The organism is Arsukibacterium indicum (assembly GCF_019100565.1).
Lineage (GTDB): Bacteria > Pseudomonadota > Gammaproteobacteria > Enterobacterales > Alteromonadaceae > Alishewanella > Alishewanella indicum.
Genome location: NZ_JAHRID010000001.1, coordinates 115,344 through 346,029, shown reverse-complemented (window position 1 = coordinate 346,029; position 230,686 = coordinate 115,344). Strand labels below are relative to the sequence as shown.

Here is a 230,686-nt window from a genome sequence, read left to right as displayed (position 1 = left end):
TGGCGCAGTACTGGCTTTACCTTCGTAAGCAACAGCCTTTTAAAGACGGTGAGCCGTGCTGGCCGCGTTATCATCCACGCTGGTTTGACTGGCAGCAGGCAAGGTTATTGCTGAAGCGTTCGTCCTGGTTATGGCTATCGGGCATAGTGTCGGTAATTTATCTGAAAATAGATATTGTTATGCTGGGGGCTATGGCCGGCACTGAGCAGGCCGGTATTTATGCTGCTGCCAGCCGTTTGTCGGAGCTATGGTATGTATTTCCAGCGACATTTGCTGCCAGGTATTATCCAGATATGATTAAAGCGCATCAGCAGGGCTGGACACCCTATTACCTTAAACTTCGCCGTTATGCCGTACTGTTTTTTGGTTGTGCGTTAGTTATCGCCTTAATTATGTCGGTCACCGCCCCCTGGATTATCAACCTACTGTTTGGAGATAGCTTTGCCGCTGCTGTGCTGGTGCTGCGTATTCATATCTGGGCTGGCTGTTTTGTGTTTGTTCGTTATCTGATAAGCCAGCATTTACTGATCACCGAGCAGGAGCCGCTGTCGTTGCTTAGCCACGGTATAGGAGCGCTACTGAATATTGGGCTGAATTTATGGTTAATTCCTGTTATGGGTATTGCGGGGGCAGCCTGGGCAACGCTGATTTCCTATGCTTACGCATCGTTCTTTTTCTTGTTTTTTGCCCGCAGTACCCGAAACCAACTTATTTGTGTGCTGCAAGCCGGTGTCATTAATAACCGCAGGTAGAATTCTGTTGTATTGGCTGAAATGGTCGTTAATATGTTATTTTGCGCGCTATCAGTAACTTCAGAGCAAACATATTATGAAAACCTGGCTTGTAAATTGTTTGCCGGTAGTGTGGCGTAAGAAAATCAGACAATACCTGACAGAAATCCAACTTTTTTGTATCCGGTTATTTTCGACTAACGGCTTTCTGGCATCAATTTACTATACCTTTTTCAGTAACCAATTCCGGCGGGAGCATAAGGCCGTGCTGCAGGGCCGGCTGGCATACGCTAAGTCACTCACTCAAATTGGCAAAAGCAGCGCGCTGCTCCGGCGTAATATTCACCGCTTAGAAAAAGGCCTTATAATGCAGCCGCGCCGGGAGGTGTTCGCAGAAGCCTATATTGGTGAAACGGTAGATTGCTATCTTGCTGCGGTTAAAAGCCAGCAGTTATGTGCTGAAGAACTGAAATGGGCTACTGACGTACTGACTGATTATTTTAAAGTGGCCGGCTCGACCATTGAAATCGAAAATGCCCGTCGCTTATTTGGCGAAAGCAGCAACGCAGCTGTTACTAATAGCGCAGCTGTAACCAACAGCATTCCCTATCCTCATAACACGTTGCCTGACTGTCCGGTTGATTATCAACAGCTGTTAACGCTATTTCAGCGACGGCGATCAGTGCGTTGGTATCAGCCGAAACCTGTGCCAGAAAGTTTGATTCAACAGGCCATTGCCGCCGCTAAACTGGCGCCTTCTGCATGCAACAGGCAGCCCTTTCAATTTTATGTGATTAACGAAGCTGATAAAGCCGCTGATATAGCAAAATGCGCCATGGGTACCGTTGGTTTTGCTGAAAACTTTCAGTGTATTATCGCTATTGTTGGTGATTTAAGTGCCTATCCGGCAGAGCGTGACCGCCATGTTATTTATATTGATGGAGCTCTGGCGGCAATGCAACTGATGCTGGCTTTTGAAACGCTGGGGTTGTCGACCTGCCCCATTAACTGGCCTGATATTGAAGCGCGTGAAAAAATGCTGACTCAAAAGCTGGGTTTAGCCTATTACCAGCGCACAGTAATGTTAATGGCAGTTGGATACGCTCAGCCTGAGGGGGGGATTGCCTTTTCTCAGAAAAAAAACAATTCAATTTTGGTTAAAGATGTCGTATGAAATATATAGAAATAAGAGGCGTCCAGTTCGTTAATAAAGGCGCAGAGCTTATGCTGCATGCAGTTCTGCAGCAAATTAAGCAGCAGTATCCCGCTGCTATACCCGTGTTGTCACCTAATATTAATTCGCCTTATTTATCCCGGGCTGCTGTTGGTGCCCTGCAGCTGCTGCCTTTAAGAAAAGGCCCTCTGGATTTAACAGTGTTGAGTTATTGGCTGCCTGGGCGCATACGACGTTGGTTAATCAATAACTTAGGGATTATTACCGAGGCAGATGTTGACCTTGTGCTTGATGCATCTGGTTTTGCCTATGGCGATCAGTGGGGCAGTGGCAATATAAAAGCACTGACAAAAATGCTTAACCGCTTCGCAAAACACGGTAAGCATGTTGTATTACTGCCACAGGCGATGGGGCCATTCAGCCGTGAGCAGGACATTAGGCGTTTAAAGAGTGCGTTGCCGCAAGCCAGCCTGATTTGTGCCCGCGAACAAACCAGTTTTCAGCATGTACGTAAGCTTATCGGCGATGCGCCGAATCTGAAGCAGTTTCCTGATTTTACCAATCTGGTCACCGGTATAGTGCCCGAGAACTACAGCGATGGTCAGCAAAAGGTACTGATCATTCCAAACAGTAATATGATTAGCAGTCGCAACCAGCATGCTGACTGGCAGCAGAATTACCTGCGGGTATTAACCGATGCGGTACAAATAGTGCGTGAAATGGGCTTGGAGCCTGTTTTATTAAATCACGAAGGCAAAGGTGATGAAGCTATCTGTAACCAGATAATTCAGCAAGCCGGTGATGATATTACTATCCTGAATGAAGCCGACCCGCTTAAAGTAAAAGGTATTATCGGTGCCAGTAAAGCAGTAATCTGTTCACGTTTCCACGGTTGTGTCAGTGCCTTATCACAGGGAGTACCGTGCATGGGAACGAGCTGGAGTCATAAATATGAGCGTTTATTTGAAGACTATTTACAACCATATGCGCTGATTTCTGCTGAAGCAACAGCCAATGACATTGAATCGTTGTTAATGCGGCTAATTGATGAGAAAGATGATAAAAAGCTGCAATTGCAGCGACAATACTGGAAGCAGCAAACTGAAGCGCTTTGGTTGCGGGTCTGGCAAACCGTAATAAAGGCTATGCCGGCTTAATTATCAGCTCGCGTTGCCTGGCTATATCATATACCAAACAATTACTTGAACCCCCACTAAGCTCAGCGGTATATTTGCGCCGCTGCAGCCGTCTACACCGCTGCTTTTATTTGCCACTGCCGGTGGTTTATCGTTAGCTGATATCTGGTACTGCAATGACTATTTCTGTAAGCTATGGCAACGAATCAACAGGAGTGATTTATGCAAACGCCTTTGCAAAACCCTATGCATAACTCTGTGCAAAATTCTTCACAAAATAAGGGAATGACCCACCTTAAAGCACTGGAAAATGAGTCTATTCAGATTTTCCGCGAAGTAGCAGCCGAGTTTGATAACCCGGTTATGCTGTACTCGGTTGGTAAAGATTCATCTGTACTGCTTCATCTGGCCCGCAAGGCTTTTTATCCGGGTAAAATTCCGTTTCCGTTACTACATGTTGATACCACCTGGAAGTTTAAGGAAATGATCGCCTTTCGCGATAGCATTCCTAAAAAGTATGATCTGGAACTGCTGGTGCATATTAACCCGGAAGGGCTGGCGATGAATGTTGGCCCGTTCAGCCATGGTAGCGCCAAACATACCGATATAATGAAAACCCAGAGCCTGAAACAGGCATTGGATAAATATAAGTTTGATGCCGCCTTTGGTGGCGCCCGCCGTGATGAAGAAAAGTCACGGGCGAAAGAACGGGTGTATTCATTCCGGGATAAACACCATCGCTGGGACCCGAAAAACCAGCGGCCGGAGCTGTGGAATATCTTTAACGGTCGGGTAGATAAAGGTGAGAGTATCCGGGTATTTCCACTTTCAAACTGGACAGAGCTGGATATCTGGCAATATATCTATTTAGAAAATATCGATATTCCCGATTTATACTTTGCCAAAGAACGGCCGGTGGTTGAACGCGATGGCACCCTGATTATGGTAGATGATGAGCGGATGCCATTAAAAGAAGGTGAAACGCCGATGTTGAAGCAGGTGCGGTTCCGTACTCTGGGCTGCTACCCGTTAACCGGTGCAGTCGAATCAACTGCTGCTACTTTGCCTGAGATTATTCAGGAAATGCTGCTGACTAAAACGTCAGAGCGGCAGGGCCGGGTAATTGACCACGATAGCAGTGGCTCGATGGAAAAGAAAAAGATGGAGGGGTACTTCTAGTACCGGAGAATAACATGAGCCACGCTTCAGCCTTAATTGAACAAGATATATTAGCTTACTTAAACCAACACGAGAATAAACAGCTGCTGCGCTTTATTACCTGCGGCAGTGTTGACGATGGTAAAAGCACCCTGATTGGTCGCCTGTTGCACGACAGCAAAATGATCTTTGAAGATCAACTGGCGGCGATTACTGAAGACAGTAAAAAGTCGGGCACCCAGGGCAATAAAGTGGATCTGGCACTGCTGGTCGATGGCCTGCAGTCAGAGCGCGAGCAGGGCATTACCATTGATGTCGCCTACCGGTATTTTTCAACCGACAAGCGTAAATTTATTATTGCCGATACGCCGGGCCATGAGCAATACACCCGCAATATGGCCACCGGCGCCTCTACCTGCGATGTGGCTATTATTCTGGTTGATGCCCGCAAAGGCGTGCAAACTCAAACCCGGCGTCACAGTTTTATCTGCAGTTTGCTGGGTATTAAGCACGTTATTGTGGCCATTAATAAAATGGATTTGGTGGACTATTCACAAGCGCGCTATAAAGAAATTCAGGAAGAGTATTTAACTCTGGCAGGCTCACTGGATATACCGGATATCCGTTTTGTGCCGATTTCGGCACTGGAAGGCGACAACGTGGTTAACCCCAGCGAAAAGCTGAGCTGGTTCCGCGGTTCTACGTTAATGCAGTATCTGGAAACCATGGAAATCAGTGCCTCGGCCGACAGCCCTGAATTTCGCTTTCCGGTGCAGCTGGTCAGCCGGCCTAACTCTGACTTTCGTGGTTTTGCCGGTACCATTGCTGCCGGCAGTGTGGCGGTGGGCGATACCATCAGGGTATTACCGGCCGGCACCATTTCGACGGTGAAATCGATAGTTACCTTTGATGGTGAGCTTAACGAGGCGCATGCGCCGCAGGCGGTGACGTTAACGCTTAACGATGAGATTGATATTAGTCGCGGCAATATGCTGGTGAAAAAAGATGTGCTGGCGCATGTGTCATCAAGGCTGCGTGCCAAGTTAATCTGGATGCATGAGCAGCCAATGAAAACCGAGCGCGACTACTACTTTAAGTTTGCCTGCAAACTGGTTAGCGGCGAAGTGGCCAAGTTGCATCACCGGATAGATGTTAATACTCTGGAAGAGCGTGATGCCCAAAACCTGGGGTTAAATGAAATTGGCCTGGTTGATATTAACCTGACCGAAGCGGTGGCATTTGACGCTTACTTAAAAAATAAGCAAACCGGCGCTTTTATAGTTATTGACCGCTTAACTAACCTGACGGTGGCAGCCGGTATGGTGGACGCGGCACTGGCAGTACAACCTGAACCTCAGGCAGAGCAGGAAATAACCGGTTTAAGCAGTTTTGAGCTGGAGTTTATTCAGCTGCTGCGTAAGCATTTTCCGGAAATGTCGCAAAAAGGCCGTAAATGAGCCTGACGGCCATTGCGCTGGTAGTCATGTTAGTGCTGCTGGTGGCAGCACTTATCCGCTATTCAGCATATTCGACCGGCATTTTTGCCGCTATGTTGCTGGCGTTGCTGACGCTGGGCTTTATTGATACCGGGGTATTGCTGCGCAATGCGGCAAACCCCGGCCTGGCCACGCTGGTACTGCTGGTACTTATTTCGTTTTCGCTGGAGAAAACCAGTCTCCTAAGGCGCTTATCCCGTTTTTTATTTACCCGCTCGGTGCCGGGCTCTATCTGGCGCACAATCGGTTTTTCGGCACTGGCTTCATCGGTATTAAATAACACTGCCGTGGTGGCAGCAATGCTTAATGCCGTACGGGCCAATAAAAAAGTGGCCCCCACCAAATTGCTTATTCCGTTGTCTTACGCCGCCATTATGGGCGGTACCCTGACTTTAATTGGTACCTCAACTAATCTGATTGTAAATTCCATGCTGGTAGAAGCCGGCGAACTGGGCTTTGCCTTTTTCGATTTTACCCTGATAGGTTTGGGCGTGCTGGCCGGAGGTAGTCTGGTGCTGTTTATTATGAGCTATTTACTGCCCGATGAGAAAAACCAGGACGTTGAGATAACCGAATACTTGCTGGAAGCCAAACTTAATGTTGATTCACCGTTAATTGGCCAGAGTGTCGAGCAGGCCGGTTTGCGCCATTTAGATGAATTGTTTTTAACCGAAATTATTCGGGAGCGCGAAGTGATCCGCCCTGTGGCACGCTATGATGTATTAAAAGCCGGTGATAAGCTGATTTTTACCGGCAATGTGCATAAGGTGAACGTGCTGAAACAGTTTGCCGGTATCAGTTTATTTGCTGATGAAAATGGCCTGGCCACCCAGAACCTGACTGAAGTGATTATTAAAGAAGAGTCAGTATTAAAAGGCAAGACCCTGAAAAGCACCGGCTTTCGGGCCCGGTTTGATGCCGCCGTGGTGGCTGTAAGGCGCGAAGGTGAGCGGGTGAATGGCAAATTAGGCGAAATTGAATTAAAAGCCGGTGATTTTTTATTGCTGGCAACCGGCCCTGATTTTGCCAGCCGGCATAATATCAGTAAAAACTTTTACTTGTTATCCGGTATCGAACCCGAGCATATGTTAAGCGGTTGGCGCGAGCGCTTAACCTGGTGGGGCTTTGTGGCGATGATTGCCGGTACCGTGCTGACAGGCACATCATTGCTGCTGGCTGCGATATATTTACTGGCAGCGCTGCTGTTTACCGGTTGCCTGACGATTAATGAAATTAAACGGCGCTTTCCGGTTGAGATATGGCTGATTGTAACCAGCGCGCTTTGTATCGCCAGTGCCATGACCCATACCGGCCTGGCGCAGGATATCAGCGACTTTGCCGGTAGCGCCTTAGCAGGCCAGGCACCAATGGTGACCTTTATTGGTATTTTCTTGCTGACTTATTTACTTACTGAAGTGATAACCAACAATGCCGCCGCAGCATTAATGTTTCCGGTGGCTTACAGCCTGGCCAAAGGTATGGGCGTGGATATAATGCCAATGGTAATGGGCGTGGCGTTTGCTGCATCGGCCAGTTTTGTTACACCCTATGGTTATCAGACAAACCTGATGGTATTTAACGCCAGCAGCTATAAACTTAAGCACTTTTTAATGGTGGGGGGGCCGGTTGCCCTGACCTATGTGGTACTAAGCGTGTTGCTGATACCGCTAGTGTTTCCATTTTAATACTGTTTCCATATTTAATAATATTTGCAATCCTGACTGATAATTAGAGACAGTTACAATGACAAAAAATATCGTCTGGCATAATGCCGCAGTAACGCATAAAGAGCGGCAGGGCCGCAATGGCCATAAGCCTTGTTTATTGTGGTATACCGGTTTGTCAGGCTCGGGTAAGTCGACTATTGCCAATGCGGTAGACCGGCTGTTATTTGATTTGGGCTGTCATACCTATCTGCTGGACGGTGACAATATCCGGCACGGCCTGAATAACGATCTAGCTTTTGACGATGCATCGCGGGTTGAAAATATCCGCCGCATAACTGAAGTAAGCCGCTTAATGCTGGATGCCGGCTTAATCGTCGGTACTGCCTTTATTTCGCCCTTTATTGCCGACCGCGCTCAGGCTAAAGCCCTGGCAGGAGAGGCCTTTATTGAAGTTTTTGTTGATACGCCACTTGCTATATGCGAACAACGTGACCCTAAAGGCCTGTATAAAAAGGCCCGCGCGGGTGATATAGCCAATTTTACCGGTATCAGCTCACCTTATGAGGCGCCCGCCTCACCAGACATTCACCTGCAAACTGCTGATCTGACAATAGAGCAGGCGGCCAGACAGGTTGTCAATTTTTTAACTCAGCACAAAGTAATTTAGCATAATGCTTTAAACCTACGCTGAGCCACTCCGTTCTGATTAAGCATCAGTTCAGGCCAGTGCTGTAAAACACCTAAATTATAAGCATGGCAAAGGCTGGCGAGATGTTGGTCGCATAATTCGTTTCCTGTAATTTGTAAAAATGGTATTATTGTCGGCTAATTTAATTCGGTACATGTAGAATTCGCAGCCACTGCCAGGCTTAGGGTGTGGTGGCTTATAGGAATAAGGACATTGATAACAATGTTAAAAATCGCTGTTGCCGGCACCGGCTATGTAGGTCTTTCTAATGCGATGCTGCTGGCGCAGCATAATGTGGTAACGGCTATTGATATTGTGCCTGAAAAAGTGGCATTGCTTAATGCTAAAAAATCGCCAATTGAAGATAAAGAAATCTCGGATTTTCTGGCCAATAAACAACTGCAATTTACGGCTACCCTAGATAAACAACAGGCCTATGCCGATGCTGATTTTGTGATAATAGCTACGCCTACTGATTATGATCCCGAGACAAATTATTTTAATACCAAAAGTGTAGAAGCAGTTATTGCCGATGTGATGGCGATAAACCCTGCAGCGGTTATGGTAATAAAATCAACAGTACCGGTGGGTTATACTGCAAGTGCCCGCAGTAAGTTTGCAGGGGCGAACCTGATTTTTTCACCGGAGTTTTTGCGCGAGGGCCGGGCGTTATTTGATAACCTGCATCCAAGCCGGATCATTGTTGGTGAGCGCAGCGAGCGGGCCGCACAATTTGCCGGATTGTTACTGCAGGGTGCGGTAAAACAGAATATACCGGTGCTGTTTACTGACAGTACTGAAGCGGAAGCCATAAAGTTATTTTCTAATACTTATCTGGCAATGCGGGTAGCTTATTTTAATGAACTAGACAGTTATGCTGAAAGCCATGGTTTAGATAGCCGGCAGATTATTGAGGGGGTAGGGCTGGATCCCCGGATTGGCAATCACTACAACAACCCTAGTTTTGGCTACGGTGGTTATTGTTTACCGAAAGATACCAAACAATTACTGGCCAATTATAAAGATGTGCCAAATAACATGATTCAGGCAGTGGTTGAAGCAAATCGTACCCGGAAGGACTTTATTGCAGAAGCTATTTTAAAACGCAAACCTGAAGTTGTAGGCGTATACCGACTGGTTATGAAAGCCGGGTCGGATAATTTCCGGGCATCGGCAATTCAAGGCATTATGAAGCGGATTAAAGCCAAAGGAATTGAAGTGGTGGTGTATGAACCAGAATTAAAAGCTTCAGAGTTTTACCACAGCCGGGTAATACAAGATTTAACAGAATTTAAAAAGATTTCTGATGTAATTGTTGCTAACCGGCATAGTGAAGCATTGGCTGATGTGCTTGAAAAAGTTTATACCCGGGATTTATTTGGAAGTGACTGAATAGTGTTTAGTTGTTAGTGGTGAGTTGTGAATCCAAAACTCAACATTCATAACATACAACTCAGCATCCAATACTTACGTTTGGAGTGTTAATGAAAGTAACTAAAGCGGTAATACCTGTAGCTGGGCTGGGCACCAGAATGCTGCCTGCTACTAAGGCAATACCGAAAGAAATGTTACCGGTGGTTGATAAGCCGCTTATCCAGTATGTTGTGCAGGAGTGTATAGATGCCGGCATTAAAGAAATTGTGCTGGTAACTCATTCCTCCAAAAACAGTATAGAAAATCACTTTGATAAAAGCTTTGAACTTGAATCAATGCTGGAAAAACGGGTAAAACGTCAGCTGCTTGATGAAGTACAAGGCATATGCCCGAAAGATGTAACAATTATGCATGTGCGGCAGGGCGAGGCAAAAGGCCTTGGCCATGCTGTGCTGTGTGCCAGGCCATTGATAGGTGATGTACCCTTTGCCGTTTTGCTGCCAGATGTGTTGATTGACAGCTATGAAAGTGACTTAAGCCGGGATAATCTGGCGCAAATGAATAAGTTGTTTGCAGCGACAAATGTCAGTCAGGTAATGGTCGAGCCGGTGCCAATGCAAAGTGTCAGTAGCTATGGTGTCGCTGATGTCGAAGGGCACACCATGGAGGCGGGTGAGTCTATTAATATGACGGCAATTGTTGAAAAACCTTCCAGGGAAGACGCGCCGTCAAATCTGGCAGTAGTGGGCAGGTATGTGTTTACGCCTGATATCTGGCAGGCACTACGTTATACACCGACCGGTGCAGGTGACGAAATTCAATTGACCGATGCAATTGCCATCATGATGAAGTCCCAGCCTGTAAACGCTTATCATATTATTGGGCGTAGCCACGACTGCGGCAATAAATTGGGGTATATGCAGGCGTTTGTTGAATATGGTATGCGGGATGGCAGCCTTGGTTCTGAGTTCAAAAGCTGGTTGCGACAAATTGTGTTGGATGGTGAAGAGCCCATTTGTTGATGATAAACCGCCTGTAACAAAAAGAGATTTGCTGCTAATGTTATATTCAATTTTAATTATTTACGGTGGGGTAATTGCAGTGCCGCCTTTGGTTGGGAGTGTAAAATGCTAGCATGGTTACTTGCGCTACCTCGCTCTGTAAAACGACTGATTTCTGTTTGTGTCGATATTTGTTTCCTGGTTCTGGCTTTAGTAGCTGCATTTTTTCTTACCCAGAATGGCAGTGTAAGCAGTGTTGCTGATATAGCTCTGTCATTTGCCGTCGCCCTGCCGGTGACCTTATTTATTTTTATTAAGCTTGGCCTGTATCGGGCGGTAATTCGTTATATTGGCCAGCACGCCTTAGGCGCAGTACTTACCGGTATCGTCTCCAGTGCTTTTGTGCTGGCGCTGGCTTTCGCAGTGCTGGGGGTTGAAGATAAAGGCAATCTGATATTTGTCTATGCGATGCTTGCTTTGGTTAGTTCTGGTGGGGTAAGGCTGCTTGCCAGAATGTTTTTGGTTCAGCGTAATAATAATCATAAAACCAGGGTGCTTATCTACGGTGCCGGTTCTTCTGGACGTCAGTTAGCACATGCCTTGTTAAATGGCGAGCAATTTCATCCGGTGATGTTTATCGATGATGATACAACGTTGCAGCGTTCGACTATTCTCGGTATCCCGGTTGGCTCACCATCTCAGATTACTGCTTTAATAAAAAGTAAAAATATCAGCAGGGTTTTACTGGCATTGCCATCTGCCAGCCGGGCACGGCGGCGTGAGGTGCTTGATGCATTAGACGAGTTGCCAATTCCGGTGCAGTCGATCCCTGGTATGAGCGATTTGGTTGATGGCACAATGCGGATTGATGAGCTGCAGGATGTGAAGATAGAAGATTTACTTGGTCGGGACTCTGTTGCACCAAAAAGCAAATTAATGAACGCTGACATTAAAGACAAAGTGGTGATGGTCACCGGAGCCGGCGGTTCTATTGGCTCTGAGCTTTGCCGGCAGATAATCCGCTATGAGCCTAAAATGCTGGTGTTATTTGAGTTATCTGAGTTTGCTTTGTATAACATTGAGCAGGAGCTGACGTCGCTGATAAGTCGTGATGAGCTGGAGGTAGAGCTGGTTCCTGTTATGGGTACTGTGCAGCGGCAAAACCGGCTGGAAACGGTTATGCGTACGTTTTCAGTGAATACTGTATACCACGCTGCGGCATACAAACACGTGCCTTTAGTTGAATACAACGTGGTGGAAGGGGTACGTAACAATGTTTTTGGCACCTGGTATACGGCAGAAGCGGCGATTAAGGCCAATGTTGATACTTTTGTGCTGATTTCAACTGATAAAGCGGTACGGCCAACCAACGTGATGGGAGCGTCTAAGCGGTTGGCTGAACTGGTGTTACAGGCATTAGCTGAACATCAGAATACAACCCGGTTTTGTATGGTACGCTTTGGCAATGTGCTCGGTTCCAGTGGCTCTGTAGTGCCGCTGTTTCGTGAGCAAATTCGTAAGGGTGGCCCGTTAACGGTAACCCATAAAGATATTATCCGCTACTTTATGACGATACCGGAAGCTGCGCAGCTGGTTATTCAGGCCGGTGCCATGGGCAAAGGTGGTGATGTTTTTGTGCTGGATATGGGCGAACCGGTAAAAATAGCAGATTTAGCAAGGCGGATGATTCACCTGATGGGCCTGGAGGTGAAAGATGACATCCACCCCAATGGTGATATTGAAATTCAGTATAGTGGCCTGCGCCCGGGTGAGAAGCTGTATGAGGAACTGCTAATTGGTAAAAATGTCCGGCAAACCGATCACAGCCGGATTATGGCGGCTGACGAAGTATTTTTAAGCTGGCCGGAAATGGCGCATCTACTGGCAAGGCTTGATCAGGCGTGTGAGGAGTTTGCAGTAGAGCAGATTATTGAGTTAATCAGAAGTGCACCTACTGAGTTTAACTATAGTTGCGCGACCAGTGATTTAGTTGTCAGAGCTGCTTGTGATGTGGCAAATGCCAGTCAGATTGCTGCAGTAGCTCTTGATAATGTAGCCTCTACTAACAAGGCTTCGCGCTTAGTTCGTAAGCAAATTGCTTAATGTATTTTTTTGGTGATTTCGGTTGAGTATCGTCAGGCTTTAGTTTAAGCTGCTGCCATATCGGAATTTTATTTTGTTAATTGAGGGACTGACTATGAAAAAATTAGTTGTTGCCGCTGCTGTGGCCTTGGCGTTTAATGCCACTGCAGTTGTAGCGCAAGACCAGGCCGGTGGTGCCAACGCAACTGGTAACACCATTGGTGGTGTTGCTGTTGAGACAATCGCTGCTGGTGCTGTTGGAGTGGCCGTTGCCGCTGCTATTATTTCTAATAACAGTGGTACTTCGTTACCAATCCAACCACCACCACCACCACCGCCACCACCACTGAGCTGTGAAGGTGACGATCCATTGGTAGATGGCGAGTGTATTGGTACCACTACTACTGTAACTGTTACCGGCACTGGTACTGGTACTAACACCACCACTATTGCTGTGCCTGTGACGTTTACTTACGCGCCCTCAGCTCAGTAAATAGTAAGTCTGTGAAAAGGCCGCCAGCAGGCGGCTTTTTTATTGCAAATTTTATTGTAATAATGCAGGTAAACAGGCGATTTTATTGATGTTAGTCGGTATGCTTAGCGGAATTTCAAGCAGATGAATTTTTACGTGATACGCAATTTTATTCTAGTACTGAGTGTAATTCTGTTAACGGGCTGTGCCGGTACTTACCGGGCGTATATTGATACCCTAAGTTATGCATTTAGCCCGCAGGTTGGCGCCCAACTAACACTGGATCAAGTTAATGCTGCCAGCTCAGATTTATTGTATCTAAGCCATGGTGAGCGGCCACAGGTTGTGCTGGCGCTGGCTTTTATTGAACAGGGACAGCAGAAGTGGATTTCAGCTGATCAGGTGGTTATGGTTATCGAGCAGGGACGGGTTGTTCGCACTGCTGGCCTGCAAAATGACCTGCTGAATCTGACTAACCGGGGGGCCGATCCGTTAAAGCGGTTGCCGGCAGAGCTATTTCGGGCCGATTGGTTGCGGCTGGCCGATTGGCGGCAGGGCGAATATGGTTATCAAATCCGCTCGGAGTTTAAAGCAGTTGGTCAGCAGGATTTACAATATTTTGGCAAGACCATCAGTACGCTGGTGTATGAAGAGTATCTGGACTATCCAAATCAGGCAAATTTTGTCGGCGCAGAAACAAGCTGGCGTAATACTTATTGGTTTGACAGTGTCAGCGGCATGCTGTTGCAAAGCCAGCAACAATTATCTCCCCAAGCAGAGCCAATGCTAATGACATATATCAGTCGGATTAACCGTGCACTGAAGGAGGGGCGTTTATGATTGCGGCCTGCATGCGTGGTGGATTAGTTTTGTTACTGATAAGCGTTTTGGGATTCAGCATTAAGCTTTGTGCTGCTGAGGCGGTAGTTAGCGTGCAGATAAAAGGCCAGAGCTATCTGTATCAAAAGCCACCGCGGCTGGCGGAGGTGTTACAGCCTGTGGCATTTACAGACGATTGGTTCTGGCCGGCAAGCAGACTGTACCGGCTGGACACGATGAGAGCGGAGCAGTTGCGCGAGCAGATCATTCAACGCCTGGCTGCGTTAAAAGGCAAATGGCAACAGGATAGCCATTATCAGAATACCATCGAGCAGCTCACGTTTCAGCTGCAGCAGTGGCAACTTGCAGAGCGGATAATGATAGCAATCGATTATGATCTTGCCCGCTTAAAGCCAGCAGCTAATCCTCTGTTTGAGCCCGGTCAGTATTTACTGAGCTTAACAGAAAGACCGCCACATATAACGGTGTTTGGCTTAGCCCGGGCTGAGCGGATTACCCACTATGGTAATGCGTCAGTTTCGATCTATGCCGGGCAGCTGCGGCGGTTAGCTGGCAGCAACTATGACTGGTTATTTGTATTGCAACCTGATGGTGAGGTGATAAAAGCAGGAATAGCCAGCTGGAATCAGCAACATCTTGAGTTGATGCCCGGCGCGCAATTATTTGTGCCCTTTGATACCCGTTTTTTTGGTGATGAGTTTGTTGAAATTAATCAGGCAGTAATCGAGCTTGCCAGACACAGGGTGCTTTAATGAAGTGTGTTTTGGATAATCTGTTTCAACGTGCTGCAACCGTGCTACTGGTATTGCTGACCTCGAGTGCAACCGCCAGTACTACATTTCAACAGCAGCCAGCCGGATACTCGCAGGCAGTAAGGGGCGGCACAGGCTTGTTGCAGACGCCGACTGCCAGAATGGCCCCAGCGGGTAATCTGTCAATGAATTACACCGACAATGAAGAGTACCGCTTCTGGTCGGTCAGTATTCAGCTTTACCCGTGGCTGGAGTCTACCGTTCGCTATACCGATGTCAGAACCCGGCTCTATAGTGATTCGCCGGGCTTTAGCGGCGATCAGACGCTTAAAGACAAAGGTATCGATGTTAAATTCCGTTTATTGGAAGAGAGCCGCTACCTGCCTCAGTTGGCAATTGGCTTTAATGATTTTGGCGGCACCGGATTTTTTACCAGTGAATATGTTGCGCTGAGTAAGCGCTGGGGCGATCTCGATTTTCATCTTGGCATGGGCTGGGGCTATTTAGGTACTGCAGGCAACACAGTTAACCCATTCTGTGAGCTTCGAGACAGTTTTTGCAACCGGCCCGGTGGTTTTAGTGGCTTGGGCGGTATGATTGATTACCAACGTTTTTTTAAAGGCCCAGCCTCATTATTTGGCGGATTAGAATACCAGACTCCCTGGCAGCCGCTGAAAATAAAACTTGAGTATGAAGGTAATGATTATTCGCAGGATAGAGCCGGGGCGTTAGTCCAGGACAGCCGTTGGAACATTGGCGCGGTATATAACTGGGGTAATGCAGACTTTAATCTGAGTTATCAACGTGGCAATACAGTAGGTTTTGGGGTTAGTTATGCGTTGAATATGCATGATATCCGCCAGATTAAAATTGAACAGCCGCCACGCCCTGTTAGCGCTGAACCTAATACTTTTGAGTTTGATGAGGTGAACAGGGCAAAGCTGGTTCAGGACTTATTTCATGAAGCTGGTTTCATGGTGCGTCGTTCAAAGATCACTGAGGATGAAATAGTTCTTTTCGGCAATCAGTACGCCTACCGCGATTATGAAGTTGCTAATGAGCGGATGGGACGGATTCTGGCCTCAGTGTTACCTGCATCCATCAAGCGTTACCGGATAGTCAATTTCAGCGGGCAGATACCAATGGTGGAGACAGTAATTGATGCGTCATCGTTTATTGAAAATGCAAGCTATCAGGGGTTTGAGTATGACATACGCTCGACTTATTTGCGCCGCGACCCGGCCGCTGAAACGCTAAGCGATTATAACCCGGGTAAGGTTTCAGGGTTTGGCACCGGTATGGAAACTTTCTGGATCCAGACCTTTGGTAGTCCGGAATCATTCTATATGTATCAGGCCGGAGTAATACTTACTGCTGGCTACAATTTTAATCGTACTACGTCAATGCAGGGGGCTGCTAAAGTTACGCTGTTTGAAAACTTTGATAAATTTAATTTTAAAGTTGATGCCTTTGATACGGCCTTACCTCGTGTGCGGACGTACGTGCGCGAGTATGTAACACGCAATAGGGTGCAGTTGGAAAACCTGTTTGGCCACTGGCAAGATCGGATAGCTCCAAATGTTTATGGTCAAATCTATGGTGGCTATCTGGAAACCATGTTTGGTGGTGTTGGTGGCGAATTGCTCTACCGGCCGGTTGACTCTAATCTGGCATTTGGCTTTGATATCAACTACGTGCAACAGCGCTCATATGAGAATGACTACGACTTTTTTGATTATAAGGTATTGACCGGTCATGCCAATATTTACTGGCAACCGGAGTTTCTGGAAGATACCTTGCTAACCTTTAACGTTGGCCGGTTTCTGGCCAAAGACATCGGTGTAAATATTGATTTTGCCAAGCGCTTTGACAGTGGAATAGTGGTTGGCGCCTATGCTGCCTTTACTGATGCATCATCTTCCGATTATGGTGAAGGCAGTTTTACCAAAGGGTTCTATGTTTCGATACCCTTTGATTTATTCTCGCTAAAACCGGCGATTGGTCGGGGTAAATTACCCTGGATCCCAATTTCCCGTGACGGTGGCCAGGCATTGAACCGGCCAAATCTGCTATATAATTCAACCGAAGCACGGTCACCGTTTCAGGATTAAATAGCTAATGATTTGCGCCTGACCGTAGCGGTTAATGAATACGATATTACCTGCTACGGTGCTTCGCTGGCGCTAACAACCCTATTGCGCCCGGCTGCTTTTGCTTTATACAGCGCTGCGTCGGCCCGGGCCAGCATCTGTGCTGCTGTGGTATGCTTATCGGCTATAACGCTGTAGCAGCCCATACTGGCGGTCAGATTGCTGGCAACATCAGACTGACAATGACGAATATTCAGCTTTTTAATGTGTTGCTGCACCCGAACGGCAACTTCTCTGCAGGCTTTTTCATCGGTTGACGGTAATATCAGCGCAAACTCTTCACCGCCATAACGGGCTGCCACTTCGCCCTGGCGGCGGGCTTCTTTGCTAAGCGCACTGGCGACTTTTTGTAAGGCATCGTCGCCAGCCTGATGGCCATAATGGTCATTAAAGGGTTTAAACAAGTCTATATCCAGCAAAATTAAGCTAAGCGGTGACTCGCTGCGGGCGCTGCGTTGTAATTCTTCCAGCAGCTTTTCATCGAAATGCCGGCGGTTTGCCAGGCCGGTTAGTCCATCCTGATTGGCTTGCTTCTGCAGCTCCTGATTGGCCGCCAGTAGTTCCTGCTGCATTTGCTGCAACGATACCCTGTAATTAACGTTCTGCATGCTGTTAGCTATCATTTCGCCAACCAGCTTAATCCGGCGTAAGTCGTTACTGGTCCAGTTGCGTTGCCGAGCAACCATATCGCAGCCAACAAAGCCAATAAGTTTTTGGCCGGCAAGCATCGCTATACATAGTACAGACCGAATATCTTCGTTATTAAATTCCTGTTGCTCGGCGCTGGCCTCAGCGGGTAACTTGCTGACATCGGCCACAGCAAAAATATGATCCCGCTGAATTTTTTCAAAAAAATACGGTAACGCAGGTTCAGGTATGTGTTGCAGGTTTTCTTTATGTGGCACCACACCTTCGCGTACCCATTCATGAGTATTACTCATTTCACTGAGATCGTCAGTAAACTGAAAAATGTAGCTACGATCCGCGTGGCAGAACTCGCCTAATGCAGCCAGTGCATCTTCAACATGTTGATCCAATGCCTCACTGCTGACATTAATAAGCTCAGTGGAAATCAGTGACATTAATTTATCAAAGGCCAATGCCTCTTCCAGCTCCGCAATATCCGGTGCCGGTTTATCAGGAATGAGGCTACTTGCTGCAGCAGCGCTGCGGCTTTGTTGCGGGCACAGCGTGACGATAATGGTGTTACCTATGCTGAACTGCAGTTTTGTCAGCTGGCTGCGCAGGGTAAAAGAAATGATGGAGCCTTTGATATCAAGTAGTACGTCCTGACATAATTCGGTACCACTTAATGCCAGCAACAATGGATTATTTACCAGGCTTATACGCTGCTGCTGGTTATCCAGCAGACGAATGTCAGACAGCTGTGGCAGGCTTAATGGTTTTTCTGTTTGATTCAGCCCCAGCAGGGTGCGTGCTGTTTCATTGGCAAAAATATCCGCTTTAGCGCTTTCTTTATATAAAAGCGCCACTGGCAGCCGGTCTAGAATGGCCCAAAAATGGGGATAAGCGTCTGAGTTATCAGCCATAAATCACTATATCTGTTTTTTCTAACTATAACGGATTGAGCGTTTAAGGCAACTTTGGCTCAGACATTAAGGCTTTACGGCTGTTGCCAGACCAATTGCTTAAAATGCTGGCGGCACATTGACACATAACTTTCATTGCCACCAATTTGCACCTGGCTGCCAGCTGTAGCAGCATTGCCGTTTGCATCCAGTCGCACCACAAAGTTGGCTTTACGGCCGCAATGACAGATGGTTTTGAGCTCAATTAATTTATCGGCCCAGGCCAGTAAGGCTTCGCTGCCAGCAAAGGTTTCTCCCAGAAAGTCGGTACGCAGACCAAATGCCAGCACCGGAATATGTAAATCATCGACAATATCGGTTAGCTGGCGCACCTGGGCTTTACTGAGAAACTGGGCTTCGTCTATCAGCACGCAGTCGAGCCTGCCTTCTGCTTTAAGCTGCTGCACATGCGAACTAAAATTAAATTCCGGGTCAAAGATATGGGCATCCATTGCCAGGCCAATTCGTGAGCTGACTTTGCCCAGCCCAAAGCGGTTATCCAGTGCGGCAGTATAAATTGCAACGGTCATGCCCCGTTCCTGATAGTTATAAGCGCTTTGCAGTAACGACGTGGATTTGCCGGCATTCATTGCCGAGTAATAGAAATACAGTTGGGCCATTGGCCAGGTTCCTGAGAGTATGTCTGAAAATTGACGGCTAAGAATAACCAAAGCGGTTACCGCTGTAAACGCTGGCAATTGATTGCAGATTGGCTTTAGTTGTTGTTGCAGGCATACTTTGCCAAAGAGCTTGCTAACTTACTTAACCAGACAGGAAAAATAAATGGAAAAATTGATGCTACTGCCCGTATTTGCCCAGGTATTGCTAACCAGTGTCGTGATGATTTTAATGGGGCGGCGGCGGATAAAGGCTGCGAAAACAAAAGAAATAAATATGAGCGCTTTTCGGACCATGGATTTAACCGGTGCTAATGAGCAGGTTATTGCCACCAGCCGTAATTTTGACAATCAGTTTCAGATGCCAATGCTTTTTATGTTCAGCGTTTTGTTCTGCTTACAGTTTGGTCTGGCTGATTTAACCTTTCTGGTAATGAGCGCGGTATTTGTGGCGCTGCGCTACTGGCATACCCTTATTCACATTGGCAGCAATAACGTGCGAATGCGTTTTCGGGTGTTTTTGCTTGGCTGCCTGGTGCTATGGCTTATCTGGATCCGGTTACTGGTGCTGGCCTTTATATAGCCACATTTACCACACCCGTCAGCCGCCTGATGCATCGGATTGGTCTGCTATGGCGTATAGCCTGATATAAGCTGTTAACTGATAACGGGGTGAGGTTATGCCAAAATTATTAATTTTGCCGCTGCTACTGACTATAGTTGTCGTTGCCGGTTCAGCGGTAGCCGAGCAGACCAACAGATTAATTATTGCGACTGACATTGAATTTAACGCGCTGGAGCCGGGGGCTGCATCGACTATTCAGCACCGGTTTGCCAGTAAATATGCCAGCAGTATTCAGCCTGTTGGTCTACCTGGCCGTCACGCACAGCGCAATAACGCTGCGGCTGGCCTATTGCGTGTCAGGCTGCATGAGGGGGCGTCGCTAGCCCAGGCCGTTGCTTATTATAACCAGTTGTCTGGGGTACGCTTCGCTGAGCCCGATTATCGTCTGCGCAAACAACAGATCCCGAACGACCCCCAGTTTGATCTGCAGTGGCATCTTAGCCAGCAGCAGGGGATAAATGCCCCGGGTGTCTGGCAACTGACAACCGGCGACCCGCAGTTGGTTGTGGCTGTAATCGATACAGGCGTTGCTATTGATCATCCTGATCTGCAGGATAATTTATGGCTAAACCCCAGTGAGACGGTAAATGGCCAGGACGATGATGGTAACGGCTATATCGATGATATTTATGGTATTGATACCGCAAATAACACCAGCAATCCATTGGATGAAGATGGCCACGGCACCCAGATAAGCGGGATTATTGGTGCTGCCACAAATAATAGCCTGGGGGTAGCCGGTGTTAACTGGCATCTTCAGATCCTGAATTGTAAATTTTTAGATGAAACGGGTAGTGGCTTTGTCAGCGATGCCATTGCCTGCCTGGATTATGTGCTGGATTTAAAGCAAAACCGTGGCATAAATATTATCGCCACAAACAATTCCTGGGGAGGGCCCGGTCAGTCACAGGCGCTTTATGAAGCAATAGCGCGTCAACAGCAAGCCGGTATATTGTTTATCGCCAGCGCGGGCAACAGTGGTAACCAGAGCCCGTTATATCCGGCAGCGTATGACTTAGCGAATATCATCAGTGTGGCGGCGCATGATCAGCAGCAAAATAAAGCCTCGTTCAGTAATTATGGCCGGGATTGGGTAGATGTAACCGCGCCTGGCGTGGCTATTCAAACCACAGATTTAGCTGATAACTACCGGGCCGTTGCCGGTACCTCAATGGCAGCGCCGGTAGTGACGGGGCTGGTTGCGCTGTTAAAAGCTGCTGAGCCAGGTCTTGACTGGCCGGCACTGCGGGCAAGGCTGTTGCTAACTGGCAAAGCCAGCGATGATCCGTTGATCCGGGATCACACTGTGAGTGGCAGGTTATTGCTGGCCACTAACAGGAACCCTGGTACGCCAGAGGAAACCGGGATACTGGAGTGCGAGGCCCAGCCAGCCAGGCGAATACTCCCTGCGCCCGGGATACTCTATTTGCGAGCGGGCAGCACCCTGGATATCCGGGTGCTGAGCATCGATTGCAACGGTGTCAGCTCGCTACCTGTCGTAACCGACAGCCAGACTGGCCAGAACATTGCTCTGGCAGAGCAAGCTGGATTGGCTGACGGCATGTTCAGTGGCCAGTGGGTGTTTGCCGGACAGCCTGCCACACTGCAATTTGCTGACTCCGAGGTAACGGTGTTACCCCGCAATGACAACTATTGCAGCGACCTGAATGCCCCTGATGTACCGTTGGCGCAATGTCAGGCGCTGGTGCAGCTGTATTTTGATACGTTGGGCCAGAGCTGGCTTGATAATCAGGGCTGGCTTAACCCGGAGTTTGCGGTCTGTAACTGGGCCGGGGTAACCTGTAGTAACGGTCAGGTTACAGAGCTGAACTTAGCCAATAATAATCTTAGTGGTGAACTGCCTGCAGCACTGAGTGGCCTTACTGGCTTAACAGCGCTGGATTTAAGTTTTAACAGTTTGACTGGCAATTTTCCGGCGGTCTTGCTGCAGTTGGCTAACCTGCAACGATTAAGTCTGTGGCAAAATGGTTTTTCCGGCAGTATTCCCACGGAGATCAGCGAGCTTAGCGCGTTACAGGAGCTGGACTTATCGTTTAATAATTTCAGCGGCAGCCTGCCTGCTGCCCTGGGCCAGTTAAGCTTGCTGCAGCGCTTGTTTGTTGAGTCAAATCAGTTAGCTGGTCCGGTGCCGTCCGCGTTGGCTACCCTGACGGATTTACGGGTTTTGTGGTTGGCGGACAACAATTTTAATGGTACCTTGCCGCAGAATTTCATTGAGCTGACCCGCTTAACGGCATTCAGTTTCCGGAATACCAGCCTGTGCCCGCCCAAAAATCTGGCGTTTTCCAGCTGGCTGGCCGGTATTAGTACCCTGGAGCGTAATGCCGACTGCGCGAACAGCAGCCCGCAGGTCACAACTCCGGCCAGTATTTCGGCAGGCAGTGGCGCAACGGTATTACTGCGGGCGACGGCAAGCGACAGTGATAATGATTTATTGCGCTATCGCTGGCAGCAACTGTCCGGGCCCACAGTAACGTTGGTCAACGCCACCAGTCTGACCGCCAGCTTTACCGCACCGACGGTCAACGCCAGTTCTAATCTGGTGTTCAGATTTACGGCAGATGACGGCGTAAACGAAAGTAGCAGTACCACTACAGTACAGGTAAATCCTGCTGGTGGCGGCAGTTCTGCTGGCAGTAGCAGCGGTGGTGGCAGTGTTGGCTTTGCTATGTTGCTGCTTGCAGCCCTGGCTGGCTGGCGACGATACTGTGTTGATGAAATGCGCTGGTGGCAGGTAAAGATTAAATTGAGGTGATTTTGATTCAGGTATTTTCAGCTGTAGTACTTATGAATTTAGTGTTGGCAGTGCCGGCGGCGCTGGCTCAGCAACCGATAGCGCAACAAATACAGCAGCCGGCTGTGCCCTCTGCCGACAACTTTGCTGCGACAGAAGTATTTGCGACAGAACTGGCCGATTTTGACCGCTATTTTAACGAACAGATGGTGGAGCATAATATACCCGGCGCTGCTTACGCGGTGGTGTACCGGAACAAAATTATCAGCGCTAAAGGATATGGCGTCAGGGACATTGATGGTGATAAACCGGTTGACCCTTATACAGTGTTCCGGATTGCATCGGTGTCAAAAACCTTTGCTGCCGGCCTGGCGAGCTTGCTGGAGGCACGTGGTCATTTTCAGTGGCACGAGCCGGTGGTGCAGTATATACCGGAATTTTCATTTAAAAATGCGCTGTATAACCCCCAGTTAAAAATAGAGCATCTGCTGTCGCAGAGCAGCGGGGTCATGCCCAACGCTTACGATAATCTGATTGAGGCCAATATAGTGCCGGAGCGGATCCTGCCCCAGTTCCAGAAAATAGACCCATTATGTAACCCCGGCCAGTGTTACGGCTACCAGAATGTTTTGTTTAGTCTGATAGAACCAATCATCAGCCAGACCACTAACAGTGACTATGCCAGCCTGCTGAAGAAAAATATTTTTGAGCCACTGCAGTTACCAACAGCGTCGGTTGGTTTAGAAGCGTACCTGTTGAATGAAAACCGGGCCAGCCCGCATATCCGGGCCCGTGGTCGCTGGCATTCGCGCAATGTAAATCAAAGTTACTACCGGTTTGCACCAGCGGCGGGTGTGAATGCCAGTGTTATCGATTTAAGCCATTGGCTGATTGCCCAGCTGGGCTATTACCCTCAGGTAATGCCCCAACAAGTACTGGACAAAATAATTGAAAAGCGGGTCAAAACCCCGCGTGATTTGCGCCGGGCGAACTGGCGCAATTACCTCACCGATGCCCACTATGCTTTAGGCTGGCGGGTATATCAGTTTGGCGATGAGCAGCTTATTTATCATGGTGGCTGGGTGCAGGGCTTTCGCGCTGAACTGGCCTACTCGCGCGAACGTGAGCTGGGGCTGGTTATTTTACTTAACGCCGAATCAAATGTAGTTAATGAACTTACCCCCGCGTTCTGGGGGGCGATGTTTAGCGCCCTGCAGCAACAGGATAAAGCCAGGCTGGCAAACTGTGGCCAGGGCCAGCCCGGGTGCTGATAGCAGCAGTGACTTAGCCGGACTAGGGCGTTACCTGGGCTAACTGATATACGTCGAGCAGAAAGTCGATGCTGATGGTCCGGGTGCTGGCGACAAATGTCTGACGGTTGTCGCTGGTAAACTTCCAGGCCAGCGGCACCATTTGCAGCAGGTTATCCAGTTGCTGCGGTTCAGTCAGCACCAGCTGGTAACTTAACCGTTGTCGCTGAATATGATTAAAGCCCGGCTCCTGTTTGATAGCATCACTGTGCAGTTTCACGTCGCGATAAACGGCCTGTTTCATTTCTATTAAATGCTCCGGCCCAGGATTAACACTGATTAGCCGCCCCTGAGGCGTTAATACCCGTTGCAACTCTGCATTATCGGATGGCGCATATATCCGTATTATGCTGTCAAAGCTGTTGTCGGCAAAAGGAAGCTGATAGGCACTGGCAACGGCAAAACGAATTGCAGCATAGTGACGGGCCGCATATTTAATGGCCGCTTTGGAAATATCAATACCATACAGTCTGGCCGCCGGGTTAAGCTTCTGCTGCAGCCGGCCGCTGTAATAGCCCTCACCACAGCCCAGATCCAGCACCGTTGCCGGGTTGGTCTGTACGGCCAGTTCATTGACAGCATCAGACAGGGGCTGATAAGCCGCACTTTGCAAAAATGCCCGGCGCGCTTCAATCATCAGTTTATTATCGCCTGGATCTTTAGAGTTTTTCTGTTGTACCGGCAGCAGGTTAACGTAGCCTTCCTTTGCAAGATCGAAGCTATGCCTGGCCGCGCACTGATACTGACGAGTGGTTAACTGCAATGGCTGGCGACAAAGTGGGCAAATGTACATACTGAAATCCGCTATGATAAACCGGCGCAGTGTAACAGCTTGGCAGCTTTGCGCGCAAAGCCTTGCTATAATGCGGCCAATATTGGCTTGGTAAAACCATTTTAAGGCAGGAACTATGCAAGGTTTGGAACTATGGTCGCTGGATGAGCTGTGTGATCATGCATTTGATATTTTTGAAGAGCTGGCAGCCGACAACCTGGCAGCAGAGGATTACAACCAGTATCAGCAACAATATGAGCAGCGCGGTTATGTTGATTTGGTTGTGCCTGGGGCAGAGTGGGTAGAGCTGATTATGCAGGATCTTGAACCAGAGCTGCATTACGAGGCTCAGATTGGCCTAACGGGGCTGGATGGTAACCCTGATAAAGTGCTGGCCCGTATTTTACTGAGCCGTGAGAAACACGATGGCTTGTGTCATGCGCAGTGGCGAGGTCAATAAAGAGTTGGCGGGGGCAATAAAGCGTTAGCGAGGCCAATAAAAAACTAAAATAATTTAACCCCGTAATCTGTGCTGCGGCGTCTAACTGTTAAACACGGAGGACGCCCTATGCAAACTATCAATTATTCAACGCCGTTCCACACCGTTAGCCGGTTGTTCAGCAGCCTGTTGCTGGCAGCGTTGGTTACCTTTAGCCTGTTTTCGATAATGTACCTGTTAATTAAGCCGCCATTAGCACAGCGCCCACCGCAGGTAACATTGCCGGTAGTGGAGTTGTTTAAAAGCCCGGACGACCCACCGGTAATTGTTAAAACGATCCCGCAGCCGCCACCTGCAGTTATGCCACCCGAGCAGGCACCGCGTACCCCGGTCGATGTTACTCATGTCGATTTGCCCGGACCGGAATTTACGATAGCGCCACCGGCCATCAAAACTGATTTAACACGCTTTGGTTCAAACAGGGACCAGAGCGCGACTCCGGTGGTGAGGGTTGAGCCCCGTTTTCCGGTTGAAGCACTGCGCGACGGCATCAGTGGCTGGGTAAAGTTGCGTTTCAGCATAGATGAGAGCGGCAGTGTTACGGATGTAGAAGTACTGCAGGCCGAGCCCAGAGGAGTATTTGACCGCGAGGCAGCCCGGGCATTGCGCCGCTGGAAATATCAGCCGCAAGTTGTTGATGGCAGAGCAATTCGGCAGACAAATTTACAGGTTGTTCTCGATTTTAATGTTGATGCTGACTAAGCTCAGAGCAGGCACAAGAAGTCGTTGACCGATACAGAGCAACGGACGCGAACAGAAGGATGTGGCTTATGGCATGGTCTGCAATACTTCCACCCTGGTTTAACCGCAACAGTTGTGCCGATGAGCTGATGCAACAATTTCAGCAAAGTGGCCAGCTGCAGTGGCTGGATAAGTTAATAGTGCAATGTGGTGATGATTTATATCACTTCTTATTGCGCCAGGCTGATGCCGAGCTGGCGGCAGATATCAGCCAGCAATGTTGGCTGAAAGTACTGGAAAACCGGCATAGCTACCGTGCCGAAAGCCGCTTTAAAACCTGGTTATTTACTCTGGCCAGAAATGCGCTGGTTGACGAGCTACGTAAGCGGCAACGCTGGCAGTTAACCGAATGGCACGACGATGACGGTGCTGGGGCTGACAAAGATGATAAATATCATGACGGTATAGCAGGCAAGGTTGCGGGCTTGCAGCAAAAAGCGCGTTTGGCGGTGGCGTTAAATCAGTTACCGCCATTGCAACGCGAAGCAATATTGTTGCAACTTGAAGAGTTCAGTCTGGATGATATTGCTCATATTACCCGCGAGCTGCCTGAAACGATTAAAAGCCGTTTACGCTATGCCAGAGAGCGTTTAACCGTACTTATGGGAGAAGAGCATGTCCAGCCCTGAGCCCGCTGACCTGTCAGCAAATAAAACAGGATCTGCAGCCGGTATAAAAAAAGCATATCAGGCGCTTAAAGCAGAGCAGCCGCTGCCAGCTGCAGTAAAACAACAAATTATGCAGCAGGCAAAGCAGCGAAACGCGGCGCGAAACTGGCGCTCGTGGTGGTATTTCACCCAGCTGGCCCTGGGTTGTGCTGCTTTGGTGTTAGTGCTTAGTTGGGTTAACCCAGCCAAGCTGCCTGTTTATTATCAGATAGACACAATGTCAGGCATATCAGCGAACAGCGCAGAGCAGTTAACGGCAGCAGCCTCTGCGCAAAACGATCAGCAAATAACAGTGCAGTGGCACCATTTAACGGCATCGGCAACGGGTGATTCTGAAGCGGGCAGGGTTCGGCAGCGTTTAAATACCTTAAAAGCACAGCAAAAGCAGTTGCAGCGTGCTGGCGAGCTAAGCAATATGATGCAAAGCCAGATAGGGCTGCTAACCCGGCAGCAGGATTCGTGGCAAATAGTGATGTGCAACAACACCCAACTTAATATGGCAATTGAACTGGTACAGGAACTCAGTGCTATGTTACAGGTAGCGCCGGTAGCCCAGCCACAATGGGTTGAATTACAGTTCGCAAGCAGCGGCCACATCCTGGCGATTGCCGCAATACCTGCCACACGGTATGCTGGCCAGTGTCCGGCGGTGTAGCTGCCTGTTTAACACGGCATACTGTATTGTACTGGCGTGTATGACAGAAGCTGCATAGCAAACTGAAAATCAGAATTTTAAATGGTGATGGCGAATGTTAGTAAACGCTAACGATAGTATGGTGCTGCTGATCGATATTCAGCAAAAGCTGGCTCCGGCAATATTTGATACCAGGTCGGTGGAGCAGGCTGCCGCCTGGGTATTACAGGTGGCGTTGCAGCTTGATATTCCGTTGCTGGCCACCGAGCATTACACAAAAGGCTTGGGCCATACCGTACCGGGTTTGCGTGAGCTGCTACCCGATGACGTTGTTATTGAAAAAATTCATTTCAGTGCCTGGCGAGAACCTGAGGTACAACACAAGCTGCTGAGTCTTAGCCGTAAGCAAATAGTGATTATTGGCACCGAAAGCCATGTCTGTGTGCTGCAAACAGTATCTGATTTACTGGCTGCAGGTTTTCAGGTGTTTGTGGTGGCAGAAGCCGTTGGTTCGCGTACCGTTGAAAACAAGCAACTGGCACTAAGCCGGATGCAGCAGGCCGGGTGTCAGATCATCAGTAAAGAGATGCTGGCCTTTGAGTGGCTGGAGCGTGGCGATCATGACAGTTTTCGCCAGATCAGCAAAGGCTGGTTGCGCTAGTTAAATCTGCTTTCTCTGCTGTTACTCTGCTAACAATTTATCCAGGGTGGCAGCCAGCCGCACTGCCGCTTGCAGCAAACGTTGCTCCAGCACTGGCTGATGTCTGGCAAGGTATGCATCATCAATTAACATGCCTGGCCGGTAATCCTGATAAAGGCCAATCGTGATAGTCGCCGACTCGTTGGTCCAGGTCATCAGGTCGCTTTGCTGCCATTGTTGTTGCTGTTGCTGGGTAAGGCGGCCAAACAGCTGTTGCTGTTTTTCCGGCTCGTTATAGCCCAGTTTACTCAGCATATTTGTGTCCCAAACCCCATGCAAATTAGACGGCTCGCCATAAAAATACACGGCTGTGCGGTTACCCCCTAAATCATCAGCAAAGCTGACATGTAAAGGCTGATGCAGATCGCTAATATAGTGGCTTAAAAAAAGCAGGGCCTGCCAGTCTTGCTGATCGTGTTGCAGTCTTTTTTGCATATCTTCGATTGCCGATACCACACAGCCGACTTCCGGGCAGTGGCTGCGGGTAACGACCGTTTCACCGCGCTGCAGGTTGATATAGTGATGCGGTTTAGTCCAGGCAAATTCATCTTGCGAGCGAACGTCGTCCGGCCATACGCAAGCGGGGCCAAACTGCTGATAGGGTGTTGTTTGAATTAACTGATCCAGTTTTTGGCGGGTGGCCGGCTGCACCAGCTGATAGCTCATATTGCAAATCATGATGTGGCCGGTGCGGCCAAACGCCCGGGCATCTGTACTGAGGCCCGCCAGCAGCAAACTGACAATAGCAAAAGCCAGTGGGTTTCTGAGAAAACTGAACAACATCACAGTGTTATTCCCCAACTAACTGGCTTACCTGCCAGAGCAATCTGGCATCATCAGCTGTAGCCGGTGTTGTGCCAGCCAGCAGCGGGGCAAGCTCGGTTAACGCTTCGCGCATATCTGTTGCCAGGGTATAGGGTGGATTTAGCACCAGCATGCCACTGCCACTCATGCCAAAACCGGCTTTATCAGGGTAAGGACAGTATTCTATCCGCAATTGGTTTTTAATGCCGGTGCCAACAATAGCAGCAATAAAGGCTTCAACGGCTGGTCTTTCAATTACCGGGTACCAGATGGCATAGGTTGCCTGCGGAAAGCGGCGGTAGGCTTCGGTAAGGCCTGCGACCAGATCGTGGTATTCCGTTTTTAGCTCATAGGGTGGATCCAGCAGCACCAGGCCACGTTTAACCAGTGGTGGCAACATGGCTTTAAAGCCCGCATAAGCATCGATGTTTTCAATCCGGCTGCGGCGGCGCCGGGCAAACTGGTTTTGCAAAATTGGAAAATCACTGGGGTGCAGTTCAGTGGCCTGTATCGTGTCCTGTGGCCGCAACATCAACTCAGCAATTTTTGGCGAGCCCGGGTAAAACGCCAGATCACCGGCCGGGTTAAGCGTGTTTATAAGTGATAAATAACGGGACAGCGGCGCAGATTTAGCCTGATACTGCCATAGCCTGCCAATACCCTGCTGATATTCAGCGGTTTTTTGCGCCTGCTCACTGCCAAGGCTATATAAACCAGCGCCAGCGTGGCTGTCGTGATAGCAAAGCGGCTTATCTTTTTGCAGCAGATAATCAAGAATGGTTACCTGTACCAGATGTTTTAACACATCGGCATGATTGCCGGCATGGTAACTGTGACGATAACTGAGCATGCTGTTCTGGCCCTGATTTACTGACACTTTGCGATATTGCCGCCAAGGATACTGGGGTAGCGGAAAAATACAAGTAATAGCATCACGGCAATGCTACTATCAGCCAATTTTATCGCCAGCCCTTGCAAACGCGTTAGCAAAGTTATGCGTCTGGCTGAATAGTATTGCAGCATGCAAAGAGAACAAAATGACTGACTTTTTCTTAAAAAATGGCAAATTTATCGTTATCGTTATCGTTATCGTTATCGTCGGATGTCTGGTGGCTGGTTTTGCCTGTTCAGAACAATCCACTGATAACCCCGTTGGTACCTCTGCAACATTTAATTACGCTATTGATGACAAGATTCAGCCAGAGCAAGTTGTCATTATGTTATTTGATATTCACGTGGGGCCGGACGGCCGGGTAATAGAGGTAAAACTGGCAGAGGGGCAGGCTGATCAGGGCGTGTTTACCGAGGCTGCGATCAGAAAAATTAAACAAACAGAATATGCTATCAGAAAGGTCGACGGTGTTGCGCAATCTTACTGGCAACGGAACCAGCCAGTTAAGGCCGGTTCTGTAGTGCCATTGACTAATTAGCGACGACGCAGGGTAATCATACCGAAAAGCCCCATCATCAGGATAAACAGTGAACCTGGCTCTGGCACCATAGTGGCTCTGGTATCTGCAATCCAGCTGTTGAATGAACTAACCCGGGTTGAACCGGAAAAATCACCATAGCCAAAGTTAGTGGCAAAACCGTCGACTGCCGCACCAAATGAGTGAACACCTGCAAGGTACCACTGATCATTTTCCTGCAGAAAATAACCGCCACCGCTGTCACCTGGGGCAATACCCATTTCCAGATCTAAGGCTAAACCAGAACTGCGGCGATACGCTGCAAATGGATTGAGAAGATAACTGCTATTGTTTACCAGGCCTGTTCCTTGGCTGGCATCAGTGCCCGCCGGCGCATCAAAGTCATTCCACAGAATCCGGCCGTGGCCTTCGCCTGCAAAGTTTAACTCATCGATTTCATTATGGCCGGCGCGCTTGGTGCCTGAAGAAGCGTTAACGCCTGTTAAGCCATTACCAGTAGTGCCAAAGCCAACATGGGTGCCAATTTTGCCAATTTCACTGTTGCCAGTGTAAAGTTTAGCCGCTGTTACATTTGTAACTTTGCGATCCAGCTTCAGCAAGGCAATATCCCAACCCGCAAACAATGATGCTGCAGGGTCCCAGTTTTCGTGAACCACCCAATCTAAACCAAAATAAAAATCGCCACCAACTGCAAAGCGGACCAGATTAGTAAGTGGATCATCTAAACAGTGCGCTGCTGTCAGCACAAACTGTGAACTGATTAAAGTGGCTGAGCACCTGGAGGTAAAAGTGTTACCGCTACCCGTCAACAAATCACCAACTGGCGCAAACTGAGTTTGCTGGGCTAAATCACGGTATAACTGATCATTAACGTCATGACGAATTACGCCGGCTTCAGACACGCCTGCCACAGTAAACAGCAGGGTAGCTAACAGGATCTTTTTCATTATTATTCCCTAAAATTATTAAAAAAACTGACACTCTTATTGTTATCCGGCTCCCTTAAGCAATAATTGTGCCTTTAAAATTATATTTATAAATCATAGGCATATAAAAACTGTAAAGGTAGGCAACGAAAAATTGTAAAAATAACTGACGTAATTGATTAATAATTAACCAGTTTTGTGATTTGCCGGGTAAAGAAATGGCCATTACACTTCGGGAGCTGCTAAAATCGCGGCTATTAATCAGTAAAGCCCTTTCGCGCAGGAAATGTCATGTCTCAACACCGCCCCCAAAAAGGCAAAACGTCTAAACCATTGCAAAAACCCTGGACCAGAGCTGATAAGTCAGGAGCTACCAGCCCAAAACGCACGTCAGCGGTAAAATCGGGGCAGGGTGATGAAAGCAAGGTGTATGGTGAAAACGCCTGCAGGGTGTTGTTTAATCAGCGACCTGAAGCTGTTATCCGGCTATATATATCGCAGCAGCTGGCCGCTAAGTTTGCTGATGTAATGAAGTACTTAGCCGCTGCTAAAAAAGCCTATCATATTGTTGAAGATGCTGAACTTGAGAAAGTCGCGGCCAGTCAGCACCATGGTGGCATTGTGCTTTTGGTTAAGCGAAAGCCAATTATCAGTATTGCCGGTTATTTAAACCAGACCAAACTCCGCCAGGATTGTTTGCTGGCGCTGGATGGCGTAGGTAACCCGCACAATTTAGGAGCGATTGCCCGTACCTGTGCCCATTTTGGTGTTACCGGCATTATTATGCGCGAGCCACAATTATTGCAATCTGGTGCAGCGCTGCGTACAGCAGAAGGCGGCGGCGAATTTATTACACCGTTAAGTTGTGATGATATGCCGTTAGCGCTGCAGTTATGTAAGCAGGCGGGCTATAGCCTGGTGACGACCTCCAGCCATGGCGGCCTGTCACTTTATCAGACAGCATTGCCGCAAAAGGTGGTGATTGTATTCGGTGAAGAGATGTTTGGTGTGTCAAAAGCCGTGTCCAGCCGGGCTGATATTGCGTTGCAAATTCCCGGTAGTGGTAAGGTTGAGTCGTTGAACGTTAGCGTGGCCGCCAGTTTAATCGTTGGCGAGTGGTACCGCCAGCATGGTGGCTAACGGTTAAATACCACTGAAAAGCTGGCGCAGCTGCTGGGTCTGGCGCCGGCTTACTTCAATTTGCTGGCCATCCCGTAGCACCGCCAGCATAGAACCAGCGCTGATACCCGCTTCAATATGTTCAATTGCATCCAGCCGGACAATGTCAGCCCGGCTGGTTTTAAAGAAAAATGCCGGGTCTAATTTTTGTTCAATTCTGGCCAGTGAGCTATGAATAAAGCTTTTACCGTAAGCCGAGTAAACGGCGGCATGATTGCCAATACACTCAAAACGATAAATCTCGTGTAGACGGACAATCCGGTTAATATCGCCAAACTTCAATAAAATACCGTGATGTTCAGGTAAAAAGTTGTTAGTAAGCTGATGCTCTTGTTGATCAGTATGTTTGTGATTGTTGTCGGGCACCGGCAGGCGGCCAATGGTTTTTGCCAAACGCTCTGGTACAACAGGTTTTAGCAAATAATCAACCGCATTTAACGAAAAGGCGTCCAGGGCATAGCTGTTAAACGCTGTCACAAACACAAAGCGGATATTGGCCGGAATGTCATTTGCCAGCTCAATTCCAGTTACTTCCGGCATATGAATATCAAGAAAAACCAAATCAATCGTCTGTTTTGCCATTATTGCCCGCGCTTCAGCGGCACTGCTGGCTTCGGCTACCACCTCACATTCAGGATGAGCCTGCAACAAGCGCTTCAGCTCATTGCGGGCCAGCCGTTCATCATCAACAATCAGGGTTTTAAATTTACTCGGCATAGGGTAACTCGATACTGACAATAAACAGGCCCTTGCTCTGACCAGCCTCAAAATGGGCCTGGTCGCCAAACATCAATTGCAGCCGTTTGCGACAGTTGGCCAGGCCGGTGCCAGTGCACTGGCTGGTTGATGCTGCGCCAACAGAATTGCATATTTGCAACTGCCAGCGGGAACCTTGCCGGCTGGCTCGCAGTTTGATTTTTCCGGCCGCCGGGTTAGGGCTGACACCATGTTTTACAGCATTTTCCAGCAGGGTAAGTAAGCTCAGGGTAGGCAGTAGTTGCTGCAAAACGTCATCATCAATATTTACCTCAAGCTGCAAGCGCTGTTCCAGCCTGACCTGTTCAATTTTCAGAAAATGCTGACACAGCAACCACTCTTCCTGCAAACTTGCGGTGGGCCTTAAGTGAGCCTGCAAATGAACCCTGAACAATTCAGCCAGCTGGGTAACGGTGTCAGCGGCTTTGTGTTGATCTTCAAAAATAAGCGCTCTGATACTGTTAAACGCATTGAATAAAAAATGCGGATTAAGCTGGTTGGTCAGCTGCTGCAATCGGGCTTGCTGCATTTCCTGTTGCAGGGCTTTGCGGCTTTGGCGCATCTGCCAACCGATATAGAATGAGCTCCACAGAATATACAGGCCAAAATGCATAGACCACATCATTACCACCAGGGTAGTCAGGGAAAAGTGCATTTGCAGGCCTTCAGCGCTGTCTTTATTTATTACGGCTATTTGCTGCATATCAGTTGGGTTAAGTGCCGGTATAAACGAGATATACACACTGACCAGCGCCAACAGCAGTGCCGCTACCGCCATTATGCTCACATACTTTATGCCGGTAGCCAGGCTGAACCCGCGATAATAAAAAATTCTGAGTGGCGGGCGCAGCAATAAGTGGCTTACCAGTACAAAGCATATGGCTTCAAGCAGGTAGCGAATAAAAAAAATAACTACTAAGCCGTTTTGCTCGTCCTGGATAAAGGGCAGACTGTACAGCAAATAAAAGCTGAGGAAGAGCACAAATGTCACTAACTGACCTATCCGGTAAGCCCGGTGAGTTTGCCAGCACAGTTGCCAGTGCTGGCGCCAGTAACTTACATGCTCATTCATAACGTAAGGCATCAATCGGGTTAAGGCGGGCGGCTTTAATCGCTGGCGCCAGGCCAAATACCACGCCAATTAAGGTGGTAAAACCTACGGCCAGCATTACTGCCCATAGTGGAATGAGCGCTTCGGGCATGGCCGGCATCATCAGGCCGATAAAACTTGCCACTCCCGCACCCAGCGCCAAGCCAATAATGCCGCCGAACAAAGACAGCACCAATGCTTCTACCAGAAACTGGATTAGAATAAATTGCGGGGTAGCGCCCAGCGCTTTGACAATGCCAATTTCGCGGGTACGCTCGGTAACCGATACCAGCATAATATTCATTACACCAATACCGCCAACCAGCAGGCTGATACTAACCACACCACCGGCTACCAGAGTTATGGTGCGGGTTATGGTATTAAATTGTTCGATCATTCGCTCGGCACTGACAAATTCAAACGGATCGGGCTCATCTGCCGCCAGCTTATAGTGCTGGCGTAATATGGCACGCATTTGCTGCTGGATCTGCTGGGCATCAGCGCCGGCTGCCGGGCGGAACATCACATCGATATTGCGCTCAGCGCGCTCGCCACTTAATGAGCGGATAGTGCTGAACGGGGCAATAATATAGTTATCCTGATCAAACCCAAACATACTGCCGCGGGTTTCTGCTACGCCAATTATCCGGAACCAGTCACCGGATAAGTTGATAAATTCGCCAACCGGATTTTCGGGTAAATCCAGTTGTTTAATCAAAGACGAACCAATAAAAGCCACCCTGCGCCGGCGATCATCATCGCTGGCCGATAAGAACCGGCCGGCTTCAGGATACACCCGCACCACATTCTGATAACTGCTGTCGGTGCCGATTATCTGCGAGCGGGCAGTATTACGGCCATATTGTACCTGCGAGCCCATACTGAACGCCTGCATACTGGCGGTCATATCCTCAACATTGCTTACCCGGCTTTTAAGCAGCAGAAAATCGTCATAATGCAGCCGGTTCTGAATACCCAGCATTTGCTGGTTAGTCGGGGTGTAGGCGCGCAACGTAATCATATCGCTGCCTAAATCATCCAGCTGACTGGTAATGCTGTGGCTTAGGCCCTGCATAATGGCAACCACGGTAATCACGGCTGCCACACCAATAATAATACCCAGGGTAGTTAATGCGCTGCGCAGGCCATGGGCACGAATAGAGGCAAAAGCCGCTTTGCTGCCTTCAAAGCTGGCATGCAGCAATTTAAGCATGGCTGGCGGCTCCCTGTGGTTGACGAAAATCCTGTTCTATTTCACCATCAACCAGCCGGATAACCCGCTGGCAGTGATCAGCAATATCCTGCTCATGGGTCACCAGAATAATGGTATGCCCTTCCTGATGCAGCTGATCAAACAGTGCCATAATATCTTTGGTGGTTTTGCTGTCCAGGTTGCCGGTAGGCTCATCACCTAACAAAATTCGGGGGCGGGTAACCAGGGCCCGGGCGATTGCAACCCGCTGACGTTGCCCACCCGACAACTGGTTAGGCAAATGTCCGGTTTTATCGGCTAAGCCCACCCGTTTCAGTGCGTCCAGTGCCAGTGCTTTGCGCTGACTGTTCGCCATCAGGCGGTATATAAGGGGCTGCATAACATTGGCCAGCACGGTTGCCCGTGGCAGCAAATTAAAACTCTGGAAAATAAAACCAACTGCTTCGTTGCGCAATTCTGCCAGTTCAGTCTCATTCATAGTTGAAACATCCCGGTTTGCCAGCTGGTAGCTACCGGCGCTGGGCGTGTCCAGGCAGCCCAGAATGTTCATCAACGTGGACTTACCGGAGCCGGAAGGGCCGATAATGGCGACATAGTCATTCTCTGTAATGGCCAGGTCAACGTGTTTCAGCGCATAAAACGTCTCATCCGCCATCTGATAGCTTTTACTGACCTGTTGCAACTGAATTACTGCATTGCTCATATCAGTATTCCTGCCTTTCAGTGCTCAGGCGCCGTCCTTCTGCCAGGCCCAGCATGGTGCGGGCAGGGCCTACCACTACTTCGTCACCGGCCTCAAGGCCGCTTAATACTTCCTGGGCAATATCTGTGGCCATGCCCAGGGTAACGGTTTGCTTTACCGCAACGTTATCTACCACTTTCCAGACAAAATAGTGCGCTTCTGCCTGCGGCGTATTTTGCTGACTGCTTTGCTGAATAGCTGCGATGGGTACCTGCAGGCTTTGCTGCTTTTGCGACATAATTATCTCAGCACGGCAGCTCATGCCCGGGTACAGGGCAATGTCTTCGGGTTGCAGCAGCACTTTTACCCGGAACGACAGGCTCTGGCTCTGATTCAGATAGCGGGCTGAAGTGGCAATTTGAATGACTTCTCCCTTAACAGCCTGATGCGGATAGGCTGCGGCAAACACCTCAGCCTGCTGGCCAAGGTGCACATTGGCAATATCTGCCTCATCTACCCGAAGCTCTGCCAGAATGGCACTTGGATCGGCCAGGGTCATCAGCGGGCTGCCGATAATATTGGTGCTGCCGGCAATAACCGTTTCGCCTGGTTTTATATCAACGGTAGCAAGTAAACCGGCAATAGGCGCCCGGTATACGGTTTTACTCAGGTTGTCTTCTGCCATCGCCAGCATTGCCTGCCCTTGTTGCAATGCCGCTTCTGCCGAACGGACATTAATATTGGCAATGTCCAGCTGACTTTGCAGGCTGTCGATAGTTTCCTGCTGAACAAGGCCGCTGGCATGCAACTGTTGCTGGCGGCTGAACTGGCGCTGCAAATCAGCCAGTTGTGCCTTTGCCCTTGCTATATCAATTTGCTGACTTTGCACCATGGCTCTGTTGCGGTTAACGTCTGCCGCAAAAGCGGTGTCGTCGAGGCGCATCAGCACCTGATCTTTTGCGACCGTTTCGCCTTCCTCCACCAACACTTCCAGCACCCGGCCTGTTACCTCAGAGCGGATCTGGATCTGGGTGTTAAACTCCAGATTGCCAGATGCCAGAATACTGTCGGCCAGGGCCCCCTCGACAACCAGCGCCGTGGTGACGCTGGTTGTTTGTTGTTGCTTACGGTACTGACTAAGGCTGATAAGCCCCACCAATACCGCAGCAATAACCAGAAATATCAGCAGCTTTTTCATTAGTTAATTCCGTTTAACCGCTTTAAATAAAGGCTGCCCAAAGCCCATAAATTACCAGTAATGGTGCAAAACCGAGCACGGTGCTTTTAACGGCACTGTAGCCACTAAAGCAGCGCAGGCCAACAGCAAACAACGCCGCTATCCACATATAAATCAGGTTAAAATTTTCAGCCCAGCCGTACCAGGCATCGCCAGGTTCCAGGCCAAATAATAATTGGTTTAACGACAGATAATTAGCGGTGGTTAATGGTAAATTTGGATCACTGCTGATCAGTACCAGCACAATCAGGCCCAGCATATTTAACACACCCGGCATATTGCTCCACACCGCCAATGCATACCAGTCACCATAGGGGCGTTTATGGCCCGGGTTACCGACAAGCATCAGATAAAGCGCCATAATCGCCAGAACGATGGGAGTCATTATCAGAATAGCACCGACCGAAATAATACCGGTTTTATCTGCCATCTGGCCCATAACAGCACGGCTTTGCTCAATTTCTGCCGGTGTCATACTGTGGGCAGTCTGGGCAATTTGCTGCTCAACTATCCACTCCGGGCTCATACCGGCATAAAAGTACCAGAGACCAAACGCATTGACAGCCAGCATGATAGCTAACGCTATCCAGCTCCAGCCCTTTTTTTCCGGCAGTACTGTAAACAGTTGTTTGGGCGCGACATAAATATCTACCAGCGCCTGACCGACATTTTTACTCATAACAATTCTCCTTTTGTGTAGATTTATTATTTTATTTAACGGGGTTATAGCATGCTCCAGCGTATTAACAAAAAAGATCAATGTAACGACTTTTTTCGACTTTTTTATCGACTTTTTCAAAATGGAGTGCGAACTGCAGCCAGCATAAAATAAAGCAGCGCTTGCCATGCTAAAAAAATGATAAGCGGTAATATCAGATGATTTTCGGTGGCAGGGAACATTTAAGCAGGGGGTAACATCCGGCCTGTTTTATCTGAAATGACAAAAACCGGCTATTCTGGTGGTTGTTCGCTAATAAATTGGAAGCGCGCCAGCTCTTCACCGGCAATCGTTACGGTTTCGCTGAACATACTGGCAGGGCGGGCCCATAAACCGAAGTCGCCGTACAGTGCCCGGTAAATAACCAGCCATTCGTCAGTTTCGCTATGGCGTGCTAAATGAATAACCTGATACAACGCCCCTTTATAATGCTGATAATAACCAATAGCAATATCAGGTTCAGGGTTATTAACGGGCTCAGAGCTGTTTACGGGCTCAGGGCTGTTTACCAGTTCAGGACTGTTGTTCATACCAACCTTCAAAAATAATTTGGGCTGACAGGCTGTCTACTTTGTCTTTACTGAGCTTACGGTAGCCGCCCTCAGCGAACAACCGGCTGCGGGCGTCGGCAGTAGATAAGCGTTCATCATGGAATTCTACCGGTAAACCATAGCGGCCATGCAAGCGGTTGGCAAATTTCCGGGTACGGATGGTAAAGTCCTGCTCGCTGCCGTCCATGTTCAGCGGCAAGCCAACCAGCAATAACTGTGGCTGCCAGTCGCTAATCAGTTTGGTTATCTGCTCCCAGTCAGGAATGCCATCCCGGGCTTTGAGAGCAGCGAGTAAACTGGCGCTGCCGGTAAGCTCATTGCCTACCGCTACGCCAATACTTTTGGTGCCGTAATCAAAACTGAGTACGGTCCTGTTGTTAGTTGCCGGGCCTGTGTTACTCATTACGCGTGGCCGGCCTCTGCTGTTAACTGCCAGGTTTTGATACCCATTTTTGCAGTGGCAGACTGCCATTTTTCCGCATGGTTTAAGTCGAAAATAATCTTGTTGTCTGCCGGGATCACCAGCCAGCTGTTATCAGCAATTTCCTGCTCTAACTGGCCTGCAGTCCAACCGGCGTAGCCCAACGCCAGTAAAAACTTCTCGGGTGCTGAAGAGGTGGTTAAGTCTGTCAGAATATCTTTAGAGGTGGTGACCATCAGGCCATTATTCAGCTCTAAACTACTGGTGTAACCTTGTTTAGGGCTGTGTAGTACAAAGCCACGGTCACTTTGCACCGGGCCACCGGCACACACTGCACTGCGGGCAACCGGGCTTTTTGTATCAAACTCTATTTCTAACTGGTTTAGCAGCTCTGCAACGGTAACATTCAGCGGATGGTTAATAACAATACCCATGGCGCCTTCGCTGCTGTGCTCACAAATATATGTTACGCTGCGCTTAAACATCGGGTCGTCCAGCGCTGGCATCGCAATTAAAAAGTGATCCTGGAAATCTTGCATAACAACCTCACTATTACAGTTAGAGCATTGTGGTAGCGGCCAGGCGTTGTTCGATTGCATCGAATAACATTCCGGTAATACTTACCGGATAAGCCGCCTCGATTTCGCGAATACAGGTGGGACTGGTGACATTTATCTCAGTAAGCTTATCACCTATTACGTCTAAACCCACAAAAATAAGTCCTTTTTCTTTTAGTACCGGGCCAAGGGCCCGTGCTATCTCCCAGTCTGATTCAGACAAGGGCCTTGCCTCACCACGGCCACCTGCCGCCAGATTACCGCGGGTTTCACCACTGGCCGGGATCCTGGCAAGGCAGTAGGGCACAGGCTCGCCATCTACGACCAAAATTCGCTTATCGCCTTCGCTAATCCTGGCAATATACTGCTGCGCCATCGCATAGCGGCTGCCATGCTCTGTTAAGGTTTCAATGATCACGCTGACATTGGCGTCCCCCGGTTGCAGCCGGAAAATAGAGGCACCACCCATGCCGTCCAGTGGTTTTAATATGACGTCCTGCTCGGCTTTATAAAATGCTTTTAAGCGCGCGGCATCACGGCTTACCAGAGTTTTAGGGGTAAACTGGCTGAACCAGGCGGTATACAGTTTTTCGTTGGCATCACGCAGGCTTTGCGGCTTATTAACGATAAGGCTACCGGCTTGTTCGGCCCGCTCCAGAATATAGGTCGCATAAATGTATTCTGTATCAAATGGCGGGTCTTTGCGCATTAAAATAACGTTCAGTTCATTGAGGGCAATGTCCTGCTCTTTATTAAACCGATACCAGCTTTGCGAATCTTCACGCAGGGTCAGGGTTTTAGTGCTGGCCCGTGCTTCACCCTCCAGCAGGTATAAGTCAGCCATTTCCATATAGTGAATTTCATAGCCGCGATGCTGGGCTTCCAGCAACATGGCGAAGCTGGAGTCTTTTTTAATATTAATCTGGCTGATAGGGTCCATTACAACCCCCAGTTTAATTGCGCTCATAATACCCTCAGGCGAGATCGCCAAATTGCAATTGTAAGGCGCTGATTGCGCTCAGCGCGGCTGTTTCAGTACGCAGTACCCGTGGTCCTAACTGAATTCCGGTAAAGCCTGCCTGGCTGGTGGCGGCAACTTCAGAATCAGTAAAGCCACCTTCCGGACCAATAACCAGCCTGATTTTTTGACTGGCTGTTAGGGTTTTAATGGAGACGCTGGCCCGTGGATCCAAGGTCAACTGCAATGAATTTGTGTTTTGAGCCAGCCAATTTTGTAACGGTAGCGCCGGGTGTACCGTCGGAATAACGCTGCGACCGCTTTGCTCACAGGCACTTATTGCTATTTTCTGCCACTGCTCATTGCGTTTGGTCAGCCGCTCGCCGTCCAGTTTTACCCCACAGCGCTCGGTAAATAGCGGAGTAATTTCCGTTACCCCCAGTTCAACGGCTTTTTGAATAGCAAAGTCCATTCTGTCACCGCGTGATATTGCCTGGCCCAGATGGATCTGGAGCGGTGACTCGACCGGATTGGCCTCTACGGCGGTAATAGTGACCATAACCTGTTTTTTCGTCACTTCAGTAATAGTAGCAGCGTAGTTATTGCCATCGCCGTTAAACAATTGCAAAACCTGCTGTTGCTGCATTCGTAGCACCCGGCCAACATGGTTGGCGGCATCGTCATCCAATGCCAGGTTTTGGTGAAGGGTCAGCGCCTGCGGGGTATAAATTCTTGGAATGCGCATTAAAAAATTCCTGCGGAAAAGAAGTTAATGGTAGCAGGGAAAGCGTTGTTTCAGAATAAAAAACCGCTGCAATGGCAGCGGTTTTTTTGGTAAAAAGGGTTTAGTTACCGGCCTGGCAGGTACTGGTAGCTCGAGTCGATACCAAGTGGGATATCTAACGCCCAGAAGCCCAGCAAAAATGCTGTCCACATTACCAGCATCACTATTGAGAACGGTAACATCAACGCTACCAGGGTACCAATGCCGCTATTTTTGACGTACTTTTGACAGAACACCACAATTAGCGGGAAATACGGCAGTAACGGGGTAATGATATTGGTTGATGAATCACCTACCCGGTAGGCCGCTTGTGTCAGATCAGGCGATAAACCTAATTCCATCAACATAGGTACCATAATGGCGCCAATTAAAGCCCACTTGGCGGATGCTGAACCCACCACTAAATTGACAAAGCCTGATAAGAACACAATACCAACTAAAGTCATTCCCAGCGGTAAGCCCATTTCTTTTAACGCATTGGCACCTTTTAATGCCATCAGCACACCCAGGTTAGACTGACTGAACGCGTATAAAAACAAGGCACAGAAGAAAGCCATAACAATGTAATAGCCCATGCCGCTCATAGCATGACTCATGCCGGCTACCACATCGCGGTGGCTCTTTACCGAGCCTGAGACATAACCGTAAACAATGCCCGGTACCAGGAAAAATACAAAAATAATGGTTACTATCGACTTCATTAGTGGCGCAGCGGCGGTCAGTAGTGGGTTAACTCCGGGTAACACATCTTCCGGTTTGGCAGCCCATGGCGTGTTTTCCGGTAACACGATTGATAATGCTAATAAACCTATTACTGCCAGCATTGAGATAGCTGCCGCTTTTAAACCACGCAATTCATTTGGTTTTAGTGCTTCCATCGTCACCATTTGCGAGGTGTCACCGTCGACTTTGGTGCCTTTTAAACGCGGCTCAATCACTTTATCGGTAAGAAACCAGCCAATGGCCACAATTAAAAAAGTAGATGCGGTGGTAAAGAAATAGTTATTAAGCGGGTTAACGGTAACTGTCGGGTCCAGAATTTGGGCAGAGGCCTGAGTTAAACCGGCCAGCAATGGGTCCAAACTGGACGGCACAAAGAAGGTGGCAGAAAAACCGCCTGATACGCCGGCAAAAGCGGCAGCAATACCTGCTAACGGATGACGGCCGGCAGCATAAAAAATGACTGCGCCAAGCGGTACAACCAGTACGTAGCCTGCGTCAACCGCAACATGGCTTAAAATACCAACAGCGATTAGCACTGGGGTAAGTAGCATTTTTGGCGTAACTGATAAAATTGAGCGCAAGCCGGCATTAATAAAACCGGTGTATTCAGCCACACCCAAACCCAGCATTGCAACCAGCACTACACCTAAAGGTGGAAACGTAACAAAGGTATTGACGATGTTAGAGGCAAAGTTAGTTAAAGCATCGCCAGAAAGTAAGTTAACAATCTGAATGGCTTCACCGGTTCTTGGGTTAAGCTCGTCGAAGCTGACGCCCGATAACAACCAGGACAATACCCAGACAATAACCATCAACAGAGCAAAAAGCACGGCAGGGTCGGGCAATTTATTACCCACCACTTCTATGGTGTTGAGCGCACGGTTAATCCAGCCGTTTTTTTCAACGGCAGTAATTTGTTCAGACATAGATTTTCCTTTGACCTTTTTGTCTTTCTTATCTTTTTAGTTTGTCAGCTGCTATTGCTTGCAGCTTACCCCTGGAAGGTAAAACGTCTTTATCATACACAAAACGAGGGTATTGGTAAGGTTAAAATAAGCCGAACTGCCAATAAAAAAGGAAAAGGAGAGCCTAAGCTCTCCTTTTCTGTCGACTTCTAACGATTACCTGGCGTACTGGCGCAGCAAATCGGCTTTATCGGTTTGCTCCCACGGGAACTCGCTGCGGCCAAAGTGACCGTAAGCTGCGGTAGCACCATAAATTGGCCGCTCCAGGTCAAGCATTTCAATCAGACCATATGGCCGCAGATCAAAGTGCTCGCGAACCAGTTTAATCAGCTGCTCTTCGCTTAGTTTGCTGGTACCAAAGGTTTCCAGGCTGATAGAGGTGGGTTCAGCAACACCAATGGCATAAGATACCTGTAATTCACAGCGATCAGCCAGACCAGCCGCCACGATGTTTTTCGCCACATAACGCGCTGCATAAGCCGCAGAGCGGTCAACTTTTGATGGATCTTTACCAGAGAACGCACCACCACCATGGCGCGCCATGCCGCCATAGGTATCAACGATAATTTTACGGCCGGTTAAACCGCAGTCGCCCATTGGGCCACCGATAACAAAACGGCCGGTTGGGTTAATAAAATACTTGGTGCTTTTGGTTAACCATTCAGCGGGCAACACCGGTTTGATAATGGTTTCCATTACGGCTTCACGTAAGTTTTCTGTGCTGATGGTATCGCAGTGCTGGGTGGATAACACCACGGCATCGATGCCTACCGGTTTGCCGTCTTCATAAATAAAACTTAACTGTGACTTAGCGTCCGGCCGTAACCAGGGCAGGGTGCCATCTTTACGAACCTGAGCCTGACGCTGCACCAGACGGTGAGCATAGGTTACCGGTGCCGGCATCAGCACGTCAGTTTCATTACTGGCATAGCCGAACATTAAACCCTGATCACCTGCACCCTGCTCACGCGGGTCGGTTTTATCCACGCCCTGATTAATATCAGGCGATTGTTTGCCTATGGCATTTAATACCGCACAGGAGTCGGCATCAAAACCCATATCAGAGTGGGTATAGCCAATTTCACGAACAGTTTTACGGGTCAGCTCTTCAATATCAACCCAGGCTGTTGTGGTAATTTCGCCACCAACTAAAACCATACCGGTTTTAACAAAGGTTTCGCAGGCAACACGGGCTTTCGGGTCTTGTTCCAGAATTGCATCTAATACTGCATCAGAGATTTGATCGGCGATTTTGTCCGGATGTCCTTCAGATACCGACTCAGAAGTAAAAATATGTTGTGCCATTTGTGTATTCCACCAATGTTGGTTAATTCATCACGCTGGAGGCCAAACTACCTTTTTGCCAGGCCTGAACTGCTGCCTTGCCATTGCCGCCAGAAAAATAGCCACTTATTTTAGTGAAACAGGCCGGCCTTGGCTAGTAATATTTGACGCCCAGACGTCTTTAATGCCAAAGTTTACGGTAAAGTTAACAAGCCGATCACTTAAGGTCGGAAAATAGTCGCTGCCACGGATTATCATTTGCCATCTGGCCGGCAGTAAGTGAAAATAACGCCCAAGTTTTATATTGTCCCCAATAAAGCCAGCAGCAGGAGCTACAATGCCATCTCGTAAACAACTCGCCAATGCAATCCGTGCCTTAAGTATGGATGCCGTTCAAAAAGCAAAATCTGGCCACCCTGGCGCCCCTATGGGCATGGCAGACATTGCTGAAGTACTCTGGCGGGATTACCTGAAGCATAACCCGGCTAATCCTTCATGGGCCGACCGCGACCGTTTTATTTTGTCCAATGGCCACGGTTCTATGTTGCTGTATTCACTGTTGCATCTTAGCGGCTATGATTTAACGATTGATGATCTTAAGCAGTTCAGACAATTACATTCCAGAACCCCGGGCCATCCGGAATACGGTTATGCGCCAGGTGTTGAAACGACTACCGGCCCGTTAGGCCAGGGTATTACCAATGCCGTAGGCATGGCACTGGCCGAAAAGGCGCTTGCAGCCCAGTTTAATAAACCAGAGTTTCCGGTGGTCGATCATTACACTTACGTGTTTTTAGGGGACGGCTGCTTAATGGAAGGCATTTCTCACGAAGCGTGTTCTATTGCCGGTACCTTAGGGCTGAATAAGCTGATTGCTTTTTGGGATGATAACGGTATTTCAATTGACGGCCATGTTGAAGGCTGGTTTACCGATGACACGCCTGCCCGGTTTGCGGCGTACGGCTGGCACGTTATTGCTAATGTCGACGGCCATGACAGCGAAGCAGTAAAAGCGGCAATTGCGCAGGCACAGGCCCAGACTGATAAACCAACCCTGATTTGCTGCAAAACAGTTATCGGTTATGGCTCACCTAATAAAGGTGGCAGTCACGATTGCCATGGTGCGCCACTGGGCGATACTGAAATTGCTGCTTCCCGTGACTATTTACAATGGCCGCACGGGCCCTTTGAAATACCAGATGATATCTATGCACAGTGGAGCGCGCATGAAAAGGGCGCAACGGCAGAGCAACAGTGGAATACCTTATTCAGCGCTTATCAAAAGGCACATCCTGAACTCGCGGCAGAGTTCAGTCGCCGGACCGCAGGGGAGTTACCTGCGAACTGGGCTGAGCAGTCACAAGCTTATATTGCGAAGCTACAGGCTAACCCGGCAACAATTGCCAGCCGCAAGGCGTCGCAAAATGCATTGAATGCATTTGGTCCGTTACTGCCGGAAATGATGGGCGGTTCTGCAGATTTAGCGGGTTCGAACCTGACTATCTGGGACGGCTCAAAACCATTAACGGCGAAAGACGCCAGTGGCAATTATATTTATTATGGCGTGCGTGAATTTGGCATGTCGGCCATGATGAATGGCATCGCTCTGCACGGCGGCTTTGTGCCGTATGGCGCAACGTTCCTAATGTTTATGGAGTATGCCCGCAATGCGGTTCGGATGGCCGCGTTAATGAAGCAACGGGTGATCTTTGTTTATACCCACGATTCTATTGGCTTGGGCGAAGATGGTCCGACCCACCAGCCGGTAGAGCAACTGGTAAGCTTACGCGCCACGCCAAATTTAATGAACTGGCGGCCTTGTGATCAGGTTGAATCTGCGGTTGCCTGGCAGGCGGCCATTGAGCGCAACGACGGCCCGACCACATTAATTTTCAGCCGGCAGAACCTGGTACAGCAGCAGCGGGATGAGGAAACGGTCAGTAACATCAGACGCGGCGGTTACGTGCTGCTGGATAGCAAAAACCAGCCTGAGCTGATTATTATTGCCACTGGTTCAGAGGTTGAGCTGGCCGTGCAGGCAGCCAAAGCCCTGACAGAGCAGGGCAAGCAGGTGCGGGTGGTGTCAATGCCATCAACCGATGTGTTCGATGCCCAGGATGCTGCTTACCGGGAAGCCGTGTTACCGGCAGCGGTAACCAAACGTATTGCCGTTGAAGCAGGCATTGTTGACAGTTGGTATAAATATGTCGGTTTTGCCGGTGACATTATTGGCATGACCAGCTTCGGCGAGTCTGCACCGGCCGAACAGCTGTTTAAACATTTTGGTATTACTGTTGAGGCCATTGTTCAGGCCGCAACCAGACAATTTAACGGCTAGCCGTTAGTATTTAACCAACTTGGGGCCGCTTTGCGGTCCCATTTCTATGTGGTGATATGGTCATTAAACTGGCAATAAACGGCTTCGGCCGGATAGGCCGCAATATTTTGCGGGCGATTTACGAAAATGGTTGGCAACAGCAGTTACAGGTTGTTGCCATTAACGAGCTGGCCGATGCCAAAGGCGTTGCCCACTTATTAAAATATGACACCTCGCATGGTCGTTTTGGTTGTGACGTAACGTTATTTGACGGCGGTATCAGGGTTGCCGGTGACGATATTGCGCTGTTCAGTGAAGCAGACCCGCTGGAACTGCCCTGGGCTGAGCTGGATGTGGATATTGTGCTGGAATGTACCGGTGTCTTTCACAGCAGGGAGCATGCCAGCTGGCATTTAACAGCGGGTGCCAGCAAGGTGTTGTTTTCTCATCCTGCTGACACGGATATTGATGCCACCATTATTTATGGTATTAATCAGCATCTGCTAACCGACAATATGACGGTGATCTCTGCCGGTTCATGTACCACTAACTGTATAGTGCCGGTTATTCAGGTGTTGGATCAGCACTTTGGTGTAGAAAGCGGCACCATTACTACTATTCATGCGTCGATGCATGACCAGCAGGTTATTGATGCCTACCATCCGGATTTACGCCGCACCCGGGCTGCCAGCCAGTCAATTATTCCGGTGGATACCAAACTGGCGCTGGGTATAGAGCGAATATTACCGAAATTTGCCGGCAGGTTTGAAGCAATAGCCGTGCGGGTGCCCACGGTGAATGTTACTGCCATGGATTTAAGTGTTACCCTGGACCAGGATGTCAGTATCGATAAAGTCAATAAAGTACTGCAACAAGCCGGTGCTACCAGTTTGGCTGGTATTCTCGATTATACTGAAGAGCCGCTGGTGTCTGTTGATTTTAATCATAACCCGCACTCCTGCATTGTCGATGGCTCCCAGACCCGGGTTAGCCATAAACGCCTGGTGAAATGTCTGGTATGGTGCGACAACGAATGGGGCTTTGCTAACAGAATGCTCGATACAGCGCGGGCCATGCTGCAACAAGATTAATGACAAGGAGTGAATGATGAGCGTAATTCGGATGAGTGATCTGGATTTGGCAGGAAAACGGGTATTAATCCGGGAAGATTTAAACGTGCCGGTAAAAGACGGCAAAGTGACATCTGATGCCCGTTTAAAAGCGGCATTGCCAACCTTACAACAGGCGCTGGATAAAGGGGCCAGAGTTATGGTGATGTCACACCTTGGCCGGCCGGAAGAAGGTGTGTTTGATGCAGACGCCTCGCTGCAGCCAGTAGTTGACTACCTGGCACAGACCCTGTCGGTGCCTGTAAGGTTAGCCAGCGACTATTTATCAGGGGTCGACGTTAATGCCGGCGAACTGGTCGTTTTTGAAAATGTCCGGTTTAACAAAGGTGAAGCTAAAAATGACGATCAGCTGGCTAAGCAGCTTGCTGCACTGTGTGATGTGTTTGTGATGGATGCTTTTGGCACGGCACACCGGGCGCAGGCATCTACCCATGGGGTGGCAAAGTTTGCGCCGGTAGCCTGTGCCGGCCCATTGCTGGTGGCTGAACTGGATGCGCTTGGCGCGGCTTTAAAAAGCCCGAAGCGTCCGCTGGTGGCCATTGTTGGCGGCTCTAAAGTGTCGACTAAGCTGACAGTGCTTGAATCATTATCCGGCATTGTTGATCAGCTGATTGTCGGTGGTGGTATTGCTAACACCTTTATTGCGGCAGAGGGCAATAATGTTGGCAAATCGCTGTACGAGCCGGATTTAATTCCTGAAGCAAAGCGGCTTATTGAGCAGGCCAATGCCCGGGGCGCCATGATCCCGGTCCCAACTGATGTGGTGGTAGGGCAGGAATTCAGTGAGCAAACTGCCGCCAGTTTAAAATTGGCGTCTGATGTTGCTAGTACCGAAATGATTTTTGATGTTGGCCCGGCCACTATTGGTCAACTCACCGATATTATTAAAAAAGCCGGCACTATTGTCTGGAACGGCCCGGTTGGGGTATTTGAATTTGAGCAGTTCGCGGCAGGCACTAAAGCGTTGGCTGAAGCCATTGCCAGCAGTGAGGCTTTTTCAATTGCCGGTGGTGGCGATACCCTGGCAGCAATAGATAAGTTCGGCATAGCAGCTGACGTATCTTATATTTCTACCGGGGGCGGTGCCTTTCTGGAGTTTTTAGAGGGCAAAACCTTACCTGCTGTAGCTATACTTGAGCAACGTGCGGCAGAGAAAATTAGTTAAAACATCGCAATAAAGCGATGTCATAAAAAATTCATTATAAAAAAATAAGACATTTTACCTACAAACTGTACCTAAGTATAAAAGAGAGGCTTTCATGGCACTGATATCATTACGGCAAATGCTGGATCACGCCGCCGAAGTGGGTTACGGCATTCCGGCATTTAACGTAAATAACCTGGAACAAATGCGCGCGATTATGCTCGCAGCAGACAAAACCGACAGCCCGGTTATCGTCCAGGCCTCGGCGGGTGCGCGCAAGTATGCAGGGGCCCCGTTTTTACGGCACCTGATATTAGCCGCGGTAGAAGAGTTTCCGCATATTCCGGTGGTGATGCATCAGGATCATGGCACCTCACTGGCGGTATGTCAGCGTTCTATTCAGCTTGGCTTTTCGTCGGTCATGATGGACGGCTCGCTGGGTGAAGACGGCAAAACGCCGATGGATTATGCTTACAATGTGAATGTAACGCGCAGGGTCGTTGAAATAGCGCACGCCTGTGGCGTCTCGGTAGAAGGTGAGCTAGGTTGTCTGGGCTCGCTGGAAACCGGAGAAGCGGGCGAAGAAGACGGTATCGGCGCAGATTGTGTGTTAACCCATGATCAAATGCTGACCGATCCTGAAGAAGCCGCTGAATTTGTCCGTGAAACACAAGTGGATGCGTTAGCAATTGCTTGTGGCACGTCACATGGCGCTTATAAGTTCAGCCGGCCGCCGACAGACGATATTCTGGCGATAGACCGGATTAAAGCTATCCATCAACGGATCCCGGATACCCACCTGGTTATGCATGGCTCATCATCTGTTCCGCAGGATTGGCTGGAGGTGATTAATGAGTATGGTGGAAAAATCCCGGAAACTTATGGCGTGCCTGTAGCTCAAATACAGCAGGGTATTAAGTTTGGCGTTCGTAAAATTAATATTGATACCGATTTGCGGTTAGCGTCTACCGGTGCTATTCGTCGCTACCTGGCCCAGCATCCGGCAGAGTTTGACCCGCGAAAGTATTTACAGGCATCAGTAAAAGCGATGGCAGATATTTGTATTGCCCGCTATGAAGCCTTTGGTTGCGCTGGCAATGGCAGCAAAATTAAAGCCTTATCGCTTGATGCAATGGTTGATTTATACACGGCAGGAAAGTTGACGCCGAATATAAAATAACCAAAATGTTTAATGCGTCATTAAATATTAACAACTATAGGTTTAATGACGCTTAAAATTGGTGATAAACCATCCGGATCATCGTGGTAAACGCTAGGTTCAGGCAGCTGCATGCTGTTGACAACCTGTGTTTTAACTGCAATGATGCGGACGGTTTACCCTCTAACCGAGGGCTTACTGTATCTGAATTTTACGAGTTAAACTTTCAGCGTGAGCCCTTACTCTAATCAGGTTACGTTAATCAGCAATAATTGGTTGGGAACTATGTTTAACAAAAAAATTCAAAAGAGTCTTGTTGCCTCAGCACTGGCTGGCAGCTTAGCTTTTGCCGGCTCTGCCGCTGCAACAGACTTAAAAGATTTACACCAGGCGAATAGCCAAATCCAACGTGCTGCCGTGCAGTCTCAGGAAAAAATTAACACCATATATGAGCAAACTCAGGAATTACTGGGCGAGTATCGTGTAGTCGTGGTGCAAACTGAAAATTTAAAAGTTTATAACGACTTTTTGCAAACGCTGGTTAACGACCAACAACGCCAACTGAATTCTTTACAGCGTCAGATGGATGATCTGGAAAACACCAACAAAGGCACCGTGCCTCTTATGTTCCGGATGATTGACGCGTTAGAGCAATTTGTAAAAGCTGATATTCCGCTGCGTACCGAACGCCGTTTAGAGCGCGTTGAAAAATTACGTGAGTTGATGGAGCGTTCTGACGTACAACGTTCAGAGCAATATCGTCAGATCCTGGAAGCCTACAGCATTGAAATGGGCTATGGCACCGAAATGGCTGCTTTCCAGGGTACCCTGAATTTTGAAGGTCAGGACATTACCGTTGATTACCTGAGTGTAGGTCGTCTGGCATTAGTTGCGCAGTCTTTAGACGGCAACGCAGCCTGGGCTTACAACAAAGAAACAAAAAGCTGGGAAAAGCTACCTGATTCATACATGAATTCAATCACCAACCTTATCAAGATGTCACGTCGTGAAGCGACACCTGATATGGACCGTGTACCACTTTTCGCAGCGGAGTAAGAATAAATGAGAAAGGCTATTAAAACTTTAGTTGTTGCTGCTGCCGTAACATTGTCGGCATCAGTAGCATTTAACGCTGCAGCTAATACAGCACAGCTTGACCAGCTACTAGAGCAAATTAAAAAAGAACGTGCGGTTGAAGGCCGGATGAACCAGGAGCGCGAGCGTGCTTTCCTGGCTGAGCGTGCTGACAAGCAAGCGTTACTGAACACTGCAAAAAAACAGTTTGCTGATGAAGAAGCCCGCGGTAAGCGTCTGGCTAAAGCATATTCTGATAACGACATCTTAATCGCTCAGAAAATCCAGGAGCTTGAAAGTGCTCAGGGTACTATGGGTGAGGTGTTTGGTGTGGTTCGTCAGGCTGCTAACCAGACAATTGGTGTAATTACCAGTTCACTGATCAGTGCTCAGTACCCAGGTCGTGAAGAGCCACTGCGTGCTATCGCCGCTGCTACTGAGTTACCAACCTTAAATCAGATGGAAGACCTGTGGGTTGCCATGCTGACTGAAATGACTGAGTCAGCGAAAATTGCCAAGTTTGATGCTGAAGTGGTTAAGTTAGACGGCGGCAGTTCAACTGAGCGTGTTACCCGTTTCGGTGCTTTCCATCTGACAACTGAAGATCAGTATTTAATTCGTAACGTTGACACTGACCAGATCCAGCCACTGGGTCGTGAGCCACAATCAAAAATCCACGAATCAGTTGCAGCATATCATAATGCGGCTAAAGGTGAGTTAGCCGGTTTATATGTTGACCCGACTAAAGGCAACAGCTTACTGCGCTTAAACCAGCAGCGTAGCACTTTGATGGAATACTACCACCAGGGCGGTACTGTAGGTTACCTGATCACTGTATTGCTGATTATCGGTTTACTGATTGCACTTGAGCGCTTCCTGGTATTAACCATGGTTGGCGGTAAAATGCGTTCACAGCTTAAAAATCTGGCGAGCCCTTCAGACAGCAACCCACTGGGCCGTATTCTGAACGTATACCACCAAAACCGTTCTGCTGATGTGGAAAACCTTGAACTGAAACTGGACGAAGCCATTCTGCGTGAAACACCAAAAATTGACCGCGGTATCGGTATGATTAAATTGTTCGCTGCAGTAGCACCGTTGATGGGTCTGTTAGGTACCGTTATCGGTATGATTTTAACGTTCCAGCAAATTACCCTGTACGGAACCGGTGACCCGAAACTGATGGCAGGTTCAATCTCTCTGGCGTTGGTAACCACCGCGTTGGGTCTGATTGCAGCTTTACCATTACTGTTCGTTCACAGCATTGTGCAAGCGAAAGCAAAAGCGATTTTACACGTGTTAGATGAGCAAAGCGCAGGTATTGTTGCTGCTCATGCGGAGAAGGAGAACGCCTAATGATGACCCAGCTAACAGGGCTGTGGGAATCGGTACAGGATTTTATTCATACCGGTGGCAACGTGTTATACGTTGTTGCCGTGGTTCTCTTCATCATGTGGTTTTTGATGTTAGAGCGCTACTGGTACGTATCGGCAGTATTTCCTAAAGTTAAAAAGGATATTATTGCCAGATGGGATGCCAGAGCGGATACCACATCCTGGTATGCTCATAAAATCCGTGATACCTGGATTTCTGAGGCGACAAATGACCTTGATCAGCGGATGTTACTGATTAAAACTCTGGTTGCGATGTGTCCATTGGTTGGTTTGCTTGGCACAGTAACCGGCATGATAGCGGTGTTCGATATTATGGCTACCCAGGGTACAGGTAACCCCCGTACTATGGCTGCCGGTATCTCGATGGCAACAATTCCGACAATGGCGGGTATGGTTGCAGCGTTATCAGGATTGTTTTTCAGTTCGCGGCTGGAAGTGAAAGTGAAACGGGAAAAAGCAGATCTCGTTGACAGCTTACCGCATCATTAAGAGAGAATTTTATGGCACGTAAACGTATTCGTGAAGACGAGGAAGCGGCAATCGACATCACGCCGATGATGGATATCGTTTTCATTATGTTGATATTCTTCATCGTTACTACCTCTTTCGTGAAAGAGGCTGGTATTGATGTAAACAAGCCGGAAGCAACTCAGGCCCAACAAAAGCCGTCAGCTACTATCTTTATCGCCATTCGTGAGAACGGTGAAGTATGGATGGATAAGCGGATGGTAGATATTGAGCGGGTTTCTGCCAACATTGAGCGGTTAAGAGCTGAATCTCCTACAGATACTATTATTCTGCAGGCAGACGTTGGCGCTAAACACGGTGTAGTAATGGAAGTAATGGATCAGGTGAAAGCTGCTGACCAGTCTCTGATCATTACCATTGCCGGGGAGAAAAACTAGTTATGGTGCGTTTCCTAACATCGTTAATTATCGGTGCAGTGGTAACGTTTCTGTTGTTTCTGATTATGGCGTTGCTTATTCAAAGCGGCGACAAACGTCGGGCGCCTGAGCAAGAGCGTATTGTTGTTGAAATCAACACTACGCCGCCTGATTCAGATACACAGGTGCGGCGGCCTCCACCGCCACCACCACCGCCACCGCCAGCTGAGCCGCCAAAAACGCCACAGCCTGAGCCTGAGCAAACCAATACCGCCGGTACAGTCGGTTTTAATATGCCAGGTATGGATCTGGGCGCGAACGTTGGCCTGAATAATCCAGGTTCTTTGTTACGTGACGGTGATGCTACGCCAATAGTGCGGATTGAACCGCGTTATCCGGTGCAAGCTGCCCGTGACGGTTTGCAGGGCTGGGTTCGGTTAAGCTTTACTATTATGGAAGACGGCAGTGTTGATAACGTAGAAGTTATTGAAGCCGAACCGCGCCGGGTTTTTGACCGTGAAGCGATTCGGGCACTACGCCGTTGGAAGTACAGTCCTAAAGTTGTTGACGGTAAACCAATGCAACAGCCGGGTCAGCAGGTACAGTTAGACTTTACCCTAGACATGGCCGGAGGTTAACTATGAACAAATTAACGTTATTAACTTCCAGTTTAGTGTTAGCAGCGAGCTTCAGTATTTTTTCGCTACCGGCAGCAGCACAGGACTTAACTGCAGCTGATCGTGAGCGGATTGAAGCGCGCAAAAATGCTAAAACGACCTTGCCCGGAGAGCGGGTAGGTCGGGTTATCACTAAAGCGCTCGAGTTATACAACGAAGAAAAGATCGATGAAGCTATCGCTGTGCTGATAGATGCCAATCCCAGTGGTGAGTTTGATAAAGCATTTTTAAACCGGTTTCTCGGTAATATCTATGCCTTTAAAGACATTCCGCAGGCGATAAAGTATCTGGAAATGGCAGTAAAGCCTGATGTTCTTGGTTTTAATGACCAGGCTGCAGCCATGAAAATATTAGCTGACCTGCAGATTCAGGAAGGTCGATTTAAGGTGGCTATTGAAAGTTACCGCCGTTGGATGCGTTTTACGGGTGAGAACGATCCGGATGCATACCTGCGTATTGCCAATGCCCATTTTCAATTGGGTGAGTTTGATAAGGTAATACCGGCCGCTGACAGCGCTATTCGCTTCTCGACAGAGCCCAATAAAAATCATTATCTGATGAAAATGGGTGCGTTTTATGAACTGAAGCGGTATCCGGAAACAGTAGCAACAGTGGAAACCATGGTGCAGCTATTTCCAGAGGAAAAAACCTACTGGATTTACCTGGGTAACTTCTACACCTTAGTTGAAGACTATGCGAAGTCGTTAAGCGCGTTTCAGATTGCCTATTCTCAGGGTTATCTTGAAAAAGAGTCTGAATTTAAAGCTTTAGGCCAGATGTATGCGAATAACAATATTCCATACAAAGCGGCGACGATATATGAGAAGTATGTTAAGAGTGGTCAGATCAAAAAAGATAAGACCATGTTGACGGCAATTGCTTCTAATTTTCAGGCAGCCCGTGAGTTCGGTAAGGCGGCTGAGTACTATGGTGAGTTAGCTAAACTGACTAACGAAGCCGATGCTTATCGCCGGCAGGGTATGGCATTAATGTCTATCCAGCGTTATCCGGATGCGATTACTGCATTTAACGCTGCGTTAAGCAGAGATGCTGACCGCGCTGGCAGTATTCATCTGAATATTCTGGAAGCTTACTTTTATCAGGGTAAGCTGAAAGAAGCCTATGCTGCACTGCAGGAAGCGAAAAAAGATCCATCAGCGTCACGTCAGGTGCGTAGCTGGGACTCTTATATTAAGGACCGTGCTAAAACTAAAGGTATCAGCCTTTAATTCAGGCACTTATAAAAAAGCCCGCATATTGCGGGCTTTTTTGTGCTTACTACTGGCACTTGTTGCTGGCTGAGTCGGTTACCAGCTCTGGCTGGAGCCTATGGTCACATTTGCAAAGCGTAGATCGACGTTAGTGTTCATGGTCAGTGTGGCGCAAGTCATGTAACCGGTACTTATCAATAAGTGAATATAAAGTTGGCCGGGTAATACCAAGTAGATCAGCAGTTTTCGATAAATTAGTATTTGCCACCGCATAAGCGTGCCTGATAGCCTGTGTTTCTGCTCGCTCCCGAACTTTACGCAGGGTATCGAGCTTGCCGTTACCCTGGCCGTTCAGGCCCAGATCTGCGGCATCAATCAGTTTGTTGTCAGCAAGAATAACTGCCGATTTTAATTTGTTCTGTAACTCGCGGATATTTCCCGGCCAGCTGTGTTGCAGCATTGCCTGAATGGCATGGTCGGTAAAACCATGAATTTGCGAATGATACTCTGCATTAAATTTGTGTAATAAGGCTTTGGCGATAATTATAATATCGTGCCCCCGTTCCCGAAGCGGCGGGATCGTCAGGGTGATTTCACTTATCCGGTAATATAAATCTTCCCGGAAGGTCTGGGCAGCAACCATTTCTGCCAGATTGCGGTGAGTTGCGCAGATAACTCTGACATCTGCCTCTATTTCCTGGCGGCCACCCAGGCGCTCTATTACCCTTTCCTGCAAAAAGCGCAACATTTTTGCCTGCAAACTAAGCGGCATATCACCAATTTCGTCCAGCAGTAAGGTGCCACCATTAGCACACTCAATTTTACCCAAAGTGGTTTTATTGGCGCCGGTAAAGGCACCTTTTTCATAGCCGAATAATTCACTTTCCAGCAGGTTCTCGGGTATCGATGCACAGTTTATGGCAACGAAGGGCTTGCTGGCACGCTGGCTTTGCTTGTGAATTGCCCGGGCAAACACTTCTTTGCCCGTACCGCTTTCGCCAAGCAGTAGTGTGGTAATTTCTGTTGGTGCTATTTTTTCAACAGTTCGGCAGGCTTTTAGCATCGCATCGCTGTTACCAATAATATCTGATTGCGCACTACTACTGGCTTTTAGTGCGCGGTTTTCCTGCTCAAGAGCGGTCAGTTTAAAGGCACGTTGAATAATAATATTCAATACGTCGGCATCAATGGGTTTCTGATAGTAATCGTAGGCGCCAAGGGCAACAGCTTTAAGAGCATGTTCGTTATCGGTATTGCCAGTCAGGACAATAACTTTGCAGTCGGGTTGTACCGCCAGAATTTCTGCCAGGCAGGCTAAACCCTCAGACGCATTGGCCGGGTCGGGTGGCAAACCCAAATCAAGGGTAACTACTGCCGGTTCATAGCGTCTTAGCTGGGTCATGGCACTGGCTTTGTCATCCGCAAAAACCAGTTCATAGTCGCTCAGGCTCCACTTTAATTGCTTCTGGATACCAATGTCGTCTTCAACGACCAGTACAGTTTTCATATTACGTTCCTTGTATTACAGTTTCTTGTTGCTCAGCGGAGCTAAGCGACGATTTTAACGGAATTAGCAGCGTAAAAGTAGACCCTTGTCCGGGTACACTGCTGACGTTTAGCTGGCCACCTTGTTGTTCAACAAAATGCAGCGCATCATGCGCGCCGATACCCATGCCGGCATTACCCTTGGTTGAGTCAAATGCTTTAAATAAGCGATTTTGTATAAAGGCTTCAGTCATGCCGCAACCGGTGTCGGCAATAGTCAGCTTTAACTGATCACCTTGCTTAGCAACGGTCACGGTTATATTGCCATCAACATCAGTGGCATGCTGGGCATTATCTATAAGGTGAAACAACACACTGCTAAACCGATCTTTATCTATAAAAATGCTGCATTCCTGTTCAATATTTAACGTGGGCACTGGTTTGCGTACAGCACAACGATTATCAATCACGTCACGAACCAGTTGGCCTACCTGAACATTGCTGTCTGTTTGCTGGTCAGAGCGTTTATTTGTCAGCTGGCTTAGCATATTGTGCAAGCGTTGTTGCATGGCTGCCAGTGTGCTGAAACTGTCGTCAATAAATTCCGGGTTGTTTCGGTGCTTGTCTGCGTTTTTCAGGATCAGATCTATCTGGGCTTTCACGTTTTTCAAGTCATGGACAACAAAGGCAGACATTCTGCTAAACGCGATAAACTGGGCATTTTCACTTAACGTTTGACTGGCCTGCATCAGCAGCAGCTGGCTGGAGATTTGCTCAGATACCAGGGTCAGAAAATCCCTAAGTTCCCAGTTTAAGGCAAGTCTATTTACTTTTGGGGCATTCATCAGGCAAAGGCCCCATAGTTTTCCTTTGGTATTTATTGGAATAATAAGTTGAATATCCAGCATTTTTTCAGAAACAATGCTTTTTACAAAAGGGTCGGTTTGGTCTGTCAGGTCAACCAGCCAGCTGCGGTTGGCAAAGTGCTGCTGGTAGGCGTTGATTAACTGCAGTTCGTCAGGGTTTAACGGCGGTCGCTGTTGCAAAGCCAGGGTACTGATATTGTTTGCTTTAAATCTGACTATGGCGCCCCGGCTGTAGCCAATACTGTTTAGCCAGGCATATAACAGGCTTTTATAATGGTCATCAGGTTGAGTAATATCAATTTTTTGCAATGTCCGGGTAAGTAGCAGCCATTTTTCCCGATAATCAAATTTATTAGCAAAGAAATGTTTTTCGATAAATACTTTTAGTTTGCGTCGAAGCGTGCCTGATACCATAAGGAATATCAGGGCAGCCACGCCCAGGATCAGAAAGGTGGCCTGAATTAAATTTGACCAGCTGCCACCAAAGTAACGGATATAAAAGCCGGTTATGGCCAATAAGCACAGGTATATACCGGCACCAAGCACCAGTGAACTTTGCAGCACAATATCCCGGGAAATATAAACATTAATTCCCCAGGCTTTAATCCGGCGTACCGCAATAATCATTAGTGGTAACATGGCGCAGTAAACAAAACCTCTGGCGAACCAGATTTGGTCATCAATCCGGCCAAATAACGCCGATTCAGCCAGCAGGGCGAAGTCGTACAGGGTTGTAATTGTTAACGCCAGTACCAGAGGCTTATACTGCCATTTCAGTTCGCCGGAACGGCGATACAGCGCCTCAAGTAGTGCCAGCTGCAGAATGCAAACGGCAAGGTTACCGGTAAAAATATTACTGGCACTGAGTACTTCGGCAGAGGAAATAGCTGTCCAGCAACAAATGGCAAGCAGCAGCCCATAGACATGGGGCTGGCTGAAGAAACGGCTTACTGTCCTGTCAGCCGGGCTCAGCGCTGCCAGCAGGAATAATAACAGCATGGCATTCTTACTGTTTTCAATCAGGTGCGAGCTTAACGTAGTGAAGGGCAGGGCCGCCGACCAGCTGTAATATCCTGCCCAGCAAAAGCTGGTAACAGAAAAGGCTAACAATAAATACTTTGGCAGATTACTGACGTTAGTGGTCAGCAGCAGGCCAAAGAAAAAAAGATATGCCACTGCCGCCAGCATAAAACCAAATCTGTCTAAACCAAAGCTGAGAATGTCTTCCATAAGCGTGAGCCTGTTTAGTCTGGCTGCTGCATTAAATCAAGTAAATGCCGGCTTGGAATGGCATAGCTGATGCCACTTGGGTCACTCAGAACCGCTTCTCTGCTGGATTTAATATAAACCTGATTAATAATGCCGATGACTTCGCCGTTGTCAGGCCGGTACAACGGGCTACCGCTATTGCCCGGGTAGGCCACAGCATCCAGCTGATATACCAGATAAGGCTTATCAAGTTGTCTTAACATTGCTGCCTGCAGCTCTCTGGCGTTTACTGCCGGAATTGCAATGGGGGTTTGGGCGGCGATAATACCGCTGTGAGTAGCCGGATACAGGCCCAGTACCTGGGTAATGGGAAAGCCGGTAAAAGCAATGGAGGAACCTTCAGCCAGCATAGGTTCGCTGCTTACTGATAAAGCGGGTAACCGCTCGGCAATGGTTAACAATGCTAAATCAAATGCTGGCTTATTGCGTTGCTTTTGCACCGGGTGCACTTTAAAAACGGTACCCTGGCCTGACAGCACGACATATTGTTCAAGCAGACTTTCATCCAGCGGCGCAGCAACAACATGATAATTAGTGACCACCCGGTTGCCGGGGCTCACCACAAAACCACTGCCAATCAGCCTGATCCGTGGTGACGCCGTCGGATTCGAAATCCCGATAGCCACTACCGAAGGTTTAATTTTTTTCAGCGTTTCAATAAGTTCAGTTGATTGGGTTGGAAAACTGAATAATAAGAAGATGCTCAGAAGATAAATATGCTTAACCATAGCAATAGAACTTTCCCTTTCCTTAGTGAACCTTGTCATACTAGCGTATTTGTTTACAAATTGCTCTAGTGGTTGCTGGAAACTTACTGATATTGACCCATACTGAAACAGAACTTCTATTTTTGCTGTTAAGGATGCGGATGCCAAAGGAAATTGTGCCGATATTATCCGGCGGTGGCACGCGTTTAGCTTGTTACATTGGCATATTAAAAGCGCTGCAGGAACAAGGGTTAACGTTCAGGCATTTGGTTGGTGTTTCCGGTGGTAGCATCGTCGCTGCTTTATATGCATCGGGCTGGACATTAAGCCAGATGCATGAGCTAGCGTTAACCACTGATTTCAAACAGTTTCGTGGTTTATCTCTGACAAAATTAGTCCGTTTAGGCGGCCTCAGTGATGGTAATGCTTTCGAGTCGTGGCTGGACCACTTACTGGAAGGTAAACGTTTTGCTGAATTAGAAATTGATTTACATGTGCTGGCTACCGACATTCAGGGGGGAGGGCCGGTTATCTTTAATCGCGAATTAACGCCTGACCTGAAAGTATCTCAGGCCATCCGGTTCTCGATGTCAATTCCGCTTTTTTTTGCTTTTAAGCGTTTTAAGCATCATGTAATGACTGACGGCGTTATCTTATCAGAAGATGCGCTACATCGGGACTGGTCAGGTCAGGGCTTGCCACTGGTATGTTTTCGCCTGAAAAGTGAGGCTGACAGCAAACCGGTGGTTACCAGCCGTTTTTTTCCGGTTCTGTCATATATGTATATGTTAATTCAGACATTTATGAATGCCGTATCCCGTGAGTATGTTCATGCAGAGTATTGGCATAATACTATTGTGGTGAATACCGGACTAATATCATCTGTTAACTTTGATATGAGTCTGGCTCAAAAACAGTGGTTGTATGATATTGGCTATCAGACTGCGGCAGAAATTGTGCCGGTAAAGTTGGCAGAGTTATTTGATTAACAGACGAATATTCAACCTTTTACTATGAAAAGTGCTAATCTGACTGCGGAACATTATTAGTGTTTCGGTCAAATATTCCGCTAAGATCATCTACACTTGACTGAAGGTGGATGGCATATCAGGCATCAGCTTAGCTTAGCGTGGCAGGCATCAGATAGCTTTGTGTCAATTCAGGGGAAAGCAGTGATATGGACATCAATAAAAGGCATAAGAGGGTTCTATGAGACGGCTTAAATCTCTGGCAGATAAACCCATAATTGGTGGCATGGTAAAAAAAGCGATGGCAGGCCTTGCCAGCAATGATGCGAAGACAATATCTGCGCATTTCTCTAAATATTTGCGGCCTCAGATTGCTAATACCGACGCGCTCAGGCACGAAGTATACCGCTTGCGACACCAGGTATATTGCGAAGAATTACATTTTGAAGATATTAAAGAAGGTTACGAAGAATTCGACGAGTTTGACGATCGTTCTATTCACTGTTTTATCCGCCATCTGAATTCAAATGCGCTGGCCGGCACGGTCCGCCTGATTACCTCGGCCAGAGACGATGAACTGTTACCTATTGAAAAGTATTGCTCGCATTCTATAGATGATAATGATTTTGCGCCATGGAATTTTCCGCGGGAAACCATCTGTGAAATTTCCCGGCTGGCAGTTCCTGAAAATTTCCGGAAAAGGGCAATCGATAAGTTTAAAGGGGCAGCAACAGGTGCCTTTAATGAAAAAGAATATTCAGAAAGCGAATTGCGCTGTTTCCCTTATATCGCGGTATGTTTATATATGTCGGCGGCGGCAATGGGTTTTCATTCCAACCGGTTTCACGGCTATGTGATGATGGAACCCAGGCTGGCCCGCAGTCTGAGCTTTATCGGTATTAACTTTAAGCAACTGGGTAAACCCGTTGAGTACCATGGAAAACGGGCAGCGTACTACATTAACTCAGATATGTTCAGAACCAGTATTTCGTCGGGTTTTACCCGGTTACTGCACTCAATAGAGCAAGACTTATTTGCGCAGGACAAAGGCGATGGTGACAACCGCTTTGGCATTAATTTCAATGGCAAACTGGGAGTAAGCTATTGAACACCCCGGCAACATCTGTTTCTGCAAATAATATTGCCGGTTTGCTTAGCAAGCATCTTAGCGCGGCCAGCCGTGTGCTAACTTCTGCCAGTGAGCTTGCACCTTATCAGCTCAATTGTGAAGGAAGCTCTGCGCAAACCAGCCTGGTTGTCAGCATTGGTAGCAAGCAGGATATTAATGAAGTATTGCGGCTGGCGTCTGACCACCGAAATACCCAGCTGCCTTTCACTGTCCATCCAATCAGCACTGGCCGCAACTGGGGTTATGCCTCGGCCAGGGCCAACAACAGCAGTGCAGTGATTCTTGACTTGTCCCGATTAAAAAACATTTGCTGTGACGATGAAACACTTGGTATTTTCACGGTGGAGCCAGGGGTTACCCAACAGGATCTGCGTGACTACCTTAATCGTAAGCAGCTAAAGTTTATGGTGCCGGTTACCGGTGCCGGGCCATCTTGCAGTATTCTGGGCAATGCTTTAGAGCGGGGCTATGGCATAACCCCGTATACCGACCATTTTGCTGCGGTTAACAGCATCCGGGGGGTGTTAGCCGACGGTACCTGCTTTCGCTCTGCTGTTGCAGAGCTTGATCAAAGTGACGATGATTTTATAGATAAAACCTACAAATACGGACTTGGGCCTTACCTTGACGGCTTATGGACCCAAAGTAATCTGGCCGTTGTTACCGAAATCAGCCTGCGGCTGAAAGCCGAGCCCGAGGCGTTTAGTGCATTTTACCTGCAGTTTGCCGATGAGCATCAGTTTGAGCAGGCCCAGCATATCGCATTTACAATTTTGCAGAAACTGGAAGGGGTAGTGGGCTCGGTTAATATTATGGATCAGCGCCGGGTTATTGCGATGATGGCGCCAAATCCAAACGGGGCAGCGGCGCATCAGGTGATGAGCAATCAGCAGGTGGCCCAGCTTGCCAAAGATTATGATATCCCGGCCTGGACCATTGCCGGCACCCTGTATGGCCAGCAAGCGGTAGTAAAAGCTGCGCGCAATGAAGTTAAACGCTTTACCGCTGGCCAGTGCAGTAAAATGATTTTCTCTGACAGCTGGTTAATCAGAGCTGGCCGGCGTGTTATGCAGTGGCTGCCAGCTGGTTTACTGGCTAAACAGCGTAAAATGTTAAGCTCACTTGATGGCGGTATTGAAATTATGCGGGGCTATCCAAATCAGGTAGCGCTGCCACTGGCATACTGGCGTAACCCAAAGCTGCAGCCTGCAAAAGATCAAGTGCTTAATCCGGCAGCTGATGGTTGTGGCTTACTCTGGTACGCGCCACTGGTGCCAATGAGAAGTGAAGCGATGCGTCGCTTTATTGGCCATGTCCGGGCGATATGCCCCAAATTTGGCATTGAGCCGATGATCACCTTTACCAGCTTAAAGCACGATACCGTAGACAGTACCATTCCCATTGTATTTAATCTGGCCGACCCTACAGCAGTTAAGCAGGCGCAGGCCTGCCTGGAAGAGTTAGTCAGTGCTGGTTTGCAGCAGGGCTGGGTGCCGTACCGGCTTAATCTGGCACAGCAAGCTACTCTACTTAAAGCAGATCAGCCATTCTGGCAAGTAAGTAACAAAATTAAGCAGGCATTAGATCCCGATAATATTATCAGTCCGGGGCGTTATCAGCCTGGATATAAAGCCGTCGCGCCTGATTAACAGCCATAAAAAAACCTCCGGCAGGAGGTTTTTTAAATCAGAATTTAATTACTTTTAAATTTTACGACGACGGCCAAAGGCGCCCATACCCAGTAAACCTAAGCCCAGAATAGCAAGTGAAGCTGGTTCAGGAACGGTTACTGCGTTCATAATTACGTTGTCAGGGGTGATGAAAGATCCAAACTGAGACGTAACACGTGCATCTGCACCATAGCGTTGCGAGTTTAAGTCAAAATTCTCGAAAGCCGCACCACCGGTTGCATCCAGGAAAGTGCTACCCATTCCCAAAATTATTTCGTCAAAAATAACTGAGTTAGTAACTGGGTCAAATGCAATAGTCGCATTAGCGATCAAACTTGCACCAAAGCCCAAATTTGGAGCTAATGACAACCACAAGTTACCGTTAGTTGCTGTGGCAGCATCGTTGGTATCAAAGTCAGGAGAATTATCTACCCATAAATTGGCAAAACCACCAGTAAATTCAAAAGCCACATCAATTACCCAACCAGTAGACGATTCAGGTGCAAAAAAGCCTGCGTTAGTTGGTGTGCCGGCAACTATACTTGATGCAGTAAAACCACCAAATTCAAAGGTTAATTCACAGCCAGGGCAAAATTCAGATTCATTATTACCATTAATTGAACCTATACGGCCCCAACCAGATAGGGTGTCACCTGGGTTGCTAATAATACTCTGGGTAAAGAAGTTAGTGTCTGCAGCGAAACTGAGTGGATCCGTAGGATCCCAGGTAACGCCATTAATGTTGATTGGTGCTGCTGATGCGGCAAAAGCAGATAAAGCAACTACTGATGCGCCTAAAAATGTGGTTAACTTTTTCATGGTTTTCATACTTCATTCCTTGTAGCTACTACGATAATTCGCAACTAGTTATTGTTTAGCATTATTTGTGCCATAAATATGAACATCGTAAGGTATTGAATAATATAAGTTTAATTTTATCTTTTAATCAGGCCAGCTATGTGTGTAAAAAAAGCCGACAAAAAAACCGGAAATCCCCGGTTTTTTTACAGTGCCAGTTAGTTTTACTGACAATTATTGCTGAATTTGCTGCTGCAGGGCTTTGGCTCTGTTTTGATAATCAATATTGTCTGTTTTAATAGCGGCCAGCAATTTACCGGCTTGCTCTTGTTCACCGTTACTAATCAGTGCCTGGGCCAGATTCAGTTGCACTTCAGCATGGCCGGGCCGTATTGCCAGCGATTGTTCAAACTGCGCTTTCGCTGCGGCCGGTTGCCCTTGCTCCAGTAATACCCGGCCAAAGGTATCCAGTACGTCCGGGTGCTTATTATTAATCTTCAGAGCCTGCTCAACATAAGTCTTTGCATCGTCAACCCGGCCTACCTCTAACAATACCCAGGCATAGTTGTTCAGGGCAATCAGGTTGTCTGGTGACTGCTGAACAATGTCGCTGTATACCGTTACCGCTTTATTAACATCGTCTTCAATTAGCAGATTGGCATAAAATGCGTTTAACTCGGTATTGTTGTTACCTTGTTTAGCAAAATGCTCTTCAAGAAAATTTACCGCCCGGCGAAACGACACATCTTTAGCATAGGCATTGGCAATTGCCATAGCAGTAGCCGGTAGCGGCTTCATGTTATAAGACTGGTTAAGTGTTGCCAGGCCCGGACTAATTTGCTTATTCAGGATTTGGATCCGGCCTTTGTGATACAACATCTCCGCACTATTCGCCAGCTCGTCTGGCAGCAACTGAAAGGTGTCAAGTGCCGCTTTATGATCACCACTTTCTGATTGGGCAGCAATTTTAGTGCGCAGTAAATCAGGTTGTTTCGGATGCACTCTCAGCTGCTTATCTACCACTGCAATTGCATCTTTAAAACGCCGTTCATTGCCCAGCAGGTTTGCATAGGCTAAACCTGCCTGAATATTTTTTTCATCACTGTTATACCAGCGCTCTGCCAACACCAGCGCCTGATTCGCCTGATTGGTTTTGACATATGCATTCACCATCAGGTTATAAAATGCAGGGGTAAACTGCTGCTGGGTGTCACTGATCGGTTTTAAAATTGCCAGTACATCAGCAAACCTTTCACGACTTTGATACAAATTTGCCAGTAGCATTCGAATCTGGTTGTTTTCCGGGTTAGCTTTATGCGTTGCTTCTATTACATCCATCGCTATTTGTGGGGTGCCTTGTTGCTGCATAGAATTTAAATAGGCAATCAGGGCAGGTATATAGTCAGAACGTAGTTCAATAGCCTGTTTAAGCAGTGCATCACTTTTAGCAATATCATTTTCGTCACGGGCAACCGCTGCCAGCATATAGATTGTAAATACGTTACTGCTGTCGGCCTTCTGCGCTTCAGCCAGCATTAACTTGCCGTTTTCCAGATCGTTCTGCAGTAAATAGGTCAGTGCTTTCAGGTTGTAACCAGCATTGCGGGTTTCATCACTTTTTAACCATTCATCAGCCAGTGCAGCTGCTTTGTCGAATTGTTGTTGTCTGATATAACTTCCGGCTAATACTAAACGGGTATCATGTAAGCCCGGATCCATCATTAATGCCTGCTCCAGGTTTTTAATCCCTTCAGCATTGCGGTTTGGCAGGCCAAGTTTCAGGCTTCCCAGGGTACTAAGGGTACGGCCATCCTGCGGTACTACCGAGTTTTCATAGCGGCTGATAATCTCAGCAGCCATGCTTTCATCTCCCTGGCTTATTAACCGAAAAGCAGTACCGGCAACTAAAGACAAATCCTGCTCAGTAAAATCAGCGTTGCTCAGGTTGCTGGCGGCATCAGTGGTTTCACCGGCACGCAATTGCAACAGCGAGTAAAGACGCTGAGCGGGCGGGTAGGTATGCAAACTATCTTTAACGGCGGCAAGATGACTCAGTGCCTGCGCTTCCAGACCAAGCTGATGGCTGACAATACCGGCCAGAATCCGGCTTGGTGTATTGATAAAGCGGGCACTAATAGCTTTGTCGATGTGCTCTTTTGCTTTAGCGTAATCCTGCTTTTGATATTCAATGGTGGCTTTCAGATAATTAGTCAGGCCATGCTCCGGTGCCCGCTGCAAAATAAATACTAACTCTTTATCTGCTTCAGCAAATTGCTGTTGCTGCACATAAGTTTGTGCCAGCATTAACCTTACTTTTAAGGCACCGGGTACCTGTTCGATATAACGTTGCAGGTTTGCAATCGCCTCGTCGATTTGCTTGTCCAGCAATTGTAATTGCGCGGTAAGTAACAGTGCTTCTTTAGCAATAGTGCTGTCTGTTGGCACCTGTTGCACGGTACTGAGTGCCTCAGTAACGTTGCGGGCATTTACCAATAGTGCAGCTTCCGCATAGGCGTTTAAATCTGGAAAGGAACTGTTGACCAATTCATCAAAAATAGCAATGGCGTTAGCGGCAGCGCCCAGTTCAACTTCGGCCAGTGCCCGGTAAAATTTCAGGAAATGCTGAGTTTTATCCGACAAGCCTTCTGTTTCATTAAACAGGCTAAGCACATTCTGATAGTTTTCTGCCAGATAGCTGGCCTGAATGACTTCAATCGCAATGCTCTCCGGTTCGGCACCATTGCGTAAGGCCCGGTCAAACTCTTTTTCAGCGGAGACTGCATCACCAGCCTTCAGATAGACTCTGGCCAGCAATAAGCGGTAGTCACTGTTATCCGGGTCTTTCGAGATAGCAGACTTTAACTCAATTACAGCCGCATTATATTCGTTGTTCTGGCTGAATTGCAGCGCGTCCTGATAATGTTCAGCGGCATCTTTGCCACTGCAGCCAGTTAAAACTGCGATCAGGGCGACGGCGGTTAACGATATTTTTTTCATGTTACTACACTCCATTGCGGTGAAAACTTTAGCGATGATAACCGCAGCGTTTACATTTGCCTCGGCTATCATTCAGTCGGTGCCATACCGTCCTTACCTAATGCACGGTTTAGCCAAATATACCTCTGGTATCTATAACAACTTTAGTGGTGACATCTGCTGGCTGTAAGCTTTTAAACTGCTTATGGTCTACCAGCACCACTAAAATATTGGCTTTTTCCAGCGCCTGGTTCAGCGTGGTCAGCTCAGCGTTGTAATTAGCCAGTTTAGCAGGTAGTTGCTTAATATTCGGTTCTACTAATAAAATTTCACCAATATTTTCAGATAACAGCTTCCTGGCAATATCTAACGCCGGGCTTTCACGTAAGTCATCGATATCGGCTTTAAACGCCAGGCCCAGGCAGGCAATAACCGGCTTTTTAAACTGATCTGCTGCCTGGCGGATTTTTTCAATAACATACAGCGGTTTGCTATCGTTAATTTCCCGGGCCTTACGGATAATCTGCGCCTGTTCCGGGGCCGAGTCAACAATAAACCAGGGATCAACCGCAATACAGTGGCCGCCGACACCCGGGCCGGGGCTTAAGATATTCACCCGAGGATGGCGGTTAGCCAGTTTAATTAACTCCCAGACATTAATTTTTAAGCGATCACAAATAATTGACAGCTCATTGGCAAAGGCAATATTAACATCCCGGAATGCATTCTCAGTCAGTTTGGCCATTTCCGCTGTGCGGGCGGTAGTTCGCAAACATTCACCGCGGACAAATAACTGATAAAGCTCGATGGCGCGCTCAGCGCAACGTGGGGTAATACCCCCAATTATCCGATCGTTGCTGACTAACTCCTGCAACACCCGCCCCGGCAATACCCGTTCCGGGCAATGGGCGATAAACAAATCGGCTTGCTCGCCATCAGTATGCGGCAGTTTAAAATCGGGCCGAAGTTCGGCCAGCCACTTTGAAATTTGCTCGGTGGTGCCAACCGGTGAGGTCGATTCAAGCACAATTAAATTGCCTTTGGCCAGCACTGGCGCAATGGTTTCCAGTGCCGCTTTAATATAACTCAGATCAGGGCTCTTATTTTCCTTAAACGGGGTAGGTACCGCTATCATAAAAGCATCAGCCGGTTCCGGGCTAAGTGAGGCTTTTAACTTGCCGGTGGTTACGGCGGCCTGCACCAGCATATCTAAGTCAGGTTCAACAATATGCACCTTACCCTGATTAATGGTATTTACCGCGTGCTCTGAAACGTCAACACCCAGAACTTCAACCCCGCGTGAGGCAATAACCGCAGCGGTAGGCAGCCCTATATATCCCAACCCGATTACTGATACCCGGCTAAATGACAACATAAAAAATCCCGTATTAATTCAATGTTATGTTTCAGGCAGCTTGTTTTTCAGCTACAAAAGCACTGAGCTGACCAAAAGTCTCAAAAATTTCAGCAGAAATTTCATCGTCATCAAACTCGATGCCAAGCTGGTCTTCCAGTTCGGTGATCACGGCAATAATGGCCATCGAATCAAACTCCGGAATGGCGCCCAGCAGCGGGGTATCAGCGCTGAAATCTTTATCTATTTGTAGTACAGTGCGTAAAATGTCGGCGAGTAGTTGTTGATTGGGCATGCAGTACGTCCTTTATCAGCCTATATCCTGAATGAGTATCCTGAAAGAGGTTTAACTTAGTTTGTTGTTTACAAACTTAAATTTTGTTAAACGTCAATTTACTATCGGTTTTTCTGTAAAACTGTTTTATTATTGCACACAAAGGGATTAAAAGTGAAAGGTCTAGAGGACACAATGACCAAAAATCTATATCAATTGCTACAACAGGCACAACAAACATTCCCCCGGCATACTGCGCTGTACTTTAAAGAAAAAAGCTTAAACTACACTGAACTGCTGCAGCAGGTTGATGTGGTGGCAACTACGTTGCAGCAACAGGGGATCAAGCGCTTTGACCGGGTGGCCGTTTATCTGCCAAAGCAGTTTGAAACTATTTTCAGTATCTGGGGGGCAAATGCCGTTGGTGGGGTGTTTGTGCCGGTCAATCCAGCGCTTAAAGCAGTGCAGGTGCAGCATATTCTGCAAGATTGTAACGTGCGGGTACTGATAACCAGTAAAGACCGCTTAGCTACGTTAAACGAGGTGCTGGCACTGTGCCCGGATTTGCATACCATTCTGTTAACCGATGACAATGAACCCGGGCAGGCATTAGCGCATCTTACAATAAAGCCCCTGATGTCGGCTGACCACCACAGTGAAAGCCAGGCTGCCAGTTCGCTGCAAGGTGCGGTAACCGACAGCGATATGGCTGCTATTTTGTATACCTCAGGTAGTACCGGTAAACCAAAAGGGGTGGTGCTGTCGCAGCGTAATATGCTGGTGGGGGCCAGTAGTGTGGCAACTTACCTGCAAAACCGGGCAGAAGACGTGATCCTGGCGCTGCTCCCCCTCAGTTTTGATTACGGTTTAAGCCAGCTGACAACCGCTTTTAGCACTGGCGCCAGCGTAGTGCTGCTCGACTTTTTCCTGGTGCAGGATGTCGTCAGAGCAGTAGCCCGGCACAAGGTAACCGGTATTGCGGCAGTACCACCGTTATGGGCCCAGCTGGCCAAGGCCAAATGGCCAGACGACAGTGCAGCCAGTGTCCGTTACCTCACTAATTCGGGCGGCGCGATGCCGCAACCGCTGCTGCAACAATTGCAAAGTATTTTTAGTAATGCCGAGCCGTATCTGATGTACGGCTTAACCGAGGCCTTTCGCTCTACTTATCTGCCGCCGGCAGATTTAGCCCGTAAACCCGGTTCAATGGGTAAAGCCATTCCTAATGCCGAAATTCTGGTGGTACGGGAAGACGGCAGCCTGTGCGGGCCAAATGAGCCGGGCGAACTGGTGCATCGCGGGCCGCTGGTCAGTTTAGGTTACTGGAATGCACCGGAGAAAACTGCTGAACGGTTTAAGTTTGACCCGGTAGCCCCGGCAGGTATTCAGATCACCAGCCCGGCCGTATGGTCTGGCGATACCGTTAAAGCTGATGAGGAAGGTTACCTGTATTTTGTGGGCCGGCGCGATGAAATGATTAAAACCTCCGGTTACCGGGTAAGCCCTACTGAAGTGGAGGAAGCCATTTACCGGCTGGATCCGGCGTTGGTCGATGTTGCGGCAATGGGCGTTTACGATGGGGTCGATCAGGCCATTTTAGTGGTAGTAGCAACGTCGGGCGACGAACCGGATATTGCCAGCTGGCAAACCCAGTTAAAACGCAGTTTACCCAATTTCATGCAGCCTAAAACGATTTTAGTGCTGGATAAATTACCGAAAAATGCCAACGGCAAAATAGATCGTAAAACCCTGGCCAACCAGTACCAGGATTATTTCCTGACAGCAGCAACATCATGACAGGAGCGTCAGCATGAGCAGTAGTAGTACGAGCACTATAAGCGCAAATAATACCAACACCAATAACAGTAGCGCGCCTTCGCATGAGCAAATGAGCCAGTTTAAGGTAGAGCAGGGTGAATTGATAGCCGCCGGCTTTACCATGGCAGAAATAAGCCAGCTGTTAAACCGCCCGGCATTTTATGTGTATGACAAGCAGGTTATTAACCAGCAGGTGGATCTTTTTCGCCAGCATATTCCGGCAAGAATAAAGCTGCATTATGCAGTAAAAGCCAATCCTTACTGGCCGGTTATCCAGCACTTAAAGCCGCTGGTTGATGGTTTTGATGTGGCGTCACAAAAAGAAATGTTACTGGCACTGCAAAGCGGTATGCCGGTAGCGGATATCAGTTTTGCCGGGCCGGGCAAAGGCGATGCAGAATTACTGGCAGCAGTTATTGCCGGGGTTACCCTTAATGTGGAATCCCTCGGGGAATTGCAGCGTATTTGCCAGCTCGGTGCAAAGACGAATCATACCCCACAGGTTGCGCTGCGGGTTAATCCGGCGTTTGAACTTAAAGCCTCGGGCATGAAAATGGCCGGCGGTGCCAAACCCTTTGGTATTGATGAAGAGTTAGTATTGCAAACCCTGAGCGATATTGGACAGATGCCGGTTAAGCTGCGCGGTTTTCATATTTTTTGTGGCTCACAAAACCTGAAAGCTGAAGCGCTGATTGAAGCTCATCAGCATACCTTTGCCCTGGCAGCCAAGCTGGTGGCGGCGTGTCCTTACCGGCCTGAGATAATAAACCTTGGTGGTGGCTTTGGTATTCCGTATTTTGCCGGAGAGCGCAGGCTGGACCTGGCGCCGGTAGGCGAATCGCTTAACGCTTTATTGCAACAATATAATCGCGAGCTGGCTGATATTGAGCTGGTTATTGAGCTTGGCCGGTTTCTGGTTGCCGATGCAGGACTATATGCCTGTCAGGTAGTTGATAAAAAGCAATCCCGTGGTACCACTTATTTGGTTTGTAACGGCGGTTTGCATCACCATCTGGCCAACTCGGGAAATTTTGGTCAGGTTATCCGCAAAAACTACCCGGTGGCCATAGCCAACCGGATGGCACAAGCAGAACTGGAACTGGTTACCATTGTCGGCCCACTGTGCACCCCGCTGGATATCTTAGCGGATAGAATGAGCTTACCTAAAGCAGAGGTTGGTGACTGGGTGGTGGTGTATCAGTCAGGCGCTTACGGGCCAACCGCCAGCCCGCAAGACTTTCTGGGCCATCCGAATGTGGCCGAAATTCTGCTTTAATTCTGCATTAATGACGTGCAGTTAATGCAAAAGCGACCAGTTAACCGCTTAGTTGCCGGTTAACTGGCCAATAAACTTTACTGTTTGCTGTTCTACTTCACCACGCCACAACCTACTGGCAAAAGTATGATTGGCAGCAGCAATATGCTGATGCCGCGCAGTTGCCAAACACTGTTGCCACGCATCACTGTCGTTACAAAGGTCTAAAAATTCCTGCGCCGTATGGTCATTACCACTGGTGATCACCAGCGTGCTGCCGCTGAAAGTTTGCCAACCTGCAAGCATATGCTGCACGTAATTGTCTGCCGTTGTCAGTTCTTTGCTAAGGTGTTCAACGCCGGCATTTTGTCCGGACTTATTACTTTTGCTTGCTTTGTAGGTTTGCAGCAAGTCTTTAATGCTTTGCCATGGTTTCAGGCCGCCACCGAATAGTTTTTGCCAGAATGCCTTTGAGGTTAGCCGCTGCCAGTAATAGTGTTTCAGCATTACCTGGGCATGGCTGTGTTGTTGCCTGACCCAGGGGTTTAACAATACTAACCCTGCGACTCTGCTATCAGCCCGACGATAACAATACAACAATGCCGCACTGGCGGCGTCACACAACCCCCAAATTACAACCTGGCGAATAGCCGTATTTTGTTTTAACAGCTCGTCTATAGCCAGTTTTATTGCCTGACAATTGCGGTAAAAAGGCTGCAGTTCACCATCGCTGTCTCCCATGCCACTGAAATCAAGCCGTAAGTTACTGATACCGGCATTGGTCAGTGCCCGGCTTAATTTCACAAACTGGCGATGACTACCTACCCGGTACTGCGGCCCGCCTACCAGAATCAGCACGGCAGTATTCGCTTCACCTTTGCTGTAAATGGCGGATAGCGCTGCACCCGAACAGTCGAATTGTAGTGCCTGCTCGTTAAACATCTTGCTGCTCCAGATGCCGGATACTGACTTTGAGCAGGGTGTCAGCGCTGGCAAGTTCTGTGGTATTCCAGAACGGCGCATCGTTAACCAGCTGAAAGTTGACCTGGCAGTTTTGCTGTAACTGGCTTAGTTGTTTCTGTACATTAGCTCCGGGCGTTGCCAATGGCGACACCTCCAGCCAGCTCAGTTTAATATTGGATTCAGCTACGCTGGCAGGTAAATAATAATGGCCGTCATGGGTACTGGCATAAAAGGACGGGGAAATCGGGTAACCGGCAATTTCTATCAGCTCACCGTTTGCCAGTTGCTGCTCCAACTCTTTTTGGCTGAGCTTTTCGCCAAGTGCCATCTGTTCGGCTATTTTAACCCGGAAGAATTGCTGCCAGAACTTTTTAAGCTCAAAAAAAGGCTGCCATAACATGATATGTTCAACCGGAATTGCTAAATTTTGACGGTTTAACAGGTCAAATAGTTGTAATGCACCAAACCGGATGGCTAAAAAGCTCAGCTGTTGGTAGCCCTCTGCAGCTAGTTGCTCAATCAGCAGCGTTAAATCGGCTTGCCATAGTGCCAGGCTGGCATCGTCCAGATCACCTTCACTGTCACCGGTTCCAAAATTGTCCATCAATATGCAGCTGTATCCCGGCAATGCCGCCTGACGCATAAAATGGTTAATAATATGACGCGATTTATTCATCTCATCTGCAAAGGGCGGCAAAATAATTAATGCTCTCGATTTACTCACGTCAGAGCGAACCAAAAAGTTTTGGCCGCGGGTCATCGGCGTGAAAGCTGTCGAAACGGAATTATTCATTGCTTGGGTTATCGCGGATATATAACGCTGGAAATTCAGCTTGGTTAGTACTCAGTTTGAGAAACGGCTTGAAATGTCGGCTAAACATCAGTTGCACGCTGCCAATATTAATAAAATAAACTGCGCCATAAATTTTGCTGCCCAGCCTTTTATGCGATTGTAGCGAACCAACATTGTAATAATTAATCCTGCTGTAAACATAACTAATGCCGCGCCCGGTCATCACACTATTAGCTTTGTCCCATAATTTGGCAAATACATAGGAGAAGCGGTATTTGGGCATAACAAATACATCGTAATCCCAGGCTGCATGGCCAGTGGGCTGCAAAACATAACGACAGCGCACTTCATCTTCCTGGTATTCATCAAAATTAAGCCATAAATTACCGGCAAACTGCTCTTTCTTAAATGCGGCAAAGCAGTGGCCCCCCTGGGCGTAGCGCTGTTGCAATATCGCTGCTGGCCGGTCCATTGTGCTGAGTGTTGGATCGTCGTTGGCTAATTGTTTTATTTCAATATCCAGTGCCTTAGTAGGCGGCACACTGGCAATAGCTGAAACTGGCTGGCGGGTAATATAGTACTTATGAATTAACAGCCGGTTAAAGGTCAGCTTCACCAGAGCTTTATCAAGCATATATAAAACGGTATCAGCCGCTCCCAGTTCCCTGTATGTCTGTTTTATTTTCGCCAGCATCAACAATTCACCTGAACTTCTAAAGCGGCTGCGACTGGCGCATATTATTAACAAGGCGCGCATGAAATTTTAGCGCGCTGTTATCCCATGGTGTAAATCTGCGCAGTTTAAAAAATGAGCACTTGCCGTCAGAAACACCCCAGTTTGTCGCCACCGCAGTGCTAAAGCCTGCCTGGCTGACTATTTGTACGGCTGTTTCATCAAAATCGCGGCCTAAAACGCCGTTTGGATAAGCAAAGTGCTTAACTGCCTGGCCAGTCCACTGTTCCAGCTGCTGCTTACTATGCATTATCTCGTATTGTTGCTCAGTAGCAGGCAGTACTTTCAGGATAGGATGGTTAATAGTATGGGCGCCAATACAGATACCTGTTGCGGACAGCCGCTTTATCTCCTCAGGGGTCATCATTAACGAGGCTTGCTCAGCGGTTTCATTTTCCCGATACAGTTTATCCACTTCAGCTAAACGTTGGTCAATTGGTAAATACTTCAGTTTCATTAGCCATTGCTGCGCCAGTTGCCGCCGTTGTTGCCAATCACCCAGCATAACCTTTTCGCCCTGCAAGTTTAGTTGCTCACGGTTTTTATCGGCAAACAGGTAAATAACCCGATCATTCCACATATTGGTACCAGCACTAAAGCCAGTGGCAATATACACGGTAGCGGGAATATCATATTTTGCCAGAATGGGCTGGGCTACGGTCAGATTATTCAGATAACCATCATCAAAGGTGACACAAACAGCATTAGCCGGCAGGGTGTTTTGTTGTAAATGCTCAAGTGCCTGATCAAGTGACAAGGGGGTAAAATAATTATGTAGCAGGCACATATGCCAGTCGAAAACGGCTGCTGTGGGTTCACTGGGCCGCATTGGATCAGGCTCGGCTAATACCTGATGATAAATCAGAATGCTGAGCTTGTTGCGGCCCATTATTTTACCGGCAAGTTGCAGTACCTTATGCAGCATCACTTAACTCTTGCTCTTCAGCTTGTAACCATAGCTCTAATACAACTAATATCCAGATCAGCTCACCATAATAGCTGGCATGGCTATTGGTATGCGCTTCTATTGCTGCATCTATTAAGCTGGTTTTAACAATATTCCGCTCGCGAAACGCATTTAACGCATCCAACGCCAGTGTTTTTAGTTGAGCATTGTCGGTTAACCACACGCCAAATGGCAGGCCAAAACCATGCTTTTCTTTGGTTAACGTTTCATCAGCTAAGAACCCTTTGCAACTTTTTTTGTAAAAATCACGTAGTTTCTGGCCGGGTAGTTTCATGTCTGCCGGTACTTTGCAGCTAAAGTCGACTAATGCTTTATTCAGTAACGGATACCTTACTTCAATGCCTGCCAGCTCACACATTTTACTAACTTTTACTAGATCGTTATCTGCCAGGGTAAATTTCCAGTCCAGAAACAGCATTTTATCAACGGGATCACTACTTTTGCATTGCTCATACCGTTTTTTCAATAATTGTTCAGGCCTTTGGGGATCAATGTCAGCCAAAAAAGACTCAGTAAAAATTACATCTCTACCAAATTGAGTAATGAAGTTGTAGGTTTGCAGGCGCAAAGGCAATTTTTCATCGGCTTGGCGAATGTAACTGGCCACTTTTTTGAAGCCAGGCAATTTTGCCAGTGGCGTTTTAACAAACAGAGCTCTGGCAGTTGTTTGCAACACTGACGGGCTATTGGCAAACACTTCAAACACTTTTTGTTTAGCATAGCGGCTATTACCGGCGAATAGTTCATCACCGCCATCGCCGGCAAGTAATACTTTGCGACCATCTTCTTTGGCAAAGCGGGCGCAGAAATAGGCTGCCATGGCAGATGAATTACCGAAAGGTTCATCAAAATATTGGGCAACCTTAACAAAGGCTTCTGCCGCATGCTCTGGCGTTAAATAATGTACCTGGTGACTGGTGTTAAAATGTTTAGCGGTAATTAATGCGTATTCTGTTTCGTCATAGCCTTTGGCCTTAAAGCCAATTGAATAAGTGTGAGCAGGTTGTTGATGGCGGGCTACCATACCTGCCACGGTTGAACTATCCAGACCTCCACTTAAAAAAGCACCGCAATCAGGGGCCAGGTGTTGTTGGACTGCATTGTCCAACTGCTGCAGGCATTGTTGTTGCAATTGACTGGCAGCTTCAGTGCTGGCATTGAAGTCAGGGCTATAGAGCAGGGTGCTATCGCTTATTCCAGACGTTGTAACAGCAATAAGATAAGCGGGCTCCAGTTTAAACACCTGTTGGTAAATGGTGTCGGGTGCCGGTATGCAGTGAAAGTAAATATAGTTATAAATGGCCTGCTTGTTCAGGGAGCAATGTACACCAAGCTGTTTTAACTGCCTGAGGCTATGACCAACGTAAAGTACCTGCTGTTGCAAGGCGTAATAACAGCTTTGCACACCCATAATGTCATTAACCAGTAAAACCGGTTTACCCGCCTGTATTACCACAAGATAAAAAGCGCCAGATAACTCTTTGTAAAGGGCGCTTATATCTGTCTTCTCTGACAGCTGCTGTAAAAGCTGACTGCCAGTTACAGGTTGTTGTTGCCAGTAGGCTCTGCCTAGTAACACAACCGCACTTGTACTATTTCTGGCAATATCCAGCTTAGGGTGGGCGGCGATATGTACTTCCGGGCAGCCGGAAATCGCTATTGAAACGTGAGTGTCCATGGTTATTGTCCTGCAATCCTTTTGCTGAAAATTTAAATTTACCGATGTCAGTGCATCTGGCTTATCAAGCAAAGTTATAAGGCAAAATGCCGTAAATAGCATCTAACATGCCTGCTGGTATGGCATAAGTGTTGATGACTTTTTTCCTGCTAATGTCATAAGCAACAACAAGTGCCTCGTTACCATCCATATATTTAAAATTGCCCTGACTAATAAATTTTAACTTTGACATTAACCTGGTTTTTCTGAGTTTAGAGTAACCTATATAAAATATATCGTTATCTACCAGTAAACCACGGCACCAGCCCAGCGGGCGGTTGCGCTCGTTGCCAAACGGATCGTGTTTTTCAATAGCCATGCGGGTTTTGGGGTCGACAATAACCAGGTAGCCATCAACCCGGGTAAAAACCAGTTTGTCTTGCCACCAGATACCATCATGTACACTCATTTCATCCTGATGAGCGACATCAATTCTGTCATTCACGTTGTCAAGGCATACAGCATCATCATGGGTACAGCGGGTAGCCCATAACTTGCCATCCAGTTTAAATACATAATTTGGGTGGCTATCATGCGGACGGGTTGAATGAACCAGCCGGTAGTCAGTATCGGGATCAAATCTGTGCCATGGATCTTTACCTTCGGTATTGATAATACGCTTGATAGCACCAGTATCAGGGCAAAGGATAATAACATTATCAATACCGGTTGACGTTACTACCAGCTCACTGTCGATAAGATGCACTGAATGAATATTATGAAAACAAGGGTGAGAAATACACTTTAATTGCTTAAAGTCTGGCAGTTGATACTGGTAGATCTCCGTGTCGGTTGGTAACCATAGCGTGTCACCATCTAAGCATGCAGCGGTAAACTGTTGGTTAGGGTGTTCAGCAGGATAGTTTTTACCGCCGTCGGCTTTGCTTATCAGTGTTTGAAATTCACCGCTGGCCAGATCCAGCTTCAGCAAGCCAGCTTTACCGTAGTATTTTCCTTCACCCAATTCAAAACCATCCGGGCGCAGGCAGCCACCGGTAATTAGCAGTCCGTTGTACGACATCAGGCAATCCTTGTTAGTGCTGTTTTAATTTAGCGATTTTGTTTTTAAGACCCATTAACGGGTAGCCAGCGTCATAGGCAATCGCGGCGTGCTTCCGGGCTTTTTCTGCATCGTTCAGCTCGACATATACCAGGCCTAGATTGTAGTGTGCTTCAATATAATCTGGAGCAATAGCTACTGCTCGTTCCAAAATTTGTTTGGCTGCGTTAAACCGGTTATTGCGATACTGATGAATAGCCCACACAAGAAGGGTCTCAGCGTTATTTGGGAAAATCTCATTGGCGCGAAGAAATAAGCAGTCTGCAGAATGAGTTACAGTTTTGTTGGCTTGCGTCTCCCGATACAACTCAGAAGTTTTTAGCCGATATTCATAACGGGAATAAGTGTCTAATGCTGAGGGGTGATTAGGTATTGAATTTAATACGAATAATAAATCCCCGGGCAATGCAGCAGTGCTACCCTTGATCAGTTTTCTAACATCGTTAGTAAAATGATGGCGTTCAACTAAATATAATAATCCGCCTTTATAGGTACCGGACGATTCAGTTGTCGATGGGTGATAATAATCAAAAGGTTTTCCGCGTTTCCATTCCATAGTGAAACAGGATCTGTCGACAACATCACCGCTGGTTGTAACCTGTGCATTGACGGGTGTGCTGAGCATTAATAGCATGAGCAACAATGCCGATAATGCTTGTCCAGGCAGAAAATCCATGTCTTGCCTCCTTATTTAGATGAATTTAACAACGACAAAATACCATTAAACTCACTGCAGTGACAACCGCAACCTCTGCGACGATTGTCAGATTGTGTTCACTATTAATTTAAACCGGTATAAATGAACGATCCGGATATTTAACGGCAACGCCTCTGTGAGTCACGAAATGGCTAACTGTTGGTTAGCCAACCTAGTAACTGTTGATGACTTGCGTTCATTTTTGTTGTTCCTGTGGCAGTAGGAGCGAGATTAAATTCGATGATTACTGGCTTTTCAGGGGTGATAGCAATGTCCAGCCCCACAAATCGGGTATTAGGCAAAATTGTAGTAACCCGTTCAGCTAGTGCAATAACATCGTCTTTAAAAGGTAACTGGCGACTAATCATACTTTCCCCACTATCGGGGTGATTGATGTAGCAATGGTCGTTATTGTCTGGTGGCAACAGCATCACTGTTTTAAAGCTATTCATATCAACTGAGACCCCAAATCCACCTGCCAATTTGTTGTCTATCAGACTTCCACTTCGGCCCACCCGTAAATATATAGCGATAATTTTAGGCCTTCCATCAGTTGCTTTACCAACCCAAACCCGCAACGTATTTAAACTGCTTGGATTAAATGCAGCAAGAGCAGGGTGTTGATCCAGATATTTTTCAATTATGTAGTCACAGCCCTGTTGCAGCTTGAGAGTATTATTAATGAAGTCTGTTATTGGTATCAGAGTGGATTTGTTCAGTTCGCGAAAACTAAAGCCGTCGTTACGAATAATTTCAACGGCACAAAAGCCTTCCCCGCCGGAGCCATCCACCGGTTTAAAACAGATTTTATCCAGTTCCGGTCGCTGCAGCAGAAAATCAGTTAAATCGTCTGTTGAGTTTAACGGCGAACCATCGGCTTTAAAACCACCCGTCGCAGACAAATAGCCAAGATACTCAGCATCCGGAATGTTGTAAAACTTAAGCAGGGCTTTCGCCATCACTTTATTGCGGGCAACCACCCGGTAACTTAACGGGTTTACCTTGTTTAAAAACTGATAGTATTTCTGGTCATGCCAGTAACCCAGTTTTTGTTGCCAGGACATGGTTTTTTGCCATAAAAGATATTTATGGTAATTGCCTGGTCCAAAACCGGTTTTAAGCTGCAGCACAAACATTTCTTTTAGTTGCTGGCCAAAAGAGACTGCATTTTCATCTTTAGCGCGTTGCCACGACATTTTTATCGCATTGCTAATGGTGTTTAACATAGTGCTTCCTTGCGGCATGTAATAATTTAACTGAAGGTATATTGCCATGGGCTGCGCCATCTTTATCTGGCGCAACGTTGGCTTCAATTAATAATGGGCCCTGTTCGGTCATGGTTACATCCAGCCCGGCAAAACGGGTGTGTGGCAGTTTTAATAATACTTTTTCGGCAAACTGTTTAATCTGCGGCCATTGCTCCAGCACAACCCCGGCAAGGGGGGCGCCATGATCCGGGTGTTGGCAAATATTATCACGATGCGGCGTCTTTTTAACCAGCCCCGGCTGTAATTCGCCAGTATTCAAATTAACCGGGCACATAATGCCACCGGCGGACGCATTGTCGATAACCTTGCCGGCACGACCAATTCGCAAATAACCGCCAATTACTTCCGCCTGATCAGGCGCCGTTTCCAGTACCCATAACCGCAAGGTGTTTAAACTGGAAGGGTTAAAGCTGGCAAACTGGGCAGACTGTTGAATATAGGTCTCCAGCATAAACTCAGGGTGCTGGTTTGTTCTTTGGTAGAGGTCAATAATTTGCTCAGAACTGTATAACTGTTGCTCACCTACTGATTGCAACTGCAGTTTATCACCAGAATGTTGAATTGCGATCGCAAGTACACCTGTGCCGCCAAAACCTTCCAGCGGCTTGATCATTACTGTACTGCCGCTATGTTGTTGCAACAGTTGGTTCAGCGCTTCGGCTGTTGTCAGGGGGGCGCCGCTAGCAGTGACCCCGTTTATTGGGTGAAAATAGCCAAGCATTGGCGCTGTAGGGATATGCAATAACTGATACAAGGCTTTTTCAGACAACTTGCTCTGAGTGAGTTTGCGATAAAGCGGAGGGTTAAGAATATCTAATGCCTGATAGTATTCCTTTGCCGAAATATGCAGCCACTTATCAGCGTCGTTAAAGCTCTTTCTGGCCATACCGGCGACTACAAAATAGCGGGGGCCCAGTCTGGTTTTCAGGCAAAATCTGGCGGTCTGCCAAAGCATTGCCGGTAATGACAAACCTGCCAGTTGCGCCTCTTTTTTAAGCATTGCCAGGGTGTTGTTTAATCTGTTGATATAGCCTGTCATTACTTGCCTCTTTTTACCAAAGACGCTGCCAAGCGCAGTAATGTCATTAGACCGGTAAGTTCTGCTTCAAACTCTAATTCGCTTACTTTGTCATTGTCGACCAGCCTGGGTAACATCAGTAAACTGTCATTTTTACTCACCAGCTCGTTTTCGGTGGTAGTGGCGGTTTTCACTTGTTGGGCTGCCAGCAAATTTAACTGTTGCGGTTGATACTCGCCTCTGGGAAAACAAAAGTGTTGCGCTGTTTTGCCGGTTAATTGAGTAATGTGGTGCTGATTATCTGCAAGCTCTTTTGCTGCGTCTGCCAGGTTTAGCTCAGAGAATTTATGACGATGGGTGTGCAGCTCAATAGCCAGCCCTTGCTCAGCCATTGCTGTTACTTTCCCGGCGGATAAAAACATCAGCTTGCCATTTTGCTGCCATTTAGTCAGATCTTCACCAAAATAATCAGCTAACTCTTGTAAAATAACTTGCTCGTAGCTTGAATCCAACTTTGCCCAGATACTCAGCAGGTTATCAATATCAAGCTGTTGTAGTGAGGTAAAGGGCTTTAAACAGCTATCAGCAGCTAATACAAAGGGCGCGTTATACTTCCAGAATAAGTAGTAGCAGGATAGCTTAAACACCGGCCGCTGCTTAATGACATAGTAGCTGGAAAGATATAATGTGGCGTTGAAGTTATACTTTTTAAGTACCGGTAGCATGCCATGCTCAATGGCAGCCCAACCGTCATCTATGGTAATCACCAGGGTATCTTTATTATATCTTCCGCTCGTATGCTGGCGGTATAATTCATCAAGTGATACCGGTTTATAACCCCACCTTTCCAATATCGCCATCCGGCCGGCAAAGGTATTCGCTTGCATAAACACCCCGGGTGAAAACAGGTGTTCATCATCCACTGAAATGCCGTGATAACAAAGAATACGGGGCCTGCGGGCCGTGATTTGTTTAGCCAGATAAAACAAACCAAGCCATTTACATAATGTCAGCAGAATAGTTTTCATTAGCTGGATTGCCTTTTATTCCAGGCGAGTAGCCGTTTTCTGGGAATAAACACCACATAGTTTTTGGGCATATAGCTGCCATTTGCAAAGGCCTGTTTACGGCTGGCCGAGCGACTAAAGGCGCCACTTTTCTCATCTTCGGTATGGGAATAAAACCAGCTGGCCTGCATATCGTTAAGCAATTCACTGATAAATGCCAGTTTCGGGCTGACAGTAGCAATAGCCGGATCGTAAAACCAACAGGCGCCCACCATTCCTTTTAATTGCGGATTTACCAGCATCAGCTCTGCCAGTTGCTGACAGGTTAAGCGCCAGCCGCTTGCAGTTAAACTGGTTATTTCAGAAAGGTGAATATGTAAACGGCATACCGGTTTATTGCCTTTGGCCGCAGCCAGGGCCTTGATAAACCGCCAGCCCTGAGCAATGCCGTTGTTGAACACTAGCGCTCGTTGAATAGCGGAAAAAGGTTCAACCACCCGCTCGGCGCAGGGCAATAAAGCACCGGTGAGCAGACCGATATCCTTCAGTAAAACATCGTTGACTGAGATAATTTCAGTACTTTGCTCTGCTATCCACTTTTGATATATGCGCGGCACACTACGTTGATAATTATCGCGAATAGCGTTTGTCAGATTCAGCCTGATGCGCTGAAAAGAAAAGCCGGTAATAAGCTTTAATATTAAGAGCCTGACCAGTTCTGTTTGACTGATATCAAGTTTCTCTGGCAACTCCTGTAACTTTTTAATAAGTTCAGGTCGTTGGTTATAGGCGTAATAAAGCGACGACGGATAACAATGCTGGTTTAATTGTTGCAACGCATTAGCTACTAACGTGCTTTGTGCATGATTAGTGCTGGCTAATACCGGGTGTTGTGTTAACTGAGCCAGGGCAGCAGCCTGGACACTTGATAAATTGCTGTTCATGACACTGGACCACCCATGCTGGGAGGGAAGCCTTTTATTTTTAGCCGGCTGAAAATATTATGCTCAAAACCTTCGGGGTAACCCTGTAAATGCCAGATAAACAGCGTAACGCCGCCGTAGCTTATAACTCCCGCTGATACTTCCAGTATTAATTGTAACAATGGAATAGATAAACTGGTTGTCACCTGCACAACCCACACAGCAATTGCCATAATTAGCCCTGCAGTAACAGGACGAATAAAAGCGTTTAACAATGACAGAACCGGTAGTTGTAAAAACCGAATTACAATTGCTTGAATAACTAACACCATTAACAACGTCGAGCCCAGCCTTGCCTGGCCAATGCCAATTAAACCGTTATAGTCCAATAACGGAATAAATAGCGCAAAAAATACTGCTAGCCTACTGAAATTAATATAAAAAGAGATATGCGGTTTGCCAGCAGCCAGATAAATATAGCTATTATTCGAGGTTACACTGAAGAACATATTGGCTAGTGCCAGTAATTGCAATAAAGGGACCATGGTTAGCCACTGCTCACCTAGCAATACACACACCAGCAGCGGCGCTACCATTGCTATACCAATAGAGGCTGGAATCGTCAGACTGGCGGTTAAGGCAACGGTATTCAAATAAGCTTTATTTAATTCAGTCGGGTTATCCTGAAAGCGTGAGTAAACTGGGAAAGTAGCTTTGCTAATGGGCAGTGCAATGTGACTGGCCGGTAGCTGGCCAATTTCTTTCCCAAGTGCAAGGTACCCCAGTGCTGTTGGAGAGAGCGCTTTACCAACGATTAGCTGACTGACTTTATCGTTAACAAAATTGACGACATTATTTAGCAGCATCCACCTGGAAAATTTAAACAGTTTATTAAACGATGTAAAACAAATTTTTGGCCGGTGCGGATGCATCATAAAACTATACAGCGTCACTACCAGCTGGTTACTTAGCACGCCCAATACCAGGGCCCAGTAATTACGTAATATAAATGCCAGACTCAGCGTTATTACAAAGCTAATGACTTTTGGCACTAACTGTAGTTGGAGCTCTTTGCGAAAATTTAAATCGCGCTGAAAATTAATGACCCCGATATTATGGAAGCCAGACAACAGACTGACAAAGGCCAGCACATACAGCACGTTCTGTAATCTGGGATCGGAATAATAGCTAGCTACCAACGGCGCAATTAGCACAAGACAAATTGCTGCGGCAAAGCCGAATAGGACATTAAATGTCCAGGCACTGTTGTAATCATCAGGGGTATTGTCTTTCTGCTGAATTAATGCTGTACCCAATGCCAGCGCGCCGAACAGCTCGATAAACGCGTAAATTGCTACGGTGATCGCCACCAAACCAAAGTCTTCCGGTGTCAGTAACCTGGCCAGAAAAATTGAGCTGACTAAGCCAATGGATTTAATGCTTAAACGGGTAATCAGCATAAATACCGAGCCGGAATATACCTTATTATGGGTATAGTTATTCCGGGCTTGGTTATGCTGCTCTGGGCTATCCTGGCCTGGCGGGGAGGGCATGACTAAAATCCGTTTATTTGTGAGTAAACTACTGCGCTTTTATACCAATAAAGCATGAAAATAGCCAGCCACCGCCCCTAACTTCATGAAAATTTAGCCGCTATGGTGGTCTATTCGGTGGCCAATACAATATTGTCGATATACAGCTCCATTAACTGTACCGGTTTTGCGGTGCCGCCATGATAGAAATTCAGCCATAGCCGTTCAATTTTCAAATTGCTGGTATCACGAAAGCGAATATTTTTGCGTTGAAATACCTGTTGCTGGTCAACCCAGGCTGTTAACACTCCGTCTGCTTTGCCGGGCGTATTGAGTTTTACGTACTGGGTTATCCGATACCATTTACCTGGTTTTATCGGCTTATTGCTGCTGTCCCAGTACATCGCCGCACCGTGGTTCTGGCCATTGTCCGGATAATAGGCATAAAAGCCCAGCGGCGTACTTTTGTCATATTTATCAGTGCTTACTATGGTATCGCCAAATTGACCGCGGGCCGACCAGCCATTGGTGCCATCGGCTGAACGGCCGCCCCAGCCGGCGGTATTATAAGTACCGGCCAGCCCCGGAAATTTGCCGCCGCCCTTGGTTGCCAGCCAATTATCGGCTAAAAATAAATCGTATTGAAAATACAGGGCTTCGGGTTCGTCGCTTAATATTGATTTAAGCATCAGTACAAGGTTAAGTGCCAGATTTTGCTCAGGGTTAAACTGTACTTTTAACGCATAGTTATTTGGCCGCAATGGCGCCTGTACCCGCTCTGCGTTGCTTCGCCTGTCCAGGCTGCTCCAGTTCGCCAGCCAGTTGTTGTCAGAAAACTGCTCTGTAAAAATCAGTTGCCGGGGCAAAAACGCCTTTAGTTCTGAAGTATTAGTGGCAGGTTTTGCCAGCCAGAAGACGCCGATGTCACTGCTGCCAAATTGTTTTTTTATCGTTAGTTCCAGGGTTGCCTTGGTGACTTGCTCGCCTGAATTTAAAGCCGGCATGTTAAACCGCAATAATCCGATGTTTTTTGAGCCTGCTTTCAGATTTTTACTCTGGCCCAGCGAACGAAACGTGCTGCTATCCAGAAAACTGTCCATTGCTGCCGTGGTTTGTAAGGTTTTGCCGGCTGAGGTGGTGATAATTAACGTAGCTGCTTTATTATTATCCGACTCTTTACTGTGAAAGTTTGAGGTGCCGTCGCTATCAATGCCACGCAGAACAAGGTCGATAGCGGGGTGCCCGGCTGCAATAATCTGCTGTACCAATTCTGTAACTTGCCAGCTGATTACCTGATCTTTTCTGGCATGACTGATTTGCTGACGGGCAAAGGGCTGTTCCCCCATAAATTCCATATTGGCATCTACCCAGGCACCCATTTGTTCGCCTGGCCAGCTAATATAGGCCGCGGCATAACTGAAGCTGCGACTGGCACCCTCGTTTTTTTTGTCACCTTCCTGCCAGTCAACGGCAACAAATTTTTGATCGGGTGACGAGCTTGCTGATACGGCACTTAATGGCAGCAAACAAAAAGCCAGCAAGCTGGCAAATTTAATAATCCAATTTTGACTCAACATAACGATGTTTTCCATTTGGCAGGCTGGCAATAACGTCCAGCTGTTTCAATGTAATTTGGCACTCTGCGCCCAGGCGTTGCTGAAACTGACTGATAATTTGGGCGGCTAAAGTGTCAGATAAGGCTTCATTACAGACCAGCTGCACTTCCACTTCCTGCAGGCTCTGCTGAATAATTTTAAATTGTCTGATCTCTTTTAAATCCCGCAGCACGTAAATAAGTGATAACGCATGCAGCTTGTCGCCAGCGGTGGTTAGCATAAAGTCGGTAGTGCGACCGCTGACATGGGCCAGTACCGGCAGGCCTCTGCCGCAACTGCAAGGAGTGTTGCTAAGCTGGCCCATATCACCGGTTCGATAACGGACAAAAGGAAATGCCTGGGTTTGCAGGTGAGTTATCACAATTTCACCGGTTTCACCCACTGGCAATACCTGGCCATTGTCTCCAATAATTTCGACGATAATATCTTCTGCGCTGATATGCAAACTGCCGGCCGGGCACTGATGGGCAATAAAGCCGGCGTCACGGGCACCATAACCATTGGCGACCGGGCAGGCAAATACCCGCTCAATTACCGTACGCTGATGCTCAAACAGCATTTCAGAGGTGACAAATACCACTTTAATGCCAAGCTTGCTGAGAGACAGCTGCCTTGCTTCTGCCGCAAGCGCCAGCTGATGAATAACCGACGGGTAACCGAATAGCATGCGGGGCTTTAACTGCTGTAGCTGCTGCAGATAGGCTTCGATATGGGCCGGGGTAAACTCGAAAGCGGGTAACAGGTAGGAGCGAAACAACTCGTCACGGATTTTTTTGATCCGGTCCTGTTTACCGAGTTCAATTGGTGAGCCCCACAGCACTACTTCCGGGTCGCCAATATCCACGCCCCACCAGCGGGTGGCCCTGAGTTTGGCGGCAACGTCGTGGCTGACCCGCGCTTCACCCATATAAAAAATCAGCGGTACGCCGCTGGAACCCCCGGTATTGTAGCGCTGCAGTTGGGTTTGTGGCTCGCTGCATAAGGTATGTTGATTATCAGTAATAAGTTGCTTGGTTAAAAAGGGCAGTTTGCTTAAATCGGCTACGGTGCGGATGTCGCTGGCCGACAAGCCCTGCGCAGCAAAAAGCTGCTGATAATAGCGGGAGTGCTGGCTGATATCAGCAATAAAAGCCTCTAAGCGTTGTTGTTGCAGCGCTGCTATCTGCTCTGGTGTTAACCACTGGCTTTGTTCCAGCCTGTGCAGCATGGAGTAGGTGGTATGGCCTTTTAATCGTTCATGCAGCCGGAATAATACTTTACTAACCAATTGGGTGTACAAACTCGTCATAACGAATTACTCACAGCTGCTGAATTCATAATTACGGCATTCCTGAAGACATTAGGCCTGCACCTTAAAGCGATCGGGATGCGGTTGGCCCGCTTCTGCTAACTGGCGGATTTTTTCCTGCTTTTTCTCTGCCGCTTCCGCCGCCAGTTGTTTATTAACCACCACATTCAGCGCAACCACGGTGATCACCAGATGATACGGCAAATCAAAGTAAGCTAAGCCAAGAAAGGCTCCGCCAGCCGCATAGGCTATTAAGCTGCATTGCAGCATTTTGGCCAGAAATGCGGCCCATTTTAAGTCGTCGCGTTTATTGGTTAACTTAATGGTTTTTTTGGCACTGCGCCAGGTGCTAAGGTAAATTGCCAACCATAAAAAGAAACCAATAAAACCATGGTGGCCCATTACCTGAAAATAAATACTATGCGAGTCATGTTTACGCTCAGGTTCCGGGGCATACAGGTAAAAGTTTTCAGCCTTAAAGCCATTTAAGCCACCACCAAAGGGCCGGTCTTGCGCCATATTAAAGGCCATCTCCCAGGCATTAAAGCGGCCTTTAACCGAACCATCGTAACTTTCCCGATCCGGCTCAATAATGGTCGCCATCCGGTCATGCCAGCGATCGGGCATAAACTGATAGACAACCGGCGCAGCAATCATAATGACCAGTGCAATTGCCAGTTTATTCGGGCCTTTTAACCAGAGGAAAAAGCCAACTGCGATGCAGGCGACCAGGCCGCCGCGACTTTGCGTGCCCAATGCCGACAATACACATAAGCCCATCGCAACCAGTAAACCAAACTTTAACCAGCGCTTGTTAGCCGGTACGATGTGACGCAAATAAAATAAAATGGGCAGGCTGATAAACAGAGTCAGCGCTAATTCGTTATTACCAAAAAAGAAGCCACCGGTCGGCCCCCAAACCCGGCCACCGCCAGCTGTTTGGATGGTATAGAGCCCGCCTTTAATACCATAAAAAGCGATACTAAGTGCCACCACCCACAATGCTTGCTCAATTCGCTGACGGGTGGTGAGCAATGCCAGGATCACCAACGTCATAAATTGAATTTTCATGATTTTTTCAAACTGCGACAGCACATATGGGTCTTTCACACTCATGATAAAGGTGATCACCATCCAGATATTAAACAGCAGCAGAAAAACGATAGGGCTGTGCAGCGGGATTCGCTTTGGCTCTTTACTGAATAAATAACTGACTAAAAAAACCAGACCAATTACTGAAGCGACTGGCAGGGTTTGAATAAAGCCCCAGCCCAGGCGGTGTGGAACCATGTAGCTTATCCAGCACCATACCAACACGCCGAAAAACGGTCGGCGAATGATAAACGGGATACAACCGACAATTAAAATAAAGAGAACAATATCACGCATTGGCACGCTCGCTTGTCTGATATAAACCTAACCAGCCGGGCAGTACCTTATCAGGCTGATATTGCTTTACTTTTGCTCTGGCATTGCTGGCCAGCTTAGCCGCCAGTTCCGGCTGGTAAACCAGCGTTAATGCCGCAGCAGCCATTTGCTCTGGTGCACCCGCTTCGACCAGTAACACATCAGCACCATCGTCAACCATAAACGGAATGCCACCAACATTGGTTGAGACTACCAGTACCTGCGCTGCCATCGCTTCCAGCAATGAATTGGGCATATTATCTGCCGTGCTGGGGTTAAGCATAATATCGGCACTGGCGTAAAGTTCGGCCATTTGCTGGCGGTCCAATTTGCCACAAAAATTAACTCTGGCCGTTAGTTGTAACCGGCTAACCAGCTGTTGCAGGTTTGCCAGCTCCGGGCCGCTGCCGGCAATGCTTAAGCGGGATCCTGGCAACTGTTTATTGATAATGGCAAAAGCGCGGATAGCGCTGCCAATGTCGTAAATAGCTTCAAGATTGCGGGTAACCACTATATGGGGTGCCGTGGCTAAACTGTCTTTAAGTTCGCCATAAAAAATAGCAGTATCGACAATATTGGCAATGATCCGGCACTTTAGCTGGTACTCTGCAAATACGCCCTGCAAAAATGAACTTGGGGTAACAATGATTGTTGCTTTACGAAGTGTTGGCAGCACCCAGCGCTGTTGTTGTTGTAAAAAATCTGCTGCCAGGCCACCGCGGTAATTAACGATAACCGGCACCTTATGCCAGTGGCCAATCCAGATAGCCGGCGCAGCAAACAAGTGCCAGGCCCAGCCTGAGTTGGCCATCAGATGCACCACGTCACTTTGTTTAAACGCTTTGTGCAGCTGCCAGAAGTATGGCAGCAGCCTGAATAACGCCCGTAACAGCGGTACTTTGCCAACCCAGCGCGGCCGGTAAGGGGGGTTCACTGCCACCAGTTTAACATCAAGCTGGTTAGTTTCAGTCAGCAGGCGCAGCAACTGAGCGGTTTGCATCGCCATGCCACCGGCAGGGGGAGGAACTGGCCCCACCAGGGTGACCTTAAGCCGCGGAGCCTCTGCTTGATGTGTGTTAGCTTCGCTCACTTAACACCTGCTGATAAACCGGCAAAATGGCGGCGACGGTATGCGGCCAGGTGCGTTCCCGGGCGATAAAGTCACGGCCATTTTGTTTAAGCCTTGGCCAGTCGTCACGATTATTAAGTAACTTATCTAACACGCTGGCTAACTGCACCGGATTGTCTGGTTCAAACAAAATGCCGGTGTCATTGTGGCGGATAAGTTCGCGATGGCCGCCAATATCAGAGGCAACTACTAACCCCTGCTGCGCCATAGCTTCCAGTGGTTTTAAAGGCGTAACCATTTCAGTTAACCGAATCGCCTGTCTGGGGTAAATAAACATATCAGCCAGGCTGTAATAGCGGCTTATGGTGTGATGGTCGACCCGGCCGGTAAAAATAACATAGTCGCTGATATTCAACTGCCCGGCCTGGGCTTTAAGCGCTGCTTCCTGCAAGCCGCCACCAACTAATAGCAACCTGAGATCCGGATGTTGCGGCTGTAAGCGGGCAAACGCCTCCAGCAGAATATGCAGCCCTTCATAGCGGTAAAATGAACCCAGAAAGCCCAGCACTGTTTTTCCCTGCAAATTCAGGCTTTGTTCCAGTGCCTGATCTTTAGTGGTAACCGGATTAAAGGCACTTATGTCTACCGCATTAGCCACTACGCTGATCCTGTTACCGGGTACGCCCCATTGTTCAATCTGGCGGGCTAAGCCCTGACAAATTGTTACAACATAATCTGCGCTTTTAAGCGCCTTTTTTTCCAGATACTGACCAATCCGGTAACGTAAGTCGCCTTCTTTACAGCTGCCATGGCTTACTGCCGCATCTTCCCAGGACGCGCGCATTTCATACACCAGCGGAATATTAAAACGCCTGGCAACCCTTGCTGCTGCCAGTGCATTAAGCGACGGCGAGTGGGCGTGAATAATATCCGGTTTTTGTTGTTGCACCATTTTACTGAGTTGTCGCTCTAACTGACGTATTACGTCAAGCTGATTGAGTACCGGCAGTTTTGCCAGCCAGCCTGGTTTGGTGCGCTGAAAGGTTAAACCGGCTACCTGTTCTTCAGCCGGGCCCGCTAAATAATGCTTGCTGCTGGTAAGCTGGCGAGTACTGATATTAAGCCGCTGCTGCTGCTGTAAAATGGCCAGACTACGGAAGGCATAGCCGCTGTGCAGCGGCACTGAGTGGTCAAATACATGCAAAACGTTTAACTGTGGTTGTTGCGACATGCTATTTCTTCCTTGAGCGTCGTCGGGTAAAAAGCGTTATCAGCATTGCCAGCAGTAACAATGCCAGCAGCAGCTCGTAGAAAAATAAAGTCCACAACATGTATTTCAGCCGCTGCATATTGTTAATCATATGCAGGTTATCAGGTTCTGCTATCGCCATTAGTTGCGGGAACTGACCACTGATAACCGCCACCAGTTGCTCCAGATGCGGTGACACTTTGGCTGCCAGTTTAATTAATGGTTGTTTGTCGTAACTGATATTATTGTTGGCCCACCACAGGTAAAACTGATGCCGGCCATTATAGTAATAATCCAGCGCCTGAGCGTCGCTTTTAAAACCGAAGGTTTGATCGGATAACCTGACCAGCGTGATCTGACTGCGATCAGCAATCAGTTGTTGTTTAAATTCCAGTACTGACATTGGTTGTTGCTGCTGATCTACCGGATAAAAGCCATTAAACACATCCAGCATAATCCAGCGCCTGGCTTGCTGATCCCATATTTCATTAATGGCATGGCCGTGGCCGCCAAAACCATCAAATGCCAGCGCCCACTCCCGTACCGGGATATTGAGTGCATGGCCAAATACGTTAATAATTTCGGTATAGTCGGCACAATAGCCACGCTGCTGCTGTATTCCGGCCAGGGTGGTACTGATATCGGCCGAAATAGCGCCGCCACGCCGGCGTTTATCCAGATTTAATACTGCGGCCTGGCGTAGCATTAGTGTCAGCGGGTCTTCTGCCTCAGGCGGCGTGATAATGACCCGGGCAATGGCGTCCGGCAGTACTGCGTTTTCCTGCTTAAAAGATGGCGGAAACTGGTCACCCGGCCACTGGCTCTGCTCAACAGTGATAACATTAAACACCATGGCATTGCGTAGCCGCACCAGCTCAGTACCGGAGTGAAAGTTGCTGACCAGTAAAATAACCGGCAGTACCATCATCGCGGCTATTACCAGAGCACTGCGCCAGCTGATGAGCCTCTTCACCAGCATAATCCGATATAACGGCTTCGAACGTCAGTTATTTGTTTCAGGTGCACCAGATCAACCAGAATGTGTTCCGGGGTAAGGCCGGCTAAAACCTGTTCCACAATATGTTTATCATTTAACCCCAGCACTATGACTTTATTGTTGGCTAACAGCTGGTCGATGTCGCTGGTCATTAACTCGCCAATGTGCGGAATAGATTCCTCAATAAAGCGCTTATTGGCGCCCAGCAGACGTGACAGGTTAACTTCGGGGTCGAAAATACTTAAATGCATGCCTTTGCCGATAAGATGCTCGGCCAGGTCTACCAGCGGGCTTTCCCGTAAGTCGTCGGTGCCTGATTTGAAGCTGAGGCCAATCATGCCGATATCGCGTGAGCCCAGGCTCAGAATTTTTTTGTATGCCTGCTGTAAATGCACCTGATTAGACGATAACACATTGGATAGCATAGGAATTTCAATATCAGCTTGCTTAGCAACATATTGCATGGCCCTTAAATCTTTCGGCAGGCAAGAGCCGCCAAAGGCAAAGCCAGGTTTTAAATATGCAGCTGAAATATTAAGCTGTTTATCAGCACAGACTAAATCCATTACTTTAAACGGATCGACAGTTAAACCTTCACATAACCGGGCAACTTCGTTGGCGAAGGTGATTTTCAGGGCGTGAAAAATATTACAGAAATATTTTACCGTTTCAGCTGTTTTGACATCAGTACGGTGGTACTGACCCGGTAAATGGCCAAACAGCCGCTGCATTTGCTGGTGGGCTGCTTCGTTATTGGCACCGACAATAGTAAAAGGCGGATTATCGTAATCTTTAATTGAACTGCCTTCGCGCAAAAACTCCGGCTGAAAACAGATATCAAAATCAACGCCATCCTGCTTGCCGGAATGTTGCTCTAATAAACTTTTTAAGCTGCCTTCTACCGTGCCGGGTAACAGGGTGGAGCGAAATACAATGGTATGCCGCTGAGTTTTAACTGCCAGCGCTTTGCCAAGTTGCTCAGCTAAGCGCAGAACGGCCGTTTGATCCTGGCTGCCATTTGCCTGCGACGGGGTGCCGACACAAATAAATGACACTTCGCTGTTATCAATGGCGTGTTGCACATCCTGTGATACGCTGACCCGGCCGCTGGCCGCCATGTTAGCCATCAGCTCCGGCATACCTTCTTCAATAACCGGTGACTGGCCGCTTTTTATCAGGTCCAGTTTTACCGGATCAATATCGACCCCGATAACGTTATGACCATCACGTGCCAGACAAGCCAGAGAAACGGCGCCGACATACCCTAAACCAAAAATACTGATATTCATATTTGCACTTCCCTTTGTGTCAGCTGCTTTTCCTGATACAAGTTTATACATTGTTGCACGATGCTGTCTAATTGCTGCATTGACAGGTGCCACTGATGATGCGTTAGCATTCGTTGCCGGCCTGCTTCAGCCAGTTGTAGCCGGTAAGAGGCATTGCGCATCAGTTTCACCAGCGCATTGGCATACTCTACCGGTTTGTCAGCAATTAAAAAATGTTGATTGGCAATAGCGTCAATACCGCCGGCAGCCTGACTGCTGCTGACTACCGGCACGCCCATTGCCATCGCTTCCAGAATTTTGTTCTGGGTGCCTCTGGCAATATTAAGCGGCGCTACCATGGCAGCAGTATTGATAATATAAGGTCTGACATCAGGCACCGAACCGGTAACAATTACCCCGGGCAGGTTGGCCAGGGCCCGGATAGCGGCGCTGGGTTCAGCCCCGACGATATAAAGTTTAACGTCAGGTATTTGTTCGCGAATAAGCGGCAGGGTTTGCCGGCAAAATTGCAGCATGGCTTCCTGATTGGGGTAGTAATCCATCCGGCCAATAAACGAGATACTATGGTGCTCATACTGGGCCGTACCTGGCGTAAAATAACCGGTATCAACGCCATTGGGAAACCAGGCCGTCGGAACCCGGGTATCGTAGCTTTGCAGGGTTGCCAGCTCGGCTTTAGTGGTACAGCTGCATAAGTCGAACTTTCCGGCCAGACGCTTTTCGGCCCGCAGCATTTTTTGCCCTTCCAGCAAATACCCCAGACTAAGCGGAAAAGGTTTAAAGGCGCGGTATGCCAGCCACTTCTGCGAGTCCATATCACCAAAATCCAGCAGTTTTGGGGTGTCTTTAACGTGGCTGACATACTGGGCAACAGATGAGCAATGAACAAATATCAGATCGAACTTATGCTCTTTCAGTAAACCCTGAATATGGTTTTGCAGATCCTGACTGAAAAAATAGCCCATCGAGGAGGGCGTAAGCAGCGGCAGACGCAGGATCATTCTGGCAAACTGCACCGGCTCTTTTACCACTGCAGCATAATAATGATGGCAGTGCTCTTTAATGCCCTCACCATCTGCTGCTTCTGCCGGATTGCGCGCCAGCGACGCGACATAAACCTGATGACCCTGCTCGCTGAAATGGCGGATCATATTAAATGGCCTGATTTTGCCGCCGCGTTTTGGTGGAAACGGAAAACGATGACAGACATAAAGTATTTTCATAGCGACATCCTGATTGTCTCTGATATTTGACCGGCACTTTGTTTGTCTAAATATAACCGGCACCAGATCTCCAGATTCATTAGCGCAAGTAAGTGATCGGTATGATCTTCCTGCTGGCTGAAATGCTGATTTAGCGTTTGTTCAATAAGTGGCCAGTTCAGTAAGCCACGGCTTTCAATGGTTTCACGATTAACAAACAACCGCAACATGGCGGCCAGTTCCTGTTTCAGCCAGGCGCCAAGTGGTGCGCCAAAGCCGCGCTTAGGTCTGTCCAGAATGCTGCCAGGTAAAATGTCACTCAGTGATTCTTTTAACAAATGCTTTAAGCGGCCATTTTTCATGGTTAAGTTTTGCGGGATTCTGACCGCCAGTTCCACCAGCTTATGATCCAGAAAGGGCACCCGGCATTCCAGTGAGGTTGCCATGGTCATTTTGTCGGTAAGCAGCAATAAATCGTCTGGTAACTGGCTTTGCCGGTCAGTATCAAACATGCGCCACAACCCTTGCTGCGCGTTACTTAGCTGGTAATGCTGTTTTATGGTGCTCAGTGGTATCTCACTGTCTAACAGTTGCTCTGCCTGCTGTTGGCTGAACACCTGCATATAGCGCTGATACCGCTCAGCATCGTCCAGCTCGGCCGACTGAATAAATGCTTTGGTCAGCCGCAATGTATTAAGCAGTTTCGAGTGGCGGTCACTTGGTAACTTGCCTGCCAGAGGCAGCAGCAGTTTTTGCCGTAGCCAGCCAGGCAGACGCCGGTACTTTTGCAGATAATGTTCACCCAGGTAGCGCCGGTAGCCTCCGAACAGCTCATCCCCGCCAACGCCGGATAAAATAACGGTAACATCTTTATGGGCAAATTCTGATACCAGATAGGTGGTAATAAAGGCGCTGTCGGCAACAGGTTCATCCATATGCCACAACAACTTTGGCAGCAGACTGACCACATCGGGCTTAACCAGTATTTCCCGGTGTTCAGTTCCAAATTGCTCGGCCACTGCACGGGCATAGGGTAATTCATTGTAAAAGCTGGCCGCATCGCCGGTATCAAAACCTATGGCGTAGGTTTGTACCGGGCCTTTGCTGTGTTTTGACATCAGCGCAACCACGGCACTGGAATCGACACCACCGGACAAAAAAGCACCAATAGGGACATCACTGACCATTTGCATCGCTACTGAGCTTTCCAGCTGGTTACGAATTTTACGGGCCCAGCTTTGCTCGCTAAGTTGCTCGGTCTGGCTGAAATCAGGCTGCCAGTACTGATGTTGTTGCATGCCCTGATCATTGACCAGCAGATAACTGGCAACTTCCAGTTTCTGAATGCCTTTAAACATCGAGTAGGGGGCGGGGACATAACCTAACTGCAGATACTGCTCCAGCGCTTGCGGACAAACTGCAGCTTCAATGCCGGGCAAGGCAAGAATGGCCTTACTTTCAGTGGAAAAGGCCAGGTAGCCATCTTGCTGGCTCAGATATAGTGGTTTAATACCCAGCCTGTCCCGTGCCAGCAGCAGTTGCTGCCGGTTATTATCCCACAGTGCAAAAGCAAACATACCATTTAAATGCTGCAGGCAGTCGACACCGTATTGCTGATAAAGCGCCAGAATAACTTCAACATCTGACTGGGTTTTAAAAGTGTAGTGCTCTGCCAGCTGTGCCCGCAGCTCGCGGTAATTGTATATTTCACCGTTGCAAACCAGCACCAGGCTGCCATCGTCATTGCTGATAGGCTGCTGGCCACCTGCTAGATCGATAACTGATAAGCGACGCATGCCCAGCGCAACATTGTTGTTAAGATAACTGCCACTGTCATCGGGGCCACGATGGGCGGTAATATCACCCATCATATCCAGCCACTTAGCGGGAAATTGTTGTGGTCGTTTTAAGGCAACAACGCCGTGAATACCACACATAATTACTGTCCTAACTGCTGGCGATAAAACTGGGAAAACATCAGCAGGGTCCACAATGCTGAACTGTGATCACGTTTACCGCTAACATGCTGCTGATACAACTGTTGAATGTAATGCTGATTAAACAAGCCCGAATCGGCCAGCGCTTCAGATTGCAATGCCTGTTGCAGGGTTTGTTTCAGCGGGCCGCGAAACCAGCCGGCCAGTGGCACGGCAAAGCCCATTTTTTTACGGTACAGAATATCATGTGGCAAATGCGGTTCCAGTGCCTGTTTAAAGGCGGCTTTACCTTCGTTGCCACGGATATTCATGGCACTGGGCAAGCGTGTGGCCCATTCCACATATTTATGATCCAGCAGCGGTACCCTTACTTCCAGAGAATGGGCCATACTGGCCCGGTCTACTTTGGTCAAAATATCGCCCACCAGATAGGTTTTCATATCAAGGTACTGTACTAACTTTAACGGATCATCGGTATTGGCATTGGCGGCGTGGCGCTTAAACACTTCTACCGATTGATAGCCACCGAGTTTTTGCTTAAGTTTTGGCGAAAATAATGCGGCTCTGGCATCAGAGCGCATAATTGACATGGTATTGCAGTAGCCGGACACCGCATTCATGGCCAGTGACTGAAAAGTGGTTTTTGCTCTTAAAAAGCGGGGCGCCCAGTCCAGTTTCGGATAAAGGTTACCCAGTGTACCGAACAGCGGCTGCCGGATAGCCTGCGGCATAATGCCACGCATTTTTTCTTCATGCAGCTGATAGCGGTAACGCCGGTAGCCGCCAAACAGCTCGTCGCCACCGTCGCCGGACAACGCAACGGTAACGTGTTTACGGGCCAGCTGACATACCCGGTATGTTGGCATAGCAGAACTGTCAGCGTAAGGTTCATCGTACAGCGCGGCTAATTTATCAATCAGTGAAAAATCATCACGATCGACCATGCCGCTGCGATGATTGGTCTGATATTGTCTGGCAACCTGAGTGGCATAGTCACTTTCATCAAATTGCTGGTCGTCAAAGCCTATTGAGCAGGTGTTTACTGCTTTGTCTTGTTGTAATTGCGCCATCAGGGCCACGATGGCGCTGGAGTCGACGCCACCAGACAAGAAAGCTCCCAGCGGAACTTCGGCAATCAGCCGGATATCAACCGCTTCTTTTAAGCGATCGAGCAGTTCAGATTTCACTTCCTGCTCGGTTAACACGGCCTGACTGAAATCGATATCCCAGTACTGAGTTTGTTTCAGGGCGGTGGGGCTGCTTTTATCTGCAAGCAGGGTTTTATCTATCAGCAGATAGTGGCCCGGGTTCATTTTAAAGGCATTGGCGTAAATAGTATGCGGCTCGGGAATGTAGCCAAAGGTAAAGTAGTCTTCTATGCCTTGATAATAAAGCTCTTTATTAAACTGAGGATGAGTAGTAAGCACTTTTAATTCAGAGCCGAACAACAACTGACCATCTGGCAGCAAACTGTAGAACAGTGGTTTGATCCCCATTCTGTCGCGGGCCATAAACAATTGTTGTTTGTTGCGATCCCAGATAGCGAAAGCAAACATGCCGCGAAAATGCTGAACACAATCTACGCCCCATTCTTCCCAGGCATGAACAATGGTTTCAGTATCGCCATGGGTGGAAAACACATGGCCACGGGCTTTAAGCTCTGTTGTCAGTTCAGCAAAATTATATATTTCACCATTAAAAACTACTGCCACATCGCCGGTTTCGTTAAACAGTGGCTGATGGCTGCCGGCAATATCAATAATAGATAAGCGGCGATGTGCCAGACCAATCCCGGCCTCAAAATGATAGCCATCGTCGTCCGGGCCGCGGTGTGACTGCGACGTATTCATCTGCTTTAATACGCTTTGGTTAACCTCAGTGGTGTTGTTTAGCTGTAAAATTCCGGCAATACCGCACATCTGTTTAACCTTCCTGTTGTTTACTACCGTCCAGATATAAGCGCCTGTATGCGGCCACCATAATATCAAGACTAAATTTCTGCCCGGCTGCAGCTCTGGCATTGAGCCCCAGTTGCTGCAGTGTCGTTGGTGATTGCTGGCATTGCAGCAGCAACTGCTGCAACTGTGATTTATTGTTGCTGTCAAACAACCAGCCGGTCTGCATGTTACTGGCCGCTGCAACCTCTACCAGTTCAGCGTTGCCGCCGACATTACTGGCGATAACGGGCAAGCCACAGGCCATGGCTTCTAAAATAGTATTAGAAATGCCTTCGGCCAGCGATGGCAGCACAAAAACCGATAGTTGCGGCAAAATAGTGGCAACGTCGCTGCGATCGCCCGGTAACCAGCATTGCTGATGTAAACCCACTGATGCCAGTAGCTGTTGCAATTGTGGCCGGGTTGGGCCATCGCCGATAATAACCAGGGCGGTGTGTTGTTTAAAGCTGGCGTCTTGCTGGCACTGAGCAATATAGGCCGCTACCAGTAACTGCTGATTTTTAACATCTGCAATCCGGCCGACTGCACCAAAAATAACCCGGTTTGAGGTTGCCAGCGCTTCGGGCAATGGGTTTGACTGACTGGCATCAGGTTTAAAACGGCCGGTATCGACGCCGTTACAAATTTTGGTAAGCCGGGACGAGGGCACCGCCACTGCTTTTCGCAGATAATTGCAGCCTTCCTCAGACAAACAAACGTAATGGTGAATGATTGATTTAAATACGCGTTTTAACAGGCGGTATTTTTTATTCTGGCCAGCCAGATCTGTTAAATCCCAGCCGTGTTCACCATGGATCCGAAATGGCACCCTGGCCAGCATAGCCGGAAATTGATATTCCATTGCCGCCAGATTGCGGCTGTGACAAATGTCGGGTTTTAGCTGGCGCAACAATTTAAAACAGTGCCAGAATGATGCTAAATCATGACCGGGACGCTTATTAAGAGAATATATTTGCACATTTTCGCGGTTGATCCGGGAGAAAAAAACCGGATCGTAATCAGTCAGGCAGACGATGCTGTGCCGAAACTCAGCCGGGTCCAGTTGGTTAATTAAATTAACCACCCCATTTTCCAGCCCTCCGGTGCGAAAACTCCACAACAAATGGCAAATATGAACGGTCATGGCTGCTGTACCTGTTTAGCCAGACCCGCTTCCACGTTGTTATTGGAATTGGCAGCGACAAGTAGCTCGAATCGTTTGGTTAATTCATCTTTCAGGATTTTGCTGGCGTTGTCCGGATTGTCATCATAGTAAACGCTTAGCGCGTAAAAACTGCCATGCTGACTAAAATGTAATACTTTGCCCAGCGCCTGCATTGCAGTGATGAGATAAGGATCGGCTGACCAGAAATCCCCGCTGCCATACCAGTACCACAGCAGCCTTTTCTGGCCGTTTGCTGCCCGCAAATCAACCTGCTGCAAGCTAAGACGCTGTGAACCGAATTGTAGTTGAAGCCGCTGGCTGCTGGCCGGTGTCCAGTTGCTCTGATAAGGTTGGTTGTGCCAGCTAACCAGTTTTTTATCGTCGATATGTTGATAAAAAGCGGTATAAAACCAAACGTTATTGTCATTGCGTGGCCAGATACCTGCCAATTGCGCGGAGCTGTCAGTAAATTGTGGTAATGCATGAGAGTCAGCCGCAGGTGACAGGCTTTGCGCAAGTTGCTGAGTGTTGAATGCAGGTTGCTGAGACAGTGGCGGTAGCAGCAGGCTTAGCAACAGCGGCAGTAACATAATCCCGGCACCGCTGAGCGGCAGCGCAGGTGATACCGGTTCAATTAAGGCTGTGCCGGTTATTGCTTGCTGCTGTTTTTTATCTGCAAAAAAACCACCGACAAAAAACATAATAAAAATAACAATACCAAAGAACAGCCAGCCGTAAATTAAATGGTCTACCCCGACGGCGTGTTTCATATCAGTCAGTGAGGCGATTAATACGATGCCATAAGCCCGCAAGCCGTTGGCAATGATAGGCACAATGATGGCTGCCAAGCAAAATATCAGTTGTTTAACTCTGCTGCTGTAGGTCAGATAGGCGTAAAGCATACCAAGGGCCACAGAAGCAATTAAATAGCGGATACCAGAGCAGGCTTCTGCCACAAGAAATAAGCCAGTAGGTGTGGACAAATACAGGCCGTCCCGATAAACCGGGATCTGGCTGATTTGTAGTGCAGCGACGGTGATGTCTGCAGTGATGTCTTGTAACCAGGGCACCAGATTTTCGCCCATTGGCACGGCAAATAGCAGATACAGCAATGGAAACCGTAAAAGCTTAAATAATTGCCAGCCACAACATAGCCAGACTAACACCGGTAGCATTAACACGACGGCCAGTTGACTGACCACATTAACGGCCACAGCGTTTGCAAAATACCAGCCAACCACCAGCGCCAGTAAAAACAGTAAGGCCAGGTAAGCCGGTCGCAGTGGGGTAGTGGCTATCAGTTGACGTTTACGCCAGATTAAATACAGGCTGATTGGGAAAATCAGGATGCCATGGGCATAAGTGTCAGATCGCAACCAGATTGCAACCATAGACCAGATTGTCTGGGAGAAACACAGCAGCCAGACCAGCAGTAATAACGTCAGTGAAATCGCGTACGAGCGCGCCGGGTTTACAAGTTGAGGTTTACTGAGTTTATTCATCATATCAGCCGAGGTACCGCGAAAGCTTTGGGCCCAACCACTGGCTCACTGTTAATGGGAGCTTTTGCCATAACTTAATAAATAACTGATATTTAGGATTATTAGGGCTTAGGTTGGGCAAAGCACTGGCATTAATTAACTGATACTGATAATGCAGTTCTTCCGGCACCATTCCCCAGTGCTTTTTATAACTGTAAGCGCCGGAATCAAGTTTGCTGCGGCCAAAATCATAACTGTTGCAGTCGCGATCGGCCCGGGCATGGCACATTAGCTGATAGTACATATAATCGTTACTTTTCAGTTCTCGTGCCTCACTGACTCCACCACCGTAGTAGGGCAGAACTTGCTGCTTGTAATAAAAACTAAGCACACTCGATACCGCTTTGCCGTCTTTACGAACAGTCAGGATCTCAGCATCAGCACCAAAGACTTTGCGCAGTGACTGAAAATAAGCCTTACTAAACACCGGCGTGCCGAGATTTCTGACACTTTGGGAATATGTCTGGTAAAAGCAATCCAGGCCATCGTCCAGGCTAAAATTAAGCTGCTGATTCAGCGATTGCCGGATCACTGCCCGTTGTTTCTTTTTAACGCTTGCCAGAATTTCTGCGTCAGTGTCGGCCAGCGAACATTGAAAAGTGGCATGCTGAATACGGGTAGTTAACTGATTGTTTTGTGGCTGGCGGTAGCGCAGTTCAAGATGGTCGACTCCCAGCTCTTTTGCCAGAGTGATTGCGCTTTGCTCAAGCAGTCGTTTAACGTCGTCTGTGCCCAGTGCGCCGCCATATACACAGAATGGAGTAGAAACCAGTGCGTCGCCAAATAAGCGGCTTTTAACTCTGGCAAGTGGCAGTACCCCAACAATTTGCTGATCAAGCGTGGCATAAAGGTAAAATCCCTGATGACCAAGATCTGCCAGCACCTGCTGCCAGCCTGCCAGATGAAAAAAGCTGCCATCAGTACTGTTTTTTACAAATCTGTCCCACTCTGTAATGCGCGGGTCTCCCAGCGCTAAGCCCGAAACCTGATACATGCTAATCCTTAGCTTTGAAAATAAGGTTGGTACACTTCGTTCACTGAACGCCAGTTAAAATCCTGCAGCAGACACCCTATTTTTGCTTCCATTTTGCTTAAATTAACATAATGACGAAAACGAGATTTCAGCGGTGCATCTGTTATTCTGGGTTGTTCCGGGTCGATCTCCCACGGATGGCAGTAAAACATATACGGAATATCTTTTTGCTGTACATAACGCGAAATAAAGTGACGGCTTAGCCAGTAGGGTAGCAAGCGGAAATAGCCGCCGCCTGCTATCGGCAGCTGCCGGCCAGCCATAGACAGCACAGGCATTGGGCATTCCCAGATGCCCTCAGTTCGCAGATAAGGTTGCTGTGGCCAGTCAGGCGTGCCATACAAATCATGTACTACCGGATAAGTACTGGAGCTATACAGATAGCCCGCTTGTTTCAGGGAGGTAAATGCCCATTCATTAGTTTTACCGATAGAGAAACTGGGAGCCCGATAGCCGTTGACAGCATTACCGGTTAAATCTTCCAGCAGGCTTTTGGCACGGCTGACATCCTGCAGAAATTCTTCCGGTGTCTGGCTGGTGGCTTTACTATGGTTATAACCGTGGCTGGCGACTTCATGGCCCCGTTGCTGGATGTCACGAACCAGCGCAGGAAAGCGCTCTGCCACCCAACCCAGCATAAAAAATGTCGCTTTTGCCTGATGCGTATCAAAAAGGTCAAGCAGCCGGGTGGTATTCTTTTCAACTCTGGCCGGCAGGCTATCCCAGTCAGCAGGCGTAATGTTGCGCTCAAAAGCGGCAACATGAAAATAATCTTCAACATCCACAGTCAGGGCACTGAACACGGAACTACGTTTGTTCATGCTTATTAGCGCCCCTTGCCGAATAAGACAATTTCTACGGTACGGATAAGAATCATCAGATCCAGTAATAAACTGCGATGTTTAATATAGTACAGGTCAAATTTTAGTTTTTCCTGAGCATCCTCTGCAGTAGCACCATATGGATACTTAAGTTGCGCCCAACCAGTCAAGCCTGGTTTAACATTATGGCGCTGGCTGTAATAAGGAATATCTTTCGCCAGTTCGTTAACGAATTCCGGCCGCTCGGGGCGTGGGCCAACAAATCCCATCTCGCCTTTTAACACATTCATCAGTTGCGGCAACTCGTCAATCCGGTACTTACGGATATATTTGCCAACCCGGGTAACGCGGTCGTCATCTAAACTTGCCCAGCGGGCACCATTTTTCTCGGCGTCTGGCTTCATGCTCCGGAATTTAAGAATGTAGAAAGGCTTGCCATCAAAGCCAACCCTGACCTGCCGGTAAAACACTGATGCGCCGGTTTTACGGCCATCTTCAAGGTAGATAAGCAGGGCGGTAATCAACATAATTGGCCAGGTGACAAGCAACATAAGTAGCGCCAGCACCAGGTTCAATTTGTAATCGAGATTAGTTTTAAAACGTTGATTCAGATCCAGACCGTTGCCATAAATTATCCAGCTTGGATAAATTAAATTGACTGCAATCTGGCCGGTTTCACGTTCAATAAAATCAAGTATTTCAATAACCTCAATGCCGCGGCTTTTACACTTAAACAAGTCTTCAACCGGAAGCATATTGCGGCGTTCGTCGCAGGCAATGACTAATTGGTCAATACCGTGGTCGATAGCATACTGAAACAGGTTTTCTTTATAATCAAAGGTGACCAGTTTCTCTTCTGGTATGCTGGCGCACTTGTCACCATCGATATGCGCAAAACCTACCAACTCGAAAAAACGTCTGTCGACATTGCGCCGCATTCTGCGCTCGATAATAGAAGCACGCTCACCGGCACCTAACACTAACACCCGCCGCCGGCTTATCCGGGTTATATCGTTATAGTGAAACAGTGCTCTGAAAGCCGTCAGACTGAACAGTGCAATCAGCGAGGCAATTGCAAGATATAAGCTGCTGATATGCAGCATTGGTAGCAGGTTAAACACAATGCCTTCCAGCAGCAAAGCGCTGAACAACAGGGTTATCAGCACCCTTTTAATAATACCGCCATGGCTTTCTCTTAATTTCTGGTCATACAGACCGACTGACAGCGCGCACAGCATTACCGCTGCAGCAAACAATGCTGCGTTTATTAACCGGTAATCGAGAGAGATGTGAGGGTTGAGTGAGTTATAAATATAACTGGCAACTAAACTTGACAAACATAACAGCGAAACTTCGCTAATCAGGAACAGCTTGTCAGCGATGGTACTCTTTCCGTGTCGGCGATACGTGCCCATAACGACTTCCTTGTGCATCTGTTGCTTGTGCAGACATTCCGGCTACTGCACTGTGGGCTATAATTTAGCCTAATTATCCGGCTTTTTCTAGTGCATGATATAAATTAAATTTTCAAAAAATGCAGCACAAGAGTAAAGTTTTGCGTTATATTAATCCCGCAGCAAACAAAAGGACGCGTTTTTATGATTGCAAACCGACTCTTAGCGGCACTGGTAATGGTGCTGGTAATACTAAGTACTATCACCGCTTGTTCCAGCAAGCGTCAACTCCCCCGCGCTACTGTGCAGGAATCTCTCACTACTACGGTTTCAGATTATCAGTATCTGGTTGGCCCCAATGACGTTCTGTCGATTTTCGTCTGGCGTAATCCGGAGCTGTCGGGTAGTTTTATCGTCCGGCCAGATGGCAAAATTTCAACTTCCCTGGTTGAGGATGTACCGGTCAGTGGTAAAACACCGACTCAGGTTGCCCGCGATATGGAAGAAATTTTGGGTAAGTACATTCGTGACCCGGTTGTTACTGTTTCTGTTACCAATTTTGTTGGCCCTTACAGTGAGCAGGTCCGGGTAATTGGTGAAGCGACCAATCCGCAAGCCGTAAGTTATCGTGAATATATGACGGTGCTGGACCTGATGATAGCCGTTGGTGGATTAACTGAATTTGCCGATGGCAACGGCGCTAAACTGGTTCGAACCAGCAATGGAGGCCAGGTAACCTACAATCTTAGACTGGATGACTTAATTCGGGATGGCAATATCAGCGCTAACGTAGATATTCTGCCCGGTGACATTGTGATTATCCCTGAAGCATGGTTTTAGTAGCTAGTCTGCTGGCTGTAATGGATATGTTGTTCACGGAGGATAAATGAAAGAGTTGCAACAGGCGATAGAGCTGGTTCATACCTATTTGCAGGGGATCTGGCTGCGCCGTCGTTATATTGTTATTACCGCCTGGCTGATATGTCCTGTAGGCTGGTTTTATGTTTACAGTTTGCCGCCAACCTACGAAGCCAACGCCAGGCTTTTTGTCGAAACCCGCACTTTTCTTGAACCTCTGTTACGCGGCCTTGCGCTTAGAAGTAATACCGATCAGGAAATACAACTAATGGCCCGGACGCTGTTAAGCAGGCCGAATCTGGAAAAGATTGCCAGAGCCACTGATTTGGATATTCAGGCAAAAGACGAGAAGCAATTTGAAGCTTTAATCGACTCTTTGCAAAAGAATATTAAAGTGTCCGGCTCTGGTCGGGAAAATATTTACGTCATCTCATACAGTAACCCGGTACCGCAAAAGGCATTAAGTGTGGTGCAGGAAACGTTAAATACCTTCGTCGAGAACCGGCTGGGTTCAAGCCGGGCCGATTCACAGGCAGCCGAGAGCTTTCTGAATAGCGAAATTGCAGAATATGAAAACCGGCTGGTTGAAGCTGAATTGCGTTTGTCTGATTTTAAAAAGAACCGGATGGCGATGCTGCAGGGGAACGAGAGTGATTACTACAGCCAGTTAAACCAGCAAAAACGCCAGCTTGAAGCAGCAAGACTGGAACTTCGTGAGCAGGAAACCCGGCTGGCATCGGCCAGGAGCCAGTTAACGGGTGAAGAACCCGTGTTTGGGGTTATGCCATTCGCCGGTGGTGGTGGTGGTGTACCTACTCAGTATGATGAGCGGATCCGCTCGTTATCCTCTCAATTGGATAGCTTAATGATCCGTTATACTGAAAATCATCCGGATGTTCAGGAGACAAAGCGCCTGCTTGAGCGTTTGAAAGCGCAACGCGAAGAAGAGTTGCAGCTTGTAGCCAATAGCTCGCCAGAAGGTCGCAGTTCAGGTGGTTTTAATCAGAATCCTGTTTATCAGGAGTTAAGAATTAACGTTGCCCGGCTTGAAACTGAAGTTGCGTCAACCCGGGTCCGCGTGCAGGAATATGCAGACAGAGTGGACGATCTGGAGAGTAAGTTGAACCTTATTCCGGAAATTGAAGCGGAATTTACTGGTTTAAACCGTGATTATCAGATCACTAAGTCAAAATATGAAGCGTTGCTGGGTAAGCGGGAGCAGGCTGAATTGTCTCGCCGGGCTGAAGCCACTGAGCAGGATGTTCAGTTTAATATTATTGAGCCGCCGCGGGTGCCGTTAACCCCGTCAGGACCGCCACGAGGCTTGTACTATACCGCGGTATTGTTCCTTGGTGTGGCAGCAGGTGTGGCTATGGCTTTTTTACGCAGCCTGATTTCACCCGTGTTATCCCGCGCTTCGCAACTGCAAAGTATTTCTAACTTGCCGGTATTTGGCGTGGTCTCTCATACTGAGAAAGGCGCAATTTTAAAACAGGTCCGGCTTCATTTTGTCTATTTTACTGCGTTAAGCGGTGCTTTGGTGTTGTGTTACTTAGCTCTATTGAGTAATGAGATGCTGTTTGGCCGGTCAGCTGAGTTGTTGTTAAGGGTAATCCGATGAGTACTATTGAAAAAGCAGTGACTAAGTTAAATCGAGATAACACTGGCCGCACCGATAGCAGCACACAGCAGAATGCCGCAGGCCTTGAGGCTGAGCACAATGATATGTTGCACTCTGGTTCAGATAATGCGGGTAACCGGGATGGCTCATCTCATAGTGTGCAGCTTGATTTGGCCAGGCTCGAAAAAAACAATTTTGTTTCATTGTCAAAAGAGCGGCGGCTGATTAACGAAGAGTATCGGGTTATAAAGCGTAAACTTATTAACAATGCGTTTGGGGTGCTGAGTAAAACATTGCAGCATCCTAACCTGATCCTGGTTAGCAGCTCCAGGCCCGGTGAGGGCAAAACGTTTTCGGCTATCAATCTGGCGTTGAGTATTGCCTTAGAGCAGGACAAAACAGTACTGCTGGTTGATGCCGATGTATTACGGCCGAATGTTAGTAAGACACTGAATATAAGCCATAGTTTGGGCTTGACAGATTATTTACAGTCTACCGATGTGACGGTGCCTGATATTCTGCTGAGTACAAATGTGGAGCGGTTGAAAATTATTACTGCGGGCTCACCTCATCACTTGTCTACAGAATTGCTAGCCAGCGAGCGCATGGCGCAACTGGTTAATGAGTTTGCCACCCGTTACTCTGACCGGATTGTTATTTTTGATGCGCCTCCGTTGCTGGGCGTTAACGAAACAGCTGTGATGGCGGCAATGTGTGGCCAGGCAGTTGTGGTAGTGGAAGAAAATCGTACCCGGCTGGCTGAAATTGAGCAGTCAGTATCGTTGCTGCCAGAAGAAATGGCAGTGGGTTTTCTGATTAATAAAGCACACCGGAACCAGGGAAAAGGTTATGGGTATGGCTATTACTATGGCGCAAGTTAAGCCACGCTATGCATTAATTGCCTCTGGGGTAATAATATCAGCAGCGGCATTGACGGCGGGGCCGGTCGTAGCGGTGGAAACACAGATCTCGCCGCAAATACGCACCAGTACTTATGCGTATCAGATTGACGAGTTTGGCACGGACGGTACTGATGATGGGGTAGCGGTAGTGATATCGCCGTCCATCGCTTTATCCCTGACTTCTAAAGTATTACAAACCCGTTTTAGCTGGCAACATGAGTCGTTATTTTACGAAGACAGCCAACGTGAAAACAGAAGTTATGATGAATTTGACTTTAATAATATTCTGTCGTTGTTTGACGATCGTCTGACATGGGGCGTAAATGCCCGCAATAGTTATCAGGTGCGTAACACCCGAAGTGGTATTTTTAACGACAAAATTACCGCTGGCGGCGATTTAAGCGAAGTAACCTCTTATGGTAGTTTTTTAAATCTGGCTACCGCCCGCTATAGTGATTTGGATGCAGCGCTGAGACTGGAATATAACCATAGCGAATATGACCAGCCTGATAATGATGATGGCTTACCCGCGTTTGACAATGACAGTTATCGTGCCGGCTTGTTACTGGCCAGCCGTGATCGCTCCAGTACCATGTTCTGGCGACTTGAAGGCGCAGTTGGTAAAACCCAGCGTCAGCAACTTCGTGATTATAATAACAGGGTAGCTCAGGCGATATTTGGGGTGCCGCTCTCTTCGCGACTGTCATTAATTGGCCGTGGCAGTTACGAATACACCGATAACAATAACTTTTACCAGAATGAGTTTTCGTCATACGGCGCTGGACTTGAGCTGAAATTAGGTCGGGTATCGTGGGTAAATGTTTCGGTTAACCGTTCTACCACCGAGCGTTTTGAAGAAGAAGATGAAGAAAATACGTACTGGGCAACGGAATTTTATCTGGCACCCAGCCGACGTACTTCGATTGAAGGAGCATATGATCGCCGCTATTTTGGCCGGACGGCAAATGTTGCAGGCCAATACAACATCCGGGCGTTAACTGTACGCCTGAATGTTACCGATACAGTGCAAACACAGACATCACTGGACCGTGAATTAACTGACTTAGGTATTTTTGTGTGCCCGGAAGGCGCTGTTGAAGTTACTGACTGTTTCCGGCCACCTAATGCAAATTATACTCCGCAGCCTGGGGAGTCTTATCAGCAGGTTTTTGATGTTGGTCTTGAGCTTGATCAGGAGTTAGTGCTCAGACGCTCTGCCAGTTTTGCCCTTGGTTATACTAAAAGGCGTTTGTCTGTTAATTTGCTGCTGAATGCGACTGATATTGAGTATGTGGAACGTAATCAGGAGCAGACAAGTTTGAGCGTGAGTTTACGCACTGGCTGGCGTTTTTCAGAGCGAAGCAGTGTTAATGCTTCGTTGCGGGTTTACCAGATTGATTACCAGTTTGCCAACCGCAAAGACGATAACATTCTGATGAGTGTCGGCTACGATATGACCTTGTCCGAGCACTCGGAGTTGTCGCTGTCGCTGCGCAGAACAGAGCGCAACTCCAGCATTGATAGCTTTACAGCTAGTGAAAACCGGGCATGGCTAACGTATATTTATAATTTTTAAATTTTTAGAAGTTAGCCAACCCTGTTTTTCTTCTGGTGTTAGTTGTCTTTCTGCTGAGTATCTAACAGCTGTTTTTGCTTTTTAAGCAGCTGATCAAGTTCTTTGGCCAGTTTCACTTTTTGTTCTAATGAATTGTCGAGTAGTGCACTAAGCTCTGTCAGCACTTCCTGCTCAGGCATGGTTTCTGCAGTGATTCTAGCTTTTGATTCTGGCGTTGGCACCACCTGATTAGCGACCTCTTGCGACAGTTCACTGATAACGGCCTGCACATCTTGTTGGCCAATGCTGGTAAGGTCTTCCAGATAGCCGTATAGCATAACCCGGTCCATTAATAAGTTGATTTTCCTTGGAATACCACGGCTAAATTGCTGAATATGCGGATAACAGGCATCTTCAATTAATCCTGCTCTGGCGCCTGCCTGATTAAGCCGGAATTCAATGTAGGCACGTGTTTCGTCCGTTTGCAATGCCGTCAGGTTAGACGATGCGATAATGCGTTGACGAAACTGTTCCATGTTAGGGGCCTGAATAATCGGGTTTAACTCGTTCTGGCCTAATAAGAAACTTTGGAGCAAAGGTTTACCATTTACCTGAAAGTTTGACAGCATTCTTAACTCTTCAATGGATTCTAACGGCAGGTTCTGTGCTTCATCGACCAGCAGCAGGGCGCGCCGGTGTTGCGCATGCAGGCGCTTTAAATAGCTGTAGATAGCATCGAGATAGCTGGCTTTATTATGCTCGGTCACTACCAGGTTAAAACTTGATGCAATCATCCGGATTAAATCGTCAGGTGCCAGCTTGGATGTGACAATCTGCTTGGCAATTATTTCATCCTGATTAAGCTGATTAAGTAACTGATTTGCAATGGTGGTTTTACCTGTGCCAACATCACCAGTGATGACTATAAAGCCCTCGCCCTGGGTTAAACCATATTGAAGATAAGCAAGAGCACGTTTGTGCAGCTTGCTGGCGAAAAACCAGTTAGGATTTGGTGTAAGCTGAAAAGGGCGTTCTTTTAATCCGTAGTAGGATTCGTACATTGTAATATCCTTATTCGTAAATGAGCGAGTACCTGACCGCTGAACGTTAGCCCGGCATACTGCTCAGCAGATGCACTATTATTGCAGTGTATACAAAATTGTGTTTAAAAACGATAACTGTGCCAGGTTTTATGGTATTTACCGGCTGATTTGGGAAAGAGTTTTTGCTGGAAGTGGCAGGGCCCTGAGAAGGGTAAGTTATTGGAAAATCAGCAGGCAGGCCGGATTTTCGATGGAATTTTCAGCAGGAAGTTTAAAAAATGGCCGAACAACATTATGGCCTGAAAAAACTGTTGACACATTTACAGTGTCACCCTAGAATGCGCCCCGTGTTCAGCGATAACGTTACGACAGAATTGCTGAGTATTAAGTGTGGGGCTATAGCTCAGCTGGGAGAGCGCTTGCATGGCATGCAAGAGGTCAGCGGTTCGATCCCGCTTAGCTCCACCAAGATTTCCAGTGCGTCCCCTTCGTCTAGAGGCCTAGGACACCGCCCTTTCACGGCGGTAACAGGGGTTCGAATCCCCTAGGGGACGCCACTTAAATCTGCACACTTTGACTGAATACAGCGTCCCCTTCGTCTAGAGGCCTAGGACACCGCCCTTTCACGGCGGTAACAGGGGTTCGAATCCCCTAGGGGACGCCACTTAAATCTGCACACTTTGACTGAATACAGCGTCCCCTTCGTCTAGAGGCCTAGGACACCGCCCTTTCACGGCGGTAACAGGGGTTCGAATCCCCTAGGGGACGCCATCTGGTTTCAATTGACTCCCTCTATAGTTCTTAAATCGCCGTGACTTCCGTGTCATTATTCTTATTTTTTGATCTCTAAATCTTTCAGCAAGTCTGCCACAAAATCACTAATCATTGGTTGGGCAGCGACATTCGGATGTATGCCATCTGCCATCATTAAATTACTGTTAATCGCAATACTGTCCATAAAAAAAGGCCACAGGGTAATATCATGTGTTTCTGCTAGTTGCGGATAAAGGGCGGTAAATTGCCTGACATAACGTGGTCCATAATTTGGCGGAATGCGTATTTGCATTAGCAACGGCTCGGCATTATGCTGCTTAACCAGAGTAATGATTTTGCTAAGGTTTGCCTGGATAAGTTCTACAGAAAAGCCACGCAGACCGTCGTTGCCACCCAGTTCAATAAGAACCACGTCCGGCTGATGTTCCGTCAGCAACGCAGGAAGTCTTGCCAGACCGCCTGCGGTGGTCTCGCCACTGATACTGGCGTTGATTAGCTGCCATTCAGTTTTATCCTGGAGCAGCGCCGGCCAGCCTTGCTGTTGCTGCATGCCGTATGCAGCACTGAGGCTGTCACCTAAGATAAGTAACTTGTCGGCATAGGTGACGTGACTGATTAAACCGATTAACAATAAAAAGATGATGCGCATGAATAAAACACCTGAATTACATATAAAAGCGTCAAACCTTGCTAAACGTGTCAAGGTCCCTGAGGGATCACTGACTATCCTGCATGATATCAGTCTTACAATCAATCGTGGGGAGACAGTTGCAATAGTTGGGGCGTCGGGTTCAGGTAAGTCAACCCTGCTAAGTTTGCTGGCCGGGCTTGATACACCAAGTGATGGTGAAATTTACATGGCAGACCAGCCATTGCACCAGATGTCGGAAGACGAGCGGGCAGGCGTCCGGGCCCGGGATGTCGGTTTTGTATTTCAGTCTTTTTTGCTGTTGCCCAGTTTAACTGCGCTGGAGAATGTAACGCTGCCCGCTGAACTGTCTGGTGACAAAACAGCCAGAGAGCGTGGCCTGGCGCTGTTAGAACAGGTTGGGTTAAGTGCCAGGGCCGATTTTTTTCCATCGCAATTGTCGGGCGGTGAGCAGCAAAGGGTTGCTATTGCCAGAGCATTTATTACCAAGCCTGCCATTTTATTTGCCGATGAACCGTCTGCCAACCTGGATGCAGTAACCGGTAAAATGATAGAAGACTTGCTGTTTGAACTGAACGATAGTCAGGGCACAACGCTGGTTTTGGTTACCCATAATGCCGAGCTGGCAGAGCGTTGTCAGTATCAGCATCAGATGCGCTCAGGTAGTTTTGTTAGCGCAGATATCTCAACAGAAGGTGCTGCAAATGTGGGCTAGTATTGCAGGTCGTCTGTTCTGGCGCGAACTGAAACGCGGTGAGCTCTGGGTTATCGCTTTTGCTTTGTTTCTGGCGGTTGCGTCTGTTGTCAGCTTAAGCGGCATAACTCAAAGTGTTAAAAGTGCGTTGCAGCAACGTAGTGCCCAGTTTACTGCTGCCGACAGGGTATTGGGTTCAAGTCAGCCGTTTGATGATAGTTTTTTTACTACGGCAGCTGAGCTTGATGTCGCTACCGCCCGGCAAATGCAATTTGACTCAATGTTATTTGCCGGCGAGCAAATGCAACTGGCCACAGTTAAGGCGGTTAGCGACAGTTATCCACTGCGTGGCGAGCTGGTTTTGCACCGCTCAGCCAGTATCAGCGCTGGCCCGCCCGGCCAATTGACACCCGGAGAAGTTTGGTTTGAAGCAAGGCTGCTTGATTTATTGCAGGTTCAACCAGGTGACACTATTGAACTGGGCGACGCTCAACTGGCTGTGGCCGGAGTTATTGTTAATGAGCCTGATGCGCCACTCAGTGTTTTTGGTGGGTCGCCCCGGGTAATAATGCACCTGGATGACGTGGCTGCAACCAATATTGTTCAACCTGGCAGCCGGATAAGTTACCGCTACTTATTTGCAGGCAGTTCTGCAGCACTGGACAACCTGACCACAGAACTGGAGCCAAAACTGTCGGTGCATCAGCGCTGGCGAAACCTCGATCGGGAATCTGCGATTGGCAGCGCACTGGAGCGGGCTGAACGCTTTTTGTTGCTGGCCGGATTATTAGGGATAGTGCTGGCGGCTTGTGCGGCGGCGGTGGCGGCAAGCCGCTACAGCCAACGGCATACTCAGGCAGTAGCCATTATAAAGGCGCTTGGAGCCACCACCGGCAGAGCCAGGTTACTGTACGGCAGCCATTTACTGTTGGTAGTACTGTTTAGCCTGGGTCTTGGGTTAATTGGCGGCCAGCTTGCTATTTTTGCCGCTGAGCTGGGGATTAGTCATTACATCAGTGATTACCGGACGGCGTTTAGTGTCAGGCCTTTATTGCTTGGTACCCTTACCTGTTTTATCTGCGCGTTGTTGTTCGCGGCCCGGCCATTATGGCAACTGGCTAAAACGCCTGCTATTGAGGTGCTTAAGCAACCGGCCGCAGCAGTTAGCCTGGACAAGTGGCAGCTGGTGTTTGGTGCGGTAGCAATCTGGGGCCTGATGTGGTTGTTCAGTGGCGAGCTGCTGATAAGTGTCGGTCTGTTTTTACTTTGTGCTTTGTTTGCTGCCATTCTACTGGGTTTTGCCGCCGTTATGGTTAAGCTTGCCAGACCGGTGGCTGCAGGGCAGAGTAGCGCAGGGCGACTGGCTCTGGCCAACTTACGCCGAAGGTTATGGCCGAACAGTTTTCAACTTATTACCTTCAGCCTGGCTATTTTTCTGACGTTGCTGTTGTATTTTTTACGTTCTGAACTGATTGGCCAGTGGCAGCAGCAAATACCGGAAGGTGCACCCAACCATTTTCTGGTTAATGTCAGTGCTGAGCAACGTGCTAAGGTAACCACATTTACTGCTGAAAATAATTTGCAGCCAGAGCCGTTTTACCCGGTGGTACGTGGGCGTTTAATCAGTATTAACAGTGAAACACTGCAGCAGGAAGCCACCAAGGAAGATCGCAGCGAGCAGCGGGTTGGGGTCGGTCGTGAACTCAATCTTACCTGGCTGGCGCAAATACCTGATAACAACAAGGTAATTGAAGGCCAGTGGTTTAGTGATAATGCCGCAGCAGAAGTATCAGTTGAGCAGGAAATTGCTGAGCGGTTACAGCTGACGCTTGGTGACAAACTTGACTTTTCTATTGGCGGGCAGCAGGTTAAGGCAACGGTTACCAGCATTCGGCAAGTTGACTGGAACAGTTTGCAACCGAATTTCTATATGATCTTAAGCCCGGACGTGCTGGCAACGTTTCCGGCTACATATATCACAGCCTTTTACCTGCAGCAGGGCAACGACAATCTGCTTAATCAGTTAGCCCGGCAAATGCCAACTGTAACGGTTATAAGTGTTGATGCCATTATTAATCAGGTTAACGATATTATTGCCCAGGTAACAATTGCCCTGAGTTTTATTTTATTGATCATTGCACTTGCTGCAGCGTTGGTACTGGTGGCTCAGGTGCAGGCAACAATAGAGCAACGGGAGCAGGAGCTGGCAATATTACGAACACTGGGTGCCAAGTATGTGTTTTTAAGAAATGCGCTATTGCTTGAGTTTGCTTTTCTGGGTGCATTGGCGGGTTCATTTGCCACTATTCTGGCAGAGCTGTTATTAATGGTGCTGCAACAACGGGTGTTTGAGATGCCGTTTCAGTTTCATTTTGCCTTGTGGTGGATGGGGCCGGCTATTGGCATAGTGTCAGTCAGTTTACTGGGCTGGTGGCAACTACGGCGGTTACTGCAAATTCCAGGTGCCGTGCTGATCCGGCGGGTTATCCAAAGCTGATTAGGTTTAATTATAAATCCAGATCTGCCAGCGCCGCTGGCAGTTTAGGATACTGAAATTTAAAGCCTGCTTCCAGCGCTTGCTGAGGCACAACTCGTTGGCCATATAGCAGAATATCAGCCATTTCACCAAATAGCAGCCGTAACATAAATGCTGGCATGGTCAGCCTGGCTGGCCGCTTAAGTCGCTCAGCCAGGGCCTGGCTGAATTGCTTATTGGTAACAGGTTTTGGCGCAACGGCGTTAAAAGGGCCGTGTAAGGTTGGCGAATGCAGCAGAAAATCAATCATTTTCACCATATCTGCAATATGGATCCATGACATATACTGCTGACCGTTACCAAGGGGGCCGCCCAGGCCAAAGCGGAACGCGGGTAGCATTTTTTTCAGCGCTCCGCCTTGATCAGATAAAACGATGCCGGTACGCAAAATACAAACCCTGGTTTTTTCGCTGGCTGCTCTTTGCGCCAGATTTTCCCAGCGGGCGCAAATATCATGGCTAAACTCAGGATAGAAAGCGCTGTGCTCTTCACTGACAAATTCCGGGCCTTGCCGGCCATAGTAACCAACGGCAGAGCCACTGATCAGGCAAGCCGGAGGTGAGCTTGCTGCCTGAATGTGTTCACTCAGCTGCTCGGTCAGTTGCCAGCGGCTATTACAAATACGTTGCTTTTGTTTGTCAGTCCATCTTTTATCGGCGATGGGTTCTCCAGCCAGATTAATAACTGCATCAAACTGGTTGAAATCAGCGTCCTTTAGATTATTGATATAGCTAAGACCAGCACTTTGCTGCATGCTGGAAGCAGGTTGCCGGGTTAACACCGTTAGCTGATGTTGATCACGCCAGTATTTAACTAAGGCAGAGCCAATCAGCCCGGTTCCTCCTGTGATAAAAATACGCATGCCGTGCTCCGTTTTATCCGCAACCTGTCGCTAAGTATAGCTGGTTGTTGCTGCTTTATTATTTGTTCACTGATAAGGTCAGTGATACTGAGTCAGCAAAGCGCAACGCGTGTGGTTTATCTATCTCGACTTCAGCAAAGCGCACTGCAGGATGGGCGCTGGCCAGTGCTAACACGTCTGCGGTTAGTTTTTCCAGCAGGCTGAAGCGGTTCATTTCAACCAGCTCAATAATTTGCTTGGTAATAGTGCGGTAGTTAAGCGCGTTATTCATATCATCACTGTTGGCCGCATTGTTGGCACTGTACTGAATTTTTGCATTAATAATAACGTCCTGTTTGTTATTAATTTCATCGTCTTTAATGCCGATAAAGGTTCGTAAGCGCAGGTTTTTGATTTTAATTGTTGCAGGGTTAAGTTCCATGTCGGATGTTCCTTAGATTGTTTAAACGGATTACGGTAGGAGCAGGTAGGGCGATCAGTGATTGCGTTAACCTATGTTGCTTAACTCTTTATTCAGGGAAAATCAGTTCGAATCTGGCGCCGCCCAGCGGGCTTTCGGTAATTTGCATACCGCCGGAATAAGACGACACCAATTCTGCAACAATAGATAAGCCAACGCCATGGCCATCTTTGTAGGTATCGAGCCGGGTACCACGGGTAAACAGCTTTTTGCGGGCGTCTCTGGCAATTCCGGGTCCATCATCGTCGATAATTAAATTTAATGGATTCTGGCTGACAGTCAGTTTTACCTGCTGTTGACAGGCCTTGCAGGCGTTATCGAGTAAGTTGCCCAGGATTTCCATAAGATCAGTCTCATCGCCCCGGAAGGTTGCATTTGCCGGGCAATCCAGCTGAATATTAAGGTTTTTATCGCGATAGATTTTTTGCAGGGCATTACAGAGTTTTTCAATATGGGGCAGGATTTCAAACTGCTTTTTCCAGATATCCTGACCCGAGCTGCTGGCCCGCTTTAATTGATGATCAATCATGGCACTGATCCGGTCCAGCTGTTCTTTTAATTCGGGTTGCTGGCTTAACACCGAGGTATTTAACACCGCAACCGGTGTTTTCAACGCGTGGGCAAGGTCGCTAAGGTGATTGCGGTAACGTTGCTTTTGCCGGTTCTGATTTGCCAGTAATAAATTCAGATCTTCTTTAATTGTGGTTAGTTCTGCCGGGTAATGACCATTGAGGTGGTCTTGCTCTCCACCTTCTAATTTACGTATTTCCTGATCAAGCTTACTCAGTGGCTTTGTTGTCCAGTAGTATGCGAGAACACTAAACAACACTAAAGCAGCACCAATCCAGATAAACCAGGTTAGCAGGGTATTACGAAAGCTGAGATAAGGTGCTGACAGCATGGTATCAGTTTGCACGATATGAATGGTTAGCGGCCGGATTTGTTCACCTGAATCAAATAGCAGCGCTATGCTCAGTAACCAGTATTTTTCGTTACCGCTGACGTACGGATAGAACATGACTTCGCCCGGCACCAGCAGCGTTTCAGGTGGATTAAATGACTGACTTAATGATGAGTCAGATTGCCATAGGATATTATTTAAAGGACTACTATCAGTGCCATCAATGCTACCAACTTCGTTGTTAAAACCAATACTGCTATTGTTAACGGTGTCGATGTCGTTCCCTGTAATATAGGCACTTAAACCTGAGTCAGGCCGGAAAAAGTCGGGCGACAGCGTGGTGTTACTCAGCTCAATTTTATCGTCCTGAATTTTTAAATCAGAAAGGATGGCATACATATGCACTTCAAGTTTCTGCTCGGCATTGGTCAGCAGCTGGGTAAAAAATGCCTGATCTATCGCCACAAAAGAACTGGGAAGCAGCAATAGCAACAACGCGATGCTTACCAGTCCCTGGCGTAGCTTGAGTGACAACGTCATATCAGCTGATAGTCAGATTAAAGCGATAACCACGGCCGCGTAGTGTTTCAATCGGTTTTAATTCGCCATCCGGGTCCAGTTTTTTACGTAAACGAAGTACGAAAACCTCAATAACATTGCTATCCAGATCAAAATCCTGATCATAAATATGTTCAGTTAATTCGGTCTTAGAAATGACTTTACTCGGATTGAGCATAAAGTATTCCAGTACTTTATATTCATAAGCAGTCAGACTGATCTCGGCATCATTTACCCAGACTTGCTGGGTTCTGCTGTTCAGCGACACCGGGCCGGCGCTCAACGTCGGATCGGGTTGACCGGCCGCCCGGCGGATCAATGCATTGCAGCGCGCCAACAGTTCTTCACCGTGAAATGGCTTGGTCAGGTAATCGTCTGCACCTGCATCCAGTCCTTCAACTTTCTCTTGCCAGCTGCCGCGAGCGGTTAAAATAATAATAGGGGTTTTGATTTCTTTCTGGCGGGCTTTACGGATAAGGGTCAGACCGTCCATTTTAGGTAAACCAATATCAATTACCGCTAAGTCATAAGGATATTCAGCCAGTTTGAACCAGCCATCATCGCCATCCTGAGCAATATCGACGCTGAACTGTTGTTGTAACAGCTGTTGTTTAATTTTTTCTGCTAGTAAGGCTTCATCTTCAACTACGAGTACCCGCATTATTTATCATCCCTTTCAACACGGCCGGTGCGATTATCGACCTTTACCGTAATTACTCTGCCATCAGCCTGGATTAAACGTATCCGGTAATGCCGGCTTTCGGCCTGAACTTTCAATATTTTCCCCGGATAACGTTGCTGAGCAAGCGTTGCTGCCTGCTCTTTCGTAATATCGGGTTGTTTATTACCAAGTGCTATGGCGTCAGGTGTCAATGTTAATACAGACAGCAAGATCAGCAACAGCAGTGAACGAAGCATGCGATTCTCCACATCCGGTTTAAGTTGTATGTTACCTAACAATACCAAACGCAACAATCAACTTAATAATGCAATGAGTAGTCAGACTATGCCAGACAGTATTAATTGTCGCTGAATAGAGACACCAGTACAATTAATAATAAAAGTTAAATAAATATTGCAAAAGTTAAAATATGGCCTAATTTATATTTGATTGGTATTTAAAATGTTGCTTCTCTGGGTTTTTCAGGTCACTGTTTAAACAACCAATCTGAACAGTTTTTAGTGGCTTAAAGTATTATCAATAGTTTTGCAGGGATGCGACCACATAATAAAGGAATACATGATGAAAAACTTAGCAATTGCATTGTTATTAACCGGCCTGACGTTAACTGCAAACCAAACTCTGGCAGCTAAACCGGGCAGCACACTTGATAAAAAAACGGCTACTGCTCAGCAACAGCAGAAACTGAATCTGAACAAAGCCAGTATCGAGCAACTGGAAGCTGTCCCCGGTATTGGTAAAGCCAAGGCGCAGGCGATTTTGGCTTATATTCAGGAAAAGGGCCCGATAACGAGCCAGAAACAATTGACAGAAGTTAAAGGAATTGGTGACAAACTGGCAGCAAAAGTCGCTCAGTACGTTAGCTTTAATTAGCAAGCTGCTGAGCCGTTGAGGTAAAGCCTTGGGCTTAATCGCCTAAGGCTTTCATTTGCTCGTTTGCCCACTGCACTGCAGTATGATAAGCATCGGGCACCTTCTCTGGTGCTATGGCCAGGTTACTGATGGCTTGGTTTGCCTGTTGCCACTGTGCCGCTTCATAGTGTTTTATCAGAGCAAGATATTCGGCTAATACCCCGCTGTTTTCGACCAGCGCATCTTTGATTTCTTTTGCCAGTGGCAATTTTTCCATTACGCTGGCAATGGGTTCATCTAAAATAGCATCCATTAGTGACATTAAACCGGTTAAAAAAGCTTTGCCGGTATCTACTTTGCCATCAATAATGGCTAGTGCTTCTGCAAACCTGGCACGGGTCATCGACATTCGCATCAGCTCGGCAGGCTTGTCGCTGCTTATTTGAGCGGTAAACAACAATGACAGGAATTTTTTAAGCTCAACCTGGCCTAAGACAACCAACGCCTGTTTAATTGTCTCTATTTCAGCTCTGCGTTTAAAAATAGAGGAGTTACTGTAGCGCAGCAGCTTATAAGACAGGCTGACATCACGCTGAAAAATATTGGTAATTTTGACCAGGTCCAGCTCTGCTTTTGAGGTTTCATACAGCAATTCAGCCAGGGTCATCTGGGCAGGTGACAGAGCCTTGGTTTGCATCATTTCAGGTTGCGAAAAAAAGAAACCCTGAAAGTAAGCGAAGCCCATATCCAGCGCTTGCTGAAACTCTTCGTTGGTTTCAACTTTTTCTGCAAGCAGCTTAATGTGAGGAAAGTCTGCAATGGCTTGCTGCACTGTTTTGATAGTATCAATATCGGTATTACGAAAATCAATTTTAATAATATCAATAAAAGGGTAAAAATGGCGCCAGACAGGCTGATGTATATAGTCATCAAGTGCCAGAGTGTAGCCCTGTTCTTTCAGATGCTGACATTCAGCTAATAGGCGTTTTCCGGGCTGTACTGTCTCGAGAATTTCAACCACTACCTGTTCTTTTGGCAGCATGCTTGGGTATTTTTTAAGTAGTGATTCCAGAGTGAAATTAATAAATCCCGGTTTGTCACCCAGAAAATCTTCCAGACCAAAACTGAATTGACTGCCTTCAATCATTTTAGAGGTGGCTTCATCGCCATCGATTTCAGGAAAGGCGTTACTCAGACCGTCCCGAAACAGTAATTCATAGGCGTACAGTACTTTATTTCGATCAAGAATTGGTTGGCGGGCAGCATAAAAATACATATAGCAGGGATCTCAAATCGTTTCTTATAGCTAATTTAGCAAACTTTCCCCACAACGCGATAGTATTTTGTTGCGTTGTGGGGATCTGGTCGGCTATCTCTGCTCAGTCAGTTGTTGTTCCATCTTACTAAACAGCGCCTGCACGCTCGGCGCCGGCCCACGGCTGAATTTGCTGACAACAATAATTGCCAGGGTACTGAGAATAAAGCCCGGCACTATTTCATATATTATGCTGCTTAAACTGGCGCCATTAATTGTAATGGGGGAATAGATCCAGATTAAGACTGTCAGCGCACCAACCACGATGCCACTGAGCGCACCGGCAAATGTCATTCTTTTCCAGTACAGACTCAGAATAATTAACGGCCCGAAGGCTGCACCAAAGCCTGCCCAGGCGTTGCTTACCAGTTGCAGTACTGAGCTGTCCCGATCATAAGCGAGAGCAATGGCCACTAAAGCAACAGCCAGCACAGACAAGCGGCCAATTAACACCAGCTCGCGCTGGCTGGCATCACGTTTAATAAAGGCTTTATAAAAATCTTCGGTTAACGAGCTTGATGTCACCAGTAATTGCGAGGAAATAGTACTCATTATGGCAGCCAGAATTGCCGCCAGTAAGAAACCGGCAATAAAGGGATGAAACAGAAATTGTGAAAAGACAATAAAGATGGTTTCGGGATCGCTGAGCGTCATTTTAGTTTGGGCAACATAAGCAATTCCGACGAAGCCTGTCATCAGGGCGCCGACTATGGTTACCAGCATCCAGCTCATGCCAATTCGACGGGCTGTTTTAATGTCTTTTACCGAACGAATTGCCATAAAACGAACAATAATATGAGGCTGGCCAAAGTAACCGAGGCCCCAGGACAGGGCGGAGACGATGGCAATTGCTGACGACGCGCCAACCCAGTTAATCAGCTGTGGATCAATCGATTCGGCTACTTGTTTTACTTCACTGAAACCACCCAGATGGTCAAGCGCCACCACAGGCACCAGCACCAGCGAAATAAACATAATACAGCCCTGCACGAAGTCGGTCATGCTGACTGCCATAAAACCACCAATCAGGGTATAAATAACCACAACGCCTGCGGTTATATAAAGGCCGAGCTCGTAGCTGAGGCCAAATGAGCTTTCAAACAATTTGCCGCCGCCTACCACACCTGAAGAAGTGTAAAGCGTAAAGAAAATAACAATAACCAGTGACGATACGACCCGCAGCAGCCGGGTTTTGTCTTCAAAGCGTTTTTCGAAGTAATCAGGAATGGTAATCGCATCATGCGCGACCTCGGTATAAACCCGTAATCTTGGTGCAACCACTATATAGTTAATGTAGGCACCTATCAGCAAGCCAACAGCTATCCATGCGCTACTTAAACCGGTCAGATACATCGCACCAGGTAGCCCCATCAGCATCCAGCCGCTCATATCAGATGCGCCGGCGGATAGTGCGGTAACACCCGGGCCCAGTTTACGACCGCCTAGCATATAGCCTGAAACACTCTCGTCGGTATTGCGGTAAGCGTATAAACCAATACCTATCATGGCCGCAAAATAGAGACCTAAAGCAAAAATAGTTGCAGTTTCCAAAACATAGACTCCTTATTATTTGTTTTTATGCTAACAAGATGAACCCTGGCTTACCAGCGCTTTATGCCTGTTTAAAAAACGCCGGCATTAGCCGGCGACAAGGTATTTTCTGCTCTGGTAACTAAATCCCGATCTGTCGCATCAAGCTGCGACAGGTTCTGGCAAGGCGTTATTCGGGATAAAGCGGTGCCAATTGATCCTCTCTTTGTGGCTTGGCACTGACAGGCCGATAGTCTGCCCACGCTTGAAATAATGCTGTGCCCTGCCAGTTTACGGCGCTGTCGCTGTACAGTGCCGCATTTAACTGCGTCACCTGTTCCTTAAGGGCGCCCGGTGAGAGCTGCTGACTCAGAGTCGTTAACGAGCCATGGCTGAGTATTCTCTGATGGCGGGCCCATAACAGCAGCTGTTCGCGGGCTGCTGCTTTGTTGTTACTGTTGCATGCGCTGCGCAGGGATTTGCTGTCAAAGGAAGACCTTGCAGTTTTTTGTAGCTGAGGCTGTTGCTGCCTTACCTGACGCTGCCGCCAGATTAGCAATGCCAGGGTTAACAGCCAGCCGGACAGCAAGGCTGAACTGGTATAGTTCCAATTCCAGTTTGAGCTGGATTGAGGAAGGGGAGTGGGGTTTGCCAGTGGGGCTGCTGGTTCACTGCCAATTGTTGGCGTGGCCGGCCGGTTGGGATTGGCCTGAACCTGCACCGTTCGTCCCGGCAACACTGTTTGTTCAAGGCGGTCAGTCTGGCTGTTCCACCAGGATATCTTTACCTCTGGCAGTTCAAATTCACCGGCCGTATTGGCAATAATGGCACTGGTTATCACTTTTTGGGCAACAAGCCGTCCTGAACGCTCTGCACCTCTGGCTTGAGGTTGCTCCTGATATACCCGAAAGCCATCGGGCATGCTGATATTAAGCTCTGGCAACTGGTTTTCTGAAACATCTACTGCTGATAACGTGATAATCCGGGTTACCGGTTCACCCTGCGTCAGTTGTTGCTGATCAGGTTGCCATTCTTCATTAAGCGTAACCAGCCCGGCAACCAGCCAGTCACCGGTGTAGCCTGCAGGTTGAGGCTGCACTGTGATAGAAAGGGGCTCGGCTTCCCGGACAATGGTTCTGCTGCGGGCAAAATAGCTCTGCCTCGCACTGTCACGGTCGATAACATCTCCGGTAAACGTCGGCGGAGCTATAGTAAATTCACCACTACGCTGTGGCGTTATTGCATAGCGGCGGGTAATGGAACGATAGCGTTCTCCGTCAATCAGCTCTGTGCCTTCCTGATCCTGACCTACCTGTTGGATCAGCGCATCATCCAGTTGCGGTTCAGAAAGACTGCCTCGCTGAATATCTCCGCTGAAATAGATAGTCACATCGTAGTACACCATTTGCTGCACCATCAGCTCGTCACTGCTGACTTTACTTTGCAGAAACACATCGCGCAGAGTGCCGGAACCTTGCTGCACCGGCAGCACTTCTATTTTAATCGGCTGGCTGCTGACATTATCAACAGTAAAAGCCGGAATGGTAAAACTACCACTTGCCTTTGGCAGCAAGGTTACTGTCCAGACGGTGCTGTGGCTGACGTCACCGTTTATAACCCGGGTACTCTGGTTAACGGATGGCACCATCACGGTAAAGTTATTGTCCAGAACTCTGAAATTAATACTGCTGGCAGGCAGCCTGCTGTTGGCAGTGACTTCCAGCAGCACACTCTCTCCAAGCATCACCGGGTTTTTATCCAGGCGTGCTTCCAGCTGACTAACCGCAAAAGCTGGCGAACTGAGTAATACGCTAAGTAGCGTGCATAGCAGCACTCCCGAAAATAACAGACCCCGTACTACCATTCTTGTTCTACTCCTTTTGGTAAGGCATTCTGGCGGCGCTTCTGATACTCAAGGCTCATCCGGTTGCGTAGTAACAGCCCGGGATCGTCCTGTACCTTGCGCAATAAGTTATCCAGCTGCTGCTGCTCTTCCTGATTGGCGTTTGGCCACATTTCACGGATAGCTTGCTGCATTTCGTTTTCAGCCAATTGCTGCTGCTCCTGCTGTTCAGCTAAAGAGGCCTGTTGGTCCGGCTGCTCTTGCTCAGCTCCGTCCGGATCTTGCTGTTGCGGCACTGAACCTGGCTCGCCTGTTTCAGGAGCATCGTTATTTTGCTGGTCGCTGCTCTGGCCCTGATCTTCACTGTCACCAGCAGACTCTTCTGAGTTGTCACTGCCATCCTTTGCTTGCTGTTCACCTTGCTGTTGCTCGCCGTCTTGCTGCTGACCATCCTGCTGCTGTTGTTTTTGCTGTTGCTGTTGCAACTGATTCAGTAATTCGGCATTTTGTTTAGCCTGCTGATGTTCCGGGTTCAGCGCCAGTGCCTGCTGATAACTCGCCAGCGCTTCGTCATACTTTTGTTGCATTGCCAGGCTGTTACCAAGGTTGGCGTAAGCATCAGCCGTTGGCTGTTGTGCGGCTGCTTCACTAAATGCCCGGGCGGCGCCGGCATAATCACCAAGCCGGTAGGCAGCATTGCCTTGCCACAGCGGATCGCTGAATTTTTGGCGGGCCTGTTGATAATCCTCCTGCTGATAGTCTGCTATGGCTTGCTGAGCTGGTGTTTGCCACAAATCACGCCAGACATCGGCTTTGGCATCGGGGAAATAGCACAAAGGCAACAGAACCAGTACCGGTGCCCGTTTTGCCAGATACAACGCCAGCGGTAACAGCAGCCACACCAGATACACAGCGTTGTCCTGCCACAGATCTGCGGCAAACTGCTCCGTCTGCTCTGCCTGTTGCTGAAACTGACTATTGATAGTTGCCAGCAGTCTGGCTATATCGTCGTTACCACTGCCCGCGATTGCAAAGCTACCCCGACCTTTACGAGCCAGCGCCGCCAGTTGCGATAACGGCACCTGCGGAATAACAACTGCGCCGCGGCTGTCTTTCAGTAACTGACCGCTTTCAAGCTGCACCGGTGCTCCTTGTTCAGTGCCAAACGCCATAACAGACAACCGGTGCGGCCAGCTGTCCAGCTGTTGTAAAATACGGGAATAGTCTGCAGAGGAAAACCCGTCGGTAAACAGCACTACATCGCCTTGGTTCTGCCCGGCCTGACGCAGCAAATCGGAGGCCTGAGCCAGCGCTGCGGCAATATTCGAGCCTTGCACCGGCATCAGTTCAGGTTTCAGTTCATTAAGTAACAACCGTACGTTATTGAAGTCAGGGGTTAGTGGCGAGATTACAAAGGCGTCGCCTGCAAAGCTAATCAGTGCCAGTTCACCCTCTGCCAGCTCGTCAATAAAATCCAGTGCTTTAAAGCGCTGCTGACTGAATCTGTCAGGTGACATATCAGTGGCCCGCATTGACATTGACATATCAACGACGAGCACTGTTGCCTTATTCAGGGTAAACGCCGGCTGTGGCTGTTGTTGCCAGCTGGGGCCGGCCAGCGCCAGCACGCTTAACAGCCAGCACAACAATAAAACCGGCAGGGCAAGGCGGTTGCGTTGCAACAACAGCTGGCCACTTAGCATCAGTTGCTGCAGATGCGGGGCGATAACCCGCTGCCAGGCACTGCTTTGCTGCCGGTAATTTAAGATCAGTAACCACAACAGAAGCGCTGGCAGCAGTGCCAGCAACCACCAGGGCCGGAGTAAGTGAAAATCAGCCAGCAGGTTCATATAACCTCCGCCAGTTAATTTGCCGAACTGCCAACGCAAAAGACAATATTAACGCCAGGGCCAGTGGCCAGTGCAGCAGACTGTGCTGTGGCCGGTATGTCAGGTTGTCGCGGCTGATCGGTTCCAGTTGATCCAGCAACTGATAAATTTGTGCCAGTTCGCCCAGGTTACGGGCACGAAAATAACGGCCGCCTGTCTCACTGGCAATATGATTTAATAACTGTTCATCTAAATCCTGTGATGGGTTAACAGTGCGCCGGCCAAGAATAGTTTGCTGGATCATTTGATCAGCGCCAACCCCGACCGTATAAATTTTAATGCCAGCCGCTTTTGCCAGAGCCAGGGCTTCCAGAGGCTGGATATTACCGGCATTATTGGCACCGTCACTTAACAGGATCAGTACCTTATTACTGGTTTCATATTGATTTAAGCGTTTTACGGCCAGCCCAATAGCTTCGCCAATTGCGGTTCGCTGCCCAACCAGTTTCAGTTGGCTGTCATCCAGAAACGATTGCACAGTCGCCAGATCATAAGTTAGCGGAGTTTGCTGATAGGCGGCATCAGCAAACAGGATCAGGCCAAGCCGGTCACCGTTGCGTTGCAAAATAAAATCGCCTACCACCCGTTTGACTGCCGATAGCCGGTTCATGCTCTGGCCATCCAATACCATGTCGTTTATGTCCATTGAGCCGGAAAGGTCAATCGCCAGCATCAGATCGCGGCCTTGCTGTGGCAGGGTGACTGGCTCACCCAGCCAGCGTGGCTGACAGGCTGCCAGAACCAACATAATCCAGATTATTGCTTTTGGCAGCGTTGCTACGTGGCGCCTCCACCCGGGCTTGTGCTGCTGCTTACCAGCTATTCTGGCCAGTGCCGGCAGATGTAGCACACTACCGCTATCTTGCTGGCGCTTTTTAAAAAATAACGGCACAACAGCAAGTAGTAACAGCCAGGGGTATGTAAGCTCAAACATCGGCTACCTCCTGCGATAACATCTGGCTTTGGCTGCTGGCTATTGTGGCAGGCCGCAATTGCTTAAGCCATTGCCTGGCGAAGTTATAAAACTGCTGGCTATCGTCACTGTTATCATTTTCATCACTATCACCACTTGTCTGATAAAGCAGATAAGCAAGCGGTGGCAGCGGTGTGCCGGGCAGTTGTTGTTGTAAAAAATGCTGCCATTGTCTGGTACTGGCGGTTAGTACCGGATGCCTGGGCGCATAGTGCTTGATAACCCGCTTTAACAACTGATTAATTTGATTTGAGGCGCTGGGCGGTATCTTCGCAAGCAGGGCGATAGCCTGGCGCTTTGCCGCCAGATAACGCCGGCGCTGATAAACACGCCAGCCGCTGTATACCAAAGCAATAATTGCTATTACGATTAAAATATAGCCGCCGGGGGGGATCTGCCATGACAGTTGATAAGCTGGCTCGGCAATGTCCACCAGTTGTTCAAGTAATTGCTGCTTAGCGGCCATGATGAATTTGCTCCAACTGGCTGATAATTGGCTCACCGGCGCTGATGTCCAGATATCTGCAGCCAACCTGTTGTAAAGCCGTTTTCAGCCTGCTTTGCTGCTGCTGCTGCTGTTGCAGATAACGCTGGCGTAAACTGCTGTCGGCCAGTTCGGCTGTAACAACCTGCTGCAAATTGCTAACCGCGGCAGTGCCACGAGCTGTTGACGGCAGCGCCCGCTCCAGCGGATCACTGATCTGACAGCAGGTAACTTCATTGTGCTGACTGATTGCTCTGATATGTCGTAACGTTTGTTCATCAACCTGGCCGAAATCCGACAGGATATAAACCAGACTGCCGGGGCGGCTCAGTCGTCGTTGTTGGCCCAGCGCTTGTGACAGGGTTAAACCATTGGTTTTTATTGCACCCTGATGGCATTGCTGCAATGCCTGCAGGTAGCGCAATACGCCGTGGCTGCGGCCCTGTGGTTTTAGCTCCCGATGCTGTTGGTTGCTGAATACCAGGCCACCCAGTTTGTCGCCATGTTGTTTAACATGCCAGGCAATGACCGCTGCCAAATGAGCGGCCTGCACAGATTTAAACAACAAATTGCTGCCAAAACGCATGCTGTCGGTTAAGTCGGTAACAATAAAAACCGGCCGTTCTTTCTCTTCCCTGAACAGTTTAGTGTGTACTTTGCCACTGCGTGCCGTAACCCGCCAGTCGATAGTGCGGACATCATCGCCAGGCTGATAATGCCTTACTTCGTCAAACTCCATGCCGCGGCCTTTGCTGCGTGCCAGGTAGGTGCCGGCCAGTTTGCTTTGAATACTGATGGTGGGTTTCAGGTTCAGCACCTTAGTATGACGCTGATACCATAGCAATTCCGGCAGCCCGACCGAACTACCGTCAGCATGTAACTGCTTGAGCCATTGACTGGCCGAAAACGCGCTATTCATATCGTATGTCAGGGTACAGGTACACAATTAAGGATTTCAGTCAGTACATCGTCGGTAGTGATCCCCTCAGCCTCAGCGGTGTAGGTTAAAATCAGACGGTGACGAAGTACATTGTGAAACACGGCCTGAATATCGTCCGGGGTGACAAAATCACGATCGGCCAGCCAGGCTTTAGCCCGGGCACAGCGCTCCAGTGCTATTGAAGCCCGCGGGCTGGCACCATAGCTTACCCAGGACGCCAGCTTAGTGCTGTAAGCGGCGCCATTACGGGTAGCCATGATGAGTTGCACAATATAGTCTTCCAGACTTTCCGCCAGATGCAGCTGCAATGCAGCCTGGCGGGCATTGAATATGTCCTGCTGGCTGATGGCTGGTGGTTGTTCAGGCGCTTTATTCATCGCTTCGTTACGGGTAAGCCTGAGGATCTGACGTTCTGTTTCAGCGTTCGGATAGTCAACTTTTAAATGCAGTAAAAAGCGATCAAGTTGCGCTTCAGGCAACGGGTAGGTGCCTTCCTGCTCAAGCGGGTTCTGCGTTGCCATTACCAGAAATAACTCCGGTAACTGATACGTAGTCCGGCCAACGGTAATCTGCTTTTCAGCCATCGCTTCCAGCAGTGCAGACTGCACTTTTGCCGGCGCCCGGTTAATTTCGTCAGCCAAAATAATATGGTGGAACAGAGGCCCGGACTGGAATTCAAACTGGCCGGTTTCAGGCCGGTAGATGTCAGTACCGGTTAAATCGGCAGGCAATAAATCGGGCGTAAACTGTACCCGGTGAAATTCTGCTTCTACCCCGTGAGCCAACGCATTTACAGCCCGGGTTTTTGCCAGGCCTGGTGGTCCTTCTACCAGTAAATGACCATTAGCCAGCAGGGCCAGCAAAATACCTTCAGTAAGCTCAGGTTGGCCCAGTACCTGACTGTCGAGATAGGTTTTTAAGGCGGAAAACGCATTTACCATAGTGATATAAGTCTTTTGGTTAAAAGTTTCGGTTATTTTCTGCACAGTTAGCGCTAAAAACAGCTAGGCTATGACGTTATAACCTAAATAAGGTTCAGTTTGCATTAAAACAAGTGTTTTAATTAGCCACAACTGTCGTTACAATCAGATTATCTTTACAGGTCAGACCTGTTTTGTCTGGCCTATTTCGAGTTAAACAAGAGGAAAGCCATGTCAGCGCCTATTAAACTTCATACCCGTAGTGGCGATCGGATAGCGATTGTCTCGGGCTTACGTACGCCTTTTGCCAAACAAGCGACCGAGTTACACGGCGTTTCGGCGCTGGATCTGGCAAAACTGGTGGTTAACGAGTTGCTTATCCGCAGCGAGCTTGATGCAAATCTGGTGCAGCAAGTGGTGTACGGCCAGGTGGTGCAAATGCCGGAAGCGCCAAACATTGCCCGGGAAATTGTGTTAGGAACGGCAATGGGGGTGCATACCGACGCTTACAGCGTTACCCGGGCATGCGCTACCAGTTTTCAGTCGGTCGCCAGTGTTGCCGAATCGATGATGGCCGGCACCATAGAGATTGCTATTGCCGGGGGCGCCGATTCAAGCTCAGTACTGCCTATCGGCGTCAGTAAGAAGCTGGCGCGGGCACTGGTTGATATGAATAAAGCCAAAACCTTTGGTCAGAAGCTCGGTATTTTACGTCGGCTTGGCCTGAAAGACCTGATGCCGGTGCCACCAGCTGTTGCTGAATACAGCACCGGCCTTTCGATGGGCGATACGGCAGAGCAAATGGCCAAGACGCATGGTATCAGTCGCCAGGCACAGGACGAAATGGCCCACCGCTCGCACAGTCTGGCGGCAAAAGCCTGGCAAAATGGCTTAATGGCGAATGAAGTCATGACAGCGCATGTGGAGCCTTACAACAAGTTTCTTGATATCGACAACAATATCCGGATGGACTCAAAGCTGGAGTCATATGCTAAGTTACGGCCGGTGTTTGACCGTACTCATGGTACCGTTACTGCCGCCACCAGTACGCCACTGACTGATGGCGCTTCGGCGGTACTGATGATGACCGAAAGCCGGGCCAAAGCACTCGGTTATAAGCCATTAGGTTACATTCGCAGCTATGCATTCTCTGCCATAGGTGTGCATGAAGATATGCTGATGGGGCCAAGCTATGCCACACCTATTGCACTGGATAGAGCCGGCATGAACCTTGGTGACCTTACCCTGATTGAAATGCACGAGGCATTCGCTGCCCAGGCGCTGGCCAACGTTAAAATGTTTGCCAGTCAGAAATTTGCTGAAGAAAAACTTGGCCGCAGCAAAGCGATTGGCGAGATTGATATGGACAAATTTAATGTTAATGGTGGTTCTTTAGCCTATGGCCATCCGTTTGCCGCTACCGGCACCCGTCTGATTGTACAGACCCTCAATGAGCTGCAGCGTCGTGGTGGCGGTACAGGCTTGACCACCGCCTGTGCTGCGGGTGGTTTGGGTGCAGCGATGATTGTGGAGACTGAATAATGACTAAACAACAAACCAGTTTCAGCCTGGAAATACGCGATGATCAGGTAGCGGTTGTCACCATGGATATACCCGGTGAAAGCATGAACGTATTAAAAGCGTCTTTTGCTGATGAAATTGATGGCATTTTAACGACGATTCAAAGCAACAGCAGCGTCAAAGGTGTGGTTTTTATCAGTGGTAAAAAAGACTCTTTTATCGCCGGTGCCGATATTTCAATGCTTGATAGCTGCGAAACCGCCGGGCAGGCTGAAGATATCGCCCGGATGGGCCAGCAGATGTTTGACCGCATTGAACAGCTGAAAATACCGGTAGTGGCAGCTATTAATGGCCCTTGCCTTGGTGGCGGCCTGGAGCTGGCAATGGCTTGTCATGCCAGAATAGCAACAGATTCAGCAAAAACCGTACTGGGCTTGCCTGAAGTGCAGTTAGGCTTACTGCCTGGCAGCGGTGGTACGCAGCGTTTACCGCGTTTAGTTGGCGTGCAAAAGGCACTGGATATGATGCTGACCGGCAAACAACTTCGGGCGTCGCAAGCCAGAAAGGCCGGCCTGGTTGATGAAGTGGTGCCGGCAACAATTTTACTGGAAGCCGCCGTAAAGCGTGCGTTGCAGGGCAAAGCTAAAGTTACTTCAAAAAGCAAAGGGTTACTGGCTAAACTGCTTGAGAACACCGGTCCCGGCCGTAATTTACTGTTTTCTCAGGCAATGAAGCAAACACTTAACAAGACCCAGGGCAATTATCCGGCACCGGTGCGGATCATTGAGGTGGTTCGCAAAGGTCAGGACAGCGGCTATGCAGCCGGTCTGGCGGCGGAAGCTACGGCATTTGGTCAGTTATGTATGACGCCAGAGTCGGCGGCATTGCGCAGCTTGTTTTTTGCCACTACACAGATGAAAAAAGAAACCGGAGCCGGCGATACCCAGCCACAAAAAGTGAAAAAAGTGGCGGTACTTGGTGGTGGTCTGATGGGCGGCGGCATTGCCAATGTCAGCAGTACCAAGGCCGGAGTGCCGGTTCGAATTAAAGATATTAACGAGCAGGGCATAAGTAATGCTCTTAAATACAGCTACAATTTGCTGCAGAAAAAGTTCAAGCGCCGTTTTATCAGCAAAGCTGAAATGCAAAAGCAGTTGCTGCTATTGACCGGTACTACCGATTACAGCGGCTTTCATGATGTTGATTTAGTCATTGAAGCGGTGTTTGAAGATCTAAGCTTAAAACAGCAAATGGTTGCGGATGTTGAACAACACTGTGCTGAGCACACAGTCTTTGCCAGCAATACCAGCTCGCTGCCCATTAGCCAGATCGCTGAGAAAGCAACCAGACCTGAGAATGTGATTGGTCTGCATTATTTTTCGCCGGTTGATAAAATGCCACTGGTTGAGGTTATTGCTCATGACAAGACGTCAGCGCAGACCATCGCTACCACTGTTGCTTTTGCCCGCAAACAGGGTAAAACGCCAATTGTGGTAAAAGATGGTGCCGGGTTTTATGTTAATCGTATTCTGGCGCTGTATATGAACGAAGCGGCTAACCTGCTACTGGCAGGGGAGCCAATTGAAAAAATCGACAAAGCGCTGGTGAAATTTGGTTTCCCGGTTGGACCCATCACATTATTAGATGAAGTGGGTATTGATGTTGGCGCAAAAATTTCGCCAATTCTTACCGAGCAACTGGGTGAGCGTTTTGCACCACCTCCGGCATTTGATACCTTACTGGCCGACGGCCGCAAAGGTAAAAAATCTGCAAAAGGTTTTTATCTGTATGGTAAGGCAGCGAAAAAAGGCAGCAAAACGGTCGATAGCAGCGTGTATAACGTGCTGGGTGTTACCCCGGGTAGCAAACTTAGCAGTGATGCGATCGCCAGCCGTTGTACTGCCCAGATGCTGAATGAAGCGGTGCGTTGCCTGGATGACGGTGTAATCAAATCAGCCCGGGATGGTGATATCGGTGCCATTTTTGGAATTGGTTTCCCGCCATTTCTGGGCGGACCGTTTCGCTATATCGATACCCTTGGCGTAACTAACCTGGTCGCAACATTGCGGCAGTTGCAGGCCGAACACGGTGAGCGGTTTGCGCCATGCCCGCGCCTGCTAGCCATGGCTGAACAAAATAGCCGTTTTTATAGTTAATTGTTGCAAAAGCTGGCTTTTGCAAAAAATCAACGAAAGCTTAACAGCGATAAGCGACCACAGGCGGTATAATAACCGCCAGTGGTGTCTCTGTTTTTATTAAGGATGTTTCGGTGTTTTTAGTACCTGTTGTCTGGTTGGCTGTTGCACTTGGGGTTTATATTGCGGCGCTGCGTAGTGGTATGCAGGCATTGCAATGGGCAGTGGCTGCAATGTTTACCGGGCCTTTTTTGCTACCGCTGTTTAATAGCCATAAACGGCTGCTGTTGTGCAAAGCACGCGGCAAAAACAGCAGTTTATTCCGGCCCTAGTATAAAACGTAATTAAGCCGCCAGGCTGCTAATGTGCTTGCGAAGATGGCCAATGATCTGTTGCAATAACTGTTCATTGGTTGCCTGATGTAAGGTGGCAGCAAATAATTCTCTGCTCATCTGTGGCGCACTGTCTACTCTTCTGAGGCGATTGTTTTCTAATAAGGGCTGCACCATTATTTGTGGCAGATAAGCTGTTGCAGGGCAATGCAGCATCATTTCCAGTGCAATTTTAGCACTGCCGGTCCGAAGTGCCGGTGGCGGCATATCTGCAAAGTGCTTGGCATGTTGAATATCAAAAGAGGTGCCCCAGTCCATCAGAATGTAATGTTGTGCCATCGCGGCGCTGGCTTCAGTATGGGTACTGCTGGTAACTGCTATCAGTTTGATGTCTTCCAGCTTTTCTACCTGTATTTCGTCAACCTTTGGTGGGTCAAACACCACAGCCAAATCAAGATTACGTTCCAGCAGCAGTCTGCCAATCTGCTCTCTCCCCAGAGATTCTGCGCGCCAGGCCAGGTCAGGGTAGTGCTGTTGCACCTGGATAAAGCCCGGTAACAGAAAGCTGTCCCAAACATTGGCCGTTGCGGCAATAGACAGTTGCTGGGCCTGCTTGTTGCTTAATGCTACTTCCTGCTTGGCGCGTTGCAACGCCGTTAGCATTGCCTGAGCGTGTGGTAGCAGGCGATCTCCGGCAGCTGTTAGCTGAATATTATTGCGGTAGCGGCTAAATAAGTTCACGCCAAGCTGCTGTTCTAATTGCCGAATACGAAAGCTTACGGCTGATTGAGTTAAATACAGGTTTTCAGCCGCCTTGCCAAAATGGCGGGTACGCTGCACTTCCAGAAAGGTTTTTAGCAGTTCAGTATCCAAGGTAGAGCCTTAAATTTATTTATCGTGTCAATAAAAAATATTTGTTTTACGACTGGAATTTTGTTAACCATACTCCGCACAGTTTAAACAGGCTGGCTTTATATTCAACGACATTAGAGGAAAAAAGTGATGCAGCAAAGTTTTGTCGCTACTCGTCGCTTTTTCGATGATCGCAATTTCCCTCGTGGTTTTACGCGGTCCGGGCGCTTTACCCTGGCAGAAGGTAATCTGCTGGAAAAACATGGTTTCGCGATGCAGCAGTTGGAGCAAGGTGCACGTGAGCCGGTAAATGAGGAAGAGCAACGCTTTCTTCTGGTTTGCCGGGGAGAAGCTGAAGCGAGCTCTGCCTATGAAAAAACCTGGGTTAAGTACAAACAGCGCTTGAATGAAAAACGCAAATTTCATACTGTTTTTGGTAAAAAACGAATAGCTGATGGCGCCGACGATTTTTCTTACGTCGAAACTGATAGCGATTAAAGCCCTCCGGGGCTTTTTTTATCGCAGTTTTTGGATTAAACCATCAGCCGGGTATTGCTGACAGCCTGGCCCGTTGTTTCTGCGCAGCTAAAAATTCGGCAAAGTCTGCTGCTGAAAGTGGCTTGCTGTAATAAAAACCCTGAATGGTTTCGCAGCGCAATTTACGCAGCATATCTAACTGGTCTTTGGTTTCAACGCCTTCAGCAACCACATTAAGGCTCAGGTTATGGGCGATAGTGACAATGGTATCTACCATATTCCTGCCGCGGGCATTATCCATATCGTCGATAAAGGCTTTATCAATTTTCAGGGTGTTTAGCGGAAATTGCTTCAGGTAAGCAAGGGATGAATAGCCGGTACCAAAATCATCCATGGCCAGATGGATCCCCCGGGCCCGTAATTTTTTCATGGTATCAATTGCCAGTTTTGGCGACTGCATTACGGTACCCTCAGTGATCTCAAGTTCCAGATGGTAAGAGGGCAGCTCACATTGCTCGAGAACATCATCAATTTGCTGGCATAGATTGGGCAGCATAAATTGTTTAGCCGACAGGTTAACGGCAACCCGCCCCTGAAATAACCCTAATGCCAGCCATCTTTTCACGTCTTCACAGGCTTTACGCAGTACAACTGCACCAATTTCAACAATCTGGCCGGTTTCCTCAGCCACCGGAATAAAACTGGCCGGGCTGACCAGGCCGCCTTTCGGGGTAATAAAACGTACCAGCGCTTCCATGCCAACTACGTTTCCGGTCAGGATATCCATCTTCGGCTGGTAGTAGACACTGAAGTAATCTTCTTTTAACCCATAGCGAATTAAGTTTTCGACCTGTAGCCGCTTTACCGCCTGTTTATTCATACTGTCGTTGAAGAACAGGTAACGGTTGGCGCCATCATTTTTCGCATGGTACATCGCGGTATCGGCGTTACGAAGCAGGGCCTGAGGGTCGCTGCCATCATCCGGAAACAACACAATACCAATGCTGCTGGTTACAGCCAGTTCATGCTGACTGATAAAAAATGGGCGGTTAATTTGCTCCAGCAAGCCTTTGGCCATGGAGGTGATGGTGTGAATATCATTGGTATCGTTAAGTAATACCGCAAATTCATCGCCGCCAAGCCGGTAAAGCTTATTCTGGTATCGTGGGTCGGAATGCAGTCGCTGGGCTAACTTACATAGTAAGGTATCGCCGAGTTCATGACCCAACGAATCGTTAATTTTTTTAAAATTGTCTAAATCAAATACCAGTAGTGCATGCACGACATCGACGGTTACCAGGCTGGCCAGCTTAGACATAAACACCGCCCGGTTTGGTAAGCCGGTCAGGGTGTCGTTATTCGCCAGCCGGCTTAACTCGGCCTCGCGTGCCTTACGGTCGGTAATATCTGATAAGACACCAACGTATTGTAGCGGGATACCTTCTTCATCTTTGATAACATCAAATGCCAGTTCAGCCTGATAAATGTCACCATTGTCTTTTTGTTCGCGGATTTCACCGCTCCAGCGGCCATGTTTAGCCAGTTGCAGCTGAATATCCTGCATAAACCGGCTGGGGTACAGTGACAATTCAAATCGGCTATGAACTACCTCTGAGCGATCTTTGCCAGTTATGCTGCTAAATGCCGGGTTAACTTCAATAATAGTAAACTGGGTATCACAAACCAGGACGGCGTCCGATATATTTTCCAGGCAGCGGGCAAACAGTTGCATTCTGCCTTCTGCTTCTTTCAGCTGATGAATGTTTTTCAGGGTGCCGGTCATCCGGCTCGGGCTACCGTTAGTGGCATAAGCCACGACTTTACCTCGGTCCAGCACCCAGATGTAATGGCCCTCGGCCGTTCGCAATCGGTAGGTTGCTTCAAAAAAGGCGCTGCCACCATTTAAATGTTCATTTAAAAGGTTAATTACCCGGTTTAAATCCTGAGGGTGAATTTGTTGTTTGTTCGGCGGAAAATCATGGGTTTCTGGTTTTAGTTCAACCGGTTTTAACCAGGAACTGGAGCGATACAGCTCGCCTGACAAAATTCGCCAGTCCCATAATTCGTCACCGCTGCCCCATAATGACAACCGCAGACGTTCTTCACTTTTGGCAAGCCGTTTGTGGTAGCGCCGCATCTTAACAATGCTGGCGTGGGCCAGTAGTAGGGCAGCACAGGCAAAAAATAATACGGCAGAAAAGATATAGGGCTGTACGCTGTCCCAACTCAGTGCAGAAAGCCCGAATGGATGAACAGCCAGCAGTAAACAAAAAGCTTTAGCGCAATGGAGAGAACGTATACCCACAGATTACAACATTTTTATTGTTATTCCGCCTAAGTTAACCAAGTTTAGGAACAGTGTCAAAATCAATTTACCTGTTTGCAATTACCTGCCGCAATTCATCCCTGTTTACGGTTTTAATATGAGCAAACCCACTGTTTGCGCCAGAGGCGAGCAGTAACATATCATAATCACTGGCTAACAGCTGTTGCAGCATTTCGGCAAATTGCTGTCTGGTAAGTTTTGCAAGGGCACTGATTATTCTGCCGGTTAAATCAAAACTGGTGTCGTCCTGCCCCAGCGCCAGCCATAGTCGCTTAGCACGAGAGCCCAGGCTGGTATCGCGCTCGGCAAGTTGAGCGGTTAATCCCATTTTAAGTTCTGCGAATTCCGGGTCGCTCATCTCCTTTATCTGTTGCAGAAACTCCCGGAAAAACGTAACGGTAGCCTGGTACAACTCGGTGCATTCAAAATTTGGTGACTGAATATAAAATGCCATTCCAGGTAAGGTATTGATAGGCACATAGCCGGTGCCAACCAGATAACCCATTTGTTGCTCAGTTCGCAGTTGATGAAAGTAATGCGGCGACATCAAGTGATTGGCCAGCATAAATAACGCCATTTGTTCAGCACTGGCCTGCTCTGCCGCCAGATAAACGACTAATGCGTGGTCAGTGCTGTCGGTGTCGGTTTGCAGCCAGACCGGGCCGGTGCCGGCAATGCTGTATGTTTTAGCAGGGATTTTATGACCAGGCGAAGCCTGTTGTGATTGCCATTTTTGCAGCATTAGCTGCAGCGCATCAGCATTATCTCTGCTCCAGTTGCCAACCAGTAGTGCTTCCAGATGAACTTCATCAAGCAACTGGGTCGAAAACTGATTGAACTGGTCGAAGCTCAAAGGTTCAAGTTGCTCAACTAACACCTCAATCTCCGGGTTGATCGGCTGCAGCAAAGCAGACAACTGACTGAATAATCTGGCAACAGGCTTACTTTTACTGCTGTTTGCCCAATGTCGGCAAAGTTGTTGTTTCAGTTCATTAAACCGCAGCTCTGAAAAACAGGCTGTGTTAATTTGCTGCAGTATATTTTGCAAAAGCTGGATTTGGTTGGCTGCCAGCCCTGAGGTATGAATGCTGATCCCCTGTTTCTGGACATGCAGGTTGTAGCTTAAGCCCGCATTGGTAGCGGTATATAACTGCTGGTTAATGTGATCCTGAAATAATTCCAGCCAGAGCCGGCTGGTGGCAAGTTGACGATTGTCAGCAATACTTTTGGGTAAACTGAGTTGCAGGAAAATATGGCCTTTCGGAGTATTAAATTCAGTGTCTGCTTTGTACCAGATGCTTAAGTGTGCATCGTGATAAATGCGCTCCGGCGCCACCATATGCTCAGTTTTATCCAGCAGGCTAAGCTGCTCAGTCAGGTAGGGATTGGCTCCGGGCAGGGTAATTTCAGCAACAGGTCCGGTGTCCTGCAGTGTTTGTAACAGGGTATCGCTTAATTTTGTTACAGAGTACGGGGTGTTGTACCACTTGGCTTCTGACAGCACCGGCACATCCGGGGCGATCAGCATCAGTCGCATATTGTCGGGCCTGAACCAGCTTAGTAGTTCCTGATAAAGTGCTTCAGGTGGCAGTTCCATCCGGTAGTCACCAAAAATAGTATCCTGCACCGGGTAATGGTGTAAATTGACAGAGAGCTGGCTGGCCGTCTGCAGCGCATCAGCAGGCTCCTGATAGATAAATGACCAGTGCAGCAGCCTCTGACGCTCAAAATACAATTGCTGCGGCAGCGGCTGTTGTTTTATTCTGGCCAGTGCGCTGTAAAGTGCTTTTAATATTGCAGTGGTATCAGCGCGGCCTGCCCGGGTAAGTTCAAACGATACGGTAAAGTCTTTATAGTTGCTGCCATCAATGCCGCCACCGGCACTTAGCTGATTTACCAGACCGGCATTTTTCAGATAACTGAGCAAGGAGCCGTCACTTTCATCTCCCAGCAGCGAGGCCAGGAAACTGACAATTTTGTGGGCGTACCATGGCTGGATATCAGGTAATGCAAAGCTGGCTACCAGCCGCTCAGAGTTCTTGTGTGGTCTGATATTAAGTAAAACAGCCTGATGTTCGGGCAGATACAGTGGCTCAGCCAGCGGCGCTTTTGCTGGCAATGTAGCCGGTAACGCGCTGAAAAATTGCTGTATCCACTGAGCCATGGTCGACAGCGGACAAGGCGACACCACGCACAAACTCATTCTGCTTGCGCTGTACTGCTGCCGATAAAATTGCCACAGCGCGTCCCGTAGTGTCTGCTCTGGTTTGTCAGTAAGCGTATTGAGGTTACCAACTGAAAATTTTGCGAAAGGGTGCGCCGGGTTAACTGTTTCTTTGTGCACCTGATAAATGCGCCTGCTGTCGTCTTTCAGTTTCAATGAATATTCGGCTTCTATGGCATGGCGTTCTTTTTCAACATAAGCGGCGGTAAACAATGGCCGGCAAAACATGTCGGCGAAGCGTGAAAGTGCCTGAGACAACTGGGGAGTGTCGATATCAAAGTAAAAATGGCTGTGCTCTGTGCCGGTCCAGGCATTGTGGCTGCCACCGTACTGACTGATAAATTGCTGATACTCTCCGGGATCAGGATAATTTTCTGAGCCCAGAAATAGCATATGTTCCAGAAAATGCGCCATTCCCTGATAATCTGCGGGATCGTCAAAATGGCCGACATTTATTGTCAGGGCAGCCGCACTTTTTTCGACACAACTGTCTTTCACCAGCAATACGGTAAGACCATTGTCGAGTGTCAGGTGTTGATAGGCTCTGTTATCGTTTGGGCTTTGCTTTATATGTACTTTTTCCAAGAATTATCCTATGTCGGTTTGGTAGTACTGCAAGACAGCCGATTTTTGATAGCTTTTAGTAATAAACAGGCAATGTTTTATGCGTTAATAGCAGTTACGTTCGCGCCAGACTTTCTTTATCATAGCGCACAATTTTTGCCCAGCGAACGCTTTTTAACAATGGCAAACAAAAACAGACTGACTAAGTAGTACGGTATCAATATAAATGGTTAACATTGTTATTATGCGCCATGGTGAAGCTGAACCGCTGATTAAGCACGATAGCCAGCGGCAACTGACTACCAGAGGCAAACGGGAGGCACTGCAAATGGCGCAGTGGCTGCAAAATTGCTATAGCGCTTTCGACGAGCTTTGGGTTAGTCCGTATTTACGTGCTTCCCAGACTGCCGAAATTATGCTGAGTAAGCAAGGCCCAGATTGCCTGCTGCAGACATGCAGTAATCTGGTGCCAGATGGCAGCCCATTGATTATACTAAATTTAATTGATGCAAAGCTGGCCGCAGAGCCCGACGCCAAAATCTTGCTGGTGTCGCATATGCCACTGGTAAGTTTTCTGGTTGAATCTCTTACTCAACCTGGCCAGACTCCTGTTTTCAGTACGTCGTCACTGTGTTGTATCGATTATCAACCGGGCAAAAGTGGCCGGTTACTTGAAAAGGTGGCGCCGCAGGATCTGGCATTAATCTCCACATGAAGTATCCCAACTTAAAGAATCCTAACTTAAAGAATCTCAACACAAGTAATATCAGGATGACGCCGCCGCTTGTTAGCGGTGCAGTTCAGCTTCAGATTGATTAATTTTCAGCAGTAATAATAAGGCGCCATGCTTGCCCCAGCTTTTCGGAGCAGTGTGGAATGCCCTGACATTGGGATGCTGGATCAGCCAGTTGGGTACTTTACGTGCCAGTATACCTAACCCTTTACCATGAACCACACAGGCACAGTTAAATTGCTGTTGCTGACAATAAGCAAGCAGGCCTGCCAGTTCGTATTTCGCTTCAAGTTGGGTTAAACCATGTAAATCGAGGACCACCTGCGGTTGATATTCCGCCCGCTTCAGGCGGCCGGCTAATCGGGGGTCATCGCCTGGCTGTACATAAGACAGCAAGCTGCCATCGCTGATAAAACCTTCATAGCCATCGGAGAAAAAGAACAGATCCTGCTTATTTGCCGGCAAATCTGCTGATGGCCTGGCTTTTTTCTTGCTGGTAACACTGACAGGGGCTATCTTGTCCTGCAATAGCGGGCGTGCACCGCTGACAGACTGACGGAACAGGTCGCTGTCGGCGGCAGATAAATTAGCCTGATGTGAAAGCTTCTTTCGTTGCATCGCGCAAGTCTATACAATCTGCCCATTTTTTACAAAGAGCGAATACAGGATATGGCTGATTATAACCCGATGTTTTCAGAGTCAGATATTAACGAGGCACTCGATGCATTATTCACGGTGCACGACTGGCTTCGCTATGCGGTAAGTCGCTTTAATGAAGCCGGCATTTATCTGGGACATGGCACTGATAACCCGTGGGATGAGGCAGCGGTATTATTAGCGCATTGTTTGTTTCTGCCACCGCTTACTGACGATAAATTGCTGACTGTGCGGCTCACCAGACCGGAGCGACAGGCATTTGTCGACTTATTGATGCAGCGGATTGAACTGCGGATCCCGGCGGCTTATCTGACCCACCAGGCCTATTTTTGCGGGCTGCCCTTCTATGTTGACCAGCGGGTATTGGTGCCACGCTCGCCGATAGCTGAATTAATAAACGAGAAATTCAGCCGGTTTAAGCTAAGTGCAACGCCAGAGCGGATCCTTGATTTATGTACCGGTTCTGGCTGTATTGCCATCGCTTGTGCTTATGCATTTGAAGATGCTCAGGTTGATGCCGTAGATATCAGCCCGGACGCATTAGCCGTTGCAGATATAAACATTAATGAACATGGCTTGCTGGATCGTGTCTACCCAATATTATCAGATTGTTATGAAGCACTGGGTGGTCAGCAGTATGACCTTATTGTTACTAATCCGCCCTATGTTGACGCAGAAGATATGGCTGACTTACCAGAAGAGTACCGCCATGAACCTGAACTTGGCCTGGCATCCGGCCATGATGGCCTGGCATTAACCCGGCGGATACTGGCTCAGGCCGCGGCACATTTAACTGAGCAGGGTTTTTTAATTTGTGAAGTTGGCAATAGTATGGTTGAATTGCAGGATAGATATCCAGACGTCCAATTTAACTGGCTTGAATTTGCTGCCGGTGGCCTTGGCGTGTTCGCGCTGAGTAAAGCTCAGCTTATTGCCTACCAACACTTATTTGAGGAGAGCTAAATGGCCGGCAACAGCATTGGTCAGTTGTTTAAAGTTACGACTTTTGGTGAAAGCCATGGCCCTGCTATCGGTGGTATCGTTGATGGCTGCCCGCCGGGGATGCAGCTCACCGCAGAAGATTTGCAGCTGGATTTAGACCGTCGTAAGCCCGGAACTTCCCGTTATACCACTGCCAGGCGCGAAGAAGACCAGGTTAAAATTTTGTCCGGTGTATTTGAAGATACTACCACCGGTGCCAGCATAGGTTTATTAATCGAAAATACCGATCAACGCTCACAGGACTATTCTAATATCAAAGATTTATTCCGGCCTGGTCATGCGGATTACACCTACTGGCATAAATTTGGGATCCGTGATTATCGTGGTGGCGGGCGATCGTCGGCGCGGGAAACCGCGATAAGGGTTGCTGCAGGTTCCATTGCTAAGAAGTATTTAAAGCAACATTGTGGTGTTGAAATACGTGGCTATCTGGCGCAACTAGGCCCGGTTAAAGCAGAAAAGTTGCAGTGGGATGAAGTGGCCAATAACCCGTTCTTTTGCCCTGATCCGGATAAAATTGCTGCGCTGGATGAGTATATGCGTCAGCTTAAAAAAGACGGCGACTCCGTAGGCGCCAGGGTTAATGTGGTGGCTACCGGTATGCCGGTGGGCCTGGGTGAACCGGTATTTGACCGGCTCGACGCCGATATTGCCCATGCCATGATGAGTATCAACGCAGTTAAAGCGGTGGAAATTGGGGATGGCTTCGAGGTAGTAGAGCAGCGCGGCTCTACTGATCGTGATGAATTAACTCCTGAAGGGTTCAGCGCTAACCATGCCGGTGGCACGTTGGGCGGAATATCGTCCGGCCAGGATATCAGGGTAAGCATTGCCTTAAAACCGACGTCGAGTATCAGTATTCCCGGTAAAAGTATTAATGTGAATGGCGAAGTGGTAGATATTGTCACCAAAGGCCGGCATGATCCCTGCGTCGGCATCCGGGCTGTACCAATTGCCGAAGCCATGCTGGCTATTGTCTTGATGGACCACTTGCTGCGGCACCGGGCGCAAAATGCCGGGGTTAGTGTTTCAACGCCGGATATTGCCAGAGCCAACCGTTAATTAAGCCGCCCGCGGCAGGACTCTATGACCCCATGATCTTATGAAAGTAATGGCGGCAAGGCCAGCGCTAGCGCTGGCTTACTTCACTTATTTTGGCGTGCTGGGTATTTTTGTACCCTACCTTGGTCTGTTTCTGGATGGCCGCGGTTTTGATTCGCGTCAGATAGGCCTGATGCTGGCCATTGTAACGGCCACCCGGATTGTCGGGCCTGCGGTCTGGGCCAGCCTTGCTGAGCGCAGCAGCAAGCCGCTGGCGGTAATGCAGCTTGGCGCCGTGCTGGCCTGTGTTGGCTGGCTTGGCAGCTTTATAAACGGTGGTTTTGGCCTGTTACTGGCTGCGTTGGCTTTGTTCAGCTTTTTCTGGACCGCAATTTTGCCGCAGCTGGAAGTGTCTGCTTTTTCATTTCTTAATAACGATACCGAACAGTACAGCCGGATCCGCTCAGCCGGTAGTGTCGGCTATATTGTGCTGGTGATGCTGGGTGGCTGGTTTTATCAGCTATATGGCAGCGAGTTTATGCCTGCTACTGCGCTGGCGTTTTTGCTGCTATTGGTATTTTGTTTGTTTAATTTACCCGCCCAAACCCCTGAATATGACACAACAACACCAGGCGTTTCTTACCTGCAACTGCTAAGACAAAAGGTATTATGGATTTTTATGGGGGCGGCGCTGCTGATGCAAATCAGTTTTGCACCTTTTTACGGCTTTTTCACTCTGTACAGCAGGGATTTAGGCTATAGCGGCAGCCAGACCGGTTTACTGATAAGCCTGGCGGTAGCGGCTGAAATTGTGGCGTTTTACTATGCCGGGCGTATTATGCGCAACCGCAGTTATCGCACTCTGTTAGGTATTTGCTATGGTTTAACCGCCATTCGCTGGTTAATGGTAGCGTTACTGGCACACTCTGTCTGGTGGCTGGCGCTGAGTATGTTGTTGCATGCCGGAAGCTTTGCTATCGCCCACAGCTGCGCCATGCAGTTTATTCAGCAGGTATTTCCCAAAGCCCAGCGTGGCCGGGGCCAGGCTATTTATGCCGGGCTGATATTCGGTGGTGGTGGAGCCATCGGTGCTTATCTGGCGGGTTTAAGCTGGCAAAATGGTGCGGGTGCCGCGCAAACCTTTATCTTAGCCGCCGGCTTTGCGTGGCTTTCCTGCCTGCTGGTGTTAACACTGCCAAAAAACATAGCCAATATAGAATAAAAACAGGTAGTTGCTCAGGGCATCGAACCGGATTGCCCACGCCGACACGCCGTAAATACATCCATGTAGGCTCGTTTCCGCCCGTCCAGGGCTTCAACGGTCGGCTTAGGGCATTCCGATTCTCGCTTTCGAGTCCTTACTTATCATCGGCAAGGTAAGCTCTAGCGGGTTAACCAGCTCAGGATAGCTTTAAATATTTTGCGATTAAACGGCGGATAAATAAACCGGCCACTGTTAAACCAGCCTTTCTGATGGACTGCTTTCTGATGTGAAAAGCGCAGAAAACCTTCTTTGCCATGGTAATTACCCAGCCCTGACGGGCCAATGCCACCAAATGGCAGGTCGTCTTGCGCCACATGCACCAGCGTATCATTAATACAAACGCCGCCGACATGAGTTTGTTTAAGCACCTGCTGCTGTGTTGTCTTATCGTCGCTCATTAAATAAAGCGCCAAAGGCCTTGGCCGTTGCTGAATATAATGCAGCGCTTCATCAAGGGTATCGTAGGGAATTAACGGCAGCAGAGGGCCAAATATTTCCTGCTCCATCAGCTTGCTGTTGTCATCAGCACCAATAATTAATTGTAGTGCCAACCGTCGTTCACTGTTAGTGGTCGCCGGGGCATTTTTACCGCTGTTATCGCCACAGTTGATCACTCTGGCGCCGCTGTTTTGAGCATGTTCAAGCATGCTCATCAGCCGTTGGTACTGCGCTGCATTTATCACTGCACTGTAATCCGGGTTGGTAGCAAAATCGGGATAAAACTCGGTAAATGCCTGAGATAGCTCAGCCACTAATGACTCCAGCTTGTCAGCTGGCACCAGCACGTAGTCGGGTGCGACACAGGTCTGGCCGGCATTGGCCGTTTTACCAAATAAAATACGTTTTGCGATCTGCCTGATATCGGCATCAGGCGCTATTAATACCGGGCTTTTACCACCAAGCTCCAGGGTAACCGGTGTCAGGTTTGCAGCGGCCGCCTGCATCACTTTGCGACCTACGGCGGTAGATCCGGTAAAAAGCAGATGATCAAAGGGCAGACGCGAGAACTCTGCTGCAATATCAGCATCGCCTTCAATTACGATTACATCTTCGGCCAGGGCCTGCTGGCATATCTTTGTCAGCACCTTATTCGTCGCGGGCGTGTACTCCGATAATTTCAGCATTGCCTTGTTGCCGGCGGCAATGGCAGCCATTAACGGGCCCAGTGCCAGGTAAATGGGGTAGTTCCATGGAACAATGATACCTACCACACCCAGCGGTTGTAACATTACCCGGTTGCTGGCGGGCATAAAACTGTAGTGAACATGGCGTTTTTCCGGTTTCAGCCAGCTTTTTAACTTTTTGACGTGATAATCAATACCACCTAATGACGGCATAATTTCCAGTAAACGGGTTTCATCGTTGCTGCGATAGCCAAAATCCTGGCTCACTGCATCAGCCAGTGCAGTACTGTGTTGTGTGATGGCATGTCGCAACGCAGTTAATTGTTGCCGGCGTTTGGCATAGTCCGGATAAGGGCAAAGGCTATAGGCCTGTTTTAACTGCTCAAATTGCCGCTGAAGTGCTGACATTGTTTTCCTGATGATGTTGATGAAAGCCTGTCGGTACTCTAAACCAGTCTGACCAGTGCAGCAAGCATGCGTCACCTGGCGGCTGTCCGGTTGACTGATCATGTGTTCTGGCTGGCAATACTGGGCAACGACTGCGGAAATCGTTACAATGCGCGCCATTACCATACGGCTATCCGGATACAACTGAAACTATGATAAATCCATTTCGGTTAGGGCTGATCATTAATCCGCTGGCGGGCCTTGGCGGCAGTGTTGCCCTTAAAGGCAGTGATGGTATGGCTGAACAGGCCCTGGCCCTTGGTGCCGTGCCGCTGGCGGGTAATCGTGCGGCTATCGCTCTTAGTCAGTTGCTGGATTTAAAACAGCAGTTTCAGGTTATCACTGTTGCCGGCCCGATGGGCGCTGAGGTGTGTCAGCAGCTGGGGCTTGATTATCAAATAAGTTTTTCGCCATCTGCCTGGCCAACAGTGGCGGATGACACTGAGCAGGCAGCGCTGGCGATTGCAGAGCAGGGCGTAGATTTATTGCTGTTTGCCGGTGGTGATGGCACTGCCCGCAATCTGTGCAGTGTTATCGGTAATAGCACCACGGTGCTGGGAATTCCGGCAGGCTGTAAAATACACTCCGGGGTATATGCTATTTCGCCACAGGCTGCCGGTAAGCTGGTGCAGCGACTAATACGCGGCGAGCTGGTAACGCTGGCCGATGCACCAGTAATGGATATTGATGAAGCAGCATTTCGGGATGGTGTGGTAAAAGCCCGCCGCTATGGCGAAATGCGAATTCCGGCCGAGCTTCGCTATGTGCAAAGTGTTAAAGCCGCAGGCAAAGAATCTGAGGAGCTGGTGCTGGACGATCTCGCTGCCTATGTTGCCGGCTTAATGGAAGAAAACGTGCGTTATGTGATGGGCTCAGGCAGTACTGTCGCCGCTGTTATGGCTGAATTGGGCCTGGCAAACACCTTACTGGGCGTAGACGTGGTAGAGAACGGCGAGCTGATTGCCAGTGACGTGACGGCCGCGCAGTTGTTGGAGCTGGTAACAGATTACCCAAGTAAACTGGTAATAACACTTATAGGTGGTCAGGGCCATGTATTTGGTCGCGGTAATCAGCAATTGTCGCCAGCAGTAATCAAGGCAATAGGGCGCGACAATATCATTTTGCTGGCCACTAAAACCAAGTTGCAACAACTCAATGGCCGGCCATTGCTGGCTGATACGGGTGATCTGGCGCTGGATAAAGCATTGCATGGCTTATTACATGTACTGACCGGATATAACGACTATGTAATCTACCGCTTAGGTTATCAGGACGAGGAGTAATATGAACCAGCTTTCTGCTCCGGCGCAGTATATTGATACTGTGGCCGATTATTTCGATAGTTTAACCCCACAGGCCACTGACGATGAGTTATTCGCTGCTGGCTATTTACGTGGCCATTTTGATTTGGCGGTGGGCAGCCTGGAAGTTGCCGCCGAACCTTTTGATAAAACGCAGTTGTGTAACTGGGTTGGACAAAGTCTGGCTAAGGCCATTGCCGGCGGCGAGCTGAATGCGGATGATCAGCGCCATGTTCAGCAACTGTGGCAGCAGGTACAAATGCTTTAACGTGCTGTGGCAAGACTTTCGCGCGGCAATAGGGTAGTATGTCGGCCGACTTTAATTACTGCCAGCCAATTTTTTTCAGCCGGCAGCCCAGCAAAAGTGGAACTTATGTCTGATAAATATGCAACGCTAGAACAACATGCCAGTTATGGCATCGGTTTACAGATGGGCCAGCAACTGGCCGACAACCCGTTTGACGGTCTGGATATCACTGCCGTGGCAGCAGGCCTTGCTGCTGCTTACAACGAACAACAACCAGAAGTCAGTGAAGAGCAGATCCGTGCTGCATTTGGTGTCATCAGCGAGCGGATGCAGGCCGCTGAGCAGGAGAAAGCCAAAGCCCTGGCCGAAGCGGGCGAAATGTTCCTGGCTGAAAATGCCAAGCGTGCTGAAGTAACGGTAACCGCGTCTGGCCTGCAGTATGAAGTATTGGTTGCAGCGGAAGGTGAGAAACCAACAACTGCGTCTACCGTACGTACTCATTACCACGGTACCCTGATTGACGGCACGGTGTTTGACAGCTCTTATCAGCGTGGCGAGCCGGCAGAATTTCCGGTATCAGGTGTGATTGCCGGCTGGACTGAAGCATTACAGTTAATGGCAGTAGGGTCAAAGCTGCGGTTATATGTGCCGCAAAATCTGGCCTACGGCGAACGCGGCGCGGGTAATGCTATTGCGCCATACAGCACCCTGGTATTCGATGTGGAGTTACTGGCTATTCTGTAACAGCGATGGCGGTTAATTAAACTTATAAAAAAAGCCCTGCATTAAACAGGGCTTTTTATTATCCAGCATAACAGACTAACGATAAGGATTATTCGAAATCCTGCCGAACTGGCCAACTAACACTATTGCGGCACTTAACAGGTAAGCCCCTGAAATAAGCATACTCCAGTACGCCATGCTAAGGCCTGCAAACTGCCAGTCTACCCCGCCACAACTGCCGGTAACCTCGAATACGGCTGGTAACCATTTATCCAGTGCAAGCCAGGCCGGAAACTCAGCAAACAGGGCGCAACTGCTAAAGCCTCCCGCTGCCAGTGTTTGTTCTATATTGACTAATTCCATTGCCTGATAAAGGCCAATACCAGCGCTAATCAGCCATAACGCTATGGCCAGTATCCGCAAAAAACCGTTTTTAGGTGCCAGTAAGCCTAACAAGCCTGCAAGCAGGATGCCGGCAAAAGCGGCCCTGATGTAAATACATTTTATGCAGGGTTGTAAATTAAGGCCATATTGAAAATATAAGCCGCTGGCCAGCAACGCCAGTGCACTTAACAACAATAAAAACCAGGACAGGCGATGGCGCGATATTTTTTTTATTGTAGCCAGCATAAATGTTCCTATTGGTTTAACAATCAGCTAATTGGCTAATTTAAGGGATTTATGAACAATACACAATTGTTGTGTTAGCAGCCGCTGGCTATTTTTCTGTGCCGACTTGTTAACTGGCAGCGCTCTGGTACAATCAGTCAACTTGTATGATGACCCTGACGGATTTTTTGGCATGACCAATCTGATTAAAGCGCAAAGCCCTGCCGGTTTTGCAGAAGAATATATTGTAGACTCGATCTGGAACGGCAAATTTGCTCCTGGATCCATTTTGCCGGCAGAGCGCGAGCTGTCTGAATTGATTGGTGTTACCCGTACAACACTGCGCGAAGTGTTACAGCGCCTGGCACGTGATGGCTGGTTGACTATTCAGCATGGCAAACCCACCAAAGTAAATAATTACTGGGAAACGTCAGGCCTGAATATTCTGGAAACCCTGGCGCGGTTAGATGAAGATCAGATGCCTAAACTGGTAGATGATTTATTGTCAGCCCGCACTAACATCAGCGCGATTTATATTCGCGGCGCCATTAAAACCCATCAGCAGGAGGTGATTGCTGCGTTTACCGGGGCCGAAGTGCTGGAAGATAATGCAGCAGCGTTTGCCGAATTTGACTACAATCTGAATCATGAGCTGGCTTTACATTCATCAAACCGGATATATGTGCTGATTTTGAATGGATTCCGTGGTCTTTATAATAAAATTGCCCGGTTTTATTTTTCTCATCCGGCAGCACGAGAACTGGCCCGCAAGTATTATGCTCAGTTGAAGCAATATGCTGAAGCCGGTAAACATGATGAAGTGGTAATGGCTGTGCGTAAATATGGTATTGAAAGCGGTAAAATCTGGCAGGAGTTAAGGCCTGATATTCCAAAAGATTTGATTGAATAACAACAAGGCTGCATATTGCAGCCTTTTTTGTCAGTATTTTTTGCCCTGAACTAAAGCTTGCTGCTTGTTGTTTCTGTTGCTGCCGTTTATTATGCAAAGTTATATGTTATTTCTTTTTGCTATAAGCGGCAGTGCCGTGTGAGAAAGGCCCGAGGATGAACCAGCCATCAGTACGCCCCCGTATCCGCCCGTCAGAAATTTATTTAGACAGCAACGCTACTACCCCGGTGCTGCCCATTGCGGCAGCTGCTGCAATGCAATGCATGCAGCAACAGTTTGGTAACCCCAGCAGCAGCCATACTACTGGCATTAAGGCAAAAGCAACGCTGGAGCATGCCCGAAATCTGGCCCGCCAGTTAACCGGTGCAGGGGATGGCCATATTTTGTTTACCTCCGGTGCTACCGAGGGCATTCAGAGTTCGGTGGTGTCGGCATTACTGGCTCTCAGAGAGCAGGGGAAAAGCGGGCCAGCAACGTTGCTGCTGTACGGTGCGACTGAGCATAAGGCGGTACCTGAGAGTCTGAAACACTGGAATACGGTGTTGCAGCTTGATGCCACGATCAAAGCGATCCCGGTCGACAACAATGGTCAGCTGGATTTAACATTTATTAGCGATCATGCGCCAGCGGCTGGCCTCATCTGTACTATGGCGGCCAATAACGAAACTGGTATTAAGCAGCCTTTAGCCGAACTTGAAGCCTGCATTCGTAACGCCAACCCGTCGGTGTACTGGCTGGTGGATTGTGTGCAGGCACTGGGTAAAATGTCATTGCAGTTGGCTACTACCACTATCGATTATGCACCTTTTAGTGGCCATAAATTGTATGCACCCAAAGGCGTTGGCTTTTTATACGTCAGGTCACGTGCGCCTTATCAGCCTTTTATTATTGGCGGCGGGCAAGAGGGCGGCTTGCGCTCGGGCACTGAAAACTTACCGGGAATTGCCGCTTTGGGTGCAGTGCTTGCGGAACTGCAGCGTCAGGATAGCCTGTTGTTTCAGTCAGAGCAAACCCTGTGGTATTACCGTGAAAAGTTGCTGGCGGCACTTCGCTATGTCTTCCCCGCTCTGGTATTAAACAGTGAACAGCCTTATATCGTGCCAACGACAGTTAACTTTTCGGTACCGGGTTTTTTCAGCAAAGATATTATGGATTTATTTGATGCCGCCGGGATCCGGATAAGTTCCGGATCTGCCTGCAGCTCCAAAGTGCCCAGCAGTTTTGTGCTGGATGCAATGGGCCTGGCGGACTGGCGCAGCCAGGGGGCTATTCGTTTATCCTTCGGGCCGGCAATGACACCGGTTCAGTGTAACGATGCATGCACTGCAATCAAAGGGTTAAAAGCGGTGGTCAATAAACATTGCCTGGTTGTCACTGATGCCACACCCACTTTGGAAATCCATGCCGACGGTTTGCTGCAGCTTAAGCATGAAGACTGTTGCAGCTATTTGCTGATTGATGCCGGCAACGCCATGGCATTGATTATTGATCCGGTACCGGCCCTGGTTAACCGGATTATTAATATCGTGCAGGGCCGGCAGTTGCAGGTGCTGGCCATTCTGGAAACACATTTACATGCTGAACAGCAAAGTGCTGCGGCTTTGTTACGTCAAACATTAAATGTAAACCAGCAAAACGCTGATGCCTTTGGCTGGCCAGCTGGCACTGAGCAACTTGCCATGGCAACGATGCAGCTAACCCGACTGGCAACACCGGGGCATTGTGCCAGTGCTATTAGTATTATTTTGCGCCGGCAGCAACAGGTGCTGGCGGCTTTTGTCGGTGATGTTATTTTACCGGGAGGTATTGGCCGCACCGATTTAGCTGATGGTGATGCCGGGATGTTACAGAGCAGTATCCTTTTGCTTGCTGAGCATATTGAACATGACAGCTTGCTGTTGTCCAGCCATGATTATGCACAGCGTTTTGCTACTACTTTGCAGTTAGCGCAGCAGGAAAGTGAACTGTTCGCAAAGGTACTGGCAGGACTCCCTGCTGCAACGTGGCAGCAACAGTTGAATGAACAAACAGCCCGGCTGCAGAATGCCAGTCATTATTATTGTGGTCTGGTAGAAGTAACCGCAACCGATGCCAACCGGTTACTGGATAAAGCCGAGCTGACTGATATTCTGGCACAACAACCAGACCTGCTGGTTGTTGATGTGCGGGAACCCCATGAACAAACCGCCGGCCCGCTGCAACGGCATTTACCTGCTGCTGCACAAGTACTGGCCGTACCGTTGTCCAAATTGTGCGATGCGTTAATCAGCCGTCAGCTTACGCCTGCGCGGCCGCTGTTGCTGGTATGTCGTAGTGGAAACCGCAGTTTACTGGCTTGTAAAGTATTGCGTCGCTTCGGTTTTACAGCAGTGTACAATTTAAACGGTGGCATGGCGATGCTGGTTTAGCGAAAATTGGCGCAAAAAAAAAGCGCCGTTTACACGGCGCCAGGCTTGCTCCACCAAGCTAAGAGAGAACGATCAGTAGAAAAACTGCTGTAACGGGTTTAACAACCGGGTCAGGCCTTTGTTAAATTTCAGAGGCGCACTCAGTACAGACAAACACAGGCAATCTTCGTCAGCCAGGGTTCTTGGTGTATGAGTGTCATCAGGTGAATTTATCAGTAAATCGCCAACACCGTATTCACCATTTTCATCAACAATTTTGCCTGCTAACACCAAAGTCATTTCCAGGCCAAGGTGGGTGTGATTCGGTACCTCGGTGCCTTTGTCAATGTAAAGCAGTGATACATGCTGCTTATCCGCGGTTGGCAGTTTTGCCGTAGCAATGCCACCAAGATGCAACCATTTGTTACGCTGTTCAGCAAGCCGGGCCAAGGCCCGGGGTATTTCAAAGGTCTTACCGTTTACCGAGACGCTGGCAACCTGCGATTTAACCTTTATGGACGTACCAGTGTCCGCTGATATGGCCGGCTGACTGGTGATGAAATCCAGCATTTGCTGCCATTCCTGCTCAGCATCACGGCTATTCACTTGCTGCTCAGCAAGCGATGAAGCCTGATCATTGGTAATATCTTTACTTTGCTGCTGGCAATGCGGGCACAGGTCAATATGGGCGGACACCGCAAGAGCAACGTCTGCCGACAGCGACCCTTCAACATATTGTTCCAGTAACATTAAACCTGGATGAAATTTAACTGCGTGTGTCATCTAATGCCTCTCTCAATCTGTCCAGGGCTAAGCGGATCCGGGACTTTACTGTACCTAGGGGTATTGCCAGCTCATCAGATACTTCCTGATGAGATTTTTCTTCTAAATAAACTTTTTGCATCACCATGCGCTGTGCCGGCGGTAACCCGTCAAAATGGGGCGCCAGTTTTTCACTCATTAATATGGTGTCCCAGTTATCGCTGTTGTTGCTTTCCTGTTCCGGATAATCACCATCAAACCACAGGTCATCAGCGCTGATATCATCTTTTCGACTTTGCTTTTTTCTGAGCATATCGAAACGAACATTCCGGGCAATAGTGAAAATCCAGGTAGAAGCACAGCCGCGACTGGCGTCAAATAATCTGGCCTTCCGCCAGACGTTGAGCATAGCGTCCTGCACCATCTCCATCGCCTGCTGCTCGTTGCCAAACATCTTGATACCAAAGGCTCTGAGCCTGGGCGCAAAATAACTGAACAATTCAGCATAAGCTGCTTTGTCCTGATGCAAGGCAACCAGGGTCAGGGCATCTTCCCATTGTCCGGTGCGTTGCTCGTTGTCTGTTTCTATTGTCATCCGCTGGTTAATTCGCTTCTGCTTCGTTGAACCAGCATGATGCCCTGATAGCGCGGTTGTTTCCAACATATTTGTTTATCCCGGCTGTACGCATTCATTAAAAGAGATTATTTAGGTTTGAGTGATATACGCTTTTTTAGCCTGGTCGGTTTGCAATTTTTATAACTATAAAATAGAAAGAAATGACCACTTTAATGCGATATATATTCTATAAAGTTGAGGTATTATTGCCTAACATGTTTAAAGGAGAGAATTATGAAAAATGTTCTGGTAATCAATAGTTCAATTAGTGGTGACAATGGCCACTCAACCAAATTAAGCAAAGCGTTTATCGCTCAACTCGGTAGCGATATTAAGCTGACAGAAATTGATTTGAATACTGCGCCATTACCACATTTAGAAATGAGTGAGCTGGCTGCCTGGATGACCCCTGCCGCAGAACGCACTGCAGAGCAGCAGCAGCTTGCGGCTTACTCAGACAAGCTGATTGAACAGGTTCGTGCAGCAGATGTCATCGTGCTGGGTGTTCCCATGTACAATTTCGGTATTCCGTCGCAGCTTAAATCTATGCTGGATCGGCTGGCCCGCTCCGGTGTTACCTTCAAATATACAGAAAATGGCCCGGTTGGTTTGCTGGCTGACAAGCCGGTTGTCGTACTGGCAACCCGCGGTGGTATTTATCAGGGCACTGCAGCAGATAGCCAGACACCTTTTTTAACCAGTTTCTTTAATTTTATTGGCTTAACTCAATTGCACTTTGTTTATGCCGAAGGCCTGAACATGGGCGAAGCGGCTGCTGAGAAAGCGCTGAATGCGGCCCGACAGCAGCTTGGTCAATTAACCGAAAAAGTCGCGGCCTGAAAGTTGATGTATTGTTCAGAATGCGCAGCGTCTGCTGCGCATTTTACGTTTTATTATGGAAAGCCCGCTGCAGTTTTTTCAGCCTCCCGCTACTGTTATTCTGGCTCAGATCCTGGCTAATCAGCCGCATTAAGTTGCGTTCAGTGCGAAGGCTTTGTATAACAGGGCGTCGTTAATTCAGTACAAGACTTAATTTTATGAAATTATTCCATCAAACCATGCTTGTTGCAGTAACTGCTGGCCTGCTGTTCAGCAGCAATCCGGTTTTTGCCAAATCAGATGCTCAAACCTGGCAAAGCGCACCGGTAGTTGCTAAATCGGTTTATCAGGCTGATCCCTCCATTAAGTTCACTTTAGAGCAAATTATGGCCGACCCTGACTGGCTGGGGCGTTCGCCTGAAAGTGCGTTTTGGAGTGCTGACAGCAGCCAGGTATTTTATCAGCAAAAACGCGCCGGCAGTGATCTGCGGGACTGGTTCCAGCGGCCATTAAGTGCCGTTGATAATGGTGTGGCAGTGCCATTGTCTCAGCTGCATCAGATGGGTAGTAGTAATGTGCAGTACAGTGCCGACCGGCAGCTGCAAGCCTGGGTTTTTGAAGGCAATATTTTTGTTCGAAAAGCTGATGGCGGGATTTTGCAAGTTACCCGCAGCAATCAAAGTCATAGCGCGCCGCAGTTTTTAAATGATAACCGGCTGCTATATCGCCAGGGCTGGACTTTTTATACGGTCGATTTAACCAGCGGAATCAGCAGTGAGCTAATCAGCCTTAAAACCGAAGAGCAGCCAAAAGCACCGGCAGTTCCAACTGGCTATCTGGCACAGGAACAACACAAGCTGATTGACTATGTTGCCAAAGTACATCGACATAAAGTTGAGCAGCATCAGGCGAAAGTCGCGCTTCGGGACGCGAACCCGGCAATGGCGCCAGAGGCTGTGTATTTGGGTAAAGACCAGCAAATCGTTGATGCCAGTATTTCACCTAATGCCGATTATTTGCTGGTGGCAGTGCGTAAAGCCAAACCGCGTAATGAAAAGGATATTATGCCTAACTACATTACAGAGAGCGGTGATATTGCAGCGCAACCGGTAAGGTGGCGTGTTACTGATTTTAAACCTGAACCGCAGAAGCTTATTCTGGTGTCGTTAACCGATGGTAGCCAATATCCGCTCAGCTATACCAGCTTGCCGGGCTATAACGAAGATGTACTGGCCGAAGTAAAAGCGGAAAACGCCAAAGCAAAAGGTGAAAAGTATAAAAGCGGCAAAGTGATCCGGGATATTGGCCTGATGACAGACTGGTACTGGAGCCAGAGCGCTATGCGCTGGCATAATTCCGGTGATCAGGTTGCGGTAATGCTGAAAGCCTTTGATAACAAAGACCGCTGGATTGCTACCATTGATTTTGACAAGAAAGCGCTGGTGCCTCAGCATCGCCTGCATGATACTGCCTGGGTTAACTACGCCTTTAATGATTTTGGCTGGTTTAATAACAGCAAAACTCTGTACTTTTTGTCTGAAGAAAGCGGTTATTCGCATATCTACACTAAAGAATTAACAGACCGTAAAGCGAAAAAGTTAACCAGTGGCACCTTTGAAGTAAGTCATCCGACATTAACAACTGATGACAACTATTTATATTTTAAGGCAAATGTCTCCCATCCGGGGATCTATGAAGTATACCGGCTCGATCTGGCAAACGCTAAAAAGGAGCAACTGACCCGTCTCGGCGGTATGACAGATTTTACCCTGGCACCTGATGAGCAAAAATTACTATTAACCCATTCAACCAGCCTGATGCCAGAAGATTTATACCTGATGGCAGCGAAGCCGGATGCAGAAGTTATCAGACTAACCGATACGGTCTCGGCAGAATTTAAACGCTTGCCGCTGGTTGCACCGCAAGTGGTGGCTGTACCGTCAAGCCACACTAAGCAGCCGATATTCAGCAAGGTGTATTATCCGGCAGACTACCAGCAGGGTGAACCAAGACGGGCAGTTATTTTTAATCATGGCGCGGGCTATCTGCAAAATAGTGATCTGGGCTGGTCTGGGTATTTCCGGGAATTTCTGTTTCATAATTTGCTGGCGCAGCAAGGTTATGTGGTAATGGATATGGATTACCGGGCATCAAAAGGCTATGGTCGGGACTGGCGTACAGCTATTTATCGGCAGATGGGCACGCCGGAAGTTGAAGATTTAGCCGACGGGGTTAACTGGTTGGTGAACAATGCTAATGTTGATCGTCAGCGTATCGGCACTTATGGTGGTTCGTACGGCGGTTTTATGACCTTTATGGCGCTGTTTAAACAGCCCGATTTGTTCCAGGCAGGGGCCGCGTTGCGTCCGGTTAGTGACTGGGCTTATTACAACCATCCTTATACCTCAAACATCCTGAATACACCGGATATTGATCCTATTGCGTACGAGCGCAGCTCACCTATTTATTTTACTCAGGGTTTAACTAAACCGCTGCTAATCAATGCCCCGATGGTGGATGATAATGTATTTTTCCAGGATGTGGTGCGGTTGGTCCAGCGCTTAATCGAACAGGAAAAACAAGACTTTGAAACGGCGATTTATCCGGTAGAGCCGCATGGTTTCCGCCAGCCCAGCAGTTGGCTGGACGAATATCGGCGTATTTATAAGTTGTTTGAGCAGAACTTGTAACGATCTAACGATACGGTCGCAATACCCGCTCTGGCTCGTCGCAGCAACTCGCCCTGCAGCCTTCGGCAGGGCTCAGACACTCTGCGCCGCCCAGATCGGGTTTCCGACCTCCTTTCAAAGTGCATCGAACTTAAAAAACGTCTCACTAAGAGACGTTTTTTAATGCCACTAACCTGGTGAAAATACCGCTACTGCTTATTCAGTAAATCCCGGATCTCGGTCAGCAATTTAACGTCTTCCGGTATTTTGGCTACCTCAACCGGCTTGGCTTCTTCTTTCGCCTTCATCGAATTCATTGCTTTAACCCCAACAAATACGGCAAAAGCAATAATGATAAAATCAATAATTGTTTGCAAAAACATACCGTACTTTATAACCACTTCGGCCTGTGTTTCGGTCGCTTGCTGAATAATCACCGCTAAATCGCGAAAATTAACCCCACCCAGCAATACGCCAATGGGCGGCATAATAACGTCGTTGACAAAAGACGACACAATTTTGCCAAAAGCAGCGCCGATAATAATCCCCACTGCCATATCAACCACATTGCCGCGCATGGCAAAGCTTTTAAACTCACCTAGCATACTCATAGTAAATTCCTGTTTTATTGTTATTACGAGCCTTTCCGTGCAGAGATGCCGGGACAGGTATTATCACTATAGTCAGGCCGGATAAATTTGCCAGAGTGTTTTGTTCAGAAATTGTCAGTAGGCCAGTTCAGGCTGCAATTGGCGCTAACAAAGTCAGTGTCGGCAGTAAATTCAAGAGGTTGGCCAGAGTAGGGGTGCAGTAGTTGTAAACTGGCGGCATGCAACAGCAGACGTGGTGCCGCAGCTTTTATCACAGCCGGTGCATAAAAGGCGTCACCAAGGATTGGATGTCCCAGTGCCAGCATATGCACCCGTAACTGATGCGAGCGGCCGGTAACCGGTCGCAGCTCCACCAGGGCGGCATTATTCAGCTGTTGCAATACGCGATAATGAGTAAGGGCGGTTTTGCCTGTTTTGCTGCAAACTTTCTGGCGTGGGGCGCGTTCAGGGTCCACGGCCAGCGGCAGATCAATGCTACCCTCATCGGCTGCGGGCTGACCGGCTACAACCGCCAGATAACGTTTTTTAACGATTCGCTCAGCAAACTGGCGTTTAAGTTCCCGTTCGGCCTTGCGGCGCAGCGCTATTACCACTACCCCCGACGTGCTTAAATCAAGCCGGTGCACCAGTTGTGCTAATTTAAATTCCGCCTGAACCCGGCTCAGCAGACAATCAGCTAAATGGGGGCCGCGGCCGGGGTTGGTTAACAAACCACTGGGTTTATTCAGCACAATAATGTCTTTGTCCTGATATAAAATATCAAGCCAGGGCTCAGTTGGGGGAATGTAGTTAAAGCTATCGGCCATAAGCTGAAGGTAATAATCAATCTGGTCAGCAGCATAACGGATTTTGCGCTGCAGACAAACCGCTTATCAGGCATAATAGATATCAAGCGGCGAACATATTTTACAATTTAATCGGGTGGGTGTTATTTAATGGCAGACTTATCTGAACTGGCAGTGCTCCCTGCAACTGAGCAGCCGTTTAGCGTGTTATACGAAGATGAACAGCTGCTAATAGTCAGTAAGCCCGCTAAGTTACTAACGGTTCCGGGCCGGCATCCGGCCAATAAAGATTGTCTGATCAGCCGGGTACAGCGCGAGTGGCCGACTGCTTCGGTGGTGCATCGGCTGGATTATGATACTTCGGGTATTGTATTGCTGCCCTTGACCAAAAGAGCCTTGTCTGAGCTTAGCAAACAGTTTCAGGCCCGTACTATCACTAAGCAATATCAGGCAATTGTTTCCGGGCTAATTGATAAAATGCAGGGCGAGATTAATTTGCCGATAGCACCTGATCCGGCAAACAGGCCATGTTATAAGATTTGTAATGAAAGCGGTAAACCTTCTTTAACCTTTTATCAGGTTCAGTATCGCGATGAGGCAAATAATCAAACCCGGCTATTGCTGACACCGGTAACGGGCCGCTCTCACCAGCTCCGGCTGCATCTGCAGGCGACAGGGCATCCAATAGCGGGTGATCCATTCTATGGTCCGCAAGATAATATTGATACTGCCGGACGGTTGCTGCTGCATGCGTGCAGCATCCGCTTCACACACCCGTTAACCGGTGAGCAAATGGTTCAGGATAATCCGCCAGAATTTTAATAAACAGAGGAATAACCATGGAAGCTAATCACATCGAAGTCCGACATCTGACTAATCAGGATATGGAGGAGTTACGAGAAGCATCTGAACAGGTATATAAAGCAGGCCCTCTGCTTACCTGGACTAAAGAGCGGGTTGATACCTTGTTAACCAAGTTTCCTGAAGGGCAGATTTGCGTGTGTGTGGATGGTAAGGTTGTTGGCTGTGCATTCTCGATCATCATTGATTACCGCAAATTTAGTGATGATCATACCTACGAGCAAATTGTTTCCGGTTTTTCCTTCGATAACCATGACCACAATGGCGATGTACTTTACGGGATTGAAGTTTTTATTCATCCCGATTATCGCGGTTTGCGGCTGGCACGACGGCTTTATGATGTGCGCAAAGAATTGTGTGAAAATCTGAATTTACGGGCCATTATGGCCGGTGGCAGAATGCCCAATTACGAGCAACATGCTGCGACACTCAGTGCCAAGCAGTTTATTGATAAAGTAAAACGCAAAGAGCTGTACGATCCGGTACTCAGTTTTCAGCTGGCCAACGGTTTTCATGTTCGTAAGTTGTTAAAGGGCTATATTCCGGGCGATACCCAGTCACAGGAATATGCCACGCTACTGGAATGGGCCAATATTTATTACACCAAATCGGTAAAATTAATTAATGCACCCAAAGCAGAAGTACGGCTTGGCCTGGTGCAGTGGCAAATGCGCAATATGAAAGACATTAACCAGCTGTTTGAACAGATGGAGTTTTTTGTTGATGCGGTATCCGACTATAAAAGCGATTTTATCCTGTTCCCGGAACTGTTCGCCGCGCCGCTGATGGAGCATTACAACCATTTAAGTGTCACCCAAAGCATACGCGAGCTGGCAAAATATACCGATACCATTCGCGACAAATTCGTTGAGTTTGCTATTGCCTATAACATCAATATTATTACCGGCAGCATGCCTTGCATCTATGATGGCAAGCTACATAACAGTGGTTTTTTATGCCGGCGTGACGGTAGCTGGGAGCAATACGATAAGGTGCACGTCACCCCTGCAGAAAAGCGTAACTGGGCCATGCACGGCGGCAATAGGGTTAAAGTGTTCGATACTGACTGCGGTAAAATTGGCATTATGATTTGTTACGATGTCGAGTTTCCGGAATACGCGCGTTTGTTATCAGATCAGGGAATGAATATCCTGTTTGTGCCTTTTTTAACCGATACCCAGAACGGATATACCCGGGTACGCCACTGTGCTATGGCCCGGGCGATTGAAAACGAGTGTTATGTGGCCATTGCCGGGGCAGTGGGTAATTTGGCGCGGGTTAATAATATGGATATCCAGTATGCCCAGTCGGCGTTATTTACGCCGTCGGATTTTGCTTTTCCAACTACCGGTATTAAAGCTGAGGCGACACCCAACTCCGAGATGTTGCTGATCGTGGATGTAGACCTGGATGCACTAAAAGAACTGCATTCTCATGGCAGTGTTAATACCATGAAAGACCGCCGGCATGATGTCTATCAGTTGTCGCTGGTAAATCCGCCTGAGGGTAAAAAGTAACAGGTTACAGTCCAAAATATATTTGTTGGGCTAGCTTGTTTCGGCTGTGACAAAGCCTCATGATAGTGCTATCAGGACCACGTTAGTGTCTTGTGGCTGTTATGAGGTTTTATGCGCTGGCTCACTGGCTTTGCCATCCTGGTTTATCTGGCTTTACTGTCGTCACCGCAAACATTGGCAGTGTATGGCAGTGGGGTCTCGCGACTAGCTGATACCCAGCTGCAAGGGCTTAACCCCGCCATTTCTTCTGCGCTTCATCAGCAAGAGTTAGTCGCTGACAATGATGTCGATGATAAACAGCCTGCAATACAATCAACTATTACAACTACTTTTCAGAGAGTTAAATCTGCCACTGCAGTAAGTTGCCAGTGGTTTGCTATTACGGCTTTAACCCAGGCTTATTCTGCCCGCGCGCCACCTGTCTCTACTTCGCTGTAAAACTCAAACCGCAACAATCTGTTGCCCGTTTTTTTGCCCGCTATAGCGAAGCTGTAGTGGTGCTGAGTATGTGAAGGACCCAACCTATGTTAAATAAAAACCCGGCCTGGCGTTATCTGGTCGTTATCGGCATGCTGCTATTAACCTTGCTGTATGCACTCCCTAATTTATACCCTGAAGATCCGGCGCTGAATATCAGCGCCAGCCGCGGCGGCACAGTAACGGAGCAAACCCGTCTTCAGCTGCAGCAAACCTTTAGTGACGCTGGCATTGCTGCAAAATCCGTAGAGTTACAGGACGGTAAAATAATTGCCCGTTTTAGCAATGCAGAGCAGCAACTGCAAGCGCTTGATCAGGCGAAAAATTTATTGGGTCGCAGTTACACCAGCGCCCTGAGCCTGATGCCTGCTACGCCAGCCTGGCTAACGGCAATTGGCGCGACGCCAATGAAGCTTGGGCTCGACCTGCGTGGTGGTGTGCACTTTCTGCTGGCCGTAGACATGCAAGCTGCAATGGACAAGCAGCTGAACGATATGGTCAGCGCCTTTCGCAGCGACCTGCGTCAGGCAGATATCCGTTATTTAAGTGTTAAGGCGGATTTGGCGCAGGGTCAGATTACACTCAGTTTTCGCCAGTCTGAAGATCTGAAGCAAGCAGCAACACTGTTGAGCAAGCAGGATAACCAGTTTGTGATAACAGAGAGCGTTGAAGACCTGAGTTTACGGGTTGCTCTGACTGAACAGCGCCAGCGCGAGATCCGCAACTATGCGCTTGAACAGAACATCACCATTCTGCGCAACCGGGTAAATGAGATTGGCGTTGCCGAGTCGGTAGTGCAGCGCCAGGGGGCAGACCGGATTGTAGTGCAATTACCCGGTGTGCAGGATACCGCCCAGGCCAAAGAAATATTAAGTGCTACCGCAACCCTGGAATTTCGGTTGGTTGATACCGACAGTGATTTAGCCGCTGCTGTGGCGGGGCGGTTGTCCGCCAATGCTGATCTGTATCACAGTGCCGATGGCCGGCCAGTATTACTGGAAAAGCGCGTGCTGTTAACCGGTGATCATATTATTGATGCGGTTTCAGGCTATGACGAATACAGCCAGCCGAAGGTGTCGATTAAATTGGATACTGCCGGTGGCAATTTAATGTCGGATGCGTCAAAAAGTGCGGTTGGCCGCCGAATGGCAACCGTATTTATTGAGTATAAACCCGGCTCCGAGCTTAATGCTGATGGCACCGCAGTGCTGGTGAAACAGCAGGAGGTGATTAACGACGCCACCATTCAGATGCGGCTGGGACGGGACTTCGATATCACCGGCTTAAACTCGCCGGCAGAGGCGCAGAATCTGGCCAGTTTATTACGCGCCGGCGCCCTGATAGCCCCAATTCAGGTGATTGAAGAGCGGACCATTGGCCCGAGTTTAGGCAAAGAAAACATCGCCCTGGGGTTAGCTGCGATTCAGTGGGGATTGGTTGCAGTTGTGCTGTTTATGCTGGTGTATTACAAGGCATTCGGCCTGGTAGCCAATGTGGCATTGGCAGCAAATCTGGTATTGATTGTCGGTTTTCTGTCGATGATCCCGGGGGCAACACTAACCTTGCCGGGTATGGCGGGTATTGTTTTAACGGTTGGCATGGCGGTGGATGCCAATGTGCTTATCTTTGAGCGAATACGGGAAGAGCTGGCAGAAGGACGCAGCGTGCAGCAGGCGATTAATCTGGGATACGAGCGGGCCTTTGCGACCATTGCTGACTCCAATATTACCACCTTGCTGGTGGCTCTGATCCTGTTTGGTGTGGGCACCGGCCCGGTAAAAGGTTTTGCTATTACTCTGGCGATTGGCATTTTAACGTCAATATTTACTGCGGTGGTTGGCACTCGTTTGTTGGTTAACTTGTTCTGGGGTGGCCGCCGTTTGCAGTCACTGCCGCTGTAAGGAGTAAGGTATGCAATTATTTAAATTTACCCAGCCTGTTAATTTTATGCGGATAAAATGGCCGGCGTTGGTTTTGTCGGTGTTACTGGTATTCGGCTCTTTCGCGTCAATTTTCAGTAAGGGAATAAACTGGGGGCTTGATTTTACTGGCGGTACGGTAATTGAAGTGGGCTTATATCAGCCAGCAGATTTAACAGCTATGCGCGACACCCTGGCAGCTGCCGGCTACCCGGATGCGGTTATTCAGCTGTTTGGTTCCAGTAAAGATGTGCTGATCCGTATTCCGTTGCGGCCGGATCTTGCCCAGGAAAAAGTAGGAGAGGCCGTGCTGCAGGCCTTAAATTATCAGCAAGCGGTGCCGGTAGAGCTGCGCCGGGTTGAATTCGTCGGCCCCAGTGTTGGTGAAGAGCTGAAGCAGGATGGTGGCATGGCTTTGCTGGTCGCGCTAATCGGCATTTTACTGTACGTTGCCCTGCGCTTTGAATGGCGCTTGTCGGTCGGGGCGGTATTGTCGCTGGCGCATGATGTTATTTTAACGGTCGGGTTGTTTTCAGTCTTGCAGCTTGAGTTTGATTTAACCGTGCTTGCCGCTATTCTGGCCCTGATAGGCTACTCGATTAACGATACCATAGTGGTATTTGACCGGTTGCGGGAGAGCTTTCGTAAACTGCGGGATGCAACGGTTGATGAAACGATAAACCACGCCATCACCACCACCCTTAACCGCACAGTGGTAACCTCGTTAACCACTGTGTTGGTCTTGGTCGTTTTATTCTTTTTGGGCGGGGCACTGATTAACGGCTTTGCGACTGCACTATTATTTGGCATTGCGGTGGGCACGTATTCGTCAGTTTATGTTGCCAGTGCCATTGCCGAAGTATTGGGGATCAGTCGTGAGGACATGCTGCCACCGCCGGTAGCAGAGCAGGAAGGCGAGCATATCAGCACGCTTTAAATTAATAAAAAAACGGCCCGCGGGGGCCGTTTTCTTTTATTACTAATCAGAAGACTGAAAGCAGCGATATGCGGTTTAATCGTCAAGAAAACGTTCTGTCTTCACTTCGTTCTGGAACACAGTAGTAAAAGAATTATTAGGGATTTTGGTCCATTTATCGCTAATGTTGTCCAGTGGTTCAGAGACAATTATTGTGCTTCCCGCTGGTATTTGCGGTTTGCTGTTGGCAAACTCCTGCATACAATTGGTATCGGTTGAAACAAACTGAGTCATGGGCGCTTCATTATACGAGTAACGCAAGGTGTATAGTTTATTGCCATCAGAAAATGCGCATGACAAATTAAGCACCCCGTCTTTATCAACGTCGTTCAGAACCTGTAATACCTCTCTGACCATTTTTTGCATCGCGGCTTTGGGGTTGTCCGGCAAGCCATAGGTAATGGCCAAATAGAAAAATGTTTCGCTGTCGGTGGTGCCCTGCAGTAGCGGAAAGAGTTCCGGGCTAATTTTCATTTGCAGCTCACGGCGTATTTTATTGAAGTGGCTGATATGGCCATTATGTTGAAAAATCCAGTTTTTATACCGGAACGGGTGACAGTTTGCCCGCTGAATATCACCGGTTGTAGAGGCTCTGATATGGGCCAGAAAGGTTTGGGCTTTTATATGATGGCATAAGCTGTCAAGATTAGTATTATGCCAGGCAGGCAGATCATCTTTAAATAAACCCGGTTCTTCGCGTTCGTCAAACCAGCCTATACCAAAGCCATCGCCGTTAATACTAAGCAGTTCACCACTGTTGGTGAAGTTCATCTGGCTGTGGCGGCTTTGTACAACCAGAGAGTGATCAGGTTTGGTAACAAGTGTGTCCAGATAAACTGGTTTGCCGGTGTAAGCTATCCATCGGCACATAATATCCCCCGTGGTGATTCAAGTACGGTAGCACTAGTATAGCGATGCTCATAAAAGTTGCACACCTGTGCTACCACGTGATCAATAATGGCATCGGCAATATTAACGCCGGTCACTTTTTCAATACCCTGTTCACCGGTAAAATCCGGCGACACATTCACTTCCAGCAACATCGGGCCGGAATCTGCGCGGACAAAATCGACTCCGGCAACATTAATACCAATTGCTGCGGTTGCTGACAGAACGATTTCTTCCTCGTTCTCTGTAAGCTGATAGGGTTCTGAACATCCACCTAACGCTACATTTGATCTGAAATCACCATCCTGTGAACGGCGGCACATTGCCGCAGCAACTTTACCGCCGATAACAAAAGCTCTGACATCAGTACCGGCTGCTTCGGCAATAAACGACTGGATTACATAACTGGCACCCAGCTGGCCAAAGGTTTTAACGATGTTATCCATTTCCTTTTCGGAGCGCGCCAGAAAAATACCGGTACCTTCAGTGCTTTCAATTAACTTAACAATCATTGGCGTACCTATGGTTTTCGCCAGTTGCCGGAAACCCTGAGGCGTATAGGCTATACCGGTCGCGGGAAAGGGCAGGCCTCTGGCCTGCAGATACTGCAGGCTTTTAAGTTTATCGCGCCCCAGCCTCAGGGCAGCAGGCGACTCACTGATATAGGTTTTACTGCAGATGAATTGTTGTAAGACATTAGTACCATAATCGGTAAAACTGACATTTAAACGAGGAATTATGGCATCAAACTGCTTAGTAATATCCTGATCACGCCAATAGATAACCGGTTTGTCGTTGGCGAGTATCATGCTGATATCCCGGATATTACAGCGTCTGGCACTATGGCCTTTTGCTGTGGCGGCTTCAAGCAGTCGTTGATCGTCCTGTTCCTGATCCGTGGATATAATACAAATATTCATTTGTGCTCCCTTTATGTTTTGTTGCTTAAAGGTTAAGAAAAGCATAGCGGTAAAACCACAATACTTCCTCCAAAACAGCACAAATGCAGCTAAACTTAACTTTTCAGGCAGAAATTTGCAGAATAGTTTTGATTTGTTTGCCTGATTAATTTACCAGAGCAGCCAGTCAATAGGTTGCTGCTGTTTGTAATTTAGTCAGAGGATTAATATGTGTGGATTAGCAGGAGAAATTAACTTTCAGGGAAAAGCATCAAGTCATTATGTTAATTTAATGTTGGGTTCCCTGGCGCCGCGGGGCCCGGATGGCTGGGGGTTAACTGCACAGGGTAATACCTGTTTTGGCCATCAGCGGCTGAAAGTCATCGACTTAACAGCTGCAGGGGCCCAGCCGATGCACGATGCCAGCCTGGGGCTGACCATCGTTTTCAACGGCTGTATATACAACTACAAAGCATTGCGGCATGAGCTTGAGCAATTGGGCTATCAGTTTTTTTCCACCAGTGACACCGAAGTCATTCTTAAAGCTTATGCCCAGTGGCAAGAGCAGTGTATGAGCCGGTTAAACGGCATGTTTGCTTTTGCTATCTGGCATCGGGACACCAACAGTACCTTTTTTGCCCGCGACCGGCTGGGCATAAAACCCTTGTATTATTATCATAATCGCAGTGGTTTCTGGTTTTCTTCAACCCTGCCTTCATTGTTAAAATGCCCGGAAGTACCGGCAAAGCTGAATCCGCTGGGGGTCCATCAATACATGTCATTCCGGGCAATTGTCGGTGCGGATACGTTGTTTAGTAATGTGCATAAATTATTACCGGGGCACTGGTTGCATGTCAGTGCTGACGGTGACATCAATCAGGGTTGCTACTGGCAGCTAAACACAATGGTAGATAATAAAGAAGAGCGCAGTGAACAGGACTGGCAACAAGCCCTTCGTGCGGCATTGTTTACCAGTGCCAAACGCCGGCTGGAGGCAGACGTACCGGTTGGTGTTTTATTATCTGGCGGTGTCGACTCTTCATTACTGGTGGGAATGTTAAGTGAACTGGGGCAGAAAAAGCTGCATACCTTTTCGATTGGCTTTGACAATGTGGCAGAAGAAGAGGGCAACGAATTTAAGTACTCTGACATTATTGCTCAGCATTACGATACTGAACATAACAAGATTTTTGCTCGTCACAGTACGTTATTAGAGCATTTACGTCCCTGTATTGATGCTATGTCTGAACCGATGGTAAGCCATGATGTCATTGGCTTTTACTTACTGGCGCAGGCAGTCAGCCAGCATGTAAAAGTGGTGCAGAGCGGGCAGGGGGCTGATGAGGTTTTTGCCGGTTATCACTGGTATCCGCCGATGACTGATGTTTCTGAGCAGCAAGCCGCCGAGTGTTATGCTAAGGCGTATTTTTCATGGGATGACACAGAGCTCTCGAAAGTGCTGACACCTGAATACTGTTTGCGAAATGAATCACTTAATTTAGTGCGGCAGCATTTCGCTAATTGTGGTTCACGGTTGCCAGTTGATAAGGCGTTGCATCTTGATACTGCGGTGATGCTGGTAGACGATCCGGTGAAGCGGGTTGACAATATGACCATGGCATTTGGTCTGGAAGCCAGGGTGCCGTTTCTGGATCACGAACTGGTGGAACTGGCGTTTCAGATACCGCACCAGTTAAAACTGCGTGACGGCGGTAAGTATCTGTTAAAACAGGTTGCCAGAGATATCATTCCAGCTGCGGTGATCGACCGGCCCAAGGGCTATTTTCCGGTACCTGCTTTGCGGCAGATGCAGGGCGAATATCTGGCATTAGCCAAAGAGGTATTCAGTCAGCCGGCAGCCAGGGCGCGTAAACTGTTTAATATGAACTACATTGATGCGATGCTGGCCGCACCTGAGCACTACACCGGTAAATTCGGTTCAAAATTATGGCAGGTGACGTTGCTGGAACTGTGGCTGCAGCAGCACGGTATAGAATAACGCCAGCCGGCAAAAGATGAAATCAGCCATAAAAAAACGGCCAGTGAGGCCGTTTTTTTAAATTCAGTAACTAATTAATGTTTAGTCGCTTTTTTCAGTGCCCGCATTTCGTCGTGGCATTCTTGCATTGTGGTTAATGATTGACGTAACGCTGTTTCGAACTGCGGAGGCTGGTTTTCTTTCAGCGCCGCTTTTAACTCCTCCAGCGTTTTGTCTTCAACTTCTTCTAACTGGCTGATATAGGTATGCTCTTTATCAGACGACATTGCACCTATTACCTTGGTGTAAACTTTACGGGCTTCCACCGTAAAGGCTGAACCATCTTCGCGCTCACCATCTTCCTGAATTGCAAAAGGTTGCAGGCGTTCCTTAACCAAACGGCGGGCATTTAGCATCCGATCGAAAAACTGAGCCAGCTGACGATCGTCTACTTTTTGCTTGGCGTCGCCATAAAAATCGATACCGCTGTTCAGCACCTGAATAATGTCATGTACGTGCTTTATTTCCGGGTTATTTAACTGTGTCATAAGGTGAGTTCTCCATATTGATCCAATATCTGGCAGTTACCGCTCTGGCTTACTGCCACTAAACACATCCAATTGACAGGACACTCTATCAACTGCAGCATGCAGGCCAGCTTGTTGCAGCATAGTTTCTGTTGTTTGTTGTTTTTATTTAAGTAATTGATATATATAAAGAAAAAATATCGCATGCGTGGTGCAACTGGTACGTGAAGCCAGCTTTTTTAACTCGAACGCAACGCATAAATTTCAGGTTTTTATTAACAACCCGGTAATTTTTACCATGTGGGCCGGGCCAACGCCGGGCAAATACTGATGCTGTAATTCGCTATTAACTATTGGGTGTTTTCTGCCAGGGTTAACTATGCTACGTTCAGTTAATCGCATTATTAAGCTTAGGGGTAGTCAATGATTCAGGACCATTCTGTAAGCGAATCCAGCCAGCTTTCAGCAGGTGCAGAGCCAGCCGATGAAGTTATGGTATTTGCTGATGACCCTGAAGTCATGCCGGCAGAGCACCTGTACTGGACGGTGCTTATTGTCGATGATGATCCGGAAATTCATCAGGTTACCTTACTTACCCTGCGTGATTTCAACTTTCAGAACCATAAACTTAAGTTTATCAGTGCTTACAGCGCAGCAGAAGCCAAACCGATTTTAGCCAGCAATAACGATATTGCCCTGGTGCTGCTGGACGTGGTAATGGAAACGGATGACGCCGGCCTGACGCTGGTGCACTATATTCGCGACACGCTGCAAAATCAGCTGGTGCGTATAGTGTTGCGTACCGGCCAGCCCGGCCAGGCCCCAGAGCAAAAAGTGGTTCAGGATTATGATATCAATGACTACCGGGCAAAAACTGAATTAACAGTTCAACGGTTAACAACAACAGTGTTGTCGGCGCTGCGGGCATACAATGCCATTGTTGAGCTGGCGAAGCTGAATGAAACGCTTGAGGCAAAAGTGCAGGCCAGAACGGCAGAGCTGGCAGTGGCCAATCAGCAATTGCAACAATCGCTGGCCGAGCTTGAAGCGGGTGAACGGGCCGGCAAGCAGGTTCAGTTTAAAATGTTGCCGCCGGTCAGTTTTCAGTTTGGTGAATATCAGTTTAGCCATGTGCTGTATCCATCAGCCTATATGAGCGGCGACTTTGTCGATTATTTTAATGCTGATGAAAACCATGTAGTGTTTTATATTGCCGATGTTTCAGGGCATGGGGTGGCGTCCGCGTTTGTCACGGTGTATTTAAAGCGCTTTATCAGCTCATGCTATGAACAATATCAGCGCGCGGCAGCAGATACGCTGCTTGATCCGGCAGCTATGCTAAGCAGCCTGAACACCGAGCTGCTGCGTGAAAACATCACAAAATATATCGCGTTATTTTATGCGGTGCTTGATACCCGCACTGCCACCATTACCTATGCAAATGCCGGTGCATACCCCTGGCCCTTGTTGCTTGAACCAGAACAATCGCGTTATCTGGAACTTAAAAGTACCCCGGTAGGGATGTTCGATGAGATCAGCTACCAGAATCATAGCCTGACTTTGCCGCCTGATAGTGGTCTGTTATTGTGTTCAGATGGATTATTAGATCTGTTGCCGCAACAGGGTACAGAGCAGAAAATGCAATGTCTGCTTGAAAAAAGTGCTGCTGATGCCAGTATTGAGGCGTTGTTACAAACCTTAGCCGTGGATCCGGATAACACCTTGCCAGATGACCTGACTATAATGAAACTTTATCGTCAGCAGGATTGCTCCAAGTGAGCGCGAAGTTAGTGCCAAGTGAGTTTTGAATGAGTGAACAAGCACAAATACTGTTTGCCAGCAAAGATAACTGCTGTTTTTTCAAACTGCATGGCGAGCTACGTTACACCAACGCTACCGGTATGGACGATTTAATTGAGCGATTGTTCAGTAAACCTGTCAGTTGCCAGCAGGTAATCATTGATTTAAATGAAGCGACCTTTATCGACAGCACCTATGTCGGGTTGCTGGCCAGTCTGGCCCGCTACTGTCAGCAGCAGCAGTTACCAAAGCCTACATTGTTTTCAACCCAGTCAGAAGTAAATGAATTACTGTACAGCCTGTGTCTTGACCAGGCATTTCAGATTGTTGAGCAGTCTACCAGCCCCGCGGCTGAGCTCAGCAGCGTAATGCCCGGCCACTACAGTGAACAGCAACAAGGTGAGATGATCCTGCGGGCCCATCAGGCGCTGATAGACCTGAATTACAAAAATAAAGCTGAGTTTCAGCCGTTGGTTGATTTGCTGGCACAACAACTGAAGTGAATGATTAAGCACCTCTTCTGACTATCCTGACTTAAACGCGCGATTATTGCAGCAAACAAGGGCTTCACTTTGGGTTAAGGTCAGCCCCCTTATGGCTGTTAAGGCATCGGTTGCAGCAAAGTGGCAAAGTCGTCACTGGTTAGCGTTTGTTGCAACAATTGCTGTACGGCAGCAGACATGGATTGTGCTACCAGGCGACAACTGGTTTCTTCCTCCAGGCTGACAGCCTCACCACGATAGTTTGTTTTAGTGTGCAACTTACGACCATTTGATGATGTCAGTTCCAACGCCAGCTGCCAGCTGTTTCGCCAGGAATTAAAGCTAACTTGATGTAAAATGCCGGTCAATTGTATTGCTGCGTTGTTGTCTAGCAAGTTAGCTTTAGCCAGCTCAGAGCGTAGTGCTCCCTCCACGTAATAAGCATAGCCACCATCCGCTTTAACCTGCCCCTGGGTTTGGCATTGCAGGTGATCTTTAATACCTGCTGGCCGGTTGACTGCGGTTACTGCAACCGGGGCGACGTTCAATTGTTGCAAATGCAGTAATGTATCTGCTGAGCTTTGATATTTAGGGGCCTTATAGGTTATGCATGCCGAAAGGCTGGTGGCGGCAACGATAACCAGAAGGATAGCGCTAAGTTTTTTCATGTTAACAACCTTGTTATTGTAAGTTGAATATTGGTAAGTTCAATTTCGCCCTGTTACATACAGGCCTGAATGTATGAGCGCTGTTAACGTAAAAAATTCGTTAGTTATACACTTTTTAACAATTAAATTTAGTGCTGGTTTTTAATAACCTGATAACCGATACCGATTCAGGCGGCGCTAAGCGTTGGGTGGAAATTGAACCCGACACTTACCAGGGTGCCGGCACTCATTCTGTCGTGGCCGCCGCTACTGGTGACAGTCATCCGCCAGCCCTGATGTTCACATAATCGTTTGACGATAGCTAAGCCAAAACCAAAGCCGGTACTGTGCCGGCCTTTTACCCCGGCCTCAGTAATATGCGGGTATATATCGGCTGCTATGCCCGGGCCGGTGTCGCGGATCAGCAGGCGGTTATCGCTAAAGGCAATGCTGATCTCGCCGGCTTCAGTGTATTTAAAGGCATTACTCAGCAAATTATCCAGCAGCACTTTTAGCATGTCGGCATTGGCGTTAATGTTAACCTGGCAACTTTCACAAAGCCGTATCGTCACTGGTTTGCCTTGCAGCAGCATGCTGTTGTCTAAAATGGCCCGCTCAAGCAGTGGCATCAGTGCCGTGTTGCTGTGCTTAGCGGCAGTATGCTCTTCTCTGGCCAGAATAAGCAGGGTTTGCACGGTTTTCTCCATTTGCACCGCCGCATCATAAATACGCGTTATTAGCTGCTGATCGGCGCCAATGGCTGTTTCCTTGCTGCCGGTTTGTTGGCTTTGCCATAGTTCCACCGTGTTTTTAATCACTGCCAGGGGCGTGCGTAGCTCGTGGCTGACATCGGCGGTAAAGCTTTTTTCGCGCTCCAGCGCGCGGGCAATACCGCCTAAACTTTGCTCCAGGGTGCGGGCTAAAATACCCACTTCGTCATTAGCAAACTGGCTGGCAAATTGCTGCGGCAACTGTTGTGGCGCAGCGTTATCAACCAGCGCTGCCAGTTGTTTCAGCGGCCGGGTGGTGCGGCGGCTGACAAACCAGGCGATAAGGCAGGCAATGCTGCTGACAAGCAGGGCGCTGATAAGCAGAAATTGCAACACACCGCCACTAATAGGCCGCACCAGTAACTGCTGGCTCACCTCTGCCAGCAGCAACACTTCTGGCTGTGCGCTAACCGTATATAAGTGATAATGCCGGCCCTGCTGGCCGAAGAACTCTTTACGTTCTGGCTCTGCCAGCGCTACTGGACGTATTTCATCGGGCAGGCTGTCGCGGCTAAAGTGCAGTTGCATCGACTGGCTTCTTGGTGCGGGCCAGCTAGCTGTTTGCTGATATTGTGTACTGAGGTAGGCGGCTTCCTGCTGCAATTGCTGCTCAATAAAGCTGTCTTCCAGCGTGTACATCAGGATAAAAGAAATAAGGCTGTAAACGGCAGAAATCATTAGGGTGAAAATACAGAACTGTACGACGATACGCCGGCTTAAACTGTGAAACTGCCCGGTGTTGTTGCGGGTTTTTGCGCTCATGCTGCGGTTATCTCCAGCGTAAAACCGACGCCAAATACGGTTTTTAATAACGGATAAGCAAAAGGCTTATCCAGTACAGTGCGTAACTGATAAATATGCGAGCGCAGCGCGTCAGATTCTGTCGGTTCATCATGCCACAAATGCTGGCTTAGTTCGCTGCGGCTGACCACCTGCGGGTGGGCCTCGGCCAACAGCAGCAAAATTTTATAGCCCATCGCATTTAGCGCCAGTTGCTGGCCATCGCGTTTGGCTATGCGGCGCTGTTTATCCAGCACTAACGGCCCCAGGGTTATCGTGTGTTGCTGTTGCAACAGATGACGGCGCGATAACGCCAGGCAACGCACTTCCAACTCCTGTAACGAAAAGGGTTTGGTCAGATAATCGTCGGTGCCGACATGAAAACCAGCCAGCTTGTCATCGATGCTGTCGCGGGCGGTCAGCATTAACAGCGGGATATGGCGGTCGGCCTGTTGTCGCAGCGCTGTGCATAACTGCAGGCCGTCCAAACCCGGCAGGTTCAAGTCCAGAATGATCAGGTCGTAATGCTGATGCAGCGCCAACGCCAGCCCCTGTTTGCCATTGCTGGCAAAATCAAAGATATGGCCTTTTTGCTCCATATAGCCGGCAATGTTTTTGGCTATACTCAGCTCATCTTCAATCAGCAATACCTGCAGGGCGGCGGGCTTGTTCATCAGTCAATCCATTCGGGTTTAAATCAATAAAGTTTAAAGCTACAAAGTTGCTAACAATGCTGTAGCGGCGGCAAAATCGGGCTTAGCGGCCAAAATCTGCTGCAGGGTGGCCCGCGCTGCGGCCTTGTCGCCCAGTTTAAGCTGAGTTTGGGCAATAGTCATGTCCAGCGACGGGTTGTTAATGGCGCTTTGGCCCGCTTGCATCAGCGTTAGCGCATGCTGCCACTGTTGTGTGGTGTTGGCAGTATTCACGTAGTAATACCCGTACATGCCGAGCAATTCAAGCTGATACTGCTTGGCATCGGCAGCTAACAGCTGCGTTGCAGTAACCCTGCCGTTTAAAAGCTCAGCCACCAGCGCCAGGGTAGCATCATCCCGGTGCGGCGCCATTGGCTGGAGGGTAATACCCAGCGATTTCAGCAGCGCCTTGGCTGTTGCTACCGTAGAGGCCGGGTTTTGGCCGGTGATCAGCCGGTTATCCACTGCCACATGGCTTAGCATCATCGGGCTGTGTTCAAAGCGGCCACCGCGCTCAATCAGCTTGTCCTGCAGCATAAAGTCAAATTTGGCCAGCCACTTTTTACCGAATAACCGCTCTTCTTCGTTAGTAAAGCCGTTTACCGCTTTACTGGCCACCAGATAGCTGCCGTCGGCTAATGTAACGTTAACCAGCGCAGCCGGGCCATGGCATACCGCAGCCACTGAACCTTGTTGCTGATAGACAGCGGCGATCAGTTGCTGCAGCGCAGGATCTTTTGGTAAATCAAACATGGCGCCTTTGCCGCCAACAATAAAAATACCGTTGTAGTCGCCGGGCTTTAGCTGCGCAGTGCTAAGGGTATTGTTTAACTTCGCCATGATGGTGGCGTCGGCGAGTACTTGCGCATTATAAGGTTTGGTCGGATCGTACTTATCAGCCTCTACCGCGCCGCCTTGCGGGCTGGCAACATCTACGCTGATACCATGGGCAGAAAATACCAGATAGGCTTTGGCAAATTCATCAAACTCATAACCCGGCGCTTGCTGATCTGGCTGGCCATAGCCACTGAGTACCATAACAATACGTTTGCTGTCAGGGGTTGCTGCTATTGCTTCGCGATTAGTTACCTGGCTAAACAAGGCGCTAAGCAGGCTAAGAATAACCAATATATACAGTGTCAGTTGTTTCATTTTAATGTTCCTTAACAATGGGGTTGCGCCGCCAGCATGGCAAAGCCGCTGTGAAACGAATGTGAAAAAACGAATCAGAAAAATGGCATTGTTGTTTTTGGGCCATGGCTTTTACTCCGCCAGCAGCTGGCGCACCGAGCCGGACAAACTGTGTTTACTCAGCAGCATACCCAGTGCTGTTACCAGCGAGATAATGACAACCAGAGTGCCCAGCAGCCAGCCCATATCAGGCTGGTAAGTCAGGGAGAACTGCGACTGATAAATCAGTAAACCGGCCAGCCAGGTGGCAACAATGGCGCCACAGGCGGCAATAGCGCCGGTTACCAGCCACTCGATCATGTTCAGCTGCAGGCAGGTGCGTTTTGACAGGCCAAAACTTAGAATAATGCTGTTCTTTTTCTGCTCTTTGGCTTCAACGGCATGCACTGAAGACAGCATCACAATGCCTGCCAGCAGCATAATTAAGCCGGCAAAGCCGCTGATAAGCCGGGTTACCATGGCAAGGCTGCTGTCAAAGCGCTGGGTTAGCTCTTGCAGTGATACCATGCGCAGCGACGGGTGTTGCTGCCACAGCGGAGGTAGTAACGAAAACTGCTGGGGCTGTAGCTCCAGGCTGGCCATGCTGTAATGCGGCGCGCGGATATGTGCCAGGGCAGCAGGCGGCATTTGCAGCCAGAAGGTAATAGCGCCGGCGCCGCTCTGGTAGGCATGCGAGGCTACAATGCTGAACTCGATAGCGTGCCCGCCAATTACCAGCCCTAATTTATCGCCCAACTGCAGGCCAAGGTCGGTCATCACTTCCTGCTCTACCGACAGCTGCTGCCAGTTGTCAGTTGCGCTGTGCCACCATTGGCCGCTAACCAGCCGGTTATTGCCGGGCATATCAGCGCTCCAGTGCAGCCGCACCGGACGGTTAAAGGCTGCCAGGCTGTCGCTGGGTTTTTGCATCACCTCAGAGAGCAGGCCGCCATTGATATGGCTAAGTTTGGCGTAGACAAACGGCTTATGCTGGCGAATGGTAATGTTATGCTGCGCTGCCCACACCTCTATGTCAGCCATTTGCGCTGCACTAGCCTGCGTCACCAACAAGTTGCCATCATGCGCCCGCTGATGGGCTGCCATGCTGTCGCCCAAATCTTTTAGCAGCACTAAGGTAAACAGCAATAAGAAAGCGGCCAGCCCTATGCCTAAAATCTGCGTGGTTTTGCTTAGCAGGCGCTGCTTCATCATATAAAGTGCAAACGGCAGCAAACCGGAAAACGGCTGGCTCAGCTTTTCGCCAAGCGACAGAGCCAGCCAGCTCAGCACTAACAGCAGCGCAATGCTTGCTATCATCGAGCCCAGCAGCATAGCGGTAAGCAGGCCGTTATCCGAGTAATGTGCTGCCACGCTTCCCAGCACCAGTAAGGCGCAGCCAAACAGCACGGCGTTACTGATGCTGCGCTGTTGTTGCTGAATTAACTGCCGCACTGAGCATTGCCACAGCGCCAGCCACAGCGGTAAGTTGAACACAAAAAAGATCGCCGCGCTGGCAAATACGGTTGTTACTGTCAGCGTTATGTCGGGCTGCCAGATTAGCGTGGCGAAGTTGCCTGTCAGCTCTTGCCCGGCAAAGACGTTGGCCTTTAACCATTGCAGCAGCAAGTAATGACACAGCGCAGACAGCAGCAGTACCGGCGGCAGTAACAAAAGCAGGCCGAACAGCCACTTCAGCAACGACATTTGTAGCACCCTTTGTTTCGACGCCCCGAGGCTTAGGCACACCGCACTGAAAAACTGTTGTTGCGGCAATTGCGCCCGGCTAAGTTGCTGCATGGCGATGGCAGCCATAAAAAATAATAATATCGAGGCTAAACCAATAAAATTCCCGGTACGCTGCCAAAACAAGGCGAGCGGGTGGGCGCCGTGCTTATGGTGCAGCTGTGCCGCCGGCAAATGCGTTTTTTGCCACTGCCGGATCGTAGCGATTTGCCGGGTATTCGCCGCAACCAGATAGCGGTGCTGAATAATATCGTCGGCTGCGCGAAACTGCTGCAGATCCTGACGATGCAGCAGGGCGCGCATCTCCACATTATGGCCTTCCATCAGCCGGTCTGGCTCATGCAGTAAAATGCGCGATACCTTCAGCTGCTGGCCGCCAATACGCAAGTGTTGGCCAATGTGCAGCCCTAAGGCGGCCAGTAAACGCGAGTCAAGCCAGATTTCACCCTTTGCCGGGCCCTGGCTGCTGGCGCTCTCCGGCCCACCGGGAAAGGCCGCACTGCGTAGTTCACCCTGCAAGGGGTAATCTTCAGCCACGGCTTTCAGCGTTGCCCGTTGCCAGTGGTCGTTGTGGGTCAGGGTAGTGGTTAAGCTTTCAGTAAGTACAATTTGCTCTGCCATCGCGGCCAGTTCAGTGTATTGGCTGGCCGTTAGTGCACGCGGTTGGCTCAGTACCAGATCAGCACCCAGCAGGTTGGCTAAGTTTTGGCTCAGGTAAGTCTGAATACTGGCGCTGGTCTGGCTTAGCGTTACGATAAATACCAGCAAAATGCCTTGTACCCAGCGCAACACGCGCTGGCTACTGTGGCGCTTTTGCTGCTGATAAAAATGCCAGGCCAGTTGCACAGTGTGGCTAAACCGGCTGCTTGCGCGCGGAGTTATAGTGTTGGTGCGTTCAAGCATAATGCACCTGCGCTGTGTCTTGCTGTTCTAAACCAGCATTGCCATCACTCAAGCTAAACACATGTTGTGCCCGTGCCGCCAACTGTGGGCTATGGGTTACCATCACCAGAGCTGCACCGTTTTGCTGGCAGCAAGCAAACAGGATGTCGGCTACGTCAGCGGCACTTTTGCTATCGAGATTGCCGGTGGGTTCATCGGCGAAAATAAACTTTGGTTGAAATACCAGCGCTCTGGCAATGGCGGCCCGCTGCTGCTCGCCGCCACTCATTTGCTGCGGTTTGTGGTTAAGCCTGTGGCCAAGGCCGACTTTTTCCAACCAGGTGCTGGCGGTGGCTTCGGCATTTTTTTCGCCGCGTAATTTCAGTGGCAAGGCCACATTGTGCAGTGCTGTCAGCTCCGGCAATAAATGAAACTGCTGAAATACAAAACCAATGTCTTGTCGCAGCTGCGTCAGCGCCATGCTACGGCCGTGCTGCTGGTAGGCCACCTGGCCGGCGCTTGGCTGCTCCAGGCCTGCCATCAGCATTAACAAACTGGACTTGCCCGAGCCCGACGGCCCGGTAATGGCATAAGACCGGCCTTGTTCAATGCTCAGGCTTAACTGCCCAAACAATTGCACCTTATGGCCATGGTGGCTGAAGCTTTGACTGACATTCGTCAGCGCTATGGTACTTAAAGCAGATAGCGACATGCTGTTACCTCTTCAATGGGTTTAGGCATCGAAGCGTAACGGCCGCGCCGTGAAACAGATGTGAAATAACGCCGGGTATGCGTTAAGTGCCAAAAGCGATCTTTTCTTATGATATTTATTAAATATTTCTGTACCCATAAGTCATTGTAAACAAGTTAAAACCGATGTAATGTCAACAACATGAAATTTACAAAGGCGGAAAAATCCGTGTTTAAATACGGATTATTCCGCCGAATAAGCGTTAGGCGATCGAGGTCCCCGTGAGTGGCTTTGAATTTACTACAACACTTGTGAAAGAGCTGGCCTGGCCTGTCACGGTTCTTATCATAGTATTTCTTTTGCGAGACGATATCGCAAAGCTTGTACCGCAGCTAAGGAAAGTGAAAGCAGGCCCAGTGGAAGCGGAGTTTGAAAAGGAAGTTCGAGAACTCGCCGAAATATCAGAAAAAAGTATTGTTGCAAGCCATGAACAAGCAGATTTTGCCTCTCATGAGTTTCTCGCTCAGTTAGCAGAGTTACATCCACGCTCGGCAATTCTCGAATCGTGGGTTCGAGTAGAGGCGGCAGCGAGGGCAGTTCTTGCAAGTAACAGTACTTCCGTCACGAGCCCAAGTTATATTCCAGCGTCAAAGCTCGCAGAGCCACTTGCCGAGAGGAGCATATTAAGTCCCGCAGATGTCACCCTGTTTCATGAAATCAGGAGACTCCGCAACGAAGTGGCGCATGCACAAGGATTTGAACCTACTCTCCAGTCTGCTCAGCAGTATATTGATCTTGCAACCGTACTTCTAACTAAACTGCAAGAGAAAAACGTTAATGTAAAGCTGTAAGCTTGAAGTGCAACAGGAGTATTCGCCTAACAAACCGGTAAAGAGCGACATAAGTATCTTGTCATGCCTTTTGCAAAAAAAAAGCAAAAGCAACGCCAACATACTTTCGCACCTTACCAGGTGCGCTATATTTTTGCCATGTTGAATTCAGCGCTAAAGGCTTGAATAGAAGATGAGATTGGGGGAAGTTCAGTTTAGAATCCGACTTTAGAAATTTCAGAGAACTAAGTATGTCTAAAGTCATTCAGCAGCAAATTGGTAACATCGCACTCGTCGTTGAAAACTACGATGATGCCATTGAGTTTTATACAAAAAAACTTCAGTTTACTTTGGTTGACGATACAGATTTGGGTAATGGTAAACGTTGGGTACAAGTTTCACCGCCAAACTCGAATGGAACGAACTTACTTCTTGCTCAACCGAGTACAGAGGAGCAAGCGCAATTTGTGGGTAATCAGGCTGGAGGCCGTGTTTTTCTATTTCTACAAACTAATGATTTCTGGCGAGATTATCAGTTGATGAAGATCAATGGCGTTGTTTTCAACGAAGAGCCGCGAGTTGAGGAGTATGGGACAGTTGCGGTGTTCCAAGATCTTTATGGAAATAAATGGGATTTATTACAATTAAACAAGGCACACCAATAGTACGTATATAACCGCTAAGCGTGCTGCAATGTGGCCCTGGTGTTTTATCTTGGGGCTTTGTTAAACCTGATTGCCCTGGGCTGGCTACAAAGCCAACATATGCTGCCAGCCGGTATTGGCGGATAACCGGGTGTCTGCTTGGCAACCGCTACCAACATTGGCTGAGAAATATGGACACATTATATAAACAAATTACCTTGTGGTTAACCGTTGTTGTTATGGTTGCGGCCTGCAGCAATACAAATAGCAGCCCAGATAGCAGTCCAGATAGTAACCAGGCCACGGCAACCTCTGAGCCACAGCTGTTGCGGCTGGATTATCAAAGCAGCATCGACAATACCAGACGCCAGTATTTTGTTTATTTACCGGCAGGCTATCAGCAGGACAGTGCTAAAAAATGGCCGGTTATGCTGTTTTTACACGGCAATGGTGAGCGGGGTAATGGCCTGGACGAGCTGGATTACACCTTAATTCACGGGCCTTTGTATGAAGCCTGGGTGCAAAAGCGTGACTTGCCATTTATTATCGTTGTGCCGCAACTGCATATGTTTGATATGGGCAACGTATCTTATATTGCCAACCGCTCGCCAGCTGATATTCCACAGCGTTTAACCAAGGGCGTACCACCGCGCCCGGCGATGTTTCCCTCAAGCCAACCAATAGCACCGGCAGAGCCGGTGGCAGATATGAGCAAGGTGCCTGCATTATTGCCTGATGGCTGGGAGCGGGCAGAGCAGGACTTGCTGGCGATGCTGCAAACCGTTCAGGCAACTTATAATACTGATGCCAGCCGTTTGTATTTAACCGGTATTAGCTATGGCGGTTTTGGTAGCTGGTATATGGCCAGTAAGCACCCGCACCGCTTTGCCGCGGTGGCGCCGGTAGTTGGCTGGGGCCATCCGGATTTAATGCCGCCAATTGCGGCTGCGCAAACGCCGCTGTGGGTATTTGCTGCCGGGCGTGATTCTGCCGTTAATAAAAACTACTTTTACCCGGGTATTGAAACCCTGCGCCAACTTGGCCATAACAAACTGCGGTTCAGTATGCTGGAGCATGCTGAACACGATGCCTGGCGCCAGGTATACGCTGGCGAAGATATTTATAACTGGCTGCTTCAGCATCAAAGCCGCTAAATTTAACAGTGCTGGCACAGGCTGCTGAGCTGATTTAGTGCAGAAAGTTTGTGTTGATAACGCTCTTTATCGGGCAAAAGTGTTGCAGCACGTTGGGCACGTTCAAGATACTGTGATGCTTTAATATTGTTATTCAGAGCAAAATAGCTACTGGCTAAACCGAACCATGCTTCATGGGTATTGTTATCCAATGCCAGCGCCTGCTGAAAAAACGCTATTGCTTCGCGCTGGTTATTGGTTTTAATAGCCTCATTACCAAGCATAATAAAGTACCAGGGGTTAGTTTTACGTTTATTGTAAACCCGTTGTTCCAATTTGGCGGCGGCATCGATATTACCATTCCGGCGGTACAATACCGCCAGATTAGACAACGTATTATTTGAGTTTGGATCTAACGCCAGGCTATGGTGATACGTTTGTTCAGCGAGGCGATGGTAATTGTGTAGCCGGTACAGTACAGCAAGGTTGGACCAGGTATCGGCAAAATCCGGATCTGTTGCAATGGCCGCCTGATAGTAACGATAGGCCTGGGCGGCATTACTCTGGTCAAGCGCTTCTGCGGCTTTATTGTTATAAAACATTGCTATGGCACGTTTGCTGGAAATGATTTTCGCGGGGAAACGTTTTCTGGCAATACTGCTGTCGAAATCGACAATAATATTACTGCTCAGTAGCACTTTGCCTGAACTTTGATTTAAGTGGCCGTTTTGTAGTAATTTCAGGTTGATATGACCGTTCAGCCAGGTTTGAGTTGTCGAGCTGCTCCAATATTCAGGGATGGTCACATCCTGAAATACCGCATCAATACCCACCTCCCTCGCGATACTGTAGGTTAACAACGATAAACTCAAACAATTTGCCCGTCCGGTAGCCAGTGTTTCACTAACTGTTTTGGTTGCCCCATGCTGGTAGGTCAGGCTGTCGCCAGCGTATGCCAGTATGTAATGCAAAATGGCCTTGCTGCGTGCAGCCAGATCCTGATGTGACGCGGACAAACGGTTAAGCTGCGTTTTAGTTGCATCAGGCAGCTGAAATATCTGTGTTGCGGTCTCAACCGGATAGGTTTCGCCGGAAAAGCTGGCATCGTCAAGCAGTAATTGTTGCTGCTGCGATAAAGCCCATTCACCGGAGCTATGCTGACATGATGCTACTAATAACAGGCAAAATATAATGTTAAGTGCTGTGAGTATTTTCATATCACCGCTCAGTTAGCTACCTGATTAACTATAGACCAAAGTCAGGGTGGAATAGTGCGTAGCACCCTATCAAAAAATAGTACATGCAGCCGACAGGCCAATACTATTTAGTGACGTGGCCAGTGCACGATAGATTAAAAGAGTTGCGCCAGGCCTGTCACAGATCAAATTATCCCGCTGCTTAAACATCTACAATAGCGCTTTAAAAGCCGATAGCGCAGAGGTAGTTATGCAGTCAGTTAACTGGGACCCGAAATTAATCAGTAAGTACAATATCAACGGCCCGCGTTATACCTCTTACCCCACTGCGCTGGCATTAACTACTGATTTTGACCAGGCGCAGATTAAAACGGCCATCGGCAGCAGTGCGCAGCAGCTTAGCTTGTATTTGCATATCCCGTTTTGCCATAAGCTGTGCTACTACTGTGGCTGTAATAAGCTGGTAACCCGCCATCAGCACAAAGCCGATAGTTATCTGGATGCCCTAGCGCAGGAAATGGCGCTGTATCAGCCGTTATTGCAGGAGAAATGTATCAGCCAGCTGCATTTGGGGGGCGGCACACCAACTTTTTTAACCGAAGCCCAGTTAAGCCGGCTGATGAGGCTGTTGCGGCAACATTTTGTTATTAACAACGATGCCGAAGTCAGCATTGAAATAGATCCACGCAGTTGCAGCGATAACAAGCTACGCCATTTACGCAGCCTGGGGTTCAATCGGGTAAGTTTTGGGGTGCAGGATTTAGATGAAAACGTGCAAATTGCCATAAACCGGCTGCAGGATACTGATCTTATCCGCCATCAGGTAGCGCTTAGCCGTGAGCTCAGTTTTAACTCAGTAAATCTGGATTTGATCTACGGCCTGCCATTTCAGCAACCGGCCAGTTTTGCCGAAACGGTTGATGAAATTATCTTACTAAACCCTGATCGCATTTCTCTGTTCAGCTATGCCCATTTACCTGAGCGTTTTGCCGCCCAGCGTAAAATAAGCGATGCCAGCCTGCCGGATGCACCGTTAAAACTGCAGTTAATGCAACTGGCGATCAACCGTTTTGTCGCTGCCGGCTATCAGTTTATTGGCATGGACCATTTCGCCAGACCGGATGATGCTTTAGCCAAAGCGCAACAGGCCGGCAAATTGCAGCGTAATTTTCAGGGCTACACCACCGCGGGCCAGAATGCGCTGATTGGCCTGGGGGTATCCAGTATCAGCCAGGTTAATGGCGTACTGTGGCAAAACGGCAAAGACTTAGCAGGCTACTACGCTGCGATAAATGTCGGGAACATGCCGGTTGAACGGGGGTTCAGCTTAAATGTTGATGACAAAGTACGTTCAGCGTTGATCAGCCAGCTAATCTGTCACTTTGAACTGGATGTCGCAGTGTTTGCTCAGCAGTGGCACATTGCTAACTTCTGGCAATACTTTGCAGACGCCTTAGCGCGCTTACAGCCGTTTATGGAAGATGGCCTGGTAGAGGTTTACGCCGGGCGGATTAAGGTAACCAATACCGGCCGGCTTTGGGTGCGTAGTATCTGTGCCTGTTTCGATGCGTATTTAAACCGGGGCCAGCTGCGCTATTCAAAAGTGGTGTAGTGTGGCCTATAGCTCAGCGGAATCAGCCTTGGCTGTTGGTTATCTTCTTTTCGGTTATCTCCTGCCAGGGCGTCTCAATAGCCAGCCGATACTCTGCGCCCGTTGGTTGCGGGTTGGTTACCCTGAATTTCATCCAGACTGGTGCAGTGCCAATACCTAACGACAATGAGTTACTGCTGGCTTGCTTAACGGTTTGGCTGGCAAAAACAGTTTGCGCCTGCTCCAGTGATAATCGCTGCTCATCTTCCTGAAAATATCTGATATATTTTCCCGGCGTGCCATCTTTGTACTCGCTGATGTCTATCGCATTTCCGCTGCCGCTGAACAACGCCGATACGACGGTTAACAACAGTATCGTTAGCATCCAATACGATGGTACCAACCGGAATGGGGAACGTTTTAACTGTTTTTGCCAGCTGAGCACAGTTTGGGCAAAGATAAGCGCCATTTAAAACCAGGGATGTTTTATTGCTGAAGACAACAACTTATCTGACCTGCCTACTGAACTCAATGATTTCGTGCTAACAGAAACAGCTCTCGCAGGCCGAGCAGGGCTGGATCCCCGCTATACTGATAGTGCCTGAAACTCAACAGCAGGAGACTGATATGGCGTCTATTCTACCTATCCCACCAAATTATGCTTCGGCCATCCCTTATTTAACGGTTAAAGGTGCAGCCAAAGCCATTGATTTCTATAAAAAAGCCTACGGTGCAGAACTTGTCAGCCTGATGGATATGCCGGGTGGCGGTAATGCATGCCGAAATGTTTGGTGGATGACAAAGATCCTAGCTGGTATTGCCAAACTGTAGTGGCTTGTTCATTATGATGAATTCTGATGGCGACAAAAGGCGCGTGCCATGTTACTGAAAACATTATTATTCCGGCTTGGTTGTTGTGTGTTACTGGCGTTGCTGTCAGTCAGTTTTGCGGCGAAAAGTAAGCAGACTGAGCAAGCTGAGTCATCAGTTAAACAAAGTTATATTGTATTTGATAAGGTGCATGTGTTGCCGATGCACCCTGAGAAAGTGACGCCTGATAAGCGGGTACTGCGTAATCAACGGGTGCTGATAAAGGACGATCGGATTATTGCCGTTGGCTCTGCTGCTGAATTGGCCCTGCCAGCCGGCGCCACTGTAATTGACGGGGCAGGTCGCTACCTGTTGCCAGGTCTGGCCGAGATGCATGGCCATGTGCCACCGCTGGCTGATTTCAGTGGGGTGCCAGCGCGTTATCTGGACGATGTGTTAACGCTGTACCTGGCCGGAGGCGTCACCACGGTGCGCGGCATGCTTGGCCATGATCGGCAGTTGCAGCTTAAAGAGGATATCGCCAGCGGGGAGCGACTGGGCCCGACTTTGTATCTGGCTGGTCCCAGTTTTAATCAGCACACGGTTACCTCAGCTGAGCAGGCCCGGCAGCGCGTACGCGAGCACAAGCAGCAAGGGTGGGACCTGTTGAAAATCCACCCCGGCTTAAGCCTGGAGCATTATCAGGCGATTGCGGCGGAAGCCAATAAGCAAAATATTGATTTTGCCGGCCATGTGCCGGAGGCGGTTGGTATTGAGCAGGCTATTGTGCTTGGCAGTCGCACTATCGATCATCTTGATGGTTATATGGCCGCACTGGGTGGTTTTGATAAAGCGTTATCGGCTGAGGATATGGCACCGCTGGTAGCGTTAACCAAGCAACATAACGTGGCGGTAGTGCCCACAGAAGCCTTATGGCAAACCATTATTGGTGCGGCTGACGCAGCAAAGTTGCAGGCTTATGATGAACTGAAATATATGCCGGCCCGGGTGATTGCCGGCTGGCAGCGCTACTTGCAGGCTGGGAGCGGGGCTTATTACACGGGTGAAACAGCAGCAATACATGCCCAAAACCGCAAGCTGTTGCTGGGGGAATTATACCGGGCCGGGGTCACCATTTTACTGGGCACCGACGCACCGCAGTTATTTAGTGTGCCGGGCCTTTCTATCCGCCGGGAAATACCCAAAATGGCGGAGGCAGGGATCAGCAACTATGACATTTTGCGCAGTGGCACCGTGCTGGTTGGTGAGTATTTTGCTGCTGAAGATCAGTTTGGCCAGGTAAAAGCCGGCCAGCGTGCAGATTTATTGCTGGTTGATGGTAATCCGTTAGACGATTTGAGCGTGCTGTATCAACCTGCCGGTGTAATGGTGCGTGGTCAGTGGCTGGGCAGAGACAAGCTTGATGCCATGCTGGCAGATATTGCAAAGGCGCGGCTGGCAGAAAGTAAAGAGTAAGCCTGACAAAAACAGCGCCCTCAGGCGCTGTTTTTTTTGGATGGTTAAACGTGTTTAAACCGGTAGTCAGTTATATAAACGTTTTAATACTGCCATGCGCTCTTCAACTGACATCGCCGCCAGTTTCTGATTCAGGGTGTTATTCAGCCGGATTACTGAGCCGCGTTGAAAACGCAACAGTTGTTGTCTGGCGACGTCTTCCTTCGTAACGGCTACCTCGACCGACACGGGCTGCAGCAGACTGCGACATTCAGCAGTAGTAGGAGTAAAACCCAGTTTACGGCTGTAGGCTGCTAACTTCATTTCTGTGGCGTCGCCGGCAGCCAGTTGGCAATATTCGGTGTTCGAATAAGTATAAGTATTGACACTTGCTTCGCTGTTCATCGATATCAGGGCCAGAGCCGCTACTGCAGTTACAATTGCTAATTTCATTTTTTGCCTCACCAGGTTTGTTTTTACTGCTGATAAGAATACAAGGTGAAGGTGACAGTTCTGTGTAAGATAGACGAGATAAATTATCTCCAATTCATTAGAAAAACTAATGAAAAGGGTGGGCTTGCTCAAGCGGCAATAGTTCTTTCTGACAGACTTATTTAAAATCAGCCGTTTCCAGATACACCTCAGTCGCCTGAATTCCCATCGCGTTCAGCTGCTGCAGGGCGGTGACATCTGCCGGTGCTTTTAATACCAGCGGCTCTGGCGGCGCCTGATCAGTACGTAAAATCTGATCATAGCCAGGCTTGGCGGCAATCTGATGAATTAAAAAATAATTCTGCTTAATTTTAAGCACGTCATAATGGGCTTCGTTTATTGGTGCGGATTGTGTTATTGGCCGAAAATAGAGCCGCCTGGCAAAATTAACCGGCACCTCATCAAACCAGACACTGCCACCCCGTTCAAAATGGCCATGGTACACAGATGCCTTAATAGTGATGCTGTTACCATTGATTAACTGTTGTAAGTCAAACTGTTGCGGCAGAATGGTCATCTGCTGCTTGTCATGCAGGGTGGCCAGCACGGCTTGATGTTCGGTAGGTGGCAGGGTTATCTGGTATATCAGCTGATAATTATGTGGCGGCTGGTACAGCGGTAAATGTGACGCCAGCAAAATATCATCCGCTGCAAACAACACCATACCATGGCTTCCGATATAGCTATGCTGATGTTCTGCTGTGAACGCAGGCGAAGGAATAATAATCAGGAGAATCAACACTAAAGCAATACGCATAATATCATCCGCTAAAACAAAATATTACTATAGTGTAGCGCTTGACCGGCCGAATGCCCATTTTGATCTTGCTTCAGCAACAGAAGAAGCCATAACATAATCGCTCTTGCCAGTTAACAATACTGGCTGTTTTTGTGCTGATAATGTCCTGATATCCAGCTGATGTTGTGGTAAGCATTTATTGTTCAAAGTAAGAGGAAACACGATGTGGTTGCAAAAAGAGCTGTCTTTGAAAGCAAGAGCGCGCGGCTTTCACCTGATAACTAATGAAATACTCCGTCAATTAGCCGAACTGAATGACTTTTCAGTTGGTATTTGCCACGTTTTTATTAAGCACAGCTCTGCATCGTTAACCATTAACGAGAACGCCGACCCGACAGTACGCCAGGATTTTGAGCAGTTTTTTAACCGGGCAGTACCCGAAAACGAGCCTTACTATACCCATACTTGTGAGGGCAGTGATGATATGCCCGCGCATCTGAAAAGCAGCCTGCTTGGCAGTAGTGTAACCATTCCAATCACTGGCGGCAGCCTGAATCTGGGCTCCTGGCAGGGTATTTATTTGTGTGAGCATCGTAACCATGCCGGCAGCAGAACGGTGGTAGTTACTCTGCAGGGTGAATAGCTGCCAGGGCTTCAAGTTCAGCAATCATCTGTTCAGGATAGACGTTCTGGTAAAGTTTACGCATAGTGCCATTCAGATAACTTTGCTCCAGTGCAGCCTGCCAGCGGGCCACGCGGGTATCGCTAACGTCAGGTGAAAACGCCATATACATTTTTACTTCTGTCACCGGTAATACCGCTACCAGAGGTACCCCTTTTTCTAAGAATAACGCTTTTTGCGCTTCAACATTATTACTGCTGAGCGCTATTGCATATATCCGGCCATGCAACAACATGTCATAACAGTCTCCGTGCTTTGACGTTAATACCAGATTTCTCTCCGTGGAAAAACCAAGCCGGACCAGATCATCAACCAAAGCTGAGCGCCGGTATTCACAGGCAATCCGGTATTTTGGAAACTCAGTCAGATCCCTTGTTAACCGGTCTGCCCTGGCATACAACACCACTTTATACTGTTTTAACGGGCCAACCCATTTAAACAGGGCTTCGCGTTCTGCATTACGAATAGTCTCGAATACTGCAACATCGGGTCCGGTTTTGGCCATTTCATAGGCTCTGGCCCATGGCAAAAGTTCGATTTTCCCGGGTTCATTCAATTGCTGTTGCAGATGACGGACAAGCTCGACTGTTGCTCCGGAAACATGGCCTTTTTCGTTAAGAAAGGTACCCGGCGGTTTGTGCTCGGTTAGCAGTCGCAGTGGCTGTTGCTCAGCGCTGGCAGATAATGCCAGCAACAATATGCCACAACTTGCAAGGGAGTGTGAGATGGAGAATTTCATGCCTGACAACTAACCAATTAATCGTCTGATGGTTGGGTTAATAACAGCATTGCCGTTTTTCGGGCAAAACGCTAGTTATCACAGTTTAAAAATACAAAAACGCCACTCATTGAGTGGCGTTTTTATTTGAATTTATTGGTGCGTCCTAGTGGACTCGAACCACCGACCCCCACCATGTCAAGGGGGTATATTTATGCTTTGAATAACACTGAAATTAAGGCTAAGTAGCCTGAAAGCCTTATAATATAAGGACTATAGCACTATAAAATATTTTTTCAAGTTAGATTTTGGTCGCTTTAAAAGCCTTTAGAATACTATTTGGTCACTAAAAGGCCACAAGTTAAAAGTTTCCATTATGACCATCATTTAAATTTTTTTAAGATAGTGCGCACTATAAATGTATAAATATCAGTATATTGCGCACTTTCTTCCTTGCAGTGCTCACTGTGTATTTTGTGTTTGCTGGTTGTTGATATATCAATGCGATCTTATTAGAAGACAATCTGGTCGCTACTAGGTTAGGTGGGTACTTGAGAAGGGAACGAATCTATAACATAGGGAAGGATGGTTTTATTATGTTGATTTTAAACATCTTTAACGTCTTAGAGGTTAAGTGATCCCAATTTTAGCCTGTGGAGAATGCTTGATATAGACCTATAAGAAAGAAAACTGTGACAAATTAAAAGTTTCCAAGCATAAACTCACATTGCAGTGCTTTGTCGACGAATAACTAATTGCTTCAAAATGGCCGAAAAACGATTAAACACAGATTCAAACACCTAGCTAAACACCAAAAGGCTGATTGGAACCAGGCATTAATGCATGGTTCCGATGAAAAAATGAGTTATTGGCAACTACCGCAGCACATTTGGCGGTCATCATCGTGAGCACTGGCTTTGGGCTGGACAAATAAGATTTGGTTTTCCAGTAAAATATGCTGCATTAAGTCTTCTTTCAGCTCCTGCAATGCCAGATACAGTGCTGTCCACGTATTGCACGCATCGGCCGGCAAAGTAATGTTATTAGTCAACTTATCCAGAGTTTCCAGGGCATCCCCATGCTGCAGGTGTTCTTCTTCCATTACGCTAATCGGCCCGGACGGATAAATGCCGCCTGCCAACATAGGAAACAGAATCTGCTCTTCTTTTACCATATGGCTTTCCAGCTCCTGATACATGTCTTCCAGGTGTTGTGTTAGCCCTGTCGGGCAATTCGGATCGTCAGCATGAACATGCTCAACCCGCCGGGCCAGTCGGATAACCTCGGGCAGTTGTAGACGGTGGCGCTGGTGAAAACGCTGCAGGATATGCTCGATAAGCTCCTTTACCGGTTTGCTGCGCCAGTCGGTTATCTCGCCTTCTTGTTGTTGTAATTGCCGAAGAGCACTGAGAATAGGCGTTGCATCCAGTTCTTTTGCAGCCAGTGCTTCACGCAGGCTGTGTTGGCCGCCACAACAAAAATCCAGTTTGTACTGATGAAATACCGCGGTAGCACCGGCAATGGTAGTGGCTATCTGGCCTAAAGACTGGTCTAAAAATGATACATGGGTGAATGACATACTTGCTCCTGCTTACTTAGTTGCTTAATTGATTAAAGGGGCCGCTTTCAACTGGGCGGTTAACCGCTATTAACAAGACTAAGATGGCAAGAGTCAGGCCAAAACTACCTCCTTTGATTTATATAGCTTTATTATGCACTGTGGTAAATTGCACCCAGTTAACTAAGGGTAATATCTACCCAAGGGTAAAAAATACCATGCTGGAAGAAAGTTTAATTGCTGATTTGGTAACAGAATTGCCTGCGGCCGTGCGTTTGCAGCGTTTAGTGAGTACCCTGCGTAGTCACTTTAGTTGCGGGGCAGTAGGCTTGCTCAGGCTGGAACATGATGTGCTTAAACCTGTGGCATTGCATGGCCTGGTACGTGAAGCCCAAGGCCGGCGTTTCGTGGTAGCCCAACACCCCCGGCTGGCAGCAATTTTAGCCAGTCGCAACCCCGTCAGGTTTGAGCCTGAGTCTGAATTACCCGACCCATACGATGGTTTGTTAGCCGAGCAACCCGGGCAGGCACTACCGGTGCACGATTGTATGGGTATTGCGCTCTATGTTGAGGGACGCTGTTGGGGTGTTATTACCCTGGATGCGTTGCAGGCAGGCAGCTTTTCTCAGGCTGCGATATACGAGCTGCAGCGCTACAGTTTGCTGGTAGAAGCCGCAGTGCGGATGACTGAGCTGGAGCAAGCTAACCGGGCTTTACGGCTCAATCATCAGGCCGACGAGCAGCAATATGAACCGGCCGCCAAACAACGTTATGAGCTGATTGGCCAGAGTAAAGCTTTGCAACAAATTCTGCAGGAGCTCACGGTGGTGGCAAGCTCTGATCTGCCCGTTTTGTTGCTTGGTGAAACGGGTGTGGGTAAGGAGCTGTTTGCTCGTCATTTGCACCGCAGTTCCGCCCGCGCTACTAAGCCGATGATTTATATTAATTGCGCTGCACTACCAGAAAGCTTGGCGGAAAGTGAGCTGTTTGGTCATAACAAAGGTGCTTTCTCAGGTGCCCACAGCGAGCGGGCCGGGCGTTTTGAGGCAGCCGATGGCGGTACGCTGTTTTTAGATGAAGTAGGCGAGCTGCCTCTTTCCGTGCAAGCCAAATTGCTGCGGGTACTGCAAGACGGTGAAATTCAGCGCCTGGGCTCAGATAAAACACGTCAGGTAAATGTGCGGTTGGTTGCGGCAACGAATCGTGATCTAAAGCAGCAAGTTAAAAGTGGTGAGTTTCGGGCCGATTTATATCATCGGTTATCAGTATATCCGTTGCCAATCCCTCCACTGCGCGAGCGGCCGGATGATATTCCGTTGTTAGCCGGCCATTTTCTTGAGCTGAACCGAAGCCGGTTGGGGCTGCGGGCGCTCAGATTATCCAGTGACGCCGAGCTGGCGTTGTTAAGTTACGACTGGCCGGGCAATGTGCGGGAACTGGAGCATGTGATTAGCCGGGCGGCGATTAAAGCGTTAAGTCATGGCGCGTCGCGAACTGACATCGTTACCCTGGAGGCGACATTGCTTGATCTGGATACCGTGCCGGCAGCCATTGCGCACAATGAAACAAACGGTGTGTTGCAACTTAGCGCTATACCGTTAAAACAGGCGGTTAATCAACTGCAACGACAGATGATTCAACAAGCGATAGGCCAGCAAAATGGCAGCTGGTCGTTAGCGGCACGGCAGCTTGAGCTTGACCCCAGCAACCTGCATAAGCTGGCACAACGGTTGGGGCTTAAGTAAATTGGTGGAAACATAATGTGGCACTATAGTCGGGCGCTGTTCTGGCGGGCGCTGGCAATAATAAGCTTAGCACTGGGCCTGTTAGGCATACCCTTGCCGGGCCTGCCAACGGTCCCTTTTATTTTACTTAGTGCCTGGTCGGCAGGAAAAGGCTGGCCGGCGCTGGAGCAACGCTTGTTAACTCATCCGCATTTAGGCCCACCGATCCTGGCCTGGCGCCAAAACGGGGTGGTACCCCGCCGTGCTAAATATCTGGCCTGTGGCATGATGCTGCTAAGCGTGCTGTTGTTGCAGTTATCGACAGCGCCGTTATTACTAAAACTGCTGCTGCCATGTTTTCTATTGTTGGTGGCACTTTGGCTATGGCGCCGCCCTGAACAAGTTACTCAGGATAATGATTATGACAAAACCGACTAATCCGTCAGAGCTTAGCCCGCAGCAGGCGATGCGTTACAGCCGCCAGGTAATGCTGCCGGCATTGGATTTTAGGGGCCAGGAAGCGTTACTCGCCAGTAACGTACTGCTGATTGGCATGGGTGGGTTAGGCTGTGCTGCCGCACCTTATCTGGTGGCAAGTGGTATAGGCAGTATTACCCTGGTAGATGATGACACTATTGACCACAGTAACCTACAACGGCAAATCTTGTATCGCGAAGCCGATATCGGGCAGAGTAAAGTACAGCAAGCTGCAGCCAGTTTGCGCCAGTTAAATTCCGAAATTGAAATACAGGCTTTGCAGCAGCGGTTAAGTGAAGACGATTTAGCGACGCTGGTACCGCAGTATTCACTGGTGCTGGACTGCACTGACAACCTTACCACCCGCAATGCCATTAATGCAGCCTGTGTTAAGGCCAAAGTGCCGCTGGTATCGGGCGCCGCTATTCGCTTGGAAGGTCAGGTGGCCAGTTTTAGTATGCAAGGCGACGGTGCCTGCTACCACTGTTTCAGTCAGCTATTTGGCGAGCAACAACTCAGCTGTATGGAAGCGGGTATTCTAAGCCCGGTAGTCGGTATTATTGGCACCATGCAGGCTTTAGAGGCGGTAAAAATTCTTGGCGGAATAGGTACACCACTGTATGGCAAGTTGCAGTTATTTGACGCCTTAACAAGCCAATGGCGTCAGTTCGGTTTAAACAAAGACCCAAACTGTAGTGTTTGTGGTTAACGCTTGCTGCGATTACCGCAGTGCCGGCTTCGCCGCTTGTGGCAATATATCGCTATGCACCATCTGCAGCAGTTTATAGGCATCACCTAAATCGCAGTTTTCGTGATCGCGTTTTTTATAGCCTAGTGAGGTGAGTTCGATATGCCAGGTGGGTACGACATCTACCGTGGCGAGGGTGTGTTTTACGCAGTTAAGCGGGCAACCATCTACTGCCAGAATCGGCCTGCCGGATTGGGCGACTTTTACCAGCTGTTTTACCTTACCGCCAACTCCGGCAATACAAGACATTTGTGCTGAGCCTTCGCGGTCAAGTACCACGGCTAAATCATTGGCCAGCTGCGCGACGTTTGAGCAGCCAGAGCAGGAATAGACTAAAGGCTTGTCGTTGTATTCGGTGTTCATACGGGGCTCCCCTGTTAAATAGCGTGGTCAGACTATTTATTCAGTGTAGAGGCCATAGCAATCCGCGACTTGATACAAATCAAAGCCGCGGCACGCTTACCTCTTAAGAGGTACAGGGGGGTTCTAGCCCGGCCGTCCATCTGGCCTGGGCGTAGTGAGCACCGGGAAATACACCAATACGTAAAGCACGTACGCCAGCACCCAGCCGCCGACGCCAAGCCACAACCACTGCATTGTTTGCGCCGGCCAGAGCCAGATCAGCAGGGTACGGCTGACAGCGGCAGCCAGTACCAGCAAAAACGCCAGCGACATAATGGCATGCGGTTTTAGCATCCGGCCGCTGTGGCCTAATGACACCCGGGCCATCATGCTTAAAATCATACTGCCCATGGCGCCGGCGGTAAGAGCGTGTAACGCTATGCTATTACTGATATTAAAGCCTGCATAGCGGGCACTATAGAGTGCCAGGCCAATTGGAATGCACCAGTACGCCAGATGCAGCGACCAGAGCAGCGACACTTTTAAAGTGATCCATATTTTCCAGCGCAGGCAGCGCAGGGCAGTGAAGAAGGCGCTAAGTGCAAATAAACCACTTATCGCCAGCGGCGGCAAATATTTAGTCAGCGCAAAAAAATGCAGCACAAAGATCAGCCAAAGTGAGCCAAGCGCGGCACGATCCAGCCATAACAGCGGCTCCGCTTTTTTGGTTTGGGTGCCATTGGCGGTAAACATCGGCAGCACCCGGCCGCCGACTATCGCCATTAACAGGGTGATTAGCCACACTGCATTCTGGCTGCCAAGTTGAATAAGCTCATAACGGTTAGTCGCGACGCCGATATACATCAGTGCATTACAGGCGGTAAGTAATAACAACACCGGCACAAAAAACAGGTTGCGGTGCTGGCCAGCCTGGATTAACGGCCTTGCCAGCAACCAGGCACAAATTGGTAGAAAACTTAAATCTACTGCCGCCACCAGGTAAAGGGGTAAGCCCTGGCCGAACAGCAGTAGCAAGCGGCCTGCCAGCCACAACAAGCTTATTATTAGCAGGCTTTTGCCATGTGGCGCCCGCAGGCCGGTCCAGTTTTGCACCGCAGTTAGCAAAAAACCGATGATAATGGCACAGACAAAACCAAACAGCATTTCATGGCTGTGCCAGAACAATACATTGGCAAAGGGTTTAAGTTGAATATGGCCAGAGAGCGCCAGCCCCCACAGCAGCATGGCAAGGGCACTGAAGGCCGCGCCAAATAAAAACATCGGCCGAAACGCCTGGCGCAGCAACGGTAACAGCTTCTGCTCAGTTGCCAAGTCGGTAATTTGCATGGTTTATCCTTACCTTAAACAGGTTGATCTTCATCTAAAAGAAAATTGTCAGAGCGGGCAGCAGCCAGCTTTTGCTGGTATTGCGCCGCCTGATTAGCAAAAAACATGGTGATCATACAAAGCGCCAATACGCCGTATAAAATCATAAAACAGCCGGTAACTATGCCAAGTGCATCCTGTGCCAAACCAAATACAATGGGCAGGGTGCAGCCGCCCAGCGCGCCAATGGCAGCAACAAAGCCACCGGCGCTACCCATTTGCTGCGGGTAATAATCGTGAATAACCTTATACACACTGGCCCGGCCAAAACCCTGAGCTACGCCGATAATAAAAATCAATAACGTAAACCACCAGACATTCATCGCGATTTCCAGCTGTACGTCTTTTTCCAGGCCATGAATAATCAGGGTAGTAGGTGGGTAACTTAAAAAAAACAAACACATAATACAGACCCAGAACACACTCCAGTTTACCGCCCGCCCACCATAGCGATCAGCAAACCAGCCGCCCAGCGCCCTTACCATTGATGAGGTAGCAACAAAAAACAAGGTAAATGCCATCGCTTGTTGCGCGCTCATGTCATAGGCTTGCATATAGTATTGCGGTAACCACAGTAACAGCGCTAAAAAGCTGCCAAACACAAAATAGTAATACAGCGAAAAGCGCCAAATTCGCGCATCGCATATCAATTGCCGCAAGCTAAGCGCGGTGGCGTTAGTATAAGCTTGGGTAGGTTCGGCGGGTGACAGCAAAGCAAACAGTATGGTGATCAATAGCATACCAGCGGCATAGAGCGGCCCCACCCATTGCCAGCCAACATATTCAATTGCAAGCGGCACCAGTACAAAGGTGATCGCCACCCCGGCATTACCCACGCCAAATAAGCCCAGCGCCCGACCCTGACGGCTGGAGGCAAACCAACAACTGACGTAGCGCACACCAAAGGTAAAAGATACCCCACTGATACCAAACCACAGTCCCAGCCACAAATAACCACTGTAACTATCTACCAATGGCAATAACAGCAGCGCGGGAATGACAGCCAGCATTTGATAAAGCCACAGACGGCGGCTGCTGAGCCGATCGGCAAGCATACCGAGTGGGATCCGAAGCACTGCACCACTTAAAATTGGCGCTGCCAGCAGAATACCGTATTCGGTAGCACTAAGACCCAGCTGTTGCTGTAATAGGATGCCCATTACAGCATATAGGGTCCAGACCGAAAAACAGGCGGCAAAGGCCAGTGTTGCCAGTAACAAAGCACGGTTGGCACCGGGCAATGTGGCCTGTGCCAGCGTAGTAGGGGCATAGTGCGCCATAGCAAAATATCCGCTGTATATCACTAAGCAGTAGTGTAACGCCAAAGCAAAGTGCTGCAGCAGCAAAGAGGGTGTACCTCTGACGCGCCGCTCAAGCCTGCACCAGTTAAAGAACTAAGCCTTAGTAGGTACCAAGCGCTTATTTTCAATAATATGTAGCTTGCTTCAGTACTACCTATAAAGTGGTATCTGATTGTAATTGTTAAAAAAACTGCCCGTTTAGCTTTGTTTTATATCAATGATTTTACCCTTTCAGCTCTCTACACTAGGCGCAGTTAACTGTTAATCCTGTGGAGAATGTTATGGCTGGTTCTGCTTTAGCAACGCCAAGCGGTGGTGGGTTAAACCTGCTTAATTTCGCTGAACAAAAAATAAAAATGCTGCATCTGACCTGGTTTGCTTTCTTTTTAACCTTTGTGATGTGGTTCGCCCATGCGCCTTTGCTGATTCATATTAAAGAAGCATTGGCGCTAACTGATGCCCAGATTAAAGCGCTGCTGATTTTAAACGTAGCCATTACCATCCCGGCGCGGATAGTAGTGGGTATGCTGGTCGACCGCTACGGCCCACGCATTATGTACTCCTTGTTGTTGTTTATCTCGGCGCTGCTGTGTATTGGTTTTGCTTTTGCCCAAACTTACGATGCACTGGCGCTGTTTCGCTTTTTACTGGGCTTTGTTGGTGCCGGCTTTGTCGTGGGTATTCGTTTGGTAGGCGAGTGGTTTCCGCACCACCAGGTGGGTACCGCCGAGGGTATTTATGGTGGCTGGGGTAACTTTGGTTCTGCCGCAGCTGCAATGACCCTGCCGTTGCTGGCCGTGGCCTATGGTGGCCCTGACGGCTGGCGTTACGCGATTGGCACCGTCGGGGTAATAAGTGCGGTATATGCACTGGTGTTTTATAAATATGCCCGCAATACCCCTAAGGGCTCGATGTATTTTAAACCGAAAAAAACCGGCGCTATGGTGGTATCAAGCTGGGGGGCCATGTGGGGTCTTATTCTGATGAATATTCCTATGCATCTGGCATTGGGAATGCTGGCCTGGCGCTTATCACCGGCCGGGGTAGACCTGTTCTCTACCAATATGATGTACGTTTTGTGGGGCGTGCTGCTGCTATTGTTTATACTGCAAACCCAGCAAACCTGGCGGATTAACGTCGAACATTTACGTGCCGGTGTGCCGGAGGCCGATAAATACAGCTTTAAACAGGTGGGTATTTTAAATATTGCCTATTTTGCAACTTTTGGCTCAGAGCTGGCAGTGGTATCGATGCTACCGTTGTATTTTCTGGAAACCTTTGAAGGGATCAGTGCAGTTAAAGCCGGCATGCTGGCGTCGGGTTTTGCCTTTATGAACCTGGTATCGCGGCCGATGGGCGGTTGGTTCTCTGATAAATTTGGCCGGCGCAAAAGTATGCTGATTTTAATTGGCGGCCTGGCAGCCGGTTACTTTCTGATGGGGCTGATGGACAGCCACTGGTGGATCCCGCTGGCGGTTCTGGCAACCATGGCATGTAGCTTCTTTGTGCAAGCAGGAGAGGGCGCAGTATTTGCCATAGTACCATTAATTAAACGCAGTATGACTGGCCAGATCGCCGGTATGGCTGGCGCTTATGGTAATGTTGGTGCTGTGGTGTATTTAACGGTGCTTAGCTATGTCAGCTACAGCATGTTTTTCTATGTTATTGCCGCATCTGCTTTAGTGGGCCTGGTTGCGGTAATGTTTTTAGATGACCCTAAAGGCCATATTACCGAAGTGGGTGAAGATGGTACTGTGCACCGGATTAATGTCGGTTAGGGTTAATAGTCTGGTAAAAAGGATAAACAGGTGAGCGGATCTGAACTGCAACTTCGTTACAGTAGTGTCTGTGAGGCCGGAATTAAACCGGCTAATGAAGATGCGGTGGCAGTGAATCTGCCCGATGACGCCCACCTGTTAACCTATAAAGGGGCCTGTTTTACTCTGGCTGATGGCGTAAGTACCGCTGAAGCCGGCCAGCAAGCCAGTGAACGGGCGGTAAGCCGCTTTTGCCGCGAATACAGCCAGACGCCCGATAGCTGGTCAGTGGCATACAGCGCCAGCCAGCTGCTGGCCACCATCAATAACGAATTGTATGAGCTAAGCCATCAGTTTGTGCATAATCAGAAAGGTTACCTGACCACTTTTACCGCGCTGATTATAAAGTCACAGACTGCGCATTTTTTTCATATTGGCGATAGTCGCTTGTACCATTGGCGCAATGGCGTGCTGCAGCAGTTAAGCCATGATCATACCACTGTGCTATCTGAGCAACGCCAGTTCCTCGGTCGGGCCCTTGGCATGGATGCGCGGGTTGAGCTGCAACAGGGCAGTATCAGCCTGCTGCCAGGCGACAAATTTCTGCTGTGCTCGGATGGTATTTCCGATTTTATTAATGCTGAAGGGTTGCAGTGCCAGCTCACTGCTGCGACTGATCTGCAACTAACGGCCGAGCAGCTAAAGCAGCAGGCATTAACGCAGGGCAGCGATGATAATATCAGCCTGATTTTGCTGGAGGTCATGGCTTTACCCGAACAAAGCCTGGATGATTTAAATCAACACCTTACCCGGCTGCCCTTTCCGCCGGCGCTTAGCCCCGGCATGAAGCTGGATGGTTATAAAGTACTTAGTGAGCTGTTTGCCAGTAGCCGCAGCCACTTGTATTTAGTTGAAGATGAGAGCGCTGCTGTTGAAAGCACTGCCCGGCAACTGGTGCTGAAATGCCCGTCGCTTAATTACGACGATGATGCTCTGTATATTGACCGTTTTATCCGCGAAGAATGGATCGGCCTGCGGATTGAATCTGACTACGTAGTAAAGGTGGTGCGCCAACACCGGCCGCGGACCTTTTTATACTACCTGATGGAGTATTTGCCGGGCCAAAGCCTGGAGCAATGGTTTGAGCGCCAACCGAAACCGTTAAAACCGGCATTAGCGATTAAGCTGGTAAAACAAATTGCCGAAGGGTTAAAGGCTTTCCACCGGATGGGTGCCATTCATCAGGATTTAAAACCCGGTAATATTATTTACCTGGAAGATGGCAGCTTGAAAATTGTCGATTTTGGCTCGGTCTATGTCGCAGGCCTGGCTGAAATATACAGCCCGCTGCAACACGAAGCCGCGCTTGGCACAGCAGCCTATTCCGATCCCCATTATTTGCTGGGGCATAACTCAGGGGTGCAGGGCGATATTTATGCACTGGCTACCATCAGCTATGAGCTATTCAGTGGTGGCCATTTACCCTACGGGAATGCAGTGGAGGAGTGTCGTACAGCGGCCGATTACGACAAACTGCGCTATCGCCCCAGCCATCAGTTTAATCCGGTTATTCCAACCTGGTTTGACCGGGCGCTGCAAAAAGGCGTAAGTTTAGACTTATCCCAGCGCTATCAAAGCATTAACCAGCTGCTGACTGATTTACAGCAACCGAACCCCGCGTTTTTGCACGAGGAAATTAAGCAAGAACACAAAACCAATCCGTTATTGTTCTGGCAATTGTTATCTGGTTTCTGGTTTATTACCTTGCTGCTGGTAGTGTGGTTGTTTTTGCTTAGGCGTTAACTTGCTTTTTTGAAGCTGTGGCGCTATAACGTTCAGATTGTGTGAAAGTCCGACGGCCAGTGCCGTCGGGCTTTTCTTTTTTCCTAAGGTTGTCATTTTCAGGAGTGTTTAATGAGTTCAAAACCAACCATTACTGTTTCCGCTGTCGATATGGATAGGATAGAAGCACTAATTGAAAAAATGTCTCGGATGACGCCAGAGCTTGAAACGTTGGAGAGTGAGCTGGATCGCGCAACTATCGTAGAGCCGGCAAATATGCCAGCAGATGTAGTTAGTATGAATTCTACGGTGCGCTTTAAATTTTCCGGCGACAGTAAGGTGTTTGAGAAAACGCTGGTATATCCGCAAGATGCTACAAGTGAACATCAGATATCAATTTTCGCTCCTGTGGGAAGTGCATTATTGGGGCTGTCTGTTGGCCAGTCATTGGAGTGGCCAATGCCAAATGGTCAGAGCCGCACAGTAGAGATTCTCGAGGTGGTATATCAACCAGAGCGAGCCGGAGAGTATCAACGTTAAGTTACATATAGTGCCGAAGCGAATGACTGCGGCACTATGTTGCCCCAATATTATGTTTTTGGCCGAAATGGCGTGATCACATCTTCATTGCACTGCAAAAAGGGCCCATCCATTAAATCAATGCAATAGGGTACGGCCGGAAACACCGCATCTAAACACTGGCGTATGGCTTTGGGTTTGCCTGGCAGATTAATAATCAGGCAGCTGCCGCGCAGGCCGGCAGTTTGACGCGACAATATGGCGGTTGGCACATACTTTAAGGATTCAGTGCGCATCAGCTCACCGAAGCCGGGCATCATCCGATCACACACTGCTTCGGTAGCTTCTGGCGTGACATCACGTTTGGAGGGACCTGTACCACCAGTAGTGACAATTAAACAGCAACCCTGTTCATCAGCCAGTTTACGAAGAATATGCTCAATTAAAGGCTGCTCGTCCGGGATCAGACGGTACTCTGCCTGCCAGTCGCTACTTAAATAGTCTGTTAAAGTATCGATAATTGCCTTACCGGATAAATCCTCGTAAACGCCGGCACTTGCCCGGTCGCTTACTGTAACTATGCCAATTTTGGCGATTTGGTTGGTCATTACACATCCTGTATTTAACTGAGGTTGCTGCGGCGAGCACAAGGTGTGTAGCAACCGTTGGGTTATAAATGAGTTTTTAGCCCGTCGCCATGCCGGCCAGTTGCAGCCAGTAGCCATTACTGTCGCTGGCGCTAAGTGGTTGTGGCGCTGTGCCGTCCAGGTTAGCTTTAAATTTGGCCAGCCAGTCAAAGGTGCCGGTTTGTTGTGGGCTTAACCGTACTATATCCACGGTGTTGTGCATAGTGCTTAGCTGGTTTACCAGGTTGTAGCGATAACCTGATTGCGTCTGAATACCGTTTAACACAAATACCTGGGTGCCGTCCTGACTACTGACTTCTCTGCCTGCAGGGTATTTTATGCAGCATAGTTCACACTGATCTTTGCTGCGATTCTCTGAGCGGGCGGTAAAGCAGCGGCCACTCCAGGCCAGCGGCAAATGGCCCAGCGCAAATACCTCAGTGCTAAAACAGTCACGGATGTCACTAATAATGCTCTGGTTTAACACATCGCTTAACCACTGGCCGGACAATTCCACCGGCATTACCCAACGGCTTAAGCCCATACTAACCAGCCGGCGTAGGGTATGCTGGTTGTAGCAGTTAATGGCAGCGCCGGCGACAAACGGCAGGCTTTGCTCTTGCAGCATGCTTATGGCGCCAACATCATTGGCTTCCACTAAAAACTCGCCGTTGTCGACATATTTGCGCAGCTCCCTTAGCTCACCCGGCGCTTCGTATAAGGTCATTGACGATAAAACTACTTGTTTACCGGCCTCGCGCAGCATTAGTGCCAACGCCAGGTAATCTTCATATTTTAGCTCACGCCGTTTGCTGCAGACGGTTTCGCCTAGGTAAACAATATCAAAGTCGCTGTCAGCCACCTCGCGGTAAAACTGCAGCATTTGTGCTTTGGGCCAGAAGTACAGTACCGGGCCTAATGAGAATTGCATGGTATTATTTCCACTTTCGATGATAAGCACCCAGGGTGGTTTGGCTGCCTTCCGACAAGCCAGCGAGTACCTGTTGCCATTGGGGTTGCACCTTAAAATGATCCGGCGCGCTTTGTACCGCATCAATGGCGGCACGCCACACTTTGGTAATTTGTGCCACATAGGCCGGGCTGCGCTGGCGGCCTTCTATTTTCAATGACTTAATACCTTCAGCGTAAATTTGTGGTAGTAAATCCAGGGTGTTCAGGCTGGTTGGCTCTTCCAGGGCATGGTAAGTATCATCGCCCACGCTAAAGCGGCCCTTGCACAGGGTGGGGTAACCGGCTGTTTCATTCGGGGCAAAGCGGTCAATTAAAATACCGTTTAAGCGCGACTCCAGGGTACCGTCGTTATCCTGCCAGTTAACAAATGCCGCCGGTGAGCAGGCACCTGCGGTGTTGGGCGACTGGCCAGTCATGTAAGAGCTTAAATAGCAGCGGCCTTCGGCCATAATGCACAGGCTGCCAAAAGCAAACACTTCCAGATCAATATCACTGCTTTTGGCAATGGCGCGCACTTGTTGCATTGACAGTACCCGCGGAAGTACCACCCGGCTTATGCCAAACTGGCGGTAAAAATTAATCGCCGCCACATTAGTGGCCGATGCCTGCACTGATAAATGCCGCTCCAGCTTGGGGTAGCGCTCGGCGGCATAAGCCAGCACGGCAATATCGGCCAGGATCAGCACATCGGCCCCGGCGTGGGCCGCCATATCAACCGCCTGCTGCCAACGCTGATAATTGTCCGGATGAGCAAAAGTATTAATTGCCACATGTAATTTTTTGCCATGCTGATGGACAAAGCGCGCGGCTTCTTTCAGCCTGGCCTCGTCAAAATTCAGCCCGGCAAAATGACGGGCGTTGGTATCATCTTTTAAACCGATGTACACGGCGTCGGCGCCATGTTCGATGGCCGCCTTTAACGCCGGCATACTGCCAGCAGGGCAGAGCAGCTCCATTTCCAGCCTCTTTAAAGTATTAGTCACTTCAGCTACCTCCGACAGGGCATAGCGAAGGGCTCCGTAATGTGGTTTTATTATAGGGCAATAACGGACCATAGGGCTTTTATATGTTTGATATTAAAAGAGTTAACCACAAGGTGGTAGCGGCGCTACCATCAATGTTACGCACTGTTACCCGCTGTGCGCCAAAGCGGATGCAAAGCGGCATGTTACAGTTGGCATTAAACCGGTTTTTCCAGTCTGAGCTAAGTCGCGGCGAGCTGAGCTTTATGCAGCATAAGACAGTAGTGATTAGCGTTGCCGATATCGCGTTGGAATTTGGTATTTGCCTTGATGGTAATAAGCTGCAGGTCCAGCTGATGCCCGCGCAGCAAGACCTGCTGTTAAAAGCTGAACTGGCCGATTTTATTGCCATGATCAGCAATACCAGCGATCCGGATACGTTATTTTTTCGCCGCAGATTACAGATGTTAGGTGATACTGAGCTGGGCTTGTACTGCAAAAACCTGCTGGACAGCATTGGACCTGAGCGTTTGCCGCCACTGGTGCCGGGCTTGCTGCACTGGTTAGCGCAGCAGCAAACCGTGCTAAAACCTGTTAAGCCTGCGATAGATCAAGCTTAGATTTTTCATTCGCTTTTATACTGGCCACCAGTGAGCGGGCTGCAATAGCAGCACAATAGAAGAGGTAGTAATGCAAAGTATCAAATGGGACCCGAAGTTAATCAGCAAATACAATATTAACGGCCCGCGTTACACCTCTTACCCGACTGCGCTGGCACTTAGTAGTAACTTTGATCCGGCGCAAATTCAGGCCGCGATTCAACAAAGCCCAAGCGATCTTAGCCTGTATTTGCATATCCCGTTTTGCCATAAGCTTTGTTATTACTGCGGCTGCAATAAAGTGATCACCCGTCACCAGCATAAGGCCGATACTTACCTCGATGCTTTAGCGCAGGAAGTGGCGTTGTATGCACCCTTGTTACAGAGCAAACAGATTAATCAGCTGCATTTAGGCGGCGGTACCCCCACCTTTTTAACTGAAGTTCAGCTAAGCCGGTTAATGGCTTTGCTGCACGACAACTTTACTATTAATAGTGATGCTGAAATCAGTATAGAAATAGACCCGCGCAGCTGCAGTGATGAAAAATTACGGCACTTGCGCACCCTGGGGTTTAACCGGGTGAGTTATGGGGTGCAGGATTTAGACGAAAAAGTACAAATTGCGATTAACCGGGTGCAGGATACCGATTTAATCCGCCACCAGGTGCAGCTAAGCCGGGAGCTCGGTTTCAGCTCGATTAATCTGGATTTAATCTACGGCCTGCCATTTCAGCAGCCGGCCAGCTTTGCTGAGACGGTCGATGAAATTATCCGGCTTAATCCGCACCGTATTTCACTGTTCAGCTATGCCCATATTCCCGAGCGTTTTGCCGCCCAACGTAAAATAGACAACAGCAGCCTGCCGGATGCGCCATTAAAGCTGGAACTGATGCAGTTGGCGATTGAACGTTTTGTCGCAGCAGGTTATCAGTTTATTGGCATGGACCACTTTGCCAGACCAGACGATGCCTTAGCCAAAGCGCAGCAGGCCGGTAAGCTGCAGCGTAATTTTCAGGGCTATACCACAGCGGGGCAGGATGCGCTGATTGGCCTTGGGGTATCCAGTATCAGCCAGGTTAGTGGCGTACTGTGGCAAAACAGCAAAGAATTGCCGGCCTATTATGCGGCTATCAGTGAAGACCAACTTCCGACCGAGCGGGGCTTCAGCTTAAATGCCGATGATAAAGTACGAGCAGCGCTGATTAGCCAGTTAATCTGCCACTTTGAATTAGACATAGAGGTATTTAGCCAGCAATGGCAGCTAGACGGCTTCTGGCACTATTTTGCCGAGGCGCTAGAACGGTTGCAGCCCTTTATGGAAGACGGCCTGGTAGAGGTATACGCCGGTCGGATCAAAGTGGCTGACAGCGGTAGATTGTGGGTACGCAGCATCTGCGCCTGCTTTGATGCCTACCTGACCCAGGGCCAGCAGCGCTACTCAAAGGTAGTGTAATTCCGCTGGCGCTTTGCTCAAATTGGGCGCAAATATGCGGCCCCACATCCTCTGTTTCTCCTGTATTTGCTGCCAGCTCCAATATTAGCAGTACCTGTAGGTCATAGTAAGTTTAGAATAAGCAATAGTTTATGAAGTGAAATATTTGGATAATAACTTGATTATCTTCAAGTATTACAGCTTTAATGATTGTTTTACGGCGTGGTATCGCAGATAAAAAATACTGCTGTCGTATTTCTGGCGTATAAATGGCTAATATTTGTCGTCAATATTTTTAGCATTTTGAACCAAGATAGGTTCTCCACCTAACCTAAAGCGAAAGAAAGATTTATCAATGAAAATCAATGCAGCGTTAGTACTTGAAGAACGATTGCGTAGGGCGTGGTCTCAGGAGCATCTTGCGCAGGTATCTGGGTTGAGTCAGAGAACAATCCAGAGAGTAGAAAAAGAGGCGACAGGTTCACTCGAAACAAAGAAAGCACTTGCTGCGACTTTTGAAGTTGATGTAGTTGATCTTGATTGCGAGGAGTTACCTATTATGAAAAAATTTGAATATAAAACGGTAGAAGTGCCATTTAAAACCAGCTTGTTTAAGTCTGATACACCTGACATCGAGAGTTTATTGAATGCAGAAGGCGATGTCGGTTGGCGGTTACGTCAAGTTGTGTTGCCAGCGTCAGGTTTTGGTGAATCTGGCTCTATGGTTGTTATTTTAGAGCGTGAAAAAGTCTCTTAGTTTACGTTGAAATTTCCTTCACTACTAAACTGGACAGGGCGCAATAATGCGCCCTGACAATAAATTGCCCGGCATTATTCCAGGTGAAATCAATATAAAGCGACTAGCTCACCGGCTTTATTAAAAGTCAGAAAATCGGCAATCATGCCGCCCTGAATTTTCTCGGTCATCATTTTCAGCGGTTGGCTGGCTTCATCGCTGTTGGGAGCAAAGCTGCCTCTGCCGGCAATGGCCGAGACAAAAGCGATATCCCAGTCGACCCCGGTTTTTGCTGACTCTGCTACCAGAGTACTGAATTCTGCGACTTCTTCTGGCAGTTTATCTACGCATAGTACTGGAGCTAACGCGCCGCCCTGGCCTTGTTCAAAGTTATTTTTCTGAGTGTCGGTAAAGCCATTGGGTAATTCCGCTTTGGCAAACACAAACAACAAACGTTGCGGTTCATCCTGGAGGTCTGCAGCGCGGATTAAGTCGGTATAAGATTCAATATTCATGTTGTAAGCCTGCAAATAATTTGCACCAGTGTAGCAAAGCCACCTTAGTGATTATAGCGGCTCTGGTGGGGTAGCTGACTAACTACTATGGGGTAGGCACCGGGTTCAAAATGGTCTGACAGGGGAAGCATATTAGCTACCCCCAATGATACAACTAGAATGCTTGGCGCTTTGTTGTTATTAGCAGATACTGCTGAGAATATTTAAACTGACTAACGTGGGGTAACCATGCAAGTATTTATAACGCTGGCACTTACATTAACTATTTTAACAGCTGCTCCGTTGCTATTAGCTGCAGATACTTCGCATAAGCATCATGGCCATATAGCCGAATTGCATTTAAACGACGGTGAAAAATGGTCGACAGATCAACCTCTGCGTGAGGCAATGTTAGTGTTACGCACTCAGCTGACAGAGCGGCTGGACCGTATCCACAATAATAAGCTGGCAGCAGAGGGATATATACACTTCTCTGGGGTGGTTGAGCAACAGATTAATTTCATTGTTAAGAATTGCAAGTTGGCACCCGAAGCTGATGCGCAGTTTCATCTCATTTTGGCCCGGCTGATTAATGCTTCATCACAGATGAAAGACCCTGAGCTTAAGGTACAGCGACAGGGCGCTATTGAAGTGTTACAAGCATTGCAGCAATATCCGGTATTTTTCCAGGATGAGTTATTTTTACCCATTGCCCACTAAGTGTCAGATGTTACTGGCGCGAAGTACTATTAGTCTGATAGCTGTCTAGTCTGATAATTGGCTGTTAAACAACCCCGCTATAACATCAGATTGGGTAACGATACCGTGCAAAACACCATCAGTATCCACTATCGGAATATGATGAAGCCCCTTATCCGACATTAAAGGCACTAACGTTGTTAAATGGGCTTCAGGTGCAGCAGTCACAAGCTTGGTGGTCATTCTGTCTTTAACTTGCAGCTGTTGCTGTTTACGATAGTGCTGTTGAACCAACAGGCGGTTAAGCCCTTTTAACGTGGCAGCATAACTTGGTACCTGAACGTGCTTAAGAATATCTACAGTGGAAATAATACCTTGTAACTGGCGAGCAGCATTTACCACCGGTAAACTGCCAATTTTATGTTTGCGCAACAGCTGCCAGGCCAGAAAGAGGGGTGTATCGGCGCTTACGGTGATTAAATCTTTCGACATAATGTCGCTGCAACGAATATCGCGACTGGTGCGCTGATAAGCGTTCAACTTAGCCCGCTGATAAAGCCTTTCTAAATCCTGCTCACTAATATCCACTACCGTATCAAAGCTGTTTAATGCACTAAGCAAATCTTCCGGTTGTAAACCAAGCCGCTTAAGGGGCGATTGATCATGATGTAAATGTATCGGATCAAATTTCTGTACTGGTACTTGCATACCGCGTTTCAGCCAGAACTTTTGTAATAACATCGCCACTGCCAGCATGACCAATACATTTAGCGCCACTGGGTAAAGTAAAAAATCATAACCGAGCACCGTGTCGACTGAGGCAATTACCGGTACCAGCGCCGTGGCGCCCCCCGGAGGGTGCATACACTCAAAAATATACATAAAAAACAAAACGCAGCCGATAGTTACTGCTGCCATCAAAGCCAGATCAGTAAACAGGTGCGAGCAGATAAGGCCGACAGCAGCTGAGATAAGATGGCCAGCGGCAAATGACCAGGGCCTTGCCAGTGGGCTGTTCGGTAAGCCAAATAATAATACAGACGACGCGCCCATCGAAGCCAGCAGCACTATGGTGCTGGCCGGATCAGCCAGTTGCAGGCTGATAAAGGTGACAATAAACAGTGCAATAAAGGCCGCTAAAGCTACTTTTAACCGCTCGGTTAGTGGAATAGCTGACAGCCGCTGGCTGTCGCGTTTAATCAGGCCGAGTTGCGCCAGCACCACACTTAGCAGGTTTTTAGCTTTAGTTGGCAAGGGTAAATCCGATAACTGCACCAAAGGGGGGCAAGTATAAGCAGTTCATGCCAGAATTGGTATCCCTCAACAGGGTTGCTGATAAACAGTAATGCAGATCAATATTCAGTTCTGGCGCTCTTTTCAAGCCTAATACCAAGCCGTTTGGCCTGCCTTGCCAGGTTAGCGCGGTCAACTTGCAGTAATCGCGCAGCCACAGTCCAGCTGTCCTGGCTAACCTGCAAGGCAGATAAAATAAGCTGGCGCTGAAAATCTTCGGTAGCTGTTTTTAAACTTTCAATTTTAGCAGAGGGTATTTTAGCTGCAGGCAGCGAAGACACGTCGCCCGAGGTTTGCAGCTCGAGGTGAGCGACATCAATGGTAATAATATCGCTATGCGCTGTCGTCTGGCTGGCTTTTAACGCTGCCCGGCTTAAGACATGCTCCAGTTCCCGCACATTGCCTGGCCAGTTGTATTGTAATAAGTGGGCCTGAGCGTTTTGACTGAGCGTGAGCTGACGCAGTCTGAGTTTACGGGAGGTGCGTTCCAGAAAAAATCCGGCCAGTAATAATACGTCTGAACCCCGGTCTTTAAGTAAGGGGACCTGGATAGGATAGACGGCGAGTCGATGATATAAATCTGCCCGAAACCTGCCCGCGGCAACCTCTGCAGTCAGATCCCGGTTAGTGGCCGCGATAATACGCACGTCAACAGAGCTAACATGGTCCCGGCCTACCGGCTGAATTTCGCCACTTTGTAATGCTCGCAACAGGGTACTTTGCACGCTAAATGGTAGTTCGCCCACTTCATCCAAAAACAGAGTTCCGCCATCGGCTAACTGAAACTTGCCGGGCCTATCCCGTTCAGCACCGGTAAATGCGCCCCTGGAGTGACCAAATAGCTCACTTTCTGCCAGAGTTTCCGGTAGTGAAGCACAGTTGATATAGACCAGTGGCTGAGTGTGCCGCGTTGATTGCTGATGTATCGTACGCACCACTAATTCTTTACCAACCCCGGTTGGCCCCTCGATAAGAACGCTATAGTCAGAACCGGCTACCAACTGAATTTCATTTTTTAATGTCTGCATGACCTGGCTTTGGCCAATTAGCTCACCCCCGTCACGGGTAAGCGCCTGATGCGTCAGCTCCTGCAGTACATGCTGCCGTTGCCGGGCATGGTGCTCCAGGTTTTTAAGTTGTAAGGCAGTTTTTAATGTTGCTGCGGCCAGTGCACTGATCAATTGCAAACTACGTTCTGGAATAGTGGAAAAAATATTTGGGGTAAGACTGTCCAGCGTTAAAACGCCGATTAATGACTGGTCAGAATAAAGTGGCAGGCCCATGCAGGCATGCACCGGTAAATGGCCACTTTTTGCCAACAATAAGCCGTCATAAGGATCAGGTAAGGCTGAATCTTCACTAAATCGAAGCGGTACTGTGCTCTGGCAAATAGCGGCAAGTCTGGGATGTTCTTTTAACGCAAACCTCCTGCCTAGCGCATCTGGAGCCAGGCCCTGTGCTGCCAGAGGTTTAAGGGTTTCACCTTGCAAGCTTAAAATAACGACCGCATCACAAGTTATGGCTTTTCGGACAGAACTAAGCAAACGATCAAACCGGTGCTGACTGGTCAGACTGTTAGCTAAGTCCAGCGCGACTTCCAGTAGTAAAGTGGCGTTAATATCTGACATATCTACCCTAAAATTCAACAGCGACTAGCCATTGTGTCATAAAAACCAATTGGAGTCATAAAGACTTGATAATGAGTCAAAATGACTCTAATTGAGGTTGGGAGTTTTCCTAAACGTCTGTTATATATGCTTATTATTAATGGTATGCAGCTTGCAATTCTTATCCTTGTAATAGTAATGCTGAGTGTCAGGCTCGGAACCTATCGCATTATATGGCTGGAGGAGTTATGTATAAATCTGATTGCGCAACAAAAGCTGTTACCCGGAAGCCCTGGCTAAAACGGGCGAACCTGGTACTGTTGTTATCCTTTTTGGCGTTGCTGTTCACAATAGTTGTTTGCTATCCGCTGGCCGATATGGTGCCATTCAAGCTGCAACTGGCGGGGCATATCAGCATGATCCTGAGTGCAACTTTAGTAAAATTATCTTACATCGGTCGTTGTATCGTCCAGCATGAATTACAGCAGCGGGTAGGCTAAACCTGGTTTTAGCGTCTGTTGTTTCTCTAGGATTAACTCATAAAAAAACACCACGATTTTGTCGTGGTGTTTTTTATTGTTGTTAATTTAAATTAACTGGGTAATTGCACCGGCTGTTGGGCGGCGTTGCTGTCAAACACACCTTTAACCACCTGCCAGCTTACTGCCAGGGCGCCGATGATAAAGATCACATCACCAATGGTCCGTACCCAGCGTAGCGTTTGCAGTATATCGCTTTGCATAAAGGCTTCACTGCGGGCATACCATAAGCCTTCGGTGGCGCTGGCGTAAAACTGAATAAAGCCAATCGGTAGCAGGCTGGTAAACAGCATCAGCAATAAGCCGCCATTCATCCACCAGAATGCCGTTTTCATCAGCTTTTCATCAAATACCAGCTGCGGCCGGATATAACGCAGGATCAGCAGGCAGAACCCCAGTGCCAGGAAGCCATAAACCCCAAACAGTGCCGCATGGGCATGGGTAGGAGTGGTGTTTAAGCCTTGCAGGTAATAGAGCGCTATGGGCGGGTTGATCATAAAGCCAAACACCCCGGCACCAAGCATATTCCAGAACGCGACGGCAACGAAAAACATCAGTGGCCATTTTATATCTGCCATCCACGGCGCTTTGTTTTTCAAACGCCAGTTTTCCCAGGCTTCATAACCCAGCACAACCAGTGGCACGACTTCAAGCGCACTAAAAGTCGCGCCAACAGCCATTACCGGGGTGGTGGTGCCAGAGAAATACAGATGGTGGAAAGTACCGGGTATGCCGCCCAGCATAAATAACGATGCTGAGGCTAAACTGGCTGTGGTGGCGACATTGCGTGACACCAGTCCCATACTATGAAAGATAAACGCCAGCGATACGGTAGCGAATACTTCAAAGAAACCTTCTACCCACAAGTGGACCACCCACCAACGCCAGTACTCCATTACTGATAAATGCGTGCGCTCGCCGTAGAACAAGCCAGCACCGTAAAACAAGCCAACGCAGATAACTGATGCAGCAAATAGCGCCAGTAAGTTTTTATCGCCCGGAGCTTTAAAGGCCGGTATCACCGCCCGCAGCATCAGAACCAGCCAGAACAGTACGCCGACATATTTAATGATCTGCCAGAAACGGCCTATATCAATGTATTCATAGCCCTGATGGCCAAACCAGAAGCTTAAATGCTCAGGCATAATTTGCATAATGGCAAAGTAATTACCGGCAAAGGAACCGGCGACTAATACCACTAAGGCCCAAAACAAAATATCTACGCCCAGTTTCTGATACTTTGGATCTTTACCACCGTTGATAATTGGTGCCAAAAACAACCCAGCGGCTAAAAAGCCGGTCGCTATCCAGAACATCGCTGCCTGAATGTGCCAGGTGCGGGCCAGGCTGTATGGCAACCACTCAGTAGTGTTAAGGCCATAAAAGCCGTCGCCTTCTACCGTATAGTGCGCGGTAAAGCCGCCTAAAAACACCTGCAGGGTAAACAAGGCAACCACCACCAGAATATATTTACCCAGCGATTTTTGCGACGGCGTAAGTTTAAGCCGGGCGATAGGGTCAAGCTGAGGGGCTTCTGGTTCTTCCTCATCATGCTTACGCAAAAACGACCAGCCCCAAATTAATGCCCCAACCCCGGCAATCAGCAAAATAATACTGACCAGTGACCAAATCAGATTTTCAGCGGTAGGACGGTTGTCAATTAACGGCTCATGCGGCCAGTTATTGGTATAGGTTGCACTGTCTGGTGTGCGTTCGGTGCTGGCTGCCCACGCGGTCCAGAAGAAAAATTGGGTCATTTCCTGACGCCTGCTCAACGACGGCAGGGTATTGTTTTTCATTGCATAGTTTTCACGGGTCTGACTGAGCGAAATGTCATCTCCGAACAGGGCAATATAATGCTCGGCCGTTTGCTTGATAGCCTGCACCCTGCGGTCACCAAGTTGCAGCGTATCAGTGGCTTTATCATAGCTGTTAGTGCGGTAGGTTTGCTTTAACGCGAATTGCAGCGCATTTTGTTGAGCTGGGTTAAGTTCAGTATAACTCAGGCCATACTCATCCTGGGCAGCGAGTTCCAGCCAGGCCATCAGTTCCCGATGTAACCAGTCCGCAGTCCAATCAGGCGCCTGATAAGCGCCATGCCCCCAAATCGAACCAAGCTGCATACCACCAACTGACTGCCAGGCAGTCTGGCCATTTAAAATGGTCTCATTAGTCATCAGCACTTGCCCTTGCTGATCAACTATTTTATCCGGGATAGGCGGTGCCGAGCGGTATACCTCAGCGCCAAAATAGCCCAGTACCGAGAAAGTTATCGCTAAGATGCCGATTAACAGCCACCAGAGTTTACGATATCCGGCCATATAGCCCCCTTAAAACATTGTTTTTGCGCCTAATTCTCATACTTCACTCCTGTTTTTTTTATCGGCAGGGCGTCACCTGCCTGTGTCGCCATTACAAGAATCAAGCCAAGGATTAACTTATTGTTTTTATTGTATTTAATATTTTTTAGATGTACGGCAAGGTAGTTTCAACCTGAGTGGAGGTGGGTACAATTAACTCCCTGGGTGAAAATGACCCAGTGGCTTAGCTTGTAAGGTGCTTTCTACCACTTTAGCGATATAGGCAAGTCGGGCCGCATGTTTTAAGGTAGCGCGCAAACGCAGTAGTGAGGCAATGCAGATGGAATACTATGTACTTTTAAAACACTTACATATGCTGTGCGCTTATTTAAGTGCAACCTTGTTTATTGGCAGGTTGCTGCTGGATATGGCTGGTAAGCCAAATTGGCGCCAAAGCCCGCTGCGGCGGCTGCCCCATATTAATGACACTCTGTTACTATCGTTAGCTTTTACGCTATTAGCGATAGGGCCGTGGCAGCCTTTTTCGCACCAATGGCTGGGTTTTAAAATTCTGTTGCTGCTGGGCTATATCATGTTTGGTTTTGCTGCTTTAAAGCAAAGTCTGGCCGTGCCAACCCGCACAATATGTGCGGTGTTGGCCCTGGCTCAACTTGCTGGAATTTTTTATCTGGCGCGGTTTAAACCGGTATTGTTCGTTCTTTCATAGTGCCGCAGGCTGTGCTCCTGGCGGCGGCCGCTACTGAACGCAGATACCCGCTTTAAATAACCGATAACCCGGGTACCATAATCGATATCCTTGCTGCCGCAAGCCGGGCATGCGCACAGGGTGCGCTTGTCGATGCTTTCGCACTGGTTGCAGATGGTAATTTTGACGTTGACACAAAAGTAATTGCAACCGGTGCGGGCGGCGATATTTAATAGCTGCAAGTAGCCGGTCTGGTCGAGCTTTTCCTCCAGGTTTAGATGTAATGCCGAACCACCATCCAAATAATCCAGTAACTCACGGCCGTGCAGCTGGAATTTATCCAGGGTATTGCTTTGCTCATCTTCTACCACGTAAAAATAGGAGTTGTAGCAATCACGCGGCACCAGATAGCCATCTTCCCGGTCCCATTTAGCATTCTTAACGCCCAGGTTTTCTGCTGGCACAAACTCAGTATTAAACATATAGCCATATTCAGCTTTAGCCACTTTATTGGCATCAAAAATAATTTTTAGCTGCTGTTGCACAAAACTGATGTAGGCCGGGTTATTACTGGCAGTTAACCCCTGCGATTCTGCCGCTTCTACCATGCCATTAATGCCGATTGTTAAAAACTGCTTATCCAGGCTTATAAAACCTGCATCGTATACTGTTAGCAAACCGGCATCTTTATACTGCTCCATTAATTTACGATAGGCGACCTGATACTTATGAATTTTACTGATCTCAGTGGCTAAATCCCGGCCATCCTGCACCAGCCGGTTCATATTAATGGTTATAACGTTAATAGAACCCGTGGCAACACCGCCGGCACCTAAGGAGTAAGAGAAGGTATTGTCACTGATTTCACTACGTAGCCGGCAGCAACTGGCCAGTGAGTCGGCGTTTTCTGACTGATAAATAAAGAAAGCGTTACCGGCAGCCATTTCCCGGGCGATATCGTTAGCAAAGGCTTTATCTTTACACTGGCCATTATCGGTTAGCATGGCAACGGTCACTACCGGAAAGGTCAGTACCGTTTTTTCTCTTTCTTTATTAAACCACTGCAAAAAGAACTGCTGCAGGGCAGATACTGACTGCCACTCTGGTTTAACAAAATCCGGAAACACAAAGCTGCCAAACATGCTGTCGAAGTAGTGCTGATCGTAAATTGAGATATTCCAGAACACGCTTTGATAGCCGCGCGCCGCCGCTGGCTGATTTAGCGCATACACCACATGCTGAAGATGATTAGCAATTTGCTTAGGGTGGGTTTGTAAGTAGTTATCACCATAGTCTTTACGCGCAAAGTAATCAAAGTAAGTTAAAAACTCTACCGTTGCTACGGCACCGGCAAACTGGCTTGACACCGCAAATACAAAGTTAACAAAGCAGCCGCAAAACGATTCTAAATGCTTAGGCGCTTGCGACTCGCCACCCAATTTGGTTAAGCCATCCCGTAAAAACGGATACATGGTTACCGACACACAGTAGGGTTTTAAGCTGGTTTCATCATGCACGTATATTTCGTGGTCGGTTATCTGGCGCAGGTATTCCGCAGCCAGTTCAGCGCCAAACAATTCGCTGATTTTATTGCTGATCAGTGCCCGGTTAACCTGAATAAACTGATCTTTCATCAGTTCGGCTTCAAGGGTGGCAATGTTTTTCTGGGTGACGTTGGCATTAGCATCCAGTTTAGAGCCATCAGCGGCATTATTGGCATGCAGATAATTATCGATAAAGCTTAATTTTTGTTGGAGTTGGTTAAAGTTTAATGCTTGCATAGTAAATCCCTCTGCAGTTTATTTTTGGATAAAAAGGTGGTTCAGGCATTGGCCTGTGCGTAAATCGGTAAAAATCTGGTTGGTGGTTGGGCTGTTAAGACCACCAAGCTCCTGCAGCCAACGGCCGGTTTTCAGGTAAGTCAGTTGTTGCTTTAAATCAGGACTAACATCATCCAGGCCGGTGTAAAGGCAGGTATGCAGACCAGCAGCCCGGGCCAGTGTTAACAGTACCAGCAAATGTTGGGGCTGCCATTCGCCGCCTAAAAACAGTACACAGCTAATTAAGCCTTGATAGCTCTGCAGGCGGTGGCTTAAGTACTCGGGTGTTAGCAGGCAGCCGATATCGGCGCGCCAGGTGTAGCTGCTGTGGCAGCCTTTACAGCCAAGTGGGCAGCCAGCAATAGTAAATGCCAGCGATACCTCTCCCGGCACTTCCTGAAAGACGATTTGTTCAGCAGTGAATCTCAACATATTTCCTCTATGTAGTGTTTTTATTATTGATTGGCACTATATATTGTGTTTTAGCTTAGTCTTCCCAGCGGCGTGAAACTTGATCCAGATCAAGTTTTTATAATGCTGCCAGGGGCCGTATTGCGCCAGGGCGCAGCATTATTGGTTTTATTACCCCATTGGGAGTAATGCCCCAAATATGCTGTGAAATAGACGGGCGGGCATAAAAAAACCGCCCATTCCAAGGTGGAAGGGCGGCAGAGGTACCAACGCTGCGTAACGCTGCTTTGGGGCAGGGCAGGGTTGGCTGTGGAGCTGGGAAACGTAATCGCTACGGCTGAGCTCAATAATCGGCTGCTTAGGGCAGTGTATCTATGGTTGGTAACTGAGCATAAGCCAGATTTTACTGGTATCAACTGCCAGGGTATCAGCGCTGTAATAAGCCACTTTTAGCAAGCCTGACAATTGTTTGTTAAGCGCATAACTGGCACTGGCATTCCATTCATCACCATATTTGCTGCTACCAACATCGCTATCAAAGCGGTGGTAGGCCAGGGCAAGCGCAACATTATTTAATTTACCGCTTGCTTGTAGCCAATTATCGCGCAGACCGGTATCAGGAGTGTTTAAAAACATATCGGCAAAGCCCGAAAAGGCATGCAGGGTGGCTAGCGGGGTTTGAAAAGCACTCCGGCCATCGCCGGCTAACCGTTCTTGTCCGGCCTGCAGGGTAACGCTGTCCAGCGCCCAGCTTACGCTCGCACGGTGATAGTGGTGGCTAAAGGTTAGCGGTGCATTATGCGCATCGTCTTGCCTGGCCAAAGCTAAGTGCCAGCTAAGTTTCGGTCCGGTTGTCAGCTTGCCCTGATAATCGACGCCAACGGTGCGGCTGCTGCGTGCGGCCCAGTTAGCAAAGTCAAAATCGTAAGCAAAAGCAGCCAGCTGATGCGCCGGATTGACTTGCCATTGCAGCAGCGCGGTATTAAAGCTACCGTGCTGATCGGCCGCAGCACCTTTGGGGCCAAAAATCCGGTTTACGTTAAAAAAATGACTAATATCCAGGCTCAGACTATCGCTGATGCGCTGCTGCAGGCGATAACCATCGAGTGTTTGCTCATTCTGGCGCCAGCCAACTCCCCCTATAAAACGTTGATTTAGCTGATTTACCAACTGACGACCTGCGCTAAGCGTTGTGCCGTTTTCGTTTTGATAGCGCAGCAGTGCCTGATTAATATCAGTGCCTTTAGGGTCGGACACCACGCTATAGGCCGGTTTACCGTTTACGGTGCTGTTGTAATTATCGTTGCCCAGCACACTAACATTGTCCAGCTGCAGTAAAGCGCTAAAACCAGCCACTTTAGCGCTAGCTACTGTTAAGCGGCTGCGCAGAGTAGAGGCGAAAGCGTCTTCTAAGGAGTTGTCCTGATCGACATATTCCAGGCGGTAGCGAAAATGCGCCGACACGCTACTTTGCTTTATGGCAGTACTGAGTTCTTCGCTGAGACTGGCGTAGACGGGTGTTGGTGTTATGGTAACAGACAAGGCTAACACAATGGCAAAAGGTAGAGCAGAAACAGACGTTTTCATGATGAGGTTCCTGGCTGGATTTGACCCGGAGATCTTATGCCTAACCTGGAATTTTTGTAATTATTTTAAAGAGTTACCTACTTGAGGGTAATGGGGCCCCCTCTTGAAAGTATGGGCCCCTACAAACGATTATTGCATTAACGGCGAGCCCGACAGTTTAAAGTCGTACCCCGCTATTTCAGCTTCCACAATTAAGGTATGAATGTACTGCGCTACTGCTTTGCGTCGCACTTTTTCGTTCAGGTATTCGGCTATTTTTTGCTGTACCGCACTAAAGGGCAGTAAATTGCCCGGTACTTTGCGGGCAACAAATACCACATGAAAACCATAGCGGCTTTCAATACCCTGTGGTAACAGGCCAGGCTCAGCGCTGAACAGTTGTCGTTCAAACTCGGGCACCGTCTGGCCGCGACTGATCTGGCCAAGGCTGCCGCCGGTTTCTTTCGACGGACAGGCCGAATACTGCCTGGCCAGTTCAGCTAGCTTAGCACCTTGTTGTAACTGGCTAATCAGCTGCTCTGCCAGTGTCTTGGCTTCCACCCGCGCTTTGTCATCGTCCGGCGCTGCCGCAAGCAGGATGTGGCTTACTTCCAGCAGGGGTGAGCTGGCAAACCGGTTTGAGTTCAACCGATAGTATTGCTCACATTCCTGCTGGCTGGCAGTTGGGATCTCGACTTCTTGCGCCAGCAATTTCTCTAAAAAATCATCCTGGCTGGTGGCAGCGCCATCGTTATCAATATCAAGCCCCAGTGTTTTAGCGCGCTGGCGTAGCAGTTCAGCAATAATCAACGCTTCGGCTGACTTTAACATCGCCTCACGCTGCGACGGCGCAGGGTGGTATTGCATTTCAGCCAGAATATCTTTTTCCGGGATCTGCGTCTGGTTAACCTGGATCATCAAAATTCTCCTGTATTCGGGTCACTGTTAAGATTATTTGGCACCAAAGCGGCGACGTACCACCTGATAATTACGGCCAAAGTAACCTACAGGGACGCTCCAGATATGCACTAAGCGACTGAACGGGAACAACACAAACAGGGTGATACCCCAGAACACATGGGCCTTGTAAATCCAGTGCAAGCCGTCCACAAATTCAATGGCTTCTGCCGGGCGGAAAGTAAGCAAATACCGTGACCAGCTCATCAGGTCTTTCATAACATAACCACTCATATGACCTGTTGATACGAAAATAGTGAGTATGCCTAAAATAAGTTGCCAATAAATTACCAACAGAATTAACGTATCCATTAGTGAACTACTTGCTCGTACTCTCGGATTGAATAATCGTCGATATACCAACATGGTCATTCCTACAAAGCAGATAATACCAAATAGACCTCCAACACCCAGCGCAATAAGCTGCTTAGTTGGCAGATCAATACCCACAAATTCCCACACTTCATAAGGTATAACCAGGCCCGCAAAATGCCCGGCAAAAATCATAATTATGCCAACATGAAATAAAATGCTGGCGATGCGGAAGTGTTTATTTGACAGCAGCTGGCTGGACTGCGCCCGCCAGGTATACTGTTCGCGCTCATATCGCAGCAGACAGCCCAGAAAAAATATGGCTGATGCCACGTAGGGGTAGATACCAAATAACAACATATCAATAAATTTCATGACTAGACTCCTGACGGAATGTTGGTGTTGGCTGGCTTGGTGGCGTCAGTCCATTGCATCGGAACATATTGGTCGCGGCGCTGGGTTTCAGAAGGTTTACTGCTAGTGGCACAGCCGTCGTTTTCGGCGCCCGGACCAAAGGTCACCATTTCCTCTTCCCAAACCTTATCCAGCGCTTCATTCGTGTGATCAGGTTTTTCGGCTTTTAATTGCTCACGCAGAGGCTCCAGCTCTACCTGTACCCCAGATAGTTCCAGCAACGCTGCAAATAACGCCTGATAGTTGCTGTTTCGCTGTTCTAACCGGCACTGCAGCACCGATAAAATGTGCGCGACTTCGGCCAGGCCCAGCCGGGCGTTCTCCTCACCCTGAGTCGCCAGAAACTCCAGATACAACGGAATATAGTCGGGCAGTTCCCGCACACCAATATCTAAACCGGCCTGCTGATACTGCTGCATTAAATCAACCATCGCCTGACCACGGTCGCGCGACTCGCCGTGCAAGTGTTCAAACAACAACAGAGATAAAGAGCGGCCGCGTTCAAACAAACCATCATACTCAGATTGCCAATCCATAATGTCGCTTTGCGAACGTTCGTTAATAAACTCAGTTAGCTGCAGCTGTTGTTTCGCCGATATGTCTGCCTGGCGGACGATAGCCAGCAAGTCGCTGCTGGCTTGCTGCAACTGTAGTTCCGGGTAATCCAGCAACAGTGATATAACTCGAATAATATCCATAACTTACTCCTTCATTGTCACTGGAATGACTTTGCGGACACCTTTGGTAGTGCCACCAAAAATATTCAGTTTACTTTCGCCCCCGGCGCAGCCATTACCAAAGCTGAAGCCACAGTCACTTTTCATGTCATAAGCGTTTTCAGCGTAGGCGCGGTGACTGGTAGGAATAACAAAACGATCTTCATAGTTGGCCAACGCCATATAGCGATACATTTCTTCAACCTGGACCGCGGTCAGGCCTACCTGAGTTAACACCTCAAGATCTTCCACGCCGTCAACCTGCTGCGAGCGTTTAAAAGCGCGCATCGCTATCATTCGTTCCAATGCACGTACTACCGGCGCTTCATCACCGGCAGTTAACATATTGGCCAGATAACGCAATGGGATACGCAACGATTTTAAATCCGGAATTTCACCATTCATACCAACATGACCGGCCTGCACCGCACTTTGAATAGGTGACAATGGTGGTACATACCAGACCATCGGCAAGGTACGGTATTCAGGATGCAATGGCAGGGCGACTTTCCACTGCATGGCCATCATGTAAACCGGTGAGCGCTGGGCGGCTTTCAACCAGTTGTCGGTAATACCTTCAGCTTTAGCGGCAGAAATAACATCAGGGTCAAACGGGTCGAGGAAGATATCAAGTTGCGCCTGATATAAGTCTTGCTCGTTCGGGGTACTGGCAGCGGCAGCAATTTTATCGGCGTCATACAGCAACACGCCTAAATAACGAATGCGGCCGACACAGGTTTCAGAGCAGACTGTTGGCTGGCCTGCTTCAATCCGCGGGAAACAGAAAGTACATTTTTCTGACTTACCACTTTTCCAGTTGTAGTAGATTTTTTTGTAAGGGCAGGCCGAAACACACATCCGCCAGCCGCGACATTTATCCTGATCTATCAGCACTATGCCGTCTTCTTCCCGCTTATATATCGCACCGCTGGGACAGGCCGCTACGCAAGCCGGGTTCAGGCAGTGTTCGCATAAGCGCGGCAAATACATCATAAAAGTTTTTTCAAACTGACCGTAGATGTCTTTTTGGACTACTTCATTAAAGTTCTGATCTTTTTTACGTTTAGCAAACTCAGTACCAAGAATCTCTTCCCAGTTCGGGCCCCACTCAATTTTCTCCATCCGCTGGCCGCTAATCAGCGAACGTGGCCGAGCCACCGGTTGGTGTTGGGTATCGCCAGCATTATGTAAATGTTGGTAGTCAAAATCGAACGGTTCATAGTAATCATCAATTTCCGGCAAATCCGGGTTGGCGAACAAATTCGCCAACACCCGCAGCTTGCCGCCAATTTTTGGCACCAGTTTGCCATTTTTTTCGCGGCTCCAGCCGCCGTTCCATTTTTCCTGGTTTTCCCAGTCTTTCGGATAACCAATACCTGGCTTGGTTTCAACATTATTAAACCAGGCGTACTCTGCGCCTTCACGCGAGGTCCAGACGTTTTTGCAGGTGATGGAGCAAGTGTGGCAACCAATGCACTTGTCTAAATTCAGCACCATGCCAATTTGGGCTCTAACTTTCATAATACTCACTCCAACCTTATTTAGTATCCAGCCAGTCGATTTTGCTCATCTTCCGGACAATAACGAATTCGTCACGGTTACAGCCGACCGTACCGTAGTAGTTAAAACCGTAAGCTTGCTGGGCATAACCCCCAATCATATGGGTCGGCTTCATTACTGCGCGGGTAACTGAGTTATGAATACCACCACGACTCCCAGTCATCTCTGATCCCGGTATATTTACAATCCGTTCCTGAGCGTGATACATCATGCTCATACCTTCCGGTACCCTTTGCGACACTACTGCACGTGCTGAGATCGAGCCATTCACGTTAAAAATCTCTATCCAGTCGTTGTCCTCAATGTCGGCGGCTTTGGCGTCAATTTCGCTCAGCCAGACGATGGGGCCGCCGCGTGACAGCGTTAGCATCAGCAGGTTGTCAGAGTAGGTGCTGTGAATGCCCCATTTTTGATGTGGGGTAATCCAGTTCAGCACGATCTCTTTGTTACCATTTGATTTTTTGTTCAGCACCGGCGCTACCGTTTTTAAGTTAATTGGCGGCTTATAACTACACAGTTGTTCGCCAAAGTCGCGCATCCACTCATGGTCCTGATAAAACTGCTGACGACCGGTAATGGTGCGCCATGGGATCAGCTCGTGCACATTGGTGTAGCCGGCGTTATACGACACATGCTCATCCTCCAATCCCGACCAGGTAGGGGAGGAGATAATTTTCCGGGGCTGGGCCACAATATCGGCAAAGCGGATTTTCTCGTCTTCTTTTGGTAAAGCTAAATGAGTATGATCGCGGCCGGTCATTTTACTCAGGGCCGCCCAGGCTTTTACTGCAACCTGGCCATTCGTTTCCGGCGCTAATGTTAAAATCATTTCGCAGGCATCAACGGCACTTTCAATTTTTGCCATGCCTTTGTTTACGCCCTCATCGGTATGCACCCGGTTAAGCTGGCGTAAAAATTCAACCTCAACTTTGGTATCCCAGCCAATGCCTTTACCACCATTGCCCAGTTTATCCAGCAATGGGCCAACCGAGGTAAAGCGGGCATAGGTGTTGGGGTAGTCACGCTCTACCACATTAATGTGCGGCATGGTCATGCCGGGTATGGCATCGCATTCACCTTTCCACCAGGCTTTTACGCCGTAAGGCTGAGCCAGCTCGGCTGGGGTATCGTGGTGCATTGGGGTGGTAACCACATCCGTTTCCACCCCCAGATGACCCACTGATGCTTTCGAGAAGGCTTTAGCAATACCTTTAAATATTTCCCAGTCGCTACGTGCTTCCCATACCGGGTCAATCGCAGCCGTTAACGGGTGAATAAATGGATGCATATCCGAGGTATTCATATCGTCTTTTTCATACCAGGTGGCCGTAGGCAGCACGATGTCGGAATACAGGCAGGTGGTCGACATCCGGAAATCCAGAGTGACCCATAAATCAACTTTGCCCTCAGCAGGCTTATCGGTCCACTCAATATCCTGTGGCTTTTTGCCACCAAATTCGCCCAGATCTTTACCCAGCAAACCATGTTTGGTGCCCAGTAAATGGCGCAGCATATATTCATGGCCTTTACCGCTGGAACCTAGCAGGTTAGAGCGCCAGATAAATACATTACGCGGGAAGTTCTGCGGACTTTCCGGCTGCTCGCAGGCAAACTTAATTTTGCGATCTTTAAGCTGCTGCAGCACATAATCTTTTAGATCAACCCCAGCGGCTTTGGCTTCAGCTGCCAGCCCCAGCGGGTTAATGCCAAGTTGCGGCGCTGATGGCAACCAGCCCATCCGCTCGGCGCGGGCGTTGAAATCAATAATGCTACCGCTCCATTTCTCTTTATTGGCCAGTGGCGAGACAATTTCGGTCATATCCAGCTTTTCATAGCGCCACTGGCTGGAGTGGTTGTAAAAGAATGACGTACCATTCATATGACGCGGTGGTCGTTGCCAGTCGAGCGCAAAGGCCAGTGGGGTCCAGCCGGTTTGCGGCCGCAGTTTTTCCTGACCGACATAGTGGGCCCAGCCACCGCCACTCTGGCCGATGCAGCCGCACATCATTAACATGTTCACCAGCCCACGGTAATTCATATCCATGTGATACCAGTGGTTCAAAGCTGCACCAACGATAATCATCGAGCGACCACGGGTTTTATCTGCGTTGCGGGCGAATTCGCGTGCTACCCGGATGACATCATCGGGTTTAACGCCGGTAATTGGCTGTTGCCAGCCCGGAGTATAGGGTACGTCATCGGTGTAAGATTTAGCACGGCTGGCATCACCGATGCCATTCTCGACACCGTACTGCGCCAGCATCAAATCAAATACGGTGGCAACCAAGGCAGTGCTACCATCGGCGAGCTCAACCCGCTTGGCTGGTATTTTGCGGATTTGCAAATCATCGTGCGCAGTGTGCTGAAAGTACTTATACTCATGTGGTGCACCACCAAAGTAAGGGAATGCCACGTCAACCAGCTCATCGCGCTTATCTTTTAAGGTTAATTGCAGCTCCAGATCGCCGTCTTTATCTTTTTGCTCCAGGTTCCATTTGCCGCTCTGGCCCCAACGGTAGCCAATGGCACCATTCGGGCTGGTTAAACGGCCGTCTTTATTCAGCGCAATGGTTTTCCAGTCCGGGTTATTTTCTTCACCGAGATTATTAACCAAGTCAGCCGCGCGTAGAAAACGGCCCTGGCTCAAGTGAGTTTCGCCTTGCTCCAGCATTACCAACATGGGCATATCGGTGTAGCGACGAATATAGTCGGTAAAGTAAGGGCTAGGGTTGTCGACATGGAATTCTTTTAAAATAACATGACCAAAGGCCATCGCCAGCGCGGCATCGGTGCCCTGACGGGGGGCCAGCCAGGTATCACCAAATTTTGAAGCTTCAGAATAGTCCGAGGTAATAACGCAGGTTTTGGTGCCTTTATAACGAACTTCAGTTAAAAAGTGCGCATCCGGGGTGCGGGTTTGCGGCACGTTCGAGCCCCAGACAATAATGTAATTCGAGTTATACCAGTCTGCCGACTCCGGCACGTCGGTTTGCTCACCCCATACCTGAGGTGAGGCTGGGGGTAAGTCGCAGTACCAGTCGTAAAAACTTAAGCAGTTACCGCCAATTAATGATAGATAACGGGCGCCGGCCGCGTAAGATACCATCGACATTGCCGGAATGGGCGAGAAGCCGGTTACCCGGTCGGGGCCGTAGGTTTTAGTGGTATACACGTTAGAGGCGGCGATCAGCTCGTTTACTTCATCCCAGGTCACCCGGATAAAGCCCCCTAAACCGCGGCGCTCTTTATAACTTTTCGCTTTAACCGGATCTTTAACAATAGATTCCCAGGCTTTGACCGGATCCGCATGCTGAGCTTTGGCTTCGCGCCACAGCATCATCAGTTGCTGGCGCATCTTTGGGTATTTAAGCCGGTTGGCACTGTAGATATACCAGGAGTAGCTGGCACCGCGCGGGCAGCCACGTGGTTCATGGTTTGGTAAGTCCGGCCGGGTACGTGGATAGTCGGTTTGCTGGGTTTCCCAGGTTACCAGGCCATTTTTCACATAGATTTTCCAGCTACAAGAGCCAGTGCAGTTTACGCCGTGGGTGGAGCGGACAATTTTGTCGTGCTGCCACCGCTCACGGTAGCCTTGCTCCCAGCGGCGGTCTTGCTCGGTGGTAACGCCGTGGCCTTCAGCAAAGGGTTCCTTGCGTGCTTTAAAATAGCGTAGTTTGTCGAGAAGGTGACTCATATTTGGCTCCTGGTCTTGTCCGGCATGAACAGATATCTTGTTCTTCTGGTATGCACACTATAGAAACAACCTGGCGATAATGCTTGATTTGGATCAACGTCGCTAGCGCCCTAAATCTATGATAAAAAACGGAAATACCTATAAGGTGGTAGTGCATGCACTGGCTGAATGCCTGACAATAGCGGTTGCTATACCACCACTGGCTTAGTGGCTGATGAGGCAGCTACTGCCGCAGGAAAAAGGGGGGTAGCTCAAATGTGCCGCTGTGTTTAAGTACTTAGCTGCAGAGTTAGCGATAAACAGATATGCTTAACCTATTAACTTAACCGGAGTGCTTATGCGGCAGTTCTCTATTGTTACCCGGATCAATATCGCGCTGGCCTGTATTGTTACTCTGGCTATTGGCACTATGTTGGTATCGTATTGGTTGTCAGACAGAACCCAGAATGATGCGCATGCGGTAAATATTGCCGGATCGCTCAGGATGCAGAGTTACCGCATTGCCTGGTTAAGCCAGCAGCAAGAGCAAGCGAAATTGCAAGATGCGCTACAGCAATTTAATACAAGCTGGCAGCATCCTGTTTTTCAGCGGTTTTTAAGTGACAAGCAAATTTTGAGTAAATTCGAAGTGGCTCGGCAGAACTGGCAACAGATAGAACCAGCGTTTTTGCAGCAACCCATTCACTCGCAACAAATGGAATTGGCGTTGCAACAACAAATTGCTTTGCTGGAACAGTTGGTGCTGTCCATTCAGCAGGATGCTGAGCAAAAAGTGCGTAGTTTCCGAACACTTCAGCTGGTGGCACTGCTAGCCACGGTGCTGCTATCGGCTATCGTAATTTACTGGTTAAAAGTGATGGTGCAACAACCTCTGGAAGCACTGACTCAAGGTGCTAAGCGGGTGGCAATGGGTGATTTTACTCACCGGCTGACGGTAGACAATAATGATGAACTTGGCACCCTGGCGCACAGTTTCAACAAGATGAATGACTCGATTGCTTATATGTATGGCAGTTTGGAAAAACGGGTTGATGAACAGACCGTAGCACTTCAGCATTCCAATACCACCTTACGGTTCTTATATAATACCGCGCAGCGAATCAGTGAGCATGCTCCTGAGTTTGTCGATTTTAACAAGATCATTGCTGAGCTGAAAACCGTGGTGAAGCTGGATGATCTGGAGCTATGTTTGTTCACCGAAGAAGGTGACAAGCCCTATATGCAGATTTTACCTGACGACAGCACTACTGACCCCTGTGCTCAGAAAAACTGTGGCGATTGTTTAACTCAAGCTGAGGCTATTAAATGTGATCGCACCAATTATAACTATTTGTTACATCGGGACCGCAAGAAATATGGCGTGCTGGTAGCGCGCCTCGCTGAGGGGCAGACAATAGAGCTGTGGCAGCAACATTTAATGGCTGCAGTGGCTGACCAGTTAGCGTTGGCACTTAGTTTAAAGTCAGAAGAGCAACAGGTGCGACGTTTAGCCCTAATGCAGGAGCGTACCGTTATCGCGCGCGAGCTGCATGACTCCTTAGCGCAGGCGCTGTCTTACCTGAAGATTCAGGTAACCCGCTTAAACAAAGCGACAGCCAGGGAAGACAAAGCGACTATTGCCGATGTCTCTGCTGAACTTAAGCAGGGACTGGATGCGGCCTATCGCCAGTTACGCGAACTACTCACTACCTTCCGGCTTAAGGTGGATGGCAATGGATTATTAAGTGCGTTGCAGATCTCCGTTAAACAGTTAAGTGAGCAATCGGGTCTGCAGATAAAACTGGATTATCAGTTAGCGAATATCCCACTGGCACCGCATGAGGAAATTCATCTGCTGCAAATAATTCGCGAGGCCAGCCAGAATGCGGTGCACCATAGCGAAGGCAGCGAGATCCTGATCAGTTTGCAGCAAAAGCCAGATGAATTGATTGCGTTGGCCATTGAAGATAACGGCGTAGGAATTCCAGAGTCAGCGGAAAAACTGAACCATTATGGTCTGGCTATTATGCAGGAGCGTAGTAGGCAATTAGGCGGTGTAATTGATATAAGACGTAGGTCAGAGGGCGGTACCGGTGTGTATTTTAGTTTCAGACCGGAGTATCTATTGCAGCAGACAGCTTAACAAAACCTAAGTAAAGGCGCCGTGACAGCGCCTTTACTTTATACCTTATGGGTTATAGAACTCACCATTTTTACGCAAATAGAAAAACCAGTTAACCAGTAGGCAGAGGCCATAGAAAATGGCAAAGCCCACCATTGCATACTCAGGCGTAGCCGCTTTAATTTGTTCACCCAGAACTTGTGGAATATAAAAAGCACCATAGGCTGCCACTGCTGACGTCCAGCCTAATACCGGGCCGGCCTGCTCTCTGGGGAATACCACTGCAATAGTACGGAAGGTGGAACCGTTACCAATACCACTTGCAGCAAACAAGCCGAGAAAAATCAGGAAAAAGGGCACGAAATATTGTTCTGGCGTCGCACTTTGATATGCCAGTTGCATATAGTAGGCCGCCCCTAAAGCACATAAAATCATTACCACTGAGCAAAGTTGGGTGACAAAGGCACCACCAAGTTTATCAGCAATCCAGCCGCCAACCGGGCGAATAAGCGCGCCAATAAAGGGGGCAATCCAGGCGTAAGTTAACGCACTTGGGCCGTTTGGGTTGGGGGTGGTGTGCGTCATTACGCCATCGACCATAATATGGCTATAACCAAAAATAACCTGAATCGATAATGGAAATGCCGCAGCAAAGCCGATAAAAGAGCCAAAGGTCATTACGTAAAGTACGCTCATCACCCAGGTATGTTTATTATTAAAAATTTTATATTGTCGCTCCAAACTGGTGCGAATAGCGCCTGGTAGTAGCTTGAGCAAGAAAACCGTGGCAAATAATATGGCAATTAACACAATTTCTTTCGGGATACCGAAACCAGAACCATTGGCCGATTCTGGCAAAATCAACCACAAGCCTGCGATAGAGGTGATAAAACCAATGCCTAACATCGCAAGAATAATACTGAAAGATTTTGCTGCTGAAGGAAGTTTGGGGGTGACTTCTTCGGTGTGAATATTATTGGTACCAAACCAGAGCAAAAAAGCTAAAGGTATTAAGGTTATCAACCAGGCAAAACCGGCATTTTGGATCCAACTTTCTGTGCCTGCCGGAATAATACCTGTTACGGTGCCGCTCGCTTTATCAAGGATCATAGGCTCTCCCCCCCCAAGTAAGGTGAATACGCCATATGACATAAAAATGGGCACGAGAATTTGCACCGTGGTGACGCCAAAATTACCCAGGCCAGCGTTTAAGCCTAGCGCCAGACCCTGCTGTTTTTTCGGATAGAAGAAGCTGATATTTGACATTGAAGAGGCGAAGTTGCCGCCGCCGATCCCCGATAACAGCGCCATAAGCTGAAATATCCATAGCGGGGTATCAATACTCTGTAGTGCCAAGCCGGTGCCAACCGCGGGAATCATCAATAGACTTGTGGTCAAAAACAGGGTGTAACGTCCGCCACACAATCGCACAAAAAAGCTTGACGGAATACGCAGTGTAGCGCCAGTTAACCCGGCAATAGCTGTGAGGGTAAACAGTTCAGCAGTGCTAAATGGATAGCCAACATTAAGCATTTGTACCGTGACAATACTCCACAGCATCCAGACGCCGAACCCACAGAGCAAGCTGGGGATGGAAATCCATAAATTGCGCTGGGCAATTTTTCTTCCCTGATTGTGCCAGAAGCTTTCGTCCTCCGGTTGCCACTTTTTAAGGTCCGACATAGTTTACTCCTGTTAAAAGAATCGTTTTTAGCTTATTGAACTATGCAGGGCACTTGGCAATGTCACAATGTATCTTCGGAGTTAGCCGGTAAAGCCAGAGGGTTAGTTGGAGGTACTCACTAAGTGGTAGTGCGTCGGGCGCGGTGACTGTTTAGTCATTTATAATCAATTATTTAAATTTATATTTTGCCTAAAATAAGTTGAAATTATGAAATAGGCGGGCAGCATAGAATGGCTATTTTACTGATTTATATCAAAGTTAGCTGCTGCTTGTTATAAGCTAATAGCAGAAGCAATTTTACCTAATCTTGGAGCAAGACATGTCAGAGCACAAATCCAGCATTATGTTGGTGGATGACCACCCATTATTGCGCAAGGGTTTAAAGCAGTTATTAGCGCTGGAAGATGAGCTGGAAGTGATCGCTGAAGCTAGCAGTGGTGCAGAGGCAATACCCATGGCAACGGAGTTGGATCCGGATTTAATTATCCTGGATTTAAATATGCAGGGTATGGATGGTATTGCCACCTTAAAAAAAATGCGCGATGAGGGAGTAACTTCGCGGATTGTCATGCTGACCGTTTCTGATGCAGATGAAGATGTGGTTAATGCAATCAGCAACGGCGCCGATGGTTATTTACTGAAAGACAGCGATCCAGAGATTTTATTAGATCAAATTAAGCGTTCACTCACCGGCAAGATGGTGCTCAGTGAAGCCATTACTCAGGTCCTGGCGACAGCACTGCGCCGCCCGGCGGTGAAAACCTCGGCTGAATTAAACAGCCTGACCAACCGTGAGCACGAGATTTTAAGTTTTATTGCTAAGGGTTTAAGTAATAAACTGATAGCACGCGAGCTGAATATTTCGGATGGCACGGTAAAAGTTCATGTCAAACACTTACTGAAAAAGCTCGGCTTGCGCTCGCGGGTAGAGGCGGCAGTATGGATGGTAAACCAGCAAGGAGCTAAAGGCTGATGGCCCTCGCGGATGCAAAAAAACCGATGCAAAAGCCAATGTTAAGTGCTGAACAGGCATTACAGCAGATGTTGGCGCAGGTAACACCATTGGTTCAGCAGGAAACCGTCGTTTTAAGCAAGGCGTTAGATCGGGTATTGGCAGAGCCGGTTTGTTCAGATATTAACGTGCCGGGCTACGACAACGCTGCGATGGATGGCTATGCGCTGCGCGCCGCTGAGGTAAAACCGGATCAACCGTTAATTGTGGCAGGCAAAGCGCTGGCAGGCCACGCCTTCACAGACGTAATCCCTGCAGGGTATTGTGTGCGGATAACCACCGGTGCTGTGCTACCGGCAGGGCTGGATAGTGTTGTGATGCAAGAGCAGGTGGAACTTACTGAAAAAAGTAACCAACCGGCTATTCTTTGTCAGCTCCAACCAACTAGCGGCGAGCATGTCCGCCGCGCCGGTGAAGATGTCGCTAAGGGGCAGCAGGTTTTTGCGGCCGGCCATAAAATTCGGCCAGCCGATCTGGGCTTGCTGGCGTCACTGGGCTTTGCCCAAATCAAGGTGGTGCGGCGGTTGAAAGTAGCCATATTTTCCACCGGTGATGAGTTGCTGCCACCAGGTCAACCTTTGCTAGCTGGCCACATATACGACAGTAATCGTTACGTGATGGCGGCAATGCTGCAGCGGCTGGGTGTCGAGGTACTAGACCTTGGCTTATTAGCGGATGATTTGGCACAGATAGAGCAGGCATTTACTACCGCTATGGCTGAAGCAGATGTGCTTATTACCAGTGCCGGCGTGTCGGTAGGCGACGCCGATTATACCCGGCAGATCCTGCAAAAACTTGGCAAAATAGATTTCTGGCAGGTAGCAATTAAGCCTGGTAAGCCGTTCGCTTTTGGTAAACTCGATAACTGCTGGTTTTTTGGTTTACCGGGCAACCCGGTGGCGGCAGTGGTAACGCTGGAGCAGTTAGTGCAGCCGGTGCTGCGTAAGCTTAGTGGTGAGGCAGCCGACGTTACGCCGTCTTTGCTGCAGGCAGTATGCAGTGTGCCCTTGAAAAAGCAACCTGGCAGAGCAGACTATCAGCGTGGCTGGTACTGGCAGGGCGAAGATGGCCTGAATGTCAAAACCCTGGGCAGCCAAAGCTCGGGTATGCTTAGCTCTATCGCTAATGCTAACTGCTATATCGTGCTGGAGCGTGACAGCGCCAGCCGGCCGGCCGGGGAAAGGGTTTCAATACTGCCATTTTCAGATTTATTGCGTTAAACCAGTAGGGGCGTATTGTTTTTCTCAAAACGGGCGGTCCTAACCTTGCAGAAAATACCACCTTTGCGCCGGTATAAGCCGGCGCAACCTTGATCTGCATCAACAGCATCCACTGCAATAATCACCACACTGCGCACTAAACAATCCAAAACTGGAGTGGGTTATGTTATTGGTTGATGCGCTATTACACGAGCTAAAAGTATTTGATGTTAAACAGCTGTTTGGCATTCCGGGCGATTTTGTACTGCCATTATTTGAACAGTTGCAACAGCGTAGCACATTGCCTTTATATTATTTGAGTCACGAACCCTCAGTGGTATTCGCAGCCGATGCTGCGGCGAGGATCAGTAATAAACCTGCCGTAGTTATCCTGACTTATGGCGCCGGGGCGTTAAATGCAGTTAATGCGGTGGCGCAGGCTTATGTTGAACATGTGCCCTTAGTCGTTATTGCCGGCTTTCCCAGTCAGGCTGAAATTGAGCGTGGCCTGCAAATTCATCATCAGGCAAAAACGGTTAATTCGCAGCGCGATATTTATAGAGAAATTACCGCCATACAGTTGCGCTTAGATAACGCTGAGCGCGCCGGGGCAGATATCCGG

General features: G+C 48.5%; 204 protein-coding genes and 4 tRNA genes (2 of these 208 only partly in view). 96 read left to right on the top strand and 112 right to left on the bottom strand.

What is annotated here, in order from left to right:
- The 14 genes from KQY15_RS01555 to KQY15_RS01490 all read left to right on the top strand — a co-directional run.
- Positions 1-752, top strand: partial view of a flippase gene (locus KQY15_RS01555; RefSeq protein WP_308160214.1) — the 3' portion only. Its footprint begins 571 nt before the window's first position; the window shows 752 of its 1,323 coding nt (coding positions 572-1,323); its start codon lies off the left edge, out of view; it ends in the stop codon at positions 750-752.
- Positions 753-828: 76 nt separating this feature from the next.
- Positions 829-1,905: a nitroreductase family protein gene (locus tag KQY15_RS01550; protein ID WP_217666631.1), complete on the top strand. Its 1,077-nt coding sequence runs from the start codon at positions 829-831 to the stop codon at positions 1,903-1,905.
- On the top strand, positions 1,902-3,062 hold the full coding sequence (locus KQY15_RS01545) for a polysaccharide pyruvyl transferase family protein (RefSeq protein ID WP_302850287.1): 1,161 nt from the start codon (positions 1,902-1,904) through the stop codon (positions 3,060-3,062). Before KQY15_RS01550 ends, KQY15_RS01545 begins: the two co-directional genes overlap by 4 nt.
- Positions 3,063-3,287: 225 nt before the next feature.
- A complete protein-coding gene (cysD, locus tag KQY15_RS01540; protein ID WP_217667632.1) occupies positions 3,288-4,220 on the top strand; it encodes a sulfate adenylyltransferase subunit CysD in 933 nt (310 codons plus the stop codon).
- 14 nt (positions 4,221-4,234) lie between these two features.
- Positions 4,235-5,656, top strand: coding sequence for a sulfate adenylyltransferase subunit CysN (cysN, locus tag KQY15_RS01535; RefSeq protein ID WP_217666629.1), 1,422 nt, complete (start codon positions 4,235-4,237; stop codon positions 5,654-5,656).
- Positions 5,653-7,380, top strand: a complete 1,728-nt coding sequence (locus KQY15_RS01530) for an SLC13 family permease (RefSeq protein WP_217666628.1) — start codon at positions 5,653-5,655, stop codon at positions 7,378-7,380. The genes cysN and KQY15_RS01530 overlap by 4 nt, the downstream gene beginning before the upstream one ends.
- 58 nt (positions 7,381-7,438) lie before the next feature.
- Complete coding sequence (gene cysC / locus KQY15_RS01525) at positions 7,439-8,029, top strand: adenylyl-sulfate kinase (RefSeq protein ID WP_217666627.1); 591 nt, start codon at positions 7,439-7,441, stop codon at positions 8,027-8,029.
- A 243-nt stretch (positions 8,030-8,272) separates the two neighbouring features.
- The gene (locus tag KQY15_RS01520) at positions 8,273-9,442 is read left to right on the top strand and encodes a nucleotide sugar dehydrogenase (RefSeq protein WP_217666626.1); all 1,170 of its coding nucleotides are present in this window, start codon (positions 8,273-8,275) and stop codon (positions 9,440-9,442) included.
- Positions 9,443-9,534: 92 nt separating this feature from the next.
- Positions 9,535-10,446: a UTP--glucose-1-phosphate uridylyltransferase GalU gene (galU, locus tag KQY15_RS01515; RefSeq protein WP_217666625.1), complete on the top strand. Its 912-nt coding sequence runs from the start codon at positions 9,535-9,537 to the stop codon at positions 10,444-10,446.
- Between the two features lie 105 nt (positions 10,447-10,551).
- Positions 10,552-12,528 (top strand): polysaccharide biosynthesis protein, encoded by a 1,977-nt coding sequence (locus tag KQY15_RS01510; protein ID WP_217666624.1) that lies wholly within the window; start codon positions 10,552-10,554, stop codon positions 12,526-12,528.
- Between the two features lie 94 nt (positions 12,529-12,622).
- A complete protein-coding gene (locus KQY15_RS01505) occupies positions 12,623-13,000 on the top strand; it encodes a hypothetical protein (protein WP_217666623.1) in 378 nt (125 codons plus the stop codon).
- Positions 13,001-13,123: 123 nt separating this feature from the next.
- A complete protein-coding gene (locus KQY15_RS01500) occupies positions 13,124-13,819 on the top strand; it encodes a YjbF family lipoprotein (protein ID WP_217666622.1) in 696 nt (231 codons plus the stop codon).
- Positions 13,816-14,571 (top strand): capsule biosynthesis GfcC family protein, encoded by a 756-nt coding sequence (locus tag KQY15_RS01495; protein ID WP_217666621.1) that lies wholly within the window; start codon positions 13,816-13,818, stop codon positions 14,569-14,571. The genes KQY15_RS01500 and KQY15_RS01495 overlap by 4 nt, the downstream gene beginning before the upstream one ends.
- The gene (locus KQY15_RS01490; protein WP_217666620.1) at positions 14,571-16,682 is read left to right on the top strand and encodes a YjbH domain-containing protein; all 2,112 of its coding nucleotides are present in this window, start codon (positions 14,571-14,573) and stop codon (positions 16,680-16,682) included. The genes KQY15_RS01495 and KQY15_RS01490 overlap by 1 nt, the downstream gene beginning before the upstream one ends.
- 53 nt (positions 16,683-16,735) lie before the next feature.
- On the opposite strand, the gene KQY15_RS01485 is transcribed toward KQY15_RS01490, so the two are convergent.
- Together KQY15_RS01485 and KQY15_RS01480 are read right to left on the bottom strand one after the other, a co-directional pair.
- A complete protein-coding gene (locus KQY15_RS01485; protein WP_217666619.1) occupies positions 16,736-18,271 on the bottom strand; it encodes a sensor domain-containing diguanylate cyclase in 1,536 nt (511 codons plus the stop codon).
- Positions 18,272-18,345: 74 nt separating this feature from the next.
- Entirely contained in the window at positions 18,346-18,930 is a 585-nt protein-coding gene (locus KQY15_RS01480; protein ID WP_217666618.1) for a thymidine kinase, read from the bottom strand.
- Positions 18,931-19,093: 163 nt separating this feature from the next.
- Here KQY15_RS01480 and KQY15_RS01475 point away from each other — a divergent pair, with 163 nt between their 5' ends.
- The 3 genes from KQY15_RS01475 to KQY15_RS01465 all read left to right on the top strand — a co-directional run bounded on the left by KQY15_RS01475 (position 19,094) and on the right by KQY15_RS01465 (position 23,578).
- Positions 19,094-19,510, top strand: coding sequence for an MAPEG family protein (locus KQY15_RS01475; RefSeq protein ID WP_217666617.1), 417 nt, complete (start codon positions 19,094-19,096; stop codon positions 19,508-19,510).
- Between the two features lie 97 nt (positions 19,511-19,607).
- The gene (locus tag KQY15_RS01470) at positions 19,608-22,328 is read left to right on the top strand and encodes a S8 family serine peptidase (RefSeq protein WP_217666616.1); all 2,721 of its coding nucleotides are present in this window, start codon (positions 19,608-19,610) and stop codon (positions 22,326-22,328) included.
- A gap of 32 nt (positions 22,329-22,360) precedes the next feature.
- Complete coding sequence (locus tag KQY15_RS01465) at positions 22,361-23,578, top strand: serine hydrolase domain-containing protein (protein ID WP_217666615.1); 1,218 nt, start codon at positions 22,361-22,363, stop codon at positions 23,576-23,578.
- Positions 23,579-23,600: 22 nt separating this feature from the next.
- Here KQY15_RS01465 and rlmA read toward each other — a convergent pair whose 3' ends face one another.
- Positions 23,601-24,410: a 23S rRNA (guanine(745)-N(1))-methyltransferase gene (rlmA, locus tag KQY15_RS01460; RefSeq protein WP_254795384.1), complete on the bottom strand. Its 810-nt coding sequence runs from the start codon at positions 24,408-24,410 to the stop codon at positions 23,601-23,603.
- A 115-nt stretch (positions 24,411-24,525) separates the two neighbouring features.
- On the opposite strand from rlmA, the gene KQY15_RS01455 reads away from it, so the two are divergent.
- The 5 genes from KQY15_RS01455 (at position 24,526) to KQY15_RS01435 (ending at position 27,592) form a co-directional block, all read left to right on the top strand.
- Positions 24,526-24,849, top strand: a complete 324-nt coding sequence (locus KQY15_RS01455; protein WP_217666614.1) for a DUF440 family protein — start codon at positions 24,526-24,528, stop codon at positions 24,847-24,849.
- Between the two features lie 108 nt (positions 24,850-24,957).
- Entirely contained in the window at positions 24,958-25,590 is a 633-nt protein-coding gene (locus KQY15_RS01450) for an energy transducer TonB (protein ID WP_217666613.1), read from the top strand.
- A 68-nt stretch (positions 25,591-25,658) separates the two neighbouring features.
- A complete protein-coding gene (locus tag KQY15_RS01445) occupies positions 25,659-26,258 on the top strand; it encodes a sigma-70 family RNA polymerase sigma factor (protein ID WP_217666612.1) in 600 nt (199 codons plus the stop codon).
- Positions 26,245-26,952, top strand: coding sequence for a hypothetical protein (locus tag KQY15_RS01440; protein ID WP_217666611.1), 708 nt, complete (start codon positions 26,245-26,247; stop codon positions 26,950-26,952). Before KQY15_RS01445 ends, KQY15_RS01440 begins: the two co-directional genes overlap by 14 nt.
- A 94-nt stretch (positions 26,953-27,046) precedes the next feature.
- Entirely contained in the window at positions 27,047-27,592 is a 546-nt protein-coding gene (locus KQY15_RS01435; RefSeq protein ID WP_217666610.1) for a hydrolase, read from the top strand.
- Between the two features lie 21 nt (positions 27,593-27,613).
- Here the strand turns inward: KQY15_RS01435 and KQY15_RS01430 are convergent, their stop codons facing one another.
- On the bottom strand, positions 27,614-28,414 hold the full coding sequence (locus KQY15_RS01430; protein ID WP_217667628.1) for a S1/P1 nuclease: 801 nt from the start codon (positions 28,412-28,414) through the stop codon (positions 27,614-27,616).
- 7 nt (positions 28,415-28,421) lie between these two features.
- Complete coding sequence (locus KQY15_RS01425) at positions 28,422-29,312, bottom strand: 23S rRNA (adenine(2030)-N(6))-methyltransferase RlmJ (protein ID WP_308160213.1); 891 nt, start codon at positions 29,310-29,312, stop codon at positions 28,422-28,424.
- A gap of 160 nt (positions 29,313-29,472) precedes the next feature.
- Between KQY15_RS01425 and KQY15_RS01420 the strand changes: the two genes are divergently transcribed.
- Positions 29,473-29,865, top strand: a complete 393-nt coding sequence (locus KQY15_RS01420) for a hypothetical protein (RefSeq protein ID WP_217666609.1) — start codon at positions 29,473-29,475, stop codon at positions 29,863-29,865.
- Here the strand turns inward: KQY15_RS01420 and KQY15_RS01415 are convergent.
- The gene (locus tag KQY15_RS01415; protein WP_217667624.1) at positions 29,862-30,812 is read right to left on the bottom strand and encodes a trypsin-like serine protease; all 951 of its coding nucleotides are present in this window, start codon (positions 30,810-30,812) and stop codon (positions 29,862-29,864) included. The genes KQY15_RS01420 and KQY15_RS01415 overlap by 4 nt on opposite strands.
- A 270-nt stretch (positions 30,813-31,082) precedes the next feature.
- Here KQY15_RS01415 and KQY15_RS01410 point away from each other — a divergent pair, with 270 nt between their 5' ends.
- The gene (locus tag KQY15_RS01410; RefSeq protein ID WP_217666608.1) at positions 31,083-31,931 is read left to right on the top strand and encodes a tRNA/rRNA methyltransferase; all 849 of its coding nucleotides are present in this window, start codon (positions 31,083-31,085) and stop codon (positions 31,929-31,931) included.
- 3 nt (positions 31,932-31,934) lie between these two features.
- Here KQY15_RS01410 and KQY15_RS01405 read toward each other — a convergent pair whose 3' ends face one another.
- From KQY15_RS01405 to metK, 13 genes are all read right to left on the bottom strand, one after another.
- Positions 31,935-32,687 (bottom strand): LytR/AlgR family response regulator transcription factor, encoded by a 753-nt coding sequence (locus KQY15_RS01405; protein WP_217666607.1) that lies wholly within the window; start codon positions 32,685-32,687, stop codon positions 31,935-31,937.
- Positions 32,677-33,798 carry a sensor histidine kinase gene (locus KQY15_RS01400; RefSeq protein ID WP_217666606.1) on the bottom strand — a complete coding sequence of 374 codons (1,122 nt, stop codon included), beginning with the start codon at positions 33,796-33,798 and terminating at the stop codon, positions 32,677-32,679. The genes KQY15_RS01405 and KQY15_RS01400 overlap by 11 nt, the downstream gene beginning before the upstream one ends.
- On the bottom strand, positions 33,791-35,029 hold the full coding sequence (locus KQY15_RS01395; protein WP_217666605.1) for an ABC transporter permease: 1,239 nt from the start codon (positions 35,027-35,029) through the stop codon (positions 33,791-33,793). The genes KQY15_RS01400 and KQY15_RS01395 overlap by 8 nt, the downstream gene beginning before the upstream one ends.
- Positions 35,022-35,732 carry an ABC transporter ATP-binding protein gene (locus tag KQY15_RS01390; protein WP_217666604.1) on the bottom strand — a complete coding sequence of 237 codons (711 nt, stop codon included), beginning with the start codon at positions 35,730-35,732 and terminating at the stop codon, positions 35,022-35,024. Before KQY15_RS01390 ends, KQY15_RS01395 begins: the two co-directional genes overlap by 8 nt.
- Position 35,733: 1 nt before the next feature.
- Positions 35,734-36,909, bottom strand: a complete 1,176-nt coding sequence (locus tag KQY15_RS01385) for an efflux RND transporter periplasmic adaptor subunit (RefSeq protein WP_217666603.1) — start codon at positions 36,907-36,909, stop codon at positions 35,734-35,736.
- Between the two features lie 22 nt (positions 36,910-36,931).
- The gene (locus tag KQY15_RS01380) at positions 36,932-37,627 is read right to left on the bottom strand and encodes a YIP1 family protein (protein WP_217666602.1); all 696 of its coding nucleotides are present in this window, start codon (positions 37,625-37,627) and stop codon (positions 36,932-36,934) included.
- 272 nt (positions 37,628-37,899) lie between these two features.
- Complete coding sequence (locus tag KQY15_RS01375; protein ID WP_217666601.1) at positions 37,900-38,196, bottom strand: DUF1653 domain-containing protein; 297 nt, start codon at positions 38,194-38,196, stop codon at positions 37,900-37,902.
- On the bottom strand, positions 38,180-38,620 hold the full coding sequence (ruvX, locus tag KQY15_RS01370; protein ID WP_217666600.1) for a Holliday junction resolvase RuvX: 441 nt from the start codon (positions 38,618-38,620) through the stop codon (positions 38,180-38,182). The genes KQY15_RS01375 and ruvX overlap by 17 nt, the downstream gene beginning before the upstream one ends.
- Positions 38,620-39,177, bottom strand: a complete 558-nt coding sequence (locus KQY15_RS01365) for a YqgE/AlgH family protein (RefSeq protein WP_217666599.1) — start codon at positions 39,175-39,177, stop codon at positions 38,620-38,622. Before KQY15_RS01365 ends, ruvX begins: the two co-directional genes overlap by 1 nt.
- A 19-nt stretch (positions 39,178-39,196) precedes the next feature.
- Positions 39,197-40,162, bottom strand: coding sequence for a glutathione synthase (gene gshB, locus KQY15_RS01360; RefSeq protein WP_217666598.1), 966 nt, complete (start codon positions 40,160-40,162; stop codon positions 39,197-39,199).
- Between the two features lie 7 nt (positions 40,163-40,169).
- Positions 40,170-40,898: a 16S rRNA (uracil(1498)-N(3))-methyltransferase gene (rsmE, locus tag KQY15_RS01355; protein WP_217666597.1), complete on the bottom strand. Its 729-nt coding sequence runs from the start codon at positions 40,896-40,898 to the stop codon at positions 40,170-40,172.
- Between the two features lie 104 nt (positions 40,899-41,002).
- Positions 41,003-42,586 carry an AbgT family transporter gene (locus KQY15_RS01350; protein WP_217666596.1) on the bottom strand — a complete coding sequence of 528 codons (1,584 nt, stop codon included), beginning with the start codon at positions 42,584-42,586 and terminating at the stop codon, positions 41,003-41,005.
- 195 nt (positions 42,587-42,781) lie between these two features.
- Positions 42,782-43,930, bottom strand: coding sequence for a methionine adenosyltransferase (metK, locus tag KQY15_RS01345; protein WP_217666595.1), 1,149 nt, complete (start codon positions 43,928-43,930; stop codon positions 42,782-42,784).
- Between the two features lie 316 nt (positions 43,931-44,246).
- Between metK and tkt the strand changes: the two genes are divergently transcribed.
- The 10 genes from tkt (at position 44,247) to KQY15_RS01295 (ending at position 54,917) form a co-directional block, all read left to right on the top strand.
- Positions 44,247-46,247 (top strand): transketolase, encoded by a 2,001-nt coding sequence (gene tkt / locus KQY15_RS01340; protein ID WP_217666594.1) that lies wholly within the window; start codon positions 44,247-44,249, stop codon positions 46,245-46,247.
- Between the two features lie 56 nt (positions 46,248-46,303).
- Entirely contained in the window at positions 46,304-47,317 is a 1,014-nt protein-coding gene (epd, locus tag KQY15_RS01335) for an erythrose-4-phosphate dehydrogenase (RefSeq protein WP_217666593.1), read from the top strand.
- Positions 47,318-47,333: 16 nt separating this feature from the next.
- The gene (locus KQY15_RS01330) at positions 47,334-48,521 is read left to right on the top strand and encodes a phosphoglycerate kinase (RefSeq protein WP_217667622.1); all 1,188 of its coding nucleotides are present in this window, start codon (positions 47,334-47,336) and stop codon (positions 48,519-48,521) included.
- Positions 48,522-48,615: 94 nt separating this feature from the next.
- On the top strand, positions 48,616-49,680 hold the full coding sequence (gene fba / locus KQY15_RS01325) for a class II fructose-bisphosphate aldolase (protein WP_217666592.1): 1,065 nt from the start codon (positions 48,616-48,618) through the stop codon (positions 49,678-49,680).
- Between the two features lie 264 nt (positions 49,681-49,944).
- Positions 49,945-50,715 (top strand): DUF3450 domain-containing protein, encoded by a 771-nt coding sequence (locus KQY15_RS01320; RefSeq protein WP_217666591.1) that lies wholly within the window; start codon positions 49,945-49,947, stop codon positions 50,713-50,715.
- A 6-nt stretch (positions 50,716-50,721) separates the two neighbouring features.
- Positions 50,722-52,089, top strand: a complete 1,368-nt coding sequence (locus tag KQY15_RS01315; RefSeq protein WP_217666590.1) for a MotA/TolQ/ExbB proton channel family protein — start codon at positions 50,722-50,724, stop codon at positions 52,087-52,089.
- Positions 52,089-52,616: a MotA/TolQ/ExbB proton channel family protein gene (locus tag KQY15_RS01310; RefSeq protein ID WP_217666589.1), complete on the top strand. Its 528-nt coding sequence runs from the start codon at positions 52,089-52,091 to the stop codon at positions 52,614-52,616. Before KQY15_RS01315 ends, KQY15_RS01310 begins: the two co-directional genes overlap by 1 nt.
- 11 nt (positions 52,617-52,627) lie before the next feature.
- On the top strand, positions 52,628-53,032 hold the full coding sequence (locus tag KQY15_RS01305) for an ExbD/TolR family protein (RefSeq protein ID WP_097111182.1): 405 nt from the start codon (positions 52,628-52,630) through the stop codon (positions 53,030-53,032).
- A 2-nt stretch (positions 53,033-53,034) separates the two neighbouring features.
- On the top strand, positions 53,035-53,649 hold the full coding sequence (locus KQY15_RS01300) for an energy transducer TonB (RefSeq protein ID WP_217666588.1): 615 nt from the start codon (positions 53,035-53,037) through the stop codon (positions 53,647-53,649).
- A 2-nt stretch (positions 53,650-53,651) separates the two neighbouring features.
- Positions 53,652-54,917 carry a tetratricopeptide repeat protein gene (locus tag KQY15_RS01295; protein ID WP_217666587.1) on the top strand — a complete coding sequence of 422 codons (1,266 nt, stop codon included), beginning with the start codon at positions 53,652-53,654 and terminating at the stop codon, positions 54,915-54,917.
- Positions 54,918-55,047: 130 nt separating this feature from the next.
- On the opposite strand, the gene prsR is transcribed toward KQY15_RS01295, so the two are convergent.
- Genes prsR through KQY15_RS01280 form a run of 3 tightly spaced genes read right to left on the bottom strand, consistent with a single transcriptional unit; the run spans position 55,048 to position 59,247 of the window.
- Positions 55,048-56,406: a PEP-CTERM-box response regulator transcription factor gene (gene prsR / locus KQY15_RS01290; protein ID WP_217666586.1), complete on the bottom strand. Its 1,359-nt coding sequence runs from the start codon at positions 56,404-56,406 to the stop codon at positions 55,048-55,050.
- 1 nt (position 56,407) lies between these two features.
- Positions 56,408-58,480, bottom strand: coding sequence for an XrtA/PEP-CTERM system histidine kinase PrsK (gene prsK, locus KQY15_RS01285; RefSeq protein WP_217666585.1), 2,073 nt, complete (start codon positions 58,478-58,480; stop codon positions 56,408-56,410).
- A 14-nt stretch (positions 58,481-58,494) separates the two neighbouring features.
- A complete protein-coding gene (locus KQY15_RS01280) occupies positions 58,495-59,247 on the bottom strand; it encodes a S1 family peptidase (protein ID WP_217666584.1) in 753 nt (250 codons plus the stop codon).
- A 140-nt stretch (positions 59,248-59,387) separates the two neighbouring features.
- Between KQY15_RS01280 and KQY15_RS01275 the strand changes: the two genes are divergently transcribed.
- The 3 genes from KQY15_RS01275 to KQY15_RS01265 all read left to right on the top strand — a co-directional run bounded on the left by KQY15_RS01275 (position 59,388) and on the right by KQY15_RS01265 (position 62,972).
- Positions 59,388-60,215, top strand: coding sequence for a patatin-like phospholipase family protein (locus tag KQY15_RS01275; protein ID WP_217666583.1), 828 nt, complete (start codon positions 59,388-59,390; stop codon positions 60,213-60,215).
- Positions 60,216-60,435: 220 nt separating this feature from the next.
- Positions 60,436-61,302: a PEP-CTERM/exosortase system-associated acyltransferase gene (locus KQY15_RS01270; RefSeq protein WP_217666582.1), complete on the top strand. Its 867-nt coding sequence runs from the start codon at positions 60,436-60,438 to the stop codon at positions 61,300-61,302.
- Positions 61,299-62,972, top strand: coding sequence for an FAD-binding oxidoreductase (locus tag KQY15_RS01265; protein WP_217666581.1), 1,674 nt, complete (start codon positions 61,299-61,301; stop codon positions 62,970-62,972). The genes KQY15_RS01270 and KQY15_RS01265 overlap by 4 nt, the downstream gene beginning before the upstream one ends.
- Positions 62,973-63,026: 54 nt before the next feature.
- Here KQY15_RS01265 and KQY15_RS01260 read toward each other — a convergent pair whose 3' ends face one another.
- The 4 genes from KQY15_RS01260 to KQY15_RS01245 form a co-directional block, all read right to left on the bottom strand.
- Positions 63,027-63,821, bottom strand: coding sequence for a PEP-CTERM sorting domain-containing protein (locus KQY15_RS01260; protein WP_217666580.1), 795 nt, complete (start codon positions 63,819-63,821; stop codon positions 63,027-63,029).
- A gap of 204 nt (positions 63,822-64,025) precedes the next feature.
- The gene (gene prsT, locus KQY15_RS01255; protein WP_217666579.1) at positions 64,026-66,788 is read right to left on the bottom strand and encodes an XrtA/PEP-CTERM system TPR-repeat protein PrsT; all 2,763 of its coding nucleotides are present in this window, start codon (positions 66,786-66,788) and stop codon (positions 64,026-64,028) included.
- 109 nt (positions 66,789-66,897) lie between these two features.
- Positions 66,898-68,142: a UDP-N-acetyl-D-mannosamine dehydrogenase gene (gene wecC, locus KQY15_RS01250; protein WP_217666578.1), complete on the bottom strand. Its 1,245-nt coding sequence runs from the start codon at positions 68,140-68,142 to the stop codon at positions 66,898-66,900.
- A 31-nt stretch (positions 68,143-68,173) separates the two neighbouring features.
- Complete coding sequence (locus KQY15_RS01245; RefSeq protein ID WP_217666577.1) at positions 68,174-68,416, bottom strand: acyl carrier protein; 243 nt, start codon at positions 68,414-68,416, stop codon at positions 68,174-68,176.
- A 174-nt stretch (positions 68,417-68,590) separates the two neighbouring features.
- Between KQY15_RS01245 and KQY15_RS01240 the strand changes: the two genes are divergently transcribed.
- Both KQY15_RS01240 and KQY15_RS01235 read left to right on the top strand, forming a co-directional pair.
- The gene (locus tag KQY15_RS01240; RefSeq protein WP_217666576.1) at positions 68,591-70,192 is read left to right on the top strand and encodes an acyl-CoA ligase (AMP-forming), exosortase A system-associated; all 1,602 of its coding nucleotides are present in this window, start codon (positions 68,591-68,593) and stop codon (positions 70,190-70,192) included.
- 13 nt (positions 70,193-70,205) lie between these two features.
- A complete protein-coding gene (locus tag KQY15_RS01235; RefSeq protein WP_217666575.1) occupies positions 70,206-71,489 on the top strand; it encodes a pyridoxal-dependent decarboxylase, exosortase A system-associated in 1,284 nt (427 codons plus the stop codon).
- A 48-nt stretch (positions 71,490-71,537) separates the two neighbouring features.
- Here the strand turns inward: KQY15_RS01235 and KQY15_RS01230 are convergent, their stop codons facing one another.
- From KQY15_RS01230 to KQY15_RS01100, 27 genes are all read right to left on the bottom strand, one after another.
- On the bottom strand, positions 71,538-72,410 hold the full coding sequence (locus KQY15_RS01230) for a hydrolase 1, exosortase A system-associated (protein ID WP_217666574.1): 873 nt from the start codon (positions 72,408-72,410) through the stop codon (positions 71,538-71,540).
- Entirely contained in the window at positions 72,403-73,107 is a 705-nt protein-coding gene (locus tag KQY15_RS01225) for an alpha/beta hydrolase family protein (protein ID WP_254795383.1), read from the bottom strand. Before KQY15_RS01225 ends, KQY15_RS01230 begins: the two co-directional genes overlap by 8 nt.
- Positions 73,108-73,216: 109 nt before the next feature.
- Positions 73,217-73,918, bottom strand: a complete 702-nt coding sequence (locus KQY15_RS01220) for an N-acetyltransferase (RefSeq protein ID WP_217666572.1) — start codon at positions 73,916-73,918, stop codon at positions 73,217-73,219.
- A gap of 19 nt (positions 73,919-73,937) precedes the next feature.
- Positions 73,938-74,882, bottom strand: a complete 945-nt coding sequence (locus KQY15_RS01215) for a polysaccharide deacetylase family protein (RefSeq protein ID WP_217666571.1) — start codon at positions 74,880-74,882, stop codon at positions 73,938-73,940.
- The gene (locus tag KQY15_RS01210; RefSeq protein ID WP_217666570.1) at positions 74,872-76,602 is read right to left on the bottom strand and encodes an asparagine synthetase B family protein; all 1,731 of its coding nucleotides are present in this window, start codon (positions 76,600-76,602) and stop codon (positions 74,872-74,874) included. The genes KQY15_RS01215 and KQY15_RS01210 overlap by 11 nt, the downstream gene beginning before the upstream one ends.
- 64 nt (positions 76,603-76,666) lie before the next feature.
- A complete protein-coding gene (locus KQY15_RS01205; RefSeq protein WP_217666569.1) occupies positions 76,667-77,662 on the bottom strand; it encodes a hypothetical protein in 996 nt (331 codons plus the stop codon).
- A gap of 13 nt (positions 77,663-77,675) precedes the next feature.
- On the bottom strand, positions 77,676-78,377 hold the full coding sequence (locus KQY15_RS01200) for a tetratricopeptide repeat protein (RefSeq protein ID WP_217666568.1): 702 nt from the start codon (positions 78,375-78,377) through the stop codon (positions 77,676-77,678).
- Positions 78,378-78,550: 173 nt separating this feature from the next.
- Positions 78,551-79,624, bottom strand: coding sequence for a sugar-transfer associated ATP-grasp domain-containing protein (locus KQY15_RS01195; RefSeq protein ID WP_217666567.1), 1,074 nt, complete (start codon positions 79,622-79,624; stop codon positions 78,551-78,553).
- The gene (locus KQY15_RS01190) at positions 79,608-80,705 is read right to left on the bottom strand and encodes a sugar-transfer associated ATP-grasp domain-containing protein (RefSeq protein WP_217666566.1); all 1,098 of its coding nucleotides are present in this window, start codon (positions 80,703-80,705) and stop codon (positions 79,608-79,610) included. The genes KQY15_RS01195 and KQY15_RS01190 overlap by 17 nt, the downstream gene beginning before the upstream one ends.
- Positions 80,705-81,712, bottom strand: coding sequence for a polysaccharide deacetylase family protein (locus tag KQY15_RS01185; RefSeq protein WP_217666565.1), 1,008 nt, complete (start codon positions 81,710-81,712; stop codon positions 80,705-80,707). Before KQY15_RS01185 ends, KQY15_RS01190 begins: the two co-directional genes overlap by 1 nt.
- Positions 81,712-82,635: a ribbon-helix-helix domain-containing protein gene (locus KQY15_RS01180; RefSeq protein ID WP_217666564.1), complete on the bottom strand. Its 924-nt coding sequence runs from the start codon at positions 82,633-82,635 to the stop codon at positions 81,712-81,714. The genes KQY15_RS01185 and KQY15_RS01180 overlap by 1 nt, the downstream gene beginning before the upstream one ends.
- Positions 82,632-84,167, bottom strand: coding sequence for a lipopolysaccharide biosynthesis protein (locus KQY15_RS01175; RefSeq protein ID WP_217666563.1), 1,536 nt, complete (start codon positions 84,165-84,167; stop codon positions 82,632-82,634). The genes KQY15_RS01180 and KQY15_RS01175 overlap by 4 nt, the downstream gene beginning before the upstream one ends.
- 110 nt (positions 84,168-84,277) lie before the next feature.
- Positions 84,278-85,723, bottom strand: coding sequence for a polysaccharide lyase (locus KQY15_RS01170; protein WP_217666562.1), 1,446 nt, complete (start codon positions 85,721-85,723; stop codon positions 84,278-84,280).
- On the bottom strand, positions 85,698-87,050 hold the full coding sequence (locus tag KQY15_RS01165; RefSeq protein WP_217666561.1) for a phenylacetate--CoA ligase family protein: 1,353 nt from the start codon (positions 87,048-87,050) through the stop codon (positions 85,698-85,700). Before KQY15_RS01165 ends, KQY15_RS01170 begins: the two co-directional genes overlap by 26 nt.
- 51 nt (positions 87,051-87,101) lie before the next feature.
- Positions 87,102-88,439: a putative O-glycosylation ligase, exosortase A system-associated gene (locus tag KQY15_RS01160; RefSeq protein WP_217666560.1), complete on the bottom strand. Its 1,338-nt coding sequence runs from the start codon at positions 88,437-88,439 to the stop codon at positions 87,102-87,104.
- Entirely contained in the window at positions 88,432-89,547 is a 1,116-nt protein-coding gene (locus KQY15_RS01155) for a glycosyltransferase family 4 protein (RefSeq protein WP_217666559.1), read from the bottom strand. The genes KQY15_RS01160 and KQY15_RS01155 overlap by 8 nt, the downstream gene beginning before the upstream one ends.
- Complete coding sequence (locus tag KQY15_RS01150; RefSeq protein ID WP_217666558.1) at positions 89,534-90,757, bottom strand: TIGR04063 family PEP-CTERM/XrtA system glycosyltransferase; 1,224 nt, start codon at positions 90,755-90,757, stop codon at positions 89,534-89,536. The genes KQY15_RS01155 and KQY15_RS01150 overlap by 14 nt, the downstream gene beginning before the upstream one ends.
- A 1-nt stretch (position 90,758) precedes the next feature.
- Complete coding sequence (locus tag KQY15_RS01145) at positions 90,759-91,748, bottom strand: hypothetical protein (RefSeq protein ID WP_217666557.1); 990 nt, start codon at positions 91,746-91,748, stop codon at positions 90,759-90,761.
- On the bottom strand, positions 91,745-93,061 hold the full coding sequence (locus KQY15_RS01140; protein ID WP_217666556.1) for a nucleotide sugar dehydrogenase: 1,317 nt from the start codon (positions 93,059-93,061) through the stop codon (positions 91,745-91,747). Before KQY15_RS01140 ends, KQY15_RS01145 begins: the two co-directional genes overlap by 4 nt.
- On the bottom strand, positions 93,058-94,284 hold the full coding sequence (locus KQY15_RS01135) for a TIGR03087 family PEP-CTERM/XrtA system glycosyltransferase (RefSeq protein WP_217666555.1): 1,227 nt from the start codon (positions 94,282-94,284) through the stop codon (positions 93,058-93,060). The genes KQY15_RS01140 and KQY15_RS01135 overlap by 4 nt, the downstream gene beginning before the upstream one ends.
- Complete coding sequence (gene asnB / locus KQY15_RS01130) at positions 94,281-96,200, bottom strand: asparagine synthase (glutamine-hydrolyzing) (protein WP_217666554.1); 1,920 nt, start codon at positions 96,198-96,200, stop codon at positions 94,281-94,283. Before asnB ends, KQY15_RS01135 begins: the two co-directional genes overlap by 4 nt.
- Positions 96,201-96,202: 2 nt before the next feature.
- Entirely contained in the window at positions 96,203-98,119 is a 1,917-nt protein-coding gene (locus KQY15_RS01125; RefSeq protein ID WP_217666553.1) for an XrtA/PEP-CTERM system amidotransferase, read from the bottom strand.
- A gap of 4 nt (positions 98,120-98,123) precedes the next feature.
- Entirely contained in the window at positions 98,124-99,281 is a 1,158-nt protein-coding gene (locus KQY15_RS01120) for a TIGR03088 family PEP-CTERM/XrtA system glycosyltransferase (RefSeq protein WP_217666552.1), read from the bottom strand.
- The gene (gene xrtA, locus KQY15_RS01115) at positions 99,278-100,807 is read right to left on the bottom strand and encodes an exosortase A (RefSeq protein WP_254795382.1); all 1,530 of its coding nucleotides are present in this window, start codon (positions 100,805-100,807) and stop codon (positions 99,278-99,280) included. The genes KQY15_RS01120 and xrtA overlap by 4 nt, the downstream gene beginning before the upstream one ends.
- A 1-nt stretch (position 100,808) precedes the next feature.
- On the bottom strand, positions 100,809-101,837 hold the full coding sequence (locus KQY15_RS01110; protein ID WP_217666551.1) for a FemAB family XrtA/PEP-CTERM system-associated protein: 1,029 nt from the start codon (positions 101,835-101,837) through the stop codon (positions 100,809-100,811).
- Positions 101,838-101,845: 8 nt separating this feature from the next.
- A complete protein-coding gene (locus KQY15_RS01105) occupies positions 101,846-102,697 on the bottom strand; it encodes an XrtA system polysaccharide deacetylase (RefSeq protein ID WP_217666550.1) in 852 nt (283 codons plus the stop codon).
- 5 nt (positions 102,698-102,702) lie between these two features.
- A complete protein-coding gene (locus tag KQY15_RS01100) occupies positions 102,703-104,112 on the bottom strand; it encodes a TIGR03013 family XrtA/PEP-CTERM system glycosyltransferase (RefSeq protein WP_217666549.1) in 1,410 nt (469 codons plus the stop codon).
- Between the two features lie 183 nt (positions 104,113-104,295).
- On the opposite strand from KQY15_RS01100, the gene KQY15_RS01095 reads away from it, so the two are divergent.
- The 4 genes from KQY15_RS01095 to KQY15_RS01080 are packed head-to-tail and all read left to right on the top strand — an operon-like array spanning position 104,296 to position 109,048.
- Positions 104,296-104,931: an XrtA/PEP-CTERM system exopolysaccharide export protein gene (locus KQY15_RS01095; protein ID WP_217666548.1), complete on the top strand. Its 636-nt coding sequence runs from the start codon at positions 104,296-104,298 to the stop codon at positions 104,929-104,931.
- Positions 104,932-104,977: 46 nt separating this feature from the next.
- Positions 104,978-106,570: an XrtA system polysaccharide chain length determinant gene (locus KQY15_RS01090; RefSeq protein ID WP_217666547.1), complete on the top strand. Its 1,593-nt coding sequence runs from the start codon at positions 104,978-104,980 to the stop codon at positions 106,568-106,570.
- On the top strand, positions 106,567-107,451 hold the full coding sequence (locus KQY15_RS01085) for an XrtA-associated tyrosine autokinase (protein WP_217666546.1): 885 nt from the start codon (positions 106,567-106,569) through the stop codon (positions 107,449-107,451). The genes KQY15_RS01090 and KQY15_RS01085 overlap by 4 nt, the downstream gene beginning before the upstream one ends.
- The gene (locus KQY15_RS01080) at positions 107,426-109,048 is read left to right on the top strand and encodes a TIGR03016 family PEP-CTERM system-associated outer membrane protein (protein ID WP_217666545.1); all 1,623 of its coding nucleotides are present in this window, start codon (positions 107,426-107,428) and stop codon (positions 109,046-109,048) included. Before KQY15_RS01085 ends, KQY15_RS01080 begins: the two co-directional genes overlap by 26 nt.
- A 38-nt stretch (positions 109,049-109,086) precedes the next feature.
- Here KQY15_RS01080 and KQY15_RS01075 read toward each other — a convergent pair whose 3' ends face one another.
- Positions 109,087-110,088 carry an XrtA/PEP-CTERM system-associated ATPase gene (locus KQY15_RS01075; protein WP_217666544.1) on the bottom strand — a complete coding sequence of 334 codons (1,002 nt, stop codon included), beginning with the start codon at positions 110,086-110,088 and terminating at the stop codon, positions 109,087-109,089.
- A gap of 374 nt (positions 110,089-110,462) precedes the next feature.
- Here KQY15_RS01075 and KQY15_RS01070 point away from each other — a divergent pair.
- From KQY15_RS01070 to KQY15_RS01055, 4 genes are all read left to right on the top strand, one after another.
- Positions 110,463-110,538: transfer RNA gene (locus KQY15_RS01070), tRNA-Ala, on the top strand.
- A gap of 13 nt (positions 110,539-110,551) precedes the next feature.
- Positions 110,552-110,627 (top strand) — tRNA-Glu (locus KQY15_RS01065).
- A 31-nt stretch (positions 110,628-110,658) separates the two neighbouring features.
- Positions 110,659-110,734, top strand: a tRNA-Glu gene (locus KQY15_RS01060).
- Positions 110,735-110,765: 31 nt separating this feature from the next.
- A tRNA-Glu gene (locus KQY15_RS01055) sits at positions 110,766-110,841 on the top strand.
- 61 nt (positions 110,842-110,902) lie between these two features.
- Here KQY15_RS01055 and KQY15_RS01050 read toward each other — a convergent pair.
- The gene (locus KQY15_RS01050) at positions 110,903-111,493 is read right to left on the bottom strand and encodes an arylesterase (protein WP_217666543.1); all 591 of its coding nucleotides are present in this window, start codon (positions 111,491-111,493) and stop codon (positions 110,903-110,905) included.
- On the opposite strand from KQY15_RS01050, the gene KQY15_RS01045 reads away from it, so the two are divergent.
- Together KQY15_RS01045 and KQY15_RS01040 are read left to right on the top strand one after the other, a co-directional pair.
- Positions 111,492-112,208 (top strand): ABC transporter ATP-binding protein, encoded by a 717-nt coding sequence (locus tag KQY15_RS01045; RefSeq protein WP_217666542.1) that lies wholly within the window; start codon positions 111,492-111,494, stop codon positions 112,206-112,208. The genes KQY15_RS01050 and KQY15_RS01045 overlap by 2 nt on opposite strands.
- Positions 112,198-114,684, top strand: a complete 2,487-nt coding sequence (locus tag KQY15_RS01040) for an ABC transporter permease (protein WP_217666541.1) — start codon at positions 112,198-112,200, stop codon at positions 114,682-114,684. Before KQY15_RS01045 ends, KQY15_RS01040 begins: the two co-directional genes overlap by 11 nt.
- A gap of 10 nt (positions 114,685-114,694) precedes the next feature.
- On the opposite strand, the gene KQY15_RS01035 is transcribed toward KQY15_RS01040, so the two are convergent.
- The 5 genes from KQY15_RS01035 to KQY15_RS01015 form a co-directional block, all read right to left on the bottom strand.
- Positions 114,695-115,585 (bottom strand): TIGR01777 family oxidoreductase, encoded by an 891-nt coding sequence (locus tag KQY15_RS01035; RefSeq protein WP_217666540.1) that lies wholly within the window; start codon positions 115,583-115,585, stop codon positions 114,695-114,697.
- A gap of 58 nt (positions 115,586-115,643) precedes the next feature.
- Positions 115,644-116,006, bottom strand: a complete 363-nt coding sequence (gene folX / locus KQY15_RS01030) for a dihydroneopterin triphosphate 2'-epimerase (RefSeq protein ID WP_217666539.1) — start codon at positions 116,004-116,006, stop codon at positions 115,644-115,646.
- A gap of 88 nt (positions 116,007-116,094) precedes the next feature.
- A complete protein-coding gene (locus KQY15_RS01025; protein ID WP_217666538.1) occupies positions 116,095-117,486 on the bottom strand; it encodes an ATP-binding protein in 1,392 nt (463 codons plus the stop codon).
- A 1-nt stretch (position 117,487) separates the two neighbouring features.
- The gene (locus KQY15_RS01020) at positions 117,488-118,165 is read right to left on the bottom strand and encodes a response regulator transcription factor (RefSeq protein ID WP_217666537.1); all 678 of its coding nucleotides are present in this window, start codon (positions 118,163-118,165) and stop codon (positions 117,488-117,490) included.
- Positions 118,165-118,422, bottom strand: coding sequence for a PepSY domain-containing protein (locus KQY15_RS01015; RefSeq protein ID WP_217666536.1), 258 nt, complete (start codon positions 118,420-118,422; stop codon positions 118,165-118,167). The genes KQY15_RS01020 and KQY15_RS01015 overlap by 1 nt, the downstream gene beginning before the upstream one ends.
- Positions 118,423-118,747: 325 nt before the next feature.
- Between KQY15_RS01015 and KQY15_RS01010 the strand changes: the two genes are divergently transcribed.
- Positions 118,748-119,059 (top strand): ComEA family DNA-binding protein, encoded by a 312-nt coding sequence (locus KQY15_RS01010; protein ID WP_217666535.1) that lies wholly within the window; start codon positions 118,748-118,750, stop codon positions 119,057-119,059.
- Positions 119,060-119,093: 34 nt separating this feature from the next.
- Here KQY15_RS01010 and KQY15_RS01005 read toward each other — a convergent pair whose 3' ends face one another.
- The 8 genes from KQY15_RS01005 to KQY15_RS00970 all read right to left on the bottom strand — a co-directional run bounded on the left by KQY15_RS01005 (position 119,094) and on the right by KQY15_RS00970 (position 128,953).
- Complete coding sequence (locus KQY15_RS01005; protein WP_217666534.1) at positions 119,094-120,314, bottom strand: EAL and HDOD domain-containing protein; 1,221 nt, start codon at positions 120,312-120,314, stop codon at positions 119,094-119,096.
- 93 nt (positions 120,315-120,407) lie between these two features.
- On the bottom strand, positions 120,408-121,859 hold the full coding sequence (gene putP / locus KQY15_RS01000) for a sodium/proline symporter PutP (RefSeq protein WP_254795411.1): 1,452 nt from the start codon (positions 121,857-121,859) through the stop codon (positions 120,408-120,410).
- Between the two features lie 214 nt (positions 121,860-122,073).
- On the bottom strand, positions 122,074-123,747 hold the full coding sequence (locus KQY15_RS00995; protein WP_217666532.1) for a BatD family protein: 1,674 nt from the start codon (positions 123,745-123,747) through the stop codon (positions 122,074-122,076).
- On the bottom strand, positions 123,741-125,576 hold the full coding sequence (locus KQY15_RS00990; protein ID WP_217666531.1) for a VWA domain-containing protein: 1,836 nt from the start codon (positions 125,574-125,576) through the stop codon (positions 123,741-123,743). The genes KQY15_RS00995 and KQY15_RS00990 overlap by 7 nt, the downstream gene beginning before the upstream one ends.
- Entirely contained in the window at positions 125,560-126,549 is a 990-nt protein-coding gene (locus KQY15_RS00985; protein WP_217666530.1) for a vWA domain-containing protein, read from the bottom strand. The genes KQY15_RS00990 and KQY15_RS00985 overlap by 17 nt, the downstream gene beginning before the upstream one ends.
- A complete protein-coding gene (locus KQY15_RS00980; protein ID WP_217666529.1) occupies positions 126,542-127,054 on the bottom strand; it encodes a DUF4381 domain-containing protein in 513 nt (170 codons plus the stop codon). The genes KQY15_RS00985 and KQY15_RS00980 overlap by 8 nt, the downstream gene beginning before the upstream one ends.
- Entirely contained in the window at positions 127,044-127,991 is a 948-nt protein-coding gene (locus KQY15_RS00975; RefSeq protein ID WP_217666528.1) for a DUF58 domain-containing protein, read from the bottom strand. Before KQY15_RS00975 ends, KQY15_RS00980 begins: the two co-directional genes overlap by 11 nt.
- Positions 127,992-127,999: 8 nt before the next feature.
- Positions 128,000-128,953, bottom strand: a complete 954-nt coding sequence (locus KQY15_RS00970) for an AAA family ATPase (RefSeq protein ID WP_217666527.1) — start codon at positions 128,951-128,953, stop codon at positions 128,000-128,002.
- 210 nt (positions 128,954-129,163) lie between these two features.
- On the opposite strand from KQY15_RS00970, the gene fadI reads away from it, so the two are divergent.
- The 3 genes from fadI (at position 129,164) to KQY15_RS00955 (ending at position 132,920) form a co-directional block, all read left to right on the top strand.
- Complete coding sequence (gene fadI, locus KQY15_RS00965) at positions 129,164-130,474, top strand: acetyl-CoA C-acyltransferase FadI (RefSeq protein ID WP_217666526.1); 1,311 nt, start codon at positions 129,164-129,166, stop codon at positions 130,472-130,474.
- Positions 130,474-132,609, top strand: a complete 2,136-nt coding sequence (gene fadJ, locus KQY15_RS00960) for a fatty acid oxidation complex subunit alpha FadJ (protein WP_217666525.1) — start codon at positions 130,474-130,476, stop codon at positions 132,607-132,609. The genes fadI and fadJ overlap by 1 nt, the downstream gene beginning before the upstream one ends.
- 113 nt (positions 132,610-132,722) lie before the next feature.
- Positions 132,723-132,920, top strand: a complete 198-nt coding sequence (locus KQY15_RS00955; RefSeq protein WP_217666524.1) for a hypothetical protein — start codon at positions 132,723-132,725, stop codon at positions 132,918-132,920.
- 12 nt (positions 132,921-132,932) lie between these two features.
- Here the strand turns inward: KQY15_RS00955 and hdfR are convergent, their stop codons facing one another.
- Positions 132,933-133,793: an HTH-type transcriptional regulator HdfR gene (gene hdfR, locus KQY15_RS00950; RefSeq protein ID WP_217666523.1), complete on the bottom strand. Its 861-nt coding sequence runs from the start codon at positions 133,791-133,793 to the stop codon at positions 132,933-132,935.
- 129 nt (positions 133,794-133,922) lie between these two features.
- On the opposite strand from hdfR, the gene KQY15_RS00945 reads away from it, so the two are divergent.
- Entirely contained in the window at positions 133,923-134,270 is a 348-nt protein-coding gene (locus KQY15_RS00945; protein WP_217666522.1) for a MaoP family protein, read from the top strand.
- Between the two features lie 43 nt (positions 134,271-134,313).
- Here the strand turns inward: KQY15_RS00945 and KQY15_RS00940 are convergent, their stop codons facing one another.
- Together KQY15_RS00940 and KQY15_RS00935 are read right to left on the bottom strand one after the other, a co-directional pair.
- Positions 134,314-136,386, bottom strand: a complete 2,073-nt coding sequence (locus tag KQY15_RS00940; RefSeq protein WP_254795381.1) for a putative bifunctional diguanylate cyclase/phosphodiesterase — start codon at positions 136,384-136,386, stop codon at positions 134,314-134,316.
- A gap of 235 nt (positions 136,387-136,621) precedes the next feature.
- Positions 136,622-139,384 carry an insulinase family protein gene (locus KQY15_RS00935; protein WP_217666520.1) on the bottom strand — a complete coding sequence of 921 codons (2,763 nt, stop codon included), beginning with the start codon at positions 139,382-139,384 and terminating at the stop codon, positions 136,622-136,624.
- Between the two features lie 205 nt (positions 139,385-139,589).
- Between KQY15_RS00935 and sixA the strand changes: the two genes are divergently transcribed.
- Positions 139,590-140,078 carry a phosphohistidine phosphatase SixA gene (sixA, locus tag KQY15_RS00930; RefSeq protein ID WP_217666519.1) on the top strand — a complete coding sequence of 163 codons (489 nt, stop codon included), beginning with the start codon at positions 139,590-139,592 and terminating at the stop codon, positions 140,076-140,078.
- 72 nt (positions 140,079-140,150) lie between these two features.
- Here sixA and smrB read toward each other — a convergent pair whose 3' ends face one another.
- Positions 140,151-140,714 (bottom strand): endonuclease SmrB, encoded by a 564-nt coding sequence (smrB, locus tag KQY15_RS00925; protein WP_217666518.1) that lies wholly within the window; start codon positions 140,712-140,714, stop codon positions 140,151-140,153.
- Positions 140,715-140,765: 51 nt separating this feature from the next.
- Here smrB and prmB point away from each other — a divergent pair, with 51 nt between their 5' ends.
- From prmB to KQY15_RS00910, 3 genes are read left to right on the top strand one after another with little or no spacing between them, the layout of a single operon-like run.
- Positions 140,766-141,716 (top strand): 50S ribosomal protein L3 N(5)-glutamine methyltransferase, encoded by a 951-nt coding sequence (gene prmB, locus KQY15_RS00920; protein WP_217666517.1) that lies wholly within the window; start codon positions 140,766-140,768, stop codon positions 141,714-141,716.
- Positions 141,717-142,817 carry a chorismate synthase gene (gene aroC, locus KQY15_RS00915; RefSeq protein WP_217666516.1) on the top strand — a complete coding sequence of 367 codons (1,101 nt, stop codon included), beginning with the start codon at positions 141,717-141,719 and terminating at the stop codon, positions 142,815-142,817.
- A gap of 40 nt (positions 142,818-142,857) precedes the next feature.
- Positions 142,858-144,018: an MFS transporter gene (locus KQY15_RS00910; RefSeq protein WP_217666515.1), complete on the top strand. Its 1,161-nt coding sequence runs from the start codon at positions 142,858-142,860 to the stop codon at positions 144,016-144,018.
- A 161-nt stretch (positions 144,019-144,179) separates the two neighbouring features.
- On the opposite strand, the gene KQY15_RS00905 is transcribed toward KQY15_RS00910, so the two are convergent.
- The gene (locus tag KQY15_RS00905; protein ID WP_217666514.1) at positions 144,180-145,592 is read right to left on the bottom strand and encodes a coniferyl aldehyde dehydrogenase; all 1,413 of its coding nucleotides are present in this window, start codon (positions 145,590-145,592) and stop codon (positions 144,180-144,182) included.
- Positions 145,593-145,783: 191 nt separating this feature from the next.
- On the opposite strand from KQY15_RS00905, the gene KQY15_RS00900 reads away from it, so the two are divergent.
- The 3 genes from KQY15_RS00900 (at position 145,784) to bamJ (ending at position 147,923) form a co-directional block, all read left to right on the top strand.
- Complete coding sequence (locus KQY15_RS00900) at positions 145,784-146,914, top strand: ATP-NAD kinase family protein (RefSeq protein ID WP_217666513.1); 1,131 nt, start codon at positions 145,784-145,786, stop codon at positions 146,912-146,914.
- A gap of 1 nt (position 146,915) precedes the next feature.
- On the top strand, positions 146,916-147,200 hold the full coding sequence (locus KQY15_RS00895; protein WP_217666512.1) for a YfcL family protein: 285 nt from the start codon (positions 146,916-146,918) through the stop codon (positions 147,198-147,200).
- 105 nt (positions 147,201-147,305) lie between these two features.
- Positions 147,306-147,923, top strand: coding sequence for a BamJ family beta-barrel-assembly machinery protein (gene bamJ, locus KQY15_RS00890; protein WP_217666511.1), 618 nt, complete (start codon positions 147,306-147,308; stop codon positions 147,921-147,923).
- Between the two features lie 75 nt (positions 147,924-147,998).
- Here the strand turns inward: bamJ and dsbB are convergent, their stop codons facing one another.
- Entirely contained in the window at positions 147,999-148,532 is a 534-nt protein-coding gene (gene dsbB, locus KQY15_RS00885; protein WP_217666510.1) for a disulfide bond formation protein DsbB, read from the bottom strand.
- Between the two features lie 172 nt (positions 148,533-148,704).
- On the opposite strand from dsbB, the gene fadR reads away from it, so the two are divergent.
- Positions 148,705-149,421: a fatty acid metabolism transcriptional regulator FadR gene (fadR, locus tag KQY15_RS00880; RefSeq protein ID WP_217666509.1), complete on the top strand. Its 717-nt coding sequence runs from the start codon at positions 148,705-148,707 to the stop codon at positions 149,419-149,421.
- Positions 149,422-149,576: 155 nt separating this feature from the next.
- Positions 149,577-151,829 carry an aminotransferase class V-fold PLP-dependent enzyme gene (locus KQY15_RS00875; protein WP_217666508.1) on the top strand — a complete coding sequence of 751 codons (2,253 nt, stop codon included), beginning with the start codon at positions 149,577-149,579 and terminating at the stop codon, positions 151,827-151,829.
- Between the two features lie 72 nt (positions 151,830-151,901).
- Here KQY15_RS00875 and KQY15_RS00870 read toward each other — a convergent pair whose 3' ends face one another.
- Both KQY15_RS00870 and KQY15_RS00865 read right to left on the bottom strand, forming a co-directional pair.
- A complete protein-coding gene (locus tag KQY15_RS00870; protein ID WP_217666507.1) occupies positions 151,902-152,591 on the bottom strand; it encodes a ChrR family anti-sigma-E factor in 690 nt (229 codons plus the stop codon).
- On the bottom strand, positions 152,575-153,234 hold the full coding sequence (locus KQY15_RS00865; RefSeq protein ID WP_217666506.1) for a sigma-70 family RNA polymerase sigma factor: 660 nt from the start codon (positions 153,232-153,234) through the stop codon (positions 152,575-152,577). The genes KQY15_RS00870 and KQY15_RS00865 overlap by 17 nt, the downstream gene beginning before the upstream one ends.
- Before the next feature lie 186 nt (positions 153,235-153,420).
- Here KQY15_RS00865 and KQY15_RS00860 point away from each other — a divergent pair, with 186 nt between their 5' ends.
- Together KQY15_RS00860 and KQY15_RS00855 are read left to right on the top strand one after the other, a co-directional pair.
- On the top strand, positions 153,421-154,026 hold the full coding sequence (locus KQY15_RS00860) for an FMN-dependent NADH-azoreductase (RefSeq protein ID WP_217666505.1): 606 nt from the start codon (positions 153,421-153,423) through the stop codon (positions 154,024-154,026).
- Between the two features lie 197 nt (positions 154,027-154,223).
- Positions 154,224-156,695 carry a S9 family peptidase gene (locus KQY15_RS00855; RefSeq protein ID WP_217666504.1) on the top strand — a complete coding sequence of 824 codons (2,472 nt, stop codon included), beginning with the start codon at positions 154,224-154,226 and terminating at the stop codon, positions 156,693-156,695.
- A 188-nt stretch (positions 156,696-156,883) separates the two neighbouring features.
- Here the strand turns inward: KQY15_RS00855 and mscL are convergent, their stop codons facing one another.
- Both mscL and KQY15_RS00845 read right to left on the bottom strand, forming a co-directional pair.
- Positions 156,884-157,285 (bottom strand): large-conductance mechanosensitive channel protein MscL, encoded by a 402-nt coding sequence (gene mscL / locus KQY15_RS00850; protein WP_217666503.1) that lies wholly within the window; start codon positions 157,283-157,285, stop codon positions 156,884-156,886.
- A 104-nt stretch (positions 157,286-157,389) separates the two neighbouring features.
- Entirely contained in the window at positions 157,390-158,091 is a 702-nt protein-coding gene (locus tag KQY15_RS00845; protein WP_217666502.1) for an RluA family pseudouridine synthase, read from the bottom strand.
- Positions 158,092-158,220: 129 nt separating this feature from the next.
- Between KQY15_RS00845 and KQY15_RS00840 the strand changes: the two genes are divergently transcribed.
- The 5 genes from KQY15_RS00840 to secF all read left to right on the top strand — a co-directional run bounded on the left by KQY15_RS00840 (position 158,221) and on the right by secF (position 163,781).
- The gene (locus KQY15_RS00840) at positions 158,221-158,892 is read left to right on the top strand and encodes an RluA family pseudouridine synthase (RefSeq protein WP_217666501.1); all 672 of its coding nucleotides are present in this window, start codon (positions 158,221-158,223) and stop codon (positions 158,890-158,892) included.
- A gap of 17 nt (positions 158,893-158,909) precedes the next feature.
- On the top strand, positions 158,910-160,448 hold the full coding sequence (locus tag KQY15_RS00835; protein WP_217666500.1) for a carbon-nitrogen hydrolase family protein: 1,539 nt from the start codon (positions 158,910-158,912) through the stop codon (positions 160,446-160,448).
- 111 nt (positions 160,449-160,559) lie between these two features.
- The gene (locus tag KQY15_RS00830; protein WP_217666499.1) at positions 160,560-160,886 is read left to right on the top strand and encodes a hypothetical protein; all 327 of its coding nucleotides are present in this window, start codon (positions 160,560-160,562) and stop codon (positions 160,884-160,886) included.
- Positions 160,887-160,972: 86 nt separating this feature from the next.
- Complete coding sequence (gene secD / locus KQY15_RS00825; RefSeq protein ID WP_217666498.1) at positions 160,973-162,826, top strand: protein translocase subunit SecD; 1,854 nt, start codon at positions 160,973-160,975, stop codon at positions 162,824-162,826.
- Between the two features lie 10 nt (positions 162,827-162,836).
- Positions 162,837-163,781 (top strand): protein translocase subunit SecF, encoded by a 945-nt coding sequence (gene secF, locus KQY15_RS00820; RefSeq protein ID WP_217666497.1) that lies wholly within the window; start codon positions 162,837-162,839, stop codon positions 163,779-163,781.
- A gap of 75 nt (positions 163,782-163,856) precedes the next feature.
- On the opposite strand, the gene KQY15_RS00815 is transcribed toward secF, so the two are convergent.
- Both KQY15_RS00815 and KQY15_RS00810 read right to left on the bottom strand, forming a co-directional pair.
- The gene (locus KQY15_RS00815; RefSeq protein WP_217666496.1) at positions 163,857-164,690 is read right to left on the bottom strand and encodes a class II glutamine amidotransferase; all 834 of its coding nucleotides are present in this window, start codon (positions 164,688-164,690) and stop codon (positions 163,857-163,859) included.
- Positions 164,675-165,628, bottom strand: a complete 954-nt coding sequence (locus KQY15_RS00810; RefSeq protein ID WP_217666495.1) for an ATP-grasp domain-containing protein — start codon at positions 165,626-165,628, stop codon at positions 164,675-164,677. The genes KQY15_RS00815 and KQY15_RS00810 overlap by 16 nt, the downstream gene beginning before the upstream one ends.
- A 208-nt stretch (positions 165,629-165,836) precedes the next feature.
- Here KQY15_RS00810 and KQY15_RS00805 point away from each other — a divergent pair, with 208 nt between their 5' ends.
- Positions 165,837-167,606: an N-acetylglutaminylglutamine amidotransferase gene (locus KQY15_RS00805; RefSeq protein WP_217666494.1), complete on the top strand. Its 1,770-nt coding sequence runs from the start codon at positions 165,837-165,839 to the stop codon at positions 167,604-167,606.
- Between the two features lie 74 nt (positions 167,607-167,680).
- On the opposite strand, the gene KQY15_RS00800 is transcribed toward KQY15_RS00805, so the two are convergent.
- Positions 167,681-168,133 carry a PA2169 family four-helix-bundle protein gene (locus tag KQY15_RS00800; RefSeq protein WP_217666493.1) on the bottom strand — a complete coding sequence of 151 codons (453 nt, stop codon included), beginning with the start codon at positions 168,131-168,133 and terminating at the stop codon, positions 167,681-167,683.
- Between the two features lie 402 nt (positions 168,134-168,535).
- Between KQY15_RS00800 and KQY15_RS00795 the strand changes: the two genes are divergently transcribed.
- Together KQY15_RS00795 and KQY15_RS00790 are read left to right on the top strand one after the other, a co-directional pair.
- The gene (locus tag KQY15_RS00795) at positions 168,536-169,891 is read left to right on the top strand and encodes a PP2C family protein-serine/threonine phosphatase (RefSeq protein ID WP_217666492.1); all 1,356 of its coding nucleotides are present in this window, start codon (positions 168,536-168,538) and stop codon (positions 169,889-169,891) included.
- Between the two features lie 29 nt (positions 169,892-169,920).
- Positions 169,921-170,415, top strand: coding sequence for an STAS domain-containing protein (locus KQY15_RS00790; RefSeq protein ID WP_217666491.1), 495 nt, complete (start codon positions 169,921-169,923; stop codon positions 170,413-170,415).
- Positions 170,416-170,513: 98 nt separating this feature from the next.
- Here KQY15_RS00790 and KQY15_RS00785 read toward each other — a convergent pair whose 3' ends face one another.
- From KQY15_RS00785 to KQY15_RS00760, 6 genes are all read right to left on the bottom strand, one after another.
- Positions 170,514-171,062, bottom strand: a complete 549-nt coding sequence (locus KQY15_RS00785) for a hypothetical protein (protein WP_217666490.1) — start codon at positions 171,060-171,062, stop codon at positions 170,514-170,516.
- Between the two features lie 167 nt (positions 171,063-171,229).
- Positions 171,230-172,573, bottom strand: coding sequence for a sensor histidine kinase (locus tag KQY15_RS00780; RefSeq protein ID WP_217666489.1), 1,344 nt, complete (start codon positions 172,571-172,573; stop codon positions 171,230-171,232).
- Positions 172,570-173,265, bottom strand: a complete 696-nt coding sequence (locus KQY15_RS00775) for a response regulator transcription factor (RefSeq protein WP_217666488.1) — start codon at positions 173,263-173,265, stop codon at positions 172,570-172,572. Before KQY15_RS00775 ends, KQY15_RS00780 begins: the two co-directional genes overlap by 4 nt.
- A 39-nt stretch (positions 173,266-173,304) precedes the next feature.
- Positions 173,305-174,435, bottom strand: a complete 1,131-nt coding sequence (locus KQY15_RS00770; protein WP_217666487.1) for a type 1 glutamine amidotransferase domain-containing protein — start codon at positions 174,433-174,435, stop codon at positions 173,305-173,307.
- Positions 174,436-174,546: 111 nt separating this feature from the next.
- Positions 174,547-177,099, bottom strand: a complete 2,553-nt coding sequence (locus tag KQY15_RS00765) for an ABC transporter permease (RefSeq protein WP_217666486.1) — start codon at positions 177,097-177,099, stop codon at positions 174,547-174,549.
- Entirely contained in the window at positions 177,092-177,790 is a 699-nt protein-coding gene (locus tag KQY15_RS00760) for an ABC transporter ATP-binding protein (RefSeq protein WP_254795380.1), read from the bottom strand. The genes KQY15_RS00765 and KQY15_RS00760 overlap by 8 nt, the downstream gene beginning before the upstream one ends.
- A gap of 260 nt (positions 177,791-178,050) precedes the next feature.
- Between KQY15_RS00760 and KQY15_RS00755 the strand changes: the two genes are divergently transcribed.
- The 3 genes from KQY15_RS00755 (at position 178,051) to KQY15_RS00745 (ending at position 180,397) form a co-directional block, all read left to right on the top strand.
- Positions 178,051-178,620, top strand: coding sequence for a hypothetical protein (locus tag KQY15_RS00755; protein ID WP_217666485.1), 570 nt, complete (start codon positions 178,051-178,053; stop codon positions 178,618-178,620).
- 230 nt (positions 178,621-178,850) lie between these two features.
- On the top strand, positions 178,851-179,264 hold the full coding sequence (locus KQY15_RS00750; protein ID WP_254795379.1) for a VOC family protein: 414 nt from the start codon (positions 178,851-178,853) through the stop codon (positions 179,262-179,264).
- 170 nt (positions 179,265-179,434) lie between these two features.
- Positions 179,435-180,397, top strand: a complete 963-nt coding sequence (locus KQY15_RS00745; RefSeq protein WP_217666484.1) for a carboxylesterase family protein — start codon at positions 179,435-179,437, stop codon at positions 180,395-180,397.
- A 2-nt stretch (positions 180,398-180,399) separates the two neighbouring features.
- On the opposite strand, the gene KQY15_RS00740 is transcribed toward KQY15_RS00745, so the two are convergent.
- Positions 180,400-181,593, bottom strand: coding sequence for a tetratricopeptide repeat protein (locus KQY15_RS00740; RefSeq protein WP_217666483.1), 1,194 nt, complete (start codon positions 181,591-181,593; stop codon positions 180,400-180,402).
- A 229-nt stretch (positions 181,594-181,822) separates the two neighbouring features.
- Between KQY15_RS00740 and hemN (KQY15_RS00735) the strand changes: the two genes are divergently transcribed.
- Positions 181,823-183,184 (top strand): oxygen-independent coproporphyrinogen III oxidase, encoded by a 1,362-nt coding sequence (gene hemN / locus KQY15_RS00735; protein ID WP_217666482.1) that lies wholly within the window; start codon positions 181,823-181,825, stop codon positions 183,182-183,184.
- Positions 183,185-183,206: 22 nt separating this feature from the next.
- Here the strand turns inward: hemN (KQY15_RS00735) and KQY15_RS00730 are convergent, their stop codons facing one another.
- Positions 183,207-183,632: a 7TMR-DISMED2 domain-containing protein gene (locus tag KQY15_RS00730; protein ID WP_217666481.1), complete on the bottom strand. Its 426-nt coding sequence runs from the start codon at positions 183,630-183,632 to the stop codon at positions 183,207-183,209.
- Positions 183,633-183,790: 158 nt separating this feature from the next.
- Between KQY15_RS00730 and KQY15_RS00725 the strand changes: the two genes are divergently transcribed.
- Both KQY15_RS00725 and KQY15_RS00720 read left to right on the top strand, forming a co-directional pair.
- Positions 183,791-183,994, top strand: coding sequence for a VOC family protein (locus KQY15_RS00725; RefSeq protein WP_217666480.1), 204 nt, complete (start codon positions 183,791-183,793; stop codon positions 183,992-183,994).
- Positions 183,995-184,042: 48 nt separating this feature from the next.
- The gene (locus KQY15_RS00720) at positions 184,043-185,449 is read left to right on the top strand and encodes an amidohydrolase family protein (protein WP_217666479.1); all 1,407 of its coding nucleotides are present in this window, start codon (positions 184,043-184,045) and stop codon (positions 185,447-185,449) included.
- 66 nt (positions 185,450-185,515) lie between these two features.
- Here the strand turns inward: KQY15_RS00720 and KQY15_RS00715 are convergent, their stop codons facing one another.
- A complete protein-coding gene (locus tag KQY15_RS00715) occupies positions 185,516-185,881 on the bottom strand; it encodes a hypothetical protein (protein ID WP_217666478.1) in 366 nt (121 codons plus the stop codon).
- 157 nt (positions 185,882-186,038) lie between these two features.
- Positions 186,039-186,677 (bottom strand): hypothetical protein, encoded by a 639-nt coding sequence (locus KQY15_RS00710; RefSeq protein ID WP_217666477.1) that lies wholly within the window; start codon positions 186,675-186,677, stop codon positions 186,039-186,041.
- A 205-nt stretch (positions 186,678-186,882) separates the two neighbouring features.
- Here KQY15_RS00710 and KQY15_RS00705 point away from each other — a divergent pair, with 205 nt between their 5' ends.
- Positions 186,883-187,302 (top strand): secondary thiamine-phosphate synthase enzyme YjbQ, encoded by a 420-nt coding sequence (locus KQY15_RS00705; protein WP_217666476.1) that lies wholly within the window; start codon positions 186,883-186,885, stop codon positions 187,300-187,302.
- Here the strand turns inward: KQY15_RS00705 and KQY15_RS00700 are convergent.
- Both KQY15_RS00700 and ytfE read right to left on the bottom strand, forming a co-directional pair.
- Complete coding sequence (locus tag KQY15_RS00700; RefSeq protein WP_217666475.1) at positions 187,283-188,080, bottom strand: substrate-binding periplasmic protein; 798 nt, start codon at positions 188,078-188,080, stop codon at positions 187,283-187,285. The two genes, KQY15_RS00705 and KQY15_RS00700, sit on opposite strands and share 20 nt — an antisense overlap.
- An 844-nt stretch (positions 188,081-188,924) precedes the next feature.
- The gene (ytfE, locus tag KQY15_RS00695; RefSeq protein ID WP_217666474.1) at positions 188,925-189,638 is read right to left on the bottom strand and encodes an iron-sulfur cluster repair protein YtfE; all 714 of its coding nucleotides are present in this window, start codon (positions 189,636-189,638) and stop codon (positions 188,925-188,927) included.
- A gap of 197 nt (positions 189,639-189,835) precedes the next feature.
- On the opposite strand from ytfE, the gene norR (KQY15_RS00690) reads away from it, so the two are divergent.
- The 3 genes from norR (KQY15_RS00690) to KQY15_RS00680 are packed head-to-tail and all read left to right on the top strand — an operon-like array spanning position 189,836 to position 192,527.
- Positions 189,836-191,362: a nitric oxide reductase transcriptional regulator NorR gene (gene norR, locus KQY15_RS00690; protein WP_217666473.1), complete on the top strand. Its 1,527-nt coding sequence runs from the start codon at positions 189,836-189,838 to the stop codon at positions 191,360-191,362.
- A 15-nt stretch (positions 191,363-191,377) separates the two neighbouring features.
- Positions 191,378-191,779, top strand: a complete 402-nt coding sequence (locus KQY15_RS00685) for a YbaN family protein (protein ID WP_217666472.1) — start codon at positions 191,378-191,380, stop codon at positions 191,777-191,779.
- Complete coding sequence (locus KQY15_RS00680) at positions 191,763-192,527, top strand: molybdopterin-synthase adenylyltransferase MoeB (RefSeq protein ID WP_217666471.1); 765 nt, start codon at positions 191,763-191,765, stop codon at positions 192,525-192,527. The genes KQY15_RS00685 and KQY15_RS00680 overlap by 17 nt, the downstream gene beginning before the upstream one ends.
- A gap of 12 nt (positions 192,528-192,539) precedes the next feature.
- Here the strand turns inward: KQY15_RS00680 and KQY15_RS00675 are convergent, their stop codons facing one another.
- The 3 genes from KQY15_RS00675 to KQY15_RS00665 form a co-directional block, all read right to left on the bottom strand.
- Positions 192,540-192,929, bottom strand: a complete 390-nt coding sequence (locus KQY15_RS00675; protein WP_217666470.1) for a putative zinc-binding protein — start codon at positions 192,927-192,929, stop codon at positions 192,540-192,542.
- A 123-nt stretch (positions 192,930-193,052) separates the two neighbouring features.
- Positions 193,053-194,255, bottom strand: a complete 1,203-nt coding sequence (locus KQY15_RS00670) for an NnrS family protein (RefSeq protein WP_217666469.1) — start codon at positions 194,253-194,255, stop codon at positions 193,053-193,055.
- A gap of 14 nt (positions 194,256-194,269) precedes the next feature.
- The gene (locus tag KQY15_RS00665; RefSeq protein WP_217666468.1) at positions 194,270-195,574 is read right to left on the bottom strand and encodes an MFS transporter; all 1,305 of its coding nucleotides are present in this window, start codon (positions 195,572-195,574) and stop codon (positions 194,270-194,272) included.
- A 302-nt stretch (positions 195,575-195,876) separates the two neighbouring features.
- Between KQY15_RS00665 and KQY15_RS00660 the strand changes: the two genes are divergently transcribed.
- From KQY15_RS00660 to rnk, 3 genes are all read left to right on the top strand, one after another.
- Positions 195,877-197,373 carry a NarK family nitrate/nitrite MFS transporter gene (locus KQY15_RS00660; protein ID WP_217666467.1) on the top strand — a complete coding sequence of 499 codons (1,497 nt, stop codon included), beginning with the start codon at positions 195,877-195,879 and terminating at the stop codon, positions 197,371-197,373.
- Between the two features lie 30 nt (positions 197,374-197,403).
- Entirely contained in the window at positions 197,404-199,155 is a 1,752-nt protein-coding gene (locus tag KQY15_RS00655; RefSeq protein ID WP_217666466.1) for a bifunctional protein-serine/threonine kinase/phosphatase, read from the top strand.
- Between the two features lie 111 nt (positions 199,156-199,266).
- Positions 199,267-199,674 carry a nucleoside diphosphate kinase regulator gene (gene rnk, locus KQY15_RS00650; RefSeq protein ID WP_217666465.1) on the top strand — a complete coding sequence of 136 codons (408 nt, stop codon included), beginning with the start codon at positions 199,267-199,269 and terminating at the stop codon, positions 199,672-199,674.
- A gap of 50 nt (positions 199,675-199,724) precedes the next feature.
- On the opposite strand, the gene mog is transcribed toward rnk, so the two are convergent.
- From mog to ubiU, 3 genes are all read right to left on the bottom strand, one after another.
- Positions 199,725-200,261, bottom strand: coding sequence for a molybdopterin adenylyltransferase (gene mog, locus KQY15_RS00645; RefSeq protein ID WP_217666464.1), 537 nt, complete (start codon positions 200,259-200,261; stop codon positions 199,725-199,727).
- Positions 200,262-200,337: 76 nt separating this feature from the next.
- Positions 200,338-201,210: a U32 family peptidase gene (locus KQY15_RS00640; RefSeq protein ID WP_217666463.1), complete on the bottom strand. Its 873-nt coding sequence runs from the start codon at positions 201,208-201,210 to the stop codon at positions 200,338-200,340.
- 4 nt (positions 201,211-201,214) lie between these two features.
- Positions 201,215-202,207: a ubiquinone anaerobic biosynthesis protein UbiU gene (gene ubiU / locus KQY15_RS00635; protein ID WP_217667614.1), complete on the bottom strand. Its 993-nt coding sequence runs from the start codon at positions 202,205-202,207 to the stop codon at positions 201,215-201,217.
- 110 nt (positions 202,208-202,317) lie between these two features.
- On the opposite strand from ubiU, the gene ubiT reads away from it, so the two are divergent.
- The 3 genes from ubiT (at position 202,318) to KQY15_RS00620 (ending at position 205,001) form a co-directional block, all read left to right on the top strand.
- Entirely contained in the window at positions 202,318-202,833 is a 516-nt protein-coding gene (gene ubiT, locus KQY15_RS00630; RefSeq protein ID WP_217666462.1) for a ubiquinone anaerobic biosynthesis accessory factor UbiT, read from the top strand.
- Positions 202,834-202,903: 70 nt separating this feature from the next.
- Positions 202,904-204,265, top strand: coding sequence for an oxygen-independent coproporphyrinogen III oxidase (gene hemN, locus KQY15_RS00625; protein WP_217666461.1), 1,362 nt, complete (start codon positions 202,904-202,906; stop codon positions 204,263-204,265).
- A gap of 334 nt (positions 204,266-204,599) precedes the next feature.
- Positions 204,600-205,001: a DUF4177 domain-containing protein gene (locus KQY15_RS00620; RefSeq protein WP_217666460.1), complete on the top strand. Its 402-nt coding sequence runs from the start codon at positions 204,600-204,602 to the stop codon at positions 204,999-205,001.
- Between the two features lie 89 nt (positions 205,002-205,090).
- On the opposite strand, the gene KQY15_RS00615 is transcribed toward KQY15_RS00620, so the two are convergent.
- A complete protein-coding gene (locus tag KQY15_RS00615) occupies positions 205,091-205,495 on the bottom strand; it encodes a ribonucleotide reductase subunit alpha (RefSeq protein ID WP_217666459.1) in 405 nt (134 codons plus the stop codon).
- 228 nt (positions 205,496-205,723) lie between these two features.
- On the opposite strand from KQY15_RS00615, the gene KQY15_RS00610 reads away from it, so the two are divergent.
- Positions 205,724-206,194 carry a hypothetical protein gene (locus tag KQY15_RS00610; protein ID WP_217666458.1) on the top strand — a complete coding sequence of 157 codons (471 nt, stop codon included), beginning with the start codon at positions 205,724-205,726 and terminating at the stop codon, positions 206,192-206,194.
- Positions 206,195-206,239: 45 nt separating this feature from the next.
- On the opposite strand, the gene KQY15_RS00605 is transcribed toward KQY15_RS00610, so the two are convergent.
- Positions 206,240-207,427, bottom strand: coding sequence for an HPP family protein (locus KQY15_RS00605; RefSeq protein WP_254795378.1), 1,188 nt, complete (start codon positions 207,425-207,427; stop codon positions 206,240-206,242).
- Positions 207,428-207,525: 98 nt separating this feature from the next.
- Positions 207,526-209,094 carry a nitric oxide reductase transcriptional regulator NorR gene (gene norR, locus KQY15_RS00600; RefSeq protein WP_217666456.1) on the bottom strand — a complete coding sequence of 523 codons (1,569 nt, stop codon included), beginning with the start codon at positions 209,092-209,094 and terminating at the stop codon, positions 207,526-207,528.
- 227 nt (positions 209,095-209,321) lie between these two features.
- Between norR (KQY15_RS00600) and KQY15_RS00595 the strand changes: the two genes are divergently transcribed.
- Complete coding sequence (locus KQY15_RS00595) at positions 209,322-209,573, top strand: hypothetical protein (protein WP_217666455.1); 252 nt, start codon at positions 209,322-209,324, stop codon at positions 209,571-209,573.
- Between the two features lie 92 nt (positions 209,574-209,665).
- On the opposite strand, the gene KQY15_RS00590 is transcribed toward KQY15_RS00595, so the two are convergent.
- A complete protein-coding gene (locus tag KQY15_RS00590; RefSeq protein ID WP_217666454.1) occupies positions 209,666-211,933 on the bottom strand; it encodes a nitric-oxide reductase large subunit in 2,268 nt (755 codons plus the stop codon).
- Between the two features lie 319 nt (positions 211,934-212,252).
- Between KQY15_RS00590 and KQY15_RS00585 the strand changes: the two genes are divergently transcribed.
- Positions 212,253-212,639, top strand: coding sequence for a SirB2 family protein (locus tag KQY15_RS00585; RefSeq protein WP_217666453.1), 387 nt, complete (start codon positions 212,253-212,255; stop codon positions 212,637-212,639).
- On the opposite strand, the gene nrdD is transcribed toward KQY15_RS00585, so the two are convergent.
- From nrdD to KQY15_RS00545, 8 genes are all read right to left on the bottom strand, one after another.
- Positions 212,597-214,399: an anaerobic ribonucleoside-triphosphate reductase gene (gene nrdD, locus KQY15_RS00580; RefSeq protein WP_217666452.1), complete on the bottom strand. Its 1,803-nt coding sequence runs from the start codon at positions 214,397-214,399 to the stop codon at positions 212,597-212,599. The two genes, KQY15_RS00585 and nrdD, sit on opposite strands and share 43 nt — an antisense overlap.
- Positions 214,400-214,417: 18 nt before the next feature.
- A complete protein-coding gene (gene nrdG, locus KQY15_RS00575) occupies positions 214,418-214,870 on the bottom strand; it encodes an anaerobic ribonucleoside-triphosphate reductase activating protein (protein ID WP_217666451.1) in 453 nt (150 codons plus the stop codon).
- A 351-nt stretch (positions 214,871-215,221) separates the two neighbouring features.
- Positions 215,222-216,436: a hypothetical protein gene (locus KQY15_RS00570; protein WP_217666450.1), complete on the bottom strand. Its 1,215-nt coding sequence runs from the start codon at positions 216,434-216,436 to the stop codon at positions 215,222-215,224.
- 129 nt (positions 216,437-216,565) lie between these two features.
- A complete protein-coding gene (locus tag KQY15_RS00565; protein WP_217666449.1) occupies positions 216,566-217,333 on the bottom strand; it encodes a peptidylprolyl isomerase in 768 nt (255 codons plus the stop codon).
- Positions 217,334-217,366: 33 nt separating this feature from the next.
- Entirely contained in the window at positions 217,367-218,059 is a 693-nt protein-coding gene (gene narI / locus KQY15_RS00560; RefSeq protein WP_217666448.1) for a respiratory nitrate reductase subunit gamma, read from the bottom strand.
- A 2-nt stretch (positions 218,060-218,061) separates the two neighbouring features.
- Positions 218,062-218,796 (bottom strand): nitrate reductase molybdenum cofactor assembly chaperone, encoded by a 735-nt coding sequence (gene narJ, locus KQY15_RS00555; protein ID WP_217666447.1) that lies wholly within the window; start codon positions 218,794-218,796, stop codon positions 218,062-218,064.
- A 3-nt stretch (positions 218,797-218,799) separates the two neighbouring features.
- Positions 218,800-220,335 carry a nitrate reductase subunit beta gene (narH, locus tag KQY15_RS00550; protein WP_217666446.1) on the bottom strand — a complete coding sequence of 512 codons (1,536 nt, stop codon included), beginning with the start codon at positions 220,333-220,335 and terminating at the stop codon, positions 218,800-218,802.
- Between the two features lie 16 nt (positions 220,336-220,351).
- Positions 220,352-224,068 carry a nitrate reductase subunit alpha gene (locus KQY15_RS00545; RefSeq protein WP_217666445.1) on the bottom strand — a complete coding sequence of 1,239 codons (3,717 nt, stop codon included), beginning with the start codon at positions 224,066-224,068 and terminating at the stop codon, positions 220,352-220,354.
- A 337-nt stretch (positions 224,069-224,405) separates the two neighbouring features.
- On the opposite strand from KQY15_RS00545, the gene KQY15_RS00540 reads away from it, so the two are divergent.
- The gene (locus KQY15_RS00540; RefSeq protein WP_217666444.1) at positions 224,406-226,190 is read left to right on the top strand and encodes an ATP-binding protein; all 1,785 of its coding nucleotides are present in this window, start codon (positions 224,406-224,408) and stop codon (positions 226,188-226,190) included.
- 45 nt (positions 226,191-226,235) lie between these two features.
- Here the strand turns inward: KQY15_RS00540 and KQY15_RS00535 are convergent, their stop codons facing one another.
- On the bottom strand, positions 226,236-227,852 hold the full coding sequence (locus KQY15_RS00535) for an MFS transporter (protein ID WP_217666443.1): 1,617 nt from the start codon (positions 227,850-227,852) through the stop codon (positions 226,236-226,238).
- Positions 227,853-228,172: 320 nt separating this feature from the next.
- On the opposite strand from KQY15_RS00535, the gene narL reads away from it, so the two are divergent.
- From narL to KQY15_RS00520, 3 genes are all read left to right on the top strand, one after another.
- The gene (narL, locus tag KQY15_RS00530) at positions 228,173-228,826 is read left to right on the top strand and encodes a two-component system response regulator NarL (protein WP_217666442.1); all 654 of its coding nucleotides are present in this window, start codon (positions 228,173-228,175) and stop codon (positions 228,824-228,826) included.
- The gene (gene moeA / locus KQY15_RS00525) at positions 228,826-230,085 is read left to right on the top strand and encodes a molybdopterin molybdotransferase MoeA (protein ID WP_254795377.1); all 1,260 of its coding nucleotides are present in this window, start codon (positions 228,826-228,828) and stop codon (positions 230,083-230,085) included. The genes narL and moeA overlap by 1 nt, the downstream gene beginning before the upstream one ends.
- 163 nt (positions 230,086-230,248) lie before the next feature.
- A protein-coding gene (locus KQY15_RS00520) for a thiamine pyrophosphate-binding protein (protein WP_217666441.1) crosses the window boundary here: on the top strand, positions 230,249-230,686 show its 5' end (the start). It continues 1,158 nt past the right edge of the window; only the first 438 of its 1,596 coding nucleotides appear in the window; the start codon lies at positions 230,249-230,251; the stop codon falls past the right edge of the window.

Bases quoted from the DNA above. Each gene is read 5' to 3' on its own strand.
- KQY15_RS01550 (WP_217666631.1), top strand. From the start codon at position 829: ATGAAAACCTGGCTTGTAAATTGTTTGCCGGTAGTGTGGCGTAAGAAA.
- KQY15_RS01545 (WP_302850287.1), top strand. From the start codon at position 1,902: ATGAAATATATAGAAATAAGAGGCGTCCAGTTCGTTAATAAAGGCGCA.
- cysD (WP_217667632.1), top strand. From the start codon at position 3,288: ATGCATAACTCTGTGCAAAATTCTTCACAAAATAAGGGAATGACCCAC.
- cysN (WP_217666629.1), top strand. From the start codon at position 4,235: ATGAGCCACGCTTCAGCCTTAATTGAACAAGATATATTAGCTTACTTA.
- KQY15_RS01530 (WP_217666628.1), top strand. From the start codon at position 5,653: ATGAGCCTGACGGCCATTGCGCTGGTAGTCATGTTAGTGCTGCTGGTG.
- cysC (WP_217666627.1), top strand. From the start codon at position 7,439: ATGACAAAAAATATCGTCTGGCATAATGCCGCAGTAACGCATAAAGAG.
- KQY15_RS01520 (WP_217666626.1), top strand. From the start codon at position 8,273: ATGTTAAAAATCGCTGTTGCCGGCACCGGCTATGTAGGTCTTTCTAAT.
- galU (WP_217666625.1), top strand. From the start codon at position 9,535: ATGAAAGTAACTAAAGCGGTAATACCTGTAGCTGGGCTGGGCACCAGA.
- KQY15_RS01510 (WP_217666624.1), top strand. From the start codon at position 10,552: ATGCTAGCATGGTTACTTGCGCTACCTCGCTCTGTAAAACGACTGATT.
- KQY15_RS01505 (WP_217666623.1), top strand. From the start codon at position 12,623: ATGAAAAAATTAGTTGTTGCCGCTGCTGTGGCCTTGGCGTTTAATGCC.
- KQY15_RS01500 (WP_217666622.1), top strand. From the start codon at position 13,124: ATGAATTTTTACGTGATACGCAATTTTATTCTAGTACTGAGTGTAATT.
- KQY15_RS01495 (WP_217666621.1), top strand. From the start codon at position 13,816: ATGATTGCGGCCTGCATGCGTGGTGGATTAGTTTTGTTACTGATAAGC.
- KQY15_RS01490 (WP_217666620.1), top strand. From the start codon at position 14,571: ATGAAGTGTGTTTTGGATAATCTGTTTCAACGTGCTGCAACCGTGCTA.
- KQY15_RS01485 (WP_217666619.1), bottom strand. From the start codon at position 18,271: ATGGCTGATAACTCAGACGCTTATCCCCATTTTTGGGCCATTCTAGAC.
- KQY15_RS01480 (WP_217666618.1), bottom strand. From the start codon at position 18,930: ATGGCCCAACTGTATTTCTATTACTCGGCAATGAATGCCGGCAAATCC.
- KQY15_RS01475 (WP_217666617.1), top strand. From the start codon at position 19,094: ATGGAAAAATTGATGCTACTGCCCGTATTTGCCCAGGTATTGCTAACC.
- KQY15_RS01470 (WP_217666616.1), top strand. From the start codon at position 19,608: ATGCCAAAATTATTAATTTTGCCGCTGCTACTGACTATAGTTGTCGTT.
- KQY15_RS01465 (WP_217666615.1), top strand. From the start codon at position 22,361: ATGAATTTAGTGTTGGCAGTGCCGGCGGCGCTGGCTCAGCAACCGATA.
- rlmA (WP_254795384.1), bottom strand. From the start codon at position 24,410: ATGTACATTTGCCCACTTTGTCGCCAGCCATTGCAGTTAACCACTCGT.
- KQY15_RS01455 (WP_217666614.1), top strand. From the start codon at position 24,526: ATGCAAGGTTTGGAACTATGGTCGCTGGATGAGCTGTGTGATCATGCA.
- KQY15_RS01450 (WP_217666613.1), top strand. From the start codon at position 24,958: ATGCAAACTATCAATTATTCAACGCCGTTCCACACCGTTAGCCGGTTG.
- KQY15_RS01445 (WP_217666612.1), top strand. From the start codon at position 25,659: ATGGCATGGTCTGCAATACTTCCACCCTGGTTTAACCGCAACAGTTGT.
- KQY15_RS01440 (WP_217666611.1), top strand. From the start codon at position 26,245: ATGTCCAGCCCTGAGCCCGCTGACCTGTCAGCAAATAAAACAGGATCT.
- KQY15_RS01435 (WP_217666610.1), top strand. From the start codon at position 27,047: ATGTTAGTAAACGCTAACGATAGTATGGTGCTGCTGATCGATATTCAG.
- KQY15_RS01430 (WP_217667628.1), bottom strand. From the start codon at position 28,414: ATGTTGTTCAGTTTTCTCAGAAACCCACTGGCTTTTGCTATTGTCAGT.
- KQY15_RS01420 (WP_217666609.1), top strand. From the start codon at position 29,473: ATGACTGACTTTTTCTTAAAAAATGGCAAATTTATCGTTATCGTTATC.
- KQY15_RS01415 (WP_217667624.1), bottom strand. From the start codon at position 30,812: ATGAAAAAGATCCTGTTAGCTACCCTGCTGTTTACTGTGGCAGGCGTG.
- KQY15_RS01410 (WP_217666608.1), top strand. From the start codon at position 31,083: ATGTCTCAACACCGCCCCCAAAAAGGCAAAACGTCTAAACCATTGCAA.
- KQY15_RS01405 (WP_217666607.1), bottom strand. From the start codon at position 32,687: ATGCCGAGTAAATTTAAAACCCTGATTGTTGATGATGAACGGCTGGCC.
- KQY15_RS01400 (WP_217666606.1), bottom strand. From the start codon at position 33,798: ATGAATGAGCATGTAAGTTACTGGCGCCAGCACTGGCAACTGTGCTGG.
- KQY15_RS01395 (WP_217666605.1), bottom strand. From the start codon at position 35,029: ATGCTTAAATTGCTGCATGCCAGCTTTGAAGGCAGCAAAGCGGCTTTT.
- KQY15_RS01390 (WP_217666604.1), bottom strand. From the start codon at position 35,732: ATGAGCAATGCAGTAATTCAGTTGCAACAGGTCAGTAAAAGCTATCAG.
- KQY15_RS01385 (WP_217666603.1), bottom strand. From the start codon at position 36,909: ATGAAAAAGCTGCTGATATTTCTGGTTATTGCTGCGGTATTGGTGGGG.
- KQY15_RS01380 (WP_217666602.1), bottom strand. From the start codon at position 37,627: ATGAGTAAAAATGTCGGTCAGGCGCTGGTAGATATTTATGTCGCGCCC.
- KQY15_RS01375 (WP_217666601.1), bottom strand. From the start codon at position 38,196: ATGAACAACAGTCCTGAACTGGTAAACAGCCCTGAGCCCGTAAACAGC.
- ruvX (WP_217666600.1), bottom strand. From the start codon at position 38,620: ATGAGTAACACAGGCCCGGCAACTAACAACAGGACCGTACTCAGTTTT.
- KQY15_RS01365 (WP_217666599.1), bottom strand. From the start codon at position 39,177: ATGCAAGATTTCCAGGATCACTTTTTAATTGCGATGCCAGCGCTGGAC.
- gshB (WP_217666598.1), bottom strand. From the start codon at position 40,162: ATGAGCGCAATTAAACTGGGGGTTGTAATGGACCCTATCAGCCAGATT.
- rsmE (WP_217666597.1), bottom strand. From the start codon at position 40,898: ATGCGCATTCCAAGAATTTATACCCCGCAGGCGCTGACCCTTCACCAA.
- KQY15_RS01350 (WP_217666596.1), bottom strand. From the start codon at position 42,586: ATGTCTGAACAAATTACTGCCGTTGAAAAAAACGGCTGGATTAACCGT.
- metK (WP_217666595.1), bottom strand. From the start codon at position 43,930: ATGGCACAACATATTTTTACTTCTGAGTCGGTATCTGAAGGACATCCG.
- tkt (WP_217666594.1), top strand. From the start codon at position 44,247: ATGCCATCTCGTAAACAACTCGCCAATGCAATCCGTGCCTTAAGTATG.
- epd (WP_217666593.1), top strand. From the start codon at position 46,304: ATGGTCATTAAACTGGCAATAAACGGCTTCGGCCGGATAGGCCGCAAT.
- KQY15_RS01330 (WP_217667622.1), top strand. From the start codon at position 47,334: ATGAGCGTAATTCGGATGAGTGATCTGGATTTGGCAGGAAAACGGGTA.
- fba (WP_217666592.1), top strand. From the start codon at position 48,616: ATGGCACTGATATCATTACGGCAAATGCTGGATCACGCCGCCGAAGTG.
- KQY15_RS01320 (WP_217666591.1), top strand. From the start codon at position 49,945: ATGTTTAACAAAAAAATTCAAAAGAGTCTTGTTGCCTCAGCACTGGCT.
- KQY15_RS01315 (WP_217666590.1), top strand. From the start codon at position 50,722: ATGAGAAAGGCTATTAAAACTTTAGTTGTTGCTGCTGCCGTAACATTG.
- KQY15_RS01310 (WP_217666589.1), top strand. From the start codon at position 52,089: ATGATGACCCAGCTAACAGGGCTGTGGGAATCGGTACAGGATTTTATT.
- KQY15_RS01305 (WP_097111182.1), top strand. From the start codon at position 52,628: ATGGCACGTAAACGTATTCGTGAAGACGAGGAAGCGGCAATCGACATC.
- KQY15_RS01300 (WP_217666588.1), top strand. From the start codon at position 53,035: ATGGTGCGTTTCCTAACATCGTTAATTATCGGTGCAGTGGTAACGTTT.
- KQY15_RS01295 (WP_217666587.1), top strand. From the start codon at position 53,652: ATGAACAAATTAACGTTATTAACTTCCAGTTTAGTGTTAGCAGCGAGC.
- prsR (WP_217666586.1), bottom strand. From the start codon at position 56,406: ATGAAAACTGTACTGGTCGTTGAAGACGACATTGGTATCCAGAAGCAA.
- prsK (WP_217666585.1), bottom strand. From the start codon at position 58,480: ATGGAAGACATTCTCAGCTTTGGTTTAGACAGATTTGGTTTTATGCTG.
- KQY15_RS01280 (WP_217666584.1), bottom strand. From the start codon at position 59,247: ATGGTTAAGCATATTTATCTTCTGAGCATCTTCTTATTATTCAGTTTT.
- KQY15_RS01275 (WP_217666583.1), top strand. From the start codon at position 59,388: ATGCCAAAGGAAATTGTGCCGATATTATCCGGCGGTGGCACGCGTTTA.
- KQY15_RS01270 (WP_217666582.1), top strand. From the start codon at position 60,436: ATGAGACGGCTTAAATCTCTGGCAGATAAACCCATAATTGGTGGCATG.
- KQY15_RS01260 (WP_217666580.1), bottom strand. From the start codon at position 63,821: ATGAAAACCATGAAAAAGTTAACCACATTTTTAGGCGCATCAGTAGTT.
- prsT (WP_217666579.1), bottom strand. From the start codon at position 66,788: ATGAAAAAAATATCGTTAACCGCCGTCGCCCTGATCGCAGTTTTAACT.
- wecC (WP_217666578.1), bottom strand. From the start codon at position 68,142: ATGTTGTCATTTAGCCGGGTATCAGTAATCGGGTTGGGATATATAGGG.
- KQY15_RS01245 (WP_217666577.1), bottom strand. From the start codon at position 68,416: ATGCCCAATCAACAACTACTCGCCGACATTTTACGCACTGTACTACAA.
- KQY15_RS01240 (WP_217666576.1), top strand. From the start codon at position 68,591: ATGACCAAAAATCTATATCAATTGCTACAACAGGCACAACAAACATTC.
- KQY15_RS01235 (WP_217666575.1), top strand. From the start codon at position 70,206: ATGAGCAGTAGTAGTACGAGCACTATAAGCGCAAATAATACCAACACC.
- KQY15_RS01230 (WP_217666574.1), bottom strand. From the start codon at position 72,410: ATGTTTAACGAGCAGGCACTACAATTCGACTGTTCGGGTGCAGCGCTA.
- KQY15_RS01225 (WP_254795383.1), bottom strand. From the start codon at position 73,107: ATGAATAAATCGCGTCATATTATTAACCATTTTATGCGTCAGGCGGCA.
- KQY15_RS01220 (WP_217666572.1), bottom strand. From the start codon at position 73,918: ATGCTGGCGAAAATAAAACAGACATACAGGGAACTGGGAGCGGCTGAT.
- KQY15_RS01215 (WP_217666571.1), bottom strand. From the start codon at position 74,882: ATGCTGCATAAGGTACTGCAACTTGCCGGTAAAATAATGGGCCGCAAC.
- KQY15_RS01210 (WP_217666570.1), bottom strand. From the start codon at position 76,602: ATGGACACTCACGTTTCAATAGCGATTTCCGGCTGCCCGGAAGTACAT.
- KQY15_RS01205 (WP_217666569.1), bottom strand. From the start codon at position 77,662: ATGTCGTACAACGGACTGCTAATTACCGGTGGCTGCCTGCGCCCGGAT.
- KQY15_RS01200 (WP_217666568.1), bottom strand. From the start codon at position 78,377: ATGGATTTTCTGCCTGGACAAGCATTATCGGCATTGTTGCTCATGCTA.
- KQY15_RS01195 (WP_217666567.1), bottom strand. From the start codon at position 79,624: ATGTTAAACACCATTAGCAATGCGATAAAAATGTCGTGGCAACGCGCT.
- KQY15_RS01190 (WP_217666566.1), bottom strand. From the start codon at position 80,705: ATGACAGGCTATATCAACAGATTAAACAACACCCTGGCAATGCTTAAA.
- KQY15_RS01185 (WP_217666565.1), bottom strand. From the start codon at position 81,712: ATGAAAACTATTCTGCTGACATTATGTAAATGGCTTGGTTTGTTTTAT.
- KQY15_RS01180 (WP_217666564.1), bottom strand. From the start codon at position 82,635: ATGAACAGCAATTTATCAAGTGTCCAGGCTGCTGCCCTGGCTCAGTTA.
- KQY15_RS01175 (WP_217666563.1), bottom strand. From the start codon at position 84,167: ATGCCCTCCCCGCCAGGCCAGGATAGCCCAGAGCAGCATAACCAAGCC.
- KQY15_RS01170 (WP_217666562.1), bottom strand. From the start codon at position 85,723: ATGTTGAGTCAAAATTGGATTATTAAATTTGCCAGCTTGCTGGCTTTT.
- KQY15_RS01165 (WP_217666561.1), bottom strand. From the start codon at position 87,050: ATGACGAGTTTGTACACCCAATTGGTTAGTAAAGTATTATTCCGGCTG.
- KQY15_RS01160 (WP_217666560.1), bottom strand. From the start codon at position 88,439: ATGCGTGATATTGTTCTCTTTATTTTAATTGTCGGTTGTATCCCGTTT.
- KQY15_RS01150 (WP_217666558.1), bottom strand. From the start codon at position 90,757: ATGTCGCAACAACCACAGTTAAACGTTTTGCATGTATTTGACCACTCA.
- KQY15_RS01140 (WP_217666556.1), bottom strand. From the start codon at position 93,061: ATGAATATCAGTATTTTTGGTTTAGGGTATGTCGGCGCCGTTTCTCTG.
- KQY15_RS01135 (WP_217666555.1), bottom strand. From the start codon at position 94,284: ATGAAAATACTTTATGTCTGTCATCGTTTTCCGTTTCCACCAAAACGC.
- asnB (WP_217666554.1), bottom strand. From the start codon at position 96,200: ATGTGTGGTATTCACGGCGTTGTTGCCTTAAAACGACCACAACAATTT.
- KQY15_RS01125 (WP_217666553.1), bottom strand. From the start codon at position 98,119: ATGTGCGGTATTGCCGGAATTTTACAGCTAAACAACACCACTGAGGTT.
- KQY15_RS01120 (WP_217666552.1), bottom strand. From the start codon at position 99,281: ATGACCGTTCATATTTGCCATTTGTTGTGGAGTTTTCGCACCGGAGGG.
- xrtA (WP_254795382.1), bottom strand. From the start codon at position 100,807: ATGATGAATAAACTCAGTAAACCTCAACTTGTAAACCCGGCGCGCTCG.
- KQY15_RS01110 (WP_217666551.1), bottom strand. From the start codon at position 101,837: ATGTATCAGGTTTCGGGCTTAGCGCTGGGAGACCCGCGCATTACAGAG.
- KQY15_RS01105 (WP_217666550.1), bottom strand. From the start codon at position 102,697: ATGAACAAACGTAGTTCCGTGTTCAGTGCCCTGACTGTGGATGTTGAA.
- KQY15_RS01100 (WP_217666549.1), bottom strand. From the start codon at position 104,112: ATGGGCACGTATCGCCGACACGGAAAGAGTACCATCGCTGACAAGCTG.
- KQY15_RS01095 (WP_217666548.1), top strand. From the start codon at position 104,296: ATGATTGCAAACCGACTCTTAGCGGCACTGGTAATGGTGCTGGTAATA.
- KQY15_RS01090 (WP_217666547.1), top strand. From the start codon at position 104,978: ATGAAAGAGTTGCAACAGGCGATAGAGCTGGTTCATACCTATTTGCAG.
- KQY15_RS01085 (WP_217666546.1), top strand. From the start codon at position 106,567: ATGAGTACTATTGAAAAAGCAGTGACTAAGTTAAATCGAGATAACACT.
- KQY15_RS01080 (WP_217666545.1), top strand. From the start codon at position 107,426: ATGGCTATTACTATGGCGCAAGTTAAGCCACGCTATGCATTAATTGCC.
- KQY15_RS01075 (WP_217666544.1), bottom strand. From the start codon at position 110,088: ATGTACGAATCCTACTACGGATTAAAAGAACGCCCTTTTCAGCTTACA.
- KQY15_RS01045 (WP_217666542.1), top strand. From the start codon at position 111,492: ATGAATAAAACACCTGAATTACATATAAAAGCGTCAAACCTTGCTAAA.
- KQY15_RS01050 (WP_217666543.1), bottom strand. From the start codon at position 111,493: ATGCGCATCATCTTTTTATTGTTAATCGGTTTAATCAGTCACGTCACC.
- KQY15_RS01040 (WP_217666541.1), top strand. From the start codon at position 112,198: ATGTGGGCTAGTATTGCAGGTCGTCTGTTCTGGCGCGAACTGAAACGC.
- KQY15_RS01035 (WP_217666540.1), bottom strand. From the start codon at position 115,585: ATGCGTATTTTTATCACAGGAGGAACCGGGCTGATTGGCTCTGCCTTA.
- folX (WP_217666539.1), bottom strand. From the start codon at position 116,006: ATGGAACTTAACCCTGCAACAATTAAAATCAAAAACCTGCGCTTACGA.
- KQY15_RS01025 (WP_217666538.1), bottom strand. From the start codon at position 117,486: ATGACGTTGTCACTCAAGCTACGCCAGGGACTGGTAAGCATCGCGTTG.
- KQY15_RS01020 (WP_217666537.1), bottom strand. From the start codon at position 118,165: ATGCGGGTACTCGTAGTTGAAGATGAAGCCTTACTAGCAGAAAAAATT.
- KQY15_RS01015 (WP_217666536.1), bottom strand. From the start codon at position 118,422: ATGCTTCGTTCACTGCTGTTGCTGATCTTGCTGTCTGTATTAACATTG.
- KQY15_RS01010 (WP_217666535.1), top strand. From the start codon at position 118,748: ATGAAAAACTTAGCAATTGCATTGTTATTAACCGGCCTGACGTTAACT.
- KQY15_RS01005 (WP_217666534.1), bottom strand. From the start codon at position 120,314: ATGTATTTTTATGCTGCCCGCCAACCAATTCTTGATCGAAATAAAGTA.
- putP (WP_254795411.1), bottom strand. From the start codon at position 121,859: ATGATAGGTATTGGTTTATACGCTTACCGCAATACCGACGAGAGTGTT.
- KQY15_RS00995 (WP_217666532.1), bottom strand. From the start codon at position 123,747: ATGGTAGTACGGGGTCTGTTATTTTCGGGAGTGCTGCTATGCACGCTA.
- KQY15_RS00990 (WP_217666531.1), bottom strand. From the start codon at position 125,576: ATGAACCTGCTGGCTGATTTTCACTTACTCCGGCCCTGGTGGTTGCTG.
- KQY15_RS00985 (WP_217666530.1), bottom strand. From the start codon at position 126,549: ATGTTTGAGCTTACATACCCCTGGCTGTTACTACTTGCTGTTGTGCCG.
- KQY15_RS00980 (WP_217666529.1), bottom strand. From the start codon at position 127,054: ATGGCCGCTAAGCAGCAATTACTTGAACAACTGGTGGACATTGCCGAG.
- KQY15_RS00975 (WP_217666528.1), bottom strand. From the start codon at position 127,991: ATGAATAGCGCGTTTTCGGCCAGTCAATGGCTCAAGCAGTTACATGCT.
- KQY15_RS00970 (WP_217666527.1), bottom strand. From the start codon at position 128,953: ATGGTAAATGCGTTTTCCGCCTTAAAAACCTATCTCGACAGTCAGGTA.
- fadI (WP_217666526.1), top strand. From the start codon at position 129,164: ATGTCAGCGCCTATTAAACTTCATACCCGTAGTGGCGATCGGATAGCG.
- fadJ (WP_217666525.1), top strand. From the start codon at position 130,474: ATGACTAAACAACAAACCAGTTTCAGCCTGGAAATACGCGATGATCAG.
- KQY15_RS00945 (WP_217666522.1), top strand. From the start codon at position 133,923: ATGCAGCAAAGTTTTGTCGCTACTCGTCGCTTTTTCGATGATCGCAAT.
- KQY15_RS00940 (WP_254795381.1), bottom strand. From the start codon at position 136,386: ATGCGGCGCTACCACAAACGGCTTGCCAAAAGTGAAGAACGTCTGCGG.
- sixA (WP_217666519.1), top strand. From the start codon at position 139,590: ATGGTTAACATTGTTATTATGCGCCATGGTGAAGCTGAACCGCTGATT.
- smrB (WP_217666518.1), bottom strand. From the start codon at position 140,714: ATGCAACGAAAGAAGCTTTCACATCAGGCTAATTTATCTGCCGCCGAC.
- prmB (WP_217666517.1), top strand. From the start codon at position 140,766: ATGGCTGATTATAACCCGATGTTTTCAGAGTCAGATATTAACGAGGCA.
- aroC (WP_217666516.1), top strand. From the start codon at position 141,717: ATGGCCGGCAACAGCATTGGTCAGTTGTTTAAAGTTACGACTTTTGGT.
- KQY15_RS00910 (WP_217666515.1), top strand. From the start codon at position 142,858: ATGAAAGTAATGGCGGCAAGGCCAGCGCTAGCGCTGGCTTACTTCACT.
- KQY15_RS00905 (WP_217666514.1), bottom strand. From the start codon at position 145,592: ATGTCAGCACTTCAGCGGCAATTTGAGCAGTTAAAACAGGCCTATAGC.
- KQY15_RS00900 (WP_217666513.1), top strand. From the start codon at position 145,784: ATGATAAATCCATTTCGGTTAGGGCTGATCATTAATCCGCTGGCGGGC.
- KQY15_RS00895 (WP_217666512.1), top strand. From the start codon at position 146,916: ATGAACCAGCTTTCTGCTCCGGCGCAGTATATTGATACTGTGGCCGAT.
- bamJ (WP_217666511.1), top strand. From the start codon at position 147,306: ATGTCTGATAAATATGCAACGCTAGAACAACATGCCAGTTATGGCATC.
- dsbB (WP_217666510.1), bottom strand. From the start codon at position 148,532: ATGCTGGCTACAATAAAAAAAATATCGCGCCATCGCCTGTCCTGGTTT.
- fadR (WP_217666509.1), top strand. From the start codon at position 148,705: ATGACCAATCTGATTAAAGCGCAAAGCCCTGCCGGTTTTGCAGAAGAA.
- KQY15_RS00875 (WP_217666508.1), top strand. From the start codon at position 149,577: ATGAACCAGCCATCAGTACGCCCCCGTATCCGCCCGTCAGAAATTTAT.
- KQY15_RS00870 (WP_217666507.1), bottom strand. From the start codon at position 152,591: ATGACACACGCAGTTAAATTTCATCCAGGTTTAATGTTACTGGAACAA.
- KQY15_RS00865 (WP_217666506.1), bottom strand. From the start codon at position 153,234: ATGTTGGAAACAACCGCGCTATCAGGGCATCATGCTGGTTCAACGAAG.
- KQY15_RS00860 (WP_217666505.1), top strand. From the start codon at position 153,421: ATGAAAAATGTTCTGGTAATCAATAGTTCAATTAGTGGTGACAATGGC.
- KQY15_RS00855 (WP_217666504.1), top strand. From the start codon at position 154,224: ATGAAATTATTCCATCAAACCATGCTTGTTGCAGTAACTGCTGGCCTG.
- mscL (WP_217666503.1), bottom strand. From the start codon at position 157,285: ATGAGTATGCTAGGTGAGTTTAAAAGCTTTGCCATGCGCGGCAATGTG.
- KQY15_RS00845 (WP_217666502.1), bottom strand. From the start codon at position 158,091: ATGGCCGATAGCTTTAACTACATTCCCCCAACTGAGCCCTGGCTTGAT.
- KQY15_RS00840 (WP_217666501.1), top strand. From the start codon at position 158,221: ATGGCAGACTTATCTGAACTGGCAGTGCTCCCTGCAACTGAGCAGCCG.
- KQY15_RS00835 (WP_217666500.1), top strand. From the start codon at position 158,910: ATGGAAGCTAATCACATCGAAGTCCGACATCTGACTAATCAGGATATG.
- KQY15_RS00830 (WP_217666499.1), top strand. From the start codon at position 160,560: ATGCGCTGGCTCACTGGCTTTGCCATCCTGGTTTATCTGGCTTTACTG.
- secD (WP_217666498.1), top strand. From the start codon at position 160,973: ATGTTAAATAAAAACCCGGCCTGGCGTTATCTGGTCGTTATCGGCATG.
- secF (WP_217666497.1), top strand. From the start codon at position 162,837: ATGCAATTATTTAAATTTACCCAGCCTGTTAATTTTATGCGGATAAAA.
- KQY15_RS00815 (WP_217666496.1), bottom strand. From the start codon at position 164,690: ATGTGCCGATGGATAGCTTACACCGGCAAACCAGTTTATCTGGACACA.
- KQY15_RS00810 (WP_217666495.1), bottom strand. From the start codon at position 165,628: ATGAATATTTGTATTATATCCACGGATCAGGAACAGGACGATCAACGA.
- KQY15_RS00805 (WP_217666494.1), top strand. From the start codon at position 165,837: ATGTGTGGATTAGCAGGAGAAATTAACTTTCAGGGAAAAGCATCAAGT.
- KQY15_RS00800 (WP_217666493.1), bottom strand. From the start codon at position 168,133: ATGACACAGTTAAATAACCCGGAAATAAAGCACGTACATGACATTATT.
- KQY15_RS00795 (WP_217666492.1), top strand. From the start codon at position 168,536: ATGATTCAGGACCATTCTGTAAGCGAATCCAGCCAGCTTTCAGCAGGT.
- KQY15_RS00790 (WP_217666491.1), top strand. From the start codon at position 169,921: ATGAGTGAACAAGCACAAATACTGTTTGCCAGCAAAGATAACTGCTGT.
- KQY15_RS00785 (WP_217666490.1), bottom strand. From the start codon at position 171,062: ATGAAAAAACTTAGCGCTATCCTTCTGGTTATCGTTGCCGCCACCAGC.
- KQY15_RS00780 (WP_217666489.1), bottom strand. From the start codon at position 172,573: ATGAGCGCAAAAACCCGCAACAACACCGGGCAGTTTCACAGTTTAAGC.
- KQY15_RS00775 (WP_217666488.1), bottom strand. From the start codon at position 173,265: ATGAACAAGCCCGCCGCCCTGCAGGTATTGCTGATTGAAGATGAGCTG.
- KQY15_RS00770 (WP_217666487.1), bottom strand. From the start codon at position 174,435: ATGAAACAACTGACACTGTATATATTGGTTATTCTTAGCCTGCTTAGC.
- KQY15_RS00765 (WP_217666486.1), bottom strand. From the start codon at position 177,099: ATGCTTGAACGCACCAACACTATAACTCCGCGCGCAAGCAGCCGGTTT.
- KQY15_RS00760 (WP_254795380.1), bottom strand. From the start codon at position 177,790: ATGTCGCTATCTGCTTTAAGTACCATAGCGCTGACGAATGTCAGTCAA.
- KQY15_RS00750 (WP_254795379.1), top strand. From the start codon at position 178,851: ATGTCTAAAGTCATTCAGCAGCAAATTGGTAACATCGCACTCGTCGTT.
- KQY15_RS00745 (WP_217666484.1), top strand. From the start codon at position 179,435: ATGGACACATTATATAAACAAATTACCTTGTGGTTAACCGTTGTTGTT.
- KQY15_RS00740 (WP_217666483.1), bottom strand. From the start codon at position 181,593: ATGAAAATACTCACAGCACTTAACATTATATTTTGCCTGTTATTAGTA.
- hemN (WP_217666482.1), top strand. From the start codon at position 181,823: ATGCAGTCAGTTAACTGGGACCCGAAATTAATCAGTAAGTACAATATC.
- KQY15_RS00730 (WP_217666481.1), bottom strand. From the start codon at position 183,632: ATGGCGCTTATCTTTGCCCAAACTGTGCTCAGCTGGCAAAAACAGTTA.
- KQY15_RS00725 (WP_217666480.1), top strand. From the start codon at position 183,791: ATGGCGTCTATTCTACCTATCCCACCAAATTATGCTTCGGCCATCCCT.
- KQY15_RS00720 (WP_217666479.1), top strand. From the start codon at position 184,043: ATGTTACTGAAAACATTATTATTCCGGCTTGGTTGTTGTGTGTTACTG.
- KQY15_RS00715 (WP_217666478.1), bottom strand. From the start codon at position 185,881: ATGAAATTAGCAATTGTAACTGCAGTAGCGGCTCTGGCCCTGATATCG.
- KQY15_RS00710 (WP_217666477.1), bottom strand. From the start codon at position 186,677: ATGCGTATTGCTTTAGTGTTGATTCTCCTGATTATTATTCCTTCGCCT.
- KQY15_RS00705 (WP_217666476.1), top strand. From the start codon at position 186,883: ATGTGGTTGCAAAAAGAGCTGTCTTTGAAAGCAAGAGCGCGCGGCTTT.
- KQY15_RS00700 (WP_217666475.1), bottom strand. From the start codon at position 188,080: ATGAAATTCTCCATCTCACACTCCCTTGCAAGTTGTGGCATATTGTTG.
- ytfE (WP_217666474.1), bottom strand. From the start codon at position 189,638: ATGTCATTCACCCATGTATCATTTTTAGACCAGTCTTTAGGCCAGATA.
- norR (WP_217666473.1), top strand. From the start codon at position 189,836: ATGCTGGAAGAAAGTTTAATTGCTGATTTGGTAACAGAATTGCCTGCG.
- KQY15_RS00685 (WP_217666472.1), top strand. From the start codon at position 191,378: ATGTGGCACTATAGTCGGGCGCTGTTCTGGCGGGCGCTGGCAATAATA.
- KQY15_RS00680 (WP_217666471.1), top strand. From the start codon at position 191,763: ATGACAAAACCGACTAATCCGTCAGAGCTTAGCCCGCAGCAGGCGATG.
- KQY15_RS00675 (WP_217666470.1), bottom strand. From the start codon at position 192,929: ATGAACACCGAATACAACGACAAGCCTTTAGTCTATTCCTGCTCTGGC.
- KQY15_RS00670 (WP_217666469.1), bottom strand. From the start codon at position 194,255: ATGCAAATTACCGACTTGGCAACTGAGCAGAAGCTGTTACCGTTGCTG.
- KQY15_RS00665 (WP_217666468.1), bottom strand. From the start codon at position 195,574: ATGGCGCACTATGCCCCTACTACGCTGGCACAGGCCACATTGCCCGGT.
- KQY15_RS00660 (WP_217666467.1), top strand. From the start codon at position 195,877: ATGGCTGGTTCTGCTTTAGCAACGCCAAGCGGTGGTGGGTTAAACCTG.
- rnk (WP_217666465.1), top strand. From the start codon at position 199,267: ATGAGTTCAAAACCAACCATTACTGTTTCCGCTGTCGATATGGATAGG.
- mog (WP_217666464.1), bottom strand. From the start codon at position 200,261: ATGACCAACCAAATCGCCAAAATTGGCATAGTTACAGTAAGCGACCGG.
- KQY15_RS00640 (WP_217666463.1), bottom strand. From the start codon at position 201,210: ATGCAATTCTCATTAGGCCCGGTACTGTACTTCTGGCCCAAAGCACAA.
- ubiU (WP_217667614.1), bottom strand. From the start codon at position 202,207: ATGGAGCTGCTCTGCCCTGCTGGCAGTATGCCGGCGTTAAAGGCGGCC.
- ubiT (WP_217666462.1), top strand. From the start codon at position 202,318: ATGTTTGATATTAAAAGAGTTAACCACAAGGTGGTAGCGGCGCTACCA.
- hemN (WP_217666461.1), top strand. From the start codon at position 202,904: ATGCAAAGTATCAAATGGGACCCGAAGTTAATCAGCAAATACAATATT.
- KQY15_RS00620 (WP_217666460.1), top strand. From the start codon at position 204,600: ATGAAAATCAATGCAGCGTTAGTACTTGAAGAACGATTGCGTAGGGCG.
- KQY15_RS00615 (WP_217666459.1), bottom strand. From the start codon at position 205,495: ATGAATATTGAATCTTATACCGACTTAATCCGCGCTGCAGACCTCCAG.
- KQY15_RS00610 (WP_217666458.1), top strand. From the start codon at position 205,724: ATGCAAGTATTTATAACGCTGGCACTTACATTAACTATTTTAACAGCT.
- norR (WP_217666456.1), bottom strand. From the start codon at position 209,094: ATGTCAGATATTAACGCCACTTTACTACTGGAAGTCGCGCTGGACTTA.
- KQY15_RS00595 (WP_217666455.1), top strand. From the start codon at position 209,322: ATGTATAAATCTGATTGCGCAACAAAAGCTGTTACCCGGAAGCCCTGG.
- KQY15_RS00590 (WP_217666454.1), bottom strand. From the start codon at position 211,933: ATGGCCGGATATCGTAAACTCTGGTGGCTGTTAATCGGCATCTTAGCG.
- KQY15_RS00585 (WP_217666453.1), top strand. From the start codon at position 212,253: ATGGAATACTATGTACTTTTAAAACACTTACATATGCTGTGCGCTTAT.
- nrdD (WP_217666452.1), bottom strand. From the start codon at position 214,399: ATGCAAGCATTAAACTTTAACCAACTCCAACAAAAATTAAGCTTTATC.
- nrdG (WP_217666451.1), bottom strand. From the start codon at position 214,870: ATGTTGAGATTCACTGCTGAACAAATCGTCTTTCAGGAAGTGCCGGGA.
- KQY15_RS00570 (WP_217666450.1), bottom strand. From the start codon at position 216,436: ATGAAAACGTCTGTTTCTGCTCTACCTTTTGCCATTGTGTTAGCCTTG.
- KQY15_RS00565 (WP_217666449.1), bottom strand. From the start codon at position 217,333: ATGATCCAGGTTAACCAGACGCAGATCCCGGAAAAAGATATTCTGGCT.
- narI (WP_217666448.1), bottom strand. From the start codon at position 218,059: ATGAAATTTATTGATATGTTGTTATTTGGTATCTACCCCTACGTGGCA.
- narJ (WP_217666447.1), bottom strand. From the start codon at position 218,796: ATGGATATTATTCGAGTTATATCACTGTTGCTGGATTACCCGGAACTA.
- narH (WP_217666446.1), bottom strand. From the start codon at position 220,335: ATGAAAGTTAGAGCCCAAATTGGCATGGTGCTGAATTTAGACAAGTGC.
- KQY15_RS00545 (WP_217666445.1), bottom strand. From the start codon at position 224,068: ATGAGTCACCTTCTCGACAAACTACGCTATTTTAAAGCACGCAAGGAA.
- KQY15_RS00540 (WP_217666444.1), top strand. From the start codon at position 224,406: ATGCGGCAGTTCTCTATTGTTACCCGGATCAATATCGCGCTGGCCTGT.
- KQY15_RS00535 (WP_217666443.1), bottom strand. From the start codon at position 227,852: ATGTCGGACCTTAAAAAGTGGCAACCGGAGGACGAAAGCTTCTGGCAC.
- narL (WP_217666442.1), top strand. From the start codon at position 228,173: ATGTCAGAGCACAAATCCAGCATTATGTTGGTGGATGACCACCCATTA.
- moeA (WP_254795377.1), top strand. From the start codon at position 228,826: ATGGCCCTCGCGGATGCAAAAAAACCGATGCAAAAGCCAATGTTAAGT.